Source organism: Streptomyces sp. NPDC005774 (genome assembly GCF_042871645.1).
In the GTDB taxonomy this organism is placed as follows: domain Bacteria; phylum Actinomycetota; class Actinomycetes; order Streptomycetales; family Streptomycetaceae; genus Streptomyces; species Streptomyces pratens.
This window is the reverse complement of sequence record NZ_JBIAIV010000012.1, coordinates 1-179,513: the sequence shown is the minus strand read 5'-3', so window position 1 is coordinate 179,513 and position 179,513 is coordinate 1. Positions and strand designations below refer to the sequence as shown.

138 protein-coding genes and 15 pseudogenes are annotated in these 179,513 nt (G+C 71.0%); 90 read left to right on the top strand and 63 right to left on the bottom strand.

Annotated features, from left to right (window positions below; translation table 11 throughout):
* A partial coding sequence (locus tag ACFYQA_RS14550) for a group II intron maturase-specific domain-containing protein (protein ID WP_388916511.1) occupies positions 1–712 on the top strand: 712 nt, incomplete at its 5' end.
* 33 nt (positions 713–745) lie between these two features.
* Here ACFYQA_RS14550 and ACFYQA_RS14545 read toward each other — a convergent pair.
* Complete coding sequence (locus ACFYQA_RS14545; protein WP_388916508.1) at positions 746–1,354, bottom strand: transposase family protein; 609 nt, start codon at positions 1,352–1,354, stop codon at positions 746–748.
* 545 nt (positions 1,355–1,899) lie between these two features.
* On the opposite strand from ACFYQA_RS14545, the gene ACFYQA_RS14540 reads away from it, so the two are divergent.
* The 4 genes from ACFYQA_RS14540 (at position 1,900) to ACFYQA_RS14525 (ending at position 5,227) form a co-directional block, all read left to right on the top strand.
* Positions 1,900–3,198, top strand: a complete 1,299-nt coding sequence (locus ACFYQA_RS14540; RefSeq protein WP_388916505.1) for an alpha/beta fold hydrolase — start codon at positions 1,900–1,902, stop codon at positions 3,196–3,198.
* Positions 3,199–3,246: 48 nt separating this feature from the next.
* Positions 3,247–3,882: an MBL fold metallo-hydrolase gene (locus tag ACFYQA_RS14535; protein ID WP_386402371.1), complete on the top strand. Its 636-nt coding sequence runs from the start codon at positions 3,247–3,249 to the stop codon at positions 3,880–3,882.
* A 60-nt stretch (positions 3,883–3,942) separates the two neighbouring features.
* Positions 3,943–4,722: an exodeoxyribonuclease III gene (locus tag ACFYQA_RS14530; RefSeq protein WP_388916502.1), complete on the top strand. Its 780-nt coding sequence runs from the start codon at positions 3,943–3,945 to the stop codon at positions 4,720–4,722.
* 94 nt (positions 4,723–4,816) lie between these two features.
* Positions 4,817–5,227 (top strand): DUF6278 family protein, encoded by a 411-nt coding sequence (locus ACFYQA_RS14525; RefSeq protein WP_388916499.1) that lies wholly within the window; start codon positions 4,817–4,819, stop codon positions 5,225–5,227.
* An 831-nt stretch (positions 5,228–6,058) separates the two neighbouring features.
* Here the strand turns inward: ACFYQA_RS14525 and ACFYQA_RS14520 are convergent.
* Positions 6,059–6,547: pseudogene (locus ACFYQA_RS14520) on the bottom strand (hypothetical protein); the annotation flags it as partial.
* A 593-nt stretch (positions 6,548–7,140) separates the two neighbouring features.
* Between ACFYQA_RS14520 and ACFYQA_RS14515 the strand changes: the two are divergent.
* The 4 genes and pseudogenes from ACFYQA_RS14515 to ACFYQA_RS14500 form a co-directional block, all read left to right on the top strand.
* A complete protein-coding gene (locus tag ACFYQA_RS14515; protein ID WP_388916496.1) occupies positions 7,141–9,093 on the top strand; it encodes an APC family permease in 1,953 nt (650 codons plus the stop codon).
* 311 nt (positions 9,094–9,404) lie between these two features.
* Positions 9,405–9,677, top strand: a complete 273-nt coding sequence (locus tag ACFYQA_RS14510; protein WP_388916493.1) for a hypothetical protein — start codon at positions 9,405–9,407, stop codon at positions 9,675–9,677.
* A complete protein-coding gene (locus ACFYQA_RS14505) occupies positions 9,674–9,904 on the top strand; it encodes a hypothetical protein (protein ID WP_388916490.1) in 231 nt (76 codons plus the stop codon). Before ACFYQA_RS14510 ends, ACFYQA_RS14505 begins: the two co-directional genes overlap by 4 nt.
* Positions 9,905–9,974: 70 nt before the next feature.
* Positions 9,975–10,166, top strand: a pseudogene (locus ACFYQA_RS14500) (phosphopyruvate hydratase); the annotation flags it as partial.
* A 19-nt stretch (positions 10,167–10,185) separates the two neighbouring features.
* Here ACFYQA_RS14500 and ACFYQA_RS14495 read toward each other — a convergent pair.
* From ACFYQA_RS14495 to ACFYQA_RS14485, 3 genes and pseudogenes are all read right to left on the bottom strand, one after another.
* Positions 10,186–11,409 (bottom strand): MFS transporter, encoded by a 1,224-nt coding sequence (locus ACFYQA_RS14495; RefSeq protein WP_388916487.1) that lies wholly within the window; start codon positions 11,407–11,409, stop codon positions 10,186–10,188.
* Positions 11,400–11,774, bottom strand: a pseudogene (gene crcB, locus ACFYQA_RS14490) (fluoride efflux transporter CrcB). Before crcB ends, ACFYQA_RS14495 begins: the two are co-directional and overlap by 10 nt.
* Positions 11,771–12,118, bottom strand: coding sequence for a DUF190 domain-containing protein (locus tag ACFYQA_RS14485; protein ID WP_388916484.1), 348 nt, complete (start codon positions 12,116–12,118; stop codon positions 11,771–11,773). Before ACFYQA_RS14485 ends, crcB begins: the two are co-directional and overlap by 4 nt.
* A 162-nt stretch (positions 12,119–12,280) precedes the next feature.
* Here ACFYQA_RS14485 and ACFYQA_RS14480 point away from each other — a divergent pair, with 162 nt between their 5' ends.
* The gene (locus tag ACFYQA_RS14480) at positions 12,281–12,475 is read left to right on the top strand and encodes an IS3 family transposase (protein ID WP_388916481.1); all 195 of its coding nucleotides are present in this window, start codon (positions 12,281–12,283) and stop codon (positions 12,473–12,475) included.
* A 172-nt stretch (positions 12,476–12,647) separates the two neighbouring features.
* Positions 12,648–12,755: pseudogene (locus ACFYQA_RS14475) on the top strand (hypothetical protein); the annotation flags it as partial.
* A gap of 176 nt (positions 12,756–12,931) precedes the next feature.
* On the opposite strand, the pseudogene ACFYQA_RS14470 reads toward ACFYQA_RS14475, so the two are convergent.
* Positions 12,932–13,312 (bottom strand): annotated as a pseudogene (locus tag ACFYQA_RS14470) (IS6 family transposase); the annotation flags it as partial.
* Positions 13,313–13,612: 300 nt separating this feature from the next.
* Here ACFYQA_RS14470 and ACFYQA_RS14465 point away from each other — a divergent pair.
* Positions 13,613–14,023 carry a hypothetical protein gene (locus ACFYQA_RS14465; RefSeq protein WP_388916478.1) on the top strand — a complete coding sequence of 137 codons (411 nt, stop codon included), beginning with the start codon at positions 13,613–13,615 and terminating at the stop codon, positions 14,021–14,023.
* Between the two features lie 35 nt (positions 14,024–14,058).
* Positions 14,059–14,820 (top strand): IS6 family transposase, encoded by a 762-nt coding sequence (locus tag ACFYQA_RS14460; protein WP_388916475.1) that lies wholly within the window; start codon positions 14,059–14,061, stop codon positions 14,818–14,820.
* 157 nt (positions 14,821–14,977) lie between these two features.
* Here ACFYQA_RS14460 and ACFYQA_RS14455 read toward each other — a convergent pair whose 3' ends face one another.
* From ACFYQA_RS14455 to ACFYQA_RS14440, 4 genes are all read right to left on the bottom strand, one after another.
* Entirely contained in the window at positions 14,978–15,814 is an 837-nt protein-coding gene (locus ACFYQA_RS14455; RefSeq protein ID WP_388916530.1) for a hypothetical protein, read from the bottom strand.
* Between the two features lie 114 nt (positions 15,815–15,928).
* The gene (locus tag ACFYQA_RS14450; RefSeq protein ID WP_388916472.1) at positions 15,929–17,569 is read right to left on the bottom strand and encodes an APC family permease; all 1,641 of its coding nucleotides are present in this window, start codon (positions 17,567–17,569) and stop codon (positions 15,929–15,931) included.
* 199 nt (positions 17,570–17,768) lie between these two features.
* Positions 17,769–18,497 (bottom strand): hypothetical protein, encoded by a 729-nt coding sequence (locus ACFYQA_RS14445; protein ID WP_388916469.1) that lies wholly within the window; start codon positions 18,495–18,497, stop codon positions 17,769–17,771.
* A 335-nt stretch (positions 18,498–18,832) separates the two neighbouring features.
* Positions 18,833–20,605: a phosphatidylglycerol lysyltransferase domain-containing protein gene (locus tag ACFYQA_RS14440; RefSeq protein ID WP_388916466.1), complete on the bottom strand. Its 1,773-nt coding sequence runs from the start codon at positions 20,603–20,605 to the stop codon at positions 18,833–18,835.
* A gap of 91 nt (positions 20,606–20,696) precedes the next feature.
* Between ACFYQA_RS14440 and ACFYQA_RS14435 the strand changes: the two are divergent.
* Positions 20,697–20,995 (top strand): annotated as a pseudogene (locus ACFYQA_RS14435) (hypothetical protein); the annotation flags it as partial.
* 73 nt (positions 20,996–21,068) lie between these two features.
* Here ACFYQA_RS14435 and ACFYQA_RS14430 read toward each other — a convergent pair.
* The 3 genes from ACFYQA_RS14430 to ACFYQA_RS14420 all read right to left on the bottom strand — a co-directional run bounded on the left by ACFYQA_RS14430 (position 21,069) and on the right by ACFYQA_RS14420 (position 25,016).
* Positions 21,069–22,637 carry a N,N-dimethylformamidase beta subunit family domain-containing protein gene (locus ACFYQA_RS14430; protein WP_388916463.1) on the bottom strand — a complete coding sequence of 523 codons (1,569 nt, stop codon included), beginning with the start codon at positions 22,635–22,637 and terminating at the stop codon, positions 21,069–21,071.
* Between the two features lie 394 nt (positions 22,638–23,031).
* A complete protein-coding gene (locus tag ACFYQA_RS14425; protein ID WP_388916461.1) occupies positions 23,032–24,213 on the bottom strand; it encodes a hypothetical protein in 1,182 nt (393 codons plus the stop codon).
* Complete coding sequence (locus ACFYQA_RS14420) at positions 24,213–25,016, bottom strand: polysaccharide deacetylase family protein (RefSeq protein WP_388916458.1); 804 nt, start codon at positions 25,014–25,016, stop codon at positions 24,213–24,215. Before ACFYQA_RS14420 ends, ACFYQA_RS14425 begins: the two co-directional genes overlap by 1 nt.
* Before the next feature lie 544 nt (positions 25,017–25,560).
* Here ACFYQA_RS14420 and ACFYQA_RS14415 point away from each other — a divergent pair.
* Complete coding sequence (locus ACFYQA_RS14415) at positions 25,561–25,704, top strand: hypothetical protein (protein WP_388916455.1); 144 nt, start codon at positions 25,561–25,563, stop codon at positions 25,702–25,704.
* A 383-nt stretch (positions 25,705–26,087) separates the two neighbouring features.
* Here the strand turns inward: ACFYQA_RS14415 and ACFYQA_RS14410 are convergent, their stop codons facing one another.
* A complete protein-coding gene (locus ACFYQA_RS14410) occupies positions 26,088–27,470 on the bottom strand; it encodes a ricin-type beta-trefoil lectin domain protein (protein WP_388916452.1) in 1,383 nt (460 codons plus the stop codon).
* A 322-nt stretch (positions 27,471–27,792) separates the two neighbouring features.
* On the opposite strand from ACFYQA_RS14410, the gene ACFYQA_RS14405 reads away from it, so the two are divergent.
* Positions 27,793–29,220 (top strand): glycosyltransferase, encoded by a 1,428-nt coding sequence (locus ACFYQA_RS14405; RefSeq protein WP_388916449.1) that lies wholly within the window; start codon positions 27,793–27,795, stop codon positions 29,218–29,220.
* A 130-nt stretch (positions 29,221–29,350) separates the two neighbouring features.
* Positions 29,351–30,841, top strand: a complete 1,491-nt coding sequence (locus ACFYQA_RS14400) for a DUF6056 family protein (RefSeq protein WP_388916446.1) — start codon at positions 29,351–29,353, stop codon at positions 30,839–30,841.
* Positions 30,842–30,872: 31 nt separating this feature from the next.
* On the opposite strand, the pseudogene ACFYQA_RS14395 reads toward ACFYQA_RS14400, so the two are convergent.
* The 4 genes and pseudogenes from ACFYQA_RS14395 to ACFYQA_RS14380 form a co-directional block, all read right to left on the bottom strand.
* Positions 30,873–31,220 (bottom strand): annotated as a pseudogene (locus tag ACFYQA_RS14395) (response regulator transcription factor); the annotation flags it as partial.
* A gap of 124 nt (positions 31,221–31,344) precedes the next feature.
* A pseudogene (locus tag ACFYQA_RS14390) lies at positions 31,345–31,983 on the bottom strand (phosphatase PAP2 family protein); the annotation flags it as partial.
* The gene (locus ACFYQA_RS14385) at positions 31,980–32,585 is read right to left on the bottom strand and encodes a phosphatase PAP2 family protein (protein ID WP_388916443.1); all 606 of its coding nucleotides are present in this window, start codon (positions 32,583–32,585) and stop codon (positions 31,980–31,982) included. The gene ACFYQA_RS14385 and the pseudogene ACFYQA_RS14390, both read right to left, overlap by 4 nt.
* Positions 32,582–33,250 (bottom strand): DedA family protein, encoded by a 669-nt coding sequence (locus ACFYQA_RS14380; protein WP_388916440.1) that lies wholly within the window; start codon positions 33,248–33,250, stop codon positions 32,582–32,584. Before ACFYQA_RS14380 ends, ACFYQA_RS14385 begins: the two co-directional genes overlap by 4 nt.
* Positions 33,251–33,375: 125 nt before the next feature.
* Between ACFYQA_RS14380 and ACFYQA_RS14375 the strand changes: the two genes are divergently transcribed.
* Positions 33,376–33,747 carry a BlaI/MecI/CopY family transcriptional regulator gene (locus ACFYQA_RS14375; protein WP_388916437.1) on the top strand — a complete coding sequence of 124 codons (372 nt, stop codon included), beginning with the start codon at positions 33,376–33,378 and terminating at the stop codon, positions 33,745–33,747.
* Positions 33,744–34,134: pseudogene (locus ACFYQA_RS14370) on the top strand (M48 family metalloprotease); the annotation flags it as partial. The gene ACFYQA_RS14375 and the pseudogene ACFYQA_RS14370, both read left to right, overlap by 4 nt.
* 46 nt (positions 34,135–34,180) lie before the next feature.
* Here ACFYQA_RS14370 and ACFYQA_RS14365 read toward each other — a convergent pair.
* Both ACFYQA_RS14365 and ACFYQA_RS14360 read right to left on the bottom strand, forming a co-directional pair.
* Positions 34,181–34,900: a response regulator transcription factor gene (locus ACFYQA_RS14365; protein WP_388916434.1), complete on the bottom strand. Its 720-nt coding sequence runs from the start codon at positions 34,898–34,900 to the stop codon at positions 34,181–34,183.
* Positions 34,901–35,044: 144 nt separating this feature from the next.
* Positions 35,045–35,203, bottom strand: a complete 159-nt coding sequence (locus tag ACFYQA_RS14360) for an Arc family DNA-binding protein (RefSeq protein ID WP_388916431.1) — start codon at positions 35,201–35,203, stop codon at positions 35,045–35,047.
* 14 nt (positions 35,204–35,217) lie between these two features.
* On the opposite strand from ACFYQA_RS14360, the gene ACFYQA_RS14355 reads away from it, so the two are divergent.
* A complete protein-coding gene (locus ACFYQA_RS14355) occupies positions 35,218–36,441 on the top strand; it encodes an RNA-guided endonuclease InsQ/TnpB family protein (RefSeq protein WP_388916428.1) in 1,224 nt (407 codons plus the stop codon).
* Between the two features lie 36 nt (positions 36,442–36,477).
* Here ACFYQA_RS14355 and ACFYQA_RS14350 read toward each other — a convergent pair whose 3' ends face one another.
* From ACFYQA_RS14350 to ACFYQA_RS14335, 4 genes are read right to left on the bottom strand one after another with little or no spacing between them, the layout of a single operon-like run.
* The gene (locus ACFYQA_RS14350; protein WP_388916425.1) at positions 36,478–39,126 is read right to left on the bottom strand and encodes an FtsX-like permease family protein; all 2,649 of its coding nucleotides are present in this window, start codon (positions 39,124–39,126) and stop codon (positions 36,478–36,480) included.
* The gene (locus tag ACFYQA_RS14345) at positions 39,123–39,785 is read right to left on the bottom strand and encodes an ABC transporter ATP-binding protein (protein ID WP_388916422.1); all 663 of its coding nucleotides are present in this window, start codon (positions 39,783–39,785) and stop codon (positions 39,123–39,125) included. The genes ACFYQA_RS14350 and ACFYQA_RS14345 overlap by 4 nt, the downstream gene beginning before the upstream one ends.
* Entirely contained in the window at positions 39,772–40,479 is a 708-nt protein-coding gene (locus ACFYQA_RS14340; RefSeq protein WP_388916420.1) for an ABC transporter ATP-binding protein, read from the bottom strand. The genes ACFYQA_RS14345 and ACFYQA_RS14340 overlap by 14 nt, the downstream gene beginning before the upstream one ends.
* A gap of 5 nt (positions 40,480–40,484) precedes the next feature.
* The gene (locus ACFYQA_RS14335) at positions 40,485–41,114 is read right to left on the bottom strand and encodes a hypothetical protein (protein WP_388916418.1); all 630 of its coding nucleotides are present in this window, start codon (positions 41,112–41,114) and stop codon (positions 40,485–40,487) included.
* A 156-nt stretch (positions 41,115–41,270) separates the two neighbouring features.
* Between ACFYQA_RS14335 and ACFYQA_RS14330 the strand changes: the two genes are divergently transcribed.
* Positions 41,271–42,599 (top strand): sensor histidine kinase, encoded by a 1,329-nt coding sequence (locus tag ACFYQA_RS14330; RefSeq protein WP_388916415.1) that lies wholly within the window; start codon positions 41,271–41,273, stop codon positions 42,597–42,599.
* 233 nt (positions 42,600–42,832) lie between these two features.
* Here ACFYQA_RS14330 and ACFYQA_RS14325 read toward each other — a convergent pair.
* Positions 42,833–43,177 (bottom strand): annotated as a pseudogene (locus ACFYQA_RS14325) (hypothetical protein); the annotation flags it as partial.
* 152 nt (positions 43,178–43,329) lie between these two features.
* On the opposite strand from ACFYQA_RS14325, the gene ggt reads away from it, so the two are divergent.
* Positions 43,330–45,147 carry a gamma-glutamyltransferase gene (gene ggt / locus ACFYQA_RS14320; RefSeq protein WP_388916412.1) on the top strand — a complete coding sequence of 606 codons (1,818 nt, stop codon included), beginning with the start codon at positions 43,330–43,332 and terminating at the stop codon, positions 45,145–45,147.
* A gap of 61 nt (positions 45,148–45,208) precedes the next feature.
* Here ggt and ACFYQA_RS14315 read toward each other — a convergent pair whose 3' ends face one another.
* Complete coding sequence (locus ACFYQA_RS14315; protein ID WP_388916409.1) at positions 45,209–47,881, bottom strand: ATP-dependent Clp protease ATP-binding subunit; 2,673 nt, start codon at positions 47,879–47,881, stop codon at positions 45,209–45,211.
* Positions 47,882–48,284: 403 nt separating this feature from the next.
* Positions 48,285–49,052, bottom strand: a complete 768-nt coding sequence (map, locus tag ACFYQA_RS14310) for a type I methionyl aminopeptidase (RefSeq protein ID WP_388916406.1) — start codon at positions 49,050–49,052, stop codon at positions 48,285–48,287.
* A 32-nt stretch (positions 49,053–49,084) separates the two neighbouring features.
* On the opposite strand from map, the gene ACFYQA_RS14305 reads away from it, so the two are divergent.
* The 5 genes from ACFYQA_RS14305 (at position 49,085) to ACFYQA_RS14285 (ending at position 54,385) form a co-directional block, all read left to right on the top strand.
* Positions 49,085–49,396 (top strand): helix-turn-helix domain-containing protein, encoded by a 312-nt coding sequence (locus ACFYQA_RS14305; RefSeq protein ID WP_388916403.1) that lies wholly within the window; start codon positions 49,085–49,087, stop codon positions 49,394–49,396.
* Positions 49,397–49,653: 257 nt separating this feature from the next.
* Positions 49,654–50,496: a nitrilase-related carbon-nitrogen hydrolase gene (locus ACFYQA_RS14300; RefSeq protein WP_386402299.1), complete on the top strand. Its 843-nt coding sequence runs from the start codon at positions 49,654–49,656 to the stop codon at positions 50,494–50,496.
* Positions 50,493–51,779, top strand: a complete 1,287-nt coding sequence (locus tag ACFYQA_RS14295; RefSeq protein WP_388916399.1) for an aspartate aminotransferase family protein — start codon at positions 50,493–50,495, stop codon at positions 51,777–51,779. Before ACFYQA_RS14300 ends, ACFYQA_RS14295 begins: the two co-directional genes overlap by 4 nt.
* A gap of 156 nt (positions 51,780–51,935) precedes the next feature.
* Positions 51,936–53,351 (top strand): dihydropyrimidinase, encoded by a 1,416-nt coding sequence (gene hydA, locus ACFYQA_RS14290; RefSeq protein ID WP_388916396.1) that lies wholly within the window; start codon positions 51,936–51,938, stop codon positions 53,349–53,351.
* A gap of 11 nt (positions 53,352–53,362) precedes the next feature.
* On the top strand, positions 53,363–54,385 hold the full coding sequence (locus ACFYQA_RS14285) for a TIGR03842 family LLM class F420-dependent oxidoreductase (protein WP_388916393.1): 1,023 nt from the start codon (positions 53,363–53,365) through the stop codon (positions 54,383–54,385).
* A gap of 48 nt (positions 54,386–54,433) precedes the next feature.
* On the opposite strand, the gene ACFYQA_RS14280 is transcribed toward ACFYQA_RS14285, so the two are convergent.
* From ACFYQA_RS14280 to ACFYQA_RS14260, 5 genes and pseudogenes are all read right to left on the bottom strand, one after another.
* Entirely contained in the window at positions 54,434–55,099 is a 666-nt protein-coding gene (locus tag ACFYQA_RS14280; RefSeq protein ID WP_388916390.1) for a hypothetical protein, read from the bottom strand.
* Between the two features lie 246 nt (positions 55,100–55,345).
* Positions 55,346–56,410, bottom strand: a complete 1,065-nt coding sequence (locus ACFYQA_RS14275; protein ID WP_388916387.1) for a biotin/lipoate A/B protein ligase family protein — start codon at positions 56,408–56,410, stop codon at positions 55,346–55,348.
* A gap of 157 nt (positions 56,411–56,567) precedes the next feature.
* Complete coding sequence (locus ACFYQA_RS14270; RefSeq protein ID WP_388916384.1) at positions 56,568–57,383, bottom strand: SAM-dependent methyltransferase; 816 nt, start codon at positions 57,381–57,383, stop codon at positions 56,568–56,570.
* A 242-nt stretch (positions 57,384–57,625) separates the two neighbouring features.
* Positions 57,626–57,919, bottom strand: a pseudogene (locus ACFYQA_RS14265) (oligopeptide/dipeptide ABC transporter ATP-binding protein); the annotation flags it as partial.
* 102 nt (positions 57,920–58,021) lie between these two features.
* Positions 58,022–58,264, bottom strand: coding sequence for a DUF6411 family protein (locus ACFYQA_RS14260; RefSeq protein ID WP_388916381.1), 243 nt, complete (start codon positions 58,262–58,264; stop codon positions 58,022–58,024).
* A 296-nt stretch (positions 58,265–58,560) separates the two neighbouring features.
* On the opposite strand from ACFYQA_RS14260, the gene ACFYQA_RS14255 reads away from it, so the two are divergent.
* The 4 genes from ACFYQA_RS14255 (at position 58,561) to ACFYQA_RS14240 (ending at position 70,414) form a co-directional block, all read left to right on the top strand.
* Entirely contained in the window at positions 58,561–59,697 is a 1,137-nt protein-coding gene (locus ACFYQA_RS14255; RefSeq protein ID WP_388916528.1) for a phosphatidylserine/phosphatidylglycerophosphate/cardiolipin synthase family protein, read from the top strand.
* 597 nt (positions 59,698–60,294) lie between these two features.
* On the top strand, positions 60,295–61,593 hold the full coding sequence (locus ACFYQA_RS14250; RefSeq protein ID WP_388916378.1) for a serine/threonine-protein kinase: 1,299 nt from the start codon (positions 60,295–60,297) through the stop codon (positions 61,591–61,593).
* Between the two features lie 207 nt (positions 61,594–61,800).
* Positions 61,801–64,797: an SNF2-related protein gene (locus tag ACFYQA_RS14245; protein ID WP_388916375.1), complete on the top strand. Its 2,997-nt coding sequence runs from the start codon at positions 61,801–61,803 to the stop codon at positions 64,795–64,797.
* A 1-nt stretch (position 64,798) separates the two neighbouring features.
* On the top strand, positions 64,799–70,414 hold the full coding sequence (locus tag ACFYQA_RS14240) for a hypothetical protein (protein ID WP_388916372.1): 5,616 nt from the start codon (positions 64,799–64,801) through the stop codon (positions 70,412–70,414).
* Between the two features lie 57 nt (positions 70,415–70,471).
* Here ACFYQA_RS14240 and ACFYQA_RS14235 read toward each other — a convergent pair whose 3' ends face one another.
* Positions 70,472–70,717 (bottom strand): DUF397 domain-containing protein, encoded by a 246-nt coding sequence (locus ACFYQA_RS14235; RefSeq protein WP_388916370.1) that lies wholly within the window; start codon positions 70,715–70,717, stop codon positions 70,472–70,474.
* Entirely contained in the window at positions 70,714–71,577 is an 864-nt protein-coding gene (locus ACFYQA_RS14230) for a Scr1 family TA system antitoxin-like transcriptional regulator (protein ID WP_388916367.1), read from the bottom strand. Before ACFYQA_RS14230 ends, ACFYQA_RS14235 begins: the two co-directional genes overlap by 4 nt.
* Before the next feature lie 157 nt (positions 71,578–71,734).
* Here ACFYQA_RS14230 and ACFYQA_RS14225 point away from each other — a divergent pair, with 157 nt between their 5' ends.
* Positions 71,735–72,238 (top strand): ATP-binding protein, encoded by a 504-nt coding sequence (locus tag ACFYQA_RS14225; protein ID WP_388916364.1) that lies wholly within the window; start codon positions 71,735–71,737, stop codon positions 72,236–72,238.
* A 717-nt stretch (positions 72,239–72,955) separates the two neighbouring features.
* Positions 72,956–74,422 carry a group II intron reverse transcriptase/maturase gene (gene ltrA / locus ACFYQA_RS14220; RefSeq protein ID WP_388219264.1) on the top strand — a complete coding sequence of 489 codons (1,467 nt, stop codon included), beginning with the start codon at positions 72,956–72,958 and terminating at the stop codon, positions 74,420–74,422.
* Positions 74,423–74,587: 165 nt separating this feature from the next.
* Here the strand turns inward: ltrA and ACFYQA_RS14215 are convergent, their stop codons facing one another.
* Positions 74,588–75,226 (bottom strand): hypothetical protein, encoded by a 639-nt coding sequence (locus tag ACFYQA_RS14215; RefSeq protein WP_388916361.1) that lies wholly within the window; start codon positions 75,224–75,226, stop codon positions 74,588–74,590.
* Between the two features lie 284 nt (positions 75,227–75,510).
* Between ACFYQA_RS14215 and ACFYQA_RS14210 the strand changes: the two genes are divergently transcribed.
* The 11 genes from ACFYQA_RS14210 (at position 75,511) to ACFYQA_RS14160 (ending at position 96,298) form a co-directional block, all read left to right on the top strand.
* Positions 75,511–76,260 (top strand): transposase family protein, encoded by a 750-nt coding sequence (locus tag ACFYQA_RS14210; RefSeq protein ID WP_388916358.1) that lies wholly within the window; start codon positions 75,511–75,513, stop codon positions 76,258–76,260.
* Between the two features lie 551 nt (positions 76,261–76,811).
* Entirely contained in the window at positions 76,812–77,420 is a 609-nt protein-coding gene (locus tag ACFYQA_RS14205; RefSeq protein WP_388218776.1) for a hypothetical protein, read from the top strand.
* Positions 77,421–78,053: 633 nt separating this feature from the next.
* Positions 78,054–79,337, top strand: coding sequence for a DUF262 domain-containing protein (locus tag ACFYQA_RS14200; RefSeq protein ID WP_388916354.1), 1,284 nt, complete (start codon positions 78,054–78,056; stop codon positions 79,335–79,337).
* Positions 79,334–80,515, top strand: a complete 1,182-nt coding sequence (locus ACFYQA_RS14195; RefSeq protein ID WP_388218781.1) for a DUF3696 domain-containing protein — start codon at positions 79,334–79,336, stop codon at positions 80,513–80,515. Before ACFYQA_RS14200 ends, ACFYQA_RS14195 begins: the two co-directional genes overlap by 4 nt.
* Before the next feature lie 88 nt (positions 80,516–80,603).
* A complete protein-coding gene (locus tag ACFYQA_RS14190) occupies positions 80,604–81,548 on the top strand; it encodes a hypothetical protein (protein WP_388916351.1) in 945 nt (314 codons plus the stop codon).
* A 254-nt stretch (positions 81,549–81,802) separates the two neighbouring features.
* The gene (locus ACFYQA_RS14185) at positions 81,803–88,672 is read left to right on the top strand and encodes a DEAD/DEAH box helicase (protein ID WP_388916348.1); all 6,870 of its coding nucleotides are present in this window, start codon (positions 81,803–81,805) and stop codon (positions 88,670–88,672) included.
* Positions 88,669–91,038: a UvrD-helicase domain-containing protein gene (locus ACFYQA_RS14180; protein WP_388916345.1), complete on the top strand. Its 2,370-nt coding sequence runs from the start codon at positions 88,669–88,671 to the stop codon at positions 91,036–91,038. Before ACFYQA_RS14185 ends, ACFYQA_RS14180 begins: the two co-directional genes overlap by 4 nt.
* A 197-nt stretch (positions 91,039–91,235) precedes the next feature.
* A complete protein-coding gene (locus tag ACFYQA_RS14175; protein ID WP_388916342.1) occupies positions 91,236–93,101 on the top strand; it encodes a gamma-glutamyltransferase family protein in 1,866 nt (621 codons plus the stop codon).
* 101 nt (positions 93,102–93,202) lie between these two features.
* The gene (locus tag ACFYQA_RS14170) at positions 93,203–94,048 is read left to right on the top strand and encodes an inositol monophosphatase family protein (RefSeq protein WP_388916339.1); all 846 of its coding nucleotides are present in this window, start codon (positions 93,203–93,205) and stop codon (positions 94,046–94,048) included.
* 334 nt (positions 94,049–94,382) lie between these two features.
* The gene (locus ACFYQA_RS14165; RefSeq protein ID WP_388916336.1) at positions 94,383–95,792 is read left to right on the top strand and encodes a phytoene desaturase family protein; all 1,410 of its coding nucleotides are present in this window, start codon (positions 94,383–94,385) and stop codon (positions 95,790–95,792) included.
* Positions 95,789–96,298: an O-acetyl-ADP-ribose deacetylase gene (locus ACFYQA_RS14160; RefSeq protein ID WP_388916333.1), complete on the top strand. Its 510-nt coding sequence runs from the start codon at positions 95,789–95,791 to the stop codon at positions 96,296–96,298. Before ACFYQA_RS14165 ends, ACFYQA_RS14160 begins: the two co-directional genes overlap by 4 nt.
* Positions 96,299–96,468: 170 nt before the next feature.
* On the opposite strand, the gene ACFYQA_RS14155 is transcribed toward ACFYQA_RS14160, so the two are convergent.
* The gene (locus ACFYQA_RS14155; RefSeq protein WP_388916330.1) at positions 96,469–96,696 is read right to left on the bottom strand and encodes an integrase core domain-containing protein; all 228 of its coding nucleotides are present in this window, start codon (positions 96,694–96,696) and stop codon (positions 96,469–96,471) included.
* Entirely contained in the window at positions 96,636–97,241 is a 606-nt protein-coding gene (locus ACFYQA_RS14150) for a ScbR family autoregulator-binding transcription factor (protein WP_388916327.1), read from the bottom strand. Before ACFYQA_RS14150 ends, ACFYQA_RS14155 begins: the two co-directional genes overlap by 61 nt.
* A gap of 530 nt (positions 97,242–97,771) precedes the next feature.
* Here ACFYQA_RS14150 and ACFYQA_RS14145 point away from each other — a divergent pair.
* Complete coding sequence (locus ACFYQA_RS14145; protein WP_388916324.1) at positions 97,772–98,539, top strand: HAD family hydrolase; 768 nt, start codon at positions 97,772–97,774, stop codon at positions 98,537–98,539.
* 123 nt (positions 98,540–98,662) lie between these two features.
* On the opposite strand, the gene ACFYQA_RS14140 is transcribed toward ACFYQA_RS14145, so the two are convergent.
* Positions 98,663–100,123, bottom strand: a complete 1,461-nt coding sequence (locus ACFYQA_RS14140) for a PucR family transcriptional regulator (RefSeq protein ID WP_388916321.1) — start codon at positions 100,121–100,123, stop codon at positions 98,663–98,665.
* Positions 100,124–100,215: 92 nt separating this feature from the next.
* Here ACFYQA_RS14140 and ACFYQA_RS14135 point away from each other — a divergent pair, with 92 nt between their 5' ends.
* From ACFYQA_RS14135 to ACFYQA_RS14120, 4 genes are all read left to right on the top strand, one after another.
* Positions 100,216–101,754 carry a purine-cytosine permease family protein gene (locus tag ACFYQA_RS14135; protein ID WP_388916318.1) on the top strand — a complete coding sequence of 513 codons (1,539 nt, stop codon included), beginning with the start codon at positions 100,216–100,218 and terminating at the stop codon, positions 101,752–101,754.
* A 480-nt stretch (positions 101,755–102,234) separates the two neighbouring features.
* Complete coding sequence (locus ACFYQA_RS14130; protein ID WP_388916315.1) at positions 102,235–106,215, top strand: glycoside hydrolase family 2 TIM barrel-domain containing protein; 3,981 nt, start codon at positions 102,235–102,237, stop codon at positions 106,213–106,215.
* A gap of 197 nt (positions 106,216–106,412) precedes the next feature.
* Positions 106,413–107,987 carry an AlkA N-terminal domain-containing protein gene (locus ACFYQA_RS14125; protein ID WP_388916312.1) on the top strand — a complete coding sequence of 525 codons (1,575 nt, stop codon included), beginning with the start codon at positions 106,413–106,415 and terminating at the stop codon, positions 107,985–107,987.
* Between the two features lie 52 nt (positions 107,988–108,039).
* Positions 108,040–108,630: a methylated-DNA--[protein]-cysteine S-methyltransferase gene (locus ACFYQA_RS14120; protein WP_388916309.1), complete on the top strand. Its 591-nt coding sequence runs from the start codon at positions 108,040–108,042 to the stop codon at positions 108,628–108,630.
* Here ACFYQA_RS14120 and ACFYQA_RS14115 read toward each other — a convergent pair.
* Together ACFYQA_RS14115 and ACFYQA_RS14110 are read right to left on the bottom strand one after the other, a co-directional pair.
* Complete coding sequence (locus ACFYQA_RS14115; protein ID WP_388916306.1) at positions 108,578–109,426, bottom strand: MHYT domain-containing protein; 849 nt, start codon at positions 109,424–109,426, stop codon at positions 108,578–108,580. The two genes, ACFYQA_RS14120 and ACFYQA_RS14115, sit on opposite strands and share 53 nt — an antisense overlap.
* Positions 109,427–109,646: 220 nt before the next feature.
* Complete coding sequence (locus ACFYQA_RS14110; RefSeq protein ID WP_388916303.1) at positions 109,647–110,150, bottom strand: NUDIX domain-containing protein; 504 nt, start codon at positions 110,148–110,150, stop codon at positions 109,647–109,649.
* Positions 110,151–110,524: 374 nt separating this feature from the next.
* Here ACFYQA_RS14110 and ACFYQA_RS14105 point away from each other — a divergent pair, with 374 nt between their 5' ends.
* Positions 110,525–111,712 (top strand): glycerate kinase, encoded by a 1,188-nt coding sequence (locus ACFYQA_RS14105; protein ID WP_388916300.1) that lies wholly within the window; start codon positions 110,525–110,527, stop codon positions 111,710–111,712.
* Positions 111,713–112,085: 373 nt separating this feature from the next.
* Here the strand turns inward: ACFYQA_RS14105 and pssA are convergent, their stop codons facing one another.
* From pssA to ACFYQA_RS14060, 9 genes are all read right to left on the bottom strand, one after another.
* Entirely contained in the window at positions 112,086–112,901 is an 816-nt protein-coding gene (gene pssA, locus ACFYQA_RS14100; RefSeq protein ID WP_388916525.1) for a CDP-diacylglycerol--serine O-phosphatidyltransferase, read from the bottom strand.
* Between the two features lie 25 nt (positions 112,902–112,926).
* A complete protein-coding gene (locus ACFYQA_RS14095; protein ID WP_388916297.1) occupies positions 112,927–113,583 on the bottom strand; it encodes a phosphatidylserine decarboxylase in 657 nt (218 codons plus the stop codon).
* 170 nt (positions 113,584–113,753) lie between these two features.
* Entirely contained in the window at positions 113,754–114,959 is a 1,206-nt protein-coding gene (locus ACFYQA_RS14090) for an acyl-CoA dehydrogenase family protein (protein ID WP_388916294.1), read from the bottom strand.
* A gap of 2 nt (positions 114,960–114,961) precedes the next feature.
* Positions 114,962–115,489, bottom strand: a complete 528-nt coding sequence (locus ACFYQA_RS14085) for a MaoC family dehydratase (protein ID WP_386403904.1) — start codon at positions 115,487–115,489, stop codon at positions 114,962–114,964.
* Between the two features lie 5 nt (positions 115,490–115,494).
* A complete protein-coding gene (locus ACFYQA_RS14080) occupies positions 115,495–116,457 on the bottom strand; it encodes an HpcH/HpaI aldolase/citrate lyase family protein (protein ID WP_386403907.1) in 963 nt (320 codons plus the stop codon).
* A complete protein-coding gene (locus ACFYQA_RS14075; RefSeq protein ID WP_388916290.1) occupies positions 116,454–118,481 on the bottom strand; it encodes a protein meaA in 2,028 nt (675 codons plus the stop codon). The genes ACFYQA_RS14080 and ACFYQA_RS14075 overlap by 4 nt, the downstream gene beginning before the upstream one ends.
* Before the next feature lie 10 nt (positions 118,482–118,491).
* A complete protein-coding gene (gene ccrA / locus ACFYQA_RS14070; RefSeq protein ID WP_388916522.1) occupies positions 118,492–119,829 on the bottom strand; it encodes a crotonyl-CoA carboxylase/reductase in 1,338 nt (445 codons plus the stop codon).
* A 453-nt stretch (positions 119,830–120,282) separates the two neighbouring features.
* On the bottom strand, positions 120,283–121,095 hold the full coding sequence (locus ACFYQA_RS14065; RefSeq protein WP_388916287.1) for a TetR family transcriptional regulator: 813 nt from the start codon (positions 121,093–121,095) through the stop codon (positions 120,283–120,285).
* 169 nt (positions 121,096–121,264) lie between these two features.
* A complete protein-coding gene (locus ACFYQA_RS14060) occupies positions 121,265–123,079 on the bottom strand; it encodes a 3-hydroxyacyl-CoA dehydrogenase family protein (RefSeq protein WP_388916284.1) in 1,815 nt (604 codons plus the stop codon).
* A gap of 386 nt (positions 123,080–123,465) precedes the next feature.
* On the opposite strand from ACFYQA_RS14060, the gene ACFYQA_RS14055 reads away from it, so the two are divergent.
* A complete protein-coding gene (locus ACFYQA_RS14055; RefSeq protein WP_388916281.1) occupies positions 123,466–124,074 on the top strand; it encodes an adenylosuccinate lyase in 609 nt (202 codons plus the stop codon).
* Between the two features lie 32 nt (positions 124,075–124,106).
* Here ACFYQA_RS14055 and ACFYQA_RS14050 read toward each other — a convergent pair whose 3' ends face one another.
* From ACFYQA_RS14050 to ACFYQA_RS14040, 3 genes and pseudogenes are all read right to left on the bottom strand, one after another.
* Entirely contained in the window at positions 124,107–124,607 is a 501-nt protein-coding gene (locus ACFYQA_RS14050) for a GNAT family N-acetyltransferase (protein ID WP_388916519.1), read from the bottom strand.
* 172 nt (positions 124,608–124,779) lie between these two features.
* Positions 124,780–126,357, bottom strand: coding sequence for an alpha/beta hydrolase (locus ACFYQA_RS14045; RefSeq protein ID WP_388916278.1), 1,578 nt, complete (start codon positions 126,355–126,357; stop codon positions 124,780–124,782).
* 261 nt (positions 126,358–126,618) lie between these two features.
* Positions 126,619–126,948, bottom strand: a pseudogene (locus tag ACFYQA_RS14040) (radical SAM protein); the annotation flags it as partial.
* Positions 126,949–127,222: 274 nt separating this feature from the next.
* Here ACFYQA_RS14040 and ACFYQA_RS14035 point away from each other — a divergent pair.
* From ACFYQA_RS14035 to ACFYQA_RS14000, 8 genes are all read left to right on the top strand, one after another.
* Positions 127,223–127,666, top strand: coding sequence for an SRPBCC family protein (locus ACFYQA_RS14035; RefSeq protein WP_388916275.1), 444 nt, complete (start codon positions 127,223–127,225; stop codon positions 127,664–127,666).
* Positions 127,667–127,967: 301 nt separating this feature from the next.
* Positions 127,968–130,535, top strand: coding sequence for a SpoIIE family protein phosphatase (locus tag ACFYQA_RS14030; RefSeq protein ID WP_388916516.1), 2,568 nt, complete (start codon positions 127,968–127,970; stop codon positions 130,533–130,535).
* A 196-nt stretch (positions 130,536–130,731) separates the two neighbouring features.
* The gene (locus ACFYQA_RS14025; protein WP_388916272.1) at positions 130,732–131,457 is read left to right on the top strand and encodes a class I SAM-dependent methyltransferase; all 726 of its coding nucleotides are present in this window, start codon (positions 130,732–130,734) and stop codon (positions 131,455–131,457) included.
* Between the two features lie 162 nt (positions 131,458–131,619).
* On the top strand, positions 131,620–132,453 hold the full coding sequence (locus ACFYQA_RS14020; protein ID WP_388916269.1) for a M55 family metallopeptidase: 834 nt from the start codon (positions 131,620–131,622) through the stop codon (positions 132,451–132,453).
* Positions 132,446–133,750: a M20/M25/M40 family metallo-hydrolase gene (locus ACFYQA_RS14015; protein ID WP_386403937.1), complete on the top strand. Its 1,305-nt coding sequence runs from the start codon at positions 132,446–132,448 to the stop codon at positions 133,748–133,750. Before ACFYQA_RS14020 ends, ACFYQA_RS14015 begins: the two co-directional genes overlap by 8 nt.
* Positions 133,751–133,754: 4 nt before the next feature.
* Complete coding sequence (locus tag ACFYQA_RS14010) at positions 133,755–135,719, top strand: prolyl oligopeptidase family serine peptidase (protein ID WP_388916265.1); 1,965 nt, start codon at positions 133,755–133,757, stop codon at positions 135,717–135,719.
* 14 nt (positions 135,720–135,733) lie between these two features.
* A complete protein-coding gene (locus ACFYQA_RS14005) occupies positions 135,734–136,684 on the top strand; it encodes an LD-carboxypeptidase (RefSeq protein WP_388916262.1) in 951 nt (316 codons plus the stop codon).
* A 38-nt stretch (positions 136,685–136,722) separates the two neighbouring features.
* The gene (locus tag ACFYQA_RS14000) at positions 136,723–137,307 is read left to right on the top strand and encodes a GNAT family N-acetyltransferase (RefSeq protein ID WP_388916259.1); all 585 of its coding nucleotides are present in this window, start codon (positions 136,723–136,725) and stop codon (positions 137,305–137,307) included.
* A gap of 152 nt (positions 137,308–137,459) precedes the next feature.
* Here the strand turns inward: ACFYQA_RS14000 and ACFYQA_RS13995 are convergent, their stop codons facing one another.
* Positions 137,460–137,810 (bottom strand): VOC family protein, encoded by a 351-nt coding sequence (locus tag ACFYQA_RS13995; protein ID WP_388916256.1) that lies wholly within the window; start codon positions 137,808–137,810, stop codon positions 137,460–137,462.
* A gap of 60 nt (positions 137,811–137,870) precedes the next feature.
* Between ACFYQA_RS13995 and ACFYQA_RS13990 the strand changes: the two genes are divergently transcribed.
* The 14 genes from ACFYQA_RS13990 (at position 137,871) to ACFYQA_RS13925 (ending at position 148,636) form a co-directional block, all read left to right on the top strand.
* On the top strand, positions 137,871–138,350 hold the full coding sequence (locus ACFYQA_RS13990; protein WP_388916253.1) for a phage holin family protein: 480 nt from the start codon (positions 137,871–137,873) through the stop codon (positions 138,348–138,350).
* A gap of 466 nt (positions 138,351–138,816) precedes the next feature.
* Positions 138,817–140,322, top strand: coding sequence for an NAD(P)/FAD-dependent oxidoreductase (locus ACFYQA_RS13985; protein WP_388916250.1), 1,506 nt, complete (start codon positions 138,817–138,819; stop codon positions 140,320–140,322).
* Entirely contained in the window at positions 140,319–142,166 is a 1,848-nt protein-coding gene (locus ACFYQA_RS13980; protein WP_388916247.1) for a transketolase, read from the top strand. Before ACFYQA_RS13985 ends, ACFYQA_RS13980 begins: the two co-directional genes overlap by 4 nt.
* Complete coding sequence (ligD, locus tag ACFYQA_RS13975; protein WP_388916244.1) at positions 142,163–143,152, top strand: non-homologous end-joining DNA ligase; 990 nt, start codon at positions 142,163–142,165, stop codon at positions 143,150–143,152. Before ACFYQA_RS13980 ends, ligD begins: the two co-directional genes overlap by 4 nt.
* A 53-nt stretch (positions 143,153–143,205) precedes the next feature.
* On the top strand, positions 143,206–143,577 hold the full coding sequence (locus ACFYQA_RS13970) for a gas vesicle protein (RefSeq protein ID WP_388916241.1): 372 nt from the start codon (positions 143,206–143,208) through the stop codon (positions 143,575–143,577).
* A gap of 52 nt (positions 143,578–143,629) precedes the next feature.
* Positions 143,630–144,064, top strand: coding sequence for a gas vesicle structural protein GvpA (locus ACFYQA_RS13965; RefSeq protein WP_386403967.1), 435 nt, complete (start codon positions 143,630–143,632; stop codon positions 144,062–144,064).
* A complete protein-coding gene (locus ACFYQA_RS13960; protein ID WP_388916238.1) occupies positions 144,061–144,828 on the top strand; it encodes a GvpL/GvpF family gas vesicle protein in 768 nt (255 codons plus the stop codon). The genes ACFYQA_RS13965 and ACFYQA_RS13960 overlap by 4 nt, the downstream gene beginning before the upstream one ends.
* A gap of 4 nt (positions 144,829–144,832) precedes the next feature.
* Positions 144,833–145,096 carry a gas vesicle protein GvpG gene (locus ACFYQA_RS13955; RefSeq protein WP_386403973.1) on the top strand — a complete coding sequence of 88 codons (264 nt, stop codon included), beginning with the start codon at positions 144,833–144,835 and terminating at the stop codon, positions 145,094–145,096.
* Complete coding sequence (locus ACFYQA_RS13950; protein WP_388916235.1) at positions 145,093–145,758, top strand: DNA primase; 666 nt, start codon at positions 145,093–145,095, stop codon at positions 145,756–145,758. Before ACFYQA_RS13955 ends, ACFYQA_RS13950 begins: the two co-directional genes overlap by 4 nt.
* The gene (locus tag ACFYQA_RS13945; protein ID WP_388916232.1) at positions 145,755–146,921 is read left to right on the top strand and encodes an SRPBCC family protein; all 1,167 of its coding nucleotides are present in this window, start codon (positions 145,755–145,757) and stop codon (positions 146,919–146,921) included. Before ACFYQA_RS13950 ends, ACFYQA_RS13945 begins: the two co-directional genes overlap by 4 nt.
* Complete coding sequence (locus ACFYQA_RS13940) at positions 146,918–147,319, top strand: gas vesicle protein (RefSeq protein ID WP_388916229.1); 402 nt, start codon at positions 146,918–146,920, stop codon at positions 147,317–147,319. Before ACFYQA_RS13945 ends, ACFYQA_RS13940 begins: the two co-directional genes overlap by 4 nt.
* Positions 147,316–148,098, top strand: coding sequence for a GvpL/GvpF family gas vesicle protein (locus ACFYQA_RS13935; protein WP_388916226.1), 783 nt, complete (start codon positions 147,316–147,318; stop codon positions 148,096–148,098). Before ACFYQA_RS13940 ends, ACFYQA_RS13935 begins: the two co-directional genes overlap by 4 nt.
* Complete coding sequence (locus ACFYQA_RS13930) at positions 148,095–148,283, top strand: gas vesicle protein (protein WP_055597259.1); 189 nt, start codon at positions 148,095–148,097, stop codon at positions 148,281–148,283. The genes ACFYQA_RS13935 and ACFYQA_RS13930 overlap by 4 nt, the downstream gene beginning before the upstream one ends.
* Positions 148,280–148,636: a gas vesicle protein K gene (locus tag ACFYQA_RS13925; RefSeq protein ID WP_388916223.1), complete on the top strand. Its 357-nt coding sequence runs from the start codon at positions 148,280–148,282 to the stop codon at positions 148,634–148,636. Before ACFYQA_RS13930 ends, ACFYQA_RS13925 begins: the two co-directional genes overlap by 4 nt.
* Positions 148,637–148,718: 82 nt before the next feature.
* Here the strand turns inward: ACFYQA_RS13925 and ACFYQA_RS13920 are convergent, their stop codons facing one another.
* Together ACFYQA_RS13920 and ACFYQA_RS13915 are read right to left on the bottom strand one after the other, a co-directional pair.
* A complete protein-coding gene (locus ACFYQA_RS13920; RefSeq protein ID WP_055597260.1) occupies positions 148,719–148,889 on the bottom strand; it encodes a hypothetical protein in 171 nt (56 codons plus the stop codon).
* A gap of 42 nt (positions 148,890–148,931) precedes the next feature.
* Positions 148,932–149,753, bottom strand: coding sequence for a methyltransferase domain-containing protein (locus ACFYQA_RS13915; RefSeq protein WP_388916220.1), 822 nt, complete (start codon positions 149,751–149,753; stop codon positions 148,932–148,934).
* A 180-nt stretch (positions 149,754–149,933) separates the two neighbouring features.
* Here ACFYQA_RS13915 and ACFYQA_RS13910 point away from each other — a divergent pair, with 180 nt between their 5' ends.
* Together ACFYQA_RS13910 and ACFYQA_RS13905 are read left to right on the top strand one after the other, a co-directional pair.
* The gene (locus ACFYQA_RS13910; protein WP_388916217.1) at positions 149,934–151,553 is read left to right on the top strand and encodes an ABC-F family ATP-binding cassette domain-containing protein; all 1,620 of its coding nucleotides are present in this window, start codon (positions 149,934–149,936) and stop codon (positions 151,551–151,553) included.
* Positions 151,554–151,660: 107 nt separating this feature from the next.
* Positions 151,661–151,944, top strand: a pseudogene (locus tag ACFYQA_RS13905) (DUF6158 family protein); the annotation flags it as partial.
* Positions 151,945–152,066: 122 nt separating this feature from the next.
* Here ACFYQA_RS13905 and ACFYQA_RS13900 read toward each other — a convergent pair.
* Positions 152,067–152,615 (bottom strand): type 1 glutamine amidotransferase domain-containing protein, encoded by a 549-nt coding sequence (locus tag ACFYQA_RS13900; protein WP_388916214.1) that lies wholly within the window; start codon positions 152,613–152,615, stop codon positions 152,067–152,069.
* Positions 152,616–152,683: 68 nt separating this feature from the next.
* Positions 152,684–153,076: a DUF2795 domain-containing protein gene (locus tag ACFYQA_RS13895; RefSeq protein WP_388916211.1), complete on the bottom strand. Its 393-nt coding sequence runs from the start codon at positions 153,074–153,076 to the stop codon at positions 152,684–152,686.
* Between the two features lie 188 nt (positions 153,077–153,264).
* On the opposite strand from ACFYQA_RS13895, the gene ACFYQA_RS13890 reads away from it, so the two are divergent.
* From ACFYQA_RS13890 to ACFYQA_RS13880, 3 genes are all read left to right on the top strand, one after another.
* Positions 153,265–153,471, top strand: a complete 207-nt coding sequence (locus tag ACFYQA_RS13890) for a hypothetical protein (protein WP_388916208.1) — start codon at positions 153,265–153,267, stop codon at positions 153,469–153,471.
* Positions 153,472–153,676: 205 nt separating this feature from the next.
* The gene (locus ACFYQA_RS13885; protein ID WP_388916205.1) at positions 153,677–154,606 is read left to right on the top strand and encodes a hypothetical protein; all 930 of its coding nucleotides are present in this window, start codon (positions 153,677–153,679) and stop codon (positions 154,604–154,606) included.
* Positions 154,607–154,728: 122 nt separating this feature from the next.
* Entirely contained in the window at positions 154,729–156,075 is a 1,347-nt protein-coding gene (locus tag ACFYQA_RS13880) for an aminotransferase class I/II-fold pyridoxal phosphate-dependent enzyme (RefSeq protein WP_386422148.1), read from the top strand.
* Positions 156,076–156,223: 148 nt separating this feature from the next.
* On the opposite strand, the gene ACFYQA_RS13875 is transcribed toward ACFYQA_RS13880, so the two are convergent.
* Both ACFYQA_RS13875 and ACFYQA_RS13870 read right to left on the bottom strand, forming a co-directional pair.
* Entirely contained in the window at positions 156,224–156,880 is a 657-nt protein-coding gene (locus tag ACFYQA_RS13875; protein ID WP_386404068.1) for a DedA family protein, read from the bottom strand.
* 17 nt (positions 156,881–156,897) lie between these two features.
* Complete coding sequence (locus ACFYQA_RS13870) at positions 156,898–157,671, bottom strand: MBL fold metallo-hydrolase (protein ID WP_388916202.1); 774 nt, start codon at positions 157,669–157,671, stop codon at positions 156,898–156,900.
* Between the two features lie 81 nt (positions 157,672–157,752).
* Between ACFYQA_RS13870 and ACFYQA_RS13865 the strand changes: the two genes are divergently transcribed.
* From ACFYQA_RS13865 to dnaK, 6 genes and pseudogenes are all read left to right on the top strand, one after another.
* Positions 157,753–158,154, top strand: coding sequence for a hypothetical protein (locus ACFYQA_RS13865; RefSeq protein ID WP_388916199.1), 402 nt, complete (start codon positions 157,753–157,755; stop codon positions 158,152–158,154).
* Positions 158,155–158,353: 199 nt separating this feature from the next.
* The gene (locus ACFYQA_RS13860; protein WP_388916196.1) at positions 158,354–160,432 is read left to right on the top strand and encodes a phage holin family protein; all 2,079 of its coding nucleotides are present in this window, start codon (positions 158,354–158,356) and stop codon (positions 160,430–160,432) included.
* Positions 160,433–160,583: 151 nt separating this feature from the next.
* Positions 160,584–160,836, top strand: a pseudogene (locus ACFYQA_RS13855) (AAA family ATPase); the annotation flags it as partial.
* Between the two features lie 523 nt (positions 160,837–161,359).
* The gene (locus tag ACFYQA_RS13850) at positions 161,360–161,788 is read left to right on the top strand and encodes an OsmC family peroxiredoxin (protein ID WP_055595704.1); all 429 of its coding nucleotides are present in this window, start codon (positions 161,360–161,362) and stop codon (positions 161,786–161,788) included.
* A 145-nt stretch (positions 161,789–161,933) separates the two neighbouring features.
* On the top strand, positions 161,934–162,662 hold the full coding sequence (locus tag ACFYQA_RS13845; RefSeq protein WP_388916193.1) for a glycerophosphodiester phosphodiesterase family protein: 729 nt from the start codon (positions 161,934–161,936) through the stop codon (positions 162,660–162,662).
* A 108-nt stretch (positions 162,663–162,770) separates the two neighbouring features.
* Positions 162,771–164,660, top strand: a complete 1,890-nt coding sequence (gene dnaK / locus ACFYQA_RS13840) for a molecular chaperone DnaK (protein WP_388916190.1) — start codon at positions 162,771–162,773, stop codon at positions 164,658–164,660.
* Here the strand turns inward: dnaK and ACFYQA_RS13835 are convergent.
* Positions 164,654–165,517: a helix-turn-helix domain-containing protein gene (locus tag ACFYQA_RS13835; RefSeq protein ID WP_388916187.1), complete on the bottom strand. Its 864-nt coding sequence runs from the start codon at positions 165,515–165,517 to the stop codon at positions 164,654–164,656. The genes dnaK and ACFYQA_RS13835 overlap by 7 nt on opposite strands.
* 377 nt (positions 165,518–165,894) lie before the next feature.
* On the opposite strand from ACFYQA_RS13835, the gene ACFYQA_RS13830 reads away from it, so the two are divergent.
* Positions 165,895–166,320 carry a hypothetical protein gene (locus ACFYQA_RS13830; RefSeq protein ID WP_388916184.1) on the top strand — a complete coding sequence of 142 codons (426 nt, stop codon included), beginning with the start codon at positions 165,895–165,897 and terminating at the stop codon, positions 166,318–166,320.
* Here ACFYQA_RS13830 and ACFYQA_RS13825 read toward each other — a convergent pair.
* The gene (locus ACFYQA_RS13825; RefSeq protein WP_388916181.1) at positions 166,302–167,168 is read right to left on the bottom strand and encodes a helix-turn-helix domain-containing protein; all 867 of its coding nucleotides are present in this window, start codon (positions 167,166–167,168) and stop codon (positions 166,302–166,304) included. The genes ACFYQA_RS13830 and ACFYQA_RS13825 overlap by 19 nt on opposite strands.
* Positions 167,169–167,343: 175 nt before the next feature.
* Between ACFYQA_RS13825 and ACFYQA_RS13820 the strand changes: the two genes are divergently transcribed.
* The 3 genes from ACFYQA_RS13820 (at position 167,344) to ACFYQA_RS13810 (ending at position 170,469) form a co-directional block, all read left to right on the top strand.
* Entirely contained in the window at positions 167,344–167,667 is a 324-nt protein-coding gene (locus tag ACFYQA_RS13820) for a 4a-hydroxytetrahydrobiopterin dehydratase (protein ID WP_386404038.1), read from the top strand.
* Positions 167,668–167,672: 5 nt separating this feature from the next.
* On the top strand, positions 167,673–168,476 hold the full coding sequence (locus ACFYQA_RS13815) for a class I SAM-dependent methyltransferase (RefSeq protein ID WP_388916177.1): 804 nt from the start codon (positions 167,673–167,675) through the stop codon (positions 168,474–168,476).
* A gap of 85 nt (positions 168,477–168,561) precedes the next feature.
* On the top strand, positions 168,562–170,469 hold the full coding sequence (locus ACFYQA_RS13810; RefSeq protein WP_388916174.1) for a rhamnogalacturonan lyase: 1,908 nt from the start codon (positions 168,562–168,564) through the stop codon (positions 170,467–170,469).
* 84 nt (positions 170,470–170,553) lie between these two features.
* Here the strand turns inward: ACFYQA_RS13810 and ACFYQA_RS13805 are convergent, their stop codons facing one another.
* Entirely contained in the window at positions 170,554–173,256 is a 2,703-nt protein-coding gene (locus ACFYQA_RS13805; protein ID WP_388916171.1) for a cellulose binding domain-containing protein, read from the bottom strand.
* 175 nt (positions 173,257–173,431) lie between these two features.
* Positions 173,432–176,350 carry a glycoside hydrolase family 48 protein gene (locus ACFYQA_RS13800; RefSeq protein ID WP_388916168.1) on the bottom strand — a complete coding sequence of 973 codons (2,919 nt, stop codon included), beginning with the start codon at positions 176,348–176,350 and terminating at the stop codon, positions 173,432–173,434.
* 691 nt (positions 176,351–177,041) lie between these two features.
* Here ACFYQA_RS13800 and ACFYQA_RS13795 point away from each other — a divergent pair.
* The gene (locus ACFYQA_RS13795) at positions 177,042–178,754 is read left to right on the top strand and encodes a glycoside hydrolase family 6 protein (protein ID WP_388916165.1); all 1,713 of its coding nucleotides are present in this window, start codon (positions 177,042–177,044) and stop codon (positions 178,752–178,754) included.
* Between the two features lie 491 nt (positions 178,755–179,245).
* Positions 179,246–179,350 (top strand): annotated as a pseudogene (locus tag ACFYQA_RS13790) (SAM-dependent methyltransferase); the annotation flags it as partial.
* Positions 179,351–179,513 lie beyond the last annotated feature (163 nt).

Here is a 179,513-nt window from a genome sequence, read left to right as displayed (position 1 = left end):
AAGCCGGATGCGGGAGAACCGCATGTCCGGTTTGAAGCGGCGGGGACTGGAAACGGGGACTCATCCACCGCGCCAGTCCCCGACCCTACTCGACATGTGGCTGGACCGGGAGTTCCCCACCGTCACGTTCGAGCGTTACGCCGATGACGCGGTCGTGCACTGCGTCTCGGAGCGTCAGGCCCGCCAGGTGCTGGCCGCGCTCACGGACAGGATGGAGGAAGTCGGGCTGCGCCTGCACCCCGACAAGACCAGGATCGTCTACTGCCAGGACGGGAAACGCCAGGGCTCGTATGAGCACAGGGAGTTCACCTTCCTCGGGTACACGTTCCGCGCGCGAAAGTCGCAGGACAGACAGGGCAGGCGGTTCCTGTCCTTCGAGCCTGCGATCAGCAAGGACGCCTTGAAGAGGATCGGCAGGGAAGTACGCAGTTGGCGTCTTCACCGGCGGTCCGACCTCTCCTTCGTGGAGCTCGCCCGACGGATCAATCCAATCGTGGCGGGCTGGATCAACTACTACGGCCGGTTCTACCGATCGGCCCTGACCCCTCTCCTGCAGCGCATCAACGCCTACTTGGTGCGCTGGATCCGCAAGAAGTACAAGCGGCTCGCGGCGTTGCGCGAGGCCCTGGGGAAGATGCGGGAGATCGCGAAGCGGTATCCCCGCATGTTCGCCCACTGGAAGGTGACCACTGCAGCGTCCTCGGGCTGGTGATCAGGATGACAAGAGCCGTGTAAAGGGAGATCTTTACGCACGGTTCCGTGAGAGCCGGGGGGTGAAATTCCCCCCGGCTACTCGACTTTTGGAGGCGACCTGCCGCTGGGCGAGGACCACGCCGTGGTGCTCCATCGCGGCAAGCAACTGGATCGCCGCGGCCGCCCGGGTTCGCGATCCGCGGACCGCCTTGCCGTCGACCGCGATGACTCGCCGCACCGGCCGCTTCTCCTCCGTCGACGGCGGAGGAGCCACTCTGGCCTGCAGGTATGCGCTGATCGCCGCGTCCAGCGCGTCACCGTCGATGCGTTGCAGCAGACGACGCACCGTGGCGGCGTGCGGCACCGGCCGCAGCCCCGTGAACGGGTCGAGGCCAAAGCCGAGGACGTCCAACACCCGCTGCGGGGCATCCGTGATCCATTCGCTGATCGCGATGAGCGACCGGGCGCCGGTCAACACTGCCGCGACAGTGGCGCAGAGCAACGCGAGGGCCGGATACCGGCGCCCCCGCGCATCACGGGTATCAGCGACAAGGATCAAGAAACGACGCAGGTCAGCGATGTCACCCGGGGCAAGAGGAGCAGTCTGGGAGCCCAGTTGCTCCAGAGTGGTGGGGATGGGCGATGATATTCGGGCAGGCACGGTCTCGCTCGGTTCTCATGGGTCTCGACAACCACATGATCACCGGCACCGTGCCTGCTCTGCTTTCCGGGGGCCATCCCAGACCGCACCGGGACATGACGCCACGTCACGCACGAGGCAGGCGAACCGGATCAATCGCGACTATGCAATGCCCCTGGGGGAGGGGCGGTCAGGCTACGGCCAAGTCTCCTACGAGGGAAAGACACAGCTTGTCCACCGTGTGGTGTTCCGGCTGCTGGTCGGGGAGACCCCGGAAGGCTTTCAGGTGCGTCGTGCTGATCCTTGGGGCCGGCAATATATGCTTTGCTGCAAATTGGACCGCTTGAAAGCCATGCCGAAGCAGGAAGCTCTGCGGAGCAGGGACTGGGAGAGCACGCGTGTCAGTAGGATGCACTGTCCGGGCGGCCACGTGTACACGCCGGAGAACTCGTACCTGGGGCCCCGAGGGCTGCGGCAGCGCCGGCGGTGTGGCGCTGCCGGGCGCGGGAGTCGCCGGTTTTTCCCGGGCCGTGTGACAGCTCGTGACACGTGAGAGGGTTTGGGGCGTGAGTGAGACACCACCGAACACCCTGCAATACCGCTTTGACGGGCCAGAAGACGCACCTGTCCTGATCCTGGGTCCCTCACTGGGTACCACATGGCACATGTGGGACCGGCAGATCCCCGAGCTGACGAAGCAGTGGCGTGTGTTCCGGTTCGACCTGCCGGGACACGGAGGCGCCCCCGCATACCCCGCGGGATCGGTCGGCGATCTCACCGCACGGCTGCTCGCCACCCTCGAAGGCCTCGGCGTGCAGCGCTTCGGCTACGCGGGCTGCGCGCTCGGCGGCGCGATCGGCCTGGAACTGGCCCTGCGCCACCCCGAACGCCTCGCCTCCCTCGCCCTGATCGCCGCCTCGCCCCGGTTCGGCACCGCCGACGAGTTCCGCCAGCGCGGGGTGATCGTCCGCACGAACGGCCTCGACCCGATCGCCCGCACCGCGCCCGACCGCTGGTTCACCAGCGGTTTCGCGGCCGCGCAGCCCGCGATCACCGAGTGGGCCGTGCAGATGGTGCGCACCACCGACCCGGGTTGCTACATCACCGCCTGCGAGGCCCTCGCATCGTTCGACGTACGGGCCGAACTCGGCAGCGTCGGTGTGCCGACGCTGGTGCTGGTCGGCTCGGACGACCAGGTCACAGGCCCCGCCGAGGCTCGCACGCTGGTCGCCGGGGTGCCGGACGCCCGGCTGGCCGTCGTGCCCGGCGCCTCCCACCTCGTGCCGGTGGAACAGCCCGCCGCCGTCACCGATCTTCTGGTCCGGCACTTCTCCACCGCCTGGCAGCCCGCCTTCGAGGCCGTCACCGGACACATCGCCCTGCCCGCCGTCCAGGTCCAGGCGGGGCAGGTGGTCGTACCGCAACAGGCCGGGCCCGTCGCCGAGATCGCCGCCGCTGTCCCGCCGCAGCCCCAGGGCGGCGAACCCGACCCGTACGAGGCCGGGATCAAGGTCCGCCGTGAGGTGCTGGGCGACGCGCACGTCGACCAGATGCTGGCGCAGACCGACGACTTCTCGGGCGACTTCCAGGAGTACGTCACCCGCTCCGTCTGGGGCGGGGTCTGGGACCGACCCGGTCTGGACCGGCGCACCCGCAGCTGCGTCACCCTCACCGCCCTGGTCGCCGGCGGTCACCTGGAGGACCTCGCCGTCCACACCCGGGCCGCCCTGCGCAACGGCCTCACTCCCGCGGAGATCAAGGAGGTCCTGCTCCAGGCGGCCGTCTACTGCGGTGTCCCCGCCGCGAACAGCGCGTTCCGCGTGGCCCAGCAGGTGGTCCGCGAGGAGACCACACCTCAGGAGTGAGGTCCGGGGCGAGATCCGGGAGGAGCCCTGAGGAGGCAGGATGGACGCATGAGGCTCACAAAGAAGTCGCACTCCTGCGTCCGCCTGGAGAAGGACGGCCGCACCCTCGTCGTCGACCCCGGAGGGTTCAGCGAGGAGGACGCCGCGCTCGGCGCGGACGCCCTCCTCGTCACGCACGAGCACCCCGACCACTTCGACGAGGGGAGACTCAGGGCCGCACTGGAGGCCGACCCGGCCGCCCGGATCTGGACCCTGAAGTCCGTCGCGGACCAGCTCTCGGCCGCTTTCCCGGGCCGGGTGCACACCGTCGGCCACGGCGACACGTTCACCGCCGCGGGCTTCGAGGTGCAGGTGCACGGCGAGCTGCACGCCGTGATCCACCCGGACATCCCGCGGGTCACCAACGTCGGCTACCTCGTCGACGGCGGCGCCCTCTTCCACCCCGGCGACGCCCTCACCGTCCCCGACCATCCGGTCCGGACGCTGATGCTCCCCGTCATGGCCCCCTGGAACAAGATCTCGGAGGTCATCGACTACGTCCGCGAGGTCCGGCCGGAGCGCGCCTACGACATCCACGACGCCCTGCTCACCGATCTGGCCCGCCCGATCTACGACCGCCAGATCGGGGCCCTCGGCGGCGCTGAGCACCTGCGACTGGCCCCGGGGGCGACGGCCGAGCTGTGAGTCAGGCCTTTGGCCCCCGACGGCCGGGCATTGTCACAGGCGCCGGGTAGGTTGTGGAACATGCGCATCGCGACCTGGAACGTCAACTCGATCACCGCCCGCCTGCCGAGGCTCCTGGCCTGGCTGGAGAGCAGCGGCACGGACGTGCTGTGCCTCCAGGAGGCCAAGGTCGCCGAGGCGAACTTCCCGGTGGATCAACTGCGCGAGCTGGGCTACGAGTCGGCGGTGCACGCCACCGGCCGGTGGAACGGCGTGGCGGTGCTCTCCCGCGTGGGCCTCGAGGACGTCGTCAAGGGACTGCCCGGCGACCCGGGCTACGACGGTGCGCTGGAGCCCCGGGCCGTCTCCGCGACCTGCGGCCCGGTCCGCGTCTGGTCGGTGTACGTGCCCAACGGGCGTGAGGTGGACCACGCGCACTACGCGTACAAGCTCCAGTGGTTCGAGGCGCTGAAGGCCGCCGTGGCCGGCGACGCGGCGGGCAGCCGCCCGTTCGCGGTCCTCGGCGACTACAACGTGGCGCCGTCCGACGACGACGTGCACGACATCACCGTCTTCGAAGGCTCCACCCATGTCACCCCGGCCGAACGCGCCGCCCTCGCCGCCCTGCGCGAGACCGGCCTGACCGACGTGGTCCCGCGCCCGCTGAAGTACGACCACCCGTTCACGTACTGGGACTACCGCCAGCTCGGATTCCCCAAGAACCGCGGCATGCGCATCGACTTGGTGTACGGCAACGAGCCGTTCGCCAAGGCCGTTTCCGACGCCTATGTCGACCGCGAGGAGCGCAAGGGCAAGGGCGCCTCGGACCACGCGCCGGTCGTGGTCGACCTGGACGTGTGATCACCGGCCACCGAAGATCAGTAACCGGCCACCCGACGGGAGTTGTCCGCGCGCCCTGTGGTGCGGACGGCGGTATGAATGTCACGCTGGAGGGATGAACATCCCCTTCCTGGGCAACCGGCGTCAGAAGCCCGGAGTCCGCGATCCCGAAGGCCTCGCGGAACTCCTCGCCGAGTGCGAGCTGCTGCGCTCCCAGGTGTCCCGGGCCGGTGTCCGACTGGACGACTCCCCGGCCTCGTTGGAGGCGCTGGACCAGCTGGTCCCGGGAAGCTGGCGGGACGACGAGGACACCCTGACCTGGCTGGGCAACGACGCCGGGCTGTATCTGGGCACGGTCATCGTGCGCACCGTGCCGGGAGCCGTCTGGGAGCTCCGGGCCGACGGGCAGCCCATCGTACGGCTCGTCTCCGGGCGGGAGTTCGACGTCGTGGACTCCGGGCGCGCCTGGGCCGCCGGCGGTGTGCCCGAACTGTCCCAGCTGTACGCCGAGGTCGCGGAGGCGTGAGACGCCGGACGGCGCTCCGGTCCCGGCCGGCCCGCCCTCCGGTCCCGGCCGGGCACGCCGAGCTCCGAACCGCAGGTACTGCGGGGTATCGACCTCACCGCGGGCAGGGGAGCGGTGGTCGTCGTCATCGGCCCGCCGGGGCCGGGCGGTCCGCCCCCGTACCGGGCGAGCGACCGGCTGGAGACCGTCGGGTCCGGCGCGATCCCGATCAACGGGCAGTCGTAGCCGCCGACGAGGGCGAGGGCGAGGCATCGGCGCGGCCGCGCTCCGATGTCGGGACGGCCCTCCGGCCGCCCGGCCTCTTCGCGCACCGGGCCGTCCCGTGGACGGGGTGATCAACGAGGTCCTGGACGTCATGCCGCGCCCGGCCGAAGCGGACCTGACCGTGATCATCGTCACGCGCGGGAGGGCTTCGCCCGTTCTGTCGTCGGCCGGTCGGCTTCATGGCCGACGTCTTCATGACCAACGGCCTTGTCGCAGAGGGCTGTACGCCCGACGAATTCTTCAGAGATCCGAGCAGGAACCGGGCCGAGGGCTTCGTCTCCGGGGTCCTCGAACAGTGAGCGAGGTCACGTGGGGACGTCCGCCCCGCCCGGCCTCGACTACGATGTTTTCTCCGTCCCGGTGAGGAGGGGGACTTCGCGGTCGAGCGGGGGACACCGCCGCCGGGAGGGGCCCACCGCCCCGCGTCCGCGGGGGTGGCGGTTCACATCGGCCAGTCCCGTCCGGCGGCAGTCGGCGATCACTGTCCGCGCGGCGAAGGCGGCCCGTGCCACGGGCTGTTCGCCGGCGAGCAGAAGGTCAGCTGCACGTCGGACGGGTTGAGCCCGCTCACCCGCCCGCGCGCTTCCCCGAGCGGTTCAGGACTTCTGCTGCCTCTTGCGAGAGGCGGGCGCCGGGGAGGGGGGAGGATTCGGCGGCGGGAGCCGGCAGGGGGGTCTGCGCGTCGCGCGTCACGTCCCCGGCCACCTCGACGACATCAGGGCCGTACGCCTGCGAGTTGACGACCTTCAGCAGCAGGACGAAGGAATGGGAACCGTGCTTGCGGGCCAGACGCTCGTGGTTGCGGGCGAGATAGCGGGTGGCGGCCTGGTTGGTGATCGCGCGCTGGCCGCAGAACAGGAAAACCGGCCGGGTGTCGCGCCGTTCACCGGCGGTGAGCCGGGCGAGCAGGACGTACTCCGTGACACCCGGTTCCATCCGATAGAGCTCGGTGCCGATCCGGAAGGCGCCCCGGTCCGGGCCCGGCTCCGGATCTATGTTGACGCGCACCCCGGGCAGCATCGCCGCCATGTGCGCCACCATCCGCCGGTTCGGACGTATTCCAGGAATCCCACCTTGAACTCAGTTTCATGACAGCCGCCTGACCTGCGGAAACGCGAGGCTCCCGCTTCGGTGGGAGCCTTCGTCATGAGAATGGGGGCGCCAGGCAACGGCAACTGCTGGTGCAGCAGTAGGTACCCCTGCCGCCGTCGGGCAGGCGTCGGATGGCGTCCCACCGGGTGGTCCAGCCGATCAAGGCGCTGGAATTCGCAGGGCGGGGACGATGGCTCCGCCGGATCGGGTGTTCAACTCGCCTCAACAGGGCGCTTCGTGGGCTTCCGCCTCCGCAGAGATCGCCAGGTGCCTCGTACCGGAACGTGAAGCCCGTGATCGCTTACACCACTCGGTGGGACACGACCGAGGCAGGCCCTCGCCGGGCCGCGCTGACCGCCAACGAAGCCCGCCGCCCCGCTCCACCAGTGCCCTGTCTCTCCTGGCCGTGCCGGGCAGCCGCCGTGTGGAATCGATCCGGCGCCCGTGGGCGACGATGATCTGACCAATCCGGTCTCCCCTGACCGAGGCGACTCCGTGCGAGTGCCTGCCGGTGGTGCCTGCCCAGTCCTGAAGCAAACGCCCGTTCTGATAGCGGCATGACCCTCGACCGGCCGATGTACCGCGTCAAGCGACGCCTCCTTGGCAAGCCGCTCACCACGGAACGTGTCAGCGAGGAGAAACTGGGCAACCGGACTGCGCTCGGGGTGCTTGCGTCCGACTGCATCAGCTCGTCGGCGTACGGCTCCGAGGAGATGCTCCGTGTCCTTGTGCCCGTCGTCGGAGCAGCCGCCTTCACCATGGTCATGCCGGTGACCGGTGCGATCCTGCTGGTCTTGCTGCTTCTGACGCTCTGCTACAGCGATGTCGTCACCATCTACACCCGGGCCGGCGGCTCCTACGTAGTCGCCCGGGAGAATTTCGGGCCGGACGTAGCGCAGGTCGCCGCCGTGGCCCTGCTCGTCGACTACATCGTCACCGTCGCCGTCCAGGTCTCGGCCGGCACCAACGCTCTGATTTCGCTTGCTCACCTGGTCGGCAACGGCTGGACGGGCCTGGACCATCTGCAGCTGCCGGTCTCTGTGATGGTGATCGTTCTGCTCGCGTACGGGAATCTGCGCGGAGTCCGCGAGGCGGGCCGGATGTTCGCGCTGCCTGCCTACCTCTTCATGGCCGCCATCGGTCTCGTCCTCCTCGTGGCGGCGGTACGCGGACTGACGGGCGAGCTGCCGCACGCCGACCTGGAGGCCCCCGGTGTCGTGCCGCTGGGGACTCCCGGCGACGGATGGCTCTATGGCGCCTCGCTCTTCATCGTGCTGCGTTCCTTCGCCAACGGCGGGTCGTCCCTCACCGGGCTCGAAGCGATCTCGAACGGCATCTCCGCCTTCCGTGAACCGCAGGGCCGCAATGCCCGGCGCACCCTTGTCGCCATGAGCTGTGTGCTCGCTGTCCTGGTGCTGGGTGTCTCCACCCTGGCGCACTACACCCACGCCGTCCCGTATACCGATGGCACCCCGACCGTCATCGCGCAGGAGGCACGGCTCGCTTTCGGAAACGGCACGGCGGGGACGATCGGATTGGTCTTCGTCCAGCTGGCGACCGCGCTGGTCCTCTACACCGGCGCCAACACGCCCTTCACCGGCTTCCCGTTCCTGGCCAGCTTCGTCGCGGAGGACCGGTTCCTGCCGCGGCTGCTGACCCGGCGCGGGCACCGGCTGGCGTTCTCCAACGGCATCATCGCGCTCACTGCTCTCTCGCTGGCCCTGCTGCTCGTGACGGGTGCCAGCGTGGACAAGCTGGTGGCCCTGTACGCGATCGGCGTGTTCACCGCCTTCACCATGGCCGGGTCCGGTCTCACCGCCTACCACCTGCGCCGACGCGAGCCACTGCGCCGGGTGAAGATCACGGTCAACACCCTTGCGGCGATTATCTCCGCGGCCGTCGTGCTGATCTTCGCGATCACCAAGTTCACCGAGGGCGCCTGGCTGGTCGTCGTGGTCTTCCCACTCGGGGTGTGGGCGCTGATCAGGATCAACCGCGAATACCGGCACGAGGCCGCCGCTCTGCAGCGGCTCCCTGAGGGCGCGGACCGGCCGCGTGCGCGACGTCACCAGGTGTTCGTCCTCGTCGAGACGCTGGACCTGGCCACGCTGAAGGCCCTGCGGTACGCACACGAGCTGCGGTCCGACAGGGTCCAGGCGGTGCACTTCGCGATCGACGAGGCGCACGCACGACGGCTGTCCGCCGTCTGGGAGTCGACATCCGCGACCTCGGTCGAGCTGGAACTGGTGGCCTGCCCGGACCGCCGGCTGCGGCACGCGATGAGGGAACTGGCCCTCCGCACCACACAGGACGGGGAGACATCGCTGACGGTACTCGTGCCACGGCGGATGTACACCAACGCACTCGGCAAGCTCCTCCACCGGGGCACCGGCGAGACGATGGCAAGGGCGCTGGGGCAGCTGCCGCACGTCGCGGTGACGATCCTGCCGTTCGACGCGTCACGCGCCCTGCAGATGCTGGAGTCGGGTCACATGCCCGAGCTGGACTGAGTACTTGCTTCCTGAGCCGCCTGTTTTTGTGATCACGGCCCGGTGCTGGCAGACAGATTTGGGTGACTGTCCGTACGCTCCGGACGGCCAAAGGCCGAGTTGACGCTGTCGGATGAGGAGCGGGCTGCGCTGGAGGGGTGGGTGCAGCGCCGTTCGACTCCGCAGGCGTGGGCCTTGCGGTGCCGGATCATCCTGGCCTGCGCCACCGGCGCGTCGAACAAGGACGTTGCTGCTCAGCTGGATTCGACACCGCATGCGGTGGGGCGGGGCGAGCACGGTTCGTCGAGCACCGGACCGCCGGGCCGGGTGACATGCCCCGTTCGGGCGGACCCAGGACGGTCACCGGCGACCAGGTCGAAGCCCTGGTCAAGAGGACGCTGGAGACCACGCCGAAGAACGCCACCCACTGGTCGACGAGGGCGATGGCCAAGGAGTCGGGGCTCTCGCAGTCGACCGTGTCGCGGATCTGGCGGGCGTTCGGCCTGCAATCACACCGCTCGGAGACGTGCGGGCTGTCGACGGACCCGTACTTCGTCGACAAGGTCCACGACCCTGGGGCCGGCGCGGCCGCACCCCGGTCGTGACGGTCAGCGGGCGACGCTCGGGGCGCCTGTCGGTGGCCGGAGTGATGGTGATGCGGCCCGGTTCCCGGATTCGGCTGTGCCACCGCCTGCGCACCCACCCCGCGGGCAGGGGCAAACGCCGCAGCCTGGGCAACCTCGCCGTCGTCGCTCTCGACCGGCTCGAGGCCCTCGTACGCAACCGGCTCGAGCGCCTGCAATACCGGCCCGACCCCTCGACGGCTTCATAGCGGGCACCGGCCTGATCCTCGAACATCCAACGTCACCCTGACCAGCCGAAGTCGCTATCGGCAAGGGCACGGCTATGCCCAGGTGGTCTCCCACCGCTCCGGCGAGACCGAGGGCGCCTTCATCGCCGACCTCCTCATCGGCGCCGGTTGCGGCCGGCTCAAATCCGGCGCCCCCGCCCGCGGTGAACGCGTCGCCAAGTACAACCGGCTCATCGAGATCGCCAGCGCCGAGCCGTCCCTGCCCTGCGGACCGAGTCGCTGACGGCGAGAGCCCTGTCGTGTCAGCGGCGGGTGACCCGTGTGACGGCCAGCAGCACGACGGCGAAGACCTGGATGGCGACGACCACTGTGATCAGCATGGGGATCGAGTAGCCGTACAGCCCACCCGTCAGGGCGCCACCGGCCAGGCTCGCCGCTCCGACGACACCGGCGAACAGTCCGTACGCGGTCGCCCGGCGCCCGCTGGGCACCAGGTCCGCCACCATGGCGCGCAAGGTGGACTCCTGAATGCCCATGGCCGCGCCCCACACGAGTGACCCGACCACCGCGATCGCGAGCGTGTCGGTGAACGCCAGTGCCACCACGCCCGCGGTCAGCACCGGCAGCGCAATCAACACCCGGGCGCCGTAGCGGTCGTACAGCCACCCCGTGGCCAGCGCCGCCAGTGCGTCCACGGCCATCACCGCCGCATACAGCACCGGCACCCACGCGGCGCCCAGCAGATGCCGCTCAACCAGGTGGTACGAGAGCACCCCAAAGGTCGCGAAGCCGGTCGTGGTGGCCGCCGTGAACCCGGCATAGGTCCAAAACGCCCTCGGCAACCGCCCGTCCTGCGCAACCGGCGGCGTGGCTGCCGAGGCTTCCACCTCCCGTTCGTAGGCTCCGGGGTCCGGAACCCGGGCCCGCAGCCAGAACAGCAGGAGCAGCACGGCGAGGCCGGGGACGGCGAGGACACCCAGCGCGGGGCCGTAGTCGTTCCCCGTAAGCGCGAGAACGCCGGCCACGAGCAGGGGACCGACCAGTGCACCGATCTGGTCCATCGCCTCATGCACGGCGAAGCCGCGGCCCCGCCCGGTGGCGGCGGTGGCGTGCGAGAGCAGTGTGTCCTTGGCCGGTGAGCGCACCGCCTTGCCGACCCGTTCAGTGACCACCAGCACGCAGGCCGCCCACAGCACCCCGGCCACGCCCAGCAACGGCACCGACACGACCGTCAGCGCGTACCCGGAGATCGCCAGCCCCCAGAAGCGGCGGGTGCGGTCGGCCAGCGGGCCGGAGATCAGCCGCAGTCCCAGTGCGGCGGCCTCTCCCGCGCCCGTGACCACGCCGACGACCAGGGCAGACGCGCCCAGTGAGGCCAGCAGCGGGCCGGTGATCGAGCGGGCGCCCTCGTACACGAAGTCGGCGAGCAGGCTGACGGTCCCGAACCAGACCACGAACCGCCACGGTCCCATCCGCGTCGGCCGCTCCGCCTCCTGCTCCTCGGGAGCCGCCGGGTTCACGCCCACAGCGCCTCCGCGAAGGACACCCCGAGGAACACCGCCCCGAGGCCTGCCACCACGCTGGCGATCACATTGGCGGCGGCGAAGAACCTTGCCCCGCCCTCGGCCAGCCGCAGCGTTTCGTACGAAAACGTGGAGTGCGTCGTCAGCGCCCCGCAGAATCCGGTGCCCAGCAACAACTGCACCTGCGACGGAGCGGCTCCGGCCACCGCCGCGTCGGCGAGCAGGCCCAGGGTCAGGCAGCCGAGCACGTTCACGGTGAAGGTGTCCTACGGGAAGACAGTGTCGTGCCGTTTCTGCACCGCCCGGTCGGTCGGATACCGCAGAGGAGCGCCCACCATGGCCCCGATGACGGCGAACAGCCAGTTCAGGCCTTCTTCTCCCGGCCAACGTATCGGATGCCCTCGCACTCGTCGAGGATCACCAGCCCCGACTCGACCAGTTCGTTCAGCTGCGGCAGGAAGTCCCGCACCCGGTCCTCGGTGTCCACGATCACGATTGTCACCGGCAGGTCCTCGCTCAGCGACAACAGCCGCGAGGTGTGGATCAGCGAGGAGGCGCCGAAGCCCTCCAGGCCGCGGAACACCGAGGCGCCGGCCAGGCTGGCCTTGTGCGCGCGGTGCACGATCTCGCTGTACAGCGGCTTGTGATGCCAGACGTCGTTCTCACTGATGAAGATCGTCACTCGTAGGGCGTTGCCCGTCAGCCTTGTCACCGCTGCCTCCATGCCACCAGGCGGCGCGTCGCCGTCGCCGCAAGCCATACCGCCGCCAGCGCCGCGCACACCCTCTCGTGCCGCGCGCTGGGCGTGTCCGAGGCGTGGTTCTACAAGTGGCGCCGCCGCCCGGCTGAGCCGACGAAACGCGAGGTCAGGAGCATGAGATTGCAGGAGCGGATCACGCACTTCTTCCGCGAGTCGGGCGGCACCTACGGCTCGCAGCGGATCACGTTGGACCTGTGGGCCGAGGGCTGGCAGATCTCGGTGAATACCGTGGCCGAGATCGAGACCGGGGAGGGCAAGCTCTACCTCGCCACCGTCCTGGACCTCTTCTCGCGCCGCCTGCTGGGCTAGGCGATGGGCGCCCACCACGACGCGGGCCTGGTCGGAGCGTCACTGCAGATGGCGGCAGCTACCCGAGGCGGCCAGGTCGACGGCGTGATCTTTCACAGCGACCGGGGAAGCGAGGGAGTGCACCAGCGAGGCGTACCACAACCTGTGCGACAGGCTGGGCGTGGTGCAGTCCATGGGACGGGTGGGATCAGCCCTCGACAACGCCGCAGCCGAGTCGTTCAACTCGCTGATCAAGGTCGAGTACATCCACCGGCACCGCTTCGCCACCCGGGCCGAGGCCCGCCTGAAGATCGCCACCCGGATCACGGGCTTCCACAATCCGCGCCGACGCCACAGCGGCGCTGCCGGCCTGGCGTCCATCGAGTTCGAACGAACCATCAACGAAGCACGCGCCAAGCACCATCAGAAGGATCAAGCCGCGCAAGGAAGGTCTCTACGCTTCCAGCGGATTGACATCTTTTTCATCAGGCGGCGGAAGAACCGCCTGGCCGCGGCGGTGTCCCGGCGGTCCTGCACGAGGATGTCCAGCACCGTCCCGTCCTGGTCGACGGCCCGCCACAGGTACTTCAGCTCGCCATTGATCGTGATGAAGACCTCGTCCAGGTGCCACGTGTCCCCCGGCCGGGGCTGCCTGCGGCACAGCGCGTTGGCGTACTGCTGCCCGAACTTGGCGCACCACCGCCGGAGCGTCTCGTAGGAGACGACCACGCCGCGCTCGAGCATCCGCTCCTCGGCCTCGCGGTACGACAGCGGGAAGCGGTGGTACCGCCACACGCAGTGGGAGATGATCTCGACCGGGTACCGGTGGCCCTTGTGCGACGGCGGCGCGCTGTCCACGAACGATCCCTCCCAGCGAGACCAACCCGAAGATCGTCCCACCCGGTCAGCCAACGTGACAGCGCCGGACTGCGAAGTCCCAATGCCGTGGACATCCGGGCTGCTGGTGGAGGAGCGCCGTCCGTAACGGTACCTCTTCCGTGTCACTCGTCTGCTCTGTTGGGGGCGACGGCGAGCAGCCACCCGCTGAGGCTGGGATCTGACACAGATGTGGCGCGTTTCTGTTCTGGAGTCAACCGGGCAGATGGGATCGCGGCGCGGTAGGGACGCGCTGCTGAGGAAGGGAGAAGGTACCTCCGCATGTCACACCACACCGCGATGGTGCCGGAGGCTACCTGGGTGGCCAGGTGGGCGGGAGCTCTGCTGTGTCTTATGGTGGCCGCCATCCATGTCGTGGACCAAGGCGGCATCACGGCAACGAGGGACCCCTACTACGTCGGCGTCGCCTACCACGTCCTGGAGATCGCGGCCGTGGTGACCGCCGTGCTGCTCCTCATCGGCCCCGTCCGGCTGGGGTGGCTGCTGGCAGCCGGGGTCGCCGTCGGCCCCCTGCTGGGCTACATCCTCTCCAGGGGGCCGGGACTGCCCGACTACAGCGATGACGTCGGCAATTGGACGGAACCGCTCGGGCTGGTCAGCCTGGCTGTCGAAGGAGCCCTGCTCCTGTTGTCGGTGCCGTTCTTCGTGCGGAGCTCGCGCCGCAGTACCTGAAGCTGCGCCGGCACTGTCACGTTGGGGAGCTCCCGTTGGGTGACCTTCAGGTTGATCGCTCCGGGAAGGGGTTGCTCGCGGGTGCCGCGTCGCCGCCGTACAAGGGGCACCGGTACCCGGTCGAGATCGTCTCCCACTGCGCGGGGCGGTACCACCGCTTCCCGCCGTCGTTCCGCGAGGCCGAGGAGCGGATGCTCGAGCGCGGTGTGGTCGTCTCCTACGAGACGCTCCGGCGGTGGTGCGCCAAGTTCGGCCGGATCTGTGCGAATGAGCTGCGCCGCCGCCGGCCGCGGCCGGGTGGCACGTGGCACCTGGAGGAGGTTTTCCTCATGCTCAGCGGACAGCGGCAGCACCTGTGGCGGGCGGTGGACCAGCACGGGAACGGGCTGGACGTCCTCGTCCAGTCCAAGCGCGACACCCGTGCCGCCGCGCGGTTCTTCCGCCGGCCCTCGAAGGGCCTGGAGTACGTGCCGCGGGTGGTGGTCACCGACAAGCTCCGCTCCTGCGGCGCGGCCCACCGCGAGGTCATGCCCTCGGTCGAGCACCGCGCCTCGAAATACCTGAACAACCGGGCCGAGAACAGCCACCAGCCCACCCGGCGGCGCGCACGCGCCATGAAGGGCTTCCGCAGCGTCGGCGGAGCGCAGCGGTTCCTGGCCGCGTTCGGCGGCATCTCACCCCACTTCCGACCCCGCCGCCACCTGATGACCACACTCGACTACCGAGCCGAGACAACCGTCCGCTTCGCCATCCGGGACCAGATCACCAGCGCTGCCGGCCGGCCCACCACGGCCTGAGCCCAGGCCCGGACCGCGGGCTCCACCGTGCCACGACGCACCGTCAGGCACCTGCAAACCCAACAACGTGACAGCACCCTACTGGCGCTGGGGCGGGTGGGGACGGCGGACACCGTCCCCACCCGCGTCTGCGGGGTGCCGCCTCCGTGTCGGCGGCTCATGGCCGTCTCGTGCCCTCGGTCGCCGCGCCGCCGAATCGTGTCAGGATCAGCGCTCCCGTCACCGCCGCCACGAATCCCGTGACGGCCAGCCACTGGAGACCTTCGCGGGGCCGGTCGCCCAGCCAGATGATGCCTATCATGGCGGGCCCGGCGGTTTCCGCCAGGACCATGCCCGCTGTCGCCACGGTCACCGAGCCGCGCTGTAACGCCGAGGTGAGCAGGAGAAACCCTGCTGCCCCGCCGAGCAGCAGTGCGTAGAGGGCGGGGTTGCCGAAGACCCGGGGGACCGTGAGGGAGTCGATCAGCCGGACCGCGACCTCGACCACACCGAAGCCCGTGCCCGCGCCGAGACCCAGCAGCAGCGCTCGCGGCCCGTCCGGAAGCCGCCCCGCGAGCGCGCCGACCAGGAGTACGACGAGGACGGCGCCGAGCAGGGACCAGCGCAGGGCGGCCGGTCCGGCGCGGTTTCCCTCCGGTCCGGAGGCGAGGGCGATTATCGCCAGCCCCGCGCAGACGGTGGCCACCGCGGCCCATTCGGCGATGGCCAGCCGGGCGTCGAGGAGCCAGGCGGCGATCACGGCTGTGACCGCGAGGCTGGCGGCGAGAGAGGCGCCCACCGCGTAGAGGGGAATCGACCGCAAGGCGATGATCTGGAGAAGGAACCCGAGGCCGTCGAGAGACAGACCGGCGGCATAGCGCCACTGGCGCAGAGCGCGCACCAGCAGCACAGGGTCGACGCCGGAGCCGGAGCCGGTTTCCACGGCGCGTGCGGCGATGGCCTGGAGGACGGAGGCTGTGCCGAAGCAGCAGGCCGAAGCGAGTGCGCACACCATCCCCAAGGACACGGGAAGGACTGTAGGCCAGGGCGTGGCGAAGAGCCGGGGCAGGGCCGACGACCACGCGGGGCACACCCGTACGAGGATGCCGGGGCCGTCCGCGGCCTCGGGTCAGCGGCCGGGCAGTGCGTCGACCGACCCGATGTACTCCTGGCTCTCCTCGTCGGTGAGACGGACCGACTGCGCCCAGAAGTAGATCAGCAGACTGAACACCGCGATGATCGCCATGTCCCACCACAAGGGCAGGGCTCCGGTCGCGCCGCAGGACACCGACGAGGCAGGCCCGCCGCTGCAGTAGCCACCTTGCCAGGAGATCAGGCCCAGGCCCACCAGATACGCCGGCAGCCACTGCGCGGAGCGCCAGTCCAGGTGCGGGACCCTCGAATCCTGCCCGAGCAGCGCCGAGGCGCCCAGCAGCACATAGCCGAGCACGATCGCCAGACCGAGCCGCCACAGAGTGTCCCAGCCCGCCCAGTAGATGATCAGGTTGGACACGATGAAGGCGACGGGCGCCCAGAACATACCGCCCGCAAGGCGGTACGGACGGCGCCGGCCCGGGTCCTGCCTGCGCAGACACCCGAAGGCGAGCGGCGCGCCCGCGTACATCAGCACGCTGGCGGAGGTGACGAAGCCGACCAGCTTCTGCCAGGTGGGGAACGGCAGGAAGACGATGAGCCCGACGGCGAAGGCGAAGAGCAGACCGAACCAGGGAACCCCGCGCGCGGTGGTCCGTTCGAAGACCGCGGGCACATAGCCGTTGCGGGAGAGACCGTACGACACCCGGGAGGCGGCGGTGCTGTAGATCAGGCCCGTGCCGGTCGGTGAGACGACCGCGTCGATGTAGATCAGCGCGGAGAGCCAGCCCAGCCCGGCGGACAGAGCCAGTCCGGCGAACGGCCCCGCCTTGTCGGTGAAGGACAGATCGGCCCAGCCATGGGCGAAGGAGCCCTGCGGCAGCGCCCCGATGAAGACTGCCTGGAGCGCCAGGTAGAGGAGAGAGCCGACGACGATCGAGCCGATCACCGCCCGAGGAATGTCCCGTGCCGGGTTGCGGCTCTCCCCCGCCAGTTGGTCCGCCTGTTCGAAGCCGAGGAGCGCGAAGATGATCCCGCCGGTACTGACGGCGGAGAGCACACCCTGGACGCCGAACGGGGCGAAGCCCTGGTGGCCGAAATTACTCCCGTGGAAGGTGGTCCCCGCCAGGACGACGATGGTGAGCACGGGGACGGCGATCTTCCACCAGGTGGCCAGGCTGTTGGTGTGGGCGAGCCAGCGGATGCCGAAGAAGTTGACGAGGACGAAGAAGGCCATGAAGGCGACGGCCAGCCCGTATCCGGCGGCAGTCAGCTGGTTCTCCCCCGTCTGTACCCAGTCGGCGTGGACGCTGAGGTAGTTCAGCGATGCCATGACCTCGATCGGGGCCGTGGCGACGGCCTGCAGCCAGGAGAACCAGCCGAAGGAGGCCCCGGCCACGCTGCCGAAGGCGTAGTGCGGGAAGCGCGCGGTGCCTCCCGCGACCGGATACATGGCCCCCAGTTCCGCGTGGACGAAAGCCAGAACAGTGATCGCCAGTGCCCCGATCCCCCAGGAGACAAGGGCGGCGGTCCCGGCCGCCTGCGCGGCGAACAACGCGCCGAACAGCCAGCCGGAGCCGATGATGGACCCCACGGAGGTCCAGATGAGGCCGATCAGCCCGATGTCTCGCCGGAGACCCGACTTCGGTAACACCTCAGGCGTGGCGGACGTCGGCATCTGACACGCAACCTCGCTCCGGTGAGGACAGGACGCGCAGTCGTTCTGGCGCATCCCGCTGACCCCCTTCTCCCTTTCCCGGCACCCGCCCGAGCACTCCGGCACGGCAGAACTTGCTCCGAACGGAGTCCCGACAGGCGTAGGGCTCGCGGTTCTCCCAGCCCGGCGTGGCCGGGCCGGGCGCCGTCCGGCAGGGGAATCAGGTCCCGGCCGGTGGCGCCCCGGACCGGCCCGCGTCGCCGTCCCCACCGCCGGCTGACAGGCGCCGACGCCGCAGTGCCGAGAACCCCGAGAATGCGGACACCGCCAACGCTGCCACGATCGCCACCAGGTGCTCCTTGCTCGCGAGATTGGGTTTGCCGACCACCTCACCGACCATCAACACGACCACCAGGGTCCCGGTGCACCAGGCGCGGAAGCGCAGGCAGAGGAAGATCGCGAGGCCGACGACCGCGCCCGACGGGCCGGTGTCGACGGCCTGGGCGTCGGCTGCCGGGAGTCCGAGCGCCCCGTCCGGGCCGATCGCGACGCCGATCCGGGTGTACAGGACGCCGGCCAGCGTGCAGACGTAGGCGATGAGCAGCGTCCGTCGTCGGCCCAGCGTGATCTCCGCGATCCCGAAGACCAGCAGTACCTGTGCCAGCGCGCCCCACACCGGTAGGTCGGCGGCCGGTACGAACAGCGACAGGGGGGTACGCGCCAACGCGAGCCACCAGGGGTCGGCCGCCCGTACGAAGCCGATGTCCTGAACGAGCCCGTAGCCCCAGTACCGGTTCCGCTGATGCTGCGCCACCTGGAAGAGGACGATGAGGCAGAGAGCGGTGAGCGTCAGTGGAATCGCCCGCCACCCTCGGCCGGCGAGCCCGGCGCGTACGGCCGCCCACATCGGGCCCCACTCCCGGCGTACGAGGATGGCTGCGGCTCTCACCGGACGGTTCCTCGAAGGCCGCTGTGCGACGGGCCGGGGGCTTTGGGCGAGCGCTGCGCACGGCCCGACGGCAGCGGCTCGGTCCTCCGGGGGCGCGGAAGGGAAGCGTGCGCCGCGCGGCGGAGAGCGAGGGCCGTTTTCTCACTGTGCGGGGAACCGGGCCCGGTGTCCGGCCGGAACAGACCGAGTACCGGCGGGGCCTGGGGGACGTCTCCCTCGTCCGCCCGTGGGACACGTTCGCCGATCACCAGGTCAGCGTGGCACCACGGCACCGGATACACACCCCGAATCCCCGTCGCGTCGGCCCAAAACCGGCATCCGGGGCCCGGAACCGGCTACGGCCCGGGGTCCGTACTCCTCATGCGCTGCCGGTTGAGCCATTTCGGCAGCCCCGGTGCTTCGAGGAAACCCTCGGCGCGGGCGCTCGCCACGGTGATGCGCAGCAGGTCGGCGCTCTTCTCGAAGAGCAGGTACCGCGGTTCCCAGATGGGCCGGTACTTGGCGTTGGCGCGGTACAGCGACTCGATCTGCCACCAGCGGGAGAAGAAGCTGAGCAACGAGCGCCACAGGCGCAGCACCGGTCCGGCACCGAGCCGAGAACCGCGCTCGAAGACGGAGCGGAACATCGCGAAGTTCAGGGAGATCTGACGGATTCCGAACTCCCCGGCGTGCTGGATCAGCTTCAGCACCATGAATTCGAAGAGGCCGTTCTCGGAGTCGCGGTCCCGGCGCATCAGGTCCAGGGACAGCCCTTCGTCGCCCCAGGGCACGAAGCTGAGCAGGCCGCGCGGACGTTCCCCGTCGCAACAGAGCACCATCACGCAGCGGCCGTCCTGCGGGTCGCCGAGGCGGCCCAGCGCCATGGAGAAGCCGCGTTCCGTCTCACCGTCGCGCCAGTCGTCCGCGAGCCGGATCAGCTCGGCCATCTCCTGTGGCGGGATGTCCTCGTGACGGCGGACCCGGACGGCATAACCCGCCCGCTCGATACGGTGGTAAGCCTGGCGCACACCGCGCATGGCGCGGCCTTCGAGGGTGAACTCACCGAGGTCGACAATCGCCTCGTCGCCCAGTTCCAAGGCGTTCAGGCCATGCCGGGCGTAGACCGTGCCGCCCTCCTCGCTCGCGCCGATCACGGCCGGGGCCCATCCGTGCTCCCGGGCCTGGGCGAGCCAGCGGTCGATCGCCCCCGGCCACGCCTCCGGGTCGCCGATCGGGTCGCCGGACGCCAGTGACACCCCGCTCACCACCCGGTAGGTGACGGCGGACTTGCCCGAGGGGGACCAGACGACGCTCTTGTCGCGCCGCAGCGCGAAGTACCCCAGGGAGTCGCGCTCCCCGTGCCGCTCCAGCAGCGCGCGCAGACCTCGCCAGTCTTCCCCGGTCATGGCGTCGACAGCCCGTCGGGAGCGGAACGCCGCATACAGGACCAGCAGGACCAGCGCCGTGCTCATGATGTTGATCAGCACATTGGCCCACCTGGGAGTGGTGATGGCCCCGTAGTGGATGTCGTCGTAGGCGAGGGAGACCATGCGAAGCACCCCGTAGTGCCACCGCTGCGGGAAGGCGGAGCGCCCGGCGTCCGGGTCGGTGTTGGTCACCGTGACCAGCGCGGCGGCAAGCAGCGAACACGTCAGGAATCCCCCCACAGCGACCGAAGCCGCCAGTTTCGGATTGGACCGGTCGCCCTTCGCGTGGAACTCGCGCCGCCCGCCGAGCAGAGCGGCGACGAAGAGCGCGGTGAGGAACACCGAGAACCAGTTCTGGGCGTGCTGCCGGTAAACCGGCAGTCCCATCGCCAGGGCGCTCAGAGCCAGAGTCAGACCGGCGAGCACGAGATTGAGGATCCATGCCGCGCGCTTGCGACGCCGCATGGTGACGGCCAGGAAGAGCGAGACGGAGCCGGAGAAGAACCCCGCCGTCAGCAGATAGGGCGTGAAGAACTCGTCGTCGTTGTGCCGCCGGATGTCGTTGCCGAACGAGACCCATACCGCGGCCAGGAAGTTGACGAACGTCACGACCCGCAGATACCAGACCGCCGACAGGTAGCAACGCCGCGACCGGCTCCCTCGATCGCTCCCTGCCTGCCGACCCGGCCGAGCACGTCCCATGGATGTGACGATAGGAGCTGAAAGAGTCATATGCGCGCTTCGCGGCGTTGTCGGTGAGTTGCGCCGATCTGCAGTGCCTGTGCTCCTCGGGATGATCTGCGCTCCCGCCACGGCGATCTGCTACGGAACGGCCTCCGCCCTGCAGGCCGTCGCCACGCGCACTGCGGAACCGGTACCGGCTCCGGCCTCGACCCAGCGTCGCTGTCGTCCGTCCTGCGCCAGTGGCGCTGTCTCGCCGGCCTCGCCCTCGACGGGATCGGTTTCCTCTTCCAGATCGTCGCACCGCGCTCCATCCCGCTCTACGCGGTGGGCTCGGCGCTCGCCGCCGGCCTCGCGGTCACCGCCGTGACCGCCTCCCGGCTGCTCGGCATCCGACTGAGCCGGACCCAGTGCCCCGGCCCCTGCACGCCCTCAATCGATCAACACCCCACCAACGTGACAGTGCCCCTTGCGGCTGGACGCCTCAAGGCAGGCCGTAGACCTCCCCCACGTTGTCCCTGGGTGCAGGCCTCGTCTTCGCAGCCGGCCCCTCGGTGAAAGCACGGAGCAGGTTCTCGGTCGTGCGGGTCACGAAGGCCCCGGTACGGGCGTCCATGCCGTGGTTCCTCCCGTTGTCCCCGGTACCGGCCATCAGCGCCTCGACCCACCGCATCGTCCCCGACGCGAACACACCGGCGCCACTGGGCACGGTGTAGTACGCCGAGTCGGAGTGGCTGTTTTGGCCGTTGCACACGAGAGGGGAGTGGGCGACGATCTCGATCGGCGCTCGCGGGAGCGCTCCGGGGGTGACTCGGTCGTACTCCACGCCGACCAGGTGAGGGAAGGAGTCGCCCCGCTTCACGCCGGTACCCGCGAAGAGCCAGTGCTCTGCGTTGTGGACAACGTAGGGGGCGTCCGTGGGATAGCCCTCGTAGAGGACCCCGGTCAGGAGGGATTCAGGCGCGGCGGCGGGAGCGCTGCGGAAATCGGTGGTCACCAGCGCGGGCCGATCCGGGTGGAGCGGATCGGCCCGGTAGTCGGACTTGTAGCAGACCACCGTGCGGCCCTCCCCCTTGAGCCCGCCCTCCAGTCTGATACGGCGGAAGCAGGTGTTGGCGCCGAGGAAGGCCAGATTCGTTCCGGCGTCGCGGGCCCGGGACAGGTACTGCCGCTGTTCCGGCGTCCAGTACTCGTCGTGGCCGAGGGACACGGCCGCCGTGGCGCCCTCCAGCACTGAGGGGGCGAAGTGGATGTCGATGCCGGTCGTGTACGCCAGAGGAATGCCCGACCGTTCCGCCAGGACCACCGCGGCTCGCTCGTACACCAGGAACTTCTCGGCGCCGTCGCCGTCGTAGGGTCGGTCGAAGGAGACAGCGAGCGCACGCGTCCGGTACTGGCCGTCGGCACCCTCGTAGAGGCTGTAACCGCCCCAGAGGTTGTACGCCTGCCAGGTAGCGGGCGCATGGATCAGCAAGGTCTTGCCCGCGGCGCTCCGGGAACGGACGATCAGGGGAACGTACCGCTGCGGGCCGCTCGAAGCGTCCAGCCGCAGCAGGTAGGCGCCCTCCGGCCAGCCGTCGGTGCGCACCTCGGCCGTCCGCTCCCATCCGGCTCGCACCGTACGCGTGGCGGAGATCAGGTGCGACGCGCCCTGGACCCGGCCGTCCATCGTTTCGGAGCGCCAGACCAGCCTGGCCTGTGCACCGCCGTACCAGCCGACCCGGTACGCCGAAACGCGGAAACCGGGGGAGGCGGTCGAGACGTACAGCCCGAACCCTTCCCCCGGCAGGACACTCGACTTGTCGGTGTAGCCGACGACACTCTCGGGCCGGCCCGTCGCACGCAGACGCCAGTCGGGGTCGCCTTGCCGGGAACGCTCGGACGGCCCGATCGAAGCCCCGGGATCCCCGCTCGCCGGTGCGTCGCAGCCGCTCAGCGACGTACCGGCGGCGCAGGCACCTGCCACGGTGGCGGCTCCCAGGAAGCGTCTGCGACTCAGCGCGCTCCCGGGACTGCCGGCCTCGCCTTCGAGGTGCTCCGTATTTCCGTCCATCCCGTCCATCCCGTCCGTCGAACCGTCCAGAGGGACGTGCACAGACCCGTCCTACGTGCGTGGAGGGCTGTGCTCTCGCCGCCATCGCGCTCTCGTATTCGGTCGCCGTTATCAGGCCGTCGCCGTTCTGGTCGAACCGCTCGAATGCCTTGCGTGCCGACTCGATGTCCGCCGCTGTTCCGCCCCTCGTCAAGCGTTGCCGATGTGGTCAGATTTTCTGGAGCGTGCGGTGACCGTGCGGCGGCCGGTCATGGTGGCATGGCCGAGTCACGTGCACGAACCCTGGCAGCCGCGGCGCGCGGGACGTCCCGGGTGCCGCGGCGGCGCCGTCCTTGTGGAACAGCCCGGTGGACCGGGCCGGCCGCTGCCGAGGGTGGGGTGGGGTGGGGTGTGGTCAGCGGAAGACGCCGGTGTGGCCGAGCGAGTAGCGGCCGGGCTGCGGGTAGACGGCCAGCCCGTGAGGCCCGCTGCCGACCGGGATCCTGGCCAGCTGCTTGCCGCTGGTGGTGTCGATCGCGTACACCTCGGCGTCGTAACGCCCGGACAGCCACAGCACCTTGCCGTCCGCGGACACTCCGCCCATGTCGGGGCTGCCGCCGTCGGGCAGGTGCCACTTCTCGGTCAGCTTGTCGGCTGCGAAGTCGAAGACGGAGACCGATCCCTCGTCCCGGTTGGTGACGTACATCCGCCTGGAGTCGCGGCTGATGTAGAGCCCGTGGCAGCCCTTGCCGGTGGGCAGCAGTTTCGGGGTGGTGAACTTCTCGGCGTCGAGCACCCACATGCCGTGCGCCATCATGTCGGCGATGTAGAAGGTCTTGCCGTCAGGCGAGAGTTTGACGTCCTGCGGCATCGCGCCCTGCATCGGCAGCTTCTGCTGTCCCACGACCTTCATCTTCTCCGTGTCGACCTTGAGGAGTTCGCCGGAGAACTCGCAGGAGACGATGAAGTACCGTCCGTCCGCCGTGAAGTCGGCGTGGTTGACGCCCGCGCAGCTCACCGGGACGGTCTTGGCCCGGTCCATGGTCTTCGGGTCACGGAAGGCCAGTTCCCGGTCCATCGAGGCCATGACGACGGCGTACTTACCGTTCGGGGTGAAGTAGAGGTTGTACGGGTCGGAGACCTCCACGGTGCGGCCGGTCTTCCCGGTGGCCGGGTCGATGGCCGTGAGGCTGTCGCCGAGGTTGTTGTTGACCCAGAGGGTCTTCATATCCCAGGACGGGACGACATGCTGCGGCTGGTTGCCGACGGGGATGGTCTCGATGACCTTGTACGTCGACGGGTCGATCACCGACACCGTGTGGGAGCCGCTGTTGGGGACGTACACCCGGGACGGGAAGTCTTTGACCGCCGGTGCGAGCTTTCCCGCCCGGTCGGCCGCGTAGATGTCCTTCGGGTCGGGCACGGGCGGCATCCCGGGCAGTCCCGGCGAGGGCTTGGCCCGCCCGGGCTCGGTCGGCGCCGCGGCCTCGGTGCGGGACTGCGCGGGCCGGTCTTCGCCGCCGGCGCAGGCGGTCAGTGCGGCGACGAGCACGCCCGCGAGCAGGGCGGCGGCGGTGGTGCGCGGGTAGGGAAGCATCAGGTCAGCAGCTCCGTGGCCGTCACCGCGCGCAGTCGGCGCCGGCTGATTTCGGTGAGCAGGAAGGGCAGTGCGGCAACCGTGTCCGGGTAGCCGAAGTGCAGGCTGACCACGGACCCGTTACGCAGTTCGCCGGCGACCTTGTGGGTGACGGCGGCGACGCCCGGAGAGGTGAAGTCGAGGGAGTCCACGTCGTAGGAGAGGACGTGCGGGTAGCCGGCCCGGCCGGCGAGGCGCTGGACGAGCGGGGTGGCGTACCGGGTGCGCGACGGGCGGAACCAGGTGCCGATGGAGCCGGTGAGGCGGCGCAGGCGTTCGGCACAGCCGGTGATCTCGGCGTACGCCTGCGTCTCGTCCATCGTGGAGATGTCGAGGTGGCTCTGGGTGTGGTTGCCGAGGTCGTGGCCGCCGTCGAGGATCCGGCGGGCCATGGCGGGGTGGTCGTCGAGCCAGCTGCCGACGGCCAGGACGGTGAGCCGGGCTCCGGTCCGTTCGGCTTCGGCGAGGACGGTGCGGGCGAGGGCGGGGTCGCCCTGGCCGTGGAAGGTGAGGGCTACGCGGGCACGGTTGCGGGGGCCGTACTCGATCTGGACCGGGCGGCCGGGGAAGCGGTGGGGACCCGGTGCGGGGCGTACGGTGCCCGGGACCTTCCGCGCACGGGAAGGCGGGTCATCGTGGGCAGAGGGAGCATGAGCGGTGCCACGGTTGTCCGTACAGCCTGCGGTGAGTACGCCTGCCAGGAGCGCCCCGGCGCCCGAGCGCAGGGCGCTGCGGCGGTGCACTGGTGTCTCGCGACCGTTCATGTGCACACCGTAAGGTGGAATGACCGGAATGCACTCGTTGAGGCTTTCGCTGCAGAGTCAGTGGAACATTCGATGAGGCCCATGGTTACGCACCGAAAACCAGGTAGGTGACACGTCTTACCTAAGATTCATTTCCCGTGCGGGTGTGAATGGAGCCAATTGCCGGCTTTGCAGCTTTGGCGTCGGGGTCCCCCATCTGCCATAGACAGTGGCACGACCCCCATCGACCCGGGCCAGGTCTCCACACGCGGTCGTGGATGCACCCCATATTTCCGCTGTGGTGCCACGCTGACCTGGTGATCAGCGAACGTGTCCCACGGGCGGACGAGGGAGACGTCCCCCAGGCCCCGCCGGTACTCGGTCTGTTCCGGCCGGACACCGGGCCCGGTTCCCCGCACAGTGAGAAAACGGCCCTCGCTCTCCGCCGCGCGGCGCACGCTTCCCTTCCGCGCCCCCGGAGGACCGAGCCGCTGCCGTCGGGCCGTGCGCAGCGCTCGCCCAAAGCCCCCGGCCCGTCGCACAGCGGCCTTCGAGGAACCGTCCGATGAGAGCCGCAGCCATCCTCGTACGCCGGGAGTGGGGCCCGATGTGGGCGGCCGTACGCGCCGGGCTCGCCGGCCGGCGGTGGCGGCCGGGCAGCGGTCAGGCGCCGGGTGGTCCGTCCGGCAACTTTCGCGGCGAGTTGTAGTCGCGGAACCAGTCACAGCGGAGCGACCAGACCTCCCGTAGGAGCGATTCGTCGGGTTTCCCCAGCGGGTACGGGGTGGGACTCACGGGACATGTGCGACGCTCGCCTGCGGATCGCGGACGTGGTCCAATCATGCGGCGAGGGTTGCCGCTCCGTTTTCGCTTGCATGATCGCCGATCCTGGCTCCAGGAGTCCGGCGGTCATCATGCGCTTCATCCTGGTGCGGACCGCTACTCCTGCCTCGGGGCAGTTTCACGGCCCCGCCGATCCGTGATCGACCGCCGAGGTGGAGAGTCGGTCCTCGCCCGTCCATTCGGCGGTCCTCCCGTCCCCGCTCCCGTTGTTGCGTAGCGGGTTCGGGCTGCGGATGGCTCCTGTCGGGTTCACCAGTGCCACACGACTTCCGGCCGGTACGGGTCACAGGCGCTCATGTGCAGGCGGGGTGAGGGCCGGGCCATGTCGTCCTGGGTCAGGCAGCGGTCTGCGGCCTTCAGGCGGCCGTGTCCGTCCCGCAGCCAGGTCTGCTCCGCCTTGCCGGAACAGGCGGCAAGACCGAGACCGGGCCTGCCGGTGAGGCATTGCGGGGAGCCGGTCGGCCGGACGGTCCCGTCCGGCGCGAACTCCCACTTCTGGCGCGCGGAACCGTCGCACGGGCGGGTACTCACCCTGGAGGCGTCCCGGGCGGAGTCCAGACACAGCTCTGTCGCACCGCGTGCAGGCGCCATGCCGATGTCCGTGAGGATCTCTCCCTGCTTCGGGGCACGGTGCCGCCTCGGGTACTCCCGGGCGAGCCAGCTCCAGTAGGTATCGATGATGGTGTCTAGGCGTGGGCAGTACAGCGACGTACATCGCGCCGTTTCCACGTAGGGGACGAGGCCGGTGCTCTTGGATTCGCGTTGCCCGGCGTCAAGGTTGGCCGGCAGAAGAGAAATTGGGTAGCCCACGTACGAACTCACCCGTGGCCTGATCCGCAACGCGTATGCGGCACTGCGGAAATAGCGTGCGGAAATTCCGTGATCACTGTGGTCCGCTCCTTTTACCCTCGGTCCGCCGAATTTCACGTTGTCGAAGTCAAGCGTGAGGACGTCGTCCGCTTTCCACTGCTCCATTATTGTCGACAGTGCAGCGACCAGATGCTTTTCGTCGTAGCTGCGGGAGGAGTCCAGCGCGTCGATGCCGGTGATCTCCCCTCGGAACAGGCGGAGGAGGCTTCGATGTCTGTCGAGTGCACTGCCTCCGCCCCGCGGAAGCCCGTCCGGCAGCCGGAAGAAAGTCAGGCGGACCTTGTCGCCGTCACTGCGGAGAACAAAAGAAGGAATGCGTTCCGGGCCCACCCGCAAGGGGTCGGATGTCCAGCTCCCCGCTGCCCGGGCCAGCCGCGCGTAGGCCCGTTGCACGCCAGCCTCACGACGGGCGGTGAAAGTGCCCGCCCCGACGGGGCGTCCGTCATTGCCGGACGTCAGGTAGACCACCTGTACCGGGCACCTCCGCTCCACCAATTGCGCGACACGCGGGCTGATGAAGAGGAGGTCATCGTCCTCGTGGGCGACTCCCACCATGGTGCGGGTGCAACCCGTCCGTGCTCCGTCACTGTCGACACCTGCGGCAATCGGGTGCCCGATCTCGGGCGCCGTTGCGCCTGCGGGCGGTGACATGTCGCCCGCAGACGCAAAGACCAATGCACCGCCCAGGGCGACCAGAGCTGCCCGGGACCATTGGTGCCCGCTGGATTTCCCGTTCCGGGGATCAGCCGCGTCATTCACCACTCTGTCGTTCCCTTACCACTCTTTTTCCTCCGTCCGGCCGGCGTCCGGTTCTCCGTCGTCGAGAGCCGGCTGCGCCGCCGACACGGCAGGGCCGTGCGATCCGACGCGTGTGTTCCCCGTCGGCGACAACACCATGTCCACCACGCCGCCCGACAAGGCCAAACGGGTCATCCGCAGGCGTGTAGTCGTGTGATTGCGTTTCCGGGCCGGTGAATACGGTCGAATGCTTCTGGGATGGTTGTCCCTGCCCGTGTCAGGGACAACCATCTCACCACCGTGCGGCGGAAAGGACCGCCCAGGCGTGCTCGGTCAGGAGACTGGTTTGGCGAGTCCTCAGCTTTCCGTGGTCGTACCGTGCTTCAACGAGGCTGCCGTCATCGAGAGGTTCCACGCGGCTGTCGGGGATGTTCTCGGCCCGTCCGGGCTCGACTACGAGATCTGCTATGTGGACGACGGCAGTACCGACCGCACGCGGGACATCATCGGTGGCCTCGGTGCCGGTGACGGGCACGTCAGGTACACGGTGCTCAGCAGGAACTTCGGCAAGGAGGCCGCGATGCTCGCCGGCCTGCGCATGTCCCGGGGGCAGGCGGTGGTCCTCATGGACGCGGATCTGCAGCATCCCCCGGAGCTCATCCCGCAGATGCTCGAACTCCACGGGCGGGGGTACGACCAGGTGATCCCCCGGCGGAACCGCGACGGGGAGGGTGCGGCGCGCACCGTGCTGAGCCGCGGCTACTACGCTCTGGTGCGCCGCCTCATGGATGTGGAGGTGCTCGACGGCGCCGGGGATTTCAGGCTGCTGTCACGCCAGGCGGTGGAAGCGGTGCTGTCACTGCCGGAGACCAACCGGTTCTCGAAGGGGATCTTCTCCTGGATCGGTTTCACGACGGCCAGTTTCACCTACCAGAACGCCCAGCGGCTCGCGGGCAGCTCGAAGTGGGGAAGCCGCCATCTGCTCAACTACGGCATCGACGGGCTGCTTTCCTTCAACAACCGACCCCTGCGGCTGGCCATCTACGCGGGCTTCTGGTGCTTTCTTGCCGCTCTCGTCTACGCGGTGTGGGCCGCCTTCGACGTGGCTCTCCACGGGGTCGCAGTGCCCGGCTACGCAACGCTGCTGATGGCGGTGGTGGGGCTGGGCGGAATCCAGCTGATCACCCTGGGGATCATCGGTGAATACGTCGGTCGCATCTACCACGAGGTGAAACGCCGCCCCTCCTTCGTGGTCCGGGAAACCGACGAGCGCCCCGCCCCGAGGCTCTGTCCTCCGCAGCACGGATCGGTCACTCATCCGAAAGGCCGTCCCGCGACGGCACGGCAGTTCGCCACCTTCGTGGCGATCGGCTTCGTCAACACCGCCGTATATCTGGCCGTCTACGCCACCCTGAACCAATGGATCCCGTATCTCGCGGCGCATGTCCTCGGATACGCGGTCAGTGTCGTCGGTTCCTTCCTGCTCAATTCCTGCCTCACCGTCCGGACCCGTCCGACCTGGCGCGCGTTTCTCCGGTATCCGCTGTCCAGCGGCTTCAACCTCGTGGTCTCCGGCGCGCTTCTCTATGTGGCCGTCAGCCGACTCGAAATGGACAAAAATGTCGCCGCACTTGCCGCCGGGGTCCTGGTCACGCCGGTCACCTTCCTGCTCGCCCGCTGGGCCATCAACTCCGGTCGGCGGCCGGCAGCCACTGCGGGCACGACTCCGAACGGTCCTGCCGAGGTGGAACAGGACGACCCCGCCCTCGGTTGACGCCGTTCGCTCGGACGTCGGGGAGCACCCGGCGCCCGCGCGGCCCGCCGGGGAGACCGGTACGGACGGGAGCGGGCACGGGAGCAGGGGGAAATCGGCCCTCTCCTCCCTGCGCCTCGTCCCGACGGGTATGGCCTTGCTGTCCCTCGTTCCGCTGGCGCTTTTGGGCGGAGCCTCATGGTTCGCACGCTGGGTACGCCCGAGTGCTGACGAGTGGTGCTTCCTGCCCCTCGTACGCGACGAAGGCTTCATGGCCCTGGTGGACCGGTTCTACTCCACGGACAACGGACGGATCGCCAACGGCCTGCTCATCGCCTCCTACGCCACGTTCGGCGTGGCAGGTCAGCAGTGGTACGCGGGGATCAGCGCGGCCCTGATGCTGGTCCTCCTGTGGGTGTGGGCGGTGGCGCTGCTGCGACGCGCCGGGTGGCGGGTGCCCCGGGGTGTCCCGCTGTTCTCGGCGGCCATGGTTCTGGCCGTCTTCTGCTTCGCCTCCACGAACACGTACAAGACCTTCTTCTGGCCGGCCTCGTCGGTTTCTCACACCTTTCCGCCCGTACTGGCGGCCGCGGCCACGATCCCGGCCCTGCTGGCGACCACGCGGCGCGGAAAGGTCGCCGCCGTCGCGTCCGTATTCGTCATCGGGGGCGTCATGGGCACACTGTCGGAGGAGACCTCCGTGGTCGCTCTGATCCTCCTCGCCCTGGTCCTGCTGCTGGGCCGCCGGCTCTTCCCGGCAGGACAGCTCGGTTTCGTACGGGCGTGGTGCGCCACTGCCGGTGCGGGCATCCTCGTCGGCACCGCCGTGCTCCTCACCTCGCCCGGCTCACGAAACCGGCGCACACGTCACCACACGGACTCCATGTTCGCGCCCGAATCGCTCTCCGCTTCGCTGCAGGGGTATACGCATGTCCTCCATACCCTGGTGACGAACCGGCAGTACGTCGGCGTGATCGCGGTGGGTGTGCTGATCGGGGTACTCGTCCGCCGCGCGGACGGTGGCGTTCCCCGGCCCGATTACAGGGTGCCCCTGCTTCTGGTGGCCGGCCCAGTAGCTCTGCTGTTCTCCGGATACGTATGCACGGTGATCGCCTATCCGGCGTTCGGCCCCTCGGTTGCGACCGCCAACAGGCTGAGGAACGACTACCTGTTCCCGCTGCTCCTCCTGCTCGTCGGCGCGGGCGGTCTCCTCGGGAACCTGACGGTACGCCGGTACCGCCGTGGCACAGGGCCGGTAGCCGCGGGTGCCGTGCTCCTGTGTGTGTGCGTCACGGCCGTACTCGCGGTGTCCCTGCGCGATCTGGGGTCGGACATGCGGGTGCGGGCCAGGGCCTGGGACAGCCAGGACCGCCTGCTCCGCGAACGGGCCGCGGCGGGGGCGACGGTGCTGCCCTACAAGCCACTGGTCATCAGCAAGATGCTGGAACCGTTCAGCAACGGTGGTAAACGGCTGTGGCCTGCCCCCTGCGTCGCTCTCTACTACCAGGTAGAGAAGGTCACGGACGGAACGGAACGCCAAGGGCGAGGCGCTGCCCGAGCAGGCCCGCTACAGCCTGGCCCGCAAGGTGCTCCTCGACACCGACACTGGACAAACCCACTGGCCACAGACCTGAATCGGTGACCCGCGAAGTGCGGGCCCAGCGCAGGCCAGGAGCTGCCCGCAGGCGGGCGGCGAGTCGGGTGAGGTGGAACGGCTCGGGCAGGTAGTCGTCGCCTCCGGCTGACCAATCGGACAGCCGGTCGGTTTGCCGGTGATGGGCAGTCATGAGGATGACGGGGGACGGGGACCTGTTGGCGCGCATCGCCTGGCACACGCCCCGGCCGCCGGCGTCGGGCAAGCCGATGTCGAGCACGGCGGCGGAGATGTCGGAGGCGGCCAGGCGCAGGGCGGTGGCGCCGTCCGGCGCGGGGACGATGTCGACGTCCTCATCGCGCAGTCCGCGCAACAGCACGTCACGCAGGGCGTGATCGTCCTCGACGACCAGGATCGTCCGGCGCAGGGCCCTCCCTCTGCTCCCGTGCGATGGCCGTCTCTTCCCGTGCCGTATCCGTTCGGTTTCCCGCTGTGCTCATCGGTCCTGTCGTCCCACATGATGTGTCCGTGGCCGTCGTACCGGGGGTCTATCGCTCGGGCAGCCAGCAGGCCACGGCGCACAGGCACACGCCCAGCCAGCCGAGGGCGAACAGCCAGCCGCCGACGACATCGGTGAACCAGTGCACCCCGAGGTAGACGCGAGTCAGCCCGACCAGCGCACCCCAGCCGCCGATGACCAGGGTGAGCGGAGTCCTGCCCCGCGGGCCGCGCACGCGGACGGCGATGATCAGCAGTCCCGCGGTGAGGGCCGCCGTGGTGGTGTGACCGGACGGGAACGCCCATGCCGAGGCATAGGTGGCCCAGTCCGCCTGGGGTGGCCGCGGCCGGGCGACGAGCGCCATCACCGCGTACCGCAGCGCCTGGCCGGCCCAGAGGCAGGCCAGACAGAGCGCGACGGCGAGCGCGCGCTGCCGGAGGGTGCGTCCCGCGATGATTCCGGCCAGCGCGGCCAGCGAGAACGGGACGACACCCGTCCCGGTGGCGGTCAGCACGCGGGCGAGGGCGACCGCCACGTCAGGCCGGTGGCCGACGGACCACGAGAGAAGGTCACTGTCCACGAACAGCGGTGTGCCGTCGCGGCCCACCACGACCATGGTCAGCACACCGAACGCCGTCCACGCGCCGAGCCCGCAGATGCCGGCCAGTGCGGCGACGCCGCCGCGCTTCATGACGTCGTCAGCAGTGGTCGCAGGCGGGTGGTTGTGAGCCGCCGGGTCAGTGCCCCCGCACGCCTGCGCAGTGCCGACATGACGAGGAGAGCGGCCAGAGCGCCCACCACGACCCCTGCCACCACGTCATGGGGGTAGTGCGCGCCGACCCAGACCCGCGAGGCCGCCATCGCACCGGTGGCCACGACGGCGACCGCGCCGAGCCGGCGGGAGACGAACAACAGGGCGACGGCCGCCGCGGCGGCGATAGCCGCGTGGTTGCTGGGGAAGGACCAGTCGCCGGGTGCCGGACACGCCTCCAGCGTGGCCACCCGTAGGCTCCGGCAGGGCCGGTCCTCGCGCACCAGCAGTTTCAGCGCCGTGTCCACTCCGTAGGCCACGACCACGACGAATGGCACGGCGAGTGCCCTCACCGACGCGGTGGCGCCCATCCGCCGGGCGTGCCACCAGCCGATGGTCATGAGCACCGCGAACAGGGCCAGCCCGTACGTCGACCATGCCGACACGGTGTCGTCCAGCCACACCGGAGCGTGTCGGGCGAGGTGTACCACGTCGGTGTAGGCCGAGCCGTCGACCGATGAGCCGTCGAGAGCGAGGATCATCCGCGTTCCTCCTTCGCCTTCGCGTCACGCCGTGAGCGGTACACCTCGGAGGCGAGTGGAATCAGCGACAGGGCTACGACCACCGCGACCATCGGCAGCAGATACCGGTCCACGTTCGGTACGGAGGAGCCCAGCGCGTATCCCGCCAGGGTGAGACCCAGACTCCACACCAGTCCGCCGGTCACCTGCCAGAGGGTGAACGTCCGCACCGGAACCCGCAGGGCGCCCGCCATCGGGTTCAGGACCGTGCGCACCACCGGAACGAAGCGGGCCAGGACGATTGCCTTCGCATACCCGTAGCGCTGCAGCAGATCCTCAGCCCGTCCCGCCCCCTCGTGCAGCCGGACCGAGCGGCTGCGGGCGAGCAGGGAGCCGCCCGCTCTTCGGCCCAGGAGATATCCGCACTGCGAGCCCGCCAGCGCGCCCACCGCCGCGGCGACCAGCAGCGGGCCGAGCGACAGCTTCAGGCCGTGGCCGGCGGTGCCGGTGCACAGCAGACCGGCCGTGAACAGCAGTGAGTCGCCCGGGAGGAAGAAACCGATCAGCAGCCCGGTCTCGGCGAACAACACCACACCCACGCCCAGCACACCGAAGGCGGACAGCAGCGACCGGGCATCCAGCACATTGACGGCGAGCTGCGACGACAACTGCATGGCTGTGGTCATCGTCGAGAGTCCTTTCGTCGTTCTTCCGGCCGTCGGATGCGGCGGAACGACGGCACCCGGCAGTGACTACAATCCTGTAGACGGTCCACTGAACTGTAGACGACGGCGGAGTGAGGAACGTTCCCATGACCGACGCGAGGGATGGGAGGCGGCCGGCCGGCGAGCTCGAAGCCGCCGTCATGGCCGCGCTGTGGGCCGCCGGGGCCCCGCTCACGCCAGGGCGGGTGCAGACCGGACTCGGTTCCGGCCTGGCCCGGACGACGGTGGCGACGATACTGACCCGTCTGCACGAGAAGGGCGTCGTCAGCCGTGAGCGGCAGGGGCGCGGCTACGCCTACTTCCCCGTACAGGACGCTCCTGGCCTGACCGCCCGGCGCATGCACACCGAACTCGACCGGGGCACCGACCGGGAGACGGTCCTGGCTCGCTTCGTCGCCCAGCTCAGCCCCGGCGACGAGCGGTTCCTGCGCCGGCTCCTGGAGAATGACGAGCGATGACCGCCCTGCTGCTGGTACCGCCTGCCCTGCCCTTCCTCGCGCCGATGCCGGTCCGCCGAACCTTCGACCGCCTGGCCCCCGGCAACCGCGCTGTGGGTCCTCATCGCCTCGGTCCCGGCGCCGGCGGGTGCCTGCGTCGCCGCCGGTGACCTGTGCGTCGTCGACTCGCCCCACCCGGATGCGTACGTCCTGCCGGGGTGGCCCCATCCCATCGTCGTCACCACCTCGATGCCGCGCAGCCCGGGAGCGGCCGAGCGTGAGGTCCTGTTCGCCCATGAACCCGCCCACAACCGGGCCCGCCACCACTACTTCTCGGCCGCCGCCGAACTCGCCGCCCTCCGCGCTCCCCGCGGCATCGTCCGGCTCGCCGCCGAGCGGGCCGCCGACATGGACTGAGCCGACGAGTGGCGGCCGGGAAGGACGGGCGCGGCCGTCAGGATTCCAGGCGGTAGCCATGTCCACGCAGGGTGGTGATTCGGGGCAGTCGGGCGGAGACGCCGGCGGCCTCGGTGAGGCGGCGGCGCAGACCGGCCATGGTGACGTCGAGGGTCTTGGTGGAGCCGAACCAGTTCTCGTCCCAGACCTCGCCCATCAGCGTCTCGCGAGAGACGGCCTCGCCCGCGTGCCGGGCAAGGACGGCCAGGAGGTCGAACTCCTTGGGCCGCAGGACGATGTCCTGGCCGTGGAGGGTGCAACGGCGGGCCGAGACGTCCAGGACGAGGTCGGCCAGGCGAACGGGCTCCTGCGACGGTGCGGCGACGACACGACGGCGCAGATGGGCCCGGAGCCGCGCGAGCAGCACGGAGAGGCTGAACGGTTTGACGAGGTAGTCGTCGGCTCCGGCGTCCAGCCCGGCGATCACGTCGATGTCGTCGGTGCGGGCGGTGAGGACGACGATCAGCAGGTCGGGATGGCCGGCGCGCAGGGTACGGGCGACGTCGAGGCCGTCCATGTCGGGCAGACCCAGGTCGAGAAGCAGGACGTCGTAGGGCGTCCGCGCGGCCTCGGCCAGGGCGGCGGACCCGGTGCGGCTCCAGACGGGGGCGTAGTCGTTGCCGCGCAGGCCGGTCTCCAGATGGCGGCCGATGGTGTCGTCGTCCTCGACGACCAGGACACGCGGGCGGCCGAGGTCGGCGGTGGCGGGGGTGCGCATGGTCGACAGCCTAGGAGCGGGCAGGGCGGCCGGCCCGCCGGTGCGGTGCGGCGCGGTCACCGGATACCTCCGAGGATGCCCCGGACTTCAGGCCGGGGAGGAATCGGACCCCTGCGGAGCAGGGCAAGGAAGGACGAATCGCCGTCAGGGCGATTGGTCGTCTCCACCCGTGTTGGTGAGGGCGACCTCAAGCAGGTGGATGATCTCGGAGTTGAGGGACCGCCGGTCCGCACGAGCCTGTTCGACCAGCCGTGCGTGCAGGTCGGTTGGGAGTCGTAGGGAGATTCTTTTCTCATCAGCCATGCTAGAATGATGCCATGGCGATGCTACGGATGGCCAAGGATACCGGGCGCGCCCGGTACACCTACCGGCTTCGCGTGTCGTCGACCGCCCGCATCGCGCTCCTTGCCGAGTGGGACCGCTGCCGGTGGGTGTGGAACGAATGCGTTGCCAAGTCCCGGCAGGTGCACGCCCACAACAATGCGCACCCCGACGACAAGCTGACGTGCGGTCCGGCGCAGCTCGACAAGATGCTGACCGAGGCCCGCAGCAAGTTGCCGTGGCTGCGGGACGGCGCGAGCGTCCCGCAGCAGCAGACGATCCGAGACTTCGCCAAGTCCCGCTCCAAGGCCCTGAAGGACATTGAGTGCCGTCTGCCGGTGAAGCAGCGCGCGGGCATGCCCCGGCACAAGCGGAAGCGTGACGCCGAGCCGACGCTGAACTGCACCACCCGCGGCTTCCGTCTCAAGGACGGCCGTCTGCACCTCGCGGGCGGCATTGCCGTGACGGTGGTGTGGTCGCGTGAACTGCCGTCCGCTCCGTCGTCGGTGCGGGTGTACCGGGACAGCCTCGGCCACTGGTACGCGTCGTTCGTCGTCGCCGCCCAGGTGCAACCGCTCCCCGAAACCGGCGCCGTCCTCGGTGTCGACTGGGGCGTCAAGGAGACCGCCACCACCACATCAAACGCGCACGACCTCCCGCACGCCGAACACGGCAAGCGGGCCGCGCAGCGTCTCGCCCGCTATCAGCGGATGATGGCCCGCCGCCGCCCCGCCAGGGGGCAGGCCGCGTCCAAGGGCTACCGCGAGGCACAACGGCAAGCCGCGCAGGTCTCCAAGAAGGTTGCGCGGCAGCGGCAGGACACCGCCCGCAAGTGGGCCAAGCGCGTCGTGGCCGACCACGACGCCATCGCGGTGGAGGACTTCCGGCCGAAGTTCCTCGCCAAGACCACCATGGCGCGCAAGGCGGCCGACGCCGCCATCGGCGCCACCAAGACGGCCCTGCTCGAAATGGGCCGCAAGCACGGGCGGGACGTCCGCCTCGTGCACCCCGCGCACACCACCATGGACTGCGCGTCGTGCGGAGCGAGAACCAAGCACGCACTTCCTCTTTCGGAACGTACCTACACCTGCACCGCGTGCGGAGTCGTATCCTCCAGGGACAAGAACTCCGCCCGCGTGATGCTGGTCCGGGCTGGTCTCAACCCGGCTGGTGCTGAGGGCGTAAGACCTTTGGGGGCGCTGCTCCCGGAGGCGGCCTGAGCCAGGAATCTCCTCCCCTGAAGGGAGGGGAGGATGTCAAAGGTCGCGTAGTTCCTCGACGGCCGGGCGTCCGGCGCTGCGGATGCCGTTGAGGGCGGCGGCCAGTACGGCGGCCACCGCGGCGCCCGCGGTCAGGATCAGGTAGGCGGCGGGTACCGAGAGGCTGGCGGGCGGTGGGTCGAAGACGCCGGTGAGGACCTTCACGAGCATCTCGGACAGGGCCCAGCCGATGAGGGCGCCGCCTGCCAGGCCGCCGGCGGTCAGCAGGAGGGCCTCGGTGAGGACCATGCCGCGCAGTTGGCGGCTGCGGGCGCCGAGGACGGTGGCGATGGCGAAAGTGCGGCGGCGTTCGGCGAGCCCGAGAGCGAGGACGAGTCCGCCGGCTCCGGCGGACAGCAGCACGGCGAAGCCGAGTTCGATGCGGGTCAGCCCGGCCAGGTCGACGGAGGTGAGGCTGGTGCCGACGGTGCCGCGGGTCTGGGTGAGGTCGGTGACGGTGGCGCTGGTGCCCAAGTGGTGGCGCAACTTGTCGGCGATCTGCTTCTGGTGGGTGCCGCCGGTGTCGAGCAGGAAGGCGCCCACCGCGTCGCTGCCGGTCGCCTTCGCGACGTAGTCGGCGTTGGCGACGAAGAAGCTGTCCTTGGGGGCGGTGGGGAACTCCTTGGTGATGCCGGCGTAGTGGAAGGGGACGGTGCGCAGGGCCTTGGTGCGGGCGTCCTGGATGCGAAGGTTGACGGTGTCGCCGGGGGAGAGCTGGAAATCGTGGACGGTCTCCACGCTGACCAGGAGGTTGTCGGGACGCTGGGCCAGCTTCCGCATGAGCTGGTGTGCGGTGCCGCCGGCGAAATAGGCGTCCTGCAGCGAGGTGGCCTGCGCGATGGTGCCGGGGCGGACGCCGTAGAGGTCCTGGAGGTCGGAGCCGACGTAGGCGAAGCGGTGCTGGAGCGGTTCGACGTGGCGTACGCCGGAGACCTTCAGCGTGTTCGCGGCGCCGGGCGGGAGGTGGGCGCCGGGCGGTTCGGTGACGGTGACGTCGGCGCCGTTGGTCAGCCGGGCGTCGACCTCGGCCTGCTGGTGGAAGGTGGCGTTGAAGACGGCGGTCGAGACGGCGAAGGACACCGCGAGGGCGAGCAGCACCACGGAGCGGGCCAGTGGGCGACGACGCCGGGACAGCACGGCCGCCGTGGTGCCGGCGAGGGTGGCGGTCAGCGGACGGGCGAGGCGGGCCAGGACAGGGCGGCCGCGGGCGAGGGCCAGCAGGGTCAGGCGCCACACCAGCAGGGCGGCGCCGATCCACAGCAGGGCTGGGCCGAGGAAGGCCCAGTACGAGACGGAGAGGGTGGGCACGCCCTCGGGGGCGAGGACGAGGGCGTACTGGTTGCCGGACGATGCGCGGAAGACCAGCCAGGAGCCGATCAGCAGCGCGAAATCGAGGCCGTAGCGCATCCACCAGGGCGAGCGGACGGACCGTACTCCGGCCTCCTTGCGGGTGTCGGCGACGGTGGCCGAGCGCATGTCGCGCAGGGCGGGGACGAGGACGGCACCGGCGGCCACGGCGGCACCGAGGACGAAAGCGATGCCGTACCAGACGGTCCAGGAGCCCGCGCTCGCGCCGAAGGAGGCGGCGCCGAAGGCGAGGCGCCCGGTCAGTGCGGCGATCCCGAGGCCGCCGAGTCCGCCCACGACACCCACCAGTCCGGCTTCCAGGCCCGCGAGCGCGGTGATCTGGCGGGGCCGCAGTCCGCGCAGCCGCAGCAGGCCCTGTTCCTGACGGCGCCTTGGGCCACCCGCCGAGGCGACCGCGGCGGTCAGCGCCCCGGCCAGCACGGCGCCGGGCACGCCGAGGAAGAGGAAGAGGAGCTGGGCGTAGAGGGCGTCCTGGCGGGCGGAGTCGAGAGCGGCGCCGAGGTTGTTGCCGACCAGCGCGGCACCGGAGGACTTGGCCTCGAGGTGGTGGGCGGCGCCGGTGACGGCGGTGAAGGCGGCGGCCGGGTCGGAGGGCAGTTTCGCGGAGCCGGCGACGTGGATCTGGGTGGAGAGATCGGTGGCACCGCGGGTGAGGGAGGCGAATCGGCCGGCGGGCAGGAGGATGACGTTGTCGGGGGGTGCGGTCGGCTGGGACTGGGTGGGGGCGCCGACCTTCTGGAACAGGGAGTCGGCCTGGGGCAGGTCGACCACGCCGTCCACCCGGACCTGCCGCTGTCCCGCGCCCGGCAACCGGATGCTGACGGTGTCGCCGGGAGCCGCGTGCAGGTTGGAGGCCGTCTGCTGAGCGAGCAGCACGCCGGTGGGCGAGCCGGAGAGGGTGCGGATCTCGTCGGGGAACACGCCTCGGTAGCCGGGCGGGAGGCCGAGGGCGACGCCGGCGCCGGTGGTCTGCGTGCTGCCCTGGACGCGCGCGGTGAAGCCGGTGGTGTGGGCGTAGCCGACGGGCAGGGCGGTCTCGACGCCGGGGGTCTTGCGCACCAGCGAGAGCACGGTGTGCGGGTTGGCGCCGGGCTGTGTCTCGACCTGCCAGTCCACGGCGACCGAATGAATGGCGCGCTGGGTCATGGTCGCCTTCGAGGCGGTGAGGAAGGAGCCGAGCGAGGCGATCAGGGCGACGGCGAGCGCGATGCCGGCCATCGCGGCCAGCAGCCGTCCGCCGCGGTGGCGGGCCAGGCCGCCCGCCCACGAGGTGATCATGATGCGTCCTCCGGTGCGAGCAGCCGTCCGTCGCGCATGGCCCGCCGGGTGGTGAGGCGGGCGGCGACGGCCGGGTCGTGGGTGGTGACGACGAGAGCGGCGCCCGTGCGTTCGGCCGCCGTGAGCAGGGTGTCCAGGACGCGGGCGCCGGTGGCGTGGTCGAGGCGGCCGGTGGGCTCGTCGGCGAGGATCAGGCCTGGTTGCTGGGCCAGTACACGGGCCACGGCGACCCGCTGGGCCTGGCCGCCGGAGATCTCCTCGGGCAGCCGTTCGGCAAGGGCGGCGGCGCCGACCAGGCCGAGGGCCTCGGTGACCGGATGGTGGGTCTGTGTCTCCGGATGACCGGCGAGCACCAGCGGGAGCGCGGTGTTCTCCGCGACGTCGAGGGCGGGCACGAGGCTGTCGGCCTGGAAGACCAGGCCGATGTCGTCCGGTCCGTCGAGGTGGGGCCAGGTGACGGTGCCACTGGTGGGGCGTTCGAGCCCGGCCAGCAGATGCAGCAGCGACGACTTCCCCGAGCCGGACGGGCCCACGATCGCGAGCCGGTCTCCCGGCGTGATGCTCAGGTTCGCGCCGTGCACCGCCACGACCGCCGTCGGGCCCCGCCCGAAGGTCAGCGCGGCGTCCCGGCAGGTGACGAGCACGTCAGTGCCGGCCATCGCTCACCTCCCGTGGTTCCCGGGCGCGTCCGTCGTCCAGGACGATCACCCGGTCGGCGATCCGGACGGCCTCCGGACTGTGCGTGACGATCAGCACGGCTGAGCCCTCTGCGGCCCGCTCCCGCAGCATGCGCAGCACCAACTGCTCGGTCCCGCTGTCGAGTTCGCCAGTCGGCTCGTCGGCCAGCAGCACCGCCGGGGAGTTGGCCAGCGCGACCGCCAGCCCCGCGCGCGCCAGTTCGCCGCCCGACAGCTGCCGCGGCAGCGCCCGCGACCGTTGCCCGAGCCCCACCCGCTCCAGCAGCTCCCCGGCGGCCTTGGCAGGACGGCCGCGCACGGCCCGCTGGGCCAGGCGGATGTTGTCGCGCACGGTCAGGTGCGGAAGCAGATTGCGGGTCTGCAACAGGACGCCGATGTGCTGGGCGCGCAGCCGGGCACGCTCGGTCTCGGGACGGTGGCTGACGCGGACGCCGTTCACGCGGACCTCGCCGCCCGAGGGTTCGTCCAGCCCGGCCAGGCACGCCAGCAGGGTGGACTTGCCCGCCCCGGACGGCCCGACGACGGCGACCGTCTCGCCCCAGCCCACCCGCAACGAGACCCCGCGCAGGGCGAGCGTCTCCTCCTCGCCGGCACGGTAGAAGCGGTACAGCTCGCGGGCGGCGAGCACGTCATCGTCGTACGACCGAGTGGGCATGACGGTCACCGCCACGCGAAGGAGTCGCTGACGATCCGCCACGGGTCGACGTTGTCGGCGTTGACCGGCCCGGACAGCGTCAGAGCCACCTCATGTCCGTGCCGGTAGAAGGCGTACCGCTCGAAAGCGTCCCGCACCACCTTGCCGGTGACCGGGTCCTTGACGGAGTCGCCCTCGTAGGTCAGCCGGACGACGCGGCTGGCGTGCCGGGTCACCTCCGACACCTTGGGACTGGCGAACTGTGCGACGTGGGCCTTGAGCTGGGGTACGACGGTGTGGGTGACCGACCCGACCGTGGGCGCGGCGGAGGCGGTCCCCGCGGTGATCCGGACGGTGTTCAGCTTGTCCGTGAACACGGTCGTGGTGCCCTTGTCGGTGCGCGCCCAGCCCTCCGGAACCTTCACCGTGAAGCCGGTGAAGCCGCTGGTCGGCCGGTAGGCCACGTACACCTGGTTGTCGGGGATGTCGCCGGGCGGATTCGACTCCGTGGGCGCGGGATTCGCGTGGGCGTTGCCACCACCTGCCGAGGCAGAGGACGTGGTGGACCCTGAGTGCGAGCCGGCGCCCGAACACCCGGCGGTCACCGCCGCGATCAGCGCCAGCCCGACTGCGGCGGACGTACGTGCATGTACCATGACCACTGCCCTCCCGGAAAGCCTGCGACCGGAGATCGGTCATGGCATCGACGCTAGGAAGCAGCCGGTTAAGGCCGGGCACGCCGACGGTTAGACGACGGCAAAAGTGCGTGGCGCATCGCCTCCGAGCAGGCCGACGGCCCGCAGGATGAAGGCATGAGACAGCGTGTGGTGCGAGTCGCCCTCACCGCCGCCCTGGTCGCCGTGGTCCTCCTGGCCGTCCCGCTGGCCCTGGCCATCAGGTCGTCGTTGTACGCCGACCAGCGTGACACCCTGGAGCGGGCGGCCCTGTCGGGTGCCGTGCGCGTCAGTCCGGACTACACGACCGGCGACCCGGTGGAACTGCCCGCGTCGCCGGCCGGAGGGCACCTCGGCTTGTACGACACCCACCTGCGCCTCAGGGCGGGCAGCGGCCCCAGGACCGGTGACGCGGCCGTGCGGGAGGCCCTCGGCGCGACGGTGGTGCGCGGTCGCTCGGGCGGTGACCTGGTGGTCGTGGTGCCGGTCTCGCACGCCGAGCAGACCATCGGCGTGGTACGCGCCTCCTCGCCCGCCGATGCCGTACGCGACCGCGTCCTCGCCGTGTGGGCCGTCCTCGCCGGCGCCTGCGCGCTCGCCCTGACCGTGGCCGTCCTGGTCGCCCGCCGCCAGGCGCGCCTGCTGGCCGGGCCGCTGGAGGACCTCTCCCGCCACAGCCGGGCCGTCACCGCCGGCGATCTCGGCGCACGCGCCGCGCCCAGCAGCATCGCCGAGATCGACCAGGTGGCCCGCACCCACAACGAGATGCTGCACAGCCTGACCGAACTCCTGCGACACGAGAGGGACTTCACCGCCAACGCCTCCCACCAGCTGCGCACCCCGCTGACCGGACTCCAACTCACCCTGGAGGCAGGCCTCGCCCAGGACGACGACGCCCGGCTGCGCCCCGCCCTGGAGGAGGCGCTGGCCACCACTCGCCGGCTGCACGGCACGGTGGAGGAGGTGCTGCGGCTGTCCCGTTCCCGTGGCCTGCCGGGCCCCGCCCCCGTGGACACCGAACTGTCGTGTCTGCTGCGGGAGACCGAGGCGCGCTGGCACGGGCTGTTCGCCGGCGACGGCAGGCGCCTGGAGTGCGAGAGACGTGACGCGCCGGACGACGTACGCGTACCCGGAACCCTCGTCGCCGAGATCCTCGAGATCCTGCTGGACAACGCGCGCGTCCATGGCCGCGGCACGGTCCGTCTCACCGTCCGGGACCTCGACGACGCCCTCGCCTTCGACGTCACCGACGAGGGGGAGGTGGAAGGCGACACGACCCGGCTCTTCGACCGCGGTCACACCGGCGATGGTGCGGGCGAGGGCATCGGCCTGGCCCTCGCCCACGACCTGGCCGTGTCCCTGGGTGGCAGGCTCTCCCTGACCAGCCGCCGCCCGGCCGGCTTCACCCTCCTCGTGCCCGTCGGGCAGGACGAGCCCGGGGGAGCCGGTGGCCCAGGGCTCCGGTAGGGCCAACCGGCATACCCCACCCGCGCCGCACAGATCGCCGACTGCCTCGGCGTGGACCGGCCGTCCGGCGTGGGAGTTCCGCACCCACGGGTGTGATCACCGTCAAGGTGCCGGGGCGGACGCCGAGCTGTGGCGTAGCCCGGTGACGCGCCGACTGGCGGCCTTCTTCTTCAACAACCCGTAGGTGAGCCTCAAGCCGTTGACCATTGCATCCATTGTGGGTGCCGCGGAGAAACGCGACCGTTCGACGCGGGTCCCCCCACGCAGAACTCCGTGCGCTCGCCGAAACCCTGGTGGGCCGCGTCCTGCGTGACCACCTGGACATGCGACCCGCAGTCCTTGATCAGTGCCGAGAGCTCGAGCAGCGAGAACACGTCGAAGCGGTGCACGGCCGGTTCCGCCGTGGCCGGATCGCGGTTGACGACGAGGAGCGACTCGGAGGTGTCCGGCAGCCCGAAGAAGGCCTGCTTGCGCCGGAGCTTGCGCTTCCACAGGTGGGTACGGGCGATCCAGCCCAGCGCGGAGAAGAGGCCGGAGGCGACCACACCCAGAACAATGTTGCGTATGTCGTCACTCATGGGCGCGCATGCTGGCGAGCTCGGGCGAACTCGTGTTCGAGGCGTCCGGGTGAAGGGCGTCCGGGAGGCCGCGGCGGCACGCCCCGTGAGGTTCCTGACGCGGACATGGCGATGAACTAGGCTGCGCGGACAGCCCTTCAACGGAGGTGCGGATGCGTCATCGTGTCGGACGGAAACTGACGGTTCTGGCGGTCACCGCCGTCGTGGTCTCGTCGGGAGCGGCAGCGCCGTCCTCGGCCGCCACGCAGGGCGGCGGGCCCGGCCGGACCCCTGCCAAGACCCCGGTGGCCGTCGGCCACGGCGGAGCGGTCTCCAGCGTCGATGCCGACGCCTCCGCCGCCGGCATCGAGGTCCTCAGGAAGGGCGGCAACGCCGTCGACGCCGCCGTCGCCACCGCCGCCGCCCTGGGCGTCACCGAGCCCTATTCGGCCGGTATCGGCGGAGGCGGCTACTTCGTCCACTACGACGCCGGGTCCCGCACCGTGCGGACGATCGACGGACGCGAGACCGCCCCGCTGACCGCCGACTCCGGCCTCTTCCTGGAGAACGGCACCCCCGTCCCCTTCGCCGAAGCCGTCAGCAGCGGCCTCGCCGTCGGCACCCCGGGCACACCGGCCACCTGGCAGCGGGCACTCGACATGTGGGGCAGTACATCCCTGCGGACGGTCCTGGGACCCGCCGAGAAGCTCGCCCGCGACGGATTCACCGTCGACAGCACCTTCCGCGCCCAGACCGCCGCCAACGAAAGCCGCTTCCGCCACTTCCCCGACACCGCCGAGCTGTTCCTGCCCGGCGGTGAGCTCCCGGTCGTCGGCACCACCTTCAAGAACCCCGATCTCGCCCGCACCTACGCGGAGCTGGGCAGGAAGGGCGTCGACGCGCTGTACCGGGGCGGCATCGGCCGGGACATCGTGAACACGGTCAACGAGCCGCCCGTGGACCCGGACTCCGGCTGGAACGCCCGCCCCGGCGAGCTGTCCGCCCGGGACCTCACGGCGTACCGCGCCAAGTTCCAGCCGCCCACGAAGACGTCGTACCGCGGCCTGGACGTCTACGCCATGGCGCCCTCCTCCTCCGGCGGCACCACCGTCGGCGAGGCCCTCAACATCCTGGAGCGGACCGACCTGTCCCGGGCCGACGACGCTCGCTATCTGCACCGCCTCATCGAAGCGAGCCGCATCGCGTTCGCCGACCGGGGCCGCTGGGTCGGCGACCCCGCCCACGAGGACGTACCGACGAAGGAACTGCTCTCCCAGCGGTACGCCGACTCCCGTGAGTGCCTCATCCAGGACGACGCCGTCCTCACCAGCCCGCTCGCCCCCGGCGACCCGCGCGACCCCGCGGCCTGCGCGGCCGGCGGCACCACGGCCCCGACGACGTACGAGGGCGAGAGCACCACGCACCTCACCACCGCCGACCGGTGGGGCAACGTGGTCTCCTACACGCTCACCATCGAGCAGACCGGCGGCAGCGGCATCACCGTGCCGGGCCGCGGGTTCCTGCTCAACAACGAGCTGACCGACTTCTCCTTCGCCCCGGCGAACCCGGCCGTCCACGACCCGAACCTGCCGGGTCCCGGCAAGCGGCCCCGGTCCTCGATGGCCCCGACGATCGTGCTCGACCGGCACGACCGTCCGGTCGTGGCGCTCGGTTCGCCCGGCGGTTCGACCATCATCACCACCGTGCTGCAGACCCTCACCGGCTTCCTCGACCGTGGCCTGCCGCTGGTCGACGCGATCGCCGCGCCGCGCGCCAGCCAGCGCAACACGGCCCGCACGGACCTCGAACCCGGCCTGTACGACAGCGCGACACGGCGGAAGCTGGAGGCCATCGGGCACTCCTTCCAGGCCACCCCGGAGATCGGCGCGACCACCGCCGTGCAACGGCTGCCGGACGGCCGATGGGTCGCCGCGGCGGAGAAGACCCGCCGAGGCGGCGGCTCGGCGATGGTGGTGCGCCCGACGAGGTAAGCCGTAGGCCCGCTCGGAGGAAAGGCGCCCGTACCCTCGGCGGGAACGGGCGCCCGTACACTCACTGCCCGGGCGGTTCGGGCGCCGGAGGCTCCTCGCGGCCGGTGCCGGGGTCGTCGGTGCCGGCCGTCGAACCGCCGCCGGCTCCGGTCCCGGCCGTCGATCCGGTCCTGGTTCCTGCACCGGCGCCGTTCCCTGCCACTGCGCCGGTTCCCGTCCCGGTCCGGAACGTGAGGTTCCCGTCCGCCGCGTCCACCGTCACCCGGTCGCCGCTGCGGACGCTGCCGTCCAGCAGCAGCCGGGAGAGCTGGTTGTCGACCTCCCGCTGGATGGTGCGGCGCAGCGGCCGCGCCCCGTACTCGGGCTCATGCCCGCGCCGCGCCAGCCAGTCCACGGCCGTCCCGGTGAACTCGACCGTGACGCCCTGCCCCCGCAGCCCGCGCCGCGTCGACTCCAGCAGCAGACCGGTGATCCGCCGCAGCTCCTCGGCGGTCAGCTGACGGAACACCACCACCTCGTCGATCCGGTTGAGGAACTCGGGCCGGAAGTGCTCCCGCAGCGGCCGCAGGATCTGCTCCCGCCGCGCCTCCTCGTCCGCGTCCGCGCCGCCCGTCGCGAAGCCCAGCGTCCCACCGCGCCGGGTGATGGCATCCGAACCGAGGTTGCTCGTCATCACGATCACGGTGTTGCTGAAGTCCACCGTCCGGCCCTGGGCGTCGGTCAGCCGGCCGTCGTCGAGGACCTGGAGCAGGATGTTGAAGACGTCCGGATGCGCCTTCTCCACCTCGTCGAGCAGGAGCAGCGAGTACGGATGCCTGCGCACCACCTCGGTCAGCTGCCCCGCTTCCTCGTGGCCGACGTACCCGGGCGGAGCACCGACCAGCCGGCTGACGGTGTGCCGCTCCTGGTACTCGCTCATGTCGAGGCGGACCATGCGGTCCTCGCTGCCGAACAGGGCCTCGGCCAGTGCCCGCGCCAGCTCCGTCTTGCCGACGCCGGTCGGCCCGAGGAACATGAAACTGCCGATCGGCCGGTCGGGACTGGCGAGCCCGGCCCGGGAGCGCAGCACCGCGTCCGCGACCACCCGCACCGCCTCGTCCTGGCCGATGACCCGCTGGTGCAGATGCTCCTCGAGGCCCAGCAGCCGGTCCTTCTCCTCCTGGGTGAGACGGCTGACCGGGATGCCGGTCTGCCGGGACACCACCTCCGCGATCGCCTCGGTGTCCACCACCAGACTCTGGCCCTCGTCGACCTGGCCCCCGCCGCCCACCTCGGCGATACGTTCCTTCAGCTCGCCGACGCGGTCCCGCAGCTGGGTCGCCTGTTCGTACCTCTCGTCGGCGACCGCCTGGTCCTTGTCGCAGGTCAGCTGCTCCAGCTCCTGCTCCAGGGCGCGTACGTCGGTGCCCTTGGTCCGGGACCGCAGCCGCACACGGGCGCCGGCCTGGTCGATCAGGTCGATCGCCTTGTCCGGCAGATGGCGGTCGCTGAGATAGCGGTCGGACAGCTCCACGGCCGCCACCAGTGCCTCGTCGGTGTAACGGACCTGGTGGTGGGCCTCGTACCGGTCCCGCAGACCGCGCAGGATCTCGATCGCGTCGGACGGTGTGGGCTCCGGCACCATGATCGGCTGGAAGCGGCGGGCCAGCGCCGCGTCCTTCTCGATCCGGCGGTACTCCTCCAGCGTGGTCGCGCCCATGATGTGCAGCTCGCCGCGGGCCAGCGCCGGCTTGAGGATGTTGCCGGCGTCCATCGAACCGCCCTCGCCGCCGCCCCCGGCGCCCACGACGGTGTGCAGCTCGTCGATGAAGACGATCAGCCGGTCCGAGTGGGTGCGGATCTCGTCGACGATGGTGGTCATCCGCTCCTCGAAGTCGCCCCGGTAGCGGGTCCCGGCGACCACGGCCGTCAGGTCCAGTGCGACCACCCGCCGGGCTATCAGCACGTCGGGCACGTCCCCGTCGACGATCTGCTGCGCCAGCCCCTCCACCACGGCGGTCTTGCCGACGCCCGCGTCACCGATCAGTACCGGGTTGTTCTTGCCGCGACGGGAGAGCACCTCGATGGTCTGCTCGATCTCCTCCTCCCGCCCGATCACCGGGTCGATGCGGCCCTCACGGGCCAGCTCGGTGAGGTCGCGGCCGTACTTGTCCAGCGTCGGCGTGCCCGTCGCGGTACGGGGCCGCTCGGTGCGGGGCTGCGCGGGGTCCGGTGCGTCGGGCGGCATTCCGGCGGAGGCGAACCGGGCCGCGTCCAGGATGTGCCCGGCTGCCGAGTCGGGGTTGGCGGCCAGGGCACTGAGCACATGCTCCGGGCCGATGTATCCGGCCCCGGTCGACCGGGCCATCTCGTGCGCGTCCAACAGAGCCCGCTTCACGGCGGGGGTGAGGGAGAGCGACGTCGGCGGCGGGGCGTCGTCCCGCCCGTACTGGACGGGCCCGGAGCGTTCGTCGATCTCCGAGGCCAGCGAGTCGGGGTCCGCGCCCGCCCGGCTGAGCAGGCCACGGGTCGGCTCGGTGGCCAGCGCGGCGCGCAACAGGTGCTGGGTGTCCAGGTCCCGGCTGCCGTGCTCGGCGGCGTACTGCGCGGCACCCCGCACCAGCTCTCTGGCCGGTTGGCTCAGCAGCCGGCCGATGTCGACCTGCCGGGGGCGCGGCCCGCCGAAGAAACGCGCGAAAAATTCTTCGAAGGGGTCCGAGCCGTAGCCCTCCGGACCCGTGAACCCGCTGCTCATGGACATCCGTTCCGGCGCCCCCGCGGGATCCCCCTGGGCCGGGCGGAACCGGGAACCCGAAGGAGGCCCGGGGCGCACTCACTGCTCGACGTACGGTCCGGACGCGAGTGCCCGGCCGTCTCCCGGTTACACACATGCGTGTCCCCGCGGTGCGAGGCGCCGCCTGCGACGCGATCGAGAACACCCTCGCACGATCGTTCCGGGTCAGCACCTCGGAGCCGCGCCACCGCGCGGGGCACGTTCCGGGGGCTGGGGAGGGCTTGAGGGGGCTCGGCAGGGGTCGGCAGGGTGGAGCCTCGCCGGGAGGTCGGGCGGAAGGGGGCCCCGGCCGCTTGCCGGTGGCCGTGGGGTGCCCCGGCGGGGTTGTCCGGCACCGGTCGGCGGTACGCGCGCCGGGGCGCGTTCAGCGGGCGGTGAGGATGCGCGGGCCTGCGGTGGTGATGGCCACGGTGTGTTCGGCGTGGGCGGCCCGGGAGCCGTCGTCGGTGCGCAGGGTCCAGCCGTCGGAGGCGGCGTGGAAGCCGTCCGTGCCACCGCCCACGAGCATGGGCTCGATCGCGAGGACCATGCCGTGCCGCAAGGGCATGCCCCGGCCCGGCCGGCCCTCGTTCGGGACCGCCGGGTCCTCGTGCATACGGCGGCCGATGCCGTGACCGCCGAAGCCGTCCGGGATGCCGTACCCCGCCGCGCGGCACACCGTGCCGATCGCGTGGGCGATGTCCCCGATGCGGTTGCCGACCACGGCGGCCCCGATGCCCGCCGCCAGGGCCCGCTCGGCGGTCTCGACCAGCCGTACGTCGTCCACGCGGGGCGTGCCCACGATGAAACTGATCGCCGAGTCGCCGGCCCAGCCGCCCAGCTCCGCGCCGAAGTCCATGGAGACCAGGTCACCGTCACGCAGCCGGTAACCGTCGGGGATGCCGTGCACGATCGCGTCGTTGACCGACGCGCAGATGACGGCGGGGAACGGGGTCGGCGCGAAGGAGGGCAGGTAGCCCAGGAAGGGTGAGGTCGCGCCCGCCCCGCGCAGCATCTCCCGGGCCACCTCGTCCAGCTCCAGCAGGGACACGCCCACCCCGGCTGCCTTCCGTACGGCCTTCAGGGCGTCCGCGACAACCTGGCCCGTCTCGTACATCGCGTCGATCGCTGTGTCGGTCTTCAACTCCACCATGCCAATTACTATACCGGTATTAGAATGGCGGCATGGTGCGCACCCCTCTCACCCCCGAAGAGCGCGAACGCGGCGAGCGGTTCGGCCGGCTGCTGCGCGAGGCGCGCGGCGACCGCAGCATGACGCGGGTCGCGGCGAGCGCCGGCATTTCTCCGGAGACCCTCCGGAAGATCGAGACCGGACGGGCGCCCACCCCGGCGTTCTTCACGGTGGTCGCCCTCGCCCGCGCGCTCGACCTGTCGATGGACGAGCTGGCGGGCCGCTGTACGCCGGTCGCGCCGCCCGTGGTGCCGCCGGTCGCGCCGCCCGCCGCGCCGCCCGTGGTGCCGTCGGCCGCTGCCTGAGCTGGGGCCTGGGGCCTGGGGCTGGGGGCCGGGGCCGGGCCCGGGTCCGGGGGTGAGTCGGAGTCCTGTATGCGGGCCGTCCTTGCGTCGCGCGACCGGTTCAGGGCGGGAACTCACCCACCGGAGTGCGAAACATGATCGACTCCGCGGTTTCACGACGATGGTCTTGGCAAGGCCGCCCGAGAGGCTTACGTTCGTCCCTCTACGACCGTTTCTACGGGCGTAGAGGCGCTGACGTCGCGTCGAAGGAGCAGCTCATGGCCAACGTCGTACGTGCCGCCCTGGTCCAGGCCACCTGGACCGGCGACACCGAGTCCATGCTGGCGAAACACGAGGAGCACGCCCGCGAGGCGGCCCGGCGGGGCGCGAAGATCATCGGGTTCCAGGAGGTCTTCAACTCCCCCTACTTCTGTCAGGTCCAGGACGCCGAGCACTACCGCTGGGCTGAGCCCGTGCCCGACGGGCCGACCGTCACCCGGATGCGGGAACTGGCCCGGGAGACAGGCATGGTGATCGTCGTGCCGGTGTTCGAGGTCGAGCAGTCGGGGTTCTACTACAACACCGCGGCCGTGATCGATGCCGACGGCACCGTCCTCGGCAAGTACCGCAAGCACCACATCCCGCAGGTCAAGGGTTTCTGGGAGAAGTTCTACTTCAAGCCCGGCAACCTCGGCTGGCCCGTCTTCGACACCGCGGTCGGCAAGGTCGGCGTCTACATCTGCTACGACCGCCACTTCCCGGAGGGATGGCGCCAACTCGGACTCAACGGAGCCCAGTTGATCTACAACCCGTCCGCCACGCACCGCGGCCTCTCCTCCCACCTGTGGCGGCTGGAACAACCGGCGGCGGCCGTCGCGAACGAGTACTTCGTCGCCGCGATCAACCGTGTGGGCCAGGAGGAGTACGGAGACAACGACTTCTACGGCACCTCGTACTTCGTCGACCCCCGCGGACAGTTCGTCGGCGACGTCGCCAGCGACAGCAAGGAGGAACTCGTGGTCCGGGACCTCGACCTCGGCCTCATCGAGGAAGTGCGGCAGCAGTGGGCGTTCTACCGCGACCGCCGCCCCGACGCCTACGAGGGGCTGGTGCGGCCGTGACCGACGACCTCCTGGGCCGCCACCGCTCCGTGCTGCCCGACTGGCTCGCCCTCTACTACGAGGAACCCCTCGAGATCACCCACGGCGAGGGCCGCCACGTCTGGGACTCCGAGGGCAACCGGTACCTCGACTTCTTCGGCGGCATCCTCACCACCATGACCGCCCACGCCCTGCCCGAGGTGACCAAGGCGGTCGCCGAGCAGGCCGGGCGGATCATCCACTCCTCCACCCTCTACCTCAACCGGCAGATGGTGGAACTCGCCACTCGCATCGCCCAGTTGAGCGGCATCCCGAACGCCCGGGTCTTCTTCACCACATCCGGCACCGAGGCCAACGACACCGCCCTGCTGCTCGCCACCACCTACCGGCGCAGCAACACGGTCCTGGCGATGCGCAACAGCTACCACGGACGCTCCTTCAGCGCCGTCGGCCTCACCGGCAACCGCGGCTGGTCCCCGACCTCGCTGTCCCCGCTGCAGACCCTGTACGTGCACGGCGGCGTGCGCACTCGCGGCCCGTACGCCTCCCTCGGCGACAACGAGTTCATCGCGGCCTGCGTCGACGACCTCAAGGACCTGCTCGGTCACACGCGGCCGCCCGCGGCCCTGATCGCCGAACCGGTCCAGGGCGTCGGCGGCTTCACCTCACCGCCCGACGGGCTGTACGCGGCGTTCCGCGAAGTCCTGAACGCCCACGGCGTGTTGTGGATCTCCGACGAGGTGCAGACCGGCTGGGGCCGCACCGGCGACCACTTCTGGGGCTGGCAGGCGCACGCCCAAAACGGACCGCCCGACATCGTGACCTTCGCCAAGGGCATCGGCAACGGCATGTCCATCGGCGGCGTCGTCGCCCGCGACGAGATCATGAACTGCCTCGACTCCAACAGCATTTCGACGTTCGGCGGCACCCAGGTCACCATGGCCGCCGGCCTGGCCAACCTCACCCACCTCCTCGAACACGACCTCCAGGGCAACGCCCGGCGGGTCGGCGGCCTGCTCATCGAACGCCTGCGGGCCGTCGCCGCCCAGGTGCCCGCCGTACGGGAGGTCCGCGGGCGCGGGCTGATGATCGGCGTCGAGCTGACGAAACCGGGCACCGACGAGGCCGACCCGCGGGCCGCCTCCGCCGTACTGGAGGCGGCCCGCCGGGGCGGGCTGCTCATCGGCAAGGGCGGCGGCCACAACACCAGCGCCCTGCGCATCGCCCCACCCCTGTCCCTCACCGTCACGGAGGCCGAAGAGGGCGCCACCATCCTCGAACACGCTCTGCGGAGCCTCCAGTAGCGGCCCGACGCCCACCCCTGGTTTCCCGCGCCCCCCGTGTGGGGCGAAGCCATCGAGGGGCGCGGGGCCGGGATGAGGGGCGGCTACCGTCGCGTGGGCGCGACCGGCCACCAACGACCCGCACCTTTCGACCACGACCCAGCGGAGCGTGCACGTATGAGCCGTACCGTCATCCGGGGTGGCCTCGTCATCACCGCCTCCGACGAACTCCACGCCGACGTCCTGATCGAGGGCGGCCGCATCGCCGCCCTCGCCGCCTCGGGCACCCCGGCCGCCGAGACGTTCACCGCCCCGACGTTCACCGCCGACCGGACCATCGACGCCACCGGCAAGTACGTCCTGCCGGGCGGCGTCGACGCCCACACCCACATGGAGCTGCCGTTCGGCGGCACCTTCGCCTCCGACACCTTCGAGACCGGCACCCGGGCCGCCGCCTGGGGCGGTACGACGACCGTCGTCGACTTCGCCGTGCAGAACGTCGGCCACTCCCTGCGCGAGGGACTGGACACCTGGCACGCCAAGGCCGAGGGCAACTGCGCCATCGACTACGGCTTCCACATGATCGTCTCCGACGTGAACCCGGGCACCCTCAAGGAGATGGACCGACTGGTCGAGGAGGGCGTCACCTCCTTCAAGCAGTTCATGGCCTACCCCGGCGTCTTCTACAGCGACGACGGACAGATCCTGCGCGCCATGCAGCGCTCCGCCGAGAACGGCGGCCTGATCATGATGCACGCCGAGAACGGCATCGCGATCGACGTCCTCGTCGAACAGGCCCTGGCCCGCGGCCAGACGGACCCCCGCTACCACGGTGAGGTCCGCAAGGCCCTGCTCGAGGCCGAGGCCACCCACCGCGCCATCCGCCTCGCGCAGGTCGCAGGCGCCCCGCTGTACGTCGTCCACGTCTCCGCGACGGAAGCGGTCGCCGAACTGGCACGGGCCCGCGACGAGGGCCTGAACGTCTTCGGCGAGACCTGCCCGCAGTACCTGTTCCTGTCCGCCGACAACCTCGCCGAACCGGACTTCGAGGGAGCCAAGTACGTGTGCAGCACACCCCTGAGGCCGAAGGAGCACCAGGCCGCGCTGTGGCGGGGCCTGCGCACCAACGACCTCCAGGTGGTCTCCACCGACCACTGCCCGTTCTGCTTCACCGGCCAGAAGGACCTCGGCCGCGGCGACTTCTCGAAAATCCCCAACGGTATGCCGGGCATCGAGAACCGCATGGACCTGCTCCACCAGGCAGTCGTCGACGGGCACCTCACCCGCCGCCGCTGGATCGAGATCGCCTGCGCCACCCCGGCCCGCATGTTCGGCCTGTACCCGAAGAAGGGCACCATCGCGCCGGGCGCCGACGCCGACGTCGTGATCTACGACCCGCACGCCGAGCAGGTCATCTCCGCCGGGACCCACCACATGAACGTCGACTACTCGGCCTATGAGGGCAAGCGCGTCACCGGCCGCGTCGAGACCGTCCTCTCGCGCGGCGAACCCGTCATCACCGAGCGGGAGTACACCGGACGCGCGGGACACGGCGTCTACACCCCGCGGTCCACCTGCCAGTACCTCATCTAGGAGCGGTGCGCATGGACTTCGGACTCGTTCTGCAGACCGACCCGCCGGCCTCGCGGGTCGTGGACCTGATGAAGCGCGCCGAACAGGCCGGCTTCACCCACGGCTGGACCTTCGACTCCGCCGTGCTCTGGCAGGAACCGTTCGTCATCTACAGCCAGATCCTGGCCCGGACGACGACGCTGACCGTCGGCCCGATGGTCACCAACCCGGGCACCCGTACCTGGGAGGTCACCGCCTCCACCTTCGCCACCCTCAACGACATGTTCGGCAACCGCACCGTCTGCGGCATCGGCCGGGGCGACTCCGCGATGCGGGTCGCCGGCCGCGCGCCCAACACCCTGGCCCGCATGAGCGAGGCCATGAAGGTCATCCGCACCCTCGCCGAGGGCGGGGAGGCCGACCTCGGCGGCGGCACCGTCGTCCGCTTCCCCTGGATCGGGAAGGACTCCCGGCTCCCCGTGTGGATGGCCGCGTACGGGCCGAAGGCACTGCGGATGGCGGGGGAGGAGGCCGACGGCTTCATCCTCCAACTCGCCGACCCCTACCTCACCGAGACCATGGTCAAGGCCGTCAAGGACGCCGCCGTCGCCGCCGGGCGCGACCCCGCCGAGGTGACCGTCTGCGTCGCCGCCCCGGCCTACGTCACCGAGGACGACTCACCACGAGCGCTCGCCCACGCGCGCGAACAGTGCCGCTGGTTCGGCGGAATGGTCGGCAACCACGTCGCCGACCTGGTGGCCCGCTACGGCGCCGAAAGCGGCGTCGTTCCGCACGAACTGACCGACTACATCGCCTCCCGCCAGGACTACGACTACGCCCATCACGGCCGCAGCGGCAACCCCGACACCGCGTTCGTGCCCGACCGGATCGTCGACCGGTTCTGCCTGATCGGCACGGCGGAGCGGCACGTCGAGAAGCTGAAGGCGCTCCGCGCGCTGGGCGTCGACCAGTTCGCCGTCTACGACATGCACGACGCCCCGGAGACCGTGATCGACGTCTACGGGACGCACGTGATCCCGGCGCTCAACGGCTGACCCGCGCCCCGGAGACCGGTGTCCCGGCTGCCGGGACACACCTCCTGCTTACTTCTTGCCCGCCAGCAGGGCCGCCACCGCTTCCTTGGCGGCCTTGATGGCGCCCTTGTTGATCTCGTCCGTGGAGGGGGCCTTCTTCGACTCGAAGTCGCTGCCGTTGTACGTCACGACCACCAGCGCGTTGGAGGCGCGGACCACCACCACGCCCTCCCGGGTCTCCTGCTTGTCCTCGGTGGCGAGGTCCACGACCGAGTACGCGGCGTCACCGAGCCCGGGGACCGCGCCTCCGCCGCTCCTGTCCTTCAGCCGCCCCTGGTACGACTTCTCGGCCGCGTCGTCCGACTGCAGGACCTCGAAGGACACGTCCAGCCAGCGGTACTCGTAGCCGTCGAGCGCGTTCCACGAACAGGTCCGGCGCAGCGCGGAGTCGGTGGACTTGATCTCCTTGCCGGTCGCCTTCGCCTTCGGCACAAGGGAATTGACGGTCTTCTCGGCGACACTGCCGCAGGGCGCGGGAGCGGCGGTGTACGTCTTCGGTGCGGCCGTCGTCGACGGGGCGGAGGCGGACTGCGACGCCGTCGTCTCCGGCTGCTTCTTCTCGGCGGCCTGCGGCTCGGAGGAGGACCCGGACGACAGGGCCCAGCCCGCCGCGGCGAGGACGACCACCGGGGACAGGCGCGCGGTCAGGGTTATCGGCAGAGGAAAAGAACGCACGTCGCACTTCTCGTGGGGTCGGTGCGGAAGGGTGCCCGCACTGCGGACGGGACGCCAGTCTCACACGCTTCCCCGTGGGGCGGAAGTGCGAACTCGCTCCGTAGGCGCGGGGTGACAGGGGAGCGCCATGAGAGGTGGTGCTTTGCCGTACTTCCCCTGGGTTCAGGCGATTTGAGGCGTCGTGGCGGCGTCACGGCGCCGGTCGCCAGGTGCGCGCGGAGCGGGCCGTCGGGAGCACCGGGCGGGTCAGGGCACGCGCGCGGTCCACTGAGGGGTCGTGAACTTGGTCCGCGCCAACTCCCGGGCGCGGGCCAGTTCCTGGCCGGTCACCTTGCCGGCGGACACGCCGTACCGGGCGCGGAAGGAGGCGATCATGTTCTCGATGACCGTCTCGCGGGGCAGGCCGGTCTGGCGGCGGAGCGGGTCGACGCGCTTCTTGGCGCTCCTGGTGCCCTTGTCGGACATCTTCTCCTTGCCGATGCGCAGGACGTCGAGCATCTTGTCGGCGTCGATGTCGTAGGCCATCGTGACGTGGTGCAGCACCGCGCCGGGGCCGCCGTCCGGGCCGACCATCCGTTTCTGGGCGGCGCCGGCGATCTTGCCCTGGTCGGTGGTGATGTCGTTCAGTGGCTGGTACCAGGCCCTGATCCCCATGTCGCCGAGGGCGCCGAGCACCCAGTCGTCGAGGTAGGCGTAGCTGTCCTGGAAGGACAGGCCCTGTACCAGCGCTTCCGGCACGGACAGCGAGTACGTGATGGTGTTGCCGGGTTCGACGAACATCGCGCCGCCGCCGGAGATGCGGCGCACCACCTCGATGCCGTGCCGCTCGGCCCCCTCGGGGTCGACCTCGTTGCGCAGCGACTGGAAACTGCCGATGATCACCGCGGGACCGCCCCATTCCCACACCCGCAGCGTGGGCGGACGGCGGCCCGCGGCGACCTCCGCCGTCAGCACCTCGTCCAGCGCCATGTGCAGCGCCGGGTGTTGCGGGCCCTCATGGATCAGCTGCCAGTCGTAGTCCGACCAGTCGGTGGCGCGGGCGACCGCGCGGCGCACCGCGACGGCGACGCCCGCCGAGGTCAGCCCGTACATCACGGTCCCCTCGGGAAGCGCGGCGTCGATCCGGGCGGCGAGTCCGGCCGCGTCCGTGTCCGCCGGGGCGCCGTCCAGGGCGTGGTTCACGGCGTCCAGCGCCTCATCCGGTTCGAGGAAGAAATCGCCCGCGACCCGTGTGTTCCGCAGGACGCCGTCCGTCACCTCGACGTCCACGACGACCAGCTTGCCGCCGGGGACCTTGTACTCACCGTGCACCGTCTCCGCCTTTCGTCCCGTCGCACGGGGAACACCGGAGGGGGTCGTGCTGTTCCCGCCGGGCCCGCGCGCGGGCGAGGGCCGGTACGCGCGGGGCCGGAGCTGGGGTTACGGGCCGCTACGGTCCGTGACCCCGACCCCGGACCCCGTCAGGGCGTCACGGCTTGCGGGCGAGGCCGCCGTGCTCGGCGATGATCCGCGCGTCGGGTGCGTCGGCGTCCGGACGCCACTGGGTGACCGAGACGACGCCGGGCTCCAGCAGCTCCAAGCCGTCGAAGAACGAGGTGATCTCCTCGATGGTCCGCAGGTTGTACGGGACGGCACCGCTCTTGTTGTAGCCGTCCTGGGCCTGCTCGAACCCCGGGTCGAAGCCCCGGGAACCGTCGTTGATGGACAGGTAGCTGCCGGACGGCAGCGCGTCCATCAGCCGCTTCACGATGGAGCGCGCCTCGTCGTGGTCGGCGATGTGGCCCAGGATGTTGCTGAGGATGAGGGCGGTGGGGCGGGAGAAGTCCAGTGTCGCGGTGGCGGCGGCCAGGACGCGCTCCGGGTCCAGCACGTTGGAGTCGACGTAGGCGGTCGCTCCCTCGGGAGTGGAGTAGAGCAGGGCGCGGGCGTGCGCCAGGATCATCGGGTCGTTGTCGACGTAGACGATCCTGCTCTCCGGGGCTATGCGCTGGGCGACCTCGTGGGTGTTGTCGGCGGTCGGCAGGCCCGTCCCGATGTCCAGGAACTGCCGGATGCCGGCCTCGGCGGCCAGATAGGTGATGTTGCGCTGCAGGAAGGCCCGGCTGCTGCGGGCGATGGTCACGATGCCGGGGAAGACGCCGGTGTACGCGTCGCCGGCCTCCTCGTCGACGGGGTAGTTGTCCTTGCCGCCCAGCCAGTAGTTCCAGATCCGGGCAGAATGCGGCACCGAGGTGTCGATCTTCTGGTGTGCGGCGGTTGCGGGCGTCGTCTCGGGGTCGCTCATGGGTACGGTCCGTCTCTCAGCCGAGGCAGGCGTGTTCAGCCGGCGGGGGTGTTGCCCCACAACTTACGTCTCAACAGGCTTGTTACGCACTCCAGTTCGCCACTCTTTCGGGGTGTGCGCGGATCCCGTTTGACGCCGTCGGTGGTACCGCCGGACGGTACACGGCCGACCGCGCACCGTCCGGCGGCTGTTATGGGGCACTTGCCGCGTTTTCCGGCAGGGACGGCCGCGACGGCGTCCTCGGCGGGGGGCTGCGGGTGTACGCAGTGCCGGCGATGGCCGTCGGGCGTGTCGGCCACCGGGGGAAAGCGGTGGTGCACGCGGCGTCCGCCTTCCAGCAGCGGGTGCGGAAGAGGCAGCCTGAGGGCGGATCGGTGGCCGAGGGCACAGGGGCCGTGCAGCACGATGTGCTCCGGACGTTCCAGCAGGCCGGGCGTGGCGGAGAACGGGGTTTCGGTGCAGGGGCGGCGGGAGTCGCCGGTCACCTGCTCGGCCCCGCCCTCCTCGACCACGCGGCCGAGGTAGAGCACGGCGATGCCGTGCCGGTGGGGCGCCGGGGCGTCGTTCGGTGACCGGGGCGGGCCGGGACCGGCGCCCGCACGTGTCAACGGCGTCCCGGTGCGTGAGGGCCTCCGGGTTCAGAAGGGCAGGCGGCCCCGCGCGCGGCGACCGGCGGAACCACTGCGCCCCACGGCCTTCGAACTGCTGCGGAACGGCTTGCTGAACAGCCGTCCCAGAGGTCCGGGGGCCTTTCCTCCCGCGCGAGAGCCGAAGCCCAGGGCCCGCTGGGTGCCGCGTTCGGGCCCGCGGGACAGACGCGGCAGGAGGAATGCCAGGACGGCGAGAACGACACAGAGCGCGACAATTCCGACGATGGCCACGATTACCTCCAAGGGCTATGACGTAGCTGCCGTTTGCCCTCACCGGCGCGGGATATACGTGGTCCCGGGGCTCGCTCGGCGAGTGGAAGGCCGACCCGGTGACCGTCTCCAGGGGGTGTGCCGCCCGCCGCCGTCCGCCCTGCTGTGCCGACCTCCGCCGGACGAGGACGGGCAGTACGGAGCTTCCTCGTGTGCCGGCCGGAGAATGGATGAGCCCCGAAGACGTGTCACAGCACACCCTGCCCTCCCCGCCCTCCGCGTCCGCCGACCGGTCCGCCGGTGAACGCGCGTTGCGAATGCGCCGCAGGCTGGAGCGGCTGATCGGCATCGCCGCGACGGAGGGAAATTCCCTGGTCGCCCTGCGCAACGGCGACGAGATCTTCCCCGCGATGCTGGAGAGCGTGCGGTCCGCCGAGCACACGGTGGACATGATGACGTTCGTGTACTGGAAGGGCGACATCGCCCGGCAGTTCGCCCGGGCCCTGGCGGAGCGGGCCCGCGCCGGCGTGCGGGTCCGGCTGCTCCTGGACGGGTTCGGCAGCCGCACGATCGAGAAGGACCTGCTGGAGCACATGCGCGAAGCCGGTGTGCGCGTGGCCTGGTTCCGGCAGCCGGTGGCGCTCTCACCGCTCAAGCAGAACCATCGCTGCCACCGCAAGGCGCTGCTCGTGGACGAGCGCGTGGCGTTCACCGGTGGGGTGGGCATCGCCGAGGAATGGTGCGGCGACGCACGCGACGAGCACGAGTGGCGCGACACGCACGTCGAGGTGCGGGGCCCGGCGGTGGACGGTGTCGCCGCGGCGTTCGCACAGAGCTGGGCCGAGTGCTGCGGCGAACTCTTCGACGCCCGTGACCGGTTCACCGAACACCGGCCCCAAGGCAACGCGGTGGTGCAGGTGGTGCGCGGTTCGGCCGGCTTCGGCTGGCAGGACATGCAGACCCTGATCCAGGTGATGATCGAGTCGGCCGAGGAGCGGTTCCGGCTCACGACCGCCTACTTCTCCCCGGACGCCTACTTCATCGAGCTCCTGTGCGACGCGTCGCGGCGCGGTGTGGAGGTGGAGATCCTGTTGCCCGGCCCGTACACCGACAAACGGGTCTGCCAACTGGCCGGACAGCATTTCTACGAGGACCTGCTGGCCTGCGGCGTGAAGATCTACCAGTACCAGCCGACGATGATGCACGCGAAGGTCATCACCGTGGACGCGACGGCCGCGCTCATCGGGTCGACCAACTTCAATCGCCGTTCCCTCGAGCACGACGAGGAGATCATGCTGGCCGTCCTCGACGAGGAGTTCACCGCCACCCTCGACGCCCACTTCGACGAGGACACGGCAGTCAGCGAGCCGATCCGGGAAGGACGATGGGGGAGACGGTCGCTGCTGCAGCGGGCACGCGAGAAGGCCGTCCTGCCCGTACGACGGTTCCTGTGACGTCGGCGGGAGCGCGGGCGGGGGCGGGGTGACGGGCGTGTTTCGGTGGCCGGCCGCCGGCGCCTGCTGCTCCTGGTGGCCGGCGAGCGGGGCGGCGGGCGGAGGCCGTTCACCCGTGCCCGTGCCAGGGCATCCCGCATACCGGTCGAGGCGGGCCGCCGGGGCATCGTCGTCGAGCGGGTCTCTCCCCGGTGTGTCGCGAGTTCACGCGGCACCGCGCTTGGGGCCGCGTCGGCGGCAGCGGCCGTGCGGACCTGCCGAAGTTCCTCGGTGATCTCTGACCCGTGCCTGCCCGTGCCTGCTTCGTGCCGTCGCAGTGGGCGACGTCTGGCGGGGGCACTCATGTTCCCATCCCATGAACGGATCAGCACCTTACTGATCCGGGGCGCCACACGGCCGTCATGCCGTGTGTATGGCGAGACGTGGCCCACCCGCGGGAGGTGTGGTTCAGGGAATCCTTGGAGGGAGGGACGGGAAGTACGGCGAGCCCGCGGAGGTCGGCCGTTCGCTTAGACTTCCGCTGCGCGTCCGGTGCGTTCCCGACCGAAGCGGGAGCAGTCGGCCGGCCGAGCGGGAACAAGGGGGAAGAGCGCGGCCATGGAGCCACTGAAGGACGACGACCCGGTGAGCATCGGCGGCTACCGGTTGCTGTGCCGGCTCGGTTCGGGCGGCATGGGGCAGGTGTACCTCGGTGAGTCGCCCGCCGGGCTCCAGGTCGCGGTCAAGGTCATCAAGCCGTCGGTGCTCGACGAGGACGGCCGGGCCCGGTTCCTGCTGGAAGTGGACAGTCTCAAGACGGTGTACGGCCCCTTCGTCGCCCCCTTCGTCTCGGCGGACGCCCAGGCCGAACGGCCTTGGCTCGCCGTCGAGTTCGTGCCGGGGCCGGATCTGCTGGCCTTCGTCGCGGAGCACGGCGTGCTGCCGCTCGTCGAGACGGCCAGCCTGGGGGCCCTGCTGGCCGAGGGGCTCGGCACGGTGCACGAGGCCGGACTGCTGCACCGGGACCTCAAGCCGCAGAACATCCTGCTCTCCGCGTACGGACCCAAGGTGATCGACTTCGGTCTGGCCGTGCTCGCGGAACGACGCTCCACCCTGACCGCCACCGGCGTCGTGGTCGGCTCGGTGCTGTGCATGCCGCCCGAGCAGGCACGGGGCGAACACCGGCTGGACCGGTCCGCCGACGTGTACGCGCTGGGGGCCGTCCTGCTGTACGCCGCGACCGGTCACTTCCCCTACGGCGGGAACAGTTGGCAGGCCGTGGCCCTGAACATCGAGGATCCGCAGGTGGCGCCGGACCTCTCCGGGCTCCCGGCGGAGCTGGCGCCGCTGATCAACGGGATGCTGGCGCTCGACCCCGCCGAGCGGCCGACCCTGGGCCAGGTCACGGGCCGGCTCGTGGAGGTTTTCGCACATCAGGGTGTGAGCGCGGGACAGGCCAAGCGCCGGCTCACGGAGCGGACCCCCGTCATCGAGGTGCCCGAGGCGTCGTTCCCGCCTGTGGCGGAGGAGCGTGCGGAGGGCCGGACCGGTTACACACCGACCGTCGTCGACGTGGCGGCGCGCGAGGACGACACGGGCGAGGAGGTGTCGGGGTACGAGCGTGGCCTCCCCGGCGGCACCGGTTCGGGCGACGAGGAGGAAGCCCTCGAAAGCGGGGCGGGGGAGCGGGGTTCCGGCGGTCCGCACGGCTTCGGTCCCGGCGACGACGACCGCTTCGAACCCGCTCCCGCCGGCGGTCCCGGGTCCGGCGGAGCGGCCGGGCACGGTCGGCCGCCCGAGCCGCCGCCCGCCGCGGAGCCCCGTACGGGCAGCGTGCGTCCCGGTGTCCGTCTCTCCGCGCCGTTGCGGATCGCCGAGCGGCTGCGGGCCGCGTACGCGAGCGACGCCCGTTTCTGACGACCGGCACGGACCGGGGAGCAGCGGCGAACTCCTCTCCACGGACAGTGACCGCCCCGTGTGAGGCGGGCGCGTCGCGTGAAACACTTGCGGCGCCGGGGCGGCGACGCGTGCGGCGCGCCCGCGGCCGGCCGACGGCAGGACCCGGCGGCGGCAGAGCCCGGAACGGCACGACCCGGGGACGGCAGGACCCAGGAAGGACAACCGGTGGCACAGCAGGGGGAGACCCGGTATCCGCCAGGCGCCCAGATTCTCGTACGGGACGAGGAGTGGCTGGTCAGGACCGCGGTCAGGGCGGGGCATCCCGCTGACGGCGAGCGGATCGAGGCGATCGGCGTCTCGGAGTTCGTCCGCGACGAGGAGGCCGTCTTCTTCAGCGGCATCGACCGGGTCGACCTCCTCGACCCGGAGAAGACGCGGCTGGTCAGCGACACGTCGTCCTACTTCCGCCGCGCCCGCCTCTTCCTCGAAGCGGTCCTCCGCCGCACCCCCCTCCCTCAGTCGGAACGCGGTCTTGCCCTCGCGGACCGCTTCCTGCTGGACCCGCTGCCCTACCAGCAGCGCCCGGCGGAACTCGCCCTCTCTCTGCGCAACCTGCGCCCCCGCATCCTGATCGCCGATGTCGTCGGGCTCGGCAAGACGCTGGAGATCGGGCTCACCCTGGCCGAGCTGATCCGGCGCGGCAGGGGCGAGCGCATCCTCGTCGTCACCCCGCAGAGCGTGCTCGAACAGTTCCAGCACGAGCTGTGGACCCGCTTCTCGATCCCCCTGGTACGGCTCGACTCGCTGGGAATCCAGCGCATCCAGCGGGAGATCCCGGCCGGCCGCAACCCGTTCACGCACTACAAGCGCGTGATCATCTCCGTGGACACTCTCAAGAACATCGGCCAGTACCGGCACCACCTGGAGCGCATCCAGTGGGACGCCGTGGTCATCGACGAGAGTCACAACCTCATCAACCAGGGCAGCCAGCGCCGCGCCCTCGCCGAGACCCTGGCTCCGCGCACGGACGCCCTGCTGCTGGCGAGCGCCACCCCGCACAACGGCGACAAGCGCTCCTTCGCCGACCTGATCAGCCTGCTCGACCCGGCCGCCATCGCCGACCCGGACCACTACGACCCGGCCGAGGACCTCGGCCACCTGTTCATCAGACGGACGAAGATCAGTCCCGAGGTCCGCAACGGCATCGGCGCCGAGTGGGCGGACCGCGGGCCCACCCGTTCGCTGCACTGCGCCGCGAACGAGGCGGAGGAGCGGATCTTCGCGGAGCTCACCGAGCACTGGCTGCCCGCTCCGCCCGCCTCCGCCGAGTTCGGCACGGCGGAGGCGGACCGTACGTCGGTGGCCACGGACCCCCTCTTCGCGTACAACCTGCTGAAGACCTTCCTGTCCTCGCACAAGGCGCTCGCCGAGACCGTCGACCGGCGCGTCACGGCCCTCGGCAAGAAGGTGCGGGACGCCGAGAAGGAGGGCAGGCGCCCCGATCCGGCGATCGGCCCCGAGCAGCGGGCCCTGGCCCGGCTCCGTGAGCTGACCGCCTCCATGGGCGACGGCACCGGGCCGGGCGACTCGGCCAAGCTGGACGCGCTCGTCGAGCAGCTGGAGGAGATCGGTGTCGGCCCGCGCAGCGCCACCCGGGTGGTCGTCTTCTCCGAGCGGGTCGACACCTTGAAGTGGCTGGCCCGTGTCGTGCCCGCCCGGCTGGGCTTCCGGGCCGACCGGGACGGCGCCGTCAAGGCCGTACGCGTCATGCACGGCGGTCTCAGCGAGGAGGAGCAGCGGCTGTGCCGGGAGGCGTTCGGCCTGGCCGGTGACCCGGTGCGGCTGCTGTTCACCGGTGACGTCGCCTCCGAGGGCGTCAACCTGCACCGCCAGTGCCACCACCTCATCCACTACGACATCCCCTGGTCGCTGATCCGCATCGAGCAGCGCAACGGCCGCATCGACCGGTACGGGCAGCGGTACGAGCCCCGGTTCCGGGCCCTGATCCTCACCTCCGCCGTGCCCGGCGCGAAGGACGACCGGACCGTCGCCGAAAAGCTGCTGACCCGGGAGGAGGAGGCCCACAAGCTGAACGGCACCGCCGAGGCGGAGACCGGCTACTACCGGGCCGACGAGGAGGAGCGGCGGCTCATCAAGGAGCTGGTCGAGGGCGGCACGGTCGAGGACTTCCTCGACGCGGCGCCCGCCGCCGGGGACACCGACCTCGCCGACCTCTTCGGCCAGGTCGACACGATCACCGAGGAGGAGCCGCCGCGGCGCGCGGAGGTGCCCTCCCTGTTCGGCGGGGACCTGCCGGCGTTCGTCGACACCGCGCTCGCCGAGCTGTTCGAGGACCGGGCCGAGGACGCCCTCGGGCTGTCCCGCGCCGAGGACGCCCAGCGCCGCCGCTCCCTGTCGCTCTCCCCGGAGAAGGCCCCCGACCTGCTGCGCCGCCTCAAGGCCCTGCCCCCCTCCTACCTGAAGGAGCAGGGGGTGGCCGAGCGCATGATCCTCACCTTCGACCGCGACCTGGCACAGGACAAGCTGACCGAGGCCCGGGAGGCCACGGACACCATGTGGCCGGCCGTGTCGTTCCTCAGCGACATCCACCCGGTGGTGGAGTGGCTCACCGACAAGGTGCTGGTGCAGTTCGGCCGGCAGGAAGCCCCCGTCATCACCTCCCCGTACGTCGCCGAGCCCACCTTCCTCATCCAGGGCATCTGCTCCAACGCCCTCGGCCGGCCCACCGTCGTCCGGTGGATGGCCGTCCCGGCGGAGCCCGGCGCACCGGTCCGGCCCATGACCGAGGCCCTCGCCGAAGCGCGGGTGGGCCCCGGCCTCGCCCGGACCGGCGAGCCCCGCGACCTCGCCCGCCTCCAGGAGCTGGTCCCGGCGGCGGTGGAGACCGCCCGCGCGTACCTGGAGAAGTACGAGGACGAGTGGGCCGAGCAGATCCGCGGCCCGCTGGCCGAGTACCGCGAGCGCCTCACGGAGTGGCGGGCCGACGCACTGCCCGGCGCGACCGCCCGCCGGGAGCAGCAGATCGAGGCCACCGCCAACGAACAGGCCCATCTACTCGACCAGTTGAGCACCTTCGGCAGGCCCCTGCTGCGGGTCCTCGCCGTCCTGGACAGGCCCGCGCCCGACGACGGCCCCGACGACAAGTCCGGTGACAGCTCCGGCGATGCGACCACCGACCCGGCCGACCCGGCGGAGGACTGACGTGACCTACGACTCCCTCGTCAACCACGGCGACTACCTCTCGGCGCACTACCTCGCCGAGGTGCTGCCCAAGGACCTGAAGGCCAAGGACGGCCTCCTCGCCCGCTGGGCCGCCGCCGAGGAGACCGCCCGCCGCGCCCACGCGGAGGCGGTGACACGGGCGAAGGCCGCCGGAGACGACCCGGCCACCGTCCCGCCCCGCGCCCACACCCCCCGCGAGGGCCTGCGCGCCCTGCACGGCCCCTACTTCGCGGGCCGCGCGGACTTCGCACAGGACGCCGAGGCGCTCAGCGTGCCGGACGCGCCCGTCCCCGCCGACTGGGGCAAGCGCCTCACCGAACTCCACCTCGCCACCCTGCGCGCGCTCGGCTACACGGACGCCCACGAGCAGACCGTCACCGTGCACCGCTCCGGGCACGACTACGCCGTGCGGGCCGTGCACGCCGAACCCGGCGTGATCGCCCTCTCCTGCGGCTGGACCGCCGAACCGGACGCCGCCCTCGACCCGGACGGCGCCGGACGCCTGCTCCACCCGGTGACCCTGGAGGCGTCCGGCCGGCTCCGGGACGCCAAGGCCGTCACCGACTTCCTCTTCGAGTGCGAGGAACCCCCGCGCCACGTCCTGCTGCTGGCGGGCGGCGTGGTCGTCCTGGCCGACCGGATGGCCTGGCACGAGGGCCGCTACCTCGCCGTCGGCCTGGACGACGCCCTCAACCGCCGCGACGACCGAAACGGCGGCGAACTCGACACCATCGCCGCCCTGTTCGGCGCGGACTCGCTGCGCGTGCCCGAGGAGGGCGGCACCGCGCCGCTCGCCGCCTTCGTCGACAAGTCCGGCAAGCACGCCGTCGGCGTCTCCACCGAACTGCGCGAGGGCCTGCGGCTGTCCGTCGAATGGATCGCCGACGAGGTCCTGGCCCGCCTGCGCGAGCAGGGCGTCCCCGTCTCCCGGCTCGACGACCCCAAGCGGCTGGCCAAGGAACTCACCCGCGAGTCCCTGCGCTACCTCTACCGCATCCTGTTCCTCCTGTACGCCGAGGCCCAGCCCGCACTCGGCATCCTGCCCTCCGGCTATCCCGAGTACGGGCGCGGCTACGGCCTCCAGCGCCTCGGCGACATCGTCGTCCGCGACCTCGTCGGGGAACGCTCGCGGCAGGGCTTCCACCTCTACGAGTCCCTCGACCTCCTCTTCCGCAACGTCGAGAAGGGCCACCGCCCCTACGGCTCCGAGGACGAGGACGTCCTCGCCCAGGAGGCCGACCGCGCCGCCACCGAGACCGAACGGGACGCCGCCCGCCGCCTCGCCGCCGGTGAGATCACCCGCGCCGTCCACGACGACCTGGTCCGCGAGGCCGACCGCTCCCGCCGCGCCGCCGCCCGCAGTGCCGACGTGGGCCTGCGCTTCGAGCCGCTGCGCTCGGAACTCTTCAAGGAGGACGCGGTACGGCTCATCTCGGCCGGCCGCCTGGAGAACCCGCTGTACGAGGGCGACGGCGACGACGGCGGCGAGGGTGACCCGGACGTCCCCGAGTTCCTCGACACCCGGCTGCGCAACGAGACCCTGCACAAGGTGCTGCGCCGCCTCATGCTCACCAAGGGCAAGGGGCGCGAACGCGGCGGATTCATCTCTTACGCCCAACTCGGCATCAACCAGCTCGGCGCCGTCTACGAGGGGTTGATGTCCTACTCCGGTTTCATCGCGGAGGAGGACCTGTACGAGGTCGCCAAGAACGGCGACGCGTCCGGCGGCAGCTGGATGATCCCCGCCTCCCGCGTGCACGACTATCCCGACGAGGTGTTCGTCGAGCGGCCCCACGAGGAGACCGGCCGGCCGGTCCGGGTGACCCACCCCCAGGGCACGTTCGTCTACCGTCTGGCGGGCCGCGACCGGCAGACTTCGGCGTCCTACTACACGCCGAAGTCGCTGACCGAGGTGACGGTCGAGCTGGCGCTCAAGCACCGCCTCGACCAGGACGGCACGACCACCGAGGCGCGCGAACTCCTCCAGTGGCGGATCTGCGAACCCGCCCTCGGCTCCGGCGCGTTCCTCAACGAGGCGATCGACCAGGTGGCGGCGGAGTACCTGCGGCGCCGGGAGCGGGAACTGGGCCGGCGCGTCGACCCGGAGCAGCGGCACATCGAACTCCAGAAGGTCAAGGCGTACGTCGCCCTGCACAACGCGTACGGCGTCGACCTCAACGCCACGGCCGTGGAGCTGGCGGAGGTGTCCCTGTGGCTCAACTCCATGCACCCCGGCATGCGGGCGCCCTGGTTCGGGCTGCACCTGCGGCGGGGCAACTCGCTGATCGGGGCGGGGCGGAAGGTGTACGGCGCCGATGTCCTGGCGGACGGGCCCTGGCTGTCGAAGACGGCCCCGCTCCCGCCCACCGACCTCCCCTTCCGCGACGGCGACCTGCCGGACGGAGCCGTCCACCACTTCCTCCTCCCCGCGGTGGGCTGGGGCGCGGTCGCGGGGGAGTCCGAGGCGAAGAAGCTGGCCGAGGAGCAGGCGAAGGCCCTGGGTGCGTGGCGCCGGGGCATCCTGAAGGCCCCGAAGGCCCCCAATCCGTTCAAGGAACGGGAGAACGAGCCCGAGGAGAAGCGGCAGAAGCGCTACAACACCTGGCTCGCGGCCGGATCCAAGACCGAGCTGCGGCGGCTCCAACGCGTCGCCCACCGCGCCGAGTTCCTGTGGAGCCTGGTCGCCAAGCGGCTGGAACTGTCCGAGCGGAGGGTCTCCCGGCGCATCGACGTCTGGGAGGCGGACTGGCTGGAACCGTCCGACGAGGCGTCGGACAAGCAGCGCGTGTTGGACGACCTGACGGTGGCCGGCACGCCGTACTGGCGGCTGAAGACCGTCATGGACGCCTGGTGCGCGCTGTGGTTCTGGCCGCTGGACCAGGTGTCCGCGCTGGACGGCACGGCGCCGGAGTACGGGCCGGGCGGCGGGGTCGTCCGGGCGGTGGACGTGGCGGCGCTGATGTCGGAGGACGCCGGTGCCGACGCCGACACCGATACAGGGTTCGCATCGGCGGTTCCGGCCGCCGCGCCCGAGCCGAGCGGGCCGGCGCCCGGAGACCTCGCCTGGCAGGCCGCCGGGCTCTTCGACAGCCCGACCGGCGAGCAGGGCGACTTCGCGGAGCTGGCCGCCGCCGACGGTGACGCCAACGAGGCGGGCCTCCGGTCGAAGGGGCGCAGCACCGGCGGGGGCCGCAAGGCGCAGATCGCGGAGGACCCGTGGCGCCCGGTCATCCCCCTGAAGACGTTCGCCGACTGGCTGGACTTCCTGGAGGCCGTGCTCGGCCGCGACGACCCCGGCGACGGCTCCTTCCTCGACGGCCTGGACGACCTCCCCGTCGACGAGGCGCTGCCCCTGCTGGAGGCGTACGAGCGCACACTGGACGGCACGCTGGGCATGGACCGCGTCCTCAACCTGCCGACACGGTTCCCGTGGCTGCCGGTGGTCGAGGACATCGCCGGTTCGACGGAGAAGGACATCAAGACGGAGGACGGACACGGGTTCTTCCACTGGGAACTGCACTTCGCGCATGTTTTTCGGGGGAGCAGCGGGGGGTTCGACCTTCAGGTGGGGAATCCGCCTTGGGTGAGGCCGGACTGGGATGAGGGCTTGGCACTTGCTGAGTTCGATCCGTGGTTTCAACTTTCGCAGAAACCGTCGGTGCTCCAATGGCGTGAGCGGAAAGCTGACGTGCTATCGCGGTCCGGTTTCCTTACCTCATACCTGCACGATCTGGTTGCGACAACCGGGACGGCTGAGTACCTGAGTAACTGGGTGACCTACCCATTGGTCGCGGAGACACGGCCGAATCTCTACCGGTCCTTCATGTGCGCAACGTGGGCCCACATGGCTCGAAGCGGAACAGTGGGTCTCGTACACCCCGGGTCACACTTCAGTGGTGACGGCGAAGCGCGGCTGCGTGAAGCGGCGTATACAAGGTTGCGGGTTCACGCCGACTTCATGAACCAGGGTAATCGCTTCTTTCCGCCGCCAGTCGGGCATGCCAGTCATTTCGGGGTGCACATCTACGGAGAAAAAGGGGAAATTCGCTTCGACCACTTGTCATGGTTGGTCTCCGTGGACGCGCTAAGGCTATCGGAGCAGGATGATGGCACAGCCCCTGATCCAGGTGTCAAGTACGGTGGCAAGTGGGACGAACGGCCGCACCGTAAGAGGATCGTCCAGGTGGACGAAGACACGTTGGCGCGTTGGCAACGCCTAACTGGGGATGAGAATCAGCCGGTACGGCAAACTCGACTTCTTTCGCCGGTGAGTACAGCCGAGGCGGACGCGATCGAGGCCCTGGCGGACTATCCGCTGCGCCTCGCGGACTTCACCCCGCAGATCAGTAGTGGTTACAACGAGAAGACCGCCAAGGATATCGGGCTTATCGGGTACAGTAGGCCTGATGAGCATGGTGTGCTGCCTCAGCCGGGGGACTGGTCGGAGGTAATCCTTCGAGGGCCGCAACTCGGTTTGGCCAACCCGATGTTCAAGCAGCCGAGCCAAGGCGGGGGTGAGGTTTTGGGCCTCAACCCGATGGTACTCGCGGATGATGCGGTGCCTGAGTCCGAGTATGTCTACGTGGCTGAGGAAGCCGTCTACCGTGCTAAACAGGACAAGTGGATCGACAGTCGGGCATTGGGTCAGCTAAAAGCCTCGGAGCGCGAGGTGTCGAAGGCGCGACTCGCTGTCGTCGAAGCTCGTGGGATTGCCCCGGGGGAGGTTACGGAGGAAGAGGTTGAGGGGCAGTTGGTAGAGCTGTTGCGGCGGCCGTACACGGAGTTCTATCGGGTGGCGTGGCGGGAGATGATTGCTCCCGATACTGAGCGCAGCTTGTATGTCGCGCTGCTTCCCCCGCACGCTGCCCATATCGACCTCGTGCACAGTGCTGCGGTACGGGACAGCCGATTGACAGCGCTGACGGCCGGCTTCTGGGCAGGTCTTCCCGTTGACTACCTGCTGCGGACCACTGGGGTCGGGCACCTCAAGAAGGCTCCGGCGCGAAGGATGCCTGCACCCGAGGTCGGTCACCCTCTTGCGTCAGCGCTACTCCTGCGATCGTTGAGGCTCAACTGTCTTACGTCTGCTTATGCGGATTTGTGGGGTGAGTTGTATGACCCCTCATGGCCCGGATATGAACCGTGGGCGGTGGAGTGGCCGAACTTGCAGCCACTTCATGAAGTCGGTCCCGTCTGGGAACGGCGAACCCCTCTTCGAACTGAACGGGCGAGGCGGGCGGCTCTCGTAGAAATGGACGCCCTTGTCGCGGTGTGGCTTGGTGTGAGCGCTGACGCTTTGGTGGCCATGTACAAGTCACGCTTCCCAATCATGCAGGACTTCGACGCCGTCACTTGGTTCGACGCGAACGAACGCAAGATCGCAGGGGTCCGACACACGTACGGATTTGGACAAACCAAGGAGCACTACCAGCACCTTCTCGCCTACCAGAAGGGCGAGCGGTCTACGCCCCCCGACGGTTACGCCGCCCCCTTCTACAAGGCTGATCGGGAGCAGGAGATGCGGACCGCCCACGCCTACTTCTCGAAGCGGCTTCAGGGAGCGGTCGACAAGGGGGAGTGGGACCCGGGCTCGTAAGTGGAAGCACCCCGTTCCGGGTGGTCCGGAGCGGGGCGCTCGTCCGTACGGGAGCAGTCAAGCGTGGGTCGCGTACGAGAGGAAGGCGGTCCAGGCTGCCGAGGTGAGGGCGAGTTGAGAGCCTTGTCGCACCTTGGAGTCCCGGATATGGACGGTGTCCGGGCAGGATGCCACCTCCACGCAGTCGCCAGATCCGCCGCTGCTGTAGCTGGACTTGTGCCAAGACAGTGCGACCTCGACGCAGTCTCCGTCGCCGCTGCTGCTGTAACTGCTTTTAAACCAAGCCAGTTCGATCTCATTCATAGCGATCCTCGCATCCGCTGCAACAGGCCCACGGAATCATTGAGGGAGAGAGCCTGTGAGCGCATCCTGGCATACCGCATCTGGAGGATGCTGACCTCCTTTGGCTCGGAGACGAACAGACCCCCGCGTTGGCCCTCGTTGTAGGCGAACCACCGGTTCTCTGCAGTTTCCATCAACTGCATCGGTCCTGCCAGGCCAGCGTGTGCTCCTTGAGTCAGGGGCATCACCTGAACCTCAACATTGCGCTGCTTGACAAGCGCCAGCACATGGTCCACGAGCCCTCGGGTCACTTCGCCCCCACCCGTCAGCCGCAAGAACAAGTGCTCCTCCAGGATGAAGCTGAACGCAGTGTTCGGCCGCTCCCGCAGCAACCGTTGCCGTTCCGCCCGCGCCGCCCACTGGACGTCGATCTGGTCGTCACCCAGGGGAGGCAGTCGGTTCACGAACAGCGTGCGCGCATACGCCTCCGTCTGCAACAGCCCCGGCACCAGACGGCACTCGTAGGTGTAGAGGCTCACCGCCTCCTCCTCCAGTCGAGCCCACTGCCGGAACCAACTCGCCAGCCCTGGTTGCCGCGACAGATGCCGAGCCGCCCCCCGCAGCGCCCCGAACGCGTCCAGCACCTCCTCCGCCCGCTTGACGAAGTCGGACGGCGGGAAACGCCGGCCCTGTTCGATCGAGGCCACCGTCGGCACCGAGTACTGCACCCTCGGGGCGAACTGTTCCTGTGTCAGGCCCGCCCGTTTCCGGAAGGCCTTGACGACCTCGCCGAACGTCTTCAGGCTGTCCGACACCTCCGGCTCACCACCGCCGCACCCAGGGGCACCCGCCCCACCCATACCGTTGCCGTCCGTCGTCATGTCAGGCCCTCCGTCCACCCGTGCCCTGCCAACCCCGCCAACCACTCCATGGTCACGCACGGTCACTCCTACTGTCCATCCCGTGAACCCGTACGCTGATCCCGCGTAGGAGCCGCTGACCTGGTGAACGGCGCCCGGAGCCCGCCACATTGGGGCCATGACGCCAACCGTCCCCCACAGCACGCCGGTTACCGTACGTATGTTCACCCAGCGGTTCAGCTCCACCCCGCTGGGCGCCCGACTCGCGCGACAGCTCGCGCTGTACCGGCTGGACAGCTGGGGCTACCCCTACGGATCCGCCGTATCCGACGCCGCCGCCCTGATCGTCGCCGAGCTGGGCGCGAACGCCGTCACGCACGGCCGCGTACCGGGCCGCGACTTCGAGCTCCGGCTCACGCTGTGCGGAGCGGCGGCCTTACGCGAGGCCCCCGGCCTCGGGGCGGAGGCCGACGCCCACTCCGCCCGCGTCCTCCGCATCGACGTCTCCGACACCCGGGGCGAACGCCGCCCGCCCCACCCCGGGGAGATCGCCGCCCCGGACGCCTGCGCCGTTGGAGGCCGGGGCCTGCTCCTCGTCGAGGCGCTCGCCGACCGGTGGGAGGTTCTGGACCGGCTGCCGGTAGGCAAGACTGTCCGCGCCGAACTGGATCTGCCGCGCTGACGCCCGCGCGATCGGCCGGCGGCCCTCCTGCCGGTCCGGACCCCAGGGCTTCGGCGTAGTCGTTGTGATCGTGTGAGGGGATCGCGCTCCGGCGAGGAACGCGCGAGTAATTGTCAAAAGCTGTGGTTGCGCCGCGAGGCGCTGTGTCCCGTGTGGAGGTGAGAGACCTGCACCGTTGCCCTGTCGCAGCAGGGTAGCGAAGCTGAGGGCAGCCTGATCCGGGTGGTGCCGGGGAGGGTGGGAGCAGCCCTGACAAACCCGGAGTGCGTCAGCACTGCCAGATGGCGTGGGTCCGGGGAGCGAGGGCGAAGAGGAGTACGCGAGGAACCGGCGTTGTTACGTCCTTGACCTTGACTCCAGCTCAAAACCTGGTGGATCTGGGCTGGTTGCAGTGCGTCCCGAGGCTTGCTGTTGCTGAGGGAACTTCCCGTAGGCGTCCATGAGCCGGGCGGGGAGGCCATAGGGAAGGACTGCGGCGTACCTGTGGCGATACTGCCGGGACATAGTCGGGCTCCTCCTTCGCTGAGCGGAACGCAGTGAACGCGGGAACCATCCGTGTCTTGTCCCGCAGTCCGCGCAGCCGGCGCGGGGATCGGGATAGGCGCACCGACAGCCGAAGGGCGCGGATGGGGCGGAGCCGCCGTAGTACTCCGAGCCGGGGAAAGCCCGGCGCATGGGGAAGGGCGGCAGCGGTTTCGAGAAGGACTGGAGGGTGCAATGACGCAAGACGCGCCGCTGAACAGCGACGCTCTCGGCGGCGGCCCGCGTGGGCCGGGGGCCGAGGTAGCGTGGATGCAGGCCAAGCTTCACCGTTGGGCTGCGGCCGATTCGGGCCGCGCGTTCGACGACCTGTTCAACCTCGTGTATGACCCGGCGACGTTCAAGGTGGCGTACGACCGGGTCGCGGGCAACCAGGGTGCGAATACGCCAGGCGTGGACGGGATGACCGTGCGCATGGTGGAAGACTCCGGTGTGCCCGAGTTCCTGGACGATTTGCGGTTGTCGGTGAAGGACGGCTCGTTCCGTCCCCTGCCGGTGCGGGAACGGATGATCCCGAAACTTGGCGGGTCCGGGAAGCTCCGACGGCTCGGCATCCCGGTGATCGCCGACCGTGTCGTGCAGGCGGCACTCAAGCTGGTGCTGGAGCCCATCTTCGAGGCCGACTTCGAGCCGGTCTCCTTCGGGTTCCGGCCCAAGCGGCGGGCGCAGGACGCAATTGCCGAGATCCAATTCTTCGGTTCCAAGGGATACCGGTGGGTCTTGGATGCCGACATCCAGGCGTGTTTCGACGAGATCGATCACACGGCCTTGATGGACCGGGTCCGGACCAGGATCAAGGACAAGCGTGTGCTGGCGCTGGTGAAGGCGTTCCTGAAGGCCGGGGTCCTCACGGAGCTCGGGGAACAGCGGGACACCCACACTGGCACCCCGCAAGGCGGGATCATCAGTCCCCTGTTGGCCAACATCGCCTTGTCGGTACTCGATGAGCACCTGCACGGGCCGTGGAAGCCAGGAGGATTGATGTCCACCAGCGCGCGACGGACCAAGCGCCGCGCCAACGGAGAGCCGAACTGGAGAATCGTGCGCTATGCCGACGATTTCGTCGTGCTGGTCCACGGCACCGGTGAGGACGCGCAGGCGTTGTGCGAGGAGGTCGCGCGGGTGCTGGCACCGATGGGGTTGCGGCTGTCACCAGCCAAGACCCAGATCGTGCACATGGATGAGGGGTTCGACTTCCTGGGGTTCCGCATCCAGCGGCGCCGCAAGCGGGGTACGGACAAGTGGTACGTGTACACGTTCATCGCCGCCCGGCCGATTCGCTCGGTCAAAGCGAAGATCCGTGCACTGACCCACAGGATGTCTCAGATGGACCTGGAGTACGTGCTCGATCGCCTCAACATGATCATGCACGGATGGGCTCACTACTTCAAGCACGCCATTGCGAAGAACGTGTTCAGCATGCTGGACAGCTTCACGTGGTGGCGGTTGGTCCGGATGCTGATGCACCGGTTCCGCTGGAAGTGGCGTGATGTCCGCCGGAATCTCACAACCCCGGACGGACACTGGCTGCCGATCACTGCGGGCAAGGCACAACGACGCCCGATCGCGGCGGTCCCGGTCACCCGGTATCGCCGTCGCGGCCTGAAGATCCCAACTCCGTTCCCATCCCTCGAACAGGCCTGACGGCAGAGACCGTGGAGAGCCCGTTGCGTTGAGAGGCGCACGGCGGGTTCGGCGAGAGGTCCGGGGAAACGGGCCGGGAGTAATCCCGGAACCGCGCCCCGGGCCTACTCAGCATCGTTGGTAGAGGCGAGCGGTTTGAGATTCTGCCCATGTCGGCGCGCCTGGCTATCCCCGTTCGGGACGCAGCAGAACCTCGCTGCCTATGGGTGTGAACCCGCAGGCGAGGAAGGCGCGTAGGGAGCGGGCGTTGCCGGGGGAAACGGCAGCGAAGACTGGGTCGGCTTCCGGAACCAGGGAAAGGGCATCGGCAAGGAGCGACCGTCCGTGTCCTTGGCTGCCGTCCTGGACGTTGTGGAGTTCGATACTCAGCTCCCGCCGCCCGGCGAGGCCGTCGGCCAGGGTAATGAGGCCGCGTTCGTCACCGTAGACCTTGACGTTCGTCCGCAGCTCCCTGGCATGGCGGACGCGTGGATGGTCATCCGCATCGGCCAGCTCTGCCAGGCGCGGCAGGCCGCCCGTACCGCGGGCCGTGAGTGTCGCGTCGGTGACGTCGACCCAACCCTTCGGGCCGGCCAGGTGGCGCAGGAAGTCCGGCGAGAGCGACGCACCGAAGCCATCCGGTCCTTGGGCGTGTACGGCCTGGCTGGTCAGGGCGGTGGCGATGACGGCGTGGCCGGTGAAGGCGACCGAGCACTCGAGTCCTCCGGCCAGGGGCGGTAACACCGTCACCCGGCCGTCGATCGGCGGGAAGCAACCGTCGGCGGCGGCCATGAAGAACGTCAGGAGCGGGTGCGATTCGCCCACGGTTGCCCACCTGTCTGTTGAGGGAGTCCAGCAGGGGGAATTGTCGGGCAGGTGCCGTGGATCGGTCGAGGTTGTTCATGCTGCGAGGGTTTCCGTGCGTTCGACGAGCCGGCCGCGCTCGAAGCGGGCGCCAGCCCGGACCAGGGCAACGAGGTGGGGTGCGTTCACTGAGCTTCTTCGAGTTGGCCACCGATCGGGTGATGGGCCGTGAAGCGCAACGAGCGAGGCCCCCGAGCTGTTGATCGAGATGTCTGACGTCTCCATCACGTTGCTCGGGGGCCTCGTTGGTCATCCATCCTGCCGCACTCGACCTGCCCCACCCACTCGTGGAGTGGGTCACCATGCTCATCGTCACCCGTGAGGGCGACCGGCGCTGCAAGCTACGCCCGTCCCAGCGCGCGATGGTGGCACTGGTGTACCTGCGCGAACACGTCACCCTGGCGAAGATCGCTGCCGGGTTCGGAATCAGCGAGTCCACCGCCCACGCCTACACCAGCACGGTCATCCACCTGCTCGCCGAACGCGGGCCCGGTCTGCTGAAGGTCCTGCGCGAGGCCGACCCGGACTTCGTCCTGCTGGATGGCACCCTCGCCGAGTGCGACCGCATCGGCGACGCACGCGCGGACTACTCCCACAAGCACCGCCGGCACGGGGTGAACGTGCAGGTGGTCACCGATCCGGACGGCCGGCTGCTGTGGCTCTCACCCGCGCTGCCGGGCCGGGCTCACGACCTGACCGCCGCCCGCACCCACAGGATCATCCGCATCTGCGAGCGCCAGGGTGTCCCCCTCCTGGCCGATCTCGCCTACCAGGGCGGCGGTCCCTGGCTGACCACGGGCATCAAACGCAGGCCCCTGCAGGAACTCACTCCCACCGAGAGGACCGTCAACCGGGCCCTGGCCGCAGCGCGGGCACCGGTCGAACGCGGCGTCGCCCGCCTGAAGTCCTGGCGGATCTTCCGCAGGTCCCGATGCAGCCCCAACCGCATGACGTCAATCGCCAAGGCCATCCTCACGCTGGAGCGGCAACGCTGAAGAAGCTCACTCATCCACACCAGAACACACTCGTACTCAGCCAAACTCCAGCAACTCCCCACCCCGCCCGACATGACGAGACATCAGTGACCGGGCGTCAGCCGACTACGCCGAAGTCCTGACCGAAGAGAGCCCGGCAGTACGCGACTTCCGGTTCGCGCTCCATTCGGAAGCCGCCGGTGGGGGTCTCCGTTGTTGCGTTGCCGGACCATCCTGTTGGTTTCTGCTTCGCTCTTCGAGATGCACGATGAATGGTTCGCCTTACCTCGCAGCCACCTCCGCGGAGGCGATATGGGTGATATCTACCGTAAGCTTTCTTCTGGTTCCTCCGTGCTACTCGACGCACCGAAATGCAACCGCCAGTTGATCCCCAACATCATGACGAGGGATACTGATTGGCGGATGCGTGTCCCGGCCGAGCGGTACTCGCTTCGGTATCCTCCCGTGCGGGTCATCGGAGGCCATTTACCCTGAGATTGCTGGGCAGTTGACCTCAAGGTTTCGTGGTAGCGTCCTTGTTCGGAGGGACAGTGCAACCTGAAAGGGAAATCGTGAACACGGAGAAGATCGCCGCTCGCCGCCTCTCGCTGGAAGAGGTGATGAAGCTCGGCGTGAAGGACAGGGTCTTCGTTTCCGCCGACACGGCAGAACTCAAGCTTCCCGACTGCTATGTCCCTGCTTTCCTGACCGAGTCCGGTGAGGATTTCGAGGGCGGCTCGATCACGGCGAGAACCATATTCAAGGAAGAGGTCTCCTGCCTTCCCGACAGCGAGGACGAAGCCGGGATCTACTTGGCCGACGAGAGCGGCTCGGTGACCATCGAGGTCCTCCAGTCCGCCGGTGTCGTGCTGGACCTGACACTTTTCGTCCCTGGTGCGGACAAGGGGGCCCTCACGGCCCTTTACGCTGCGGCCCGGCAGGCGTTCGGCGCCGACATAGTGCAGATCTGGCGCCAGGGCCTCAAAGAGGTTCCCGATGTGAAGGTCGACATCTTCGAGGAGCAGATTCCCCGGGGGCGCAAGGGAAGCGACAGCCCCAAGCGTGACCGTCGCGCGACCGACACCTACCCCACCCGTGCGGAATTCATCGAGTTCCCCGCGGGGCGGAAGCCGGTCGTCGAGGTTCACAAGCCGGCCGTTGACGACACCCCGACCATCTGAGGCGGCGTCACCTCGCTGAACTGTCCGGTAATGCGTGGGCGCGTCCTCGCCCCCGGGATGCCCCAAGGGCCCGGCCGGTACCAACGGCGCCACGTCGGTGACGCGGCACGGGGCGACGCACGGGTGAACACATAGCCCGGGTGGGTGGGCCTCGCCTCCGTATACCGGACGCGGCTCAAAGTGTGAGCACCTGGCGGGCAAGTGTCACGTGAGTGCTCAAACGAGCGGCATGAGGGCAGTTGTAGCCAAAGTGCTCATGCTTTTGGACGGTGTGTCCCGCTCGGGGCGCGGGTGTCCGTCCCGCGGTATCGCGCACGTCGGTGAACCGGTGGGCGACGGCCATCGAGCCGTTGGCGTTGTCGACGTCCGTGACCACTGGCCCCGGTCGCGGACCCGCCGTACTCATGGCGGCGGCCCCATCGAAGCGAGACGGCCCGGGCGATCACCGGGCTGCGGCCGTTTCGGCAACCGGTTCCGAGTGCGCGGCGACTTCTCGACGGGTGTCGGTCGACGAGACCGTCCGCGCCCAACCGGACCTGCCGCACTGACGCCACAGCCCGCCGTCTATAGGGTTGGCTGATCGCGGACGCACCGTGTGTGCGCGGTCACGGACGAGGGCGGCGACGGGGAGTCATGGCGGGCCTGGAGGACAGCGGTAGCAGGCGGATCAGTGGGGGAGAGCGGGAAAGCAGGTACCAGCGGTATCTGCCGCTCGAACCGGCGGAGGAAGTCGAGCTGGCCGGGATCTTCTCCGAGTACGCGCCGGTCGAGGTCGGTGACGACGGCCGGCCGACGGGTGTCGAACTGGAGGAACCCGCCGACGAGTCCGGCACCGAGGACGCGCCGGACTCGATCTCGGCGCCTTTCCGGCCCGAGAGCATCAAGATCGACACCCAGTCCACCACCGTCGACCTCCTGCTGTCGCGGCTGCGGGAGGGCATGATCGACCTGGCGCCGGACTTCCAGCGCCGGGCCGGCATCTGGAGCGACGTCCAGCAGAGCAGCCTCATCGAGTCACTGCTGCTGCGCATCCCGATCTCGTCCTTCCACATGGCGCAGGACGAGGACGACAACTGGGCGGTCGTGGACGGCATCCAGCGGCTGACGGCGATCGCCCGGTTCATGGCGCCGGAGACCGTCGGCATGCCTCCGCTGACGCTGCGGGGGCTGGACTACCTCAAGCAGTTCCACGGCTGCGGGTACGCCGACCTGTCCGGGCGGCTCAAGATCCGGCTGCGCGAGACGCAGCTCGTGGTGCACATCATCCAGCAGGGGACCCCGGAGACGGTCAAGTTCAATGTGTTCTCCCGGATCAACACCGGCGGTATGCCGCTGAAGCCGCAGGAGATCCGGCACGCCATGATCGGCGGATCGGCGCGCAACTACCTCGCCGATCTCGCGGAGGACCCGGCCTTCCTGACCGCGACCGGCGAGAGCGTGTCGAACGAGCGGATGGCGGACCGGGAGATGGTCCTGAGGTTCATGGCGTTCCGCATGAGCGACCCGGCCGAGCACGCCGAACGGGACTTCGACCAGTTCCTCGTCGACGCCATGCACAAGATCAACCGGCTGACCCCGGAGCAACGGGAGCTGCTGGCCATCGAGTTCAGGGCCGCGATGCGCTGTGCGTCGGACCTCTTCGGCGACCACGCTTTCCGGAAGTGGCACGGTAACAGGGCCAAGTCTCCGATCAACAAGGCCCTGTTCGAGGCCGTCGCGGTCAATCTGGCCATACTCGACGATCACAGGCGTGATCTTTTGGTAGCGTCGCGTGACAATGTGCTCAAGGGGTTCTTCGGGTTGATGAAGGACTGGGACTTCGACCGCTCCATCTCGGTCGCCACCGGCGATCCGAAGAAGGTGCGGACCCGGTTCGACATGATGGGCGAGCTCTTCCGGGGGAGATGGTGGGGATGATCGACCGGCTGGCGCTGACGAACTTCAAGGCCTTCCAGCACGTGGATCTGCCGCTCGGCCCGCTCACCCTGCTGACCGGACTGAACTCGTCGGGCAAGAGCAGCGTCTTACAGGCCCTCGCCCTGCTGCACCAGTCGTACACCGCCGGCGATCTCGACCGGGCGGACGAAGCGGCCCAGGAGGGGCAGCTGAAGCTCGGCGCGGTACCCGGCACCGGCTTCCTGCTCAACGGCGAACTGGTCGGCCTCGGCACCGGTCAGGACGTACTGCACGAGGACTTCACCGGTGACGAGCCCGAGATCACCCTCGCCGTCAGCGAGGGCCCCTACCGGTACTCCTGGACCGTCGGGTACGAGAAGGAACAGAACCTGCTGCCGCTGGTCAGCGCCGACCTGCCGCTGACCAACGCGGGCACCACACCGCCGCCCGGCGAGGCCGCCGTCATCCCCGGCTACTTCACGGCCGGATTCCAGTACCTGCACGCCGACCGGATCTCGCCCGCCGAGTTCTACCCGCGCGACCACCACACCGCCATCGGGCGCGGCTTCCTCGGCGTACGCGGCGAGCACACCGTCAACTACCTGCGCCATCACGGCAGGGACGGGGTGCCCGAGCGACTGCGGCACCCCGGCACCAGGGACCGGGGACTGCTCGCCCAGGCCGCCGCCTGGATCGGCGAGCTGTGCCCCGGCGTCGACATCCAGGCCGCGGCCATCGAGGGCACCGACGTGGTGCGGCTGTCGTACGGCTTCTCCGGCCCGCGCGGGCCCCGCCGCCGCCCCACCAACGTCGGATTCGGTCTCACCTACGCCCTGCCGATCGTCGTGGCCTGCCTGACCGCCCGGCCCGGATCGCTCATCCTGCTGGAGAACCCCGAGGCGCACCTGCACCCGCACGGGCAGACCCGGATGGCGATCCTCGCCGCGTCCGCCGCCGCCCAGGGCGCGCAACTGGTCGTCGAGACGCACAGCGACCACGTCCTCAACGGCGTACGGCTCGCCGTGAAACAGGGGCTGCTCGCGCCCGAGCGGGCCGTACTCCACTACTTCCGGGGCGACCGCGACGGCTCCGGCGTCGACATCGTCAGCCCCCACATCGACCGGGACGGACGACTCGACCAGTGGCCCGAGGGCTTCTTCGACGAGCTGGAGAACACGCTGGAGAGGCTGCTCGACTGACCTGCTGCCCGGTCCGTCGGCCGGGCGGCGGCCCGCACACCACGGTGCGGGGGAGGAACGGTGCAGGGGTGACGGTGGAGGGGGAGACGTGCCACAACTGTTTCTGAACGAGAGATCCTGCGAGTCGGCGTGCGATCCGGGCAGGGCCGACCGGGCCATGACGGACTTCGCCGCCGCCGTCCTGAAGGTCTGGCGGACCGACAAGCCCGGCACCGTCCTGATCGCGCGGGAACCGGTCACCGGACTCCAGCTCGCCCAGGGCCACCCCATCGGCAAGTGGCACGGCGACCCGCGCAACCGGGACACCTGGAAACTCATGCTCCAGATGCAGACCAAATACCCGCACCGGGCGGCCTTCCCCGACGGCGAGGGCTACTACGACATCGAGTACCGCCACGACGGCCTGACGGTGGAAGGCCTGGGCGCGGCCCACCTCATGAAGGGATTAGGGGTCTCGCTGCCGGTGGAACCCCGCTGGGCCGCCGACCACCTCACCCTGGAGCGGGAGCAGCTGGTCGAGGAGGAGGGCGCCGGGGACGGCTCGGCGGTCAGTGAGGTCCGCGTCCCGCACCTGTCCCTGCCCGACCACTACGAGACGCACCGGGCCTGGATCAAGGAAGGCGCGGACGCGGTCCGCAGAGGCGGACTGGACGCCGTACGCACCGGCGCCGAACTGTGGAGGGAACGGGCCCGCCTCTTCCCCCGCCTGCAGTTCCTGCCGCGTGTCGAGGGCGACCTCCTGGGCCTGGCCGAGGTGTGGGTCGGGCCGGTGCGCGAACGCCTCGCCGAACTGGAAGAGGCCGTCTCCGCCTGGGACCCGGCCGTCCGGCCCATCGCGCCCGAGTGGAAGTCCGACGTGCGCACCGAGTTCCAGTCCCGCCGGAAACTGTGCTGGTTCCCCGACGACGGACGCGACGAACTCTTCGACTGGCACTGTGAGTTCCTGCCCAAGCCCGGCCGACTGCACTTCCGGCTGCTGCACGATCAGCGCACCCTGCGCGTCGCGTACCTCGGCCGCAAACGGGGGGTCTGACCACCGCGCCCGGCCACCGCGCCCGGCCACCGCGCCGGCCGTCGTCCGGCCACCGCCCGGACCGCCGCACCCGCGCCGTCGCCGCAGGTGGAGACGGACCGGGCGGGAGCAGCCGCCGGATCTCCGATTACCTTGGGACCCGGCACGGTGCCACGGACGGACCGCGACACCGGCCACCGACCTGCCACCGCCGGACCACCGGCGGACCGCAGCACCGTCGGGGAACCACCAGGACCACCGAAGGAGAAGCCGGGGTGCGACCGACCCTCGCCGCCGAACAGGTACGCGACAGCCTGAGCCAGTACCTGTCGACGACGTACGCCCTGGCCGACGAAAGCACCCGGCGCGCACTGGAACGGTTCCTCGGCGACCCCGACGACGGCATCTTCCGCGGCCCCTACCTGCGCATCCGCACGCCCTTCCGGGCGGCCGAGGACGACAGCTGGCAGCGGCACCTCACCTGGTACCCGCGCGGCTTCCGCCCGCACCGCCACCAGGCCACCGCCTGGCAGCGCCTGTCGACCCTGAACGGACCGGCCGAGCCCACCCTGGTGACCACCGGCACCGGCTCCGGCAAGACCGAGTCGTTCCTCGTGCCGCTGCTCGACCACTGCCGGCGCGAGCGCGAGGCCGGCCGGGAGGGCGTCAAGGCCGTCCTGCTGTACCCGATGAACGCCCTCGCCACCGACCAGGCCCACCGCATCAACGACCACCTGGACAATCCCCGGGACGCCCGGCTCAGGGACGCCGGAGTCCGCGCCGGCCTGTACATCGGCGACAAGGCGTCCAAGGAGTTCAAGGAGGCCAACCCGCGGGTCGCCGTGGACCGGGACGAGATCCGGCACACCCGCCCCGACATCCTGATCACCAACTACAAGATGCTCGACCTGCTCCTCCAGCGGCCCGAGGACCAGCGCCTGTGGCAGTCCGCGGACGGCCCCGCCCTCGCCTACGTCGTCCTCGACGAGTTCCACACCTACGACGGCGCCCAGGGCACCGACGTCGCCATGCTGCTGCGCAGACTCGGCGCCGTCACCGGCCTCGCCGAACCCGGCCGTCCCCTCGGCCCCGTCTGCCCCGTCGCCACCTCGGCCACCCTCGGCGAGGGCACGCCCGGAGCGGGCGGCGGATCCATGCTGGAGGTCGCGGAGCAGGTCTTCGGGACGCCGTTCCCCGAGGACGCCGTCGTGGGCGAAAGCCGCGCCAGTGTCCAGGAGTTCGCGGGGGAGAGCGACTTCAGGCTGCCGTTCCCGTCGCCGCAGGAGGTGGACGGGCTCGGCGACCCCACCCGCGACCGTGAGGCCCTCGACCAGCTCGCCGCCGCGTTCACCGGCAAGAGCGGGCTCGGCCCCGAGCAGCTCGGCCGCGAACTGCGCCGCCACCGACTCACCGCCGCCGTCCTGGAGATCCTGGACGGCCGCCCCCGCACCATGGCCGAGGTCATGGAGGTACTGCCCCGGTACGCCTACCACTGGGGCATGGCCGTCCAGCAGAACCCGGCCGTCGCCGCCCGCGCCCTCGCCCGTTATGTCGCGCTCCTGTCCACCGCCCGCGAGCCCGGCCGCCCCGACCGGCCGCTGCTGTCCATCGAGATCCACCACTGGGTGCGGTCCGTCTCCCGCGTCCTGCGCGGAATCAGCGCCGCCCGCGCGGAGTTCCGGTGGGACGACGAGCGGGTCGCGGCCGGCGGAGTCCTCGTCCGAAGCGGCGGCGGGACCGCCGTGGAGGCCGCGGGCCAGGGCGCCCCGCCCACCGGGAACGGCGCCGCCGACGGGCCGGACACCGTCCCCGCCGGGGACAGCGCCACACCGCCCGCCCAGGTCTTCCTGCCCGCCGTCTTCTGCCGCGAGTGCGGACGCTCGGGCTGGGCCGCCCTGTCCCCGGAAGCCGACCCGGCCGAACTGGACATGAACGCCACCAAGATCCGCCGGGCCTCGGTGAGCCGGGACAAACGCCGCGTGCGCAACCTCATCGCCGCCACCCCGCACCAGGCGTACGAGGCGGCCTTCGCCGTCGAGAAACCCCGCAGCGGCCCCACCGTCATGGTCCTCGACGGCCTCACCGGCCGGCTGCGGCCACTGTCGCCCGACACGGACTTCGAGCCGCCGTCCGACGACGGTGCCCCCCGCGCGCCGAAAACCCTGCACGACAGCGCCTTCGTCGTCGCCGACCTCGCCGACGACCGGGCCGCGCTGGGCGACCAGTGCCCGGCCTGCCGCACCTTCAACGCCATCCGCTACCTCGGTACCGGACTCGCCGCCCTGGCCGCCGCCTCCATCACCCAGCTGTTCACCGGCGGTGAGCTCGACAAGAACCTCAAGGAGAACAAGACCCTCCTGTTCAACGACTCGGTGCAGGACGCCGCCCACCGCGCCGGATACGTCGCCAACCGCTCCTACACCTTCTCCCTGCGCGCCCTGCTCGCCGGCCACATCGACGAGGACGAGCCGATCGCGCTCAGCGACCTGGCGGCCGACCTCATCGCCGACGTCGTCGACAGCAAGGCCGTCCGCGCCGCCGTCATCCCACCCGACCTGCACGTCGTCCGGGGTGTCGACACCCTCCTCGCGGGCCGCGGCCACGGATCGCGGGCCACCTGGGAACTCATCGCGCAGCGGCTCGCGTTCTCGGCCGTCCTGGAGTTCGGACTCCGCTCCCGGCAGGGCCGGACCCTGGAACTCACCCGCACCGTCGCCGCGGACGTCCCCCTGGCCGACCCCGACGCCGTCGCCGACATCGTCCGCGAACTGCTGCACACCACCCCCGGCGACATCGCCCTGGCCGACGGCTCCCTGCCCGGACCCGACGACTGGACCGGCCACGTCCGCGGCCTCCTGGAACGGCTGCGCACCCGCGGCGCCGTCCGGCACGCCTGGCTGGACCCCTGGATCGACCAGGCCGGAGTGCGCCGATGGGCGGTCTGGGGCGGACGCCCCACCGGCATGCCCGCCTTCCCGCCCGGCGTGTCCGCGCCCGCCTTCCTGCTCGGCGGCCCCAAACAGGGCAGCGACGACTTCGACGTCGTCACCGGCCGGCTCGGCTGGTACCAGGACTGGACCCGCCGCAGCCTCGGCCTGCGCCCCGACGCCGCCAACGCCTTCCTCGTACGGCTGCTGCCCGCCCTCGTCGACGCCGGCGTCCTGTCGGCCCGCACCAGCAAGGACGGCACCACCCGCGTGTACGGGCTCCAGCCCGGCCACGTGCACGTGCGCAAGCTCGCCGACGACGCCGTCGCGGACGCCTCCGCGCACTGCCCCCGGTGCTCCTGGCAGCAGACCGTCCACCCCGACCTGGCCGGCCAGTGGCACGGCAGGCCCTGCCCGCGCTACCGCTGCGGCGGACACCTGCGCACCGGCCAGGACCTGGAGAGCGGTGTACGGCGACGGGACTACACCGAGGACTTCTACCGGCGGATGTACCGGGAGGCCGGAGTCTTCACCATCAACACCGCCGAGCACACCGGCACCCTCAGCCGCCCCAGACGGGAAGCGGTCGAAAAGGCGTTCCGGGCCGGCACCGACGCCCACTACGCCAACCCCCAGGTCCTGTCCTGCACCCCGACCCTGGAACTCGGCATCGACATCGGCGACCTGTCCGCCGTGGTCCTCGCCTCCCTCCCCAAGGGCCCCGCCAACTACGTGCAGCGGGTGGGCCGCGCGGGCCGCGCCACCGGCAACGCCTACCTGCTCACCATGGTCGACCGCGGCCCCCGGGACCGCTACTACCTCGACGACCCCCGGCAGATGATCGCCGGAGACATCCGGCCGCCCGGCTGCTTCCTGTCCGCCGTGGAGATCCTGCGCCGCCAGTACACGGCGCACCTGCTGGACCTGGTGGCCGCGGGACGCCTGCCCTCCGCTCCGGAGGACGGGGAGGGGCCGGTCCGCCCGATGCCGCACCTGGCCGCCGACCTCTTCGGCGCGTCCGCCTGGCAGACCGAGTTCCAGCGGGCCGCCCGCGCCGCCGGACCCCGCCTGGTGGAGACCTTCCTCGGCTACTTCCCGCCCTGGGACGAGGCCCGCGGCACGGGCGTGAGCCCCCAGGCCGCCGACGAGCTGCGCCACTACGCGGCCACCGGCCTGGCCGACGCCCTGGACCGGGCCCGCCGGCAGTGGGAGGACCGGCGCGGCGAACTGCAACGCCGTATGCAGGACATCGACGCCGCGCACCGCGCGTTGGTGGCGGGCGACCCCGAACACGAACGGCAGGGCAGGGAACTGCGCGCCGAACGGCGCGCGGTCGCCCGCCGCTCCGGCGAACTCGGCCGCGAGACCGCGCACGGCGCGCTCGTCGACCTCGGCCTGCTGCCCAACTACAGCCTCGTCGACTCCGTGACCGAACTGGAGGCCACCCTCACCTGGCGCGAGGAGGCACCCGGCCAGGACGGCGGGGGCCGTGAGGTCCAGCACCGCAGCAAGGTGCTCAAGTACGACCGCTCGGCCCGTCTCGCACTGGAGGACCTCGCCCCCGGCAACCACTACTACGTCCAGGGCTACAAGCACCGCATCACCGGCCTCGACGTCGGAAGCCCCGGCCGCCCCTCCTGGCTGTGGTGGCGGATCTGCCCCGACTGCGGACACGTCCGCACCCACCGGGCGCAGCAGGACTCCACCGCCTGCCCGCGCTGCCGCTCCGCCGCCATCGGCGACGTCGGATGCCTGCACAAGGTGCTGGTCCCGCACCGCGTCCTCGCCCGCGACCAGCGCGACGACGTACGGGTCCGCGACGACACCGACGAACGCGAACGGCGCCACTACACCGTGATCCCCGCCGTCGACATCCCGCACGAGCACATCGACTCCGCCTGGCAGCACCACAAGGCCACCTTCGGCTGGGAGTTCAGCCGACGGGCCGTCATCCGGCACATCAACGTCGGCGCCTCCCGCGTGGACACCGGAACCGACGACGCCTTCGCCGGCCGCCGTGTCCGGATCAACCCCTTCTGGGTCTGCGACGCCTGCGGCTTCGCCGACGCCGACGGCGGGCCCGCCGCCCAGCAGGACAGCCTCGTACCGGTCAACGCCACGAAGTACCACCGGCCCTGGTGCCCCCGGCTGCGCGACGGCGTCGACAGCGCCCGCCACGCCCAGCAGGGCGTGAGACTGCTGCTCGCCCACGAACTGCGCAGCGAGGCCCTGCGCATCCTGATCCCGGCCGTCACCGCCCACACCGCCGAACGCCTCGCCTCCTTCAAGGCGCTGCTGCTGGCCGGCATCGCCCGCAGCTACGGAGGCGACCCCGACCACCTGGCCGTGGTCACCGACTCGATGCCCGAACCGGGCGGTGACGGCGACGTCCGCAGGCACTTCCTCGTCCTGTACGACACCCTGCCCGGCGGCACCGGCTACCTCCACCGCCTCGCCGGCCCGGACGGCCTGCACGACGTACTGACCCGCGCCCGCCGGGCGATCGAGAGCTGCGTCTGCGTCACGGAGGGCCGGCCCGCCTGCCACCGCTGCCTGCTGCGGCACGTCGCCGACAACGAGTACGAACTGGTCTCCCGCGAACACGCCCTGGACATGCTCGGCGAACTGCTCGGCCGGACCGGCGAGGGCTGGCACGCCGAGGAAGCGGACACCACCCGGGACATCTCCCTGGTCCGGCAGGTCGAGAGCGAACTCGAAGCGCTGTTCCGGCGCGGACTGCTCGACTGGGCGAAGGACGACGACGACGTCAGCGTGCGCACCTCACAGAGCCCGGACGGGGAACGCGACACCACCCTGCGCTTCACGGCGCCCGACGGCACGGTCAGCGGCTGGCGCATGGAGACCCAGACCGACCTCGGCTTCACCGTGCCCGACGTGGTCTTCCGCAGCCTCGACGACGACCGGCGGCGGGTAGCCGTCTACCTCGACGGCTACCGCTACCACGCGAGCCCCGAACACAACCGCCTCGCCGACGACGCCGCCAAACGCACCCGGCTGCGCTCCGGGCACGGCTGGCAGGTCTTCCAGCTGACCTGGGACGACGTCAGGGCCTGGACCGGCCGGAGCAAACCACCCCCGGACCCGGTGTGGGAGCCCTACCGGAACACCGCGCGAAAGACCGCGTCCGACCTCCACCGGCGCATGCACAGAGGTGACCCGCGTGACCTGCCGAACTTCGTGTGGACCAACCCGGTCAACACGCTGATCGGCTACCTCACCACCCCCGACCCGGGCCTCTGGCGGCGGCGCGTGCAGAGCGCCCTCGCCGGATTCGCCGCGGTCTCGGCGACCAGCCGGGCCCTGGCCGACGGACCGCAGACCGCCGAACGCGTCGCCGAGGCGCTGGCCGGCAAACGGCTGGCCGGCGGACACGGGGGCGTACAGGTCATGGCGACCCGGGACGGCAGCGGCTGCCCCCTCACCATCGCCCTCGACCTGCGCCGCGGGCAAGCCGCGGCGGTGTGGACCGCTCTGACCGTGCTCGACGACAGCGCCGAGACCATCGCCGCCGACGAGAACGCGCACCGCAGACGCTGGCAGGCCTGGCTGTACTGGTCCAACCTGCTCCAGTTCCTGGGCGACGGCGAGGGCGACGGCGTGCAGCTGGTGAGCAGCGCTCTGTCCGGCTTCGACCCCGTGGAACTCGCCGTGACCGGTGGCGCGGGCTGGCTCCAGTCGCACCGGCAGGCCGCCGAGTGCGAGACGCGCGCCGCGTCGTCCCCGGACGCGAGCACCGCCGAGAAGGAGGCGACCGCCCCCGCCGGGACGGTGAAGGACCCCGCCGAAGCCGTGACGGACCAGGGCGGAGCCGTACGGGACCCCGCCTGGGACGAGGTGCTCGCCTATCTCGTCGACGAACCCGGTCTCGCCGAGCTGGCCGAGGGACTGGCCGCCGGGGGCGTGCCGGCACCTGTGGCGGGGTTCGAACTCGGCCAGGACGCCTGGCCCACCGAACTGGCGTGGCCCGCGCACCGCGTCGGCGTCGTCCTGGCCCCCCTGCTGGACGCGGAGGGCGAACCCGATCCGGACGACGTACGCCGCGACGAGGCGTACGCACGGGCCGGCTGGCTGGTCCGCCCCGCGACCGGGTGGACCGTCGAGGAACTGGCGCACGCACTGACCGGTCCCCCTCCCGGCCCCCACACCGCACCGGACGACCCGAACGACCCGAACGACCCCGAGGAGCAAGCACGATGACCGGCACCGGCCCCGGCACGCCGACCAAGGGCGTGACCCTGCGGCTGCTCGACAAGGCGGACAAGGAGATCGTCAAGCTGGACCGGGCGATCGTCGGCGCGGTGTACAAGTTCCAGCACGAGTTCCGCAAGAACCCCGAGGCGGGCGGCTTCGACCTCAAGCAGCTCAAGGGACACGACCGGCTCTGGTCGGCGCGGGTCAACCGCGAGTACCGCGCCCTGCTGCTCCGCCTGGCCGGCGACGACTGGCTCCTCGTCTCCGTCAAGCACCGCGGTCACGTCCACCGCAACCTCGACCGGCTCACGTACGGCATCAACCAGGTGACCGGCGCGATCGAGTACGTGGACCTCCAGGTTGTCGAGGAAGGCGTGCTGCGGCCGACGGCGCCCACGGCTCAGGTGGCCCTCGCCGAGCTGTCCCCGGCGTTGCCCCCAGCAGTGTCGCCCCCGCCGACCGAGCCTCGGCCTGTGACCGAGCCTCGGCCCGAGACCGAACCGGGGCCCGTGGCCGACGACGAAGCCCGGCTGTTCTCCGAGTTCACCGCGGAACAACTGGCTGATCTGGGTGTCGCGGAACCCCTCATCCCCATAGTCCTCAAGCTGACCACGGACGACGAACTCCTGGGCCTGGCCGAGTACGCGCCCCGACACACGGGGGAGGTGCTCCTGAGGCTCCGTGACGGCGTCCCCTACGACCAGGTCATGCAACAGGTCACCGACCCGCTCACCGGCCGGCGCGACGACGGGGCGAGGGAGCCGGTCGACACCGGCGACTGGCAGACCGCCGTCGAACGTTCGCAGACCGTGGTGATCACGGACGACGCCTCCCTCCAGAGCATCATCGAGGAAGGCGACTTCGGCCGGTGGAAGGTGTTCCTGCACCCCACCCAGGAGAAGCTGGTCCACCGCGCCTACTCCGGCCCGGCCCGGGTCAGCGGAGGCCCCGGCACCGGCAAGACGATCGTGGCCCTGCACCGGGTCAAACACCTCGTCGACCGCCTGCCCCCCGGCCACACCAAGCCCGTCCTGCTCACCACGTTCAACCGGAATCTCGCAGCCGACCTGCGCACCCGCCTGATGTCGCTCGGAGGCCCCGAAACGCTCGCCCGGGTCGACATCACACATGTGGACCAGTTGGCGACGAGGGTGGTCAGCGAGTCCGCCCCCGGCAGCGGCAAGCGCCGCATCGACGACGCGCAGGCGCTGCTCGAATGGCGCCAACTCCTGCTGGAGACGGGCGAGAACCGGTGGGACGCCGAATTCCTGAGCGACGAGTGGAACCAGGTCATCCTCGGACAGGCCGTCGCCTCCCGCTCCGAGTACTTCCGCGCCCGGCGCGCCGGGCGGGGCCGCAGTGTCACCCGCCCCGACCGCGCGGAGATCTGGCAGCTCGCCGAGCGTTTCACGCAACGGCTGGAAGTGAGCGGCCTGGAAACGTACCGCCAAGTCGCCGAACGCGCCGCCCAACTGGAGATCGCCCGCCGGCACAAGATCGAGGAGCGCAGGAAGCGACAGGAGGAGAACGCGGGCCCCGGCAACATCCACGCCGAGTCGGGGACCGGAGCCTGGCTGCGCCACCGCTACCGGCACATCGTCGTGGACGAGGCCCAGGATCTGAGCCCCGCCCACTGGAAGATGCTCCGCGCGATGGCCCCGCAGGAACCGGACGACCTCTTCCTGGTCGGCGACACCCACCAGCGCATCTACGACAATCAGGTCACCCTCGGCAGCCTGGGCGTCCACATCCGCGGCCGGTCGGCCAGGCTGACGCTCAGCTACCGCACGACCCACGAGATCCTCAAGTCGGCGACCCACCTGCTGGACGGCACGGACTACGACGACCTCGACGGTGGCACGGACAACCTGGGCGGGTACCGGTCGGTGCTGCACGGGATGCGTCCATGGCTGCGCGGTGCCGAGAGCTGGGACGGTGAGCTCGACCTCGTGGCCGAGCAGGTGCGGGCCTGGCACCACGTTGCTCGTGAGTCCGTCGCCGTCTGCGTGCCCACGAACGACATGGCGGACGACGTCGTGGGCCGGCTCGCCCGGCGCGGCATCGTCGCGACGAAGATCACCTCCGATGGCCCCAAGGGCGGCGAGGGCGTCCACGTCGGCACCATGTACCGCTTCAAGGGGCTGGAATACCGGTGCATGATCATCGCCGGTGTCTCCGAGGGCAAGGTCCCCCGCTCGTCCGTGGACGCCTGGGAGAGCACCGACAGAACACGCCATCAGCGTGAACTGCGACGAGCCCGCTCGCTGCTCTTCGTCGCCGCCACCAGGGCCCGGGACGCCCTGGTCATCACCTGGAGCGGCGAACCGAGCCGCTTCCTGCGACCACTGAGGGCGCCGGGAGCGAACGGCTGAGCGGGAGGACGGGGCATGCCTGCCGCGGTGGCCGCAGGTTCTTCCATCGGCGTCGGTGTCAGCCGCACATCGTCCGCAGCCGCTCCGGCGGACCACGCGTCCGCTACCGGAACTCCCCGAATCCTCCCCGGGTCCTCCCCGGCGCGGACAGAGAAGACGGGCAAGGTCGTCGGCACGAGCGAACACCGAGGTGAGAGATGCAGTTCACCACCCGCCCCACCCTTCAGGGCACCTTCGGCATGGTGTCGTCCACGCACTGGCTGGCGTCCCAGTCGGCCATGGCCGTCCTGGAGGGCGGAGGCAACGCGTACGACGCGGCCGTGGCGGGCGCCTTCGTGCTGCACGTCGTCGAGCCGCACCTCAACGGACCGGCGGGCGAGGTGCCCATCCTGCTGGCGCCCGCGGACGGCGAGGTGCGGGTGCTGTGCGGGCAGGGCGTCGCGCCGGCCGGGGCGAGCGCCGCCCACTACCGGGCGCTCGGCCTGGACCTCGTCCCGGGCACCGGACCGCTCGCCGCCGCCGTGCCCGGCGCCTTCGACGCCTGGATGCTCCTGCTGCGCGACCACGGCACGCGCTCCCTCGCCGACGTCCTCCGGTACGCCGTCGGATACGCCGAGCACGGGCACGCGCCCGTGGAGAACGTCGGCGGGACCGTCGAGACCGTACGGGAGCTGTTCGAGACGGAGTGGACCTCCTCGGCGCAGGTGTACCTGCCCGGCGGCAGGGCGCCCCGCCCCGGCGAGCTGCTGCGCAACCCCGCCCTCGCCGCCACCTGGCGGCGACTGCTGGACGAGGTCGCCGGCGCGGGCGGCCGGGAGGCGCAGATCGACGCCGCGCGGGAGGTGTGGCGCACCGGCTTCATCGCCGAGGCGCTGGTCCGGCAGGCCGGGCGGCCCACCCTGGACACCAGTGGCGAGCACCGCACCGGCACGCTGACGGCCGCCGACCTCGCCGGCTGGTCGGCGACGTACGAGACCCCGGCGACATACGACTGGAACGGCTGGACGGTGTGCAAGGCGGGCCCCTGGAGCCAGGGCCCCGTCCTGCTTCAGCAGCTCGCCCTGCTCCCGCCGGAACTCCCCCCGTACGGCTCCGCCGACTACACGCACCTGCTGATCGAGGGCAGCAAACTCGCCATGGCCGACCGGGAGGCCTGGTACGGGGACGCGGCCGAGGTGCCGCTCGACGACCTCCTGTCGGCGGAGTACAACGCCGAGCGGCGCACCCGGGTGGGGCCCAGGGCCTCACTCGCGCTGCGGCCCGGCCGTCCCGGCGGGCGCACCCCGCGACTGAGCGCGCAGGCGCGCGCGGCGGCCGCCGGGACGGCCGGGCCGCGCGAGGCGGGGCCCCGGGGGAGGAGCACCCTCACCCTCGCGCCGGGCGTCGGCGAACCGACGGTCGCCAAGCACCCCACGTCCCCCGTGCCGGGCGAACCGGAGGTCTCCGGCGACGGGGCCACCCGGGGCGACACCTGCCACCTGGACATCGTCGACCGCTGGGGCAACATGGTCGCGGCCACCCCGAGCGGCGGCTGGCTCCAGTCCAACCCGGTCGTGCCCGAACTCGGCTTCCCCCTCGGCACCCGGCTCCAGATGACCTGGCTGGAGGACGGACTGCCCAACACGCTCACCCCGGGACGCCGCCCCCGGACCACCCTCACCCCGTCCGTCGCCCTGCGCGACGGGGTGCCGGTGATGGCGTTCGGCACGCCCGGCGGGGACCAGCAGGACCAGTGGCAGCTGCACTTCTTCCTCGCCGTCGCGCTGCGCGGCCCGGTACGCGGCGGGCTCGACCTGCAGGGCGCGATCGACGCCCCGAACTGGCACCACGACAGCTTCCCCGGCTCCTTCTACCCGCGGGGCACACGCCCCGGCAGCGTCACCGTGGAGTCCCGGACGGACCCGGCGGTGGTGCGGGAGCTGCGGCGCCGGGGCCATGAGGTGACGGTCGGCGAGGCCTGGTCGGAGGGCAGACTGTGCGCGGTCGCCCGGGACCCGGCCACGGGGGTGCTCTCGGCGGCGGCGAACCCGCGCGGCATGCAGGGCTACGCGGTGGGCCGCTGAGCCCATACCCGCTCGGACCGAGGACCCATATTCATGCGGATACCACCTGGAGTGCACCGAACGGGTGGGGTTTGTCAGTGGGGCATGTTCTCATGGGAGGCATGATCAAGGACAACGAAACCATCGAAGAGTTTCTCGCACAGCACGCCGTGGACGTGGAGGACGCCGTCCGCAAGGCCGCCGCACAGGAGATCATGCCGCGCTGGCGCCGGCTCGCCGACCACGAGGTCGACCGCAAGTCCGGCCCGCACGACCTGGTGACCGACGCCGACCGGCAGGCCGAGCTGTACCTCACCGAGGCACTGCTCGCCCTGCTGCCCGGCTCGGTCGTGGTGGGCGAGGAGGCGGTGCACGCCAACCCGGCGTCGTACGAGGGGATACGCGGCGAGGCGCCGGTGTGGATCGTCGACCCGGTCGACGGCACCCGGCAGTTCGTGCACGGCGACACCGGATTCTGCACCCTGGTCGCCCTCGCGCTCGGCGGAGTCGTCCAGGCCTCCTGGACGTTCGCCCCGGTCCGCGAAGAGCTCGCCACCGCCGTACGGGGACAGGGCGCCTTCCTCGACGGGGTGCGGCTGCACGCCGGTTCCCCGGACCCCGACCGCGACCTGCGCGTGGCCACCTCCCACCCGGACTTCACGACGGACGACCAGAAGCGCTCCCTCCTCGGCCTGCGGACGGACGGCGTGGCACCTCGCGCCTGCGGCTCGGCCGGACTGGAGTACCTGGCCGTCGCCCGCGGCGAGTCGGACGCCACCGCCTTCTGCTGGGAAGCCGCCTGGGACCACGCGGCGGGCCTGCTCCTCGTCGAGGAGGCGGGCGGCGCCCACCTGACCCGCGCCGGCGAGCCCTTCCGTATCACGGGCGGCAACGACCTCCCCTTCACCGCGGCCCGCGACGAGGCCACGGCCCGCCGGGTGACGGGACTGCTGTCGGCCGGAGCCTGACCTCGAGGTCCGCTGCGCCGGGCGAGGTGGTGAGACGCGGGAAACGGCCTTTCGGCCTGCGGCACCGGCAGAGACCGGTCGAGGACGGCCTGCCACAGGGCACACCCTTCGTCGTCGAGTCCGTACCCGGTCCCGGGCGCCCGGACCGGGCAGGGGAAACCTCAGCCACCGCGTCACGCGGCGGAGGCCACCCGGGAGCGGGAGGTTGCTTAGGGCCGGGAGGTCGCCAGGGGCCGGGAGAGTGTCGGTGCCCCGGCATATCCTGGGTCTCCCGATCGCCCCCGGCCGCCTCCGGGTGCCGTCGGCCGACGAAGGAGTTCCGAAGGTGGTGTCGATGCTCGATGTGGTCGTGGTGGGTGCGGGGCCGAACGGACTGACCGCCGCCGCGGAACTGGCCCGGCGCGGGTTCTCCGTCGCGTTGTTCGAGGCGAGGGGCACCGTCGGGGGCGGCGCCCGCACCGAGGAACTGACCCTGCCCGGCTTCCGGCACGACCCGTGCTCCGCGGCCCACCCGCTGGGCATCAACTCGCCCGCCTTCCGGGCCCTCCCGCTGGAGCGTCACGGCCTGGAGTGGCTGCACGCGGACCTGCCCATGGCCCACCCCTTCCTCGACGGCACGGCGGCCGTGCTGTCCCGGTCGGTCGGCGAGACGGCCGCCTCCTTCGGCCCGCGCGACGCCGGACCGTACCGACGCCTGGTCCAGCCCTTCCTGCCCCGATGGGACACCCTGGCCCGCGACTTCATGTCCCTGCCGCTCACCGCGCTGCCCCGCGACCCGATCGGCCTCGCCCGCTTCGGCCTCGCCGGACTCCAGCCCTCCACCTGGCTGATGCGCCGATTCCGCGACGAGCGGGCCAAAGCCCTGTTCGCCGGACTCGTCGCCCATGTGATGGCACCCCTCGGCGGCTTCGCCACCGGCGCCGTGGGCCTGGTCTTCGCCCTCGCCGCACACGCCCGCGGCTGGCCCGTCGCCCGCGGCGGCTCCCAGGCCATCTCGGACGCCCTCGCGGACTACCTGCACGACCTCGGCGCCGCCGTCCACACCGACTACGAGGTCAAGCGTCTCGACGACCTGCCGCCGGCCCGCGCGTACGTCTTCGACACCTCGCCCACCGCCCTCGCCCGTATCGCCGGCTTCGGCGACCACTACGCGAACTACCGCTACGGTCCCGGCGTCTTCAAGCTCGACTACGCGCTGGACGGCCCCGTGCCGTGGACCGCGCCCGAGGCCCGCAGGGCCACCACCGTGCAGATCGGCGCGGACAGTGCCGAAATCGGCGCCGCCCTGCGCGCCGCGTCCCGGGAAGGCCGCGCCCCCGACCGGCCGTTCCTCATCACCGTGCAGCCCAGCATCGCCGACCCCACCCGCGCACCGGCCGGCAAGCAGGTCTTCTGGGCCTACGGCCACGTCCCGAACGGCTGGACCGGCGACCTGACCGACGCCGTGGAACGCCAACTGGAGCGATTCGCCCCGGGATTCCGCGATCGCGTCCTGGCCCGCGCCACCGCGGGCCCGCCCCAACTCGCCGCCCGCAACGCCAACTACGTCGGCGGCGACATCGGTTCCGGCGCCGCCAGTGGCCTCCAACTCCTGCTGCGCCCCAAGCTCTCCCTGTTCCCGTACTCCACCCCGCACCCGGCCGTGTTCATCTGCTCGTCGGCCACCCCGCCCGGCCCCGGTGTCCACGGCATGTCCGGGCACAATGCGGCGAAGGCCGTCTGGAGGAGGCTGCGGCAGACATGACCACCCTCACCCTCACCCAGGGCGACATCACCCGCGCGCACGCCGACGCCCTCGTCAACGCGGCCAACTCCTCCCTGCTCGGCGGGGGCGGCGTCGACGGTGCCATCCACCGCCGCGGCGGCCCGGAGATCCTTCAGGAGTGCCGCAGGCTTCGTGCCTCGCACTACGGCAAGGGACTTCCCACCGGCCAGGCCGTCGCCACCACCGCGGGCCGGCTGGACGCCCGCTGGGTGATCCACACCGTCGGCCCGGTGTTCAGCCACGAGGAGGACCGCTCGGAGCTGCTGGCCTCCTGCTACCGGGAGTCGCTGCGGGTCGCCGACGGACTCGGCGCGCGTACCGTCGCGTTCCCGGCCATTTCCACCGGTGTGTACCGCTGGCCGATGGAGGACGCCGCACGTATTGCTGTGGAGGCGGTGCGAGGAGCTGACACGGCCGTCGAGGAGGTCAGGTTCGTCCTCTTCGACGACCGGGCCTACGAGGCGTTCGCCGCGCAGCTCGGCTGACCCCACACAGCGCTGAAGTCTTTGCTTGGCCCGAGTCCCCACCCGGGACCGCTTGTGCAGCACGATCTGGTACTGGGCTCGTGCCGCCCCTCCAGTAGGACACGCTGTCAAGCTCGGCGCGGCTTTTCACTGAGCTGCCCTGACTTTCGTAGCGGCCGGTTCTTGTGGTTTCAGGCTGTGTTCGCGGTCGCCTGGGATCGGCGGTGCCGGGTCTCGAATTCTTCGGGTGGGAGGTAGTCGAGGGCGGAGTGCAGGCGTTCGCTGTTGTACCGGCCGACCCATGGGACGACGGCGCGTTCGACCTGGTCAGCGTCGCGCCACGGTCCGTGGTGCTCGATCAGTCCGGGGCTGCCGTGGGAAAGGGGGCCGGCTGGAGGGAGGGCAGGGTCAGGTGCCACCAGTCGGTGAGGCGGTCGGGGACGGTGGCCGTGCCTTCGAGCGCCTCGGTCAGGTAACAGAGACCGAAGAACGCGCGGACCAGAGTGCGGGCGGTGCGGGCGGGGCGGATGTGAGGCGCCAGGTGGCCGGTGTTCCGGGCCTGGGCGAGGAGGCGGGTGGCGGCGGCGGTCCACAGGGTGAAGGGGTCGGGGAGCGTGGTGTTGACGGTGTCGCGTTCGGCCCACAGGCGTGCGCCCGCGCGCGTGACGGGGTCCCCGGCGAGGGCGTGGGCGATGTCGTAGCTCAGGGCGACGAGGCGGTCCAGTGGCGGGACCGTTTCGTCCGTGTACCGTGCGGCGAGGTCCGGCCAGGTGGCGAAACGGTCCTGGACCACGGCGAGGGCGATGCCCTCCTTGCTGGCGTAGTGGAAGTAGACGGAGCCGCTGGTCCGCCCCGACCTGGTGCTTATGTCGTTGACGCTGGTGCCCGCGTATCCGTGTTCGGCGAAGAGGAAGGCGGCCGCTTCCAGGAGTGCTCTGCGGGTTGCTCTGGCCCGTTCCTGCAACGTCCTGTCCGCCTTCGCTCAACTTCTATGACAGTGACGAATGTAGTGCGCCCGCGTACGCCGGGAGCAAATGGAGGTCACGCTCGCGCGGTAATTACGCATTTCTTTCGAGGATGAACGCGGGCGAGTGGTAAAGGGGCCGGTCCGCTGGGGTGCCGGCCTCGTGCGGCGGCCGCGGGGCCCGGCATCGCTGGTGCGGGTTGCCCGGTGAATATGCCTCAATTGCCTTGAAGGGAAGCCGCGTTGGCGGTTCCTGCTTCTGGCCGGCCGGGTCGGCGCCCACGGCTCCATACACCCCGGCCACCGTCGCCGTCGATAACTCCTTGCGGTTATTGCCGCACTCTCCGGGGCGGAAATAACGTAGCGGACGTGATGTTTCCGTTTGCTGCCGAAAGTCAGGAATGCGCGTAATTCTGCGCTCAGGTTGTGCCTTGACGTGAGCCGGTCTGCGGCGCGCCCGGCAGGAGACACCGCCAGACCCGGATCGCGGTCACGCGCGGCGTGACCGCCCACCCCTTCAGGAGGTCGCTGTGACCACTCCGGTACGTCCTTTGCTCGACTGGCCCCCCGAAGCAGTCGTCTTCGACTGCGACGGCACGTTGATGGACAGCGAACGCCACTGGCAGGACGCCCGCCGACGGGCCTTCCGGAGCTTCGGACTCCAGGCTCCGCCGGGGTTCGCGGAGCAGGCCAAGGGCGTGCACTACGCCGAGTGCGGGCGGCTGATGGCGGAGTCGGTGCACAAGCCCGAACTGGCGGCCGACCTGATCGCTTCGCTCCTCAACCACTTCCTGTCCCTCGTCGCCGACGACCCGGTGACGATGCCGGGCGCCGTCGAACTGGTGCGGCTGCTCTCCGGCCGGCTGCCCCTGGCGGTGGCCAGCAACTGCCCGCTGGAGGTGGTCGAGGAGAGTCTCGCCCGGGCCGGACTGCGAGAGCGCTTCCAGCACGTCGTCGTTCCGTCCGAGGCGCCGCGCCACGCGGACGGCCCGGATGGAGTGCCCGCGGCGGAGACGGTGCGGCCCAAGCCGTGGCCCGACGTCTACGCCAAGGCGGTCCGGCTGTGCGGCGTCCGTCCCGGGCAGGCGCTGGCGGTCGAGGACTCCCTGACCGGTGTGGAGTCGGCCCGCCGCGCCGGACTACGGGTGCTCGGCGTCGGCCCCCGGCCGGACGACGAGGACACGGGAGGGGCCGACCTGTGGGTGACCTCCCTGGACGCCCCCGAGCTCCTGACGTGGGCCCGGACCCGGGTGCCCGGTCCGGCCCCGGACAGCGGAAGGGGACAGGGCCCGTCGTGAAGGTCCCGTCCGGCCCGCGACGCCCGGCGCGGCACCTCGCCGCGTTGTCGGGGGATCGTCCTTCCGCGTACGCCTGTCGTACGGGAGGAGGCGTCCGGTGCGTGCCGGAACGCCAGGAGACTGTCAGTCGGTGAGGCCCAGCGCGCCGGCCGCCTGGATCGCCAGCCAGACCTCCGTGAGCGCGCCGGTCGTGGACAGGTCGCGGCCGGAGAGGGCGCCGAAGCGGCGCAGGCGGTAGGCGAGTGTGTTGGGATGGATGTGCAGCGCCGCGGCGGCGGTCTCGGTGCGGCGGTCGCGTTCCATCCAGGTGCGGGCGGAGACCAGCAGCTGGGAGTCGTGCTGCGCGTCGTAGCGCAGCACCTCACCGAGCACGTGGTCGACCAGTGCGGTCAGGACCGTGGGGTCGTCCGGCAGCCAGCGGCCCGTGGCGTCGGCTCCGTAGCGGACCAGCGGGCGGCCCGACTCGCCCGCGTTGGAGACCGCCCACAGGGCCTCGCGCTGGGCGACCTTCAGGGCCGCGCCCGGCCGGAAGGGGCGGCTCATCCCGGCCGTCACGGCCGGCAGTGCGCCGATGGCGTCGGCCAGCTCCGGCGCCCCGAGAACGTACCGGTCCTCACCCCAGGTCAGCAGCAGATGGGGGTGGTCCTCGAGGCAGGCCAGCAGCGCCTCGTCGGGGGTGTGCCGGACCACGATCAGGACGGTGTCGCCCTCGATGGAGTGCCGGGCCAGCCTGCGACGGGCGGCCTCCGGGTCGAGCACCTCCTGGAGCAGCTCGGCCAGCGTCTCGGCGCCCTCGCGGCGCAGTGTCTCGCGTTCGCTGCGCACCATCGCCACCCGCAGCGCCGCCACCGTCGCGATGTGCTGGACGACCGCGAGGCCGGCGGGCTGGGCGCCCTGCCGCTCGTACGCCACCAGGAAGCCCGCCGGACCGCCGGGTGCCGGCACCGGCAGGACGAAACCGCCGGGGACGGTCGGCGCGGCGTCCACCGAGGCGGGCAGCACCTCCGGAGCGGGCGTCGGCACCCCGGGCAGCAGCGGGCGGCCCTGCGGGGTGCAGAGAAACACATCGTATCCGGACAGGCGTTCGAGGCGGCGGAGGAGGGTCGGGGTGTCGAGGTCCTCGGCGACCATCCAGCGCAGCGAGCCGAAGACCTGCAACTGCGCGCCCAGCCGGTGCCGGGCGTCCTCCTGCACCGCGGCCGCGACCTCCTGGGAGACCGCGATGAACGGGACGGCGAGCGGCACCTCCAGCACCGGGAAGCCCCGCTCCTCCGCCGCCCGGAAGAACGCGTCGTGCAGCGGAGGCATGTGCAGCTGCGCCGACAGGGCCAGGGCGGAGACCCCGGCGTCGTCCAGCCGCTCCAGATAGCGGCGCTGCCCGGCCGCCGTGCGGGGGATCGCGAGCCCCGTGGTCATGAGGATCTCGGCCCCCAGAAGCCATGGGGTCGGGTCGTCCAACTCGCTTACCTGTGCCCAGGATACGGACCGGCCGAGGCCGCTGCTGCCCGCCTTCACGGACAGCTGGAGGGCAGGGAAGGAGAGTAGATCCTCGACGGTGAGTTTGTCGGCAGCCACATGAAACATGCTATCTCTTCGTGATAGACACAATTGTCGGTAGTCTGCGGGTGACCCACACTGTGGTCCCGTCCCCGGTATGAACAGCAGGTGAGAGCCCCATGGCGACCTCGGTCACCGAAATCGAGACTCATGGTGTCGAGCAGATCCCGGACGAGGACCGTACGGCCCGTCCGCTCGACCTGTTCCGGCTCGCCTTCGGCGGCGCCAACACCTTCGCGACCTGTGTGCTGGGCGCCTTCCCCATCCTCTTCGGCCTCTCCTTCTGGCAGGGGCTCGCGGCGACCGTGCTCGGCCTGATCGCGGGCGCCCTGCTGCTCGCGCCGATGGCACTCTTCGGCCCCACCAACGGCACCAGCAACTCCGTCTCCTCCTCCGCCCACCTGGGGGTGCACGGCAGGGTCGTCGGCTCGTTCCTCTCACTGCTCACCGCGATCGCCTTCTTCTCGATCTCGGTGTGGTCCTCGGGCGACGCCCTCGTCGGCGGCGCGCACCGGCTGGTGGGGCTCCCCGAGTCGACCCTGTCGTACATCGTGGCGTACGCGATCTTCGCCGCCCTCGTGCTCGTGGTCTGCATCTACGGCTTCCGCTTCATGCTGCTGGTCAACAAGATCGCCGTGGTAGCGGCATCGGCCCTGTTCGTGCTGGGCGCCTTCGCCTTCGCCGGCGACTTCGACCCCGGCTACGCGGGCAGCTTCGCCTCGAGTGCCGACCCGTTGTTCTGGCCGTCCTTCATCGGCTCCGCGCTGATCGTGCTCTCCAACCCGGTCTCCTTCGGCGCGTTCCTCGGCGACTGGGCCCGCTACATCCCGGCCGCGACGCCCCGCCGCCGGGTGATGGGCGCGGCGTTCCTGGCCCAGATCGCCACCCTGCTGCCGTTCGTCTTCGGTCTCGCCACCGCGTCGATCATCGCGACCCGGGCCGCGAAGTACGTCGACCCGGCCGCGCCCAACTACGTCGGCGGCCTGCTCGCGATCTCCCCCGGCTGGTACTTCCTGCCGCTCTGCCTCATCGCGCTGATCGGCGGCCTGTCCACCGGCACGACCGCCCTCTACGGCACCGGGCTGGACATCTGCAGCGTTTTCACCCGCTTCAGCCGCGTCCAGGCGACGATCCTCATCGGCGCCCTGTCCATCGTGTTCATTTTCATCGGCCGCTTCGGGCTGAACCTCACCCAGTCGATCTCCACCTTCGCCACCCTGATCATCACCTGCACCGCACCGTGGATGATCGTGATGATCCTCGGCTACGTCACCCGCCGGGGCTGGTACGACGCCCAGGCGCTCCAGGTCTTCAACCAGCGCCGCACCGGAGGCCGCTACTGGTTCGCCCACGGCTGGAACTGGCGCGGCCTCGCCACCTGGCTGGTCTCCGCCTCCGTGGCACTGCTGTTCACCAACCTGCCCGGCCAGTTCGTCGGACCGCTCGGCAACCTGGCCGACGGCATGGACATCTCGCTGCCGGTCGGCCTCGGCCTCGCGGCGGTCCTCTACCTCGGCCTGCTCACGCTGTTCCCCGAGCCGCGCGGAGTGTACGGACCGGCGGGCCCCCGCTTCGTCCGGGCCTCCGACGCCGAGGTCCTGCCGATCAGCGGCGGCCCGCAGGAGACCGCCCCCGTGGAGCCGGCCCCGGTCGGCTGACCTGTCCGACGGCCTCTCCAGGGCCTCTCCATGGCCTTCGAAGACCTCTCGACGACCTGTCCGACCGGCTGAGACCTCGCGCCGTGGATCACGGGGCGGGCCCGCGTAACCGCGGGCCCGCCCCGTCGGCGTTCCTCGCGGCCGGCCCCCTGCGCACCCGCTGTTCCGTGCCCGCTGTTCACGGACGAGCGACGGGAATCGAGCCATCGAACCATCAGGATCGAACAGACCTCGACAGGATCATTGCTCCGATTGTGTTCGAGTCCTAGGGTGTGCCTGGCTCAGAACTCGCCCGCGTCACCTCCGTCATCACTCGTTGTGATCCGTCCCGACAGCAACGCGTCCTCCGTCACGGTGTGCCGAGGGCCCGCCCCGACGCGCTCCCCGGTCCGTGCCCCTGTCCAGGCATCCGGGCATCCGTGTAGCCATGCATCCGTGCGCGTGCGGCGGTGCGCTGTCGAACCGAGGAAGGCCACGGTCATGCCGCACCCCCACGTGTCTCCCCCCGACCGGTCCGCCCACCCCGACACACGGCCGCCCGTCAGCCGCCGCCGGCTCCTGGAGGGAGGAGCCGCCCTCCTCGGCGCCTTCGCCCTGTCCGCGGCGCCCGCCGACGCGCACGCCGCCGGACGGAGAGCCGCGGCCGACGACGCGCCGGACGGCAGCCCGACCGCGGACACCGGGCCGGAGTGGAACGGCAACATCGCCGTCTTCCGGCTCGGCACCGAGCCCCCGCACACCACGCTCATGCCGTACGCGGACCTGAAGCAGGCCCTCGCCGCCGACCGCACCCGCTCGCCGTACCGGCTGAGCCTCGACGGCACCTGGAAGTTCGCCCACGTCGACCGCCCCGAGGACCGCGACCCCGACTTCCACCGCACCGACCTCGACGACAGCTCCTGGGACAGCATCCCCGTCCCCTCCTGCTGGCAACTGCACGGCTACGACGCGCCGATCTACGTCAACATCACCTACCCCTGGTGGGGCGCCAACGGCCTCGGCGAGGAGGCGCGGCCACCGGCCGCCCCGACCCGCTTCAACCCCGTCGGCCAGTACCGGCGCACCTTCACCGTGCCCCGCGACTGGACAGGGACGGGACGGCGTACCTTCCTGCATTTCGAGGGAGTCAAGTCCGCCCACTACGTGTGGATCAACGGCACCCTCGTGGGCTACCACGAGGACTCCTACACCTCCGCCGAGTACGACATCACCGAGCACCTGAAGCCCGGCACCAACCGGATCGCCGTCGAGGTCTACCGCTATTCGGACGGCGACTGGCTGGAGGACCAGGACATGATCCGGCTGAGCGGCATCTTCCGCTCGGTCCACCTCTACTCCACCCCGGCCGTCCACCTGCGCGACTTCCGTCTGGACACCCCGCTCGGCGACGCGTACACGAGCGCCGAACTGAAGGTCACCGCCCAGGTGCGGGACTGCTCGGGCGGGAAGAACGCGGGCCGGTACACCGTCGAGACCCAGCTCTACGACGCCAGGGGCCACGCCGTCTGGCCCCGGCCCCTGAAGTCGGCCGCCGACACCGGCTCCGTACCCGCAGGGCAGGACGTCACCGTGGAGGCGTCCGGAACCGTTCCCGACCCGCGGCTCTGGTCGGCCGAACACCCGTACCTCTACACGGCGGTACTCCGGCTGCGGGACCCCTCCGGCAGGGTGACCGAGACCCTCTCGCACCGGGTCGGCCTGCGGGAGTTCGCCCTCACCGACGGCCTGATGCGGATCAACGGCAAGCCGGTCTCGTTCCGCGGCGCCAACCGCCACGAGATGCACCCCGACCGCGGCATGTCCCTCACCCGCGCGGACATGGTGAAGGACATCGAGATCGTCAAGCGCCTCAACATGAACACCGTCCGCACCTCCCACTACCCCAACGACCCGCTCTGGCTCGAACTCGCCGACGAGCACGGCCTGTACCTCGTGGGCGAGACCAACCTCGAGACCCACGGCATCCGCGGCGAGTACCCCGGCAGCCACCCCGAGTGGACCGAGGCGTGCGTGGCCCGCGCACAGAACATGGTGCACCGCGACAAGAACCACCCCTCGGTCGTCATCTGGTCGCTCGGCAACGAGGCGGGCGGCGGCACCACCTTCAACGCCATGCACGACTGGATCCGCTCCTACGACGCCACCCGCGTCATCCAGTACGAGGGCGACGACCGCCCCGGCATCAGCGACATCCGCTCGAAGATGTACGAGAGCCCCGCCCGGGTCGAGGAGAGAGCCGAGGACACCGGCGACACCCGGCCGTACGTGATGATCGAGTACTCGCACGGCATGGGGAACTCCAACGGCAACTTCAAGAAGTACTGGGACGTCGTCCGCCGGCACGACGTGCTCCAGGGCGGCTGGATCTGGGACTTCGCCGACCAGGCGCTGCGCCACCCCGCCCCGGCGCGCATCCGGCTCACCGAGTCGGGACCCGCCCGTCTGCGCGGCGAGATCGTCAACCCCAGCGGCACGTTCTCCCGCGCCCGCGGCATATCCGGCGGTACGGTCTTCCCCCGCGACGAACGCCTCGACCTCACCGGCTCGTTGACCCTGGAAGCGTGGATCACTCCCAAGGTGACGGGATATCACCAACCGATCGTCGTCAAGGGAGACACCCAGTACGCGCTCAAACAGAACGGCGGCGGCCTGGAGTTCTTCGTCCACGGCGGCGGACAGTGGATCTCGGTCAACTGGGCCGTCCCTGACGGCTGGACCGGACGCGAGCACCACGTCGCCGGGGTCTACGACGCGGACGCGGGCACGCTCACGCTGTACGTCGACGGCGTGGTACGGGCCACCCGGGCCACCTCCCGCGGTCCCGACGCCAACACGGCGCCGCTCTCCCTCGCCACCGATGTCGACAACCCCACCCGGGAGTTCAGCGGCACCATCCGGCGCGCCCGGGTGTACGCGCGTGCTCTCGGTGCCTCCGAACTGGCCTTGGAGGACCGGCGTCCAGGTGACGAAGGGGTGCGGTTCTGGTTCGACGCGTCCGACGCCGAGCACGCCGAACTGCGGCCCCGGGGCAAGGACTTCCTCGCCTACGGCGGCGACTGGGGCGACAACCCCAACGACGGCGCCTTCTCCGGGGACGGCATCGTCACCGCCGACCGCCGCCACACCGGAAAGGCCGCCGAGGTCAAGCGGATCCACCAGGCCGTCCACGTCACGCCCGCGTCCGGCTCCAATGGTGTGACCACCTCGGGGCGTGTGACCCTCACCAACGAGTATCTGTTCACCAACCTCCGAGAATTCGAGGGAAGTTGGTCACTTGTGGCGGACGGGAAGGCCGTACAGCGAGGCAGGCTCACCCGCAGCCAGCTGGACGTGCCGCCCTCGTCCGTCAAGGACATCACCCTGCCCGTGCGGCTGCCGCGCAGCCCGGCCCCCGGCACCGAGTACTTCCTGCGGCTGTCCTTCACCACCAGGGAACGCACCGCATGGGCCGACGCCGGCTTCGAGGTCGCCGCGGGGCAGCTCCCCGTCGACGCGGGCAGTCCGCCCGTGACCCCCGTCCTCCTGGAGCGCGTACCGGCGTTGCGCCACGACGACGGTGACAAGGCCGTCACGGTCGACGGCAAGGGCTTCTCCGTCACCGTCGACAAACGCAGCGGCACCATCACCTCGTACGAGGCAGGCGGTACGCGCTTGATCGACTCCGGCCCCGTACCGAACTTCTGGCGGGCACCCACCGACAACGACCGGGGCAACGGCCAGCACACCCGCAACCAGACCTGGCGCGACGCCGGCACCCGTCGCGAGGTGACGGACGTGCGGGTGCGGGCGCTGCGGGACCGGGCCGTCGAGATCACGGTCACCGGGACCCTGCCCACCGCGACCGGGTCCACGTACACGACCACGTACACCGTCTTCGGCAACGGCGAGATCAAGGTCGGCAACACCCTGCACCCGGGCGCCCCGAACCTGCCGTACATCCCGGAGGTCGGCACCCTGCTGTTCCTGCCCCGGACCCTGGACCGCCTGCGCTACTACGGCCGCGGCCCGGAGGAGAACCACTGGGACCGTGCCGACGGCACCGACGTCGGGCTGTACTCCGGTACCGTCGCCGGACAGTGGACGCCCTATCTGCGCCCGCAGGAGAACGGCAACCGGACCGAGGTGCGCTGGGTGGCCCTGACCGGCCGTGACGGACGCGGCCTGCTCGCCAGCGGCGAACCGCTGCTCGAGGTCAACGCCTCGCACTTCACCCCGGAGGACCTGTCGGCCGGAGTGCGGCACGACTACCAGCTCACCCCGCGCGACGCCGTCGTGCTGCGGCTGAACCACCGGCAGATGGGCGTCGGCGGCGACAACAGCTGGGGCGCCCACACCCACGACGAGTACAAGCTTCTCGCGAACCGCGACTACGCCTACACCTACCGGCTGCGCCCGCTGACCGACGTGGACGGGGCGACGGCGCTGTCGCGGCGGCCGACAGCGGGGGAGTTCACCGACTAGAGGGGCGCGGGACCGGCCCCGGCAGCTTCCACGGGACCGGCGCGGTCACTCGGCCGCGTCGGGGCCCCGGGTGGACCCGGCCGTCGTACGCGACGGACCTGCGGCCGTGCCCCGGGCCGTCGGGACAGTGCAGGCCGGCCGAGGTTCATGTCGGATTTCCGCGAGACCGGACGCGTTCCGTCCCCGATGCTGGACCCATGCAGAAGGGGATGCACACCGACACCGAACGCTGCGTGCGTGCCGTCCGGTCCAAGGACGCGCGGTTCGACGGCTGGTTCTTCACCGCCGTCCTCACCACCGGCATCTACTGCCGGCCCAGCTGTCCGGTGGTACCGCCCAAACCCGAGAACATGGTCTTCCACCCGAGCGCGGCGGCATGCCAGCAGGCGGGATTCCGGGCCTGCAAGCGGTGCCGTCCCGACACCAGCCCCGGCTCACCGGAGTGGAACCAGCGGGCCGACGCCGTGGCCCGCGCCATGCGACTGATCGCCGACGGGACCGTGGACCGGGAGGGCGTGCCCGGCCTCGCCGCCCGGCTCGGCTACAGCACCCGGCAGGTGGAACGCCAACTGCTCGCCGAGCTGGGCGCGGGGCCCCTCGCCCTCGCGCGGGCCCAGCGCGCGCAGACCGCGCGGCTGCTCATCGAGACGACGGCCCTGCCGATGACGGAGATCGCCTTCGCCGCCGGCTTCTCCTCCGTCCGCACCTTCAACGACACCGTGCGCGAGGTCTTCGCCCTGGCCCCGAGCGACCTGCGCGCCCGCGCGCCGAAACGGACCCCCGGTCCGGCTGGGGCCCCCGGCCCCGCCAGGGCCTCCGGCACCCTCGCCTCCACCGGCACCCTCGCCTCCACCGGCACCCTCGCCTCCACCGGCGCCCCCGCCGCGCTGTCGCTGCGCCTGCCGTTCCGGGCCCCGCTCACCCCCGACAACCTTTTCGGCCACCTCGCCGCCACCGCCGTACCGGGCGTGGAGGAGTGGCGGGACGGTGCCTACCGGCGCACCCTGCGGCTGCCACACGGGCATGGCTTCGTGGCCCTGGCCCCGCGGCCCGACCACATCGCCTGCCGCCTCACCCTCACCGACCCGCGGGACCTCACCGTCGCCATCAGCCGTTGCCGCCGCCTGCTCGACCTGGACGCCGACCCGGTGGCCGTCGACGACCGGCTGCGCGCCGACCCGGTCCTCGCGCCCCTGGTGGACAAGGCGCCCGGACGCCGGGTCCCGCGTACGGTCGACGAGGCGGAGTTCGCCGTCCGGGCCGTGCTCGGACAGCAGGTCTCCACCGCGGCCGCCCGCACCCACGCGGCCCGCCTGGTCACCGCGCACGGCGAACCGGTGGCCGACCCGGACCCGGAGGGCGGACTCACCCACCTCTTCCCGTCGCCCGAGGCGCTCGCGGACCTGGACCCCGAGACCCTGGCCCTGCCCCGCGCCCGCCGTGCCACCTTCACCACCCTGGTGCACGCACTCGTGGACGGCGGCCTGCGCCTGGGCGTGGAGAGCGACTGGCCCGAGGCCCGCGCGAAGCTCCTCGCCCTCCCGGGCTTCGGCCCCTGGACCGCCGACGTCATCGCCATGCGCGCCCTCGGCGACCCCGACGCCTTCCTCCCCACCGACCTCGGCATCCGCCGCGCCGCCCGGGAACTCGGCCTGCCCTCCACCCCCGCCGCGCTCACCGCACGCGCGGCGGCCTGGCGGCCCTGGCGGGCGTACGCGGTGCAGTACCTGTGGGCGACGGACAGCCACCCGATCAACGTCCTGCCGGCATGAGGACGTACGAGCACCGACGAAACGAATGAAGCAGGTGAAGCAGGTGAACCCGATGAAGCGGCACACCGTGATCGACAGCCCGTACGGCCCGCTGACGCTCGTCGCCGACGACGACGGCGTCCTGTGCGGCCTCTACATGACCGGCCAGCGTCACCGCCCGCCGGAGGAGACCTTCGGCGACCGGGTCGACCCCGGCTCCGCCGCTCCCGCCGCGAGGGCCTTCGCCGACGCCGAGGAACAACTGGAGGCCTACTTCGCGGGCGGGCTGAAGGAGTTCACTCTGGAGCTGAGCCCGCACGGCACCCCGTTCCAGCGCCGCGTCTGGGATCTGCTGACGGACATCCCCTACGGCGAGACCCGTACGTACGGCGAACTCGCCGGGGTCCTCGGCAGTCCGAAGGCGTCCAGGGCCGTCGGACTGGCCAACGGCCGCAACCCGATCGGCATCGTCATCCCCTGTCACCGGGTCATCGGTGCGAGCGGCGGCCTCACCGGATACGGGGGAGGCCTGGACCGCAAGCAGCGACTGCTGGACTTCGAGCGGGGCCCGGCCCTGTTCGAAGTCCAGCAGTCGCCGCCCGCCGGATCCGTCAGGGGCCCTCGTACCGGTGCGACACGGGCGACGGAGGCTGCTCGGGGGTGAAGCCCCCCGTGGTGAAGTCACCCGTCGCGGACCGCACCCGGCGGGGCTGCTCGTCGTTCCCGAGGACCATCTCGGGGTCGAACATGACGATCACCGCGGCCAGCACGAGCACCGCCACCGGGCCGGCGACCATGGCCAGGAGGAAGGACATCAGGCCGACCGACGACTGCGAGGACGTGCCGGCGTGCTCGAGGTGCACGCTCACGCCGGCCATGCCCATGTAGTGCATGCCGGTCACCGCGACGCCCATCACGAGGCTCGCCCCCAGGCTCGCCCAGAGTCCTCGGACGGAGACCGCCGCCCACAGTGCCGCGGTCGCCGCGACCACGGCGATCAGGACGGACAGCACCACGGCCACCGTGTCGTAGCGGATGGTGCCGCCGGCGTCCATGGCGGCCATGCCGATGTAGTGCATGGCCGCGACGCCCAGGCCGGTGATGAGACCGGCCGTGCCCAGGACGGCCGGGCGGGCACCGCGGTAGCCGACCAGGAACACACCGATGGCGACGACGGCGATCGCGACGGCCAGACTCAGCAGGGTCAGCCGGGTGTCGTACTCGACGACCGCGCCGTTGACGCTGAAGCCGATCATCGCGATGAAGTGCATCGTCCAGATGCCGCAGCCGAGGGACACGGCTCCCAGGCTGAGCCAACCGATCCTCCGGCTCTGCTGAGCCCCGCGGCGCATGGACCGCACGGTGCAGCGCAGGCCCAGCGCCGACCCCATGCACGCCATCAGGTAGGAGATGACCGGAGTCACCGCTCCGTAGTGGAAATCGGTCAGTGTGGCAGTCACGACCACATGCCTTTCGTGGACCGTGTTCGCCACGGAGGGCCGAACACATGCGACAGAAGAGGGAGGCGTCGGAATCGAGCCACGTGGCTGAATTATTCACACATCAACCGGTGGCATCTACATTCAGATGCTGTGTGATCCGTCACGGAAGGCAGTGCCGCGCTTTCGCACAGTGTTCATCGGGGCGCCACGCCGACCTCCAAACATCGTTGAATCAGGATCAGTTCGACCGGTGCCCCTCCTCCAGCTCCGCGGTGCCCGAGCCGTCGGCGAGGACGCTCAGTGCGGCCAGCACGCGGCGACCGAGGGCGTCGGGGAGATGTTCGGCCAGCTCCGCGCGCGGCACGAGCCGCCAGGACAGCAGCTCCTCCTCCTGCAGGCGGATCGCCGCGAGATCGTCCGCGCCGAGCACTCCGCCGTCGTACAGGTACGCCACCACCGGCGGCCGTCCGGCCCCGCGCACCCAGTCCACGACCAGCAGCCGTCCGAGCTCACGGTCCAGCCCGATCTCCTCGGCCGTCTCGCGCCGTGCCCCCTGACGGGGGGTTTCCCCGTCGTCCGACTCGATCGTGCCGCCGGGCAGCGCCCACCCCTCACGGTAGTTCGGCTCGACCAGCAGCACACGGCCCTCGCCGTCCCGGAAGAGGGCGCCGGCGCCGGCGAGGACACGGGGGAGCGAGGCGATATAGGTGGCGTAGTCCTGGACATCCTGGGTGGTGGTCATACGGGAAGGGTAGTGGCGGCGAGCGGCCGCACCGCGGCCGGGAAACCCGGCCGGCCAGGGCGCACGGCAGCACACGCCGGTCCCGCGACCGGCACCGGACGGCGCACACGCCGGGGGCACGGCGACCCCGGCCGGACGCCCGGCTCACGCCCGGCGCGCCCGGCCCCATCCGCACTTGACGCCCCTCCCGCACTTGACGTCCCTCCCGCACTTGACGTCCCTCCCGCACCCGACGTCCCTCCCGGCCTCCGTGCGTCCGACGCCGTTCCACGGGCTGGGCAGGGGCATGACGGTCCGCGGAGCCGAGAGCTAGGGTCGGCGGGGCACGACTGCCCCGGCATACGTACGGGCCCGGAGAGCAAGGGATGGCGGAAGTGGCGGACGCTGCAGTGAGCGGTACTCGATCAGCACGGTCAGCACGGTCGGAGGCGCCGGCGCGGCGGGTGCTCGTCGCCGCGGACAAGTTCAAGGGGTCGCTGACGGCCGTGGAGGTCGCCGAGCGGGTGACCGCCGGGCTGCGGCGGGTGGTGCCCGGCCTCGAGGTCGAGGCGCTTCCCGTGGCCGACGGCGGCGACGGCACGGTGGCCGCGGCGGTCGCGGCCGGGTTCGACCGGCGGGAGGTGCGGGTCACCGGCCCCCTCGGTGACGAGGTCACCGCGGCCTTCGCGCTGCGCGGCGACACCGCCGTGGTGGAGATGGCGGAGGCCAGCGGCCTCCAGCGGCTGCCGGGCGGTGTCCTCGCGCCGCTGACGGCATCCACGTACGGATCCGGCGAGCTGCTGACGGCCGCGCTGGACGCGGGCGCGCGGACCCTCGTGTTCGGGGTCGGCGGCAGTGCCACCACGGACGGCGGCGCCGGCATGCTGGCCGCGCTGGGCGCCCGCTTCCTGAAGTCCGACGGCGAGCCGGTGACGCCGGGCGGCGCCGGTCTCGCCGAGCTGGCCTCGGCGGATCTGTCGGGCCTGGACCCGCGCCTCGGCGAGGTCGAGGTCGTGCTCGCCAGCGATGTCGACAACCCGCTGACCGGCCCGAAGGGCGCCCCGACGGTCTACGGCCCGCAGAAGGGCGCCTCCCCCGAGGACGTGAAGCGGCTGGACGCGGCGCTCGCGCACTTCGTGAAGGTGCTGGAAGAGCCCGCCGGGGCCAGGACCACCGAGTTCGCCGCCTCGCCCGGTGCGGGCGCGGCCGGCGGCATCGGATACGGCGCGCTGCTCCTCGGGGCCAGGTTCCGGCCCGGTATCGAGGTCATGCTGGACGTCCTCGGCTTCGCGCCCGCGCTGGAGCGGGCCGACCTCGTGATCACCGGTGAGGGCTCGCTGGACGAGCAGACCCTGCACGGCAAGGCCCCGGCGGGGGTGGCCGCCGCGGCCCGTGCCGCCGGCAAGGAGGTCGTCGCGGTGTGCGGGAGGCTCGCGCTGCCGCCGGAGGTACTGGGGCGGGTGGGGATCCGGCGCGCGTACGCGCTGACGGATCTCGAGCCGGACGTGGAGAAGTGCATCGCGGAGGCGGGCCCGATCCTGGAACGGACGGCGGAACAGATCGCACGCGACTTCCTGAGCTGAGGCCGCCCGGTCGCGCCGCACCAGAGGGCTCCGCCCGGCCGCACCAGGAGGGCTCCGCCCCTCTGAACCCCGGCCTTCGCCCACCCGCCACCCGACTCGGTGGGCGAAGGAGCAGCCGGCCGGCCTTCCCCCGAGTCGGCTGCCCGGAACCGGGGCCCTCGTCCTCGAACTCCCCCGAGCTTTTCGAGCAGGGCGGTGCCCCCGGACGGGCCGAGTGTCCTGCCCGCGTCTTTGCGCTCACTGAGTCCGATGGTGGGCGGGCGCATGCCCGGAAGGCCGGGCGAGGCCCCGGCAGGCCCGCACCCTGTGCCGGGTGCCCGCAAAAGCAAAGGGCCCCGGACCCAACAGGGTCCGGGGCCCGAAGCGGCAAGCGTTACGGCTGGGCCGCCCGTGCCTCGCGGCGATTGCCGCGGAAGTTGTTCACCCGGCGGGCCGTGGCGAACAGCGGGATCACCGCGCCCATCACCAGCTGCAGCGCGCAGCCGGTCTGCAGGAGCAGCTGACCGCTCGGGGCGTCGAAGGCCCAGGCCGCCAGCAGGCCCATGGCCAGCACGATCCAGGAAAGCATCGCCACCGCGAGGGGGCCCCGCGGCTTCGGGTACTCGACCCGGCTCACCATCAGCCAGGCCGTGCCCAGGATCGCCAGAACCGTCGCCACGAACGGCAGCTCCAGCAGCACGATCGAGACGATGGTCAGCGCCCCGAACGGTGACGGCATGCCCTGGAAGGTGCCGTCCTTGACGGTGACGCAGGAGAACCTCGCAAGCCTCAGCACCACCGCCAGCAGCACCACGATCGCCCCGACCGCGGCCACCCTCTGGTGCGCGTCGTCCGCGACCATGCCGTACACGAGGACGAAGTACGCCGGGGCCAGACCGAAGCTGACCAGGTCCGAGAGGTTGTCGAGCTCCGCGCCCATGGGGGAGGAGCGCAGCTTGCGGGCCACCAGGCCGTCGAAGAGGTCGAAGACCGCCGCGCACAGCATGAGGATCACGGCGGTGGCCGCGCTGTGGCGGGCCATTCCGCTCTCCTGGCTGCCCGTGAGGTGCGGGATCAGAATGCCGGTGGTGGTGAAGTACACCGCCATGAAGCCGCAGGTGGCGTTGCCGAGGGTGAGGGTGTCCGCTATCGACAGGCGGAGTGAGAGGGGCATCTCCTCGTCGTCGTCCGCCCCGTCGGCGTCGGGCACCCAGCCTGTCTGTGTCTTCTCCGGATCAATCACGGTCAATGCGAGTCACCCCAGCCACAGTCTTCTGGCCCACCTCGACGTCGATCTCCACGCCCTCGGGCAGGTAGAGGTCGACACGCGAGCCGAACCGGATGAGACCGATCCGCTCGCCCTGTTCCACCTTGGTGCCCTCGGGCAGGTAGGGCACGATGCGGCGGGCCACCGCACCGGCGATCTGGATCATCTCGATGTCACCGAGCTCGGTGTCGAAGTGCCAGACGACGCGCTCGTTGTTCTCGCTCTCCTTGTTGAAGGCGGGAACGAATCCACCGGGGATGTGCTCGACCGACGTCACCGTGCCGGCCAGCGGGGCGCGGTTGACGTGAACGTTGAGCGGGCTCATGAAGATCGCGACGCGGGTCCGACCGTCCTTCCACGGCATGATGCTCTGCACCACACCGTCGGCGGGCGAGATGACCCGGCCCCGGGTGATCTCGCGCTCGGGGTCGCGGAAGAACCACAGCATCCCCGCCGCGAGAGCGGTGGCGGGGACGGCTACGGCCTTGGCGGCACCCGAGCGGCGGGCGCGGACCAGGCTGACGGCTGCGATGGCGACGGTCGGCAGGAGCCACGGCGACGCTCCGCGCGCGAGGCGCACGCCGACGAGGCTGTCGCGAGATGCAGAGGTTTTGCTGTGGGGCATGGATGACCTTCGTAGCGGATAGTGCCGCGCATGGAGAGGGGACGGCGGCTTTCCGGCGATCGTAGCGGCTCCAGGCGACAACTGGGTAAGCCAGGCAGTCGAGTCGGTGGCCGGAGGGTGCTGACGGGGTGTGATCCTGTATTCCAAGAAAACACCCCGTATCCGGACATTCAGCCCTGGAATCGATACTCTTCGAGTAGTCTGCGGCCGATGATCATTTTCTGGATCTCGGCAGTGCCCTCGCCGATCAGCAGCATCGGCGCCTCGCGGTAGAGGCGCTCGATCTCGTACTCCTTCGAGAAGCCGTAGCCGCCGTGAATCCGGAAGGCGTCCTCGACGACCTCTTTGCAGTACTCGGACGCGAGGTACTTGGCCATCCCCGCCTCCAGGTCGTTTCGTTCTCCGGAGTCCTTTTTGCGCGCGGCGTTCACCATCATCGCATGGGCGGCCTCCACCTTGGTAGCCATCTCCGCGAGCTTGAACTGAATGGCCTGGTGCTGGGCGATCTGCTTGCCGAACGTGTGCCGCTGCTGGGCGTACCGGACCCCGAGTTCGAAGGCGCGATGGGCGACACCGCAGCCCCGTGCCGCCACATTGACGCGGCCGACCTCGACGCCGTCCATCATTTGGTAAAAACCGCGGCCGGTGACCCCGCCGAGCACGCGGTCGGCCGGAACGCGCAGTCCGTCCATGATGAGCTCGGTGGTGTCGACACCCTTGTAGCCCATCTTGTCGATCTTGCCCGGGATGGTCAGCCCGGGCCGCACCTCGCCGAATCCGGGTTCCTTCTCCACCAGGAAGGTCGTCATCGACTTGTGCGGCGCCGTGCCCTCCGGGTGTCCTTCCTCACTCCGGACGAGAACGGCCACCAGGGACGAGGTGCCGCCGTTCGTCAGCCACATCTTCTGGCCGTTCAGGACGTATGCGTCGCCGTCCTTCACCGCCTTCGACGAGATCGCCGACACGTCGGAACCCAGTGCCGGCTCCGACATGGAGAAAGCGCCCCGGATGTCGCCGGCCGCCATGCGCGGCAGGAAGTGGTCCTTCTGCTCCTGAGTGCCGTGCTGCTTGAGCATGTACGCCACGATGAAGTGCGTGTTGATGATGCCGGACACCGACATCCAGCCGCGCGCGATCTCCTCCACGCACAGGGCGTACGTGAGCAGTGACTCGCCCAGACCCCCGTACTCCTCGGGGATCATCAGACCGAACAGGCCGAGTTCCTTCAGGCCGTCGACGATCTGCTGCGGGTACTCGTCGCGGTGCTCCAGGCCGGTCGCGACCGGGATGATCTCCTTGTCCACGAAGTCGCGGACGGTGGACAGGATCTCCCGCTGAACGTCGGTCAGACCGGCCGTCTGGGCGAGTCGCGCCATGGCTACTTCTCCTGCTCTCGCTTTGAAATGTCCAGCGGCTCCGGGCGGCCGGGCTGTTCGCCGCCGCGCTCCTTGATGTACGTCTCGGTCGGCACCATCACCTTGCGGCGGAACACGCACACCAGGGTGCCGTCCTGCTTGTATCCCCTGGTCTCGACGTGGACGATGCCGCGGTCGTTCTTCGACTTCGACGGCCGCTTGTCGAGCACGGTCGTCTCACCGTAGATCGTGTCGCCGTGGAAGGTCGGCGCCACGTGCCGCAGCGACTCGATCTCCAGGTTGGCGATCGCCTTCCCGGAGACGTCCGGCACCGACATGCCGAGCAGCAGCGAGTAGACGTAGTTGCCCACGACGACGTTCTTGCCGAAGTCCGTCGTCCTCTCCGCATAGTTGCTGTCCATGTGGAGGGGGTGGTGGTTCATGGTGAGGAGACAGAAGAGGTGGTCGTCGTACTCCGTGACCGTCTTCCCGGGCCAGTGCTTGTAGACCGCGCCGACCTCGAACTCCTCGTAGGTGCGTCCGAACTGCATCGCGCTCAGGCCTCCGGGATCTCGAACTTCGAGGTGCGCTGCATGCCGGCGGCCCGGCCCTTGCCGGAGACGACCAGGGCCATCTTGCGGCTGGCCTCGTCGATCATCTCGTCGCCGAGCATCGCGGAGCCCTTCCTGCCGCCCGCCTCGGACGTGCAGTAGTCGTACGCGTCCAGGATCAGCTCGGCGTGGTCGTAGTCCTCCTGGGAGGGCGAGAAGATCTCGTTGGACGCCTCGACCTGGCCCGGGTGGAGCACCCACTTGCCGTCGAAGCCGAGGGCGGCGGCGCGCCGGGCGACCTCGCGGTAGCCGTCGACGTTGCGGATCTGCAGGTAGGGGCCGTCGATCGCCTGGAGGTTGTTGGCGCGGGCGGCCATCAGGATCTTCATCAGGATGTAGTGGTAGGCGTCCGCCGGGTACCCGGGCGGCTGCTCGCCCACGACCAGCGACTTCATGTTGATCGACGCCATGAAGTCGGCCGGGCCGAAGATGATCGTCTCGACGCGCGGGGAGGCCTGCGCGATCTCGTTGACGTTGTTCAGCCCCTGGGCGTTCTCGATCTGCGCCTCGATGCCGATGCGGCCGACCTCGAAGCCCATGGTCTTCTCGATCTGGGTGAGCAGCAGGTCGAGCGCGACGACCTGCCGGGCGTCCTGCACCTTCGGCAGCATGATGCAGTCGAGGTTCGGGCCGGCGCCCTCGACGACGGTCACGACGTCGCGGTACGTCCACTCGGTCGTCCAGTCGTTGACCCGGACCACACGCGTCTTGCCGGTCCAGTCGCCCTCGTTGAGGAACTTGACGATGGTGTGCCGCGCCTCGGGCTTGGCGAGCGGCGCGCAGGCGTCCTCCAGGTCGAGGAAGACCTGGTCCGCGGGGAGGCCCTGGGCCTTCTCCAGGAAGCGCGGGTTCGAGCCCGGTACGGCCAGGCAGGAGCGCCGGGGACGAAGGCGGTTGACCGTGGTCATGCGGGGACCTCCAGGGGGTCGAGCTTGTTCGCGTTACGGATCTCGTCGACGATACGGCCGATGATCCCGGTGATGTCGAAGTCCTTCGGGGTGAAGACCGCGGCCACTCCCGCGGCCCTGAGCTGCGCGGCGTCGGCGTTCGGGATGATCCCGCCGGCGATCACCGGGATGTCGGCCGCGCCGGCCTCGCGCAGCCGCTCCAGCACGTCCGGCACCAGCTGGGCGTGCGAGCCGGAGAGGATGGACAGACCCACCGCGTGGACGTCCTCCGCGAGGGCGGCGTCCACGATCTGCTCCGGGGTGAGCCGGATGCCCTGGTAGACCACCTCGAACCCGGCGTCGCGGGCCCGCACGGCGATCTGCTCGGCGCCGTTGGAGTGGCCGTCCAGGCCCGGCTTGCCGACCAGGAAGCGCAGCTTGCCGACGCCGAGGTCACGCGCCGTCACGTCCACCTTGCGGCGGACGCCGGCGAGCGCGGAGCCCTCCTCGGCGGGGACGGCGACCGGCGCCGAGGACACCCCGGTCGGGGCGCGGTACTCGCCGAACACCTCGCGCAGGGCGCCGGCCCATTCGCCGGTCGTGGCCCCCGCGCGGGCGCACTCCAGGGTGGCCTCCATCAGGTTGCCGTCGCCCTTCGCGGCCTCCTTCAGCGCATCCAGCGCCTTGCAGGGACGCGGGTGGTTGAACGGCGGCTGGTAGCGCGTGTCGCGCCAGCGGGCCAGCGCCTCCACCACCCGTGCCTCGACGGCCGGGTCGACGGTCTGGATCGCGGTGTCGAGATCGGCGGTCAGCGGGTTCGGCTCGGTGCCCTCGAAGGCGTTGACACCGATGATCTTCTCCTCGCCCGACTCGATCCGGGCCCGGCGCGCGGCGTGCGAGGAGACCAGTTGGGACTTGAGGTAGCCGGACTCGACGGCGGCCATCGCGCCGCCCATCTCCTCGATCCGCCCCATCTCGGCCAGCGACGCCTCGACCAGCTCCTCCACCTTGGCCTCGACCACCTTGGAGCCCTCGAAGAGGTCCCCGTACTCCAGCAGGTCGCTCTCGTAGGCGAGCACCTGCTGGATGCGCAGGGACCACTGCTGGTCCCAGGGCCGGGGCAGGCCCAGGGCCTCGTTCCAGGCCGGCAGCTGGACGGCGCGCGCGCGTGCGTCCTTGGAGAGGGTCACGGCCAGCATCTCCAGCACGATCCGCTGGACGTTGTTCTCCGGCTGCGCCTCGGTCAGGCCGAGGGAGTTGACCTGGACGCCGTAGCGGAAGCGGCGGTGCTTGGGGTTCTCGATGCCGTACCGCTCACGCGTGATCCGGTCCCAGATGCGGCCGAAGGCGCGCATCTTGCACATCTCCTCGACGAAGCGGACGCCCGCGTTCACGAAGAACGAGATACGGCCGACGACGTCACCCATGCGCTCCGGCGGCACCTGGCCCGAGTCGCGCACGGCGTCGAGCACCGAGATCGCCGTGGACATCGCGTACGAGATCTCCTGGACCGGGGTGGCGCCCGCCTCCTGCAGGTGGTAGCTGCAGATGTTGATCGGGTTCCACCTCGGCAGGTGGGAGACCGTGTACGCGATCATGTCCGTCGTCAGGCGCAGGCTCGGCCCCGGCGGGAACACGTGCGTGCCGCGGGAGAGGTACTCCTTGACGATGTCGTTCTGGGTCGTCCCCTGGAGCTCGGTGAGGTCCGCGCCCTGTTCCTCGGCGACCACCTGGTAGAGCGCCAGCAGCCACATGGCGGTGGCGTTGATCGTCATCGAGGTGTTCATCTGTTCCAGGGGGATGTCCTGGAACAGCCGGCGCATGTCGCCGATGTGCGAGACCGGCACCCCGACCCGGCCGACCTCACCGCGGGCGAGGACGTGGTCGGGGTCGTAGCCGGTCTGCGTCGGCAGGTCGAACGCCACCGACAGACCGGTCTGGCCTTTGGCGAGGTTGCGCCGGTACAGCTCGTTGGACGCCTCGGCCGTGGAGTGCCCGGCGTAGGTCCGCATGAGCCACGGACGGTCCTTCTGACGCTCTGTCATGCAACGGCCCTCAGATGTTCCGGAAGCGGTTGATGGCGTCCACGTGCTGTGCGCGCTTGACGTGGTCGCGGACGCCCAGGCCCTCCTCGGGGGCCAGGCAGAGCACGCCGACCTTGCCCTGGTGGAGGTTGCGGTGCACGTCGTGGGCGGCCTGGCCGGTGTCCTCGAGGGAGTACACCCGCGACAGCGTGGGGTGGATCTTTCCCTTGGCGACCAGGCGGTTGGCCTCCCAGGCCTCGCGGTAGTTGGCGAAGTGGGAGCCGACGATCTTCTTCAGGGACATCCACAGGTACCGGTTGTCGTACTCGTGGTGGTAGCCCGAGGTCGAGGCGCAGGTGACGATGGTGCCGCCCTTGCGGGTGACGTACACGGACGCGCCGAAGGTCTCGCGGCCGGGGTGCTCGAAGACGATGTCCACGTCCTCGCCGCCGGTGAGTTCGCGGATGCGCTTGCCGAACCGCTTCCACTCCTTCGGGTCCTGGGTGTGCTCGTCCTTCCAGAACTTGTAGTCCTCGGCGGTGCGGTCGATGATCGCCTCGGCGCCCATCGCCCGGCAGAGGTCCGCCTTCTGCTCGCTGGAGACGACGCAGATCGGGTTGGCGCCGCCGGCCAGTGCGAACTGGGTGGCGTAGGAGCCGAGTCCGCCGCTGGCGCCCCAGATGAGCACGTTGTCGCCCTGCTTCATGCCGGCGCCGTTGCGGGAGACGAGCTGGCGGTAGGCGGTGGAGTTGACCAGGCCGGGGGCGGCGGCCTCCTCCCAGCTCAGGTGGTCCGGCTTGGGCATCAGCTGGTTGGACTTCACCAGGGCGATCTCCGCGAGGCCGCCGAAGTTGGTCTCGAAGCCCCAGATCCGCTGCTCGGGGTCGAGCATCGTGTCGTTGTGGCCGTCGCTGGACTCCAGCTCGACGGAGAGGCAGTGGGCGACGACCTCGTCGCCGGGGTGCCAGGCGTTGACGCCGGGGCCGGTGCGCAGCACGACGCCCGCGAGGTCCGAGCCGATGATGTGGTACGGCAGGTCGTGGCGCCTGGTGAGCTCGCTGAGCCTGCCGTAGCGCTCCAGGAAGCCGAAGGTCGCCATCGGCTCGAAGATCGACGTCCACACCGAGTTGTAGTTGACCGAGGAGGCCATCACGGCCACCAGGGCCTCACCCGGGCCGAGTTCGGGCACGGGCACGTCGTCGAGGTGGATCGACTTGCGGGGGTCCTTGTCGCGGGTGGCGAGCCCGGAGAACATCTCCGTCTCGTCCTTGTGCACGGTGATCGCACGGTACGACTCGGGCAGCGGCAGGGCGGCGAAGTCCTCCGACGTGGAGTCGGGCGACTGGATCGCGGCCAGGATGTCCTTCATGGTCACGGTGTTGCCTCCGGCGATGAGCAGCGCCCTGAGGGAGGGGTGCTGAGGGTTACGTCGGTGCTGCTGAGGGTTGGGGGATGCCGTCGGTTCGGCGGGGGTGGTGCTTCGGCAGCGCTTTGTGGCGCGGGAGGGTGCCTGTGACGCAGGCGTCCGGGCGGGCAGGCCTTCCGGCTTGCTGGGACAGCCGGCGCACGAATGGTCTCTGCGCGCCGGCCGCCCGGACTCCTTCAACGTATGGCACGCCGTGACAGCGCGCAAGGCACTGGGTGCCATTAATCGATCTCAGATGAAATCTTTACGTAACAAATGAGCGATGATCGATCGAATGGCACCTGAAGAGGGCGCGAAAAGGGGTCCTGACATGGCAAAACGGCCACCCCGTGGGGTGGCCGTCGTCATAGCGATGAGGGCGTGTTCAGTGCTCCCTCAGTGCTCCTGTGGTGCTCCTCAGTGGTCCTTCAGGGCCCGCTCGATGGTCCGCATCACCTCGTCCAGCGGGGCGTCGGTGCGGGCGACCGTCACCAGCACCTCGCCCTGGGCGGACACAGAGGCGGCCGGAGGTCTCGGCGGCACCGTACGGCGGCCCGCCATGATCCCGTTCCCGAAGGTCTTGCGGACGATCGAGAAGGCGTGGTCGAGCTCCGCCTCCACATCGCCCTGGCCGTCCGCCCTGAGCCAGCGCCGCAGCACATGGTTGTGCGCGGTGACCACGGCGGACGCGGCGACCTCCGCCAGCAGCGGGTCGTCGCCCGCGTCCTCGTCGTGCGCGTGCTCGTCGAAGTGGCCGAGCAGATAACGGGTGAAAAGACGCTCGTAGCGGGCCACCGACGCGATCTCCGCCTCACGCAGGGTGGGCACCTCGCGGGTCAGCCGGTAGCGGGCGACCGAGATCTCCGGCCGCGCCGCGTACATCCGCATGACCTCCTTGATGCCGCGGCACACCGTGTCGAGCGGATGCTCGTGCGCCGGCGCCGCGTTGAGCACCGCCTCGGCGCGCACCAGCGTGTCGTCGTGATCGGGGAAGATCGCCTCTTCCTTGGACCGGAAGTGCCGGAAGAAGGTGCGGCGGGCGACCCCGGCCGCGGCCGCGATCTCGTCGACGGTGGTGGCCTCGTACCCCTTGGTCGCGAACAGCTCCATCGCGGCGGCCGCCAGCTCCCGGCGCATCTTCAGCCGCTGGGCGGCGGCGCGACCGCCTGCGGCGCGTTCCGGCGGCTCGGTCGTGGCAGGTGTACGGGAGGACCTGGCGGGCTGGGACATGCCCCGAACGTACTGCATCCGCGCAGTTCGCTGCGCCGGGCCGGGAACTCCCCCGCCCTCGGGGGGCGGGGGAGCGCTACGGCCCGCGGGCGGCGGGAACCAGCCCGGTTCCAGCAGCCCGCCCCACTGGCCGTCGCCGCGGTACCAGTCGTCCAGGCGGTGCGGCGGCTCAGCGCTTGGCATATTCGCGGAAGCCTCGGCCGGTCTTGCGGCCGAGGCAGCCCGCGGCCACCAGATGCTCCAGCAGCGGCGCCGGAGCGAGCCCCGGGTCGCGGAACTCGCGGTGCAGGACCTTCTCGATCGCGAGCGAGACGTCCAGTCCGACGACGTCCAGCAGCTCGAACGGGCCCATCGGGTAGCCGCCGCCCAGCTTCATCGCGGCGTCGATGTCGTCGAGACTGGCGTAGTGCTCCTGCACCATCTTGACCGCGTTGTTGAGGTACGGGAACAGCAGCGCGTTGACGATGAAACCGGCCCGGTCGCCGCAGTCCACGGGGTGCTTGCGGATCGCCCGGCAGACCTCGCGCACCGTCGCGTGGACGTCGTCCTCGGTCAGCACCGTACGGACCACCTCGACCAGTTTCATGGCCGGCGCCGGGTTGAAGAAGTGCATGCCGACCACGTCCTGCGGACGCGAGGTGGCGCGGGCGCAGGCGATCACGGGCAGCGAGGACGTGGTGGTGGCGAGCACCGCGCCCGGCTTGCAGACCTTGTCCAGCGTCCCGAACAGCTGCCGCTTGACCTCCAGATCCTCGGCGACCGCCTCGACCGCCAGATCCACGTCGGCGAAGTCGTCGTAGGAGCCCGTCGGCCGGACCCGCTCCAGGGCCTGGGCGGCGGCCTCGGCGGTCATCCGGCCCTTGTCGACGGAGCGCGCCAGGGACTTGCCGATCCGGGCCCTGGCCCCCTGTGCCTTCTGCTCGGTACGGGCGGCGAGGACCACGTGATAGCCGGCCTTGGCGAACACCTCGGCGATGCCCGAGGCCATGGTGCCCGAGCCCGCCACGCCCACCGAACGGACCGGCCGGCCTTCGGTGAGCCGGCCCCCCTCCGACGGGGTCAGCGCGTCCCGCACGACGACGGCGCTGCCCGGCTCCTCGTACGTGTAGAAGCCACGCCCCGCCTTGCGGCCCGTCAGACCCGCCTCGCTCAGCTGCTTCAGGATCGGGGCCGGCGCGTGCAGCCGGTCGTGGGACTCCGCGTACATGGCTTCCAGGACCGTCCGCGCGGTGTCGATGCCGATCAGGTCGAGCAGCGCCAGCGGGCCCATCGGCAGACCGCAGCCCAGCCGCATCGCGGCGTCGATGTCCTCGCGGGAGGCATAGTGCGACTCGTACATCGAGGCGGCCTGGTTGAGGTAGCCGAACAGCAGCCCGTCGGCGACGAATCCGGGCCGGTCGCCGACCGCGACCGGCTCCTTGCCCAGATCCAGGGCCAGATCGGTGACCGCGGTGACGGCCGCCGGCGAGGTCAGCACCGAGGAGACGACCTCCACCAGCTTCATCACCGGGGCGGGGTTGAAGAAATGCAGACCCAGCACGCGCTCGGGACGGGCCGAATCGGCGGCGAGGCGGGTGACCGACAGGGCGTTGGTGCCCGTCGCCAGGATCGTCTGCGGCCGCACCACGGCGTCGAGTTCACGGAAGATCTGCTGCTTGGCCTCGTACGACTCCGGCACCACCTCGATCACCAGGTCGGCGTCGGCCGCCGCCGCGAGGTCGGTGGAGGTGGTCACGCGGGCCAGCAGCTCCGCGCGCTGCTCCTCGGTGAGCCGGCCGCGCTCCACGGCGCGGGCGGTCGAGGACTCCAGAGTGGCGACGCACCGCGTGGCCTGGGCCGCGCTGATGTCGATGCCGACGACCTCGCGGCCGGCCTTGGCCAGGACCTCGGCGATGCCGGTGCCCATTGTGCCGAGGCCGACCACGGCGACGGTTCGAAGCGGGGACGCGGGGGTGTCGGGCTGAGGGGACAGGGGAGTGGCCATCGAGGGACTCCAGGAATGAGGGTGACGACGGAGTACGCGCCCGGATGCGCCGAGGGGCGCACCGGGTGCGTACGTACGGAATGCGGGTGATGCCGGGCTGACTGGCGCACACGCCCGGTGCCGTCACGACGGGCACACGCCCGGGAACGGCGGTTCCGACCGGCCCTGTCCCGAGGCCGAGCCGTACTGCGGTACACGCGTACGAGTACCGAACCGACTGCACTCACCGTGGCTGCGTCACCAAACCACCGTGAGGAGAAACGAACAGCGGGAACGCGAGTGGGTAACTCGCTCGATTGAGCTTAACTCGCGGGTAACGAGCGCGCCAGCCCTCGGTGTTTGTGATGTACGTCCCGCCGGCCGGGTGGTCCGTCTAACCTCGGGGCATGGACGAAGAGTTGCGATCGCTCACGGAGCGCTTACGGACCGAGGCGGCCGGATCGGCAGCCGTCGACCGGCTTCTGGCGACCGAGGACCCCGACGCCCTGGCCACCGTGCTCACCGAACCGGGGCAGCCGCTGTGGGCCAGGGAACTGGCCGCCTTCCGGCTCGGGCTCGCGGGGGACCGGCGGGCCTTCGAGTCCCTCGTGCTTCTCCTCAACCACCGGGACCCCCCGCGCTGCGCCGGCGCCGCCTACGCCCTGACCCGTCTCGGCGACCCGCGCACCGCCCGCGCCGCCGCCGCCCTCGCCACCAACGAACTCCGCGTCGCCTACGCCCTGTACCCCGTACGCCTGCTCGTCGCACTGCGCGCCCCGGAGGCAGTGCCCGCCCTGATCACCACGCTGCAGCGGCGGCTGCGCCCGCACGACCCGTACCGCAAGGTCGCCCTCGCCTGCGTGGACGGACTGGGCGAACTCGGCGACACCCGCGCCGAACCCGTCCTGAACGAAGCCCTGGCCCACCCCGCCCTGGCCGAGGCGGCGGTCCACGCCCTGGCGCGGATCCCCGGGCAGCGGTGGGCGTCCGCGCCGCGGATCCCGGGACAGCGGTAGCCCCGCGGGCCGCGCGGCGGCGGCCGGGCCGCTCAGCCGCGGAGATCCTTCACGTACCGCACCTCGGGCACCATCGCCCCGCCCACCTCGAAGGCCTCCTCGGCGCCGTCCGCGGTGAAGCCGGCCCGCTCGTAGAAACGGCGGGCGCGGGCGTTGCCCTTGAGGACCCACAGGTACATGCGCCGGTGTCCGGCGGTGGCGCAGTGCCGGACCGCCGCCGTGAGGAGGGCCCTTCCCACGCCCCGGCCGATGTGCCGGGGGCAGAGGTACAGGGCGTACAACTCGGCGTCCTCGGTGCGTGTCTCGCCGTCCCGGTACGGGCCGAGGGCCACCCAGCCGAGGAGCTCGCCGCCGCCGTCGACGACCAGGTTCACCACGCGCCGGTCGCCGTCCAGCAGGCGGGCACGCTGCCGGTCGGCGTCCGCCGCGACGTCGAGGCCGTCGAGATACGGCTGAGGGACGAGGCCCTCGTAGGCGTGCCGCCAGCCGCGTATACGGATACCGGCGACCTCGGCGCAGTCGTCCACCGCCATCGGGCGCGGCACGAACTCCGCCGGGAACACGGGGGGAACGTCGGCGAGGGCGGGGGCTGCGGTGAGGGTGGGTGTCTCGATCGGCTCACTCATGGCTCCATGGTGAACCAGCGGTCCGACAACGCCGTGCCCCGCCCCACCCGGCTCTCCGCCCCGACGACGTGCCGCCCGCTCAGCTGCGGAAGCCGAGCAGGCCGTGCAGGGTCGAACCGCGGGACGTGGGGGATGCGGCCTTCGACGTCCGCGGCTTCGGGTCGGGCAGCGCCTCGCACACCGCGTCGGCCTCGCCGCGGCCGCGCGGCACGGTGCCGTCGGTCAGGTACGCCGTCAGATGCTCGTCCAGGCAGGCGTTGCCGCTCAGCGTGATGCCGTGATTGCCACCGTCCCGCTCCACCACCAGGCTGGATCCGGCCAGCAGATGGTGGACCGTCACGCCGCCCTGGTAAGGGGTGGCCGCGTCTTCGGTGGCCTGGAAGAGCAGCGTCGGCGGCAGCTTCCCGTTGGCGACGTTCACGGGCCGCAGCGACTCGGTCGGCCAGAATGCGCACGCCGCGTTGTACCAGGCGTTGTTCCAGGTCAGGAACGGCGCCCGCTCGTACACCTCCCAGTTGTCCTTGCGCCACTGCCGCCAGTCCCGCGGCCAGGACGCGTCCCGGCACTCGACCGCCGTGTAGACGCTGTAGCCGTTGGCACCGGCGGTGTCGACCGCGCCGAAGTTCTCGTACGTCTTGACCAGCGGTCCCGAGTCGCCCTCGTTCACGTACGCCGAGAACGCCTCCGCCAGATAGGGCCAGTAGCCGTTGTAGTAGCCGCCCGGCAGGAAGGTGTCCTCCAGTTCGGCCGCGCCCACCTTGTCACCGGCCGGCTTCTTCGCCAGGGCCGTGCGCATCGCGTACCACTCGGCCTCGATCTCCTCCGGATCGGTACCGAGCCGGTACGTGCTGTCGTGCTCGGCGATCCAGGCCATCAGGGCGCGGTGGCGGTCGTTGAAGGCGTGGTCCTGGTTCAGGTTGGCCTCGTACCAGACCTCGGTGGGGTCGACGACCGAGTCGAGGACCAGGCGCCGTACCCGCTCCGGGAACAGCTTGGCGTACACGGCGCCCAGATACGTGCCGTAGGAGTAGCCGAAGTAATTGATCCTCTCCGCGCCCAGCGCCTGCCGGATCGCGTCCATGTCGCGCACCGCGCTGGTCGTGTTCACGTACGGCAGGAGATCCGCGTGCTTCTTGCCGCAGGCGTCGGCGAACGACTTCACTCGCGCGAGGTTGGCCTGCTCCACCGCGCGGGTGCTCGGCACCGGATTCGGCCGCACCGGGGCGAAGAAGCCCGGATCGCAGTTCAGTGCGGGCTTGCTCGCGCCCACCCCGCGCGGATCGAAGCCGATCACGTCGTACTGGGCGGCCACCTCCTTCGGCAGCGAGGCCGCGACGAACCCGGCGAGGGCCAGCCCGCTGCCGCCGGGGCCGCCCGGGTTGACCAGCAGGGGACCCTGGTACTTCTGCGCGGTGTGCGGAACGCGGGACAGCGCCAGGGTGATCTTCCGCCCCTCGGGGCGGGCATGGTCGAGCGGCACCTCGACGGACGCGCACTGCAGCGTCGGATGGTTCTCGGTGCCGCAGTCCTTCCACGCGGGCTTAGCCGCGTGGAACGTGTCGGCGCCGCTCGGTGCGGCCGCCTCGGCGGGCAGGGCCGTCAGGCTCCCGGCCATGACGGCGGCGGCACTGCACAGCACTGCTGCGCGTTTCCTCATGGGTCCTCCCAGGACGGAGGTCGGTGAACCGCGGGCTCACGGTCCACGCGGCATCGTCCCGGAATGAGCCGCTGGACGAACGCGTTCCACCGACTCTTGACCCGATCGGGTCGCCGGATGCCCTCGAATGCTTCTAAAGAAGCGAGAGTTGGGTCGGGCCCGGTGCGAGGGCTCGGAGTGTCGGGACGCGGAGGCGGAGGGGCCGGGGGCGGAAGGGCCGGAGGTGGAGGGGCCGGAGACAGGGGATTTATGGCCCGGAGAGCCGGTCACCGGATGCCCGACGGGCCGCAGACGGTGGGGCCTCTGCGCGCGATTGGGGCCGATGCCGTACTCACGGGCCAGGTCGTGGACCTGACGGGTGATCCTGCGCTGGTACCACTTCGGGGCGTAGGCCTCTTCCGTGTACAGCCGCTCGTACCGGTTCACGAGGTACGGACGGTGCTGCCCGAGCCAGGACATGAACCACTCACCGGCCCCCGGCCGCAGGTGCAGCACGAGCGGCGTGACGGAGGTGGCGCCCGCCGCGGCGATCGCCCGCAGGGTGGAACGCAGTTGCTCCGGCCGGTCACCCAGGAAAGGGAGCAGCCCAGCACGACACCTCCGATCCGGATTCCATGATCCGGCCCTCAAAAGATGTCCACCAACGGGGGTGAACCTCGAGGTGAGGTTCTCCCAGCGCATGACGCCTCCTCGATGGCACTGGCCAAGCACAGACTCACGCAATGGAACAAATGTTCCCTTGATCGCGCGAACGACTGGTTTGAGCACACTCCCGATCACTTCCGGACTCCCGATTTGGGGGGCCGGGCGAGGGGGTGGTTGGCTTGCCCCGACCCCCCGAGAACCGATGTCCTGGAGGAAAGCGATGGCGCAGGTCGAGGCCACTACGGAGCGGATCGTCGTGGCGGACGCGGAGACGGTGTTCGATGCCCTCGCCGACTACAGCGGCACGCGAGGGAAGCTGATGCCCGAGCAGTACAGCGAGTACGAGGTCCGTGAGGGCGGTGACGGCGAGGGCAGCCTCGTCCACTGGAAGCTCCAGGCCACCAGCAAGCGCGTCCGCGACTGCCTCATGGAGGTCACCGAGCCGAGCGACGGCGAACTGGTCGAGAAGGACCGCAACTCGTCCATGGTCACCACCTGGCGCGTCACCCCGGCCGGGGAGGGCAGGTCCCGGGTCGTCGTGACCACCACCTGGACCGGCGCCGGGGGCATCGGCGGCTTCTTCGAGAAGACCTTCGCCCCCAAGGGCCTCGCGCGCATCCACGACGCGCTGCTCGCCAACCTCGCCACCGAGGTCGAGAAGTAGCCGGTGCGGCGCCATGAGGGGGCCGGCGGCGCCATGAGGCGGCCGGCCCCCCTTACGGCGCGGGTCATGCGAGGGTGCCCGCCTTTCGCCGGGCCGTCCCATCCGCTGCCCGCCGGCCGCGACCGTGCTCCGGGTCACTCGAGGGGAAAGGGGATTCGGAACGGACGTCCGTGCGGTGGGATGTGCTCCCGTGCGAACACCGATGGTCAATTCGCGTATTGCCACACATCGCAACCAGCCGTGCCCGTACGGTGGAACGCCGGTACAGATCTTGGGATCCGTGGGAGAGAGGGCCTGGGCCATGGACCGTGGCACCGAACGGGACGCACCGTCCGGCCATGGAGCCGAGGACGGCGCGGTGGCCGAAGGTCTCGGTGCCGGCCGGATCCCGCTCGCCGTCGTCGTCGTGGACCGCGACGGGCTGGTCTCGCACTGGAGTGCAGGCGCACGACGCCTGTTCGGGCTGTCCAAGAACGACGCCCTGGGCCGCCCGGCCGTCGATCTGCTGCCGGTCTTCGGCGCCCTCCCCGAGGACGGGGAGGAGAGAGGAACCGGGTGGCACGCGGCGTACGCGTCGTACGCGGACTACGACGGTCCCGGCCCCGGTCTCGAGTCCTCCCTCGGCCGGGGCCTTTCCTATCCGGCCGCGGGCCGAGCCCGCCTCGAGGCCCCTGCCCGGGCTCCCGCTGGCGAGCCCGGCTCCGGACCCGGAGCAGGACCCGCTCGCGAACCCTGCCCCGGCTCCGGACCCGGAGCAGGACGTGTCGACGTGCTGTGGTGGGCCTACCCGCTGGTCGGCCCCGGCAGCGAGCGGCTGCTGGTGCTCGCCGCCGACGCAGACGCGCTGCACGGCGACGAGACGGAGGCGTTCGAGCGGATCGCCCCCGGATTCGCCCTGCACACCGACTTCCCCGGCTCCACGGACCTGGCCCGCCGACTCCCCGAGATCCTGCCCAGCATGAGCGTCGGGGAGAGTGCCCGGATCGCCGCCCAGATCCTCGAACTGGGCTATCCCATCCTGGAGTTCAGCCAGAACGAGCGGGTGCCCGTCACCCCCGACTGGGGCGTGCCCCGCCGCACCGAGCGCAAGGCGCGTCGCGAACGGGCCGCACGGGCCCGCGCGGCCGGCGAACCCGTGCCCGAGGGCCGGCGAGACGAGGCCGAGGACCTCGAGTACGCCGCCGTCCGCGAGCATCTGGAGTTCCTCAACGAGGTCAGCTCCCGGATCGGCACCTCCCTCGACCTGTCCCGCACCATCGTCGAGGTCAGCAAGGCCGTCGTGCCCCGCTTCACCGACGTAGCCGGCACCTATCTGCGCGAACAGGTCGTCGCCGGTGAGGGTTTCGACGAGGGCGTGCCCGACACCACCACCATGTGGCACCGGGTCGCCCTCGAGCACACCGACGAACCCGGCCGCTGGGACGACGTCGTGCCCGTCGGCGAAGCCATGCCCTTCCCGGCCCACACCCCGTTCTTCCAGTGCATGACCACCGGCGAGCCCGTCCTCGTGCCGTGCATCAGCGAACAGATGGGGCATGCCGTCGCCTCGCAGTTCGAGAAGCGCGACATCCGCCCGCTGATCACCGGCCGTTCGATGCTCGTCGTGCCGCTGAAAGCACGTCAGGTCGTCCTCGGCTTCATGATTCTGCTGCGCCACCCACAGCGGCAGGTCTTCAACGACATGGACCGCGTCACCGGCGCCGAACTCGCCGCCCGCGCGGGCCTGGTGATCGACAACGCGCGCATGTACACCTACCAGGAGAACGTCGCCGAGACGCTCCAGGACAGCATGCTCCCGCACATCCCGCCACGCATGGCGGGCTGCGACATCGCCACCCGCTATCTGCCGGGCACGCTGCTCGGCCGGGTCGGCGGCGACTGGTTCGACTCGGTGAAGCTGCCCGGCGCCCGCACCGCCTTCGTCGTCGGCGACGTCATGGGCCACGGCCTGAACTCCGCCGCGATGATGGGCCAGTTACGCACCGCCGTGCAGACCATGGCGGGACTCGACCTGCCGCCCGCGCAGCTGCTGCGCAACCTCGACGACCTCGCCCAGCGGCTTGGTGAGACCCACCTGGCGACCTGTCTGTACGCCGTCTACGACCCCATCGCGAGCGAGCTGCACCTTGCCAACGCCGGACACATCCCGCCCGTCCTGGTCCGTGCGGCGGACGGCCGCAGCGAACTGCTCGACCTGCCCACCGGTGCCCCGATCGGCGTCGGCGGTGTGCCGTTCGAGTCCGTGCGCGTACACGTGGAGCCCGGCGACCGGCTGGTGATGTGCACCGACGGACTGGTCGAGGTGCGCGGCGAGGACATCGGTGTCGGCCTCGCCGCCCTGTGCGAATCCGCCGCCCACCCGGCCGCGTCCATGGACGACGCCTGCGACACCATCATCCGATCCCTCGCTGTGACATTTTCGGAAGCGGGGCGCGGCGGCCGCAAGGACGACGTGGCCCTCCTGATGGCACGCCTGAGCGGGATCGAGCCCGACCACGTCGCCGAGTGGCGACTCGTCCCCGACCCGTCGGAGGTCACCCGGGCCCGCGCCATGGTCCGCGAACAGCTCTACGAGTGGGGCCTGGAGAAGCACGCCGACAACGCCGAGCTGATGGTCGGCGAACTCGTCACCAACGCCGTACGGCACGCCCACGCCCGGCCCGTCGCGCTGCGCCTGGTCCGCGGCGACACCCTGCTGTGCGAGGTGGAGGACGACGACCACGAACTGCCCACACTCCTCAACACCGGGCCGACGGACGAGTTCGGGCGCGGACTGCGAGTGGTCAGCAGGCTCGCGCGGGAGTGGGGCACCAGTCGGACCCGTTCCGGTAAGAGCGTCTGGTTCGAACTGACGCTGCCGCGCCGCTGATCCGGCACGCTTCCCGTCGCTCTCTCCTCTCCCCCTCTCCCCTCTTACCTCTCCTGTCCGACGCGAACAGGGGCTCATCCGAGGCGAACGGGGCGTGAAGGAATGCGCCGTGTCCTTGTCGGCGTGCCCCGGCGCGCGATACACCGTACTGGCCCGTCATACGGGCGGATTCGCTTCGGACCCTGGGGAGTCGGGCATGAGCGTGACCAGTCGGTACCGGGAGGCGTGGGAAGGTTTCTGGCGCGAGGCGCCGGGCGGGCAGGGGGGAGTGTTCTGGGATGCGGAACCCACCCTGACCGTCGTCCGCCACCTGGCCCTGTTCGAACCGTATCTGTCCGATCCCGGTCTGCCGCTGGTCGACCTGGGCTGCGGCAGCGGCACCCAGACCCGCTTCCTCGCCGACCGCTTCCCGCACGTCTTCGGCACCGACCTGTCCGCCGCCGCCCTGGACCACGCCCGACGTGCCGATCCGGCCGGCCGGGCCTCCTACCGGCGGCTGGACGCCTCCGACAAGGGCGAGGCGCAGAGCCTGCACGTGGAGCTCGGCGACGTCAACGTCTACGTGCGGGGTGTGCTGCACCAGTGTGAGTCCGACGACCGGCAGCCCCTGGTGGACGGCATCGCCACCCTGGTCGGCGACCGCGGCCGTGCTTTCCTCGTCGAACCCTCCGAGGCCGCCGGGGCGTTGCTGCAGAACCTTACGGCCTCGCCCGCCGGCCCGCCGCCCAAGGTGGCGGCGGTCTTCCGGCACGGCATAGCACCCGGCAGGGTGGCGGACGACGCGGTGCCGGAGTTCCTGGCCGCGGCCGGACTGACCCTCCTGGTGAGCGGCACCGCGCCCCTCACCACGACGGAGTACGCGCCCGACGGCTCCCGCATCGAGCTGCCGTCCGTCTGGTACGTGACGGGACGTGCGGGGTGACCGGAGTCTGTCGTTCGGATCGGGCCGGGCTCGCAGGCTGCTGAATGGTATAGGGGCAGGTGGGAGGCGGTCTCGTGCGTCCTGTACCGTCATTGGTCTGGGCCGGTGAGAGTTTTCCACAGGTCTGGCAGACCTGTGGCGGCACAACGTAGCGTGAGGCGCATGAAGATCCTCATCAGCGCCGACATGGAGGGCGCCACCGGCGTCACCTGGCCGGCCGACGTGCTGCCGGGCACCCCGCAGTGGGAGCGCTGCCGGTCCATGTTCACCTCCGACGTCGACGCCGCGGTGCGGGGCTTCTTCGACGGCGGCGCCGACGAGGTGCTGATCAACGAGGCGCACTGGAGCATGCGCAACCTCCTGCTGGAGCGGCTCGACGAGCGGGCCGAGATGCTCACCGGCCGGCACAAGTCGCTGTCCATGGTCGAAGGCGTGCAGCGCGGCGACGTGGACGGCATCGCGTTCATCGGCTATCACGCCGGCGCCGGCATGGAGGGCGTCCTCGCCCACACCTTCCTCGCCAACTCCATCACCGGGGTGTGGCTGAACGGCGAACGGGCGAGCGAGGGCCTGCTCAACGCGGCCGTCGTCGCCGAGTACGGGGTGCCGGTCGTCCTGGTCACCGGCGACGACGTGGCCTGCGAGGACGCGCTCGGCTACGCGCCGGAGGCGCTGAAGGTCGCGGTCAAGGACCACGTGTCGCGGTACGCGGCGGTGTGCCGGACGCCTGCCCGGACGGCCTCCGACATCCGCGCGGCGGCCAAGGACGCCGCCGCGCTCGCGGTGCGCCACGAGCCGGTGGCCGCGGGCCCCTTCACCGTCGCGGTGGAGTTCGACGCCGAGCATCTGGCTATGGCCGCCACCGTCGTGCCGGGCGTGGCCCGGACCGGCGAGCGGAAAGTGGCATACACCAGCACAACCATGTACGACGGGATCCGCACCTTCAAGGCGGTCACCACGATCGCCTCGGCCGCGGTGGAGGAACAGTATGGCTGACGAACACGCCCTGGACGAGGTCGTGACGTTCACGTCCGACCTCATCAGGATCGACACCACGAACCGGGGCGGTGGTGACTGCCAGGAGCGGCCCGCCGCCGAGTACGCGGCGGAGCGGCTGGCCGGAGCGGGCCTGGAACCGGTGCTGCTCGAGCGCACCCCCGGCCGGACCAACGTCGTCGCGCGCCTCGCGGGCACCGACCCGACTGCCGACGCGCTCCTCGTCCACGGTCACCTCGACGTCGTACCGGCCGAGGCGGCCGACTGGAGCGTGCACCCGTTCTCCGGCGAGGTGCGCGACGGGGTGGTCTGGGGGCGCGGCGCCGTCGACATGAAGAACATGGACGCGATGATCCTCGCCGTGGTGCGGGCCTGGGCCCGCCAGGGCGTGCGGCCCCGGCGCGACATCGTGATCGCCTTCACCGCCGACGAGGAGGCCAGCGCCGAGGACGGCTCCGGCTTCCTCGCCGACCGGCATCCGGAACTCTTCGAGGGCTGCACCGAGGGCATCAGCGAATCGGGCGCCTACACCGTCCACGACGGCGCCGGCCGGCAGCTCTACCCGATCGCCGCGGGAGAACGCGGCACGGCCTGGCTGAAGCTCACCGCCCGCGGGCGGGCCGGCCACGGCTCCAAGGTCAACCGGGACAACGCGGTGACCCGCCTCGCCGCCGCCGTCGCCCGCATCGGCGAGCACGAGTGGCCGCTGCGGCTCACCCCGACCGTCCGCGCGGCACTCACCGAACTCGCCGCCCTGTACGGTGTCGACCCCGACCTGTCCGACGTGGACACACTGCTCACCAAACTGGGCCCGGCCGCGAAACTCGTCGAGCACACCCTCCGCAACAGCAGCAACCCGACGATGCTGGACGCCGGCTACAAGGTCAACGTGATCCCCGGCCAGGCCGAGGCCTACATCGACGGACGGATCCTGCCCGGTGGCGAGGACGACTTCCGCTCCACCCTGGACCGGCTCACCGGGCCCGACGTGGACTGGGAGTTCCAGCACCGGGAGCCGGCCCTCCAGTCGCCGGTGGACTCGACGACGTTCGCCCGGATGCGGGCCGCGGTGCAGGAGTTCGCACCCGAGGGGCACCCCGTGCCGTACTGCATGTCCGGCGGCACGGACGCGAAGCAGTTCTCCCGCCTCGGCATCACCGGCTATGGCTTCGCCCCGCTGAAGCTGCCGGAGGGCTTCGACTACCAGGCCCTCTTCCACGGAGTCGACGAGCGCGTCCCGGTCGAGGCGCTCCACTTCGGCGTCCGCGTCCTCGACCGGTTCCTGCGGACGGCCTGAGCTCATGGGGGAGACGGTGCGAACCCTGCCGTACGGCGAGTGGCCCTCGCCCATCGATGCGGCCACGGCCGCGGCGCACGACGGAAGCCCCGAGTACGTGGGATTCGTCGGGGACGAGGTGTGGTGGACCGAGCCCCGCCCCGCCGAGGACGGCCGGCGCACCCTGGTGCGCCGGCACTCCGACGGCACCGAGGAGTCCGTCCTGCCCGCGCCCTGGAACGTGCGCAGCCGGCTCCACGAGTACGGTGGACGGCCCTGGGCCGGCTTCGTACGGGACGACGACCCGCTCGTGGTGTTCGTCGACTTCGCCGACCAGCGCCTCTACCGGTACGAACCGGGCGGCGAGCCGCGACCTCTGACCCCCGTCTCCCCGGTGGGACAGGGGCTGCGCTGGGCCGAGCCGACCCTGCTGCCGGACCGCGGCGAGGTGTGGTGCGTCCTGGAGGAGTTCACCGGCGACGGACCCAGTGACGTGCGCCGTGTCCTGGCCGCCGTACCGCTGGACGGCTCGGCCGCCGACGACCGCGGTGCCGTGCGCGAACTGACCGACGGCCGGCACCGGTTCGTCACCGAGCCGCGCCTTGCGCCCGACGGGCGACGCGCCGCCTGGCTGGCCTGGGACCATCCCCGCATGCCCTGGGACGGTACCGAGCTCCGCCTCGCCGACGTCGCCCCCGACGGCACCCTGCACGACGCCCGCACCGTGGCCGGCGGCCCGGACGAGTCGGTCGCCCAGGTCGACTGGACACACGACGGCCGACTGCTCCACACGAGCGACCGCACCGGCTGGTGGAACCTCTACCTCGACGGCGAACCCGTCTGCCCGCGCGAGGAGGAGTTCGGCGGGCCGCTGTGGAAGCCGGGGTCGCGCTGGTTCACCCCGCTGGACAGCGGCCTGATCGCCGTCGTGCACGGCCGGGGCGCCGCCACGCTCGGCATACTCGACCCGGAGAGGGGCGAGGTCGTCGACGCGGCCGGACCCTGGACCGAGTTCACGCCCACGCTCGCGGCCCACGGCGAGCGCGTCGTGGCCGTCGGAGCGAGCCCGCACAGCGCCCACGAGGTCGTCGAGCTGGACACCCGAACCGGCAGGGCCCGGGTGATCGGCACCCCGCACAAGGACGCCGTGGACCCCGCCCACTACCCGCAGCCGCAGGTCCGCACCTTCACCGGGCCGGACGGCCGCGAGATCCACGCCCAGGTGTACCCGCCGCGCAACCCCGGCTGCGCCGGGCCCGACGGCGAGCTGCCGCCGTACGTGATCTGGGCACACGGTGGGCCCACCGGCCGGGCACCGCTCGTGCTCGACCTCGAGATCGCCTACTTCACCTCGCGCGGCATCGGCGTCGCCGAGGTGAACTACGGCGGCTCCACCGGTTACGGGCGCACCTACCGGGACCGGCTGCGCGAGCAGTGGGGCGTGGCCGACGTCGAGGACTGCGCCGCCGTCGCGCTCGCCCTCGCCGACGAGGGCACCGCTGCCCGCGACCGGCTCGCCGTCCGCGGCGGCAGCGCCGGCGGCTGGACCACGGCCGCATCCCTCACCACGACCGACGTCTACGCCTGCGGCACCATCATCTACCCGGTGCTCGACTTGACCGGTTGGGGCCCGGGAGAGACCCACGACTTCGAGTCCCGGTACCTCGAGAGCCTCATCGGCCCGCGCGCCGAAGTCCCCGAGCGGTACGCCGAACGCTCGCCCGCCGCGCACGCCGACCGGCTCACCGTGCCGTTCCTGCTTCTCCAGGGCCTGGACGACCGGATCTGCCCTCCCGTGCAGTGCGAGCGGTTCCTCGCCCGACTGGAGGGCAAGGATGTGCCGCACGCGTACCTCACCTTCGAGGGAGAGGGGCACGGCTTCCGGCGCGCGGAGACCATGGTGCGCGCACTGGAGGCCGAACTGTCTCTGTACGCCCAGGTGTTCGGGCTGTCGGTACCGGACGTGCCGGTCCTGGAACTGACCCGATGAGCCGGGCCGCACCGATGAACCGAACCGCGTGGACGAGCCGGGCCGAGCCGTTGCGGCGGCCGCCCCGGCTCGGCCCCGGCGCCCGGGTGGCCGTCGTCGCGCCCAGCGGGCCCGTGCCGGAGGAGCGGCTGCAGGCCGGTCTCGACACGCTGCGCGGCTGGGACCTCGACCCGGTGGCCGCCCCTCATGTCCTGGACCGCCACGGCGAGTTCGACTACCTGGCCGGCAGCGACGCCGACCGGGCCGCCGACCTGCAGGCCGCCTGGTGCGACCCCGCCGTGGACGCGGTGATCTGCGCCCGGGGCGGCTACGGCGTGCAGCGCATGGTCGACCTGCTCGACTGGCCGGCGATGCGGGCCGCCGGGCCCAAGGTCTTCGTCGGGTTCAGCGACATCACCGCCCTGCACGAGGCGTTCGCGACCCGGCTCGGCCTGGTCACCCTGCACGGGCCGATGGCGGCGGGCGTCGACTTCCTCAAGAACACCCGTGCGCAGGAGCACCTCAAGGCCACCCTGTTCGCCCCCGGGACCGTCCGCACCCTCGCCTCCGACGGCACCGCGCTGGTCCCCGGCCGGGCGCGCGGCGTCACGCTCGGCGGCTGCCTCGCCCTGCTCGCCGCCGGCCTCGGCACCCCGCACACCAGGTCCTCCGCGCGTGGCGGACTGCTGTGCCTGGAGGACGTGGGGGAGGAACCGTACCGGCTCGACCGATACCTCACCCAGCTGGCGCGGGCCGGCTGGCTCGAGGGAGTGTCGGGGCTGCTGCTCGGCTCCTGGGCACAGTGCGGCCCGTACGAGAAGGTGCGGGCGCTGCTCGCCGACCGGCTCGGCGGTCTCGGCGTGCCCGTGGCCGAGCAGTTCGGGTTCGGGCACTGCGACGGGGCACTCACCGTGCCGTTCGGCGTCACGGCCGAACTCGACGCGGACGCCGGCACCCTGACGCTCGACGAACCGGCGCTGAGCTGAACCCGTCCCGTACCCGCGGCCCGGCGTAGGGTGGCACGGTGCCGCACCACGCTTCCCGCTACCTCGCCGAAGGCCCCCGTGTGGGCATACGCCACTTCACCCACGCGGACAGCGCCGAGTTCACCGCCCGTGCCCGGGAGAGCAAGGACCTGCACCACCCCTGGCTGTTCCCGCCGGACAGCGCCTCGGCGTACTCCGCGTACGCGCAGCGGCTGATCGAGGACCCGACCAGGGCCGGCTTCCTGGTCTGCGAGAAGGCGGACGCCGAGGCGGGCCCGGACGACGGAGTCCGTGACGGCTCCATCGCCGGGTTCATCAACATCAACAACATCGTGCACGGCGCGTTCCAGTGCGGCGTCCTGGGGTACGGCGCGTTCGCGCACGCGGCGGGACGCGGGCTGATGCGCGAAGGACTGGACCTCGTCGTACGGCACGCGTTCGGACCGATGCGGCTGCACCGGCTGGAGATCAACGTGCAGCCCGCCAACGCCGCCTCCATCGCCCTGGCCCGTGGTTGCGGATTCCGCCTGGAGGGATTCTCACCGGACATGCTCTTCATCGACGGCGCCTGGCGCGACCACGAACGCTGGGCCCTCACCCGCGAGATGCGGGGGCTGCGCTGATGCCGCACTGATCGCACAGGCGCGTACGGTGCCCCGCAGCCCGGAAGGCCGCCGACGCAGCCCCGTCCCGATCCCGCCTCCCCTGTTAGGACGGGGGGCGCACGGATCACGCGGGACGGGCGGGGACGGAGCCGCGGCCGTGGCCGGGTGGGTCAGCCGGCGAGACGGTCCGCGTACTCGTGGACGGCACCGTCCGGGTGCCGCGCGATGAGGTTGCGGCCCACCGGTGTGGGGAGCGGGCCCGCGATGATGTCCGCTCCCATGTCGGCCGGCACCCGGCCGGCCTCCTCGACGTCCTTCACCGCGATGGTCGCCGCCACCTTGCGCAGCACGTCCAGTTCGGCCGCGGGGCCGCTCATCAACAGGAGGCAGCCGACGGCGGCCACGTGGACACCGGCCCGCTCGAAGCGCGGGGCCCTGCCTCCCGCCGGCCGCTCGTAGAAGGGGATCGCGGTCTCGATGTCGTCGACGCAGACGCGCAGTGTGGCACCCAGAATCTCCATGGCGACGAGCCTGGTTGGGGAACGGCGTTACGCGCGTGGGGCGTTGGGTACCCGGGCGTCATGCAGCGTTTGGAGCACATGCAGCATCTGGACAAGCACCTGGTCGACGAGTTGGCGCAGGTGGCCCGCGAGAGCGTACGCGACGAGCTGCGTGAACAGGCACGGGGGCAGCGCCGCAAGGCCGCCCTGTACGGCGCGTCCGGCGCCGTCGCCCTGTACGCGGGCGCGGCCGTCGCGCTGGCCGTGGGGCTCGCCCTCGCCCTCGTCCTGCCGGGCTGGGCCGCCGCACTGATCACGGCCGTGATCCTGGGCGGCCTGGCCTACGCACTGCGGAACGCGGCCCGCCCCTCGCCCGCCCCTGGGCGCGGGACCGCCGGGCAGGCGTCCGTCCCCGGGCAGCAGGACGCCGAGCGCGGGCGCGCCGGTGGCATCGCCCCGCCGGTGCCGTCGACGCCGCCCGCCACGGGCCCCGTAGCGCCGCGGCCGGATGTCCCGGCCCCCGGCGCGCCGGGCCCCGATACGCCGGGTCCCCGGGCCTGACCGGCAGCGGGGCAGGATCCGCACGAGGCGGACGAAGGCACGGGCCGCGGCCCGTGCCTTCGTCGTACCGCATCCTCGTCGTACCGCATCCTCGTCGTACCGCATCCTCGCCGGGTCGCCGGGTCGCCGGGTCGCCGGGTCGCCGGGTCGCCGGGGCACTGGGGCACTGGGGCACTGGGCATGCTCGTCGTTCCACGGGCGGTGGTGCGAGATCGCAGTGCCCGGAATCCGGCCCGTTCGGCCATCCGCGCGTGCTCCACCGGCTCGACGGGACCGTACTGCCCCCACTGCCCCGTGAGGGGAAACAGCCGTACTCGGACATGGGGTGCTTCCGGGACAGGGGAGGGATGGGGTTCCGGTCCGGAGCCCCGGGGCCAGGGGCGGAAGCCGGCGGACGTTTGGTGACCCCGGCCAGGGGGACGCGGAAGTCTCCCGAGGTACGTGACGACAGCCCCGGAGGCGAACCGTGAGTCGACCCCGCACAGTGATCGTCGGTGCTGGCTTCGCCGGATACCGCACGGCCCGCGCCCTGTCCCGGCTGGCCCGGGGCCGGGCCGACATCACCCTGCTGAACCCGACCGACTACTTCCTGTACCTGCCCCTGCTGCCCCAGGTCGCCGCCGGCATCCTGGAGCCGCGCCGGGTCACCGTCTCCCTCTCCGGAACACTGCGGCAGGTACGGCTGGTGCTGGGCGAGGCCGACCGCATCGACCTCGACGCCCGGACCGTGCACTACACCGGCCCCGAGGGCGACGGCGGCAGCCTCTCCTACGACCGGCTGGTACTGGCCGCCGGCAGCGTCAACAAGCTGCTGCCCGTCCCGGGTGTCGCCGAGCACGCGCACGGCTTCCGCGGGTTGCCCGAGGCACTGTACCTGCGCGACCACGTGACCCGGCAGGTGGAGCTCGCGGCGGCCACCGACGACCCCGCCGACTGCGCCGCCCGGTGCACCTTCGTGGTGGTCGGTGCCGGTTACACCGGAACCGAAGTCGCCGCGCACGGAAAGCTGTTCAGCGACGCGCAGGTCCACAAGCATCCCATGCGGACGGGCATGCGGCCCCGCTGGCTGCTGCTGGACATCGCCGACCGGGTCCTGCCCGAACTCGACGAGCGGCTCTCCCGCACCGCCGACCGGGTACTGCGCGAGCGGGGCGTGGACGTGCGGATGAAGACCTCCGTGAAGGAGGCCACGCGCGAGGGAGTGCTGCTGACCGACGGGGAGTTCGTCGACACGCGGACGCTGGTGTGGTGCGTGGGGGTACGGCCCGATCCGCTCGCCGAGTCGCTGGGGCTGCCCATGGAGCGCGGGCGGCTGCTGGTGGACCCGCAGTTGCGGGTGCCGGGGCGGCCCGAGGTGTTCGCCTGCGGTGACGCGGCGGCGGTGCCCGATCTGGAGGAGCCCGGGCAGTACACCCCGATGACCGCGCAGCACGCCTGGCGGCAGGGCAAGGTCTGCGCCCACAACGTCGCCGCCTCCCTCGGTGACGGCGAGCCCCGCGCCTACCGCCACAGCGACCTCGGCTTCGTGGTGGACCTGGGCGGTGTGAAGGCGGCGGCCAACCCGCTCGGCGTCAACCTGTCCGGTCCGGTGGCGGGGGCGGTCACCCGCGGCTACCACCTCGCGGCGATGCCCGGCAACCGGGTGCGGGTCGCCGCCGACTGGTTGCTGGACGCCGTACTGCCGCGGCAAGCCGTGCAGTTGGGGCTCGTACGGTCCTGGTCGGTGCCGCTGGACACGGCGTCCCCGGAACTGGCCAGGGTGCCCTTGGGCCCGGGGCGGAAGAGGTCCGGCGGCGAGGCCGCCGAGCCGGCCGCCGAGCCCACCGGGGGCCGGCCGGGCGGTGAACCGGAGAAGAGGCGGCCCGACCCCAGGCCGCCCACCGGCCCGCACCTCGCCCCGGGCCCCGTCAAGCGCACCGACAGCTCCGATGATTCCGCCGATTCCGCCGATCCCGTTGAAGGAGACTCATGAACACCGGTGAACTCGTCGAGTTCGGGCAGCAGTTGCGCGTGGACAGTGTTCGCGCCGCGGCCGCCGCCGGCTCTGGGCACCCCACGTCCTCGATGTCCGCGGCCGACCTGATGGCCGTCCTGCTGGCACGCCACTTCCGCTACGACTTCGAGCACCCGGACCACCCGGGCAACGACCGTTTCGTCCTCTCCAAGGGGCACGCCTCACCCCTGATGTACGCCGCGTTCAAGGCGGCCGGCGCCATCGACGACGAGGAACTCCTCACCTTCCGCAAGCTCGGCAGCCGCCTCGAAGGCCACCCCACCCCCCAGCGGCTGCCCTGGGTCGAGACGGCCACCGGGTCGCTCGGCCAGGGACTGCCGGTCGGCGTCGGTATCGCGCTGGCCGGGAAGCGGCTAGACCGCTCCGGCTACCGGGTGTGGGTGATGTGCGGAGACAGCGAACTGGCCGAGGGATCGGTGTGGGAGGCCGCCGAGCACGCCGCGTACGAGAACCTCGACAACCTGACCGTCCTCGTGGACGTGAACCGGCTGGGCCAGCGCGGCCCCACCCGGCACGGCCACGACCTCGACGCCTACGCCCGACGCTTCGAGGCCTTCGGCTGGCACGCGGTGGAGGTGGACGGGCACGACGTCGACGCCGTCGACCGGGCGTTCGGGAAGGCGTCCTCCACCAAGGGGCAGCCGACCGTGATCCTCGCCCGCACCCTCAAGGGCAAGGGCGTCGAGGCGGTGCAGGACCGCGAGGGGATGCACGGCAAGCCGCTGCCGGAGGCCGACGAGGCGATCGCCGAACTCGGCGGCCCCCGCGACCTGCGCGTGAGGGTGCCGAAACCGTCCGCCGCCCGCGCGCTGCACGCCGTGCACACCGGGCAGGCCGAACCGCCCCGGTGGGACAAGGGCGAGAAGGTGGCGACACGCAACGCCTTCGGTGAGGCGCTGGCCGCCCTCGGCACCGTGCGCGGCGACGTCGTGGCCCTGGACGGGGAGGTCGGCGACTCCACGCGCGCGGAGTTCTTCGCCAAGGAGCACCCCGAACGCTATGTCGAGTGCTACATCGCCGAGCAGCAGATGGTGGCCACCGCGGTCGGGACGGCGACGCGCGGCTGGGTGCCCTACGCCGCCACCTTCGCCGCCTTCCTGACCCGCGCCCACGACTTCATCCGCATGGCGGCGGTCAGCGGTGCCGGCATCAACCTCGTCGGCTCGCACGCCGGGGTCGCCATCGGCGAGGACGGGCCCAGCCAGATGGGCCTCGAGGACCTGGCGATGATGCGGGCGGTACACGGTTCCACGGTGCTCTACCCCTGTGACGCCAACCAGACCGCGCGTCTGGTCGCCACGATGGCGGACCTCGACGGCATCCGGTACCTGCGTACCTCACGCGGTGAGAGCCCCGTGATCTACGGTCCCGACGAGGAGTTCCCCGTCGGCGGCAGCAAGGTCCTGCGTTCCTCGGAACGGGACCGGCTGACGCTGCTGGCGGCGGGCGTCACGGTGCCCGAGGCCCTGGCCGCCGCGGACGCGCTGGCGGGGGAGGGCATCGCGGTACGGGTGATCGACCTGTACTCGGTCAAGCCCGTCGACCGGGACACCCTGCGCCGGGCCGCCGAGGAGACCGGCTGCCTGGTGACCGTGGAGGACCACCATCCGGAGGGCGGCCTCGGGGACGCGGTTCTCGACGCGTTCACCGACGGACGGCCCGTGCCGCGCCTGGTACGGCTCGCCGTACGCGGCATGCCGGGTTCGGCCTCTCCCGAGGAGCAGTTGCGCGCCGCCGGCATCGACGCGGAGTCGATCGCGGCGGCCGGGCGGCTGCTGGTGGAGCAGGCGATCGTGCCGTGAGCGGCGAGGACACTGCGCGGATCGTGCGGGCCGGGCGCCGCACCGTGCGGATCCACCGGCCGGGGAAGGTGCTCTTTCCCGGCGGCGGGGGCGCCGGGGAGTACACCAAGGGTGACCTCGTCGACTACCACCGGGCTGTCGCCCCCTTCATGCTGCCGCATCTGCGGGGCCGCCCGCTGATGCTGGAACGGCACCCGGACGGCGTCGGCGGGCCCACGTTCATGCAGAAGAACACCCCCGGGAACTACCCGGAGTGGATCACCCGCGTCGAGGTCGCCAAGGAGGGCGGCACGGTGTGCCACACCGTGTGCGACGACACGGCGACCCTGCTCTACCTCGTCGACCAGGCGAGCATCACCCTGCACCGCTGGCTGTCCCGCGCCGGCCCGGCCTGCGGGGGCGACCGTCCGGACCGGCTGGTCTTCGACCTCGACCCCTCGCGGGACGACTTCGAGACGGTCCGGGAGGCGGCCCGGCTGCTGAAGGAGCTGTTGGACGAGCTGAACCTGCCCTCGGCACTGATGACCACGGGCTCCCGCGGGCTCCATGTGATCGTGCCGCTCGCCGGCGACCACGCCGTCGACGAGGTGCGCGCCTTCGCCCTCGAGGTCGCCGACACCCTCGCCGACTCCCATCCCGACCGGCTCACCACCGCCGCGCGCAAGAAGGACCGCGGTGACCGGCTCTACCTGGACGTGCAGCGCAACGCCTACGCGCAGACCGCGGTCGCGCCCTGCACCGTCCGCGCCCTGCCCGGCGCCCCCGTCGCGACCCCCCTCTCCTGGGGCCGGCTGGACGACCCGGAGCTGCATGCCCGCCGCTGGACCGTCGCCGACGCCCTCGACCAGCTGCGTACCGACCCCTGGGCCGGGCTGCCGCGCCGGGGCCGGACCCTGGGCCCGGCCCGCCGACGGCTGGAGACGCTGCTCGGCCGGCCGTCCCGGCCGGCCGAGCAGGCACGGAGCGCGGCTGCGGCAATCGGGTGAACCCCGGGAGGTTTGGCGAACGGACTTACGGCCACACGGAGGAGGAGGTGCCCATGGCGAACGCAAGAAACACCGAAGAGTCCAAGGGTTCACAGGAGCCACAGGATTCTCACGGATCCCGCAAGGCCACGGAAAACAGCAGAGCGAACAAGCGGCCGGGCCCGATGGAGGTGCTGCGCCAAGCGCGCGGCCAGCTCGCGGAGCTCACCGGCATGGAAGCCGAGTCCGTGTCGTCCTTCGAGCAGACGGAGAACGGCTGGGCGCTGGAGATCGAGGTCCTCGAACTCGAGCGCGTGCCCGACACGATGAGCCTGATGGCGAGCTACCAGGTGGAACTCGATCCCGACGGTCAGCTCACCGGTTACCGGCGTGTCCGCCGCTATGAGCGAGGACGGGCCGACGCGCGCAGGTCCGGCGGCCAGTAGGCCGCCCGCCCGGCCCCGCTCTCACACTCACAGAAATGGAGGAACAGTCGGCATGACAGTCGTACCGGCACAACAGTCCGGCGGTGGAGGCGGCAGCAGCGGCCTCTACGACGTGCTTGAGCTCGTCCTGGACAGGGGGCTCGTCATCGACGCATTCGTGCGGGTCTCCCTGGTCGGCATCGAGATCCTCAAGATCGACGTACGTGTCGTCGTCGCCAGCGTCGACACCTATCTGCGCTTCGCCGAGGCGTGCAACCGGCTCGACCTGGAGTCCGGGCCCCGCAAGGACCCGGGCCTGCCCGACCTGGTCGGTGAGATGACCGAGTCCGGCGCCCGCGGCAAGTCCAAGGGCGCGCTGTCCGGTGCCGCCGAGACCATCTCCGACGCCTTCCAGCAGGCACGCGGCGAAAGCTCCGAGCGGGAGAGCGAGTCCCGTCCGCGGACCCGCAAGAGCACCTCGTCACGCCGGAAGGAGGAGCAGGAGTGAGCACATACGTCTACGGCATCATCGCGAGTACGCACCCCGCCGTTCCCGAGCACCTGAGCGGCGTGGGCGAGGGCCCGCTGCGCGTCCTGAAGGCGGGCGACCTGGCGGCCGTCGTCAGCGACGCCCCCGAGGGGCTGCGCCCCAAGCGCAGGGAACTGCTCGCCCACCAGAACGTGCTCGGCGAGGTCGGCGCGGAGGGTTGTGTGCTGCCGATGCGGTTCGGCAGCGTCGCCCCCGACGACGACTCCGTCACCGACGTCCTCACCGAGCGCGCCGAGCACTACAAGGAGCGTCTGCAGGCGCTGGACGGCCGGGTCGAGTACAACGTCAAGGCCAATCACGTCGAGGAAGCCGTCCTGCACCACGTGATGGCCGGCAACCCGGAGGTCCGCGCCCTCACGGAAGCCAACCGGAATTCCGGCGGCGGAAGTTACGACGACAAGATCCGCCTCGGTGAGATGGTCGCCGGTGCGGTCAGGGCTCAGGAGGCCGAGGACGGCGCCGCCGTGCAGCGCGCCCTGGAAGCGGCGGCCGACTCCGTGAGCGTGGGCCCCGAGTCCACGGGCTGGCTCGCCAACATCTCCTACCTGGTGGAGCGCGACGCCGCCGCGGACTTCATGGCCGCCGTGGACCGGGTGCGCGAGGACATGCCACACCTGGAGGTGCGGCTCAACGGTCCGCTGCCGCCGTACAGCTTCGTGGAACCCGGCCCGGCCGAACCGGCGGGCACCACGGCCGGCGGGGCGGACGCCGGAGCGGGGTGACGGCATGGGCCTGATCTCGGAGGTACTGCTGCTGCCGTTCGCCCCCGTGCGCGGCAGCGGCTGGGCCATCCAACAGGTGCTTCGCGAGGCGGAGCGCATCTACTACGACCCCGCCACGATCCGTACCGAACTGGCACGGCTCGAGGAGCAGTTGGAGGCCGGGGAGATCACCGAGGAGGAGTTCGACCAACAGGAGGACGTACTCCTCGACCGGTTGGAGACCGCAATGCACACCGGCACCACAGGGGACGGGACGACACCACGATGAACCGAACTGCACTCGGCCTCGCGATAGGGGCCGGATATTTTCTCGGACGGACGAAGAAACTGAAGATGGCGGTCGCCGTCGGCGGCCTGGTGGCCGGCAAGAAGCTGAACCTCAGCCCACGGATGATCGGGGACCTGGTGTCCACGCAGCTGCGGAACAACCCGCAGTTCAAGGAACTGGGGGACCAACTGCGCGGGGATCTGCGCGGTGCCGGCAAGGCGGCCTCCGGGGCCCTGGTGGAGCGGCAGCTCGACGCCCTCGCCGGCAAGCTGCACGGGCGTACCGCCGAGATGCGCGACCGGCTGACCGGTGCGGGCGGCCGGCCGGACCGCGAGGCGGAGGACGACGAGTACGACGAGGACGAGGGCGCCGAGTACGACGAGGAAGCCGGGGGCGACGAACCGGACGGCGAGGAGCCGGAACCGCCCCCCGAGCGGCCGTCGAAGAGGGCCCCGTCGAAGGAGGAGGCCAAGAAGGCCCCGGCGAAGGCGAAGAAGACTCCTGCCAAGAAGGACCCCGCGAAGAAGGCGCCGGCAGGGAAGGCCGCCCCGGCGAAGAAGGCCGTGGCGAAGAAGGCCGTGGCGAAGAAGGCCACGGCCGCGCGGACGGCCTCGTCCCGGGGCACCCGCTCCCGCACCTCGAAGGGAGGCGGTGAGCGATGACCGACGCACTCGGATCGGCCATGTCCGCCGCGCGCGAGCGGACGTCGAAGAATCCGCTCGCCGACGTGGCACACAGCGAGGCCGCCGACCGCCTGAAGGCGGAACTGCAGGATTACCTCGCGGCCCAGGCCACCCGTCTGCTGACCGGTGCCGGCCGCAAACTCGGCGAGACGACCGGCAAGCTCACCGACATCGCCGAGGGCAACAGTCCCGGGTTCGCCAAGCTGGCGCTCGACGGCGGTCGCAAACTCGCCGAGGGCAAGAGCCCCCTGCGCAGCGCCGTCGAACTGGGGGCCTCGCGCCTCAAGGACAACGTGAAGGGCGCCTTCAAGAGCCTGCTGGGCGGCAAGGGCAAGGGCAAGGGCTCGGCGGGGAAGAAGCCCACCGTCATCATCGAGCACATCGATGTCGGCGTCCCGCTGCGCACCGCCTACGACCAGTGGACCCAGTACCAGGACTTCAGCACCTTCGCGAAGGGTGTCAAGAGCGCCGGCAAGGGCGACGACACCACCTCGGACTGGCAGCTGAAGGTCTTCTGGTCCAACCGCAGCTGGAAGGCGAAGACCACCGAGCAGGTCCCCGACTACCGCATCGTCTGGTCCTCCGAGGGTGCCAAGGGCACCACGAAGGGCGTCGTCTCCTTCCACCGGCTCGCCGACAACCTCACCCGGGTCCTTCTGGTCATCGAGTACTACCCCGTCGGCCTGTTCGAGAAGACCGGCAACATCTGGCGTGCCCAGGGCCGCCGGGCCCGGCTCGACCTGAAGAACTTCGCCCGCTTCATCACGTTCAAGGGCGAGGCCGAGGACGGCTGGCGCGGCGAGATCCAGGACGGAGAAGTGGTCCGCAGCCACGAGGACGCCGTCGCCGAGGAGGAGGAAGCCTCGCGTGACGAGGCGGCCGGCGAGGACGAGGCGACCGGCGAAGGCGAGGCGGACGAGGAACTGGAGGGCGACGCGGAAGAGCCGGAGGACGGCGAGGAGCCGGAGGCCGAGTACGAGGACGACGCGTACGAGGAGGCGGACGAAGCCGCGGAGGACGGAGAACCGGCGGAGGACGCCTACGAGGACGAGGAACCGGCGGAGGACGCCTACGAGGACGAGGAGGAGGAAGGCGAGGGCGAGTACGAGCCCGAGTACGCCGAGGGCGGGAGCCGACGATGACCACACCCGGCCGCTTCCCTGAGCCGTACGGCCAGGGGGGCGGCGCCAACCTCGCGGACATCCTCGAGCGGGTGCTCGACAAGGGCATCGTCATCGCGGGCGACATCCGCATCAACCTGCTCGACATCGAACTGCTCACCATCAAACTGCGGCTCGTCATCGCTTCCGTCGACAAGGCGAAGGAGATGGGGATCGACTGGTGGGAGACGGACCCGGCGCTGTCCTCACGCGCCCGCCGCTCCGAACTGGCCAAGGAGAACGCCGAATTGCGTGAGCGGCTGGCCGAACTGGAGACCGGCCGTCAGGAGGAGACCGGCCGTTCACTGGAGACCGGCCGTCAGCAGCAGGGGGCCGACCGTCAGCGGGAGGCCGACCGTCCACACAGGGAGGCCCCGTGACCGGACTGCGGTACGTCTACGCCGTCTGCCGGCCCTTCGGCGCTCCGCTCCAGGCACAGCTGGCCGGTGTGGCGGGGGATCCGCCCCGGCTGCTGACCCACCACGGTCTGGTGGCCGTCGTCAGCCATGTACCGGAGGCGGACTTCGACGAGGAACCCTTCCGTGCGCATCTGGAGGACCTCGACTGGCTGACCACGGTCGCCCGCGGGCACCAGGGTGTCATCGACGCCCTCACCACCGTCACGACGCCGCTGCCGCTGCGGCTCGGCACCGTGTTCCGCGACGACAGCGGCGTACGGACGATGATGGAGGCGCGCGAGGAGAGTTTCCTGCGGACGCTGGACCGGTTGGACGGCCGGGTCGAATGGGGCGTGAAGGTCTTCGTCGAGGCGGAGCAGGCGCCGGGCACCACCGCCGCACCGCCCCCGCGCAAGCCCGCGTCGGGCCGGGACTACCTGCGCCAACGGCGCATGGAAACGAAATCGCACGACGACCTGTGGCAGCGGGCCGAGACTTTCTCGACCCGACTGCACAAGACGCTTTCCGGCTGCGCGGAGGATTCCCGGTTGCACGCACCGCAGAACCCCACGCTCTCCGGCGCCTCGGGGCGCAATGTGCTGAATGCGGCCTACCTCGTGCCGCGGGCGGAGTCCGAGAAATTCGTGGAAAAGGTGGAACGGACGAAGGACGGGGAGCCCGGAATACGTGTAGAACTCACCGGCCCCTGGGCGGCCTATTCGTTCGCCGGGGACGAATCGGTGGCGGGGGAGGGAGCATGACCGTCGTCGAACGCCGTGAGATAGCCCTGGTGGATCTGCTCGACCGGCTCCTGGCCGGTGGCGTCGTCATCACCGGCGACCTCACGTTGCGCATCGCGGACGTCGACCTGGTCCGTATCGACCTCAACGCGCTCATCAGCTCGGTGAACGCGAATGTTCCGTCACCCTTCGAGGAGTTGCGGTGACGGCCACCCCGGACGACCCTCACGCCGAGCCGCACGGCGACCGGCGTGACCAGGGCGGCCGGCGTGACCACGGCGGCCGGCGCAACCGGCTCGACCTGGATCCGGACACGGTCGAACGCGACCTGGTCAAACTGGTGCTCACCGTCGTGGAACTGCTGCGCCAGCTCATGGAGCGCCAGGCGTTGCGCCGGTTCGACGAGGGAGACCTGACGGAGGAGCAGGAGGAGCGCATCGGGCTCACCCTGATGCTCCTCGGGGACCGGATGGCGGAACTGCGGGACCGTTACGGACTGCGGCCCGAGGACCTGAATCTGGACCTCGGGCCGCTCGGACCGCTGCTGCCACGGGACTGAGCCCCCAAGGGCCCGGTGCCGGGATTTTCCCCGTCACCGGGCCCTTGGGGCTGCGCCGGCCGTCACACGCCCGGCCGTCACCTCACCACCTGTACCAGCGGCCCCTGCCCCCGCCCGCCGTTGTGCTGCGCATGAGGAATCCCAGCAGCCACACGACGAGAACCGCCAAGGCGATCCACCAGAGCACCTTCACCGCGAAACCGGCACCGAAAAGGACCAGGGCCAGAAGCAGAACGAGCAGAATGGGAACCATAATGTCAACCTCCTGCCCTTCTGATTGCCCCGAATTCGGGTTTCAGGCTTCCTTGCGGCACAGAATCTCTCCGTGCAGCACACTGAACCAGCCGTCGTCCCGCGCGCCCCATTCCCGCCACGCCCGGGCCGCCGCCCGCAACTGCCCGCCGGTGGCGTGACCCTGCTCGGTGGCCCGCCGGGCATAGGCCGACGCCACCGTGCGGTCCGCCCACAGACCGCTCCACCAGGCCCGCTCCTCATCGGTCGAGAAGGTCCAGGTGCCCGAGCCGGCGGTGACGTCCGTGAGTCCCGCGGCCAGCGCCCAGGACTTCAGCCGCCGTCCGGCGTCCGGTTCACCGCCGTTGGCCCGCGCCACCCGCCGATACAGCTCCAGCCAGTCGTCCATGCCCCGGGACGAGGGGTACCAGGTCATCGCCGCGTAGTCCGCGTCGCGGACGGCGATGTACCCGCCCGGCCTGGTCACCCGTCCCATCTCGCGCAGCGCCCGCACCGGATCCCCCACGTGCTGGAGCACCTGATGGGCATGGACCACGCAGAACGTGTCGTCCGGGAAGTCCAGCGCGTGCACGTCGCCCACCGTGAAGGCGGTGTTCGCCAGCCCTCGCTCGGCCGCCGTGGCGCGAGCCTGCTCCAGGACGCCCGGCGCCCGGTCGAGACCGGTGACGTGCCCGTCGGGGACGAGCGACGCCAGGTCCGCGGTGATGGTGCCGGGCCCGCATCCGATGTCCAGGATCCGCATGTCGGGCCGCAGCGCCCCGAGAAGGTACGCGGCCGAGTTGGCCGCGGTCCGCCAGGTGTGCGACCGCAGCACCGACTCGTGATGCCCGTGGGTGTAGACAGCGGTCTCTCGCGGTGCCGACATGGTGAACCCGTCCCGTCCCATCGCGTACGTCTCGTCCGAACGACTGTCACCGTAAGGGCTATGGCCGTATGTTGAGACCAGCGTTTCACAGTGTGGACGGTGGGGTGTGTGGAGGCATCGCCGGGCCCGAAGGGCGAAACGGTTTGCCACCCGTGCCGACGCCCCGGACAATGGCCTCCCATGGGTCACCTCGAAGCCGCGTATCTGGAGTACTTCCTTCCCGACGGGAGGGCACTCCTGGGCGACGTGTCCTTCCGGGTGGGAGAAGGGGCCGTCATGGCCCTGGTCGGACCCAACGGCGCGGGCAAGACGACCCTCCTGCGCCTTCTGGCCGGCGAGCTGAAGCCGCACGGCGGATCGGTCACGGTCAGCGGCGGTCTCGGCGTCATGCGCCAGTTCGTGGGCTCGGTACGGGACGAGACGACGGTGCGCGACCTCCTCGTCTCCGTCGCCACACCCCGGATCCGCGAGGCGGCCCACGCCGTGGACAGGGCCGAGCACGCCCTCCTCACTGTCGACGACGAGGCCGCCCAGCTGGGGTACGCGCAGGCCCTCGCCGACTGGGCGGAGGCGCGCGGCTACGAGGCCGAGACGATGTGGGACATGTGCACGACGGCCGCACTCGGCGTCCCGTACGACCAGGCGCAGTGGCGCCAGGTGCGCACCCTCTCCGGCGGCGAGCAGAAACGTCTGGTCCTCGAGGCGCTCCTGCGCGGCACCGACGAGGTCCTGCTCCTCGACGAGCCCGACAACTACCTCGACGTGCCCGGCAAGCGCTGGCTGGAGGAGCGGCTCGAACAGACGCGCAAGACCGTGCTGTTCGTGTCCCACGACCGGGAACTGCTCGCCCGCGCGGCCCAGCGCATCGTCTCCCTCGAACCGAGCCCCACCGGCGCCGACGCCTGGGTGCACGGCGGCGGCTTCGCCACCTACCACGAGGCCCGCCGCGAACGTTTCGCCCGCTTCGAGGAGTTGCGCCGACGGTGGGACGAGAAGCACGCCCAGCTGAAGAAGCTCGTGCTGAACCTCCGTCAGGCCGCCTCCGTCAGCCATGACATGGCATCCCGGTACCAGGCGGCGCAGACTCGGCTGCGCAAGTTCGAGGAGGCCGGCCCGCCACCGGAGCCGCCGCGCGAGCAGGACATCAGGATGCGGCTCAAGGGAGGCCGGACCGGAGTCCGCGCGGTCACCTGCGAGCAGCTCGAACTCACCGGTCTGATGAAACCCTTCGACCTGGAAGTCTTCTACGGTGAACGGGTCGCGGTACTCGGCTCCAACGGCTCCGGCAAGTCGCATTTCCTGCGCCTGCTCGCCGGGGACGAGGTGAGCCACACCGGCGGCTGGCGGCTCGGCGCCCGGGTCGTGCCCGGACACTTCGCGCAGACGCACGCGCACCCCGAACTGGAGGGCCGCACCCTTCTGGACATCCTGTGGAAGGAGCACGCCCAGGACCGGGGCGCCGCCATGTCCCGGCTGCGCCGCTACGAACTGACCGGCCAGGCCGAGCAGACCTTCGAGCGGCTCTCCGGCGGCCAGCAGGCCAGGTTCCAGATCCTGCTGCTCGAGCTCCAGGGCGTCACCGCGCTGCTGCTCGACGAGCCGACGGACAACCTGGACCTGGAGTCGGCGGAGGCACTCCAGGAAGGGCTGGAAGCCTTCGAGGGCACGGTCGTGGCCGTCACGCACGACCGCTGGTTCGCCCGCTCCTTCGACCGCTACCTGGTTTTCGGCAGCGACGGCAGGGTCCGGGAGACCCCCGAACCGGTGTGGGACGAACGCAGAGTGGAACGGGCCCGGTAGCCCCAGTGGGTCCGGTCGGCGCAACGGGCCCGGTGCCCGGGATGTTCGTAGAGTGGACACAGGGACGCGGGACCCTCGGCCTCCCCGGGCGGGTACCCGGACCGCAGGACGCACACGACGAGCGGGGCACACGATGACTGGAGTCGAGCCGGACCGCCTGGACGACCAGCAGCTCATGAAGGAGCTGGAAACCATCCACCGCACGCGCCACGACACCCTGCTGTACGCCTCCAACGACGCGCTGCGGGCCCACAACGAGCGCATGGCTCAGCTGGAGGGCGAGTACCTGCGCCGCAACCCCCGCCGCCTGGTGGCGGCGGGCCGCACCCGCGAAGGGGCCCGGGAGCGGAGCGGCACGGACACGGCGACCCCCACGACCCCGGGCACCTGACCGACGGCCGCCGGTCCGGGGCCTGACGGCTGCCGGACCGGGCCCGTGCGACGGCCGCCGGTCCGGGCCCGTGCGACGGCCGCCGCGGGCATCCGGCCGTCGAGCCGACGGCCGTACCTGCCTCAGGCAGCCTTCGACTCCGTGGCGAAGACATCGAGGTACGTCTCGCAGAACGCCTCGAGGTCGTCCGGCTTGCGGCTGGTGACCAGCTTGGCGGGGCCGTGGCCGCAGACCTTGACCTGCTCGTCGACCCAGGTGGCACCGGCGTTGCGGAGGTCGGTCCGGAGGCTGGGCCAGCTGGTGAGCTCCCGGCCGCGGACCACGTCCGCCTCGACGAGGACCCAGGGCGCGTGGCAGATCGCGGCGACCGGCCGGCCCTGCTGGAAGAAGTCCCGTACGAACGCGACGGCCGCCTCGTCCGTGCGCAGGAAGTCCGGGTTCGCCACCCCGCCCGGCAGGACCAGCCCGCCGAAGGCGTCGGCAGCCGTGTCGCCGACCACCTCCTGCACGGGGAAGGTGTCCGCCTTGTCGAGATGGTCGAACGCCTGGATCTTGCCGGGCTGCGTCGACACCAGCACAGGTTCGTGACCGGCGCCCACGGCCGCCTGCCACGGCTCGGTCAGTTCGACCTGCTCGACGCCTTCGGGTGCGACCAGGAATGCGATACGCATGAGGTGTTCTGTCCTTTCGTACACGTGGTTCGCGCACTCATGTGGTGGTGCACGGGGACCGGGGGCTCCTACGCGTTCTCCGTCTCCCGGGACCGCGTCAGCGCCTCGGCCAGTTCCTGCACGTTGTCGTAGTGGGCCCGCCGGGGCAGGTGCTCCAGCGCGTCGACGAGTGTGTCCGGAGCATGCTGCCGGCTCAGGGTGCGCATCAGCTCGCGCGGACCCGCGGGGAACGCCCCGCGGCCCAGGATCCTGGCCAGCTCCAGCCGCACCGACTCCAGTGACGTCGGCGCGCGACCCGGCGTCACCGGGCCGCGCGCCACCTCCGGGTCGTCCTCGGCGGACGGCTCCGGGTCGTTCCACTCCTCGGACCGGGTGGGGTGCCCCGACCTCAGCAGGCCCTGCAGTTCGTGCTTCATCTCGTCGTCGCGGTGGGCGCTCAGCCGGTTGCTGCCTCGCTGCATGTTTCCCTCCATGTGCTTCGGGGTCCGCACCGCGTACCCGGAGGGCGGAGACCGACACGGGGTTCGCCGACCGGATCGTCGCCCTTTCGGTGCCGGGCTCGTGCGCTGCCGGTTTGCCCCGGGAACGGGGGGAGACCCGGACGTCTCACCCGTACGTGCCTCTGCCTGCCTCCTGGGAAGGGACCGCCATGGCGGTGCTCGCAGTGCTCATCCCGCCGCTCATGCTCGGCGTTCTGCTCATGCTGGGCCGTTACGAGGATCTTCTACTGCCCGGCGTGCGTGATCAGGCCCCCGACGGCCTCCCCGTACCGCAGGACGCGGGCCCCCGGGCCGGTGCCCCGGCCGCCGCGTCCACCGGCCGGACGGATCCGGGCGGGTTTCCCGGCGGCCCCTGATCCACTGGACGGGCGCCCCCGTGCACCGGCTTCACCCACTCGGGCGTGCCCGTCCCGCGAATGGTGTCCGGCCGCGCGCGACGCGGCGGCCGGAGGGCTCTGATGGATGCGGGGCGTGACCCCGCACCCCGCCGACGTGGGATCCCCCCCCGCGGCCGTCGAACGGGACGCCGTGCCCCGGCCGTCGCCCGAAGGAGCCCGCACCATGCGCCGCACCGCCCGTGCCCTGTCCCTCGCCGCCGCCGTCGGCACTGTCCTCGGCGTACTCGCACCGGCCGCGTCCGCGGATCCGTCCGCCGAGGTCAGTCCGGGCAACGCGGCCCCGGGCGGCACCGTCACCGTCTCGGTCTTCTGCGATCCGACCGACGGGCCGCCGCCGAAGACCCTCGAGGCGACCTCGGAGGCCTTCGACGAGGGCGCCGTCGAGTTGAAGCAGGTGACCGGCGGCGACGCGCAGGAGTCCGGCCCCACCTACCGGGGCACCGTGGACATCCAGGACGCGGGGGCCGCCGGGGGCCCCGGGGACACGGCAGGGACCGAGGACGACAAGGCCCTGGACGAGATCTTGGACGAGACCTTCGACAAGGAGGCCGATGCCGGCGTCGAGGATACCGGTGACCTGGACGAGACCGAGGGCGCCGGGAACCCCGCAGACGGCGCGCTCGACGTGCTCGACGCGTTCGGCGGCCTCGATGTCGGCGGCACGGCCGGCGGCGGGTCCGCCTGGACCGTCAAGGGCACGTGTCCCGCCGCGCCCGGCGAGAAGGGCAAGCCGTGGAGCGCCACCTTCACCGTCGTCGCCCGCCACCCGGGAGGTTCCGGCGCCTCGTCCCCCTCTCACAAGCCGTCTCCTTCCTACAAGCCGTCTTCTTCTTACAAACCGTCCCCCTCCCACAAGCCGTCGCCCTCCCACAAACCGTCTTCTTCCCCTGCGCCGTCCTTCTCGCCCTGCTCCGGCCCCGAGCGCGCCCACTGCGGCGGACCCGAGGTCCCGCGGGGCGTCCAGGCAGGGACAGGCGGCGGGTTCACCGACTCCGTGCCCGCCCTGATCGCGGGCGTGCTGCTGATCGCGGCCGCGTTCGGCGCCGCCGCCCACCGGCTGTACCGCGACAGGAACACCCGTACGCACGGCTGATGCCCCGAGCGGCCTGGCCCGCCGACCGCCCCGCCCACCCGGCCCTTGTCAGCGGCGGCGCCCACCGGGAGTGGTCGGTGGAACCGTGGGTACTGACAACCGGACACCGAGTGGAGGCGCGAATGCGGCGGACGGACCCCGAACCCCACAGCCCCGCAAGCCGGCATCCCGACGGGGCAGGTCCCGCAGGCCGTGATCCCGCAGGCCGTACCCCCACGGGCCATGACCCCGTCGGCCACGGTCCGGTCCGCTTCGGCCCGGTGCTGCCCGAGGACGGGCTGCCCGTACTGCCCGAACTGGCCGCCGTCCTCGCCGCCGCCGCGTCCCGCGCGGAGGCGGAGCCGGTCGGCGGCGGCCCCGCCCTGCTGGACGCCGCGTGCGGCCACAGCGACCGGCGCGGCCTGCCCGCGGCCCCGGACCGGGTGGCCGTCGGCCCCGGCGCGCCCGCGCTGCTCGTGGCGCTCACCGCGGCCATCGGCGGGGACGTACTGGTGCCCCGGCCCTGCGCCGCCTGGTGGGCGCCCTCCGCGCGGTTGCTCGGCCGCCCGGCGTTCCCGGTGCCGGTACCCGCCGAGAGCGGCGGCGTCCCCGACCCGTACGCCCTGCTGGAGACCGTACGGCGGCTGCGCGCCGAGGGCGGCGACCCGCGCCTGCTGGTGCTCTCCGTCGCCGACGATCCCACCGGCACCGTCGCCCCGCCCGAGCTGCTGCACGAGACCCTCGAGGCCGCCGCCGGTGAAGGGCTGCACCTGGTGAGCGACGAGACCTGGCGCGACACCCTGCACACCCCGCACGGCACCGTGCTGCTCAGCCCCGCCGAGATGCTGCCCGGACAGGTCACTGTGGTCACCGACCTGGCGGGCGCCCTGCTCCCGTCCGGCTGGCCCGCCGCCGTTGCCCGCTTCCCGGCGGGCCCGGCGGGCGGACCGCTCCACGCGCGCGTGCTCGACGTCCTGACCGCGCTCGACGCGCGCGTCGCCACCCCGGTGGCCGCGGCCGCCGCCTACGCCCTGTCCGAGCCGGAACCGGTCACCGCGCGGGTGGCGGCCGCCGTACACCTGCACGCGCGCGTGGCCGCGGCCGCGCGTGAGATGGTCGTCGCCGCGGGTGCCCTGGCACGGCCCCCGCAGGCCGGGCGGCACCTGTACGTCGACCTCGCGCCGCTGGCCCCGGCACTCGCCGCGCACGGTGTCGGCGACGCGCAGGAGCTGGAGGACTTCCTCACCGGACGGCTCGGTATGCCCGCGGCGGGCGGTCACCGCTTCGGCGACGACCTCGAAGCACCCCGCGTACGGCTGTCCACCGCGCCCCTGCTCGGCGACACCGCCGAGCGGCGCGCGGAATGCCTCGGGTCCCCCACGCCGTTGGAGCTTCCGCACGTGCGACGCGCGTTGATCCACTTGAAGACGGTCTTCGACGATCTCCGCGACGATGCCCAGCGAGGGGAGTCCCATCGATCAAGCGGCTGACGAATCCCTCACTCGCGTCCGTGCCGCGTGGCAGCCGGCGGGCCTGCCCCGCGAGAACCTCCGGGACCTGCCGGTGGGCGGCTCCCGCGTCCTGGACCGACCGCCGCGACGCACCGGCCGATTCGCCGACCGGGGGACGGTCGGCGGCTCACCGCGCCGTCGGCCCCCGCAGATGGCGCCAGACGCCCGGGGCCACGCTGATCAGGACGGTCAGGACGATCGCCGCGAGCACTCCCTGCCAGGGCTCGTCGAACAGCGAGCCGCCGAGCACGCCGATCAGCTGGTACGTCGCCGCCCAGGCAAGGCAGGCCGGCAGGTTGCCGCGGACGAAGCGGCGCACCGGCCAGTCGGCGATCAGGCAGGCCAGCATCACCGGAAGGCGGCCCGCCGGCACCAGCCGGGACAGCACCAGCACCGTCACGCCGTGATCGGCGAGTCTCTCCCGCGCCTGCGTCAGCCGGTCCTCCGGCGCCCGCGCCCGGATGGCCTTCAGCCCGCGCGAGCCGTTCCGCGACCGCATGCCGCGCCGCCCCAGCCAGTACAGCGCGACATCACCGAGGAACGCGGCCAGCGACGCCGTCGCGAACACCAGCACCATCGAGACCGGTGCCGCCCGGTGGAAGGCGACCACCGCCGCCGAACTGACCAGCGCCCCGGTCGGCACCACCGGAACCAGCGCCCCGATCAGCACCAACAGGAACAGCGAGGGGTATCCGATCGCCTGCTGGGCGGTGTCCGGAACCACCGTCGCCGGCACGGCCGCCGACGAGGCCACCGCGGACAAGGGCGCGCCGGCCGCCTGCATCAGGGCGGCGGGCAGGATCACCGTGAAACCCCCAGGCGCACGCTCTCCCCGTGCCCCAGGCGGTGCACCGGCACCCCGGGCGCCCGGCCGGCCGCCAGCCGCACGAACTCGTCGCCCGGCGAGTGGAATTCGTGCGGACGCAGGGCGTCCATGCCGATCGGCCAGTACGTGCCGTAGTGCACCGGCACCGCGCCGCGCGCCCCCAGCCGGGCCAGCGCCTCGGCCGCCCGCCCCGCGTCCAGATGCTCCGTGCCGAGATACGGACCCCAGCCGCCCACCGGCAGCAGCGCCATGTCGACCGGCCCGACCTCCTCGGCCATCCCGTCGAACAGCCCGGTGTCACCGGCGAAGTACGTCCGCGCCTCGCCCTCCAGGACGTAGCCGAGGGCGGGGGAGCGGTGCCGGCCGAGCGGCAGCCGCCGCCCGTCGTGCCGGGCGGTCACCACCCGGATCACCAGGCCGCCGACCGTCACCGCGTCACCGGGCGCCACCTCGCTCACCGTGAGATGCGTGAGCCGGCGCAGCGCCGGCACCGCACGGCGTGCGCCCCGGGGCACGAGCAGGCGCGTACCTCGGGCGAGCAGGGCCAGTGACGGCACATGCAGATGGTCGGCATGCAGATGGGAGACCAGCGCCACGTCCGCCTGGCGGGCACCCGGTGGCGGTACCTCGCCGCGCCGGCGCCGCAGATGCGCGAGCCGACGGACGAACAGAGGGTCGGTGATCACACGCGCGTGCGCATCCTCGACCGTGCAAGTGGCGTGACCCCACCAGGTGATCTCCACCGGCACCTCTTCGCCTCCTTCCGCGACTCCCCGAAGCGTACGCGCAGGAGTAGGGTCGGCGGCGAAGTCCGGGGTGAGGGGGACGCCATGGGGCCGGTGCGGGTGATCACCATCGCGAGTCTGACGCCGCTGGAGGAACTGGACGCCGATCCCTTCCTCGTGGACTCCCGCAGCCAGCACGCCATGTGCGCCCGTTGGGCCGGCGAACGCGGGTACGTGGTGACCCGGGAACTGCTGGTGCGGGGACTCCGCCCCGACCACAGCGTGCTGTGGGACGGCGTACGGCCCGGCCTCGACCTGTTCGTGGCGCCCAGCCGCCGGGTGCTGGAGAGCGCCCTGTCCTCCGTCGAGGAGTTCACCGCCGAGTGCGCGCGGCGCGGGGTGCACGTGGAGACCGTCGGTCACGTCGAACCGTTGTACGACGCCGCGATGAAGGCCCGGGTGCACCGCCGATTGTCCATGCCGACCGCGGGCTACGACGGCCGCTGAGGCCCGCTCGGCTCCGGGTCGCCGCCCCGTTTCCGGTCGCCCGTTTCCGATTGCCCGTTCCGGTCGTACCTCCTCGCCCACCGGTTTCCGGGGGACGAAACGGTACGTCCGGGCGTTGTGGCAGGGTGTGGGGCACGGGCAGGGGCCGGTTCGCAGGCTGCCCTGGCGGCAGCGGGCCGGGACGTGAGGTGGACTGGGCGTGAGTGGCGTGCGGTGGCGACGGATCGCCAGTCAGATCGGGCGGAGCGTCACGGTGTGGGCGGTCGCCACCCTCACCATGCTGGTGCTCGCCGGCATCCTCCCCGACTTCCGGCTGCGCTCCGCCGACGGCGACAGCGCCACCGACATCGCGGTCACCGCGGCGCTCGGCGCCGGCGCCTTCGGCCTGCTGTCGGCGCTGGTGTGGCCACTGCTGGTGCGGCTGCTGCTGCTCGTACCGGCACTCGTCCTCGGCCTGCTGGTGTTCTTCCTCAACGGCGCGCTCCTGCTGGTGGCGCTGCGGCTCAACCCGGTCGAGCGCGGCACCGCCGCCTGGGAGACCGCGATCGTGGTCGCCGCCGTGATGTCCGCCGTGGCCTCCGCCACCGGAGCGGCCCTCGCCGTGCGCGACGACGCCGCCTACCGCCGCCGCCTCTACCGCCTCGCCGACCGCCGCCGGCGCTCCACACCGCCCATCCCGGCCACCCCCGGCACCGTCTTCCTGCAACTGGACGGCGTCGGCCACGACGTCCTGCTGCACGCGGTCGGCCAGGGCCTGATGCCGACCGTCGCCCGCTGGCTCGGCACCGACGACGCCGGCCTCCCCCACTCCCACCGGCTCACCCCCTGGCGCACCGACTGGTCCAGCCAGACCGGCGCCAGCCAGCTCGGCATCCTGCACGGCGACAACCACGACGTCCCCGCCTTCCGCTGGTACGAGAAGGACCGCCGGGAGGTGATGGTCTGCAACCGCCCCACCAGCGCCGTGGAACTCCAGCAGCGCGCCGTCCGCAACGCCGGACACCCCGGACTGCTCGCCGACGACGGCGCCAGCCGCGGCAACCTGTTCAGCGGCGGCGCCGACGAACAGGCCCTGGTGCTGTCCATCGCCGCCCGCCGCCGCAGCCCCGAGAACCGCTCCCGCTCCGGCTACTTCGCCTACTTCTCCGACCCGGCCAACGCCGTGCGCACCGCCCTGTCCTTCGCCGCCGAGGTGACCCGCGAGATAGGCCAGTCCACCCGCGCCCGGTGGACCGGACAGCTCCCGCGCGTCTCCCGCGGCGGCCTCTACCCCTTCATACGGGCCTTCGCGACCGTCGTCGAACGGGACGTGGTCGTCTCCGCCGTCATGGGCGACCTGCTCGCCGGCCGCACCTCCGTCTACGCCGACCTGGTCGCCTACGACGAGGTGGCCCACCACTCCGGACCCACGAGCCGGGACGCCGAAAAGGTCCTGCAACGCCTCGACCGCTCCCTCGCCCTGATCGAACACGTTGCCGCACACGCCCCGCGCCCGTACCGGATCGTGGTTCTCTCCGACCACGGCCAGAGCCCCGGCGAGACCTTCCGCTCCCGCTACGGCCTCACCCTCGGCGACCTGGTGCGGGCCGGCAGTGGGCTGCCCGTGCCCCGTCGAGCCCGGCGCACCCACAGCGGCGCCGAGGCCCGCGCGGCGGTCCGGGCGGCGCTGCGCCGCCCGGTCGAGGAGGGCATCGAGCAGCACCGCCCCCCGCGCGGCTCCGAGTCCGTCGTCCTGGCCTCCGGCAACCTCGGCCTGGTCTCCTTCCCGGACGTGCCGCACCGGATGACCAAGGAGGAGATCGACGACCGCCACCCCGCCCTGCTGCCGACCCTCGCCAACCACCCCGGCATCGGCTTCCTGCTCGTCGGCAGCGAACGGCACGGCGGCGTCGTGCTCGGCGCACACGGCGCGGAGATCCCCCTGGACGAACTCGACGACGACCCCGGGCCGCTCGCCGCGTTCGGGCCGGGCGCCGCCGATGCCGTGCGCCGCACCCACTCCTTCCCGCACACCGCCGACATCATGGTCAACTCCTTCCACGACCCCGCCGACGGCGAGGTGCTCGCCTTCGAGGAGCAGATCGGCTCCCACGGAGGCCTCGGCGGCGCCCAGTCCCGTCCCTTCCTGCTGTCCCCGGTCGCGCTGTCCGCGCCGGTCGCCGACGGGGAGGAACTCGCCGGCGCCGAGCAGGTGCACCACGTACTGCGCCGCTGGCTGAAGGAGTCGGACGCCTCCTCGCACCTGCCGGCCGGCCCGCACCGCGAACAGGCCGCCTGAGCCAGGCCGGCGGGGGCGCCGCCCCCACTTACGATCGGACGACCGGAAAATATTCACGTGACGACCGCAACCATTGATTGAGAACCTCGACGGCGAACACCCACATCCGCGAAAGCGGCGCCGGTTCAGGCGCAAGCCTGAGAACCCCCGCGTGCAGGCAGCCGTCACCGTCACCCCCCGCCCGCATCCCGGAGCTGCTGCTCGGCCTCGCGACCGTACGCCCGGTGTTCCTCTGGGGCGCGCCGGGCATCGGCAAGTCCTCCCTGGTGAGGGAGTTAGCCGAGTCCCTGGGGCTGGAGTGCGTGAGCCTGCTGGGCGCCCAGCTCGCCCCCGAGGACCTCATCGGCGTACCGCAGATCCGCAACGGCCGCTCGGTATTCTGCCCGCCCGAGGAGGTTGCCCGCTGTACCTTCGGCGTCGTCCTGGACACCTCCGGTTCGATGAGCCGGGTCCTGCTCGGCAAGGCGCTCGGCGCCATCGCCTCCTACGCCGAGGCCCGCGACGTACCGGCGGCCCGCGTGGTGTTCTGCGACGCGGCGCCGCACGACGCCGGCTGTCTGCCCGTCACCGAGATCGCCATGGGGGCACCGCCCAGGCCGTTCGGGCTCTGGGGGAGGGTCCGGGTCCGCGGGCGCGCCGGCACGGTGCTCCAGCCCGGCATCGACCTGCTCCAGCGCGCGGACGACTTCCCGGGGACCGCGCCGGTCCTCGTCATCACCGACGGCTGGTGCGACGTGCTGCGGGTGCGGCGCGAGCACGCCTACCTGGTCCCCCGCGGTGCGCGGCTGCCGTTCACCGCTAAGGGGTCTGTCTTCCACGTCAGTTGACCCGGAGTGTGATCAGATGGGAGGCGGGAACCCCGGTGACGCGGGTGCCCCGGACCAAGCATGGACCGGACACGCGTTCGGATATTTGGAAGGAACAGCCATGGCAGCCACGCGCTCCGCACACACCGTTTGGGAAGGCAACCTCATCAAGGGCAGCGGGGTCGTCACGTTCGACTCCTCCGGCAGCATCGGCGAGCAGCCGGTCACCTGGGCGTCGCGTGCGGAGGAGGCGAACGGCAAGACCAGCCCCGAGGAGCTGATCGCCGCCGCGCACTCCAGCTGCTACTCGATGGCCTTCTCCAACATCCTCGACAAGGCCGGCAACCCGCCGACCCGCCTGGTGACCTCCGCGGACGTCACCTTCGTGCCCGGCGAGGGCATCACCGGCATCCACCTCACCGTAGAGGGCACCGTCCCCGGCCTGGACGAGGCGGCCTTCCTCGCCGCCGCCGAGGACGCCAAGGTGAACTGCCCGGTCAGCCAGGCGCTGAAGGGCACCGAGATCACCCTGACGGCGAAGCTCTCCTGACCCGCTCGCCGCACCCGCAGGACACGCAGGACACCCGCAGGCCGCTCCGCAGGGGGCGGCCTGCGCCACGTCCGCGTCCGCCCGGAGGCCTCTGCCTCCAGGACCCCGGCCTGCGACGCCCCCGAATACACAGGGAGACGCCCGTATGACGTCACGGCCCGCCGTCTCCGCGCACCGGGGAGGCTCCGAACACGCCGCGCCCGCGACCCGTGAGGCCTACGAGGACGCCCTCCGGTCCGGCGCGGACTACGTCGAGTTCGACGTACGGCGCACGGCCGACGGAGTCTTCGTCGTCCACCATGACGCCCGCGCGGGACGCACCGGCCCGCCCCTCACCACGCTCACCCACGCCGGGCTCTGCGCGCACGCCGGGTACCCCGTTCCCGTCGTGGACGACGTCATGGAGCTGATCGCCGGAAAACTCGTCGGGCATCTCGATCTGAAGGAGACCGGTCACGAGCGGGAGCTGATCGACCGCGCGATCGCCCTGCTCGGCCGGGACGGCTTCGTCGCCACCAGTCTGGAGGACCGTTCCGTCGCCGCGATCACCGCGGCGTTCCCCGGCGTACGCACCGCGCTGTCCCTCGGCCGGGACGGCACCGGGATCCCCCGGGCCCGGCTGGCACGCACCCGGATCAGCGAACTGCTGCCCATGCGGCGGGTCCGTGCCTGCGGCGCCCACGGAATCGCGGCGCACCAGCGGCTCGCCCGTGGCGGGGCGCTGCGCGAAGCGGGCCGCAACGGGCTCTTCACCATGGTGTGGACGGTCAACGACGACGCCCCGATGCGAGACTTCCTCACCGACCGCCGGGTGGACGTACTGATCACCGACCGCCCCCGGCGTGCCGTGGAACTGCGCGCCGCGAGCGGTTGACGGGTGATCGACGAACCCTCCGGGCACACTATTGACATTGGCGCACTCAAATTTTGTGCTGGTAGTCCGGAAGGCCGGAGAGGTGTGCCCTGACGGAAGGGGACGGCGATGGGACGTGCGGTCGGAATCGATCTGGGAACCACGAACTCGGTGGTGGCCGTGCTGGAGGGCGGTGAGTCCACGGTCGTCACCAACGCGGAGGGCGCCAGGACCACCCCCTCCGTCGTGGCCTTCGCCAAGAACGGCGAGGTGCTCGTCGGGGAGGTCGCCAAGCGGCAGGCGGTGACGAACGTCGACCGCACCGCCCGCTCGGTCAAGCGTCACATGGGCGACGGACAGTGGCACTTCCCGGAACAGGGCTCCGTGGACGGCACCCGCTACCGGGCGCAGGAGCTGTCCGCCCGGGTGCTGCAGAAGCTGAAGCGGGACGCCGAGGCCTACCTCGGCGAGGACGTCACCGACGCCGTGGTCACCGTACCGGCGTACTTCGACGACACCCAGCGCCAGGCCACCAAGGAGGCCGGGGAGATCGCCGGGCTGAAGGTCCTGCGGATCATCAACGAGCCCACGGCGGCGGCCCTCGCGTACGGCCTGGACAAGGAGAGCGAGCAGACCGTCCTCGTCTTCGACCTGGGCGGCGGCACCTTCGACGTGTCGCTCCTGGAGATGGGCGACGGCGTCATCGAGGTCAAGGCGACCAACGGCGACACCCTGCTCGGCGGCGACGACTGGGACCAACGGCTCCTCGAACATCTCGCCCAGGGCTTCAAGGGCCGGTACGGCATCGACCTGACGCGGGACAAGATGGCCGTGCAACGGCTGCGGGAGGCCGCCGAGAAGGCCAAGATCGAGCTGTCCTCCTCCTCCGAGACCACCGTCAACCTGCCCTACATCACCGCCTCCGCCGACGGTCCGCTGCACCTGGACGAGAAGCTCACCCGGGCCCAGTTCCAGGAACTGACCGCCGACCTGCTGGAGCGCTGCAAGACGCCCTTCCACCAGGCCGTGAAGGACGCCGGGGTGAAACTCTCCGCGATCGACCACGTCATCCTCGTCGGTGGTTCCACCCGCATGCCCGCCGTCACCGACCTGGTCCGCGAACTCACCGGCAAGGACCCGCACAAGGGCGTCAACCCGGACGAGGTCGTCGCCGTCGGAGCGGCCCTCCAGGCGGGCGTCATCCGCGGCGACGTGAAGGACGTGCTGCTCCTCGACGTCACCCCGCTGTCCCTCGGCATCGAGACCAAGGGCGGCATCATGACCAAACTGATCGAACGCAACACGACCATCCCCACCCGGCGCTCGGAGACCTTCACCACCGCCGTCGACAACCAGCCCTCGGTCGGTATCCAGGTCTACCAGGGCGAACGTGAGATCGCGGCGTACAACAAGAAGCTCGGCGTCTTCGACCTGACCGGTCTGCCCCCGGCCCCGCGCGGCGTCCCGCAGATCGAGGTGGCCTTCGACGTCGACGCCAACGGCATCATGCACGTCTCCGCCAAGGACCTCGCCACCGGCCGGGAACAGAAGATGACCGTCACCGGCGGCTCGGCACTGCCCAAGGACGACATCGACCGCATGATGCGCGAGGCCGAGCAGTACGCAGACGAGGACCGCAAGCGCAGGGAGGCCGCCGAGACCCGTAACCAGGCCGAGCAGCTCGTCTACCAGACCGAGAACTTCATCCGGGACAACAAGGACCGGATCCCCGCCGGCACCAGGTCCGAGGTGGAGGCCGCCGTCGCCGAGCTGAAGCCCCTGCTGGAGCAGTCCGCCGACACCGCCGCCCTGCGCGCCGGCGTCGAGAAACTCGCCGCCGTCAGCCAGCGGATGGGCCAGGCGATGTACGCCCAGGCCGGTCAGGAGCCCACCGGCGACGCCGGGCAGCACACCTCACCGCAGGAGGAGGAAGGCGTCGTCGACGCGGAGATCGTCGACGACGAAGGCGACGGCCGTGCCGGGGGCCGCGGGCAGGACGGGCGCGGCGGCGCTCAGTAGCCGTCCCGGAACTCCCGCAGCAGCTTCTGCGTGTGCTCGGCGGAGGCGGCCCGCGCCGTCATGTGGTCCAGCACCTCCAGGTGCACCGAGACCTCCTTGCGGGAGTCCAGATACAGGGCACCGGTCAGGTACTCGGTGAACACCATGTCGGGCAGCTCCGGCTCGGCGAACCGGAACAGCGAGAAGGGCGCATACGTCCCCGGGTGCGGGCCGTCGGCGAACTCGGCCACCTGGAGCGTGACCCGGTCCCGCTCGGACCACTCCAGCAACTTGTCGAACTGCTCGCGCATCACCCGGCCGTCCTGGGCCACCGGGCGCCGCAGGACCGTCTCCTCCACGATCACCCACAGGTGGGGCGGATCCCGGCGCTCCAGGAGCCGCTGCCGCTCCAGCCGCAGCGACACATGCCGCTCGACGGCCTCCGGCCCCCGGTTCCCGATCGTCCCGGCCTCCAGGACGGCACGCGCGTAGTCCTCCGTCTGCAGCAGCCCCGGCACGAAGTGCGGCTCGTAGGACCGGATGACCCGGGCAGCACCCTCGAGGCTCACGTACAGGCTGAACCACTCGGGCAGCACGTCGTGGAACCGCTGCCACCAGCCAGGACGGTTCGCGTCCTCCGCGAGCCCGATGAAGGTGGCCGCCTCGCCCTGGGACACCCCGTACGCCGTCAGCAGGATCTGGATGTACGGGATCTTCAGTGCGACCTCGGCCGTCTCCATCCGCCGGACGGTCGCGGGAGCCACCCGCAGGACCCGGGCGGCCTCCTCCCGGGTGAGGCCCGCCGTCTCCCGCAGCTCCTGCAGCCGCCTGCCGAGTACCACTTGGCCCACCGTGGGTGCGGCCCGCCGTTCACTCACGCCACGTCTCCCCAACGACCCCGGACACACGATCAGTCTGCCATGCTCGCCCGACCCTCTCACGGGCGACGGCGGGGCGCCCCTGTTCCCGGGCGCCCGGGTCATGACGTCCCGGGTAATCGACCGCGACCCGCTGCGGGCGGGATCGTGGACGCACCGGGTTCCGGGCCGGCGCACTCCGGCCCGGAACCCGGTCCGGATCCGTCCCGTGATCCGGCTGCGCGCAAGGTATGCAATATCCGGCATCTCGTATGGCATGTGCAGTCATCGCGACCCAGCCCGCAAGCCGGCCCACCACCCAGCCCGCGGTGGTGACCCGCAGCCCACCACCGACCCGGCGAGACCCCGACCCCGACCCCGACGGAGGATGATTCATCATGTCCGCGACCCAGCCTGCCTCACTCGCCCGGACCTCCGGCCCGCAGTCCGTGCTGCACCGGCTCCTGGTTCTCGACGCCGTCGTGACCGGCGTCAACGCGCTCGCCTATCTCTCCCTCTCCGGCTCGCTCGGCCGCTTCCTCGGCGTCGGCTCGGGCCTGCTGTCCGGGCTCGGTGCCCTCCTCGCGGTGTACGCGGCCGCCGTGGGACTGCTGGCTTCGCGCAGGCATCCGCCGACGCTCGGGGTCCGGGCCGTCATCGAGGTCAACCTGGCCTGGGCGGTGGTGAGCTGCGCCGCCCTCGTGCTGTGGCTCGAGCCGAGCGCGGCGGGCGCGGTGTGGGCGGTTCTCCAGGCGCTCGTCGTGGCCGGCTTCGCACTGTTCCAGCACATGTCCCTGAAATCACGTCAACTCAGCCAGGATTGAAGGTATTTGGCCGTCGCCGGATCAGCCGGGAGGAGGGTCTCCACGGCCAGTTCGGCGACGGTCACGTCCATCGGCGTGTTGAAGGTGGAGATCGACGACACGAACGACAGGATCCGGCCCCCGTGCTCGATCCTCATCGGCAGCGCGAAGTACGCCACGGACGCGGACTGCTGCGACCCGTCCGCATCCCCCTGCCCCTCACCCTGCCCCTCACCCTGCCCCTCACCCGGCCCGGACTCCGGCACCGGGAACGCCGCGACCTCCTCGTACAGCGCCCGCAGCGGTGCGGAGCGGCGGAGCGCGATCTGCCGTTCCATCTGCTCCAGCAGATGACCGCGCCACTCCCGCAGATTCCGGATCCGGGGCGCGAGGCCCTGCGGGTGCAGCGTGAGCCGCACCGCGTTCAACGGCGGCACCAGCAGCGACTCCGGCACGCCGTCGAACAGCATCATGACCCCGCGGTTGGCGGCCACGACGTCGTACCTCGCGTCCACCACCAGCGCCGGATACGGTTCGTATCCGCCGATCAGCCGCTCGATGCCCTCACGCAGCGCGTCCAGCGCCGGATCGTCCAGCGGGGTCTCGGGGAACCGGGGCGCGTAACCGGCCGCCAGCAGCAGCGCGTTGCGCTCCCGCACCGGGACGTCCAGGTGCTCGGCCAGCCGCAGCACCATCTGCTCGCTGGGCCGTGAACGGCCGGTCTCGATGAAGCTGATGTGCCGGGCGGACGAGTCCGCGCGCAGCGCGAGCTCCAGCTGACTGACCCGCCGCTGCTCCCGCCAGGCCCGCAGCAGCGGACCCACGCCTTCGGCGGCGGCGGGAGCGGTACCGGGCAGGAGAGTGCTCATGCCGGGACGGTAGCCGAGAAGGCGCCGCAAGCGGGAGCCGTACCTTCCCGGCCTCCCTTCAGCCCTCCCTCCTGTTCCCTTCTGGCTTCTTGCGCAGGGTCCGGCGGCACGTCCTGTGGCACGCTGGACGGAGGGAAACCCCGACCGTCAGGGGGACAGAGGAGGAACGCAGCCCATGCCCGCCGAACCCGCCGCATCCGCCGCACCGCTGTCGCCGCAGGAGATCGAGGACCGGCTGGCCGGTCTGCCGGGCTGGTCGCTCGACGACGGCCGACTCGCCCGTTCCTACCGGCTCGGCTCCCACTTCGCGGCGACCGCGATGGTCGTGCACGTCGCCCAGGTGCAGGAGGAACTCGACCACCACTCCGACCTCACCCTCGGCTACAACACGGTGTCCGTCGCCGTCCACACGCACAGCGCGGGAGGCGCCGTCACCGCGAAGGACATTGAACTGGCGCACAGAGTAGAGGACTTGGCGCCCGGTCACGGTGCACACTGAGGCGTGTGCTCGACTACGACGAGGAAGCGGGACGGTACGACACCTCACGCGGCGGTGAGCCCCGGGCCGCGGCCGCCGCACAGGCGGTCCTGGACCTGGTCCCCCCGGGGGCGCGCGACCTGCTGGACATCGCCTGTGGCACCGGCATCGTGACCCGGCGTTTCCCCTCGGCCCGCGCGGGCCTGCGGGTGACCGGCGTCGACCTCTCCGCGTCGATGACCCGGAGAGCGGCGGCCCGTCTGCCCGGAGCCGTGGTGCGCGCCGACAGCCGGCAACTTCCGTTCGGCAACGCCCGGTTCGATGCCACCGTCAGCGTGTGGCTGCTGCACCTGCAGTCCGGTCCCGACGACGTGCGGGCCCTCGTCAAAGAGTGCGCCAGGGTCCTGCGGCCCGGCGGGGTCTACGTCACCACCGTCGACAAAGCCGCCTCGCACAACGTGGGCAGCGACATCGACGCCGTCCTCTCCGCCCGCCCGCGCAGCCCGGTGCGCGACGCCGCCGCCGACGTGGTGGCCTGCGCCGCCGAACACGGCCTGGTCCCGGCCGGGCAGGCCGTGTTCCGGGGCCACGGCCAGGGTCGAAGCCCTCGCCGTACCATCGCCGACCTGCGCCGGGGCTGGTTCGTCACCCTGCCCCCCGGTTCCCCCCTCGCCGACGCCTTCGCCGCCCGCCTCACCGCCCTCCCCGACCAGGACCGTCCCCGCCCCGATCCGGTCTTCCACCTCCGGGCCTTCCGCAAGCCACCGGCACCCGGGAGCAGGGGGACGGCGGCCCACACAGACGGCTCGGCGTGTCACAGGCTCGGGTGAACTCCGGTGCGGGGTACGGCAACCAGGCCGTGACCGGCGGCGACTGAGGGGCGGAATCCCCTCGTCCTCCCTGGAGGTTCGTCCCGTGAAGCACCCGCACAGGCGCCCGCGCAGGCACGCGCACAAACACCCGCACGGGCCACGCAGACGCCGGTCCGCCCTCCCCGCGGTCCTCACCGCCGTGGCCCTCGCCGCGGCAGGACTCACCGGGCTCGGCGCAGGCACCGCCGAAGCCGCCACCACAAGGCAGGTCGAGGCACTCGACCGGGGCGTGGTCAGCGTGTACAACGGCAGCGGCAACCTGGTCAGCTGGCGCTGGCTCGGCACCGACCCGGACAACGTCTCCTTCAACGTCTACCGGGCCGGTACGAAGGTCAACTCCAACCCCGTCACCGGCTCCACCACGTTCTTCCACTCCGGCGCCCCGTCCCAGGCCGACTACACCGTCCGCGCCGTCGTCAACGGCGTCGAGCAGGGCGACTCCGTGCACGCCGTCCAGTTCCGCGCCGGCTACAAGGACGTACCGATCTCCCCGCCGGCCGGCGGCACCACCCCGGACGGCGTCGCCTACACCTACGAGGCCAACGACGCCTCCGTCGGCGACCTCGACGGCGACGGCGCCCTCGAGTTCGTCCTCAAATGGCAGCCCACCAACGCCAAGGACAACTCCCAGTCCGGCTACACCGGCAACACGATCGTCGACGGCATCCGGCTCGACGGAACCCGGTTGTGGCGCATCGACCTGGGCCGCAACATTCGATCCGGCGCCCACTACACCCAGTTCCAGGTGTACGACTACGACGGCGACGGCAAGGCCGAGGTCGCCATGAAGACCGCCGACGGCACCCGGGACGGCACCGGCGCCGTCATCGGCAGCTCCTCCGCCGACCACCGCAACTCCAGCGGCTACATCCTGTCCGGCCCCGAGTACCTGACCATGTTCAACGGGCAGACCGGCAGGGCCATGGGCACCGTCGACTACGTACCCGCCCGCGGCACCGTCTCCTCCTGGGGCGACTCCTACGGCAACCGCGTCGACCGTTTCCTCGCCGGCACCGCCTACCTCGACGGCGCCCGGCCCTCCCTGATCATGGCCCGCGGCTACTACACCCGTTCCGTCGTCGCCGCCTGGGACTGGCGGAACGGTGCCTTCACCCGGCGCTGGACCTTCGACACCAACTCCTCCACCAACAGCGGCAAGGGCTACGACGGCCAGGGCTCCCACAGCCTGTCCGTCGGCGACGTCGACAACGACGGCAGGGACGAGATCGTCTACGGTGCGATGGCCGTCGACGACAACGGCAACGGCCTGTGGACCACGAAGACCGGCCACGGCGACGCCCAGCACCTCGGCGACCTCGACGCGTCGACCTCCGGCCTGGAGTACTACAAGGTCTCCGAGTCGACCTCCCAGCCCGCGGCTCTCTACATCGACCCGGCCAACGGATCGGTCCGCTGGAAGCTCTCCGCCTGCTGCGACAACGGACGCGGTGTCGCCGGTGACATCTGGTCGGGCAACTCCGGCCCCGAGATGTGGTCCTCGTCGGACGGCAGCATCCGCGACGAGGGCGGCGGCACCAAGGGCCGCAAGCCGTCCTCCGCCAACTTCCTTTCCTGGTGGGACGGCGACCCGGTGCGCGAACTCCTGGACGGCACCCGCATCGACAAGTACGGCACCTCCTCCGACACCCGCCTGCTGACCGGAGCCGGGGTCGCCTCCAACAACGGCACCAAGGCCACACCCGTACTGTCCGGCGACATCCTCGGCGACTGGCGCGAGGAGGTCGTCTGGCGCACCGGCGACAACACCGCGCTGCGCGTCTACTCCACCCCGCACGACACCAACGTCAAGATCACCACCCTGCTGCACGACACCCTGTACCGCACCTCGCTGGCCTGGCAGAACACTGCCTACAACCAGCCGCCGCACACCGGCTTCTTCATCGGCGAAGGCATGCCGACCCCGCCGCGTCCGGCGGTCCACACCCCCTGAGCACACGGACCCCGAACAGGACCGCGGGGCACGTACGGCCGGCCCGGCCGTACGTGCCCCGCGGGCTCACCGCTCCTCAGCCGGTCACGTCACCGTGCAGGCCCGCCCGTCGAGCGCGAAGGCCGCCGGTTCCGTGTTCGTCGCCGAACGGCTCGCCGTGAAGCCGAACCCGGCCGACGAGCCCGTCGCGACGGTGCCGTTCCAGTCGGTGTTGCGTACCGTCACCGCCGAACCGGACTGTGTATGGGCCCCGTTCCAGAGCTGGGACACCCGCTGTCCGTCCGTGAACGACCAGGTCAGCGACCAGCCGTTCCAGGCGCCCGACCCGGTGTTGGTCACCTGGACCTGGGCCTGGAAACCGTCGGACCACTGGTTGGTGATCTCATAGGTCACCTTGCAGGCGCCCGTCGGTCCCGGATCGGGGTCGGGGTCGGTCCCGCCACCCCCGTCGTCCCCGCCCCCGGTGTCCGAGGTGTCGCCGTAGACGATTCCGCGGCCGTTGGTGGCCACGTACACCCTGCCGTACACCCGCGGGTCACCGGTGATCGCGGCACCGGTCCAACCCCACTGGTGGGCATCGTCGTTGATACGGGTCCAGCTCTGCCCCCGGTCCGTCGAGCGGAAGATGCCGCGCACGCCGTCGATCTTCGCGCTGGTGAAGACGGTCTGGTACGAGGCGCCGGGGGCCGCCTTGCCGAAGCCGACGGTGTCGGCCTCGTTGATGCCCGGCAGCTTGGCGAAACTCTGCCCGCCGTCGGTGGAGCGCCACAGACCGTACGCCCCGTCGCTCGCCCCGCCGGCCAGCCAGATGTCGCCCTTGGCGCCCGGCAGCGCCTTGAACCGCACGCTGTCACCGCTCGGCAGCCCGGTCGCGGGGGAGGCGGTGAAGGTGGCCCCGCCGTCCGTACTGACGTAGAACTTACCGGACTTGAAGCCGTAGAACGTCTTCGGGTCCACCCGGTCGGACTCGACGACCGCTCCCTCGGGAATACCGCCGGACGCCGACCACGAGGTGCCGAAGCCGGTCGTGTGGTGCACCCCGGCGCCCTGCGGGCTCCACACGAAACGGCTGCCGTCGGCACCCGCGGCGACCGTGCCGCCGCCGCTGACCCCCGAAGGGTCGGTGCCCGCGAACCAGTTGGCACCGTTGTCCGTCGAGAACGCGATGTGCGGCCCCGAGTCCAGGTTCCCCGAGCGGACCACCGTGTTCGGGCTGGACTCGGCGAAGTCCAGACTCGTGGTGGCGGTGAAGTTCGGCTGGGTGAACATCATCGACGGGACCTTCGTCAGGTCCGTGTGCCGGAAGCCGCCGATGTCGAGAAGCCCGCTGAGCAGCGGGGCGCCCGACGGGGGCGAGACGAGGTCGTTGACCGCCGTCTCCTCCAGGCCGCGCACCATCGGCGTGATGGAGAACGTGGCGTCGCGGTCCCAGTTCGTCAGGTTCTCCGTGCCGTAGACCGTCGCGCCCGTCCCGTACATCATGCGGTCCGGGTCGAACGGGTCGATCTCCAACGCCTCGGTCATCCACCCCAGTTTGGGGCTCTGCTCGGGCGGCGACGGGTTGGCGCCCCAGGTCAGCCACGGCACGGACGAGACGTCCATGGTGTAGCGGTTCTCCCGGTTCGGGTAGGAGCTGTACTCCCACGCCTGCGTCCACGTCGCACCGCTGTCCGTGGAACGGAAGATCTGGGTGTCCGGCCACCAGGAGCTGTACGCCGTCGCCATGAGCGTGCCCGGGTTCTGCCGGTCCACGGTCAGTCCGCTGAATCCGTAGTACGTGTCGGCCTCGGCGACCGGGCTGATGTCGGTCCAGGTGCCGGTCGCGGTCGTGTACCGCCACAGCCGGCCCTTGCCGCCGTCGTACGGACCGCCCTTGTCGCTGTATGCGATGTACAGGTGACCGTTCTCGGTGTCCAGGACGCCTTTGTGCGCCAGATGCCCGGTCGGCTGCCCGGCCACCCGCTCCCAGGTGGCGCCCGCGTCCGTCGACCGGTACACCGCGTTCTGCGTGTCGGCGACGCCCACGTAGATCGTCCGGGTCGCGCTGCCGGGCGTGCCCGTCGACTCGTCGAAGGTGACCCAGACGATGCCCTGGTTGTCACTGGCGTACCCGGAGGTGTCACCCGGATCCTGCACGTAGGTGCCCGGGTTGGGGAAGGCCGTCACCTGCGACCAGCTCGCGCCCGAGTCGGTCGAGCGCCACAGGCCCTTCCCGCTGGGCGCCCCCAGGTACAGCACGCTGTTGCGGTGCGGGTCGACGGCCAGGCGTTCGCCCATGCCCCGCCCCGGCATGTTGCCGCCCAGCTTGAACGGCAGGTCGGCCTTGCGCCAGCTGGCGCCCCGGTCCGAGGAACGCAGCACCGCGCCGTTGTCCGGGTCCCAGTCGTTGGTGTACGTGCCGGCCGCCGCGTACACCCGGTCGGGGTCGACCGGGTCGGAGGCGAGGCTCACCACGCCGGTGTGCCCCCAGTCGTCCCAGCCGACCGAGTCCAGCAGCGGCGTCCAGGTCTTCGACCCCTCCTGCCACCGGTAGGCGCCGCCGATGTCCGTGCGGGCGTACGCCAGGTTCCGCTCGCTGCGGTTGAAGACGATGCCGGGGACGAAGCCGCCGCCGTCGATCCGGGCGTTCTTCCAGGTGTATGTGTCCGCGGCGAGTGCGGACCGGGCCGGCGCGTCGGCCGCGGCGGCGGGCCGGTCGGGGGGAGCGGCGGCGAGGGCGGGCGGGCCGCCCGTGAGCAGACCGGCCGCCAGTGCGAGCACGGCCGTGAGGACGCGGGTTCTTCGCACGGTGAAGTCCTTCCTCGGGGTGGGGGGAAACGAGAGGGGAGGGGGAACGAGAGGGGAGCGGGGGAGCGGGGGAGCGTGCGACGGCCGGGCGGGTCCCCCGTGAGCGAGGGGACCCGCCCGGCCGCCGTGGCCCCGGCGTCAGGTGCCGGGGCCGGCACGCGGAGCGCCGGCGGGGCTATTCGAGGAGCTCCGCGTACGAGCCCATGGCCAGGGCGATGTCGGCCTGGGCCCAGAACCGGTGGTACGTGAAGGTGGGCGCGGCGCCGCCCGCCAGATAGGACTCGATCTTCGACCAGGCCGGGTCGTCCTCGTAGAAGGAACGGATCGAGTCGAACGTCGACGACGAGTTGATCGCGTCACCGTTCGGCATGGTGCCGGTCCAGCCGCTCGGGACGTGGACGGGGTCGTCGAAGCGGTGGTAGTCGGCCCGGGTCTCCGGGACGGCGATGCCGAGGTCGTCCTGGTGGTTGTCCCACATGCCGTCGAGGAGTGCCTTCGCCGTGTCCGCGGCCTCGGTGTCGCCCGAGCGGTCCGCGTAGTACGTCAGCGTCTTGGCGTAGGCGGCGGCCACACCGACGTCGTTGGTGTAGTCGGCGACGGTGACGTGCAGCGAGCTGTTGGCTGCGGGGGAGGACGGGTTCCAGGTGGCGGGGCTGCCCGACCACTGGAGCGTCGACGGGACCCGGAAGGTGCCGTCCGGGTTGATGGTCGTCTCGGACAGCGCCCAGTCGACCCACTTGTCCAGGACGACCTTGGCGTCGGCGTCACCCGTCTGCTGGTAGTACTCGGCGACCCGCTCCATGGACCACGCCTGGAAGCCGAACCACTGGTTGGACGGCGGGTCGTGGTACACCGGCTTCTCGTCGTAGTACATGCCGTAGAACGTCGGCGTCCCGGCCGGCGGCGTCGCGTAGCGGCCCGCCCAGCTGTTGGTGGCGCCGCCCGCGATGGCGCCCTCGTCGGACTGCAGCCAGCGGTAGAACTCCAGCTGCCGGTCCAGGGACTTGTCCCAGTCCTGCGCGCCCGTCGCCGACTTCGGCTTCAGGGCGTCGTAGGAGCTGAGGGCGTAGGCGGCGAGGGGGTTCTGGTAGCCGCCGTGCGCGTGGCTGGAGCCGATGCGCCAGGCCCAGCCCGCCGAGGTGTCGGTCGCGCCGCCCCAGGCGTAGTACCAGGACATCAGATAGTGCGAGGCGTCCTTGCCACTGCCGGCCGGGCAGGAGGACGGGCCGGTGCAGTTCCCGACCTTCTTGAAGTACTTGTCGTACATGGAGTAGCGCAGGTAGTCGCCCATTTTGGCGGCCTTGGCGACGGTCGCGGAGATGTCACCGCCGTTGCCCTGGTCCTTCGCCCACAGGTCCGCCCAGTAGGCGGCCTGCACCGCACGCGCGTCGGCGTCCGGGGCGTTGGTGAACTTCCACTGCTTCGCGTAGGAGGCGTCCTGGGTGAACAGGTCCAGATAGCCGTTCGTGCCGCCGTACTTGAAGGCGTCGCAGGTGGGCTGCGGCACCGTTTCCCACACCGACTCCTGCGAGCCGCGCTGGAAGGTGTTGATGTACGAGGGCCCGGTCGCCGTCGGGCCCGCCTCGCACTTGCCGGGCTCGTTGCCGTAGCCGTAGGTGTTGTCCACGTCCTGGAGCCAGTGCATACCGTAGACGTCGTCCGTGCCGTACGTGGACCTCAGCTCGGCGGCGATCGGGTCCGGGCCGACGGAGACGCCGGTGTCCAGCGGTGCCGGGTACTGCGCGGGGGTGTCGAGCTCGGGTGCGTAGGTCGCCGGTTTCGAGGCGTTGTAGAAGGAGTTGGTCGGCTGGTCGGCGTGGGTCGGGATCATGTACCGCTCCATGATGTCCCAGGCCCCGTTGAACTTCGACCAGTCACCGGTCACCTTGCCGTACATGGCCTGCAGCCACAGCAGATAGCTGTACGCCTCCGAGGTGGTCTCGTGGCCGTGGTCCGGTGCCTCGACGATCAGCGTCTCCACCGAGTGGTACGGGATGCCCTCGGGCGAGAAGTAGCCGTTCGCCGGGTCGGTGATCTTCCCGTAGAGCTCCAGGAAGCGCGCGTCGTACGCCTTCGTCGCGCCCAGCTGCGTCACCGTGACCGCCGCCTTGCCGTGGCCCGGGGCCGACGATTCGAAGACCGCCGAGCCGGTGCCCGAGGAGTCGGCGGCGACCGTGACCTTCTGCGCGGTGTCCCAGTTCGACGGCGTGAAGGTGAGCGAGGCGCCCGCGCTCACCGACAGACCGGAGTTGCCGCTCGCACGGGTCGTCGTGACCGTCGTGTTGGCGCTCGGCCGCGTCGACAGTTTCACCTCGTACGTGCCCGACTCACTCTGGCGCACGCCCAGTTGGGACGGTGTCGCCACCACGGCCGGACCGGAGGCGACGGTGATGCCGACCGGGGTCGAGTTCGCGGAGGCGCCCAGACTGTCGTACGCCTTCGCCGTCAGCGAATGACTGCCCACGGTCAATCCAGCGACGGAAAGAGTGAAGGGCGCGCTCGTGTCCGTGCCCAGCAGCTCGGTGTCGTCGTAGAACTCCACCTTGCTGATGGTGGCGTTGTCGGCCGCCGCCGCGGTCGCCGCGAGCGGAACCGTTCCGCCCTGCGTGTAGACCGCGCCGGCCGCCGGGCTGGTCAGCACGGCGATCGGCGGCTGGTGGGCCCCGGTGCAGGGGGTGCCGTTGATGGCGAAGGACGAGGGTGCCACGTTGCTGCCGCTGTAGGAGAACTGCGCGCCGGTGGTGACGGCGTCACCGGCCGCGATCCGCGCGTTGTACGCGGCGTTCTTCACGGTCACGGTCCTGCCGGACTGGGACCAACTGCCGTTCCAGCCGTTCGCGAGCTGCTGGTTGCCCGCGTAGCCGTAGGTCAGCGTCCAGCCGTCGATGGTGTCCGTGCCGCGGTTGGTGAGGGTCAGATCCGCGGTGAAGCCGGAACCCCAGTCATTGGTCCGGTAGTCCACGCTGCACTGAACGGCAGCCGCCTGAGCGGGAGTTGATCCTGACGAGAGCATCGTCAGCGGAAGCGCGAGAGCGGCCGCCGCGGCGGTCCACAGTCGCCGGACGCCACGGCGTCCTCTGGGTGGGGGGCGCATGGTGCTGGTTCCTCCTGCGACTCGGAGAGGTCAAGGCTTGAACCAGTGGGAGCGCTCCCATAGTGGGGATGGGGTCAGGGGCGGTCAAGGCTTGTGGAGAGTCGAAAAGATTCGATGACCGAAGTTCAGTGAAAGTCGGTGACTCCCCTGTTCTTTGCCGTCACTTGGCGCTAGCTTCATGTGCACCAGTGGGAGCGGTTCCATCAGTCGACGCGTCTGTCACGACGCGTCCGAACTGCAAGGAGTCGCTCATGCGGCACCCCCCGCGTTCAGTACTTTTACGTCCTGTCGCCGGTACGTCCGTGCCCCGCGCGGACACCCCGGTCGTCCCGGTCGTCACAGCGCACGAGTCCGTGCCCGTATGCACGGCGGAGCACTCCGCCGCGGCCTCCCCGGAGGGCGCCGGCACCGGATCCGCAATGTTCCCGCTCGACGGCACCACCCCCACCCCCGGCGCGGGGACAGCGCACTTCCGTGGGATCCCTCCCGGCCGGTCCGGCCTTCCCATCTCCCGGACCGCGGACCGGACCATGTCCTGATCCTTGGCCCCGAGGCACCCTCACGCCGTGCGGCACCGGACGCGCGATCCACGCGCGCCCCGGTCCGGCCACTGCCGAACGTCGACTCCCCGTGAACACCCCTCTTCGAACAGCGCGCCCGTACACCCCCAACGGATAGGAAACCCGCACTCATGAGTCGCACGAGAACCGCACTCCTCGCTGCCATGGCGCTGGTCGCCGGCGCCGCCGGGACGGCCTATGCCGCCGTTCCCGGCGACGTAGGCGCCGCCGCCGTCCCCTGCACCGTCAACTACCAGGTGCAGAACCAGTGGGACACAGGCTTCACCGCCGCCGTGACCGTCACCAACCTCGGTGCCGCCAAGTCGTCCTGGTCGCTGAAGTGGTCCTACGCGGGCAACCAGCGGGTCACCAGCGGCTGGAACGCCAAGGTCACCCAGTCCGGCAGCAACGTCACCGCCGCCAACGAGTCCTACAACGGCACGCTGGCGACCGGTGGTTCGGCAAGCTTCGGCTTCCAGGGCACCTACAGCGGCAGCAACGCGATCCCCGCCACCTTCACCCTCGACGGTGTCACGTGCAACGTCGACGACGGCGGCCCGACCGACCCCACGGACCCGACCGACCCCGGCGACCGCGTCAACAACCCGTACAGCGGCGCCAAGGTGTACGTGAACCCCGAGTGGTCCGCGAAGGCCGCCGCCGAGCCGGGCGGCAACCGCATCGCCAACCAGCCCACCGGCGTGTGGCTGGACCGCATCGCCGCCATCAACGGCGTGAACGGCGGCATGGGCCTGCGCGACCACCTCGACGCGGCACTCGCGCAGAAGGGCTCCGGCGAACTCGTCATCCAGCTGGTCATCTACAACCTGCCCGGCCGTGACTGCTCCGCCCTCGCCTCCAACGGCGAACTCGGCCCGACGGAGATCGGCCGCTACAAGACCGAGTACATCGACCCGATCGCAGCGATCCTCTCCGACGCGAAGTACGCCCCGCTGCGGATCGTCACCACCGTCGAGATCGACTCCCTGCCCAACCTCGTCACCAACACCGGCAGCCGGGCCACCGCGACGCCGCAGTGCGACGTGATGAAGGCCAACGGCAACTACGTCAAGGGCGTCGGCTACGCCCTGAACAAGCTCGGCGACGTGGGGAACGTGTACAACTACGTCGACGCCGGCCACCACGGCTGGATCGGCTGGGACGACAACTTCGGCGCCTCCGCCGACGTGTTCCACGACGCGGCCACCGCCGAGGGCGCGACCCCGGCCGACGTGCACGGATTCATCACCAACACCGCCAACTACAGCACGCTGAAGGAGAACAACTTCACCATCAACGACTCCGTGGCCGGCAAGTCGGTCCGCGAGTCCAAGTGGGTCGACTGGAACCGGTACGTCGACGAACTGGGCTTCGCCCAGGCCTTCCGCAACGAACTCGTCTCGACCGGCTTCGACACGAACATCGGCATGCTCATCGACACCTCCCGCAACGGCTGGGGCGGCACCGCCCGGCCCGCCGGACCGGGCGCGACGACCAGCGTCGACACCTACATCGAAGGCGGACGCTACGACCGCCGCATCCACATCGGCAACTGGTGCAACCAGTCCGGCGCCGGACTCGGCGAACGCCCGAAGACGGCACCGGAGAGCGGCATCGACGCCTACGTGTGGATGAAGCCCCCGGGCGAGTCCGACGGGGCCAGCAAGGCCATCCCGAACGACGAGGGCAAGGGCTTCGACCGGATGTGCGACCCGACCTACACGGGAACCCCGCGCAACGGCAACAACCTCACCGGCGCCCTGCCGGACGCCCCGGTCTCCGGTCACTGGTTCTCGGCCCAGTTCCAGCAGCTCATGCGGAACGCGTACCCGACGCTGCCCTGACCGGCGGCCCGACCGGCCGGCTGACCTCCGGCTGACTCCGATCCACCGATGGACCCCGGTCCGCCGGGGGCCGGGCCGCGCGCCCGCTCCCCGGCGGACCCCTCACGCCCGTACGGACGATTTCGGGAAACCCTGTTGCCGGAGCGGCAACAATACTGGCCTCTCCCCGGCGTTTCCACCGGAATGGTCCGTAACGGTCTCACCAGAGCACGAGTTGCGCGCCGGTGTCCTGTTGACGGTCTCCCGTTTCCGCTCCGGCCCGGGGGCCGGGGATTGCGCCACCTGCCCGCCCCGCCCCGCCCCGGCCTTGCGGCGCGGTCGGATGCTGCGGGTCTTCCGGTCGGCTCCACGGGGCTTCGACTTCGCCTTGACGAGGTCCAGGTCTCCGGCCACTCCGGTACCCGTGGTGCGGGCCGCGAGGGCGGCCAGGTCATGTCCGGCATTGGCGTCCCGGTCGATGACCAGTCCGCAGTTTTCGCACACGAAGACGCGCATGCCGACGTCTTCTGGACCCGGCCGACGAGGCGAGCCTGCACCACCGCCCCGACGTCTTCTTCCTGGCGGCCCACACGGTCCACACGGCCGTCCGCCCGGTGCAGGACCCGTCCGGACCGGTGGCGCCACATGGGTGCGGCGGGGGGCCCCCCCCCCCCCGGGGGGGGGCCCCCGCCCCCCCCCCCCCGCCCCCACGGGCCCCCCCGCCCCCCCCCGCGGCCCGGGGCCCCCGGCCCCCCCGGGGCGGTGAACCCCGGCCCGGGG

What these genes read in the sequence shown, in the direction of transcription:
- ACFYQA_RS14535 (WP_386402371.1), top strand. Translation starts at nt 3,247, where the DNA reads ATGAGGCTCACAAAGAAGTCGCACTCCTGCGTCCGCCTGGAGAAGGAC.
- ACFYQA_RS14530 (WP_388916502.1), top strand. Translation starts at nt 3,943, where the DNA reads ATGCGCATCGCGACCTGGAACGTCAACTCGATCACCGCCCGCCTGCCG.
- ACFYQA_RS14525 (WP_388916499.1), top strand. Translation starts at nt 4,817, where the DNA reads ATGAACATCCCCTTCCTGGGCAACCGGCGTCAGAAGCCCGGAGTCCGC.
- ACFYQA_RS14515 (WP_388916496.1), top strand. Translation starts at nt 7,141, where the DNA reads ATGACCCTCGACCGGCCGATGTACCGCGTCAAGCGACGCCTCCTTGGC.
- ACFYQA_RS14510 (WP_388916493.1), top strand. Translation starts at nt 9,405, where the DNA reads ATGCCCCGTTCGGGCGGACCCAGGACGGTCACCGGCGACCAGGTCGAA.
- ACFYQA_RS14480 (WP_388916481.1), top strand. Translation starts at nt 12,281, where the DNA reads ATGAGATTGCAGGAGCGGATCACGCACTTCTTCCGCGAGTCGGGCGGC.
- ACFYQA_RS14465 (WP_388916478.1), top strand. Translation starts at nt 13,613, where the DNA reads ATGTCACACCACACCGCGATGGTGCCGGAGGCTACCTGGGTGGCCAGG.
- ACFYQA_RS14455 (WP_388916530.1), bottom strand. Translation starts at nt 15,814, where the DNA reads ATGGTGTGCGCACTCGCTTCGGCCTGCTGCTTCGGCACAGCCTCCGTC.
- ACFYQA_RS14450 (WP_388916472.1), bottom strand. Translation starts at nt 17,569, where the DNA reads ATGCCGACGTCCGCCACGCCTGAGGTGTTACCGAAGTCGGGTCTCCGG.
- ACFYQA_RS14440 (WP_388916466.1), bottom strand. Translation starts at nt 20,605, where the DNA reads ATGGGACGTGCTCGGCCGGGTCGGCAGGCAGGGAGCGATCGAGGGAGC.
- ACFYQA_RS14430 (WP_388916463.1), bottom strand. Translation starts at nt 22,637, where the DNA reads ATGGACGGAAATACGGAGCACCTCGAAGGCGAGGCCGGCAGTCCCGGG.
- ACFYQA_RS14425 (WP_388916461.1), bottom strand. Translation starts at nt 24,213, where the DNA reads ATGCTTCCCTACCCGCGCACCACCGCCGCCGCCCTGCTCGCGGGCGTG.
- ACFYQA_RS14420 (WP_388916458.1), bottom strand. Translation starts at nt 25,016, where the DNA reads ATGAACGGTCGCGAGACACCAGTGCACCGCCGCAGCGCCCTGCGCTCG.
- ACFYQA_RS14415 (WP_388916455.1), top strand. Translation starts at nt 25,561, where the DNA reads ATGAGAGCCGCAGCCATCCTCGTACGCCGGGAGTGGGGCCCGATGTGG.
- ACFYQA_RS14400 (WP_388916446.1), top strand. Translation starts at nt 29,351, where the DNA reads ATGGCCTTGCTGTCCCTCGTTCCGCTGGCGCTTTTGGGCGGAGCCTCA.
- ACFYQA_RS14385 (WP_388916443.1), bottom strand. Translation starts at nt 32,585, where the DNA reads ATGATCCTCGCTCTCGACGGCTCATCGGTCGACGGCTCGGCCTACACC.
- ACFYQA_RS14380 (WP_388916440.1), bottom strand. Translation starts at nt 33,250, where the DNA reads ATGACCACAGCCATGCAGTTGTCGTCGCAGCTCGCCGTCAATGTGCTG.
- ACFYQA_RS14375 (WP_388916437.1), top strand. Translation starts at nt 33,376, where the DNA reads ATGACCGACGCGAGGGATGGGAGGCGGCCGGCCGGCGAGCTCGAAGCC.
- ACFYQA_RS14365 (WP_388916434.1), bottom strand. Translation starts at nt 34,900, where the DNA reads ATGCGCACCCCCGCCACCGCCGACCTCGGCCGCCCGCGTGTCCTGGTC.
- ACFYQA_RS14360 (WP_388916431.1), bottom strand. Translation starts at nt 35,203, where the DNA reads ATGGCTGATGAGAAAAGAATCTCCCTACGACTCCCAACCGACCTGCAC.
- ACFYQA_RS14355 (WP_388916428.1), top strand. Translation starts at nt 35,218, where the DNA reads ATGGCGATGCTACGGATGGCCAAGGATACCGGGCGCGCCCGGTACACC.
- ACFYQA_RS14350 (WP_388916425.1), bottom strand. Translation starts at nt 39,126, where the DNA reads ATGATCACCTCGTGGGCGGGCGGCCTGGCCCGCCACCGCGGCGGACGG.
- ACFYQA_RS14345 (WP_388916422.1), bottom strand. Translation starts at nt 39,785, where the DNA reads ATGGCCGGCACTGACGTGCTCGTCACCTGCCGGGACGCCGCGCTGACC.
- ACFYQA_RS14340 (WP_388916420.1), bottom strand. Translation starts at nt 40,479, where the DNA reads ATGCCCACTCGGTCGTACGACGATGACGTGCTCGCCGCCCGCGAGCTG.
- ACFYQA_RS14335 (WP_388916418.1), bottom strand. Translation starts at nt 41,114, where the DNA reads ATGGTACATGCACGTACGTCCGCCGCAGTCGGGCTGGCGCTGATCGCG.
- ACFYQA_RS14330 (WP_388916415.1), top strand. Translation starts at nt 41,271, where the DNA reads ATGAGACAGCGTGTGGTGCGAGTCGCCCTCACCGCCGCCCTGGTCGCC.
- ggt (WP_388916412.1), top strand. Translation starts at nt 43,330, where the DNA reads ATGCGTCATCGTGTCGGACGGAAACTGACGGTTCTGGCGGTCACCGCC.
- ACFYQA_RS14315 (WP_388916409.1), bottom strand. Translation starts at nt 47,881, where the DNA reads ATGAGCAGCGGGTTCACGGGTCCGGAGGGCTACGGCTCGGACCCCTTC.
- map (WP_388916406.1), bottom strand. Translation starts at nt 49,052, where the DNA reads ATGGTGGAGTTGAAGACCGACACAGCGATCGACGCGATGTACGAGACG.
- ACFYQA_RS14305 (WP_388916403.1), top strand. Translation starts at nt 49,085, where the DNA reads ATGGTGCGCACCCCTCTCACCCCCGAAGAGCGCGAACGCGGCGAGCGG.
- ACFYQA_RS14300 (WP_386402299.1), top strand. Translation starts at nt 49,654, where the DNA reads ATGGCCAACGTCGTACGTGCCGCCCTGGTCCAGGCCACCTGGACCGGC.
- hydA (WP_388916396.1), top strand. Translation starts at nt 51,936, where the DNA reads ATGAGCCGTACCGTCATCCGGGGTGGCCTCGTCATCACCGCCTCCGAC.
- ACFYQA_RS14285 (WP_388916393.1), top strand. Translation starts at nt 53,363, where the DNA reads ATGGACTTCGGACTCGTTCTGCAGACCGACCCGCCGGCCTCGCGGGTC.
- ACFYQA_RS14270 (WP_388916384.1), bottom strand. Translation starts at nt 57,383, where the DNA reads ATGAGCGACCCCGAGACGACGCCCGCAACCGCCGCACACCAGAAGATC.
- ACFYQA_RS14255 (WP_388916528.1), top strand. Translation starts at nt 58,561, where the DNA reads ATGCGCCGCAGGCTGGAGCGGCTGATCGGCATCGCCGCGACGGAGGGA.
- ACFYQA_RS14250 (WP_388916378.1), top strand. Translation starts at nt 60,295, where the DNA reads ATGGAGCCACTGAAGGACGACGACCCGGTGAGCATCGGCGGCTACCGG.
- ACFYQA_RS14235 (WP_388916370.1), bottom strand. Translation starts at nt 70,717, where the DNA reads ATGAATGAGATCGAACTGGCTTGGTTTAAAAGCAGTTACAGCAGCAGC.
- ACFYQA_RS14230 (WP_388916367.1), bottom strand. Translation starts at nt 71,577, where the DNA reads ATGACGACGGACGGCAACGGTATGGGTGGGGCGGGTGCCCCTGGGTGC.
- ACFYQA_RS14225 (WP_388916364.1), top strand. Translation starts at nt 71,735, where the DNA reads ATGACGCCAACCGTCCCCCACAGCACGCCGGTTACCGTACGTATGTTC.
- ltrA (WP_388219264.1), top strand. Translation starts at nt 72,956, where the DNA reads ATGACGCAAGACGCGCCGCTGAACAGCGACGCTCTCGGCGGCGGCCCG.
- ACFYQA_RS14200 (WP_388916354.1), top strand. Translation starts at nt 78,054, where the DNA reads ATGGCGGGCCTGGAGGACAGCGGTAGCAGGCGGATCAGTGGGGGAGAG.
- ACFYQA_RS14195 (WP_388218781.1), top strand. Translation starts at nt 79,334, where the DNA reads ATGATCGACCGGCTGGCGCTGACGAACTTCAAGGCCTTCCAGCACGTG.
- ACFYQA_RS14180 (WP_388916345.1), top strand. Translation starts at nt 88,669, where the DNA reads ATGACCGGCACCGGCCCCGGCACGCCGACCAAGGGCGTGACCCTGCGG.
- ACFYQA_RS14175 (WP_388916342.1), top strand. Translation starts at nt 91,236, where the DNA reads ATGCAGTTCACCACCCGCCCCACCCTTCAGGGCACCTTCGGCATGGTG.
- ACFYQA_RS14170 (WP_388916339.1), top strand. Translation starts at nt 93,203, where the DNA reads ATGATCAAGGACAACGAAACCATCGAAGAGTTTCTCGCACAGCACGCC.
- ACFYQA_RS14165 (WP_388916336.1), top strand. Translation starts at nt 94,383, where the DNA reads ATGCTCGATGTGGTCGTGGTGGGTGCGGGGCCGAACGGACTGACCGCC.
- ACFYQA_RS14160 (WP_388916333.1), top strand. Translation starts at nt 95,789, where the DNA reads ATGACCACCCTCACCCTCACCCAGGGCGACATCACCCGCGCGCACGCC.
- ACFYQA_RS14140 (WP_388916321.1), bottom strand. Translation starts at nt 100,123, where the DNA reads ATGTTTCATGTGGCTGCCGACAAACTCACCGTCGAGGATCTACTCTCC.
- ACFYQA_RS14135 (WP_388916318.1), top strand. Translation starts at nt 100,216, where the DNA reads ATGGCGACCTCGGTCACCGAAATCGAGACTCATGGTGTCGAGCAGATC.
- ACFYQA_RS14130 (WP_388916315.1), top strand. Translation starts at nt 102,235, where the DNA reads ATGCCGCACCCCCACGTGTCTCCCCCCGACCGGTCCGCCCACCCCGAC.
- ACFYQA_RS14125 (WP_388916312.1), top strand. Translation starts at nt 106,413, where the DNA reads ATGCAGAAGGGGATGCACACCGACACCGAACGCTGCGTGCGTGCCGTC.
- ACFYQA_RS14120 (WP_388916309.1), top strand. Translation starts at nt 108,040, where the DNA reads ATGAAGCGGCACACCGTGATCGACAGCCCGTACGGCCCGCTGACGCTC.
- ACFYQA_RS14110 (WP_388916303.1), bottom strand. Translation starts at nt 110,150, where the DNA reads ATGACCACCACCCAGGATGTCCAGGACTACGCCACCTATATCGCCTCG.
- ACFYQA_RS14095 (WP_388916297.1), bottom strand. Translation starts at nt 113,583, where the DNA reads ATGCCCCACAGCAAAACCTCTGCATCTCGCGACAGCCTCGTCGGCGTG.
- ACFYQA_RS14090 (WP_388916294.1), bottom strand. Translation starts at nt 114,959, where the DNA reads ATGGCGCGACTCGCCCAGACGGCCGGTCTGACCGACGTTCAGCGGGAG.
- ACFYQA_RS14085 (WP_386403904.1), bottom strand. Translation starts at nt 115,489, where the DNA reads ATGCAGTTCGGACGCACCTACGAGGAGTTCGAGGTCGGCGCGGTCTAC.
- ACFYQA_RS14080 (WP_386403907.1), bottom strand. Translation starts at nt 116,457, where the DNA reads ATGACCACGGTCAACCGCCTTCGTCCCCGGCGCTCCTGCCTGGCCGTA.
- ACFYQA_RS14075 (WP_388916290.1), bottom strand. Translation starts at nt 118,481, where the DNA reads ATGACAGAGCGTCAGAAGGACCGTCCGTGGCTCATGCGGACCTACGCC.
- ccrA (WP_388916522.1), bottom strand. Translation starts at nt 119,829, where the DNA reads ATGAAGGACATCCTGGCCGCGATCCAGTCGCCCGACTCCACGTCGGAG.
- ACFYQA_RS14065 (WP_388916287.1), bottom strand. Translation starts at nt 121,095, where the DNA reads ATGTCCCAGCCCGCCAGGTCCTCCCGTACACCTGCCACGACCGAGCCG.
- ACFYQA_RS14060 (WP_388916284.1), bottom strand. Translation starts at nt 123,079, where the DNA reads ATGGCCACTCCCCTGTCCCCTCAGCCCGACACCCCCGCGTCCCCGCTT.
- ACFYQA_RS14055 (WP_388916281.1), top strand. Translation starts at nt 123,466, where the DNA reads ATGGACGAAGAGTTGCGATCGCTCACGGAGCGCTTACGGACCGAGGCG.
- ACFYQA_RS14050 (WP_388916519.1), bottom strand. Translation starts at nt 124,607, where the DNA reads ATGGCGGTGGACGACTGCGCCGAGGTCGCCGGTATCCGTATACGCGGC.
- ACFYQA_RS14045 (WP_388916278.1), bottom strand. Translation starts at nt 126,357, where the DNA reads ATGAGGAAACGCGCAGCAGTGCTGTGCAGTGCCGCCGCCGTCATGGCC.
- ACFYQA_RS14035 (WP_388916275.1), top strand. Translation starts at nt 127,223, where the DNA reads ATGGCGCAGGTCGAGGCCACTACGGAGCGGATCGTCGTGGCGGACGCG.
- ACFYQA_RS14030 (WP_388916516.1), top strand. Translation starts at nt 127,968, where the DNA reads ATGGACCGTGGCACCGAACGGGACGCACCGTCCGGCCATGGAGCCGAG.
- ACFYQA_RS14025 (WP_388916272.1), top strand. Translation starts at nt 130,732, where the DNA reads ATGAGCGTGACCAGTCGGTACCGGGAGGCGTGGGAAGGTTTCTGGCGC.
- ACFYQA_RS14020 (WP_388916269.1), top strand. Translation starts at nt 131,620, where the DNA reads ATGAAGATCCTCATCAGCGCCGACATGGAGGGCGCCACCGGCGTCACC.
- ACFYQA_RS14015 (WP_386403937.1), top strand. Translation starts at nt 132,446, where the DNA reads ATGGCTGACGAACACGCCCTGGACGAGGTCGTGACGTTCACGTCCGAC.
- ACFYQA_RS14010 (WP_388916265.1), top strand. Translation starts at nt 133,755, where the DNA reads ATGGGGGAGACGGTGCGAACCCTGCCGTACGGCGAGTGGCCCTCGCCC.
- ACFYQA_RS14005 (WP_388916262.1), top strand. Translation starts at nt 135,734, where the DNA reads ATGAACCGAACCGCGTGGACGAGCCGGGCCGAGCCGTTGCGGCGGCCG.
- ACFYQA_RS13995 (WP_388916256.1), bottom strand. Translation starts at nt 137,810, where the DNA reads ATGGAGATTCTGGGTGCCACACTGCGCGTCTGCGTCGACGACATCGAG.
- ACFYQA_RS13990 (WP_388916253.1), top strand. Translation starts at nt 137,871, where the DNA reads ATGCAGCGTTTGGAGCACATGCAGCATCTGGACAAGCACCTGGTCGAC.
- ACFYQA_RS13980 (WP_388916247.1), top strand. Translation starts at nt 140,319, where the DNA reads ATGAACACCGGTGAACTCGTCGAGTTCGGGCAGCAGTTGCGCGTGGAC.
- ACFYQA_RS13970 (WP_388916241.1), top strand. Translation starts at nt 143,206, where the DNA reads ATGGCGAACGCAAGAAACACCGAAGAGTCCAAGGGTTCACAGGAGCCA.
- ACFYQA_RS13965 (WP_386403967.1), top strand. Translation starts at nt 143,630, where the DNA reads ATGACAGTCGTACCGGCACAACAGTCCGGCGGTGGAGGCGGCAGCAGC.
- ACFYQA_RS13955 (WP_386403973.1), top strand. Translation starts at nt 144,833, where the DNA reads ATGGGCCTGATCTCGGAGGTACTGCTGCTGCCGTTCGCCCCCGTGCGC.
- ACFYQA_RS13950 (WP_388916235.1), top strand. Translation starts at nt 145,093, where the DNA reads ATGAACCGAACTGCACTCGGCCTCGCGATAGGGGCCGGATATTTTCTC.
- ACFYQA_RS13945 (WP_388916232.1), top strand. Translation starts at nt 145,755, where the DNA reads ATGACCGACGCACTCGGATCGGCCATGTCCGCCGCGCGCGAGCGGACG.
- ACFYQA_RS13940 (WP_388916229.1), top strand. Translation starts at nt 146,918, where the DNA reads ATGACCACACCCGGCCGCTTCCCTGAGCCGTACGGCCAGGGGGGCGGC.
- ACFYQA_RS13930 (WP_055597259.1), top strand. Translation starts at nt 148,095, where the DNA reads ATGACCGTCGTCGAACGCCGTGAGATAGCCCTGGTGGATCTGCTCGAC.
- ACFYQA_RS13920 (WP_055597260.1), bottom strand. Translation starts at nt 148,889, where the DNA reads ATGGTTCCCATTCTGCTCGTTCTGCTTCTGGCCCTGGTCCTTTTCGGT.
- ACFYQA_RS13915 (WP_388916220.1), bottom strand. Translation starts at nt 149,753, where the DNA reads ATGTCGGCACCGCGAGAGACCGCTGTCTACACCCACGGGCATCACGAG.
- ACFYQA_RS13910 (WP_388916217.1), top strand. Translation starts at nt 149,934, where the DNA reads ATGGGTCACCTCGAAGCCGCGTATCTGGAGTACTTCCTTCCCGACGGG.
- ACFYQA_RS13900 (WP_388916214.1), bottom strand. Translation starts at nt 152,615, where the DNA reads ATGCGTATCGCATTCCTGGTCGCACCCGAAGGCGTCGAGCAGGTCGAA.
- ACFYQA_RS13895 (WP_388916211.1), bottom strand. Translation starts at nt 153,076, where the DNA reads ATGCAGCGAGGCAGCAACCGGCTGAGCGCCCACCGCGACGACGAGATG.
- ACFYQA_RS13890 (WP_388916208.1), top strand. Translation starts at nt 153,265, where the DNA reads ATGGCGGTGCTCGCAGTGCTCATCCCGCCGCTCATGCTCGGCGTTCTG.
- ACFYQA_RS13885 (WP_388916205.1), top strand. Translation starts at nt 153,677, where the DNA reads ATGCGCCGCACCGCCCGTGCCCTGTCCCTCGCCGCCGCCGTCGGCACT.
- ACFYQA_RS13880 (WP_386422148.1), top strand. Translation starts at nt 154,729, where the DNA reads ATGCGGCGGACGGACCCCGAACCCCACAGCCCCGCAAGCCGGCATCCC.
- ACFYQA_RS13875 (WP_386404068.1), bottom strand. Translation starts at nt 156,880, where the DNA reads ATGCAGGCGGCCGGCGCGCCCTTGTCCGCGGTGGCCTCGTCGGCGGCC.
- ACFYQA_RS13865 (WP_388916199.1), top strand. Translation starts at nt 157,753, where the DNA reads ATGGGGCCGGTGCGGGTGATCACCATCGCGAGTCTGACGCCGCTGGAG.
- ACFYQA_RS13850 (WP_055595704.1), top strand. Translation starts at nt 161,360, where the DNA reads ATGGCAGCCACGCGCTCCGCACACACCGTTTGGGAAGGCAACCTCATC.
- ACFYQA_RS13845 (WP_388916193.1), top strand. Translation starts at nt 161,934, where the DNA reads ATGACGTCACGGCCCGCCGTCTCCGCGCACCGGGGAGGCTCCGAACAC.
- dnaK (WP_388916190.1), top strand. Translation starts at nt 162,771, where the DNA reads ATGGGACGTGCGGTCGGAATCGATCTGGGAACCACGAACTCGGTGGTG.
- ACFYQA_RS13830 (WP_388916184.1), top strand. Translation starts at nt 165,895, where the DNA reads ATGTCCGCGACCCAGCCTGCCTCACTCGCCCGGACCTCCGGCCCGCAG.
- ACFYQA_RS13825 (WP_388916181.1), bottom strand. Translation starts at nt 167,168, where the DNA reads ATGAGCACTCTCCTGCCCGGTACCGCTCCCGCCGCCGCCGAAGGCGTG.
- ACFYQA_RS13820 (WP_386404038.1), top strand. Translation starts at nt 167,344, where the DNA reads ATGCCCGCCGAACCCGCCGCATCCGCCGCACCGCTGTCGCCGCAGGAG.
- ACFYQA_RS13800 (WP_388916168.1), bottom strand. Translation starts at nt 176,350, where the DNA reads ATGCGCCCCCCACCCAGAGGACGCCGTGGCGTCCGGCGACTGTGGACC.
- ACFYQA_RS13795 (WP_388916165.1), top strand. Translation starts at nt 177,042, where the DNA reads ATGAGTCGCACGAGAACCGCACTCCTCGCTGCCATGGCGCTGGTCGCC.